The 230,686-nt window shown below is 48.5% G+C and carries 188 protein-coding genes, 15 tRNA genes and 2 pseudogenes (2 of these 205 only partly in view); 78 read left to right on the forward strand and 127 right to left on the reverse strand.

Translation table 11 applies throughout. The annotated features are described in order from the left end of the window. The 8 genes from nrdR to AC1HDJ_RS12185 all read right to left on the reverse strand — a co-directional run. A protein-coding gene (gene nrdR / locus AC1HDJ_RS12150) for a transcriptional regulator NrdR (protein WP_479536025.1) crosses the window boundary here: on the reverse strand, positions 1-28 show its 5' end (the start). The gene continues 422 nt to the left of window position 1, outside the view; only the first 28 of its 450 coding nucleotides appear in the window; the start codon lies at positions 26-28; its stop codon lies off the left edge, out of view. A 136-nt stretch (positions 29-164) separates the two neighbouring features. After that, positions 165-3,056, reverse strand: a complete 2,892-nt coding sequence (gene gcvP / locus AC1HDJ_RS12155; RefSeq protein ID WP_479536026.1) for an aminomethyl-transferring glycine dehydrogenase — start codon at positions 3,054-3,056, stop codon at positions 165-167. Positions 3,057-3,171: 115 nt separating this feature from the next. After that, complete coding sequence (gene gcvH, locus AC1HDJ_RS12160; protein ID WP_479536027.1) at positions 3,172-3,582, reverse strand: glycine cleavage system protein GcvH; 411 nt, start codon at positions 3,580-3,582, stop codon at positions 3,172-3,174. Between the two features lie 104 nt (positions 3,583-3,686). Continuing rightward, entirely contained in the window at positions 3,687-4,784 is a 1,098-nt protein-coding gene (gcvT, locus tag AC1HDJ_RS12165) for a glycine cleavage system aminomethyltransferase GcvT (protein WP_479536028.1), read from the reverse strand. A gap of 351 nt (positions 4,785-5,135) precedes the next feature. Continuing rightward, positions 5,136-6,293: an alcohol dehydrogenase gene (gene yqhD, locus AC1HDJ_RS12170; protein WP_479536029.1), complete on the reverse strand. Its 1,158-nt coding sequence runs from the start codon at positions 6,291-6,293 to the stop codon at positions 5,136-5,138. A gap of 263 nt (positions 6,294-6,556) precedes the next feature. Continuing rightward, positions 6,557-7,060, reverse strand: coding sequence for a hypothetical protein (locus AC1HDJ_RS12175; protein WP_479536030.1), 504 nt, complete (start codon positions 7,058-7,060; stop codon positions 6,557-6,559). Between the two features lie 15 nt (positions 7,061-7,075). After that, entirely contained in the window at positions 7,076-8,185 is a 1,110-nt protein-coding gene (locus tag AC1HDJ_RS12180) for a cytochrome-c peroxidase (RefSeq protein ID WP_479536031.1), read from the reverse strand. Between the two features lie 64 nt (positions 8,186-8,249). Further along, the gene (locus AC1HDJ_RS12185) at positions 8,250-9,893 is read right to left on the reverse strand and encodes a lytic polysaccharide monooxygenase (protein ID WP_479536032.1); all 1,644 of its coding nucleotides are present in this window, start codon (positions 9,891-9,893) and stop codon (positions 8,250-8,252) included. A 929-nt stretch (positions 9,894-10,822) separates the two neighbouring features. Here AC1HDJ_RS12185 and mutS point away from each other — a divergent pair. Beyond that, on the forward strand, positions 10,823-13,453 hold the full coding sequence (mutS, locus tag AC1HDJ_RS12190) for a DNA mismatch repair protein MutS (RefSeq protein ID WP_479536033.1): 2,631 nt from the start codon (positions 10,823-10,825) through the stop codon (positions 13,451-13,453). Positions 13,454-13,626: 173 nt separating this feature from the next. On the opposite strand, the gene rpoS is transcribed toward mutS, so the two are convergent. The 14 genes and pseudogenes from rpoS to rlmD all read right to left on the reverse strand — a co-directional run bounded on the left by rpoS (position 13,627) and on the right by rlmD (position 28,465). Next, positions 13,627-14,610, reverse strand: a complete 984-nt coding sequence (rpoS, locus tag AC1HDJ_RS12195; protein WP_479536034.1) for an RNA polymerase sigma factor RpoS — start codon at positions 14,608-14,610, stop codon at positions 13,627-13,629. A gap of 55 nt (positions 14,611-14,665) precedes the next feature. Next, positions 14,666-15,640 (reverse strand): murein hydrolase activator NlpD, encoded by a 975-nt coding sequence (nlpD, locus tag AC1HDJ_RS12200; protein ID WP_479536035.1) that lies wholly within the window; start codon positions 15,638-15,640, stop codon positions 14,666-14,668. Positions 15,641-15,656: 16 nt separating this feature from the next. After that, on the reverse strand, positions 15,657-16,232 hold the full coding sequence (locus tag AC1HDJ_RS12205; protein ID WP_438631421.1) for a YqaA family protein: 576 nt from the start codon (positions 16,230-16,232) through the stop codon (positions 15,657-15,659). Next, complete coding sequence (locus tag AC1HDJ_RS12210) at positions 16,229-16,858, reverse strand: protein-L-isoaspartate(D-aspartate) O-methyltransferase (RefSeq protein WP_479536036.1); 630 nt, start codon at positions 16,856-16,858, stop codon at positions 16,229-16,231. Before AC1HDJ_RS12210 ends, AC1HDJ_RS12205 begins: the two co-directional genes overlap by 4 nt. Positions 16,859-16,860: 2 nt before the next feature. Next, positions 16,861-17,610, reverse strand: a complete 750-nt coding sequence (surE, locus tag AC1HDJ_RS12215; protein ID WP_479536037.1) for a 5'/3'-nucleotidase SurE — start codon at positions 17,608-17,610, stop codon at positions 16,861-16,863. Continuing rightward, a complete protein-coding gene (gene truD / locus AC1HDJ_RS12220; RefSeq protein WP_479536038.1) occupies positions 17,591-18,637 on the reverse strand; it encodes a tRNA pseudouridine(13) synthase TruD in 1,047 nt (348 codons plus the stop codon). Before truD ends, surE begins: the two co-directional genes overlap by 20 nt. An 85-nt stretch (positions 18,638-18,722) precedes the next feature. Next, a pseudogene (gene ispF, locus AC1HDJ_RS12225) lies at positions 18,723-19,190 on the reverse strand (2-C-methyl-D-erythritol 2,4-cyclodiphosphate synthase); the annotation flags it as partial. Positions 19,191-19,302: 112 nt separating this feature from the next. Further along, positions 19,303-20,046, reverse strand: coding sequence for a 2-C-methyl-D-erythritol 4-phosphate cytidylyltransferase (gene ispD, locus AC1HDJ_RS12230; RefSeq protein WP_479536039.1), 744 nt, complete (start codon positions 20,044-20,046; stop codon positions 19,303-19,305). A 9-nt stretch (positions 20,047-20,055) separates the two neighbouring features. Beyond that, a complete protein-coding gene (gene ftsB / locus AC1HDJ_RS12235) occupies positions 20,056-20,343 on the reverse strand; it encodes a cell division protein FtsB (protein WP_438623776.1) in 288 nt (95 codons plus the stop codon). A gap of 228 nt (positions 20,344-20,571) precedes the next feature. After that, the gene (gene eno / locus AC1HDJ_RS12240; protein WP_438623709.1) at positions 20,572-21,873 is read right to left on the reverse strand and encodes a phosphopyruvate hydratase; all 1,302 of its coding nucleotides are present in this window, start codon (positions 21,871-21,873) and stop codon (positions 20,572-20,574) included. Positions 21,874-22,003: 130 nt separating this feature from the next. After that, positions 22,004-23,642: pseudogene (gene pyrG, locus AC1HDJ_RS12245) on the reverse strand (glutamine hydrolyzing CTP synthase). 152 nt (positions 23,643-23,794) lie between these two features. Then, positions 23,795-24,607, reverse strand: a complete 813-nt coding sequence (gene mazG / locus AC1HDJ_RS12250) for a nucleoside triphosphate pyrophosphohydrolase (protein WP_479536040.1) — start codon at positions 24,605-24,607, stop codon at positions 23,795-23,797. 130 nt (positions 24,608-24,737) lie between these two features. Then, positions 24,738-26,966 carry a GTP diphosphokinase gene (relA, locus tag AC1HDJ_RS12255; protein ID WP_479536041.1) on the reverse strand — a complete coding sequence of 743 codons (2,229 nt, stop codon included), beginning with the start codon at positions 26,964-26,966 and terminating at the stop codon, positions 24,738-24,740. Between the two features lie 173 nt (positions 26,967-27,139). Further along, a complete protein-coding gene (rlmD, locus tag AC1HDJ_RS12260) occupies positions 27,140-28,465 on the reverse strand; it encodes a 23S rRNA (uracil(1939)-C(5))-methyltransferase RlmD (RefSeq protein WP_479536042.1) in 1,326 nt (441 codons plus the stop codon). Positions 28,466-28,530: 65 nt separating this feature from the next. On the opposite strand from rlmD, the gene barA reads away from it, so the two are divergent. After that, positions 28,531-31,389, forward strand: a complete 2,859-nt coding sequence (gene barA, locus AC1HDJ_RS12265; RefSeq protein WP_479536043.1) for a two-component sensor histidine kinase BarA — start codon at positions 28,531-28,533, stop codon at positions 31,387-31,389. Between the two features lie 111 nt (positions 31,390-31,500). Here the strand turns inward: barA and acpS are convergent, their stop codons facing one another. From acpS to rpoE, 11 genes are all read right to left on the reverse strand, one after another. Beyond that, positions 31,501-31,881 (reverse strand): holo-ACP synthase, encoded by a 381-nt coding sequence (acpS, locus tag AC1HDJ_RS12270; RefSeq protein WP_479536044.1) that lies wholly within the window; start codon positions 31,879-31,881, stop codon positions 31,501-31,503. Then, positions 31,881-32,612, reverse strand: a complete 732-nt coding sequence (gene pdxJ / locus AC1HDJ_RS12275) for a pyridoxine 5'-phosphate synthase (protein WP_438623702.1) — start codon at positions 32,610-32,612, stop codon at positions 31,881-31,883. Before pdxJ ends, acpS begins: the two co-directional genes overlap by 1 nt. Then, entirely contained in the window at positions 32,605-33,321 is a 717-nt protein-coding gene (gene recO, locus AC1HDJ_RS12280; protein WP_479536045.1) for a DNA repair protein RecO, read from the reverse strand. The genes pdxJ and recO overlap by 8 nt, the downstream gene beginning before the upstream one ends. Positions 33,322-33,341: 20 nt before the next feature. Then, on the reverse strand, positions 33,342-34,250 hold the full coding sequence (era, locus tag AC1HDJ_RS12285) for a GTPase Era (RefSeq protein WP_438623700.1): 909 nt from the start codon (positions 34,248-34,250) through the stop codon (positions 33,342-33,344). Next, positions 34,247-34,924 (reverse strand): ribonuclease III, encoded by a 678-nt coding sequence (rnc, locus tag AC1HDJ_RS12290; protein WP_479536046.1) that lies wholly within the window; start codon positions 34,922-34,924, stop codon positions 34,247-34,249. Before rnc ends, era begins: the two co-directional genes overlap by 4 nt. Positions 34,925-34,939: 15 nt before the next feature. Then, a complete protein-coding gene (gene lepB, locus AC1HDJ_RS12295) occupies positions 34,940-35,836 on the reverse strand; it encodes a signal peptidase I (protein ID WP_479536047.1) in 897 nt (298 codons plus the stop codon). A gap of 31 nt (positions 35,837-35,867) precedes the next feature. After that, the gene (gene lepA, locus AC1HDJ_RS12300; protein ID WP_479536048.1) at positions 35,868-37,661 is read right to left on the reverse strand and encodes a translation elongation factor 4; all 1,794 of its coding nucleotides are present in this window, start codon (positions 37,659-37,661) and stop codon (positions 35,868-35,870) included. A gap of 199 nt (positions 37,662-37,860) precedes the next feature. Continuing rightward, positions 37,861-38,400 (reverse strand): SoxR reducing system RseC family protein, encoded by a 540-nt coding sequence (locus AC1HDJ_RS12305; RefSeq protein WP_479536049.1) that lies wholly within the window; start codon positions 38,398-38,400, stop codon positions 37,861-37,863. A 213-nt stretch (positions 38,401-38,613) separates the two neighbouring features. Beyond that, positions 38,614-39,606, reverse strand: a complete 993-nt coding sequence (gene rseB, locus AC1HDJ_RS12310) for a sigma-E factor regulatory protein RseB (protein ID WP_479537142.1) — start codon at positions 39,604-39,606, stop codon at positions 38,614-38,616. 137 nt (positions 39,607-39,743) lie between these two features. Beyond that, on the reverse strand, positions 39,744-40,352 hold the full coding sequence (rseA, locus tag AC1HDJ_RS12315; protein ID WP_479536050.1) for an anti-sigma-E factor RseA: 609 nt from the start codon (positions 40,350-40,352) through the stop codon (positions 39,744-39,746). Between the two features lie 92 nt (positions 40,353-40,444). Further along, positions 40,445-41,020 (reverse strand): RNA polymerase sigma factor RpoE, encoded by a 576-nt coding sequence (gene rpoE, locus AC1HDJ_RS12320; protein WP_438623693.1) that lies wholly within the window; start codon positions 41,018-41,020, stop codon positions 40,445-40,447. A 230-nt stretch (positions 41,021-41,250) separates the two neighbouring features. On the opposite strand from rpoE, the gene nadB reads away from it, so the two are divergent. Next, on the forward strand, positions 41,251-42,921 hold the full coding sequence (nadB, locus tag AC1HDJ_RS12325; protein WP_479536051.1) for an L-aspartate oxidase: 1,671 nt from the start codon (positions 41,251-41,253) through the stop codon (positions 42,919-42,921). A 91-nt stretch (positions 42,922-43,012) separates the two neighbouring features. Here the strand turns inward: nadB and AC1HDJ_RS12330 are convergent, their stop codons facing one another. Together AC1HDJ_RS12330 and sdhE are read right to left on the reverse strand one after the other, a co-directional pair. After that, the gene (locus AC1HDJ_RS12330) at positions 43,013-43,453 is read right to left on the reverse strand and encodes a protein YgfX (protein ID WP_479536052.1); all 441 of its coding nucleotides are present in this window, start codon (positions 43,451-43,453) and stop codon (positions 43,013-43,015) included. Further along, a complete protein-coding gene (gene sdhE / locus AC1HDJ_RS12335; protein ID WP_479536053.1) occupies positions 43,434-43,700 on the reverse strand; it encodes an FAD assembly factor SdhE in 267 nt (88 codons plus the stop codon). The genes AC1HDJ_RS12330 and sdhE overlap by 20 nt, the downstream gene beginning before the upstream one ends. A gap of 239 nt (positions 43,701-43,939) precedes the next feature. On the opposite strand from sdhE, the gene ygfZ reads away from it, so the two are divergent. Continuing rightward, positions 43,940-44,944 carry a tRNA-modifying protein YgfZ gene (gene ygfZ / locus AC1HDJ_RS12340; protein ID WP_479536054.1) on the forward strand — a complete coding sequence of 335 codons (1,005 nt, stop codon included), beginning with the start codon at positions 43,940-43,942 and terminating at the stop codon, positions 44,942-44,944. Between the two features lie 226 nt (positions 44,945-45,170). On the opposite strand, the gene gltX is transcribed toward ygfZ, so the two are convergent. Next, positions 45,171-46,583, reverse strand: a complete 1,413-nt coding sequence (gene gltX / locus AC1HDJ_RS12345; protein ID WP_479536055.1) for a glutamate--tRNA ligase — start codon at positions 46,581-46,583, stop codon at positions 45,171-45,173. A gap of 297 nt (positions 46,584-46,880) precedes the next feature. Between gltX and AC1HDJ_RS12350 the strand changes: the two genes are divergently transcribed. The 14 genes from AC1HDJ_RS12350 to AC1HDJ_RS12415 all read left to right on the forward strand — a co-directional run bounded on the left by AC1HDJ_RS12350 (position 46,881) and on the right by AC1HDJ_RS12415 (position 48,884). Beyond that, positions 46,881-46,956 (forward strand) — tRNA-Val (locus AC1HDJ_RS12350). Positions 46,957-47,006: 50 nt separating this feature from the next. Further along, positions 47,007-47,082: transfer RNA gene (locus tag AC1HDJ_RS12355), tRNA-Lys, on the forward strand. 47 nt (positions 47,083-47,129) lie between these two features. After that, positions 47,130-47,205, forward strand: a tRNA-Val gene (locus AC1HDJ_RS12360). 103 nt (positions 47,206-47,308) lie between these two features. Further along, positions 47,309-47,384: transfer RNA gene (locus tag AC1HDJ_RS12365), tRNA-Lys, on the forward strand. 45 nt (positions 47,385-47,429) lie between these two features. Next, positions 47,430-47,505 (forward strand) — tRNA-Val (locus tag AC1HDJ_RS12370). Positions 47,506-47,608: 103 nt separating this feature from the next. Beyond that, positions 47,609-47,684, forward strand: a tRNA-Lys gene (locus AC1HDJ_RS12375). A gap of 45 nt (positions 47,685-47,729) precedes the next feature. Then, a tRNA-Val gene (locus tag AC1HDJ_RS12380) sits at positions 47,730-47,805 on the forward strand. Between the two features lie 103 nt (positions 47,806-47,908). Next, a tRNA-Lys gene (locus tag AC1HDJ_RS12385) sits at positions 47,909-47,984 on the forward strand. A 45-nt stretch (positions 47,985-48,029) separates the two neighbouring features. Beyond that, positions 48,030-48,105, forward strand: a tRNA-Val gene (locus AC1HDJ_RS12390). Positions 48,106-48,208: 103 nt separating this feature from the next. Then, a tRNA-Lys gene (locus AC1HDJ_RS12395) sits at positions 48,209-48,284 on the forward strand. 45 nt (positions 48,285-48,329) lie between these two features. After that, positions 48,330-48,405: transfer RNA gene (locus tag AC1HDJ_RS12400), tRNA-Val, on the forward strand. 103 nt (positions 48,406-48,508) lie between these two features. Next, positions 48,509-48,584, forward strand: a tRNA-Lys gene (locus AC1HDJ_RS12405). Positions 48,585-48,629: 45 nt separating this feature from the next. Next, positions 48,630-48,705 (forward strand) — tRNA-Val (locus tag AC1HDJ_RS12410). Positions 48,706-48,808: 103 nt separating this feature from the next. Next, positions 48,809-48,884: transfer RNA gene (locus AC1HDJ_RS12415), tRNA-Lys, on the forward strand. Positions 48,885-48,997: 113 nt separating this feature from the next. Here AC1HDJ_RS12415 and AC1HDJ_RS12420 read toward each other — a convergent pair. From AC1HDJ_RS12420 to zipA, 4 genes are all read right to left on the reverse strand, one after another. Beyond that, on the reverse strand, positions 48,998-49,192 hold the full coding sequence (locus AC1HDJ_RS12420; RefSeq protein ID WP_479536056.1) for a hypothetical protein: 195 nt from the start codon (positions 49,190-49,192) through the stop codon (positions 48,998-49,000). Positions 49,193-49,429: 237 nt separating this feature from the next. Continuing rightward, positions 49,430-50,902, reverse strand: coding sequence for a ChiP family protein (locus AC1HDJ_RS12425; RefSeq protein ID WP_479536057.1), 1,473 nt, complete (start codon positions 50,900-50,902; stop codon positions 49,430-49,432). Between the two features lie 505 nt (positions 50,903-51,407). Beyond that, complete coding sequence (ligA, locus tag AC1HDJ_RS12430) at positions 51,408-53,435, reverse strand: NAD-dependent DNA ligase LigA (protein ID WP_479536058.1); 2,028 nt, start codon at positions 53,433-53,435, stop codon at positions 51,408-51,410. 96 nt (positions 53,436-53,531) lie between these two features. Next, entirely contained in the window at positions 53,532-54,443 is a 912-nt protein-coding gene (gene zipA, locus AC1HDJ_RS12435; RefSeq protein WP_479536059.1) for a cell division protein ZipA, read from the reverse strand. A 311-nt stretch (positions 54,444-54,754) separates the two neighbouring features. Between zipA and cysZ the strand changes: the two genes are divergently transcribed. Next, on the forward strand, positions 54,755-55,525 hold the full coding sequence (gene cysZ, locus AC1HDJ_RS12440) for a sulfate transporter CysZ (RefSeq protein WP_479536060.1): 771 nt from the start codon (positions 54,755-54,757) through the stop codon (positions 55,523-55,525). A 156-nt stretch (positions 55,526-55,681) separates the two neighbouring features. On the opposite strand, the gene AC1HDJ_RS12445 is transcribed toward cysZ, so the two are convergent. Further along, positions 55,682-56,806 (reverse strand): beta-ketoacyl-ACP synthase III, encoded by a 1,125-nt coding sequence (locus tag AC1HDJ_RS12445; protein ID WP_479536061.1) that lies wholly within the window; start codon positions 56,804-56,806, stop codon positions 55,682-55,684. A 510-nt stretch (positions 56,807-57,316) separates the two neighbouring features. Between AC1HDJ_RS12445 and cysK the strand changes: the two genes are divergently transcribed. From cysK to crr, 4 genes are all read left to right on the forward strand, one after another. Beyond that, on the forward strand, positions 57,317-58,285 hold the full coding sequence (gene cysK / locus AC1HDJ_RS12450) for a cysteine synthase A (RefSeq protein ID WP_438622849.1): 969 nt from the start codon (positions 57,317-57,319) through the stop codon (positions 58,283-58,285). A 342-nt stretch (positions 58,286-58,627) separates the two neighbouring features. Beyond that, positions 58,628-58,885 carry a phosphocarrier protein Hpr gene (ptsH, locus tag AC1HDJ_RS12455; RefSeq protein WP_438622848.1) on the forward strand — a complete coding sequence of 86 codons (258 nt, stop codon included), beginning with the start codon at positions 58,628-58,630 and terminating at the stop codon, positions 58,883-58,885. A 57-nt stretch (positions 58,886-58,942) separates the two neighbouring features. Further along, positions 58,943-60,670 carry a phosphoenolpyruvate-protein phosphotransferase PtsI gene (ptsI, locus tag AC1HDJ_RS12460; RefSeq protein WP_479536062.1) on the forward strand — a complete coding sequence of 576 codons (1,728 nt, stop codon included), beginning with the start codon at positions 58,943-58,945 and terminating at the stop codon, positions 60,668-60,670. Positions 60,671-60,741: 71 nt separating this feature from the next. After that, positions 60,742-61,251 (forward strand): PTS glucose transporter subunit IIA, encoded by a 510-nt coding sequence (gene crr / locus AC1HDJ_RS12465; protein WP_438622846.1) that lies wholly within the window; start codon positions 60,742-60,744, stop codon positions 61,249-61,251. Between the two features lie 177 nt (positions 61,252-61,428). On the opposite strand, the gene AC1HDJ_RS12470 is transcribed toward crr, so the two are convergent. The 11 genes from AC1HDJ_RS12470 to napF form a co-directional block, all read right to left on the reverse strand. Beyond that, the gene (locus AC1HDJ_RS12470; protein WP_479536063.1) at positions 61,429-62,337 is read right to left on the reverse strand and encodes a Dyp-type peroxidase; all 909 of its coding nucleotides are present in this window, start codon (positions 62,335-62,337) and stop codon (positions 61,429-61,431) included. 200 nt (positions 62,338-62,537) lie between these two features. Then, positions 62,538-63,212, reverse strand: a complete 675-nt coding sequence (locus AC1HDJ_RS12475) for a DUF1131 family protein (protein ID WP_479536064.1) — start codon at positions 63,210-63,212, stop codon at positions 62,538-62,540. A 242-nt stretch (positions 63,213-63,454) separates the two neighbouring features. Next, on the reverse strand, positions 63,455-63,937 hold the full coding sequence (locus AC1HDJ_RS12480) for a DUF2919 domain-containing protein (protein WP_479536065.1): 483 nt from the start codon (positions 63,935-63,937) through the stop codon (positions 63,455-63,457). 12 nt (positions 63,938-63,949) lie between these two features. Continuing rightward, the gene (locus tag AC1HDJ_RS12485) at positions 63,950-64,378 is read right to left on the reverse strand and encodes a GNAT family acetyltransferase (protein ID WP_438622842.1); all 429 of its coding nucleotides are present in this window, start codon (positions 64,376-64,378) and stop codon (positions 63,950-63,952) included. A 305-nt stretch (positions 64,379-64,683) separates the two neighbouring features. Beyond that, positions 64,684-65,283, reverse strand: coding sequence for a cytochrome c-type protein NapC (gene napC, locus AC1HDJ_RS12490; RefSeq protein WP_438635418.1), 600 nt, complete (start codon positions 65,281-65,283; stop codon positions 64,684-64,686). Positions 65,284-65,295: 12 nt separating this feature from the next. Beyond that, complete coding sequence (locus AC1HDJ_RS12495) at positions 65,296-65,748, reverse strand: nitrate reductase cytochrome c-type subunit (RefSeq protein ID WP_479536066.1); 453 nt, start codon at positions 65,746-65,748, stop codon at positions 65,296-65,298. Beyond that, the gene (gene napH / locus AC1HDJ_RS12500) at positions 65,745-66,617 is read right to left on the reverse strand and encodes a quinol dehydrogenase ferredoxin subunit NapH (protein ID WP_479536067.1); all 873 of its coding nucleotides are present in this window, start codon (positions 66,615-66,617) and stop codon (positions 65,745-65,747) included. The genes AC1HDJ_RS12495 and napH overlap by 4 nt, the downstream gene beginning before the upstream one ends. After that, positions 66,618-67,517 (reverse strand): ferredoxin-type protein NapG, encoded by a 900-nt coding sequence (gene napG / locus AC1HDJ_RS12505; RefSeq protein WP_479536068.1) that lies wholly within the window; start codon positions 67,515-67,517, stop codon positions 66,618-66,620. It abuts the gene before it with no gap. Between the two features lie 83 nt (positions 67,518-67,600). After that, a complete protein-coding gene (gene napA / locus AC1HDJ_RS12510; RefSeq protein WP_479536069.1) occupies positions 67,601-70,090 on the reverse strand; it encodes a nitrate reductase catalytic subunit NapA in 2,490 nt (829 codons plus the stop codon). Then, positions 70,087-70,347 carry a chaperone NapD gene (gene napD / locus AC1HDJ_RS12515; protein WP_438630218.1) on the reverse strand — a complete coding sequence of 87 codons (261 nt, stop codon included), beginning with the start codon at positions 70,345-70,347 and terminating at the stop codon, positions 70,087-70,089. The genes napA and napD overlap by 4 nt, the downstream gene beginning before the upstream one ends. A 97-nt stretch (positions 70,348-70,444) precedes the next feature. Continuing rightward, entirely contained in the window at positions 70,445-71,008 is a 564-nt protein-coding gene (napF, locus tag AC1HDJ_RS12520) for a ferredoxin-type protein NapF (protein ID WP_479536070.1), read from the reverse strand. A gap of 348 nt (positions 71,009-71,356) precedes the next feature. Here napF and narQ point away from each other — a divergent pair, with 348 nt between their 5' ends. Both narQ and AC1HDJ_RS12530 read left to right on the forward strand, forming a co-directional pair. Continuing rightward, positions 71,357-73,045, forward strand: a complete 1,689-nt coding sequence (narQ, locus tag AC1HDJ_RS12525; protein ID WP_479536071.1) for a nitrate/nitrite two-component system sensor histidine kinase NarQ — start codon at positions 71,357-71,359, stop codon at positions 73,043-73,045. A gap of 104 nt (positions 73,046-73,149) precedes the next feature. Continuing rightward, a complete protein-coding gene (locus tag AC1HDJ_RS12530) occupies positions 73,150-73,779 on the forward strand; it encodes a response regulator (RefSeq protein WP_479536072.1) in 630 nt (209 codons plus the stop codon). Between the two features lie 183 nt (positions 73,780-73,962). Here the strand turns inward: AC1HDJ_RS12530 and AC1HDJ_RS12535 are convergent, their stop codons facing one another. Beyond that, positions 73,963-74,253 carry a winged helix-turn-helix domain-containing protein gene (locus AC1HDJ_RS12535; RefSeq protein ID WP_438622833.1) on the reverse strand — a complete coding sequence of 97 codons (291 nt, stop codon included), beginning with the start codon at positions 74,251-74,253 and terminating at the stop codon, positions 73,963-73,965. Between the two features lie 315 nt (positions 74,254-74,568). Here AC1HDJ_RS12535 and AC1HDJ_RS12540 point away from each other — a divergent pair, with 315 nt between their 5' ends. The 4 genes from AC1HDJ_RS12540 to AC1HDJ_RS12555 all read left to right on the forward strand — a co-directional run bounded on the left by AC1HDJ_RS12540 (position 74,569) and on the right by AC1HDJ_RS12555 (position 77,186). Then, on the forward strand, positions 74,569-74,934 hold the full coding sequence (locus AC1HDJ_RS12540) for an ArsC family reductase (RefSeq protein ID WP_479536073.1): 366 nt from the start codon (positions 74,569-74,571) through the stop codon (positions 74,932-74,934). Positions 74,935-75,035: 101 nt separating this feature from the next. Beyond that, on the forward strand, positions 75,036-76,163 hold the full coding sequence (gene dapE, locus AC1HDJ_RS12545) for a succinyl-diaminopimelate desuccinylase (protein ID WP_479536074.1): 1,128 nt from the start codon (positions 75,036-75,038) through the stop codon (positions 76,161-76,163). After that, entirely contained in the window at positions 76,160-76,828 is a 669-nt protein-coding gene (locus AC1HDJ_RS12550) for a M15 family metallopeptidase (RefSeq protein WP_479536075.1), read from the forward strand. Before dapE ends, AC1HDJ_RS12550 begins: the two co-directional genes overlap by 4 nt. 46 nt (positions 76,829-76,874) lie before the next feature. Continuing rightward, positions 76,875-77,186, forward strand: a complete 312-nt coding sequence (locus AC1HDJ_RS12555) for a DUF2897 family protein (protein WP_479536076.1) — start codon at positions 76,875-76,877, stop codon at positions 77,184-77,186. Positions 77,187-77,624: 438 nt separating this feature from the next. Here the strand turns inward: AC1HDJ_RS12555 and AC1HDJ_RS12560 are convergent, their stop codons facing one another. The 6 genes from AC1HDJ_RS12560 to dapA form a co-directional block, all read right to left on the reverse strand. Next, the gene (locus AC1HDJ_RS12560; protein WP_479536077.1) at positions 77,625-79,862 is read right to left on the reverse strand and encodes a tRNA(Met) cytidine acetyltransferase TmcA; all 2,238 of its coding nucleotides are present in this window, start codon (positions 79,860-79,862) and stop codon (positions 77,625-77,627) included. A gap of 312 nt (positions 79,863-80,174) precedes the next feature. Then, on the reverse strand, positions 80,175-88,901 hold the full coding sequence (locus AC1HDJ_RS12565) for a glycoside hydrolase family 94 protein (protein WP_479536078.1): 8,727 nt from the start codon (positions 88,899-88,901) through the stop codon (positions 80,175-80,177). Between the two features lie 476 nt (positions 88,902-89,377). Then, positions 89,378-90,316: a KPN_02809 family neutral zinc metallopeptidase gene (gene ypfJ / locus AC1HDJ_RS12570; protein ID WP_479536079.1), complete on the reverse strand. Its 939-nt coding sequence runs from the start codon at positions 90,314-90,316 to the stop codon at positions 89,378-89,380. 527 nt (positions 90,317-90,843) lie between these two features. After that, entirely contained in the window at positions 90,844-91,557 is a 714-nt protein-coding gene (gene purC / locus AC1HDJ_RS12575) for a phosphoribosylaminoimidazolesuccinocarboxamide synthase (protein WP_438641174.1), read from the reverse strand. Between the two features lie 162 nt (positions 91,558-91,719). After that, positions 91,720-92,796, reverse strand: a complete 1,077-nt coding sequence (gene bamC, locus AC1HDJ_RS12580; protein WP_479536080.1) for an outer membrane protein assembly factor BamC — start codon at positions 92,794-92,796, stop codon at positions 91,720-91,722. A gap of 15 nt (positions 92,797-92,811) precedes the next feature. Continuing rightward, the gene (gene dapA, locus AC1HDJ_RS12585) at positions 92,812-93,690 is read right to left on the reverse strand and encodes a 4-hydroxy-tetrahydrodipicolinate synthase (RefSeq protein ID WP_479536081.1); all 879 of its coding nucleotides are present in this window, start codon (positions 93,688-93,690) and stop codon (positions 92,812-92,814) included. A 153-nt stretch (positions 93,691-93,843) separates the two neighbouring features. Between dapA and AC1HDJ_RS12590 the strand changes: the two genes are divergently transcribed. Continuing rightward, entirely contained in the window at positions 93,844-94,407 is a 564-nt protein-coding gene (locus tag AC1HDJ_RS12590; protein ID WP_479536082.1) for a glycine cleavage system transcriptional repressor, read from the forward strand. Positions 94,408-94,523: 116 nt separating this feature from the next. Continuing rightward, entirely contained in the window at positions 94,524-94,994 is a 471-nt protein-coding gene (bcp, locus tag AC1HDJ_RS12595; RefSeq protein WP_479536083.1) for a thioredoxin-dependent thiol peroxidase, read from the forward strand. A 90-nt stretch (positions 94,995-95,084) separates the two neighbouring features. Here bcp and AC1HDJ_RS12600 read toward each other — a convergent pair whose 3' ends face one another. Together AC1HDJ_RS12600 and AC1HDJ_RS12605 are read right to left on the reverse strand one after the other, a co-directional pair. After that, a complete protein-coding gene (locus tag AC1HDJ_RS12600; RefSeq protein WP_479536084.1) occupies positions 95,085-96,155 on the reverse strand; it encodes an AI-2E family transporter in 1,071 nt (356 codons plus the stop codon). A gap of 24 nt (positions 96,156-96,179) precedes the next feature. Then, the gene (locus AC1HDJ_RS12605) at positions 96,180-96,401 is read right to left on the reverse strand and encodes a hypothetical protein (RefSeq protein ID WP_479536085.1); all 222 of its coding nucleotides are present in this window, start codon (positions 96,399-96,401) and stop codon (positions 96,180-96,182) included. A 118-nt stretch (positions 96,402-96,519) separates the two neighbouring features. Between AC1HDJ_RS12605 and bepA the strand changes: the two genes are divergently transcribed. Together bepA and AC1HDJ_RS12615 are read left to right on the forward strand one after the other, a co-directional pair. After that, positions 96,520-98,034, forward strand: coding sequence for a beta-barrel assembly-enhancing protease (gene bepA, locus AC1HDJ_RS12610; RefSeq protein WP_479536086.1), 1,515 nt, complete (start codon positions 96,520-96,522; stop codon positions 98,032-98,034). A 61-nt stretch (positions 98,035-98,095) separates the two neighbouring features. Continuing rightward, on the forward strand, positions 98,096-98,548 hold the full coding sequence (locus tag AC1HDJ_RS12615) for a DUF2069 domain-containing protein (RefSeq protein ID WP_479536087.1): 453 nt from the start codon (positions 98,096-98,098) through the stop codon (positions 98,546-98,548). A 91-nt stretch (positions 98,549-98,639) separates the two neighbouring features. Here AC1HDJ_RS12615 and hda read toward each other — a convergent pair whose 3' ends face one another. The 3 genes from hda to upp all read right to left on the reverse strand — a co-directional run bounded on the left by hda (position 98,640) and on the right by upp (position 101,738). Continuing rightward, positions 98,640-99,341, reverse strand: a complete 702-nt coding sequence (hda, locus tag AC1HDJ_RS12620) for a DnaA inactivator Hda (protein WP_438622853.1) — start codon at positions 99,339-99,341, stop codon at positions 98,640-98,642. An 82-nt stretch (positions 99,342-99,423) separates the two neighbouring features. Further along, positions 99,424-100,854: a DUF2066 domain-containing protein gene (locus AC1HDJ_RS12625; protein ID WP_479536088.1), complete on the reverse strand. Its 1,431-nt coding sequence runs from the start codon at positions 100,852-100,854 to the stop codon at positions 99,424-99,426. 257 nt (positions 100,855-101,111) lie between these two features. Then, a complete protein-coding gene (gene upp / locus AC1HDJ_RS12630) occupies positions 101,112-101,738 on the reverse strand; it encodes a uracil phosphoribosyltransferase (protein ID WP_479536089.1) in 627 nt (208 codons plus the stop codon). Between the two features lie 234 nt (positions 101,739-101,972). On the opposite strand from upp, the gene purM reads away from it, so the two are divergent. Both purM and purN read left to right on the forward strand, forming a co-directional pair. Then, on the forward strand, positions 101,973-103,013 hold the full coding sequence (gene purM / locus AC1HDJ_RS12635) for a phosphoribosylformylglycinamidine cyclo-ligase (RefSeq protein WP_479536090.1): 1,041 nt from the start codon (positions 101,973-101,975) through the stop codon (positions 103,011-103,013). Beyond that, positions 103,013-103,663 (forward strand): phosphoribosylglycinamide formyltransferase, encoded by a 651-nt coding sequence (gene purN, locus AC1HDJ_RS12640; RefSeq protein ID WP_479536091.1) that lies wholly within the window; start codon positions 103,013-103,015, stop codon positions 103,661-103,663. Before purM ends, purN begins: the two co-directional genes overlap by 1 nt. A gap of 147 nt (positions 103,664-103,810) precedes the next feature. Here the strand turns inward: purN and mscS are convergent, their stop codons facing one another. From mscS to AC1HDJ_RS12680, 8 genes are all read right to left on the reverse strand, one after another. Next, positions 103,811-104,695 carry a small-conductance mechanosensitive channel MscS gene (gene mscS, locus AC1HDJ_RS12645; protein ID WP_479536092.1) on the reverse strand — a complete coding sequence of 295 codons (885 nt, stop codon included), beginning with the start codon at positions 104,693-104,695 and terminating at the stop codon, positions 103,811-103,813. Between the two features lie 407 nt (positions 104,696-105,102). Next, positions 105,103-106,179 carry a class II fructose-bisphosphate aldolase gene (gene fbaA / locus AC1HDJ_RS12650; protein WP_479536093.1) on the reverse strand — a complete coding sequence of 359 codons (1,077 nt, stop codon included), beginning with the start codon at positions 106,177-106,179 and terminating at the stop codon, positions 105,103-105,105. Between the two features lie 110 nt (positions 106,180-106,289). Next, positions 106,290-107,453, reverse strand: a complete 1,164-nt coding sequence (pgk, locus tag AC1HDJ_RS12655) for a phosphoglycerate kinase (protein WP_479536094.1) — start codon at positions 107,451-107,453, stop codon at positions 106,290-106,292. Positions 107,454-107,567: 114 nt separating this feature from the next. Then, on the reverse strand, positions 107,568-108,584 hold the full coding sequence (gene epd / locus AC1HDJ_RS12660; RefSeq protein WP_479536095.1) for an erythrose-4-phosphate dehydrogenase: 1,017 nt from the start codon (positions 108,582-108,584) through the stop codon (positions 107,568-107,570). Positions 108,585-108,742: 158 nt separating this feature from the next. Then, complete coding sequence (gene tkt / locus AC1HDJ_RS12665) at positions 108,743-110,740, reverse strand: transketolase (protein ID WP_479536096.1); 1,998 nt, start codon at positions 110,738-110,740, stop codon at positions 108,743-108,745. 485 nt (positions 110,741-111,225) lie between these two features. After that, positions 111,226-111,672, reverse strand: coding sequence for a flavodoxin (locus AC1HDJ_RS12670; protein WP_438622807.1), 447 nt, complete (start codon positions 111,670-111,672; stop codon positions 111,226-111,228). A gap of 78 nt (positions 111,673-111,750) precedes the next feature. Beyond that, the gene (truC, locus tag AC1HDJ_RS12675; RefSeq protein ID WP_479536097.1) at positions 111,751-112,581 is read right to left on the reverse strand and encodes a tRNA pseudouridine(65) synthase TruC; all 831 of its coding nucleotides are present in this window, start codon (positions 112,579-112,581) and stop codon (positions 111,751-111,753) included. Continuing rightward, a complete protein-coding gene (locus tag AC1HDJ_RS12680; protein ID WP_479537144.1) occupies positions 112,581-112,904 on the reverse strand; it encodes a YqcC family protein in 324 nt (107 codons plus the stop codon). The genes truC and AC1HDJ_RS12680 overlap by 1 nt, the downstream gene beginning before the upstream one ends. A gap of 103 nt (positions 112,905-113,007) precedes the next feature. On the opposite strand from AC1HDJ_RS12680, the gene AC1HDJ_RS12685 reads away from it, so the two are divergent. After that, entirely contained in the window at positions 113,008-114,108 is a 1,101-nt protein-coding gene (locus tag AC1HDJ_RS12685) for a DUF3549 family protein (RefSeq protein WP_479536098.1), read from the forward strand. Positions 114,109-115,957: 1,849 nt separating this feature from the next. After that, a complete protein-coding gene (locus tag AC1HDJ_RS12690) occupies positions 115,958-116,233 on the forward strand; it encodes a hypothetical protein (protein ID WP_479536099.1) in 276 nt (91 codons plus the stop codon). Between the two features lie 11 nt (positions 116,234-116,244). On the opposite strand, the gene syd is transcribed toward AC1HDJ_RS12690, so the two are convergent. Next, on the reverse strand, positions 116,245-116,829 hold the full coding sequence (gene syd, locus AC1HDJ_RS12695; protein ID WP_479537146.1) for a SecY-interacting protein: 585 nt from the start codon (positions 116,827-116,829) through the stop codon (positions 116,245-116,247). A gap of 84 nt (positions 116,830-116,913) precedes the next feature. Between syd and queF the strand changes: the two genes are divergently transcribed. From queF to xni, 5 genes are all read left to right on the forward strand, one after another. After that, entirely contained in the window at positions 116,914-117,768 is an 855-nt protein-coding gene (gene queF / locus AC1HDJ_RS12700; RefSeq protein WP_479536100.1) for an NADPH-dependent 7-cyano-7-deazaguanine reductase QueF, read from the forward strand. Between the two features lie 169 nt (positions 117,769-117,937). Next, positions 117,938-120,259: a hypothetical protein gene (locus AC1HDJ_RS12705; RefSeq protein ID WP_479536101.1), complete on the forward strand. Its 2,322-nt coding sequence runs from the start codon at positions 117,938-117,940 to the stop codon at positions 120,257-120,259. Between the two features lie 99 nt (positions 120,260-120,358). After that, the gene (locus AC1HDJ_RS12710) at positions 120,359-121,879 is read left to right on the forward strand and encodes a GGDEF domain-containing protein (protein WP_479536102.1); all 1,521 of its coding nucleotides are present in this window, start codon (positions 120,359-120,361) and stop codon (positions 121,877-121,879) included. Positions 121,880-122,020: 141 nt separating this feature from the next. After that, a complete protein-coding gene (gene ppnN, locus AC1HDJ_RS12715) occupies positions 122,021-123,382 on the forward strand; it encodes a nucleotide 5'-monophosphate nucleosidase PpnN (RefSeq protein WP_438622799.1) in 1,362 nt (453 codons plus the stop codon). 79 nt (positions 123,383-123,461) lie between these two features. Continuing rightward, positions 123,462-124,232 carry a flap endonuclease Xni gene (gene xni / locus AC1HDJ_RS12720; RefSeq protein ID WP_479536103.1) on the forward strand — a complete coding sequence of 257 codons (771 nt, stop codon included), beginning with the start codon at positions 123,462-123,464 and terminating at the stop codon, positions 124,230-124,232. Between the two features lie 223 nt (positions 124,233-124,455). On the opposite strand, the gene rlmM is transcribed toward xni, so the two are convergent. The 3 genes from rlmM to AC1HDJ_RS12735 form a co-directional block, all read right to left on the reverse strand. Then, positions 124,456-125,577, reverse strand: a complete 1,122-nt coding sequence (rlmM, locus tag AC1HDJ_RS12725) for a 23S rRNA (cytidine(2498)-2'-O)-methyltransferase RlmM (protein WP_479536104.1) — start codon at positions 125,575-125,577, stop codon at positions 124,456-124,458. Beyond that, positions 125,570-125,962: a DUF423 domain-containing protein gene (locus AC1HDJ_RS12730; protein ID WP_479536105.1), complete on the reverse strand. Its 393-nt coding sequence runs from the start codon at positions 125,960-125,962 to the stop codon at positions 125,570-125,572. Before AC1HDJ_RS12730 ends, rlmM begins: the two co-directional genes overlap by 8 nt. A 105-nt stretch (positions 125,963-126,067) precedes the next feature. After that, the gene (locus AC1HDJ_RS12735; RefSeq protein ID WP_479536106.1) at positions 126,068-126,982 is read right to left on the reverse strand and encodes a transcriptional regulator GcvA; all 915 of its coding nucleotides are present in this window, start codon (positions 126,980-126,982) and stop codon (positions 126,068-126,070) included. A gap of 497 nt (positions 126,983-127,479) precedes the next feature. Between AC1HDJ_RS12735 and csdA the strand changes: the two genes are divergently transcribed. Further along, complete coding sequence (gene csdA / locus AC1HDJ_RS12740) at positions 127,480-128,718, forward strand: cysteine desulfurase CsdA (RefSeq protein ID WP_479537148.1); 1,239 nt, start codon at positions 127,480-127,482, stop codon at positions 128,716-128,718. Position 128,719: 1 nt separating this feature from the next. After that, the gene (gene csdE, locus AC1HDJ_RS12745) at positions 128,720-129,154 is read left to right on the forward strand and encodes a cysteine desulfurase sulfur acceptor subunit CsdE (RefSeq protein ID WP_479536107.1); all 435 of its coding nucleotides are present in this window, start codon (positions 128,720-128,722) and stop codon (positions 129,152-129,154) included. A 43-nt stretch (positions 129,155-129,197) separates the two neighbouring features. Here csdE and AC1HDJ_RS12750 read toward each other — a convergent pair whose 3' ends face one another. The 3 genes from AC1HDJ_RS12750 to mltA all read right to left on the reverse strand — a co-directional run bounded on the left by AC1HDJ_RS12750 (position 129,198) and on the right by mltA (position 131,594). Further along, the gene (locus AC1HDJ_RS12750) at positions 129,198-129,452 is read right to left on the reverse strand and encodes a hypothetical protein (RefSeq protein ID WP_479536108.1); all 255 of its coding nucleotides are present in this window, start codon (positions 129,450-129,452) and stop codon (positions 129,198-129,200) included. Positions 129,453-129,540: 88 nt separating this feature from the next. Beyond that, positions 129,541-130,374 (reverse strand): tRNA cyclic N6-threonylcarbamoyladenosine(37) synthase TcdA, encoded by an 834-nt coding sequence (gene tcdA, locus AC1HDJ_RS12755; RefSeq protein WP_479536109.1) that lies wholly within the window; start codon positions 130,372-130,374, stop codon positions 129,541-129,543. Between the two features lie 110 nt (positions 130,375-130,484). Then, complete coding sequence (gene mltA / locus AC1HDJ_RS12760; RefSeq protein WP_479536110.1) at positions 130,485-131,594, reverse strand: murein transglycosylase A; 1,110 nt, start codon at positions 131,592-131,594, stop codon at positions 130,485-130,487. A gap of 452 nt (positions 131,595-132,046) precedes the next feature. On the opposite strand from mltA, the gene AC1HDJ_RS12765 reads away from it, so the two are divergent. From AC1HDJ_RS12765 to argA, 8 genes are all read left to right on the forward strand, one after another. After that, the gene (locus AC1HDJ_RS12765) at positions 132,047-132,280 is read left to right on the forward strand and encodes a hypothetical protein (protein WP_479536111.1); all 234 of its coding nucleotides are present in this window, start codon (positions 132,047-132,049) and stop codon (positions 132,278-132,280) included. Between the two features lie 105 nt (positions 132,281-132,385). Then, positions 132,386-132,461 (forward strand) — tRNA-Met (locus tag AC1HDJ_RS12770). 612 nt (positions 132,462-133,073) lie between these two features. After that, on the forward strand, positions 133,074-133,814 hold the full coding sequence (locus tag AC1HDJ_RS12775) for a nucleoside recognition domain-containing protein (RefSeq protein ID WP_479536112.1): 741 nt from the start codon (positions 133,074-133,076) through the stop codon (positions 133,812-133,814). A gap of 32 nt (positions 133,815-133,846) precedes the next feature. Next, positions 133,847-134,308 (forward strand): YjiG family protein, encoded by a 462-nt coding sequence (locus AC1HDJ_RS12780; protein WP_438622787.1) that lies wholly within the window; start codon positions 133,847-133,849, stop codon positions 134,306-134,308. A gap of 28 nt (positions 134,309-134,336) precedes the next feature. Continuing rightward, positions 134,337-135,449, forward strand: a complete 1,113-nt coding sequence (locus AC1HDJ_RS12785) for a M20 family metallopeptidase (RefSeq protein ID WP_479536113.1) — start codon at positions 134,337-134,339, stop codon at positions 135,447-135,449. A gap of 198 nt (positions 135,450-135,647) precedes the next feature. Beyond that, positions 135,648-137,360 (forward strand): inositol phosphate phosphatase SopB, encoded by a 1,713-nt coding sequence (locus AC1HDJ_RS12790; RefSeq protein ID WP_479536114.1) that lies wholly within the window; start codon positions 135,648-135,650, stop codon positions 137,358-137,360. Positions 137,361-137,639: 279 nt separating this feature from the next. After that, positions 137,640-137,978, forward strand: a complete 339-nt coding sequence (locus AC1HDJ_RS12795) for a hypothetical protein (protein ID WP_479536115.1) — start codon at positions 137,640-137,642, stop codon at positions 137,976-137,978. Between the two features lie 513 nt (positions 137,979-138,491). Further along, positions 138,492-139,820: an amino-acid N-acetyltransferase gene (argA, locus tag AC1HDJ_RS12800; protein ID WP_479536116.1), complete on the forward strand. Its 1,329-nt coding sequence runs from the start codon at positions 138,492-138,494 to the stop codon at positions 139,818-139,820. On the opposite strand, the gene recD is transcribed toward argA, so the two are convergent. From recD to AC1HDJ_RS12840, 8 genes are all read right to left on the reverse strand, one after another. Further along, entirely contained in the window at positions 139,804-141,777 is a 1,974-nt protein-coding gene (recD, locus tag AC1HDJ_RS12805) for an exodeoxyribonuclease V subunit alpha (protein WP_479536117.1), read from the reverse strand. The two genes, argA and recD, sit on opposite strands and share 17 nt — an antisense overlap. Next, positions 141,774-145,607, reverse strand: a complete 3,834-nt coding sequence (gene recB, locus AC1HDJ_RS12810) for an exodeoxyribonuclease V subunit beta (protein WP_479536118.1) — start codon at positions 145,605-145,607, stop codon at positions 141,774-141,776. Before recB ends, recD begins: the two co-directional genes overlap by 4 nt. Before the next feature lie 310 nt (positions 145,608-145,917). Next, on the reverse strand, positions 145,918-148,818 hold the full coding sequence (gene ptrA, locus AC1HDJ_RS12815) for a pitrilysin (protein ID WP_479536119.1): 2,901 nt from the start codon (positions 148,816-148,818) through the stop codon (positions 145,918-145,920). A gap of 30 nt (positions 148,819-148,848) precedes the next feature. Continuing rightward, entirely contained in the window at positions 148,849-152,244 is a 3,396-nt protein-coding gene (gene recC, locus AC1HDJ_RS12820) for an exodeoxyribonuclease V subunit gamma (protein ID WP_479536120.1), read from the reverse strand. A 199-nt stretch (positions 152,245-152,443) separates the two neighbouring features. Further along, on the reverse strand, positions 152,444-152,851 hold the full coding sequence (locus tag AC1HDJ_RS12825) for a type IV pilus modification PilV family protein (RefSeq protein WP_479536121.1): 408 nt from the start codon (positions 152,849-152,851) through the stop codon (positions 152,444-152,446). Next, positions 152,841-153,905, reverse strand: coding sequence for a hypothetical protein (locus AC1HDJ_RS12830; protein ID WP_479536122.1), 1,065 nt, complete (start codon positions 153,903-153,905; stop codon positions 152,841-152,843). The genes AC1HDJ_RS12825 and AC1HDJ_RS12830 overlap by 11 nt, the downstream gene beginning before the upstream one ends. Continuing rightward, complete coding sequence (locus tag AC1HDJ_RS12835) at positions 153,902-154,738, reverse strand: prepilin-type N-terminal cleavage/methylation domain-containing protein (RefSeq protein WP_479536123.1); 837 nt, start codon at positions 154,736-154,738, stop codon at positions 153,902-153,904. The genes AC1HDJ_RS12830 and AC1HDJ_RS12835 overlap by 4 nt, the downstream gene beginning before the upstream one ends. Then, a complete protein-coding gene (locus AC1HDJ_RS12840) occupies positions 154,726-155,262 on the reverse strand; it encodes a prepilin-type N-terminal cleavage/methylation domain-containing protein (RefSeq protein ID WP_479536124.1) in 537 nt (178 codons plus the stop codon). Before AC1HDJ_RS12840 ends, AC1HDJ_RS12835 begins: the two co-directional genes overlap by 13 nt. 102 nt (positions 155,263-155,364) lie before the next feature. On the opposite strand from AC1HDJ_RS12840, the gene AC1HDJ_RS12845 reads away from it, so the two are divergent. Then, entirely contained in the window at positions 155,365-155,754 is a 390-nt protein-coding gene (locus AC1HDJ_RS12845; RefSeq protein ID WP_479536125.1) for a type IV pilin protein, read from the forward strand. Between the two features lie 97 nt (positions 155,755-155,851). On the opposite strand, the gene dnaJ is transcribed toward AC1HDJ_RS12845, so the two are convergent. Both dnaJ and dnaK read right to left on the reverse strand, forming a co-directional pair. Further along, positions 155,852-156,988 carry a molecular chaperone DnaJ gene (gene dnaJ, locus AC1HDJ_RS12850; RefSeq protein WP_438630775.1) on the reverse strand — a complete coding sequence of 379 codons (1,137 nt, stop codon included), beginning with the start codon at positions 156,986-156,988 and terminating at the stop codon, positions 155,852-155,854. Positions 156,989-157,079: 91 nt separating this feature from the next. Continuing rightward, a complete protein-coding gene (gene dnaK, locus AC1HDJ_RS12855) occupies positions 157,080-158,987 on the reverse strand; it encodes a molecular chaperone DnaK (RefSeq protein WP_479536126.1) in 1,908 nt (635 codons plus the stop codon). Positions 158,988-159,370: 383 nt separating this feature from the next. Between dnaK and AC1HDJ_RS12860 the strand changes: the two genes are divergently transcribed. After that, positions 159,371-159,970: an acetate uptake transporter gene (locus tag AC1HDJ_RS12860; RefSeq protein ID WP_438622772.1), complete on the forward strand. Its 600-nt coding sequence runs from the start codon at positions 159,371-159,373 to the stop codon at positions 159,968-159,970. Between the two features lie 207 nt (positions 159,971-160,177). On the opposite strand, the gene purL is transcribed toward AC1HDJ_RS12860, so the two are convergent. Beyond that, positions 160,178-164,071: a phosphoribosylformylglycinamidine synthase gene (gene purL, locus AC1HDJ_RS12865; RefSeq protein ID WP_479536127.1), complete on the reverse strand. Its 3,894-nt coding sequence runs from the start codon at positions 164,069-164,071 to the stop codon at positions 160,178-160,180. Between the two features lie 249 nt (positions 164,072-164,320). Here purL and mltF point away from each other — a divergent pair, with 249 nt between their 5' ends. Both mltF and AC1HDJ_RS12875 read left to right on the forward strand, forming a co-directional pair. Further along, positions 164,321-165,865, forward strand: a complete 1,545-nt coding sequence (gene mltF, locus AC1HDJ_RS12870; protein ID WP_479536128.1) for a membrane-bound lytic murein transglycosylase MltF — start codon at positions 164,321-164,323, stop codon at positions 165,863-165,865. A gap of 245 nt (positions 165,866-166,110) precedes the next feature. After that, a complete protein-coding gene (locus AC1HDJ_RS12875; protein ID WP_479536129.1) occupies positions 166,111-166,305 on the forward strand; it encodes a hypothetical protein in 195 nt (64 codons plus the stop codon). Between the two features lie 41 nt (positions 166,306-166,346). Here the strand turns inward: AC1HDJ_RS12875 and tadA are convergent, their stop codons facing one another. Both tadA and AC1HDJ_RS12885 read right to left on the reverse strand, forming a co-directional pair. Further along, complete coding sequence (gene tadA / locus AC1HDJ_RS12880; protein WP_479536130.1) at positions 166,347-166,844, reverse strand: tRNA adenosine(34) deaminase TadA; 498 nt, start codon at positions 166,842-166,844, stop codon at positions 166,347-166,349. Positions 166,845-166,979: 135 nt separating this feature from the next. Continuing rightward, positions 166,980-168,536 (reverse strand): AbgT family transporter, encoded by a 1,557-nt coding sequence (locus AC1HDJ_RS12885; RefSeq protein ID WP_479536131.1) that lies wholly within the window; start codon positions 168,534-168,536, stop codon positions 166,980-166,982. 310 nt (positions 168,537-168,846) lie between these two features. On the opposite strand from AC1HDJ_RS12885, the gene AC1HDJ_RS12890 reads away from it, so the two are divergent. Both AC1HDJ_RS12890 and AC1HDJ_RS12895 read left to right on the forward strand, forming a co-directional pair. After that, a complete protein-coding gene (locus AC1HDJ_RS12890) occupies positions 168,847-169,047 on the forward strand; it encodes a YaeP family protein (RefSeq protein WP_479537150.1) in 201 nt (66 codons plus the stop codon). Between the two features lie 138 nt (positions 169,048-169,185). Next, on the forward strand, positions 169,186-169,434 hold the full coding sequence (locus AC1HDJ_RS12895; protein ID WP_479536132.1) for a Rho-binding antiterminator: 249 nt from the start codon (positions 169,186-169,188) through the stop codon (positions 169,432-169,434). A gap of 63 nt (positions 169,435-169,497) precedes the next feature. Here AC1HDJ_RS12895 and AC1HDJ_RS12900 read toward each other — a convergent pair whose 3' ends face one another. The 23 genes from AC1HDJ_RS12900 to rpsB form a co-directional block, all read right to left on the reverse strand. Next, positions 169,498-169,821, reverse strand: coding sequence for a c-type cytochrome (locus AC1HDJ_RS12900; RefSeq protein ID WP_479536133.1), 324 nt, complete (start codon positions 169,819-169,821; stop codon positions 169,498-169,500). Between the two features lie 123 nt (positions 169,822-169,944). Then, complete coding sequence (gene tilS, locus AC1HDJ_RS12905) at positions 169,945-171,264, reverse strand: tRNA lysidine(34) synthetase TilS (RefSeq protein WP_479536134.1); 1,320 nt, start codon at positions 171,262-171,264, stop codon at positions 169,945-169,947. 164 nt (positions 171,265-171,428) lie between these two features. Then, positions 171,429-172,286 (reverse strand): pyridoxal kinase PdxY, encoded by an 858-nt coding sequence (gene pdxY / locus AC1HDJ_RS12910; RefSeq protein ID WP_479536135.1) that lies wholly within the window; start codon positions 172,284-172,286, stop codon positions 171,429-171,431. Between the two features lie 140 nt (positions 172,287-172,426). Further along, positions 172,427-174,562 (reverse strand): lysine decarboxylase CadA, encoded by a 2,136-nt coding sequence (locus AC1HDJ_RS12915; RefSeq protein ID WP_479536136.1) that lies wholly within the window; start codon positions 174,560-174,562, stop codon positions 172,427-172,429. 103 nt (positions 174,563-174,665) lie between these two features. Beyond that, positions 174,666-175,988: a cadaverine/lysine antiporter gene (cadB, locus tag AC1HDJ_RS12920; RefSeq protein ID WP_479538927.1), complete on the reverse strand. Its 1,323-nt coding sequence runs from the start codon at positions 175,986-175,988 to the stop codon at positions 174,666-174,668. Between the two features lie 1,239 nt (positions 175,989-177,227). After that, positions 177,228-178,949 carry a lysine decarboxylation/transport transcriptional activator CadC gene (cadC, locus tag AC1HDJ_RS12925; protein ID WP_479536138.1) on the reverse strand — a complete coding sequence of 574 codons (1,722 nt, stop codon included), beginning with the start codon at positions 178,947-178,949 and terminating at the stop codon, positions 177,228-177,230. A 237-nt stretch (positions 178,950-179,186) separates the two neighbouring features. Continuing rightward, entirely contained in the window at positions 179,187-180,146 is a 960-nt protein-coding gene (gene accA, locus AC1HDJ_RS12930) for an acetyl-CoA carboxylase carboxyl transferase subunit alpha (protein WP_438622760.1), read from the reverse strand. Between the two features lie 13 nt (positions 180,147-180,159). Next, positions 180,160-183,639 carry a DNA polymerase III subunit alpha gene (gene dnaE / locus AC1HDJ_RS12935; protein WP_479536139.1) on the reverse strand — a complete coding sequence of 1,160 codons (3,480 nt, stop codon included), beginning with the start codon at positions 183,637-183,639 and terminating at the stop codon, positions 180,160-180,162. A 104-nt stretch (positions 183,640-183,743) separates the two neighbouring features. Then, positions 183,744-184,337: a ribonuclease HII gene (rnhB, locus tag AC1HDJ_RS12940; protein ID WP_479536140.1), complete on the reverse strand. Its 594-nt coding sequence runs from the start codon at positions 184,335-184,337 to the stop codon at positions 183,744-183,746. Further along, positions 184,330-185,502: a lipid-A-disaccharide synthase gene (gene lpxB / locus AC1HDJ_RS12945; protein ID WP_479536141.1), complete on the reverse strand. Its 1,173-nt coding sequence runs from the start codon at positions 185,500-185,502 to the stop codon at positions 184,330-184,332. The genes rnhB and lpxB overlap by 8 nt, the downstream gene beginning before the upstream one ends. Before the next feature lie 6 nt (positions 185,503-185,508). After that, positions 185,509-186,297: an acyl-ACP--UDP-N-acetylglucosamine O-acyltransferase gene (gene lpxA, locus AC1HDJ_RS12950; protein WP_479536142.1), complete on the reverse strand. Its 789-nt coding sequence runs from the start codon at positions 186,295-186,297 to the stop codon at positions 185,509-185,511. Positions 186,298-186,301: 4 nt separating this feature from the next. Further along, the gene (fabZ, locus tag AC1HDJ_RS12955) at positions 186,302-186,754 is read right to left on the reverse strand and encodes a 3-hydroxyacyl-ACP dehydratase FabZ (RefSeq protein WP_438622755.1); all 453 of its coding nucleotides are present in this window, start codon (positions 186,752-186,754) and stop codon (positions 186,302-186,304) included. Positions 186,755-186,919: 165 nt separating this feature from the next. Then, entirely contained in the window at positions 186,920-187,948 is a 1,029-nt protein-coding gene (gene lpxD, locus AC1HDJ_RS12960; RefSeq protein ID WP_479536143.1) for a UDP-3-O-(3-hydroxymyristoyl)glucosamine N-acyltransferase, read from the reverse strand. Continuing rightward, entirely contained in the window at positions 187,948-188,457 is a 510-nt protein-coding gene (locus tag AC1HDJ_RS12965; RefSeq protein ID WP_438622753.1) for an OmpH family outer membrane protein, read from the reverse strand. Before AC1HDJ_RS12965 ends, lpxD begins: the two co-directional genes overlap by 1 nt. A 39-nt stretch (positions 188,458-188,496) precedes the next feature. Further along, the gene (bamA, locus tag AC1HDJ_RS12970) at positions 188,497-190,929 is read right to left on the reverse strand and encodes an outer membrane protein assembly factor BamA (protein ID WP_479536144.1); all 2,433 of its coding nucleotides are present in this window, start codon (positions 190,927-190,929) and stop codon (positions 188,497-188,499) included. A 31-nt stretch (positions 190,930-190,960) separates the two neighbouring features. After that, positions 190,961-192,316 (reverse strand): sigma E protease regulator RseP, encoded by a 1,356-nt coding sequence (gene rseP / locus AC1HDJ_RS12975; RefSeq protein ID WP_479536145.1) that lies wholly within the window; start codon positions 192,314-192,316, stop codon positions 190,961-190,963. Between the two features lie 35 nt (positions 192,317-192,351). Further along, positions 192,352-193,206, reverse strand: coding sequence for a phosphatidate cytidylyltransferase (cdsA, locus tag AC1HDJ_RS12980; protein WP_479536146.1), 855 nt, complete (start codon positions 193,204-193,206; stop codon positions 192,352-192,354). A 34-nt stretch (positions 193,207-193,240) separates the two neighbouring features. Then, positions 193,241-193,987 carry a polyprenyl diphosphate synthase gene (uppS, locus tag AC1HDJ_RS12985; RefSeq protein WP_438622749.1) on the reverse strand — a complete coding sequence of 249 codons (747 nt, stop codon included), beginning with the start codon at positions 193,985-193,987 and terminating at the stop codon, positions 193,241-193,243. 264 nt (positions 193,988-194,251) lie between these two features. Beyond that, the gene (ispC, locus tag AC1HDJ_RS12990) at positions 194,252-195,445 is read right to left on the reverse strand and encodes a 1-deoxy-D-xylulose-5-phosphate reductoisomerase (RefSeq protein WP_479536147.1); all 1,194 of its coding nucleotides are present in this window, start codon (positions 195,443-195,445) and stop codon (positions 194,252-194,254) included. A gap of 130 nt (positions 195,446-195,575) precedes the next feature. Next, positions 195,576-196,133, reverse strand: a complete 558-nt coding sequence (gene frr / locus AC1HDJ_RS12995) for a ribosome recycling factor (RefSeq protein ID WP_479536148.1) — start codon at positions 196,131-196,133, stop codon at positions 195,576-195,578. A 110-nt stretch (positions 196,134-196,243) separates the two neighbouring features. Then, positions 196,244-196,969 carry a UMP kinase gene (gene pyrH / locus AC1HDJ_RS13000; protein WP_438622746.1) on the reverse strand — a complete coding sequence of 242 codons (726 nt, stop codon included), beginning with the start codon at positions 196,967-196,969 and terminating at the stop codon, positions 196,244-196,246. A gap of 155 nt (positions 196,970-197,124) precedes the next feature. After that, a complete protein-coding gene (gene tsf / locus AC1HDJ_RS13005; RefSeq protein ID WP_479536149.1) occupies positions 197,125-197,982 on the reverse strand; it encodes a translation elongation factor Ts in 858 nt (285 codons plus the stop codon). A gap of 130 nt (positions 197,983-198,112) precedes the next feature. Continuing rightward, positions 198,113-198,838, reverse strand: a complete 726-nt coding sequence (gene rpsB / locus AC1HDJ_RS13010) for a 30S ribosomal protein S2 (protein ID WP_479536150.1) — start codon at positions 198,836-198,838, stop codon at positions 198,113-198,115. A 306-nt stretch (positions 198,839-199,144) separates the two neighbouring features. On the opposite strand from rpsB, the gene map reads away from it, so the two are divergent. The 4 genes from map to AC1HDJ_RS13030 all read left to right on the forward strand — a co-directional run bounded on the left by map (position 199,145) and on the right by AC1HDJ_RS13030 (position 204,175). Further along, the gene (gene map, locus AC1HDJ_RS13015) at positions 199,145-199,930 is read left to right on the forward strand and encodes a type I methionyl aminopeptidase (RefSeq protein WP_479536151.1); all 786 of its coding nucleotides are present in this window, start codon (positions 199,145-199,147) and stop codon (positions 199,928-199,930) included. A 116-nt stretch (positions 199,931-200,046) separates the two neighbouring features. Beyond that, on the forward strand, positions 200,047-202,665 hold the full coding sequence (glnD, locus tag AC1HDJ_RS13020; RefSeq protein WP_479536152.1) for a bifunctional uridylyltransferase/uridylyl-removing protein GlnD: 2,619 nt from the start codon (positions 200,047-200,049) through the stop codon (positions 202,663-202,665). 76 nt (positions 202,666-202,741) lie between these two features. Continuing rightward, positions 202,742-203,569 carry a 2,3,4,5-tetrahydropyridine-2,6-dicarboxylate N-succinyltransferase gene (dapD, locus tag AC1HDJ_RS13025; protein WP_438630633.1) on the forward strand — a complete coding sequence of 276 codons (828 nt, stop codon included), beginning with the start codon at positions 202,742-202,744 and terminating at the stop codon, positions 203,567-203,569. Between the two features lie 216 nt (positions 203,570-203,785). Beyond that, positions 203,786-204,175 (forward strand): DUF3461 family protein, encoded by a 390-nt coding sequence (locus tag AC1HDJ_RS13030; protein ID WP_479536153.1) that lies wholly within the window; start codon positions 203,786-203,788, stop codon positions 204,173-204,175. Between the two features lie 113 nt (positions 204,176-204,288). Here the strand turns inward: AC1HDJ_RS13030 and speB are convergent, their stop codons facing one another. Together speB and speA are read right to left on the reverse strand one after the other, a co-directional pair. Continuing rightward, the gene (speB, locus tag AC1HDJ_RS13035; protein ID WP_438622377.1) at positions 204,289-205,209 is read right to left on the reverse strand and encodes an agmatinase; all 921 of its coding nucleotides are present in this window, start codon (positions 205,207-205,209) and stop codon (positions 204,289-204,291) included. A gap of 88 nt (positions 205,210-205,297) precedes the next feature. Then, positions 205,298-207,271, reverse strand: a complete 1,974-nt coding sequence (gene speA / locus AC1HDJ_RS13040; RefSeq protein ID WP_479536154.1) for a biosynthetic arginine decarboxylase — start codon at positions 207,269-207,271, stop codon at positions 205,298-205,300. 848 nt (positions 207,272-208,119) lie between these two features. On the opposite strand from speA, the gene metK reads away from it, so the two are divergent. From metK to endA, 3 genes are all read left to right on the forward strand, one after another. Further along, positions 208,120-209,274, forward strand: coding sequence for a methionine adenosyltransferase (metK, locus tag AC1HDJ_RS13045; protein WP_438622379.1), 1,155 nt, complete (start codon positions 208,120-208,122; stop codon positions 209,272-209,274). A gap of 125 nt (positions 209,275-209,399) precedes the next feature. Then, positions 209,400-209,957 (forward strand): SprT family zinc-dependent metalloprotease, encoded by a 558-nt coding sequence (locus tag AC1HDJ_RS13050; protein WP_479536155.1) that lies wholly within the window; start codon positions 209,400-209,402, stop codon positions 209,955-209,957. 59 nt (positions 209,958-210,016) lie between these two features. Continuing rightward, complete coding sequence (gene endA, locus AC1HDJ_RS13055) at positions 210,017-210,739, forward strand: deoxyribonuclease I (protein WP_479536156.1); 723 nt, start codon at positions 210,017-210,019, stop codon at positions 210,737-210,739. Between the two features lie 93 nt (positions 210,740-210,832). On the opposite strand, the gene AC1HDJ_RS13060 is transcribed toward endA, so the two are convergent. From AC1HDJ_RS13060 to AC1HDJ_RS13075, 4 genes are read right to left on the reverse strand one after another with little or no spacing between them, the layout of a single operon-like run. After that, a complete protein-coding gene (locus AC1HDJ_RS13060) occupies positions 210,833-212,479 on the reverse strand; it encodes an FUSC family protein (RefSeq protein ID WP_479536157.1) in 1,647 nt (548 codons plus the stop codon). Positions 212,480-212,482: 3 nt separating this feature from the next. Further along, positions 212,483-213,493, reverse strand: coding sequence for an HlyD family secretion protein (locus tag AC1HDJ_RS13065; RefSeq protein WP_479536158.1), 1,011 nt, complete (start codon positions 213,491-213,493; stop codon positions 212,483-212,485). Positions 213,494-213,542: 49 nt separating this feature from the next. Further along, complete coding sequence (locus AC1HDJ_RS13070) at positions 213,543-213,767, reverse strand: DUF1656 domain-containing protein (protein WP_438622384.1); 225 nt, start codon at positions 213,765-213,767, stop codon at positions 213,543-213,545. Continuing rightward, positions 213,764-214,276: a MarR family winged helix-turn-helix transcriptional regulator gene (locus AC1HDJ_RS13075; protein ID WP_479536159.1), complete on the reverse strand. Its 513-nt coding sequence runs from the start codon at positions 214,274-214,276 to the stop codon at positions 213,764-213,766. Before AC1HDJ_RS13075 ends, AC1HDJ_RS13070 begins: the two co-directional genes overlap by 4 nt. A gap of 234 nt (positions 214,277-214,510) precedes the next feature. On the opposite strand from AC1HDJ_RS13075, the gene rsmE reads away from it, so the two are divergent. The 4 genes from rsmE (at position 214,511) to ruvX (ending at position 217,375) form a co-directional block, all read left to right on the forward strand. Beyond that, positions 214,511-215,245, forward strand: a complete 735-nt coding sequence (rsmE, locus tag AC1HDJ_RS13080) for a 16S rRNA (uracil(1498)-N(3))-methyltransferase (RefSeq protein ID WP_479536160.1) — start codon at positions 214,511-214,513, stop codon at positions 215,243-215,245. Between the two features lie 14 nt (positions 215,246-215,259). After that, a complete protein-coding gene (gene gshB / locus AC1HDJ_RS13085; protein ID WP_479536161.1) occupies positions 215,260-216,207 on the forward strand; it encodes a glutathione synthase in 948 nt (315 codons plus the stop codon). 188 nt (positions 216,208-216,395) lie between these two features. Beyond that, a complete protein-coding gene (locus AC1HDJ_RS13090) occupies positions 216,396-216,959 on the forward strand; it encodes a YqgE/AlgH family protein (RefSeq protein ID WP_479536162.1) in 564 nt (187 codons plus the stop codon). Further along, complete coding sequence (ruvX, locus tag AC1HDJ_RS13095; protein WP_479536163.1) at positions 216,956-217,375, forward strand: Holliday junction resolvase RuvX; 420 nt, start codon at positions 216,956-216,958, stop codon at positions 217,373-217,375. The genes AC1HDJ_RS13090 and ruvX overlap by 4 nt, the downstream gene beginning before the upstream one ends. Before the next feature lie 74 nt (positions 217,376-217,449). Here ruvX and AC1HDJ_RS13100 read toward each other — a convergent pair whose 3' ends face one another. Both AC1HDJ_RS13100 and AC1HDJ_RS13105 read right to left on the reverse strand, forming a co-directional pair. After that, entirely contained in the window at positions 217,450-218,559 is a 1,110-nt protein-coding gene (locus tag AC1HDJ_RS13100; RefSeq protein WP_479536164.1) for a PilT/PilU family type 4a pilus ATPase, read from the reverse strand. Then, positions 218,543-219,646, reverse strand: coding sequence for a type IV pilus twitching motility protein PilT (locus tag AC1HDJ_RS13105; RefSeq protein WP_479536165.1), 1,104 nt, complete (start codon positions 219,644-219,646; stop codon positions 218,543-218,545). The genes AC1HDJ_RS13100 and AC1HDJ_RS13105 overlap by 17 nt, the downstream gene beginning before the upstream one ends. Before the next feature lie 23 nt (positions 219,647-219,669). Here AC1HDJ_RS13105 and AC1HDJ_RS13110 point away from each other — a divergent pair, with 23 nt between their 5' ends. From AC1HDJ_RS13110 to hemW, 7 genes are all read left to right on the forward strand, one after another. Further along, complete coding sequence (locus AC1HDJ_RS13110) at positions 219,670-220,374, forward strand: YggS family pyridoxal phosphate-dependent enzyme (RefSeq protein WP_479536166.1); 705 nt, start codon at positions 219,670-219,672, stop codon at positions 220,372-220,374. A 61-nt stretch (positions 220,375-220,435) separates the two neighbouring features. Continuing rightward, positions 220,436-221,266 (forward strand): pyrroline-5-carboxylate reductase, encoded by an 831-nt coding sequence (gene proC, locus AC1HDJ_RS13115; RefSeq protein WP_479536167.1) that lies wholly within the window; start codon positions 220,436-220,438, stop codon positions 221,264-221,266. Positions 221,267-221,290: 24 nt separating this feature from the next. Then, positions 221,291-221,845, forward strand: a complete 555-nt coding sequence (locus tag AC1HDJ_RS13120) for a YggT family protein (protein WP_479536168.1) — start codon at positions 221,291-221,293, stop codon at positions 221,843-221,845. A 32-nt stretch (positions 221,846-221,877) separates the two neighbouring features. Beyond that, positions 221,878-222,159 (forward strand): DUF167 family protein YggU, encoded by a 282-nt coding sequence (gene yggU, locus AC1HDJ_RS13125; RefSeq protein ID WP_438622442.1) that lies wholly within the window; start codon positions 221,878-221,880, stop codon positions 222,157-222,159. 79 nt (positions 222,160-222,238) lie between these two features. Beyond that, positions 222,239-222,781, forward strand: a complete 543-nt coding sequence (locus AC1HDJ_RS13130) for a DUF4426 domain-containing protein (protein WP_479536169.1) — start codon at positions 222,239-222,241, stop codon at positions 222,779-222,781. Between the two features lie 91 nt (positions 222,782-222,872). After that, complete coding sequence (locus tag AC1HDJ_RS13135; protein WP_479536170.1) at positions 222,873-223,466, forward strand: XTP/dITP diphosphatase; 594 nt, start codon at positions 222,873-222,875, stop codon at positions 223,464-223,466. Continuing rightward, positions 223,459-224,604 carry a radical SAM family heme chaperone HemW gene (hemW, locus tag AC1HDJ_RS13140; protein ID WP_479536171.1) on the forward strand — a complete coding sequence of 382 codons (1,146 nt, stop codon included), beginning with the start codon at positions 223,459-223,461 and terminating at the stop codon, positions 224,602-224,604. Before AC1HDJ_RS13135 ends, hemW begins: the two co-directional genes overlap by 8 nt. Before the next feature lie 137 nt (positions 224,605-224,741). Here hemW and AC1HDJ_RS13145 read toward each other — a convergent pair whose 3' ends face one another. Together AC1HDJ_RS13145 and lpcA are read right to left on the reverse strand one after the other, a co-directional pair. Beyond that, positions 224,742-225,545: a class II glutamine amidotransferase gene (locus tag AC1HDJ_RS13145; RefSeq protein ID WP_479536172.1), complete on the reverse strand. Its 804-nt coding sequence runs from the start codon at positions 225,543-225,545 to the stop codon at positions 224,742-224,744. 27 nt (positions 225,546-225,572) lie between these two features. After that, positions 225,573-226,157 carry a D-sedoheptulose 7-phosphate isomerase gene (gene lpcA / locus AC1HDJ_RS13150; protein WP_479536173.1) on the reverse strand — a complete coding sequence of 195 codons (585 nt, stop codon included), beginning with the start codon at positions 226,155-226,157 and terminating at the stop codon, positions 225,573-225,575. A 362-nt stretch (positions 226,158-226,519) separates the two neighbouring features. Between lpcA and fadE the strand changes: the two genes are divergently transcribed. Together fadE and AC1HDJ_RS13160 are read left to right on the forward strand one after the other, a co-directional pair. Then, positions 226,520-229,000, forward strand: a complete 2,481-nt coding sequence (gene fadE / locus AC1HDJ_RS13155) for an acyl-CoA dehydrogenase FadE (RefSeq protein ID WP_479536174.1) — start codon at positions 226,520-226,522, stop codon at positions 228,998-229,000. A gap of 265 nt (positions 229,001-229,265) precedes the next feature. Then, on the forward strand, positions 229,266-229,934 hold the full coding sequence (locus tag AC1HDJ_RS13160) for a hypothetical protein (protein ID WP_479536175.1): 669 nt from the start codon (positions 229,266-229,268) through the stop codon (positions 229,932-229,934). A gap of 79 nt (positions 229,935-230,013) precedes the next feature. On the opposite strand, the gene AC1HDJ_RS13165 is transcribed toward AC1HDJ_RS13160, so the two are convergent. Continuing rightward, entirely contained in the window at positions 230,014-230,304 is a 291-nt protein-coding gene (locus AC1HDJ_RS13165) for a putative quinol monooxygenase (RefSeq protein WP_479536176.1), read from the reverse strand. A 52-nt stretch (positions 230,305-230,356) separates the two neighbouring features. After that, a protein-coding gene (gloA, locus tag AC1HDJ_RS13170) for a lactoylglutathione lyase (protein ID WP_479536177.1) crosses the window boundary here: on the reverse strand, positions 230,357-230,686 show its 3' portion. It continues 87 nt past the right edge of the window; 330 of the gene's 417 nt are visible here — the last part of the coding sequence; its start codon lies off the right edge, out of view; its stop codon occupies positions 230,357-230,359.

Below are 230,686 nucleotides of genomic sequence, written 5' to 3' on the forward strand. Positions count from 1 at the left end.
CCACAGCAGAACAAAAGGGACAGTACATACGGCCTCCTGTAAACAAACGCAGGCTGACTTACGGTTATAGATCCCCCTAGTGTACTCTGAGCATGGCAAAAGGGGCAAAAATAACCGCCCCACATTGCTCATTGACGATACCATAAGGCTGAAACAATAGAGGATTACTGCTCGCTATCACCATATGCAGCCAGTGGAACACAGGCACAAAACAGGTTTCTATCCCCATAAACATCATCTAAACGCTTTACGCTTGGCCAGTATTTATTTGCGCGAACTTGTTCTGTAGGGAAAACAGCCTGCTGACGTGAATAGGGGTGCAACCATGCTTCATCCACCAAATCATCTTGTGTATGTGGCGCATTCACCAGTGGATTATCGGTACGCGGCCATACTCCCTGCTCAACTTGTGCAATTTCGTGGCGAATCGACAACATCGCCTCGATAAAGCGATCAAGCTCAGCCTGTGATTCTGATTCTGTCGGCTCTACCATCAGTGTGCCGGCAACCGGAAATGACATCGTCGGGGCATGAAAACCATAATCAATCAGCCGTTTGGCAATGTCCATTTCGGTGATACCCGATAGCTCTTTCAGCGGACGAATATCCAAGATGCACTCGTGGGCCACCCGCCCGTGACGGCCGGTGTACAGCACTTTGTAGGCAGAACTTAAACGCTCAGCAATATAGTTGGCGTTCAAAATGGCCACTTCGGTAGCATAACGCAGCCCCAAAGAACCCATCATGCGGATATACATCCAACTAATTGGCAGGATAGAGGCCGAGCCAAACGGTGCGGCAGAAACTGCACTGGTGGCATTCACCATGCCATCAAGTTGAATAACACTGTGGCCAGGCACAAACGGAGCAAGATGCGCTTTAACCCCTATCGGCCCCATTCCTGGGCCGCCGCCGCCGTGTGGAATGCAAAACGTTTTGTGCAAATTGAGGTGTGATACATCAGCACCGATATAGCCGGGAGTCGTCAGCCCAACTTGGGCATTCATATTCGCACCATCAAGGTAAACCTGCCCGCCAAACCCATGTACAATTTGGCACGCTTCGCGGATCGTCTCTTCATACACACCGTGAGTTGATGGGTAAGTGACCATAATGCAGGCCAATCGTTCGGCCACCTGTTCGGCCTTACTACGCAAGTCAGCCAGATCAATATTGCCCTGTTTATCACAAGCAACGACCAACACCTCCATGCCTACCATCTGCGCCGAAGCTGGGTTTGTGCCATGTGCAGAGCTTGGGATCAGACACACATTACGCTGTTGCTGGCCCTGCGCATTCAGATAACGGCGGATGGCAACCAATCCGGCATATTCGCCCTGTGCACCCGAGTTCGGCTGCATACAGAGTGCATCATAACCGGTCAGGGCAATCAGCCAGCGTGAGAGCTGGCCAATCATCTGCTGATAACCCTGCGCCTGATCCGGCGGGCAAAACGGGTGCAGCGCAGCAAATTCCGGCCATGTCACTGGGATCATCTCTGCTGTGGCATTAAGTTTCATGGTGCAAGAGCCGAGCGGGATCATCGCCTGATTCAGCGCTAAATCTTTACGCTCTAAGCGGTGAATATAACGCAGCATGTCGGTTTCACTGTGGTAACGTGAAAACACCGGATGAGTCAGGATCGGAGTGCTGCGCGGCAGTAACAATCGCTCGTCTGACTGTTCGAGTTGTTGATCCTGTGCATCAACATCCAACTCAAGAGCACCATTTCCGGTAATAATCCGGCAGAGCAGTTGAATATCTTGCAAGGTACTGGTTTCATCGAGCGTAATACCGATAGCCTGCGGTAAATCAGCACGTAAATTTACTTGCTGGGCATACGCCCGTGCCAGTATCTGTGATGCATCGGCACACTCGACCACCAATGTATCAAACCAGTGCTGATGCCGTAACGGGTAGCCCAGTTGCATAAGAGCCTGTGCCAGTAGCGTGGTCAATCGATGTATCCGGCGGGCAATACGTTGCAACCCGTGCGCACCGTGGTAGACGGCATAAAATCCGGCCATATTGGCCAGCAATACCTGTGATGTGCAGATATTTGAGTTGGCTTTCTCGCGCCGAATATGCTGTTCGCGGGTCTGCATAGCCATACGCAGTGCGGTATTACCACGCGCATCGCGCGATACACCAATCACCCTGCCGGGCATGGCGCGCTTAAAGCTGTCACGCGTGGCAAAAAATGCGGCATGCGGGCCACCGTAACCCATCGGCACGCCAAAACGCTGGGCCGATCCGAAGACAATATCCGCGCCCAGTGCGCCGGGGGATTCAAGCAACACCAGTGCCAGCATATCGGCCGCCACACTGATCACAATATTTTGCGCCTGCCAGCGGGCAAACTGTTCACGATAATCGGCAATATTGCCACTTGAGGTGGGATATTGAACGAGCACACCAAACAGATCATCGTACTGCGAGGTGTCAGCCAGAGAGCCAACCGTTAAGGTAAAACCAAAACCCTCGGCGCGCGTTTTGAGTACATCAAGTGTTTGCGGATGGGTGTCTTCCGACACAAAAAAGCGGTTTGCGCCTTTACGCTTGCTTAAACGCGCACTCATTGCCATCGCTTCAGCAGCGGCGGTAGCCTCATCAAGCAGTGATGCCGAGGCAACATCTAATCCGGTTAAATCAAGGGTGAGTTGCTGAAAATTGAGTAGCGCTTCTAAACGGCCCTGCGATACTTCCGGCTGATAGGGCGTATAGGCGGTATACCAGCCCGGATTTTCGAGCACATTGCGCAGAATGACCGGCGGAGTGATGGTTGCTGTGTATCCCATCCCGATAAAGTTCTTAAAAATTTTGTTCTGCTGTGCCAATACCCGCAACTCTGCCAGAGCCTGATTTTCATTCACGGCACTGACCGTTTGCGGCGCGGCAGTCAGCAGGATATCAGTAGGTACAGTCTGCTCAATGAGTTCATCTAAAGAGCGAAGTTTGAGCGCGGCAAGCATCTGCTTTTGCTGCTCAGCATCAGGGCCGATATGGCGGCGCACAAATGCCTGAGAATCATCGAGCGAAGTCAGCGTAAACGTCATTATCAAATCCCTGAAATGCGATGTCAAAATGGTAGGCTGCCGTGGCAAGCCACGACAGCAATCAGTGCGGTGAGTGGGAAAATGCACTCATGTACACTCATCTCAGAAGCGTGAATTACTCTTCATCTTCTTCACCATCATCAGCAGAGACCATTTGCTGATACCCTTCGGCATCCATGAGCTCATCAAGCTCTTCAAGGTCATCAAGTTTTATCTGAAACAGCCAGCCATCACCGTATGGATCATGATTCACACGATCAGGAGCATCAGTGAGATCGTCGTTAACGCTAATAATTTCACCCGTCAGCGGAGAGTAAATATCGGATGCCGCTTTGACCGATTCGGCAACAGCACAATCATCACCCGCATCAACCTGACTGCCAATATCCGGCAACTCGATAAAGACCATATCGCCAAGCAGTGCCTGCGCATGGTCAGTAATACCAACGGTGTAGCAGCCGTTACCGTCATCACGAACCCACTCATGGGTGCCGGTGTACAGTAATTCAGAGGGAATATGGCTCATGAGAACATCCTTTTATACGCGTGATAATAAAATCATGTTTAACGAAATGAGAATCAGATAACGCCTATCAGCGCTACCCATGTATTAGCAGATAACCCGATGCGTTAGCCGATCACGGCCTTGCCCTGACGCACAAATTGTGGTGCAGTGACGGTAACTGGCATTTCTCGGTTTCGAATCAATACAACTGCCTGTGCACCAATTCCGGCGGGTACACGGGCCAGTGCAATACTGCATCCCAATGTGGGTGAGAAACTGCCACTGGTGATCACGCCTTGTTGGGCTATGCCCAGATTATCGACAAAATGAACCGTCTGGCCGTGACGCAGCACCCCTTTTTCGCGCATCACCAACCCAACCAGCCGCTCATGCCCCTGCTCTTGTTGGGCTATCAATGCACGCCGACCAATAAAGTCACGGTTTTCCGGTGTCAGGCTCACGCACCATGCCATATTGGCGGCCAACGGGCTGACGGTTTCATCCATATCCTGCCCATACAGGTTCATACCCGCCTCAAGACGCAGTGTATCGCGCGCGCCTAATCCGCACGGCTGTACGCCACGGGCCAGTAATTGCTGCCAGAGAGTATCAACCTCAGTATTCGGGATTAAGATCTCAACCCCCTTCTCACCGGTATATCCGGTAGTGGCGATAAACCATGAACCGTATTGCTGACCAAAAAAGGCCGACATCGCGGTAAATTGTGCCTGTTGGTCATCCGGTAACAGTGCGGCAACATGCGTTAAGGCATCCGGCCCTTGCACTGCCAGCATAGCCAGATCATCACGTTCAGTGATCTCAATATTGTATGCCTTCGCTTGCAGACCAATCCAAGCCAGATCTTTTTCGCGGGTGGCAGAGTTCACTACTACACGGAAAAAGTCTTCTTGCAGGAAATAGACGATTAAATCGTCAATCACGCCGCCATATTCATTTAACATGCCGCTATATAGGGCTTTTCCTGTTTGCGTCAGTTTTGCCACATCATTAGCAAGTAAATAGCGCAAAAACCGGCGACACTGTGGGCCATGTAAGTCAAGAACGGTCATATGTGAAACATCAAACATACCGGCACTGCGGCGAACATGGTGATGCTCTTCTAGTTGTGAACCGTAATGCAGCGGCATATCCCAGCCATGAAAATCAACCATTTTGCCGCCGGCGGCAAGGTGTTGTGCATAGAGAGGGGTACGGTTTGCCATGCTCGCTATCCTTAGTATGTATGCCGTTAAAATCAGCGGTGATGCCGTAAATACCGCGGCAGGCTATGCGATATAGTGTTTTACACGGCTCAATGCTGACAAAAGATAGAATTTAATTAACAGGATAAAAACAGTTCACTTGCACTATTGTTGCAAAATACCACAACAATATGTATGCAAAAAGTGAAGAAATGAGAAGGGTGAATAGAAAATAGACAATCGAAGTTAGAAAAAACGTAGCAGCTTGGATGGCAGTAGCTTAGATATCAGGAGTTTAAATATAAGTACGTGACTGACTCACAACAATTTGTGAGTCAGTCACAATCTATCTACACAAGTATTCGTAGCCGTTTACAGCGCTGCTTGGTAAATCCGGCGGCTATCCTCTAAACGGATATCTTTATGCTCGCCAAGCTTGCTCATTCCGTGCTGTTTGAGTTTATCAACCATAGCCGGAATAGTGCTGCCATCAAGGCCGTAATCTCGTAAGTGTGTTTTTAGCCCCATCTGTTCAAAGAACTGGCGGGTTGCGGCAATAGCAGCATCAATGCGCTGCTCATCACTGCCTTCATGTATCCCCCAAACACGCTCTGCGTATTGCAGCAGTTTAGCGTGTTTAGCAACACGTTTTTCCTGCAACAGCACCGGCAAAATCACTGCCAATGTCTGAGCATGATCAATGTTGTGCATAGCGGTCAGCTCATGCCCTAACATATGGGTTGCCCAATCTTGTGGTACACCAGCACCAATCAAGCCATTAAGCGCCATTGTCGCGCTCCACATAATATTGGCGCGTACTGCGTAGTTTTGTGGCTCAGCCAGAGCTCGTGGGCCATCTTCCACCAACGTTTGCAGCAAGCCTTCGGCAAAACGGTCTTGTACTTTGGCATCAACCGGATAGGTCAGATATTGCTCAATAGTATGCACAAAGGCATCAACAACACCGTTGGCTATTTGGCGCTCTGGCAGAGTGTAGGTAATTTCAGGATCGAGCACTGCAAATTTTGGCATCACCAACGGTGAGAAAAAGTGCTGTTTATCACCCGTACTGCGGCGGGTAATCACCGCGCCCATATTCATTTCTGAACCAGTTGCCGGCAGTGTCAGTACAGAGCCCATTGGGATGGCCTGTTTAATATCACTGCCCACTGTATGCATGATATGCCACGGGTCGCCAGCGTAATCGGCTGCAGCGGCAATAAATTTGGTGCCATCAATCACCGAACCACCACCAACAGCCAGCAGAAAGGTAATTTTTTCGTTACGAACAAATTCAACGGCCTGCATCAGCGTTTCATACGAAGGGTTTGGCTCTATTCCCCCAAACTCCAGCACATGCATACCGCTCAGTGCCGCATGCACCTGATCAAGAACGCCAGAACGCTTAGCACTTCCACCACCGTAGGTAATTAAAACTCGTGCATCTGCCGGAATAACATTACGCAAATGGGCAATTTGTCCTTTACCAAACAGCACTTTTGTTGGGGTATGGAGCGTAAAATTTTGCATAAATATCGCCTTTAAATCCGAAGATGAGGGTTTGAATCACCAAACCTACAGCCGCCAGACAGCAGCGCTGCCATAACGGATTAACCTGCTAATATTCTCGACCCATTTCCCCAAGGGTGCAACACAACATCAGTGCAATGTTACAAAACCCCGACAAATAACAACCACGCAGTGCACAACTCAGTATAGTTTCAACAGGATAAAATAGTGGCTAATATCTAACATTGGCCACTACCTATAAACTGATATCTTGTATCATTTTTTTATTTTTGATGGGTCTGGTTACTCTCAGGTAAAACGGTTAACCAGACTTTTTCACCTGCCTTTGCATTTATTGTCATCATATAACTGGCCCATTCATGTGTATTTAAGTGGTAGATTTTTCTTCCCTGCTCTGGGCATGAGTAGTTCTCAATGTTTTCGCCAACAATATCACCGCCTTTAATCGCTAAGGTGACATCATCATTGACCATCACAACAAACTTCTCATCCCAATGTATTGTGGCAATTTGCAGGTAGTGCTCACTGCCGGTTGCGGAAAATTGATGAGAAAAACCTTTATCAAGCGTTACCTCTACTTGTGCCGCTTGGTCAGGGGTATTGGAGTAAGCTGCATAGTTCTCTGGCTGTATCTGACACGCTTTTTTATAATCTTCACTGAAATACTGATTTCTCGCTTCAGAGATTTTTTTATCTTTACTGGTCTGAGCCAATGCAGGTTGGCTGCTTAACACCAGCGTTAACAAAATAAACAATGTATTGCGCATGAATAGATCTCCTGTTTATGGGCGATGTTGGTATGGGGGAATGCATCCTACTGGGTCATTTTTATTTTTTAACTTTACTGACTGACAAAAAGGGGAATCTTTATTGGTATAAGTTTTGGCATCAGGCACTTTCAGTGCATAAAAAAAAGCCAGTAAGGCATTTTTATCTTCTACAGATAAAACAAAACCCCGTATGAGAGGATGTTTATTTGCATGTAATGCACCGTCTCCCTGATTTTTTCCTAATGTGATTTTCCTGCCACCGCGGGCATAGCTATCCAAGACCGAACCTAGCGATAAAAAACTGCCATCGTGCCCCCAAGGGCCGGTTTCAGTAATATTAACCAAAGAGGGAATACGAAATTTACCCTCATCATTTTTATTTCCTGAGGCCACACTCAAGCCTTGAAAATCGGCAGAATAGTGGCGAACGCCGGTGTTTTCTTTTATTCCATAAAGCCCTGTATTGGCATAAAAAACATCCACTTTTGTTGACGGTTTATTCAGCAATTCACCACCATGACACTGGCTACAACCGAATGTTGTACTGGAAAAAAGCGCCGCACCTTTACGCTGTTCTCTTGTTATTGCGCGGGTATCTCCGGCAAGATATTGGTGCCAAGGCGTGTCAATAGAACGCAGCGTACTCACATATTTTGTTAGTGCAGCAATAACGCGCTGAACAGTGATGTGTTGATCCTGATACGAGGCATTAAACAGCGGTAAATAGAGATCGCCTGCTTGTTCTAAGCGTTGGACCAGTAAGGTGGGAGTCATCCCCATCTCTTTAGGGGAGGAAGAGAATAACGGGCGGATTATCGCCGCTTCTAACGCGACAATATCAGGTGTGCTTTGGGTAAAATACCGATAACCAGCCACATTCAGCAATGAGGGTGTATTAAGGCCATTCGTGCGCCCCGTTACATCAGGCGTACGGCTAAAACGGTTGGTCCAGCCTAAGTCGGGGGCGTGGCATACTGCGCAGCTTCGGTTACCTAAAGAGGATAAACGAACATCATTAAACAGATATCGCCCCAACTCCTCTTCAGCAGACAGCGTTACACCAGAACCCGAACTGGCCCACACACTAAAAGATGAAAAAAATAACAAAAAGAGTAATGGCATTATATCTCATCAAAAAATGGCCACTTAATCAGTGGCCATAGCATCATATATTTATGAAGAAATATTACTTAACCAGAGTCCACGCTTGATCCCAAGCAAAACCAACTCCTGGCTCGTATGCATTGTTGTTAGAAGTCCACTGCTGGCAATAACCTGAGTATGGCCATGGCTTACACTCATAAATCTTGCCATCAGTGCCCTTCACTTTGGTACCGGCAACATAACTCTTTAATCCATCAGGGAAGACGTAGTCAAAATCACCGGTTGCAGGTGGAGTGTCATTAACAACTACACCAAAGGAGTACATATTGCTTTCAGACTTACCTTTTTCATTCGTTACAGTGACATTTACATTGTAAATACCCGGTTTGTTCACCGTGATATTTTCAGAAACACCATTGTCAGAAACTGGCCCCTGCAATACCTGAACTGGCTCTTGATTTGCAGCACCCACTTCTTTTACTACGGCAGTGTAGTTGTACTTGCCAATTAAACGTACCTGCTCTGTCACGCTAAGTGAGAAAGGTACAGATAGAGGTTGGTTAGCCACAAACTCATAAGTTTCCTTATGGTTTGTCCAGTTCATGCTAAATGTCACTTCCGGTGTTTCATTGCTGTTGCTTTCAATCAGATGTGACCAATCTTTACCCGTGAAGTGAATATAGTTCTGGGTTGGATCAGTATTATTAAGTGTCACTTCGTAATCTGAGTTAACTTCCCCTACTTGGGCAAACTTACTGGCAGAGGTATGTTTATTAATTGCCGCTCCCAATTCAATTTTCCACTTATCATTGACAATATTCTCTGCCGTAATATCTAGAGGAATCTTAAATTGTTCAGTACCCTTATCCATAAGGCGGGCAATGACTGTATAGCCGACATCAACTGCTGTTTGTGCTGATGCAAAAGGCTCACTTGCCTGCCACGGCCCCTCAACCGGCGGTTCAGTGCCGCCCTCATCTGATTCAACAATCACATTTGCACAGCTATAAAAAGCTTCCTGACTATCCCATTCATCTCCTCGAGGATCACCCAGCACATCATGCTTTTTATTCGAGGGATCTTGACGCTGCCATACTTGGAATAAAATGCGCTTACCCGTTTTATCTGCCGGCCATTTCACTTTATGGGTATATTGCCCATCCTTAAGGAACACACCATTTGAATCAATGACATCAATACGCTCTAAATCAGCCCAGGTAAGTTTATCGGTATCTGGATTGAAACCATCTCGAGTGACAAAGTAATCCCAGTACCATGTTTTGTGACCAGCAGTGATTGTATATTGAATGTCAATTATTCCCTGTGCATTACGCTTAAGCTTCGTTGCATAACGCTGAGTAGAAGGAACATCAAGTACATCAAAAGCGCCACCCATTGATGCAGAACAGATTTTTCCATCCATCAGAACCGCTTTATGATCGCCTGCAGCATTACCTTGACGGATCCCCATTTTTTCACTGCTAACAGTCCCATTACAAAGCTGTGAATTGCTTGTCGAACCCACGGAACAACTATAAGCATAATCTTGAGGGGCGGTCATATAGCCATGCGCATTAACATTGGCAGAGATTAATGCGACAGTAAGAGACGATAATGTAAATAAAATAGGCTTTAATTTTTTCATTGCTAAACTTCCATTTTCTATTGTTTTTTTATTTTCACTTACACCCAGCCAAACAAAATATTGGATTTGAATATGTGACAATTACCTATTCTAGGTAAAGCACTAGGCTGTTAGGTGCGCTATTGTTGTCAGGTGAATAATGCAAACTTCTTGTTAAATAGAACACTCAGACTTGAAAGATAACTCTTTCTCCAATATACGAAGAAGTGTTTTATATCCTGAGTCTTCAATATGAATATTATGATCTGGCATTTTCTTTTGCACATGAAGAAAAATGAAAATAACAAGTTAACTAACACACTGTATTTTTTAATTGCATGCCAATTAAAATCAATAGCTTAATCACTTTTATTTTTTCAAAAAAATAGAGTGTGAAATAATTTTTATACTTTTAATTGCTTACAGTCAGCACCCACTGCAGAAATTAAATCACAGTGTTTTATTTAAAACTTAATAATGAATTTAATTACCAAACAAAATGTAATGAAAATATAAAGTAAACAACTTGACGGCTTTTCAATTTCATTAAGAAACGGATCATTTAAAAATAAAAACAATCTGTTTTGAATAAACAGCCGGATCTCTTTAGCATATAAAGTACATGCCACCATTTATAGCTATTTTTCTTATTGCTAACGAATCCCCCTTACCATAAAACCAGATAGATAGTTAAAATAACCACTCATCAACTACATAGAAGAACCCCCTCAACAGATGACTCCCAACCATTTTAACCCTATCAGTAGGGTTAGATAACCACGGTTAGCTTGCAGACTCATCCCTAATTTAAAATCTCACTTATCGCTAATTCATTGATTTAATAAGATTTAAAAACATCTTTTTTGCCAAGTGTAGGTTGTGCATGAATCGAGTACAATCATACTCAACCTACAAAACAAGCGACACATACCACGGGATTTAGTTATTTTTCATAAGGCAACATGGTACTTAATGAGAATAAATAAAATCATAATTAACTTTAAATTCAATAAATTAAAATCATTAAACATATGAATAATACCAAGAATTTAGATGCCCACACCCCCATGATGCAGCAATACCTGCGGCTAAAAGCGCAGCATCCCGATATTCTGCTGTTCTATCGCATGGGTGATTTTTACGAGCTATTTTATGATGATGCCCGTACTGCATCACAACTGCTCGATATCTCACTCACCAAGCGTGGCCAGTCTGCCGGCGAGCCGATACCAATGGCAGGTGTTCCTTATCACTCGATTGAAGGATATCTGGCCAAACTGATTGCACTAGGAGAGTCTGCCGCTATCTGTGAGCAGATTGGCGATCCGGCCACCAGCAAAGGGCCGGTAGAGCGTAAAGTGGTGCGAATCATCACCCCAGGAACCGTCAGTGATGAAGCGCTGTTGCAAGAACGGCAGGATAACTTGCTGGCCGCTGTCTATTCACGCAGTGATAAATTTGGTTATGCCACACTCGATATCAGCTCAGGCCGTTTTCTGCTGACTGAGCCTGACAATGTTGACGCACTGCTGGCTGAGTTACAGCGCACCAATCCGGCAGAGCTCTTATATACCGATGATTTCCCAGAGCATGATCTGATCGCTAATCGCCGTGGTTTGCGCCGCCGTCCGCAGTGGGAGTTTGAGCTGGAAACCGCCCGCCAGCAACTGACGCTGCAATTTGGCACCCGCGATCTGATCGGGTTTGGCGTAGAGCAAGCGCACCTTGCCCTGTGTGCTGCCGGTTGTTTACTGCAATATGTCAAAGATACCCAACGCACAGCGCTGCCGCATATTCGCGGGTTAACCATGGAGCGCCAGCAAGACGGAATTATTATGGATGCGGCAACCCGCCGTAATCTTGAAATCACCCAAAACTTAAGTGGTGGCAGCGAAAACACCCTTGCGGCGGTGCTAGATCACACCGTCACCGCCATGGGCAGCCGTATGCTCAAGCGCTGGCTGCATCAGCCAATTCGCGATATCAACACCCTAACTGCCCGCCAACAAGCCATTTCAGCGCTGCAACAGGCCGATTTAATCAGCACATTGCAACCACCTTTACGTCAGGTGGGGGATATAGAACGAATCTTAGCGCGCCTTGCACTGCGCACCGCCCGCCCGCGTGATCTGGCGCGCATGCGCAGCGCATTTCAGCAATTACCGGAAATTAACACACTACTTTCCGAGCAAAATACCGCACATCTACAAACACTCAAAAGCAATATTGGTACATTTACCCAATTGTGTGATCTGCTCGAACGCGCAATTATGGAAAACCCACCGGTACTGATCCGCGATGGTGGCGTGCTGGCTCAAGGCTACAATACAGAGCTTGATGAATGGCGTGCTCTGGCCGAAGGCGCAACCCACTATTTAGACCAACTTGAAATCCGTGAACGAGAGCGTTCAGGGCTCGATACACTCAAAGTCGGTTTTAATACAATCCACGGCTACTATATTCAAGTTAGCCGCGGGCAAAGTGAGCACGTACCACCACACTACATTCGCCGTCAAACACTGAAAAATGCTGAGCGATACATTATTCCAGAGCTGAAAGAGTATGAAGATAAAGTACTTACTGCGAAGGGCAAAGCGCTGGCACTGGAAAAAAGCCTATATGAAGCACTGTTTGATCAGCTGCTGCCGCATTTACCGGCACTGCAACAAAGCGCCGCAGCCCTATCAGAGCTTGATGTTCTGATCAACTTGGCTGAACGAGCAGAAACACTTGACTACCACTGCCCGCAATTGAGCGAGCATACTGGCCTGCATATTGAAAATGGCCGGCATCCGGTGGTTGAACAAATGCTGCGAGAGCCGTTTATTGCCAACCCTGCTCACCTGACACCAGAACGCCGCATGTTAATCATTACAGGCCCGAACATGGGTGGTAAAAGTACCTATATGCGGCAAACAGCGCTGATTGTTTTGCTGGCCCATATCGGTAGTTTTGTTCCCGCACAGCAGGCCGTTATCGGGCCAATCGATCGCATTTTTACCCGAGTCGGCGCATCTGATGATCTGGCTTCTGGCCGTTCAACGTTCATGGTTGAAATGACAGAAACCGCCAACATTTTACACAATGCCACAAAACACAGCTTGGTATTGATGGATGAGATCGGGCGCGGAACCTCTACCTATGACGGTTTATCACTCGCATGGGCCTGCGTTGAGTGGCTGGCGCAAAAAATTCAGGCTATGACACTGTTTGCTACCCACTATTTTGAGCTAACTGCTCTGCCTGAGCGATTACAGGGAGTGGTAAATATTCATCTTGATGCGGTTGAACACGGTGAAACCATTGCCTTTATGCATGCGGTACAAGAGGGAGCTGCCAGCAAAAGCTATGGTCTGGCTGTTGCAGCCCTCGCCGGAGTACCGCGTGAAGTGATTGCCCGCGCCAGACAAAAACTCGGTGAGTTGGAAAACACTTCGGCAGATATACCTACCACACATTCGGGTACTGATGCCGTTGCAGTTACCGATTCTCATAGCAACACTGGCACGGGCAGTATCACCAAGCAGGCAGAAAATACGGCCCAGCTTTCGCTATTATCCGAAACAGAGCATCCGGTAATTACTGCATTGGCGGCGATAAATCCAGATAATTTAACAGCAAAACAGGCACTTGACCTGCTGTATCAACTCAAGACACTCTAAATTAATGCCCGTAATTAAAGTACGATCATTAAGATACTATAATCAAGCCGATATAATTACTGCATACCATATCCAGTAAGTAAGGCATAAAAAAGTCCCCGTAAAAACGGGGACTTTTTTTATTATCAATGGCAATGTAATCAATTAACTAATCAATTGACCCACAGTAGGCATTATTCACGAAACAGAGCGTTAATACTTAAGCCCTGCTGAGTCAGAATATCGCGCAGGCGGCGCAAGCCTTCAACCTGAATCTGGCGAACCCGTTCACGTGTTAAGCCAATTTCACTGCCAACATCTTCCAATGTTGCCGCTTCATAACCCAACAGACCAAAACGACGCGCCAGTACTTCACGCTGTTTCGGATTAAGCTCGTACAACCACTTCACGATACTTGAGTGCATATCGTTATCTTGCGTTGTCTCTTCGGGCCCGTGATCTTTTTCATCAGCCAGAATATCCAGTAGCGCTTTTTCTGAATCACCGGCAATCGGTGTATCAACCGAGGTAATACGCTCATTTAAACGTAACATACGGCTTACATCATGTACCGGACACTCGAGTACGGATGCAATATCTTCCGCTGTCGGCTCATGCTCAAGTTTATGCGCTAACTCACGCGCCGTACGCAGATAGACATTCAGCTCTTTCACCACGTGAATCGGCAGACGGATAGTCCGAGTCTGATTCATGATAGCGCGTTCAATCGTTTGACGGATCCACCATGTTGCATAGGTAGAAAAACGGAAACCTCTTTCAGGGTCAAATTTCTCCACCGCACGGATCAGACCTAGATTCCCTTCTTCGATCAGATCAAGCAGTGCCAAACCCCGATTACCATAACGGCGGGCAATTTTTACCACTAGGCGTAAATTGCTCTCGATCATACGCTTACGTGCCGACTCATCGCCACGTAAGGCACGACGGGCAAAATAAACCTCTTCTGCCGCCGTTAACAGTGGGGAGAAACCAATCTCCCCCAGATAGAGTTGGGTTGCATCCAGCACTCGCAGGGCATCAATGTGCGGGAACTGCTCGTCAGCGTCCAGATCCTCTTCCGCTGCTAGCTGAAATGCCTCTTCTTCGAGTGTTTCTAAAGACGACTCTTCCAGCTCAAAGTCATGCAGTTCTTCTGCTGCAGTATTGCTATGGCTCATACTTAACTCCTTGCATGTCGGAGAAATACGAAGCAGTACAACCCTCTCTGCCCGTTTAGCGCCGTGGTAAATAACCCAACGGATTCACAGACTTACCTTTATAACGTATTTCAAAGTGCAACCTGACTGAGCTGGTTCCTGAACTACCCATAGTGGCAATCTGCTCACCCGCTTTCACAGACTGACGCTCTTTCACCAATAATGTTTCATTATGTGCATAGGCACTGAGGTAATCATCATTATGTTTGATGATAATCAGGTTACCGTATCCACGTAATGCATTACCTGCATAAACAACTTTACCCGGTGCCGTTGAATAGATTGGCTGTCCGCGTCGTCCTGCAATATCAATGCCTTTATTACCGCCTTCCGATGCCGAGTAACCGTTGATCACTTTGCCTTCAACCGGCCAGCGCCAGCTGCTTACTTTAGCATTACCCGATTCAGCAGAATCACTCGATGAACTCGGGTTACTCTTCGCCGGCGTTTCGGTTACTTTTACCGAGGCCGGTGGCGTAGTACGCGCAATCACAGTTTCTGTTACATGAATATCACCCGGCTTTCGGTTAACATTCTGTTTACTTTCATCACCAGAGTAATGCTTAACGGCCACAGGTTCAACATAACTTTGTGTCGATTGGGTGCTGGTCTGATGAGTTTGTGCATAACTCTCATTTCCACCGTCTGACAACCGAATCGTTTGCCCTGGATAAATGGTATAAGGTGCAGGAATATTGTTCGCTGCGGCCAGATCCCTAAAGTCACGACCAGAGATATAAGAGATATAAAATAGCGTCTCCCCATCTTTCACACGGTATGTTGTACCTGTGTAGCTGCCTTTTTGTAACCGTTTGTAGTCAGGCGCAGCACCTGAGTTCGATGAAGAGCTGTAATAGTCACCACTCTCTGACGTCGCCGAACTCACCGGAGCTGGATTGGTCGTTGTTGTGGTACAACCACTTAACGCAAACAGTAAACAAGAGCAAAGACCTGTCTGATAGAGGGCCTTTTTTAGGCTTCCTGAGATCATCCTTTCACCTAACAATTTAGCGATAAATCAAATAAGCAAGTACTGCCAGCGCTACAGTACCCCAACCTAAAATTTCAATATATTTACGTAACTGTGCTTCCATGCGCGGACCGCCCCACGCCATTAATAGGGCAACCAGCAGAAAACGTGCAGTACGTGAAACTAATGCCGCACCGACAAACGGCCAAAATGCCATTTTGAGTAATCCAGCCGTCACGGTAAATACTTTATACGGAATCGGGGAGAAGCCGGCAATGAACACCACTAAAACACCCCACTCCTTGAACCACTGCATGGCTTTATCTAAATTGGCCTGATAGCCCATGTGTGCAATCATCGGTTGCAGTAGATCGAACAAGTAGTATCCCAAAGCATAACCGATAATACCACCGAGTACAGAAGTGACTGCGGTAACAAGTGCATATCGCACCGCTTTTTTCGGTTCAGCCAGTGCCATCGGCGCCAACATAATATCGGGCGGGATAGGAAAAAAAATCGCCTCGATAAAACTGACCGCGCCCAACCATATCTCTGCTTTTGGATGACGTGCCCAGATCATGACGCGATCATAAATAGCACCAAATAACTTCACGCAATCTCTCCTTGTACGAGCGGAACAAAACGAACCGCTTCAATCTGCTCAATCGTATACTGTGTTTTAATGCGAGTGATTTTCTGCAATGCCTGATTAGCAGACCCCACCGGTATCACCAATACACCACCATCGGCCAACTGTTCCAGCAGTGCTTGCGGAATAGCAGTTGCCGCCGCGGTTACAATGATCGCATCAAAGGGCGCGCGGGCAGGCCACCCCTCCCAACCATCACCGTGACGGGTAGCGATATTATGTAAATCAAGTTGTTTAAAACGCCGTTTTGCCTGCCATTGCAGAGTTTTAATTCGCTCGACCGAGCACACCCGATCAACCAAATGTGCCAATACTGCGGTTTGATAGCCCGAACCAGTGCCAATTTCCAGCACGCGTGAATGGGGCTGTAGCCCGAGCAGCTCCGTCATCCGCGCCACAATATAGGGTTGGGAAATAGTCTGCCCCGCGCCTATCGGCAGTGCGGTGTTATCGTAAGCTTTATGGGCGAATGCTTCATCAATGAAACGGTTTCGCGGGACGCTGGCCAGTGCATGAAGAACTTGCTCATCCCTGATCCCCTGTGCTTTCAAGTTGATGAGCAGCCGATCTAACTCGACTGACCTCTTCATTATTACCACTCTCCGCTGCTTTCTACCCATTCAGTCAGCATATCAAGATGCTGATGTGCGGTTAAATCAATCTGTAACGGGGTCACCGAAACATAATGTTGCGCTACTGCATCAAAGTCAGTTCCCTCACCGGCATCTTTTGCGGCGGGAACAGGGCCAATCCAGTAAATATCATTACCGCGCGGGTCTTGCTCGCAAATCACTTTGCCAGCCGGATGCCGGTTACCACAACGGGTAATCTTGATCCCTCTAATCTGCTCAAGTGGCACATCGGGTACATTGATATTTAAAATGCGGTTGGTGCGCAGCGGGTGTCGCTGCAAGGTGCGCAGTAACCGTGCGGTAATCACCGCTGCCGTTTCATAATGGGTTGTGCCATTTAGTGATACCGCCAGTGCCGGATACCCCATATGCCGACCTTCGGTTGCCGCGGCAACTGTACCTGAGTAAATCACATCATCCCCCAGATTTGGGCCAGCATTGATGCCTGAAACCACAATATCCGGCAGCGGAGACATCAGGCCGTTAACGGCTAAATGCACGCAATCGGTCGGGGTACCGCGTACCGAGAGATCGCCGTTGGCCAGTGTGTTAATGCGCACTGGCATTTCAAGTGTCAGTGAGTTTGATGCGCCGCTACGGTTACGATCGGGGGCAACTACAGTCACATCAGCAAATTTTCGCAGTTCCGCAGCAAGAATTTGAATGCCTGGTGCGGTCACACCATCATCATTACTCAGCAGGATACGCACGGTTATCTCCTTCTTGGTCGGTCAAGGCTATTTCACGAATAACGCTGGTTGCATAACTGCCTGCAGGCAGAAAAAAGGCCAGTTTTAATCCTTCAGGTCGCCACTGCCACGTAAAGTGTTCAGGTCGTAACAGCAGAGCTCGCCGCGCTGGTTCTAAACGCTCACGGGTTAACAACCCGATTAGGGCCTGTGCTGTGTCTAATTGGGCATGTTCAAAAATAGCGGCTTCAGATTGTGAGCCTAACTCGCCATCTCCAACCATGGGTGCTGTCAGGTTAACATCGCGCTCTTGCAAACGTTGTTGGGATTGAACCAACTCCTCTGGGGTTGTCACAAACCAGCTGTTTCGCCCGGCCAGTTGCAGTGCATCCCCCTCAAGTACTGTAGTATGCAAATCGGCCGCAATACGTGCGCTAACCACTGTATTAAACAGCTCACTGCGGGCAGCCGATAGGCAAAAACTGCGCTTATTACGGTCTTTAACCTTTATTTCACCGCTGGCCCAACGCTGCGCCATGTGCAGGTTGTTACCTTCACGGCCAAAACGTTGCTCACCAAAATAGTTAGGCACGCCCTGTTCGGCTATCAGCGTTAACCGCTGATCCAACTCGGCGGAAGCTGTCATACCACGCAGTAAAATTTCAAACTGGTTTCCGCGTAAAGCACCGGTACGCATTTTGCGATTATGGCGTGTCATACCCAATACGGTACAACCGTCGAGCTGAAAAGCGGCAAAATCAGGGGTGATTTTTCCCGGAATATGCAGACCAAACCACTGCTCGGTGACCGCATGACGATCTTTTAAACCGGCATAGGCCACGTTACGCGCGGGAATACCGGCATACTCAGCCAGTTTCTCAGCTACAAACTTGGTATTACAGCCCGTTTTTTGCACTAAGACCATGACGTGTTCACCTTCACCGGTAAAGTCATAGCCTAAGTTTTCTATCACGCGAAAATCATCTGGCAGTGCTTTTAGTTGTCCGTAATGCGTTGGTTTACCGTGTAAATAGTGCAACTCACTCACCCGATTTTTCTCCGTTTTCTGCGCTTTTATCTACGCTATGTTGTTGGCTAAGACCAGGTTCAGCAGCCTCTTGTTGCGTGTTTTTTCTCAGTAACAGTGCAACCGCTTCACAGGCTATACCTTCACCCCGACCAGTAAAACCGAGCTTTTCGGTGGTCGTGGCTTTGACATTCACACAGTCAATCGAACAGGCTAAATCGGCGGCAATAAAGGCCCGCATCGCACTAATATGTGGAGCCATTTTAGGCGCTTGCGCAATAATAGTGACATCGACATTACCAATGCCGTAACCTTTTTGTTGGATCTGGCGAAATGCCTCGCGCAGCAATCCCCGGCTATCAGCGCCTTTATATGCAGGGTCGGTATCGGGAAACAGGTGGCCAATATCGCCAAGCGCGGCAGCACCGAGCAGTGCATCGGTCAGCGCATGCAGAGCAACATCGCCATCAGAGTGTGCCAGTAAGCCTTGCGGATACGGAATCGCTACTCCGCCAATAATGACAGGGCCATCGCCGCCAAACTTGTGTACATCAAAACCATGTCCGATACGCATCATCCGATGTCCTCGCAAGCTAAAAAAGGGGGGGATAGAAAATAAAAACTAGGCTGCGTTAATATACCTGCCATAGGTTGTCGTCATAGCGCTGGCTAGATTCATGGGCAAATTAACATGTAGGATCAGCAGGCAAAACCAGAGAGTTCGCTAGGTAAAAACGCGCAAGCTCGAGATCCTCTGGCTGTGTCACCTTAATATTATCGGCTCGCCCGTTGACAAGATAAGGCTGGAAACCACAAAACTCTAAGGCAGAGGCCTCATCAGTAATCACGGCCTGTTCTGCTAAGGCTTTTTCAAGGCAATCGCGCAGCAAGCGCGAAGGGAACATTTGCGGCGTTAATGCATGCCACAACTGTGTACGCTCAACGGTATGATCGATAGTGTGTGAGGCATTTCCGCGCTTCATGGTATCACGTACGGGGCTGGCTAAAATCGCACCTACTGGCATATTTTCGCGCCACGGGCAGTCAGCAAATGTCAGAAGTTTGTCAAGATCACTGGCGTGTAGGCAAGGGCGCGCGGCATCATGAACCAGTATCCACGCGCTATCATCATCAATTGAGCGCAAAGCAGCCAGCACCGAGTCTGCGCGCTCATTGCCCCCCGTCACGGTACGGATACGCGGGTGAGTGCGCAAGGCAAGCGTATCAAACCAGCGATCATCCGGATGCAGCGCAATAACAACCGATGAAATTCGCACATCGCGCAGCAATGCCTGCACGGTATGCTCTAAAATTGTCAAACCTTGCAACAGCAAATATTGCTTAGGAATGGCCGCTTGCATTCGGCTACCAATACCGGCTGCCGGAATAACGGCAATAAAGTGTGTAGCTTGATCAGTAACCGCTGTCATCGTTATTACTTATTTTGTGGTTTTATCAGCAGGCAAAATACGGTAGAAAGTTTCTCCAGGTTTTACCATGCCCAATTCATCGCGCGCACGCTCTTCAATGGCTTCAAGGCCACTAGAGAGATCATCAATTTCGGCAAACAGCTGTTCGTTACGGCTTTTTAATTTGGTGTTACTCTCTTGTTGTGCCACAACTTCATGCTGAATACGGGTATAGGTATGCACACCATTTTTACCCAGCCACAAACTGTATTGTAACCAGCTCAGTATCACGAGCAAAAATATGCTTAGTTTACCCATCTTACCCCCCAGAAAATCGCCGTTATCATCCCATATCTGATGCCGTTGTACCACTGCCGTAATGCGTTGACTGCGGAGACAAGTCTCAGCATAACTGGCATATTTCGGTGATTCCTCGGGTAAACGCTGTTTTTAGGCCATAAAAAAGGCTACCCGAAGGCAGCCTTTTCGTTTATGCAATCAGCTGCAATATAAGATTACAGCATGCAAAAAATCAGCGCAGCACGATTATGCTTGGCCTTTCACTTCTTTCAGACCGTTGAAAGGTGCTTTTTCGCCCAGCATCTCTTCGATACGGATCAGTTGGTTGTACTTAGCAACACGGTCAGAACGGCTCATAGAACCAGTTTTGATTTGGCCCGCTGCAGTACCTACTGCCAGATCAGCGATGGTTGCATCTTCAGTTTCACCTGAACGGTGAGAGATCACTGCGGTGTAACCTGCATCTTTCGCCATTTTGATTGCAGCCAGCGTTTCGGTCAGAGAACCGATCTGGTTGAATTTGATCAGAATGGAGTTAACGATACCGTTGTCGATACCACGCTTGAGGATCTTGGTGTTGGTAACGAACAAATCATCACCCACCAGCTGGATTTTGTCGCCCAGGATCTTGGTTTGGTATGCAAAACCATCCCAATCAGACTCGTCCAGACCATCTTCAATAGAGACGATTGGGTACTGGGTAGTCAGTTCTGCCAAGAAATCAGAGAAGCCTTCTGCGGTGAAGGTTTTACCTTCGCCTTTCAGCTCATACATGCCGGTTTCTTTGTTGTAGAACTCAGAAGCTGCACAGTCCATTGCCAGAGTAATGTCTTTACCCAGCACATAGCCAGCTTGCTCAACCGCTTCTTTGATAGCAGCCAGTGCAGCAGCGTTAGATTCTAGGTTTGGCGCGTAGCCACCTTCGTCACCAACTGCTGTACCCATGCCTTTTGCTTTCAGTACTTTAGCCAGAGTATGGAATACTTCTGAACCCATACGTACCGCTTCTTTCAGCGTTTTTGCGCCAACAGGCTGAATCATGAACTCTTGGATATCAACGTTGTTATCTGCGTGCTCACCACCGTTGATGATGTTCATCATTGGCAGAGGCATAGAGTAAACACCCGGAGTACCGTTCAGTTCAGCAATGTGTGCGAACAGTGGCATGCCTTTAGCAGCAGCAGCGGCTTTGGCGTTGGCCAGTGATACAGCCAGAATCGCGTTAGCACCGAAGTTAGACTTGTTCTCAGTACCATCAAGATCAATCATGACCTTATCGATAGCAGCTTGATCTTTTGCATCTTTGCCCAGCAGAGCTTCAGCAATCGGACCATTAACAGCAGAAATTGCTTTCAGAACGCCTTTGCCCATGAAACGGGATTTATCACCATCACGCAGTTCCAGTGCTTCGCGAGAACCGGTAGATGCACCAGACGGCGCAGCAGCCAGACCTACAAAACCACCTTCCAGATGCACTTCTGCTTCAACGGTAGGGTTACCACGAGAGTCAATAATTTCACGAGCCAGTACTTTAACGATCTTGGACATAACTTTTCTTCCTATTAAAAGTGAGTCTGAACTTTAAGCTGAGTCAAAAAATGTACTGTTTTACTGTGTGATTGGATTAAAAAAGTACGCTTAATCCAGCCCAGAAATGCAGTACATTTTAGGGTTTTCGTTACTTAATCTGGCGAGCCTGATAATCACCGGCGGCTTTTACAAAGCCTGCAAACAGTGGGTGACCATCACGCGGGGTCGACGTAAACTCAGGGTGGAACTGGCAAGCAACAAACCATGGATGGTTTGGCACTTCGATAATCTCAACCAGTTGCTTGTCTGCTGAACGGCCTGTTACGCGCATACCGGCTTTCTCAATCTGAGGCAGCAGATAGTTGTTCACTTCGTAACGATGACGGTGACGTTCATGAATAGTCGGCTGACCATACAGTTTACGTGCAGTGCTGCCCTCTTCTAAATGACACAACTGTGCGCCTAAACGCATAGTGCCACCCAGATCAGACTCTTCACTGCGCACTTCAACCTGACCTTCTGCATCTTTCCACTCAGTGATCAAGCCAACAACCGGGAAGGTGCTGCTTGCGTCAAATTCAGTGGAGTTAGCACCTGTCATACCGGCAACATTGCGGGCAAATTCAATCATTGCCACTTGCATGCCCAGACAGATACCTAGGTAAGGTACGTTATTTTCACGCGCATAGCGGGCAGCCATAATCTTGCCTTCTACGCCACGCGAACCAAAACCACCTGGAACCAAAATTGCGTCAAGGCCTTTGAGCAGTTCTACGCCTTTGGTTTCAACATCTTGTGAGTCAATATAACGAATATTCACTGTCAGGCGATTTTTCAAACCACCATGTTTTAGCGCTTCGTTCACTGACTTATAGGCATCTGGCAGTTCAATATACTTACCGACCATCCCGATAGTCACTTCGGCTGTTGGGTTGGCCTCTTCGTAGATGACCTGTTCCCATTCAGAACAAGTTCGCTTCCGGACAGTTCAAACCAAAACGCTTACAGATGTACTGATCCAGCCCTTGCGACTTCAATAGCGCAGGGATCTTATAGATAGAATCAACATCTTTCAGTGAGATAACCGCCTTTTCCGGCACATTACAGAACAGCGCAATCTTCGCGCGCTCGTTTGCTGGGATCACGCGGTCTGAACGGCAAATCAGCACATCAGGCTGAATACCGATAGACAACAGCTCTTTCACTGAATGCTGTGTTGGCTTGGTTTTCACTTCACCGGCAGCGGCCATATATGGCACTAACGTCAGGTGCATATACAGAGTATGCTCACGGCCTACTTCAACAGCCAACTGACGAATAGCTTCCAAGAATGGCAGTGATTCGATATCACCCACTGTGCCGCCAATCTCAACAATCACCACATCGTGGCCTTGAGCACCGGCAATGACACGATCTTTAATTTCATTCGTGATGTGCGGAATCACCTGAATGGTTGCACCCAAATAATCACCACGACGCTCTTTGCGCAGCACATCGGCATACACACGGCCAGAGGTGAAGTTATTGCGGCGTGTCATTTTGGTACGAATGAAACGCTCATAGTGCCCCAAGTCGAGGTCAGTTTCCGCGCCGTCTTCCGTTACGAATACTTCACCGTGTTGGATCGGGCTCATGGTACCCGGATCCACGTTGATGTAAGGGTCCAGTTTCATGATGGTGACATTGAGTCCACGCGCTTCGAGAATCGCGGCCAGTGATGCTGCTGCAATGCCTTTACCTAGCGAGGATACAACCCCACCGGTCACAAAAATATAATTTGTTGTCATGCTGAACCTGAGAGTTAGGTTTATAGGAGAAAAGGAAGAACAAAGACGGGATAATAGTATACCAGAGCTCCCCCCTCTCGACAAATCGGGAAGCAACTGATTACCCCTTTTGTACCCTATTCTTCATTTTTCAACGGTTAATTAGCCGGTTATTATGAAGGCTCACGGCGCTTTATTGCTTGCCATAATGCTTCCATTTCTGCCAGTGATGCATCTTGCATCTGTCGCCCTTGTGCGGCTATCGCCTCTTCTATCTGACGAAAGCGCCGTTCAAACTTATCACTCGCCTGACGCAGTGCCAGTTCCGGCTTGTGCCCCAAGTGACGACTGAGATTAACCGTAGCAAAAAGCAAGTCTCCAATTTCTTCTGCTAATTTTACCTCATTTTTCTCCACCTGACACGCTTCAGCTAGCACTTCTTCGATCTCTTCGTGCACTTTTTCAACAACTGGGCCCAAAGTATCCCAATCAAAGCCCACTGTTGCACAACGTTGCTGCATTTTATAAGCACGCATCAGTGCCGGTTGTGCTTTAGGGATATCATCCAATACTGAGGTTTGTGCTTTTTCTGTACGCTCATTTTGTTTGATGCTCTCCCAGTTGCGTAACACTTCGGCAGTTGCATCACCCGCCACTGCATCAAGTTGAGTATCACCAAACACATGCGGATGACGGCGATATAACTTATCGCTGATCTCATTGCACACATCACCAAAATCAAACAACCCCTGCTCTTTGGCGATTTGTGCATAGAACACCACCTGAAACAGCATATCGCCCAGCTCTGATTTCAGATCAGCCGCATCATTACGCTCAATCGCATCGATAACCTCATAGGTCTCTTCCAGCGTATGCGGCATCAGCGTTTCGAACGTTTGTTTACGATCCCACGGGCAACCAGTTTGTGGATCGCGCAGTTGTTGCATAATGTTCAGTAGAGTGTTCATCGGTTCAGACATTTTCATCAGCCTATTTTTTTGTTGTTATCGACAATCAGTAACCTGTACTGAAAAAACGAAAAAGAACGGGAAGCTAAATGCTTCCCGTGATGTATCCATGAATCAAATTCTGTTTGCAGCAACCCACCGTGCGGCACTAACCGCGTAATCGGCGAGCTTCAATCACATCCGGCAGTTGCCCGATGCGGCTGAGTACCCGCCCGAGCGCCGGCAGGTTATACAACTCAATTTCCATATCAATGGTCGCCAGCTGTTTTTTGGTATCACTGCGGCTGGCTACGCCCAGTACGTTGACTTTTTCATTCGCCAAAATAGTGGTGATATCGCGCAGTAATCCGCTGCGATCATTGGCCATCACCCGTACACTGAGCGAATAGCCTGATGAGTAGCACTCACCCCACACGGCTTCAACCACGCGTTCCGGTGCATGGCTGAGCAGATCATGCAGCTGTTCGCAATCAGCACGGTGTATTGAGATACCGCGCCCTTGGGTGATAAAACCGACAATGTCATCACCCGGAATCGGCTGACAGCAGCGCGCGATGTAGTGCAGTAAATTCCCAACACCTTCAACCACAATCCGCCCCGGCTTGTGATCGGTGCTCTTATGCCCGGCATTCTGGGCTTTTTGGGCGATATTGCGCAGCGCTTCTTTATCGGCTTGCTCTGCATCCGGCTTCATCAAGCGGTTATGTAGGAAATTAATCAGCTGATTAAGGCGTAAATCGCCACCACCAATACCGGCCAGCACCTCTTCCATACTTTTGACATTGAAGCGCTCTATTGCCAGCTTTTCAACATCTTTAAAACCCAACCCCATGCGTGAAAGCTCACCTTCGAGCATCTCTTTACCGGCGGCCACATTTTTATCGCGATCGAGCTTTTTAAAGTACGCATGGATCTTCGCGCGCCCACGGCTACTGTTCACAAACCCAAGGTTCGGATTTAACCAGTCACGGCTCGGGTTAGGATTTTTCTGGGTGATGATCTCTATCTGATCACCCATCTGCAATTTGTAGGTAAAAGGAACGATGCGCCCACTAATTTTGGCACCAATACAACGATGACCAACATCACTGTGAATATGGTAGGCAAAATCGAGCGGTGTTGAGCCACTTGGCAGATCAACCACATCTCCTTTCGGGGTAAAGACGTAGACACGATCATCAAAGACCTGACTGCGCAGCTCATCCATCATCTCGCCAGAGTCAGAGATCTCTTCTTGCCAGGCCAGCAGTTTACGCAACCACGCTATCCGCTCTTCATAGCCGGAACGCACGTTGCCACCACCCTCTTTATATTTCCAGTGTGCGGCGACACCCAGCTCAGCATCCTCATGCATCTGACGGGTGCGGATCTGAATTTCAATGGTTTTACCCTGCGGCCCTAATACTACGGTATGAATTGACTGATAACCGTTAGGTTTAGGGTTAGCCACATAATCATCAAACTCTTTGGGCAGATGCTTACAATAGGTGTGCACCACCCCTAACGTGGCATAACAGTCTTGCAGACGCTCGGTAATGATACGAATAGCACGTACATCAAACAGTTCATCAAACGACAGCATTTTCTTCTGCATTTTTCGCCAAATGCTGTAGATATGCTTAGGCCGACCGTACACTTCCGCCGCCACACCGGCCTCTTTGATGTGTGAGCGCAGCGTTTTGACAAAAGAGTCAATGTACTGCTCGCGGTCTATCCGGCGTTCGTGTAGTAGTTTGGCAATCCGCTTGTACTCATCAGGGTGCAGGTAACGGAAGCAGTAGTCTTCCAACTCCCACTTTAACTGCCCGATCCCCAAGCGGTTAGCCAGCGGTGCATAGATATTGGTACACTCTTTGGCCGCTAAAACTCTCTGCTCTTCATCGGCATCTTTCACCTCTCGCAGGTGTGCAATGCGCTCGGCCAGTTTGATAACTACACAGCGGAAATCTTCCACCATAGCCAACAGCATGCGCCGCACATTATCTACTTGTTCAGACGATGTAGAGCCGTTTTGCGTGCCGTTTAGCTGGCGTATTGCATCCATATCCAATACGCCGCGAATAAGCTCCGCGATTGATTTACCGCACTCTTCCTGCACCTGAGTCAGGGGCAGAATTTTGGCTTCGACCAATGGAAAAACTAATGCCGCCCGTAAACTATCGGTATCCATACTCAGCGTGGCCAGAATTTCGACCATTTCCAAACCACGCGATAGCACTGTACTGGCTAATGCAGGATCAGCAATACAGCTCTCACAATAACGCCAAGTTTCGGATACACGGGTTCCGGTCTCAGGTGATAAACCCAGACTGTTAATCCATTTTTCGAGCGCAAACACCCCGTCTTTATTCAGGTGAGCACCACGAACTGCAACCATAATTAATCCCTATCTCTTGGCTTTAATGATATTAATTGACGACATAAAACAGATACTTGGGCCGGTACGATATAATACACACCGTTTTTTATACGCTGAATATTCGATAAAAAATCATACCGCTAATGAATCGTTCATTTACCCGCAGCATTGGAAAATCAAACCAGAAGGCCTTACTTTTTACGGCGGATAAACAGCGCCATTGACTCAACATGAGCCGTCTGCGGGAACATATCTAGGGCCCCCAACTCAGCCAACTGGTAGCCAGCCTCGATTAGAACTTGGCTATCACGTGCCAGAGTCGCCGGGTTACACGACACGTAGACAACATGACTCGGGCGCAAGTTCACTATATGTTCCATTACCGCCAATGCGCCAGCCCGTGCCGGATCAAGCAACACCTTGTTAAACCCTTCAGTACTCCACGGCTGAGCCGTGAGTGGGGCATCCAGATCGCAGCAGAAAAACTCCGCATTGCTGATCTGGTTTTCATGTGCGTTGGTTTTGGCCTGCTCAACCATGGCAGCAACACCTTCAACACCCGCCACATAGCCGGCTTTCTGTGCAATCGGTAATGTAAAGTTCCCCATCCCACAGAACAAATCCAGCACCCGATCATCGGCCGACAACGCTAACCACGTTAATGCCTGCGCGATCATTTTTTGGTTTACGTCAGCATTCACCTGAATAAAATCACGCGGTGAAAATTGCAGCGTCAGACCGTTTACCTGATAGGTTGGCCACTGGCCTGCTAAACAGATGACTTGCTCACTATCAGGGGCTAAAAACAGACTCAGTTGATGCGCGTTGGCAAACTCAACCAACATTGCCTGATCAGATTCTGATAACGGTTTTACATGGCGCACCACCAAAGCATTTCCATTATCAGCGCCCACCAGCTCAATATGGCCCAGTGAAATAACCCCTCGCAGTTTTTGTAAACACTGTTTTAATGGGGGAATAAGTGCAGAAAGCTGCGGCTGTAGTACCGGACACTGCTGGATATCGACCAGTGTTTTTGCATTCGCGCGCCGGAAACCCAACGTGAGCTCTCGGGTCTTTTTATCGGCCAGTAAACTTAGTCTTGCGCGACGGCGATAACCATATGCATCACCACATAATGGCGCAGTCACCGTGGCTGGCGCAGCAATATCACGGGTCATTAAGCGCAAAAACGCATTTTGCTTACTCTCAGTTTGCAATGCATACTCGATATGTTGCATCTGACAGCCGCCACACTGCGCATAATGTGGGCATACCGGTTTGACCCGCGCCTCAGAAGCGTGTAACACTTTTTGCGTGCTTGCTTTCGCATACTGGCGCTTATCTTCATAAACCCGCGCAAGCACTTTTTCACCGGGCAGCGCACCGGTCACAAAGAGCGTTTTTCCTTGCCAACGCGCAACACCTTGCCCTTGATAATCAAGAGAAAGGATCTCAACTTCAACATTTTGTACGACAGAAGCCTGTTTTTTTACTGGAGTATAAAATTGCACCATGAATATCTAGCCATAATCAGGTAAATTATGCGAATAATCGGCAATTCTCCCACAGATAACGACTGATGACCAATTACGGCCTGCGCGCACGAGTAATCACCATGACACTGGCTCCAACCCTAATTATCGGGTTGTTGCTCAGCACTTTTTTTGTCGTCAATCGTTACCGCGATCTCGATCAACAACTGATTGATGAAGGTATTTCGATTATCGAGCCTTTATCTGTGGCCACTGAATATGCCATGACATTCAGAAACCGAGAGTCAGTAAAGCAGCTGATCAATTTACTGCACCGTCGCCATTCAAATATAGTGCGTTCTATTGCGGTATTCGATGCTGATAACCGTTTATTTGTTACCTCTAATTTTCACCGCAATTTCTCAGTTCTGCAACTTGATGAGCAGAGCAAATTGCCGACCCAAGTGATGGTAACACGGCAAGATCAACTGCTGGTGATCCGTACCCCCATCTTTGCGGAAAACTCACTGCCTGAACTGTTGCTGAACAACCCTGAAGGCAACCCACCACTTGGCTATATTGCCGTAGAGCTTGATGTCAGGCCGATGGAGCTGCAACAGTATCAAGAGATAGCCGCATCACTGGGAATGTTAGCTATCGGTATGATTATTGCGGGTGTATTCTCTTACCGACTGATGCGCGTGGTAACTGTACCTATCACTCATATGGTGCACACCGTTGATCAAATTCGCCGTGGGCAACTTGATAGCCGCGTTGCCGGTAATATGCTTGGTGAGTTAAACATGCTGAAAAATGGCATTAACTCGATGGCTGTATCACTCACTGTATACCACGAAGAGATGCAACAAAGCATTGATCAGGCCACCTCTGATCTGCGGGAAACGCTCGAGCAGATGGAGATCCAGAACGTAGAGCTTGATCTGGCGAAAAAACGAGCACAAGAAGCGGCACGCATTAAATCCGAGTTTTTGGCCAATATGTCACACGAGCTGCGCACGCCGCTTAATGGTGTTATCGGCTTTACCCGCCAAATGTTAAAAACTCGTCTCAGTACCAGCCAAATTGACTACCTGCAAACCATTGAGCGTTCAGCCAATAACTTGCTGACTATTATCAACGATATTTTAGACTTCTCAAAACTCGAAGCCGGAAAACTGGTACTAGAGCAAATCCCATTCGGGGTACACGATACGATTGATGAAGTCATGCTGCTGCTTGCCCCGAATGCCCACGATAAAGGTATCGAGCTGACACTCACCCTCAGCCAGGATGTGCCTGAATATGTGGTCGGAGATCCGCTGCGGGTACAGCAAATTCTCACCAACCTGATCGGTAACGCCATTAAATTTACCGAACACGGTAATATCGATATTTTAATCGAACTGCGCAGCCGTACCCCAGGCGGAATTGAACTGCTATTACAAATCAGAGATACCGGTATCGGTATTTCTGAACGTCAGCAAGCACAGCTGTTTCAGGCCTTCCGTCAGGCGGATGCCAGCATTTCCCGCCGTTATGGCGGTACCGGTTTAGGATTGGTTATCACCCAAAAATTGGTTAAAGAGATGGGCGGTGAAATTGGTTTCCAAAGCCGCCTGCATAAAGGCTCTAGTTTTTGGTTTACCGTACCGCTAGCGCTGACCGATGGCATTCACAACGATGTTCCAAAACTGCTCTCACTCACTGGGCAACACATCAGCCTAATTGAACCCAATGAGCAAGCAGCCAGTGCAGTGATGAGTATGTTTGAGCAACAACCAGTAGTACTGAACTGTGCCGCAACACTAGCAGAGCTGACAGCCACACAGACCGATATTTTGCTACTCTGTTTTGCCGCTACACTCACGCCTGATGTGGCTGATATGTCACAGCAGATTAAACTGGCACGCCGCTACACCCGACGCGTTATTGTCGGCCTGCCGAGTAAAGATCTGAATGTTGCCGATGCACTCATCCAAGCCGGTGCAGAGGCCTGCTTAACCAAACCGCTGCCACGCGCGCGGCTGTTTAATACCCTGCAAGATGGCCACACCACAGCATTGCCAAACCCCGCATGGCTGCCGGCCAAACTGCCACTACATGTGATGGCGGTTGATGATAATCCGGCCAACCTGAAACTTATCGGCACACTGCTGCAAGAGATGGTCGAACACGTTTATCTGTGCAATAACGGGCTTGATGCCGTAGAACAGGCATCACGCCAACGGTTTGATATTATCTTGATGGATATTCAGATGCCGGAGATGGATGGCATCAGGGCCAGCGAACTGATTCGCCAACAAACCAATAATCAGGACACCCCGATTGTTGCCGTTACCGCACATGCCATGAGTGGCGAGCGCGAGCGGCTGATTGCCGCTGGCATGGATGATTATCTGACCAAACCAATTGATGAGAGCATGCTACAGCGGATTATGGCTCTGCATACCGGCTGCAATCTACCGATAATAGCGTCAGCCGCCGCAATACCGAACAAACACACCGTGATTAGCGATGTTACCGACACTGCCCCGATTGAACTCACGATTGAAACTACAAAGACAGCAGAAACAACTGAGACAGTGAAAACCGTGATTGCGGGTAATGTCAGTGAAAACAGCAGCCTTGACTGGGCATTAGCGTTACAGCAAGCCGCCGGTAAAGAAGATTTAGCCATTGAATTACTCGAAATGCTCCTCACTTTCCTGACCGAAATTGAGCAAAGGGTACACAATGTACTCAATGAACAGGATGAGCCCGAGATCCTTGCAAAAATTCACACACTGCACGGTAGTTGCAGTTACAGCGGAGTGCCGCGCCTGAAAAACCTCTGCCGTCAGCTTGAACAGCTGTTACGTCAGGGGACACCGGCAGAAGAGTTAGAACCGGAATGGCTCGAGTTACTCGATGAGATAGAGAACGTCAGGCATCAGTCTTTACGTTTTATTCCGCATCAGGTTACATAAGTTCTGGGACCTGTTTGCGGTAAGCGTAAACTACGATATAGGTAAAAAAGGTGAGCTATCACGCTCACCTTATCTTTTTCAGCCACTATTTTAGCCTAGTAACTGCAGCGATTACCGTTCGAGGAGTACCGTCGCCACGGCATAATGCCGCTCATCGGCAATGGTTACATGTGAATGTACTGCGCCGAGCAAAACGCGCTGCTTATCAGCGTGCTCATACCAATACAGACAAGGCTTGCCCAACATATCAGTGCGCACCTCTATCTGATTGAACGCAATGCCAGCGCGAAATCCAGTACCCAGCGCCTTGGCCGCCGCCTCTTTCACTGCAAAACGTTTGGCTAAAAAGCGTACTGGCTGTGTGCTGGCCTGATACAACGTCAGCTCGTATGCTGTTAGGATCCGCCGTGCCAGCCGTTCACCGCTACGATTAACTACTGCATCAATACGGGCTATTTCAACAATGTCTGTGCCTAAACCGCAAACCGCCATTATGCACGCGCAGCCTGCATCAACTGCTTCATATCAGAAACTGCATTTTTCAGCCCGTCAATCACCGCTCGACCAATAATAGCATGGCCGATATTAAGCTCGTACATCTCAGGCAAGGCAGCAATCGCAGCCACATTGTGGTATGTCAGACCATGCCCGGCATTGACAGTCAGCCCACGCCCCGCAGCATATTCTGCCGCCGCCGCAATACGAGCAAGTTCTAGTTGCTGTGCTGCCTCGGTCGGCGCATCAGCATATGCACCGGTGTGCAACTCAATAAACGGCGCACCCACGGCAACCGCAGCATCAATTTGTGCCATGTCAGGGTCAATAAACAGCGAAACTTTAATCTGTGCCGCAGTTAAACGCGCCACCGCATCAGTCATTTTACTCAGCTGACCGGCAACATCCAACCCGCCCTCGGTTGTCACCTCTTCGCGTTTTTCTGGCACTAAGCAACAGAAGTGTGGTTGCACCTCACAGGCAATCGCCAGCATCTCTTCGGTGACAGCCATCTCCAAATTCATTCGTGTTTGCAGGGTTTGCCGTAAAATTTTCACATCACGATCAGTAATATGGCGGCGATCTTCACGCAAATGTACCGTAATGCCATCAGCACCGGCTTGTTCTGCAACAAAAGCCGCATTCACCGGATCAGGATAAATCGTTCCGCGTGCATTACGAATTGTCGCGATATGATCAATGTTAACACCGAGCAATAACTTAGACATGTTTCGACTCCTTGGCAAAATGGCGGAAAAGTTCCCGACTTTTTAATGGCTTACCACCAAGATATGGCTTTAATGCTAAACGCGTAAAGCGCTTTGCCGCTTTTAGTTGATCCGATGTATCAAACTGGCGTGCCGCCAATGCATGCAGGTGATGGCCGCTGAAACTTAACTGATCAACAATGAGTGATGCAATAAACCCTTTCTCTTCACGGTAACGGTATGTCATCTGCCCATCAACTGGTAATCCGCTCCCTGCGCAATGCACAAAATCAATGCCATAGCCAAGCGCCTGTAACAGTGCCAATTCAAAACGGCGTAGTGCCGGTTCAGGATTATTTGGATATTGCGCTAGTTCACGCAGGCAAGTGAGATAATCAAGAAAAACAGAGGAGTAAGCCGTTTGTGGCTCAAGGACACGGGTGACCAGCTCATTGACATACAGCGCACTGTATAAACCGATACGGCTAAAAGGCAAGGCTAACGCAGCAGACTCTGCACTGCGTAATGTTTTGACCTCTCCACGCCCACTCCAACGGAGCAGTAAGGGAGTAAAGGGCTGTAAACAGCCCTTTAAATGGGAACGACGGCTGCGCGCACCTTTGGCAAGTATGCGCATTCGCCCCTGATCTTCAGTGAAGACATCCAGCATCAGGCTGGTTTCACTGTAAGGGCGAGCGTGAAGTACAAAGCCACGCTGCCACCCTTCCATCAGAGTGTATCCTTGTTCAATTACAGATCGTCCGTATAACCGAGGCTGCGCAAAGCGCGCTCATCATCCGCCCAACCTGATTTTACTTTAACCCAAAGTTCCAGATGAACTTTGGTATCGAACATAGATTCCATGTCGCGGCGCGCTTCAGTACCGATCACCTTGATCTTACTGCCTTTCGCACCAATCACCATCTTCTTTTGGCCTTCACGCTCAACCAAAATCGCCGCATTGATATCGTAAGTGCCCATCTCTGTGGCCACAAAACGCTCAATCTCTACGGTCACAGAATACGGCAACTCTTCACCCATAAAACGCATTAGCTTTTCACGGATAATCTCTGAAGCCATAAACCGCTGTGAACGGTCAGTGACATAATCTTCCGGAAAGTGATGTGTCCCTTCTGGCAGCTTATCGTGCACAATGCGGGCAATTTCATCAACACCAGCACCGGTTTCAGCCGAAATAGGCACAACATTCAGGAAGTTAAACTTCTCAGCCAATGCCTGAATATGCGGCAGCAAAATATCTTTTTGCTTGATGCAGTCAACTTTGTTGATCGCCAGAATAACCGGACAACGGGCATGGCGCAGTTTACCCAGCACCATGTCATCATCTTCATTCCAGTTAGTGCCTTCCACCACAAAAATGATCAGCTCTACATCACCAATAGAACTGGTGGCGGCTTTATTCATCAAGCGGTTAATCGCGCGCTTCTCTTCGATATGCAAACCGGGGGTATCAACATAAATAGCCTGATAAGCCCCTTGCGTGTCAATACCAACAATACGGTGGCGCGTAGTCTGAGCCTTGCGTGAGGTAATCGAAATTTTCTGCCCCAGTAACTGGTTCAGTAACGTTGATTTCCCGACATTTGGGCGACCGACAATGGCAATAAAGCCACAATGTGTTTTTTCAGCTTCGGTCATACCAGCTCCAACAATGTAAGTGCCTGATCAGCGGCAGCTTGCTCGGCTTTACGGCGGCTTGAGCCAATACCGATAACCGGCTGCGCCATGCCTTCTACGCTGCAATGAATCGTGAACTCTTGATCATGCGCTTCACCGCGCACCTGCATAACATGGTAAACCGGCAACGGTAAACGGCGGCCTTGCAGATACTCTTGCAAGCGCGTTTTAGGATCCTTTTGCCGATCACCTGGGCGGATCTCTTCCAAACGCTGCTGATACCACTGCAAAATCAGCTGACGAACTGATTCTAAACCGGTGTCTAAATAGGCCGCACCAATGATAGCTTCAACGGTATCAGACAAGATAGATTCCCGACGAAACCCGCCACTTTTAAGCTCTCCGGGGCCAAGACGCAAATAGTCACCCAGTTCAAACTCTCGGGCAAGTTCAGCCAGTGTATTTCCACGAACCAATGCAGCACGCATGCGGCTCATATCGCCTTCATCAACTTTAGGAAACTGATGATACAGCGCATCAGCAACCACAAAACTGAGGATAGAGTCACCAAGGAACTCTAAACGCTCATTGTGTTTGCCACTGGCACTGCGGTGAGTCAGTGCCAGATGAAGTAACTCTTGATTGGTAAAGGTGTAACCCAGCTTACGCTGTAAAGTATCTAATGATGCATTCATCAACTACATAACCGATTAATGAATTGCGCCAATTCGGTTTAGGCGAACACCTGTTGGCCACTCTCCGGGTTCTTTCTCAAAACTCATCCAGATGGCAACGGCTTTACCGACTAAATTGGCGTTCGGGACAAAGCCCCAGAAACGACTGTCCTTACTGTTGTCACGGTTATCACCCATAACAAAATATTCACCTTCAGGGACAACCCACTCACCCACCGGTTTTCCGGTTTGGGTGTAATAATAGGCAGTTGCTTCTGGCATATAAGGATTAATAAGAATGTTATGCCCCACTGCACCTAACTGCTCAGTGGCTTCAATTAACTGAGCATTACCCTGATAAAATGGGCTTGGATGCACATTGCTGTACTCCAGTTTGGTCAGCGGCTGACACTCTTTTCCTGTAGGACAGGCGGGCTTAATGAACAATTGTTTATCTTGATAAACAATCGTGTCTCCCGGTAATCCAACAACGCGCTTGATGTAATCTAAGCTCGGATCTTCTGGATATTTAAATACCGCAATATCACCGCGCTTAGGTTCACCGGTCTTAATCAACGTTTTTTGGAAGATCGGGTCTTTGATACCGTAGGCAAATTTCTCCACAAGGATAAAATCGCCCACCAGTAACGTTGGCATCATAGAGCCAGAGGGGATCTGAAATGGCTCATAGATGAAAGAGCGCACGACCAATACAACGGCAATAACCGGAAAGATAGAGACAGAAGTCTCAACCCAACTTGGTTGTGGAGCAACCTTGTTCAAGGTTGCCTCATCAATATTGCCGCCTGCCTTCGCACGTACGTCCTCTTTTTTGGCATTACGCTTAGGTGCCCAGACCAGTTTATCTAAACACCAAATAATTCCGGTGAACAGAGTAACCAGCACCAAAATCAGCGCGAAGGTATTAGCCATGCTTGCTCCTTAAATCAATATTTGTCGAAAATTAATCTTTGCCGACATGCAAAATGGCCAAGAACGCTTCTTGTGGCAGCTCGACGTTACCGACCTGCTTCATACGTTTTTTACCGTCTTTCTGCTTCTGTAGCAGCTTTTTCTTACGGCTCACATCACCACCGTAACATTTTGCCAGTACGTTTTTACGTAACTGCTTCACGGTGGCACGGGCAATAATCTGGTTACCGATAGCCGCTTGAATCGCAATATCAAATTGCTGACGCGGGATCAGCTCTTTCATCTTCTCAACCACATCACGGCCACGACCTTGCGCATTATCACGATGAGTGATAATTGCCAGTGCATCAACACGCTCACCGTTAACCATAATATCAACACGCACCATGTCAGCTGCCTGAAAACGCTTAAAGCTGTAATCGAGTGATGCATAACCGCGTGACGTTGATTTCAATCGATCAAAGAAATCAAGAACTACTTCACCCATCGGAATTTCATAGGTCAGCGCCACTTGGTTACCGTGGTAAACCATGTTGGTCTGTACACCGCGTTTTTCGATACACAGTGTGATCACGTTACCTAAATAGGCCTGTGGCAACAACATATGACACTCTGCGATTGGCTCACGGAGTTCATCAATATTATTCAGCGGTGGTAATTTTGACGGGCTGTCAACATAAACGATCTCGCCACTAGTCACGGCCACTTCATACACTACTGTTGGTGCTGTGGTGATCAAATCAAGGTCGTATTCACGCTCTAAACGCTCTTGAATGATCTCCATGTGCAGCAAGCCTAAGAAGCCGCAACGGAAACCAAAACCCAGCGCTGTAGAACTTTCTGGCTCATAAAACAGTGAGGCATCGTTCAGGCTCAGTTTACCGAGCGCATCACGAAATGCTTCATAATCATCAGAGCTGATAGGAAATAGACCCGCATATACCTGTGGTTTTACTTTCTTAAAGCCTGGTAATGCTTTATCTGCCGGATTACGTGCCAGCGTCAGGGTATCGCCCACCGGAGCACCCAGAATATCTTTAATACCGCAGACAACCCAACCTACTTCACCACAATTTAATCCGGTGCGGTCAAGCTGCTTCGGGGTAAAAATACCCAAACGATCAACACCCCAAGTCTGGCCGGTGCTCATCACTTTAATTTTGTCGTTTTTACGCAGGCTGCCGTTTTTGATACGAACCAGAGAGACAACGCCTAAGTAATTATCAAACCATGAGTCAATAATCAGGGCTTGTAACGGCGCGTCAGGGTCACCTTCCGGTGCGGGGATAGACTCAACCAACCGTTGCAGTACTTCCGGCACACCGACACCGGTCTTCGCTGAACAGCGCACCGCATCGGTAGCATCAATGCCTACAATATCTTCAATCTCTTCAGCTACACGCTCAGGCTCTGCGGCAGGAAGGTCAATTTTGTTCAATACCGGCACCACTTCCAGATTCATATCCAGCGCGGTGTAACAGTTTGCCAGTGTTTGTGCTTCAACGCCTTGGCCTGCATCAACCACCAGCAGCGCACCTTCACAGGCCGCCAGCGAGCGGGATACTTCATACGAGAAGTCAACGTGGCCCGGGGTATCGATAAAGTTTAACTGATAAACCTGACCATCAGGGGCGGTATAGTCTAGCGTAACGCTTTGCGCTTTAATGGTGATACCGCGCTCACGTTCCAAATCCATAGAGTCCAGAACTTGGGCTGCCATTTCGCGATCAGATAAACCGCCACAAATTTGGATGATCCGGTCAGACAGAGTCGACTTACCGTGGTCAATGTGGGCTATGATGGAAAAGTTACGAATATGCTTCATCAGAATTTGCGCGACCTTTGCTAGGAATCAAAGCAGAATCAGTGTTAATGATTTAAGTGGGTGGATTCTACCTGAATCGCCGGTTACTCGCTATCCTTGCACGCACTCACTTTGCGGATTAGCGGTATTTATTACAGCCAGAATACGCTGTATTGACGTAATCATCACGTCAATACCCTCAGAGTCACCGCCCAGTTAATCACTCAGAGTCAGATTTTGATGAGAGCAGCAACGGCTGTTTAACGCCAATATCCACAACAGCATGATAAACATCCACTTGCTCATGTTCACCCCTTGCCGCATCAGGCATCCCCACCGTAGGTAAGATAATTGGCTGATACGCTTTTTGCTGGCTAGCATGCCGAGCCATATTGCGGGCAACTAAAAACCCTACCCCCGTACCCAACGCTGCAATCAGCATGACCACCCACTCTTGTGCCAGATACTGGCTCGCTATCAGGGTGCTTAAAACCAGCCCCAGTAACGGGATAAAATAGAGGGTAAAGGCGGATCTGACCAAACTGGTTTCAGATATCCCGATATCAACCTGCTGACCGACCGTTAATGCAACATCACTGTGCAGTTCAAGTCTGTGCATCTTGCCGCTGGATATTTTATCCAACGAACTCATGCCGCAGCCCGATGCGTTTGCGCATCCACTGCAACCTGATTTTTGCTGGCACACTACAGTGGCCACCCCATCTTGGTAGCCAACAACAGTCACTCTTTCCCGGATCATCGGCAATCTCTATCTAATTTGTGGCTTAAATGCTTAACGCAATGGCAGGCCAAAACCGTTAACCTTGATACCAACAAGTATGCGCAATATTTTTATCTACCATGGTCATCTAAACCAAAAACAGACAGGCAAGCCTTCTTCATCTCGGCTTACCTGTCTGTTATTTTTCTGATACGCGGTATATGTAACCCCACCACGCAAAATTATCTATCGTTATTTACTGCTGTTGTTATTGATTGGCGCGCTGCTGGTTGGCACCGAATCAAACTTTACCCCGTGTACAATTCGCTTAGTCGTTGGCGGGGGTAACTCACCCACAACCGTAATTTCATACGGGCCCTGATTTTCAATATGTACCGTTCTACGCCCCTGACGGACCAGTTGCTCATGCAGAGCACGGCCATCAGTTGGCGATACGTAGACGGTAAAACTGAATAATCCATCAGAGTAAAGACGTGATTCTACCGGAATATCCACATTAGGAAGACGGTGACGGCTACGCGAAACTTCTGTAAACCCGTTCGGAAGCCATGTCAGTTTCCATGCCATATCCTGTTTTGCTTGTGGCTCGAACGCCAAAACCGGTGGTAGAGAAACATCATCCAACTTTGACATTACTTTCATCAATTCGGGTGTTACCACATACGAGATAACCCGATATTGCTCAAGGGTTTCACCATCGCGATCAAGTAAATCTGCACGCAACAGCAGTTTATTCTCTTCATCCAGCCAGACAACATAGCTATAGCGAAAATCATCACGCGGAACAATACGCACCACTTGTGTTGGACGGTCAACCACCCGAGCACGCCCTACCGGAACAAAATCGTAGAATTTACTGAGCTGTTTGAAATCGCCATGTAGCACGGAAGGCAGTGAGTCAACGATGTGCGAGCTGCGGATAGTGAAAGGCTCAACACCGGATTCAAAATAGCTTACCTCATCACCACGCTGTAAAACTTCACGACGCGGCCCGTCAAGGTAGAGCATTTGGCTTAGGTTACGCTTATTGATATACGCATGGCGATAGCGCATGGAATCAATACTGCTTTTACTGATACGGATAAACGACAGCTCATAATTGAGATTTTGTGAGGCTACCGCCATGCTTTCAAGCAGTGTTTGTGCCGACTGAGCACTGTTATCTGCTACCGTGCTGTTGTCAGCTACCGTAGAGCTTGGTGCTGGAAGTTCGTCTGCCTGCATGTTTTTTACCGGCGCAGTGGTTGCGGGAACTGGCGGTAATGAAGAGATTGCAGGCAGATCTGCCGTTCCTTGTGATGCAACAGCGCTGGTACTGCAAAGCCCCAGCACTGACAGCAGGAAAAAGACAATTTGCTTCATTAGCGCTGTGTATTCCCGGCTTGTTGCGACATATCACTCTGACGCGGCTCAATGTTCTCCGCATTCAAACGACGCTGTAACTCATAATCTTGTAACATTGCACTAATGCGCTTGCGTTGCTCTTGCAGCTGCTGCTCACTAGGTGCACCCGAGGTCGGTACACTGTAGCTTACCGGTGAGGCTTGTCCGCCAATAGGCAATGTATTGAAAACAGGGCTGTCTTCCAACCCGCCTTCTGGCTGATTGTAATATTGCACACCAACAATCACGCCCAGTGATACGCACGCAGCCAACCCCAATTGGCTAACATTACCCAGTACAGGGCGAATTTTCTCCCAAAACGACAGCTTATGCCATGTTTCTGGTGCAGGTTGTGACTCTGGCACGGCCTTAGGCACAAACAACGTGGGTTCATTTTCCAACGCAGCAGCGAGGCGGGTGGTAATATCAAAATCGAGCACTGCCGGTGTCTCTTTGCGCAGCGTATCGCGGATAAGATGATAATTACGCCACGCTCCTTGCAGCTCACGGTCTTTCGACAGCTCACTCAACAACACGCTGTCTACCGATTCACCGTCCATCAGGGCGGAAAGTTGCTCTTTCTGCATGCCTACTTACCTATATTACCTAAAGGTGATATGACTATTGCCTGACACCGGTGCACTGTTGCGGCTAATCAGACCGGAGTTCCCATGGCCATTTACTGCTGAATTAAGGGTTGAATCTTACTGTCAATAAACTCACGGGCTCGAAATATCCGCGATCTGACCGTACCAACCGGACAATCCATAATCGTGGCGATCTCTTCATAACTTAACCCATCTAACTCACGCAACGTGATTGCCATTTTCAGATCATCAGGTAGTGCTTCTATTGCAGCAAAAACCACCCGCTTCAACTCTTCTGACAACATTAAATTCTCAGGGTTCGATATTTCTTTTAACGCACCGCCTACTTCAAAATTTTCCGCATCTTCTGCATCTACATCGCTGCTCGGCGGCCTGCGCCCCTGAGCAACCAAATAATTTTTTGCGGTATTCACCGCAATACGATACAGCCATGTGTAGAACGCACTTTCACCGCGAAAAGACGCTAAGGCCCGATACGCTTTGATAAATGACTCTTGTACAACATCAGGGACATCGCCCTGTGGGACATAACGGGAAACCAATCCGGCCACTTTATGCTGATAGCGGGCAACCAGAAGATTAAAAGCGCGTTTATCCCCCTGCTGAACACGTTCGACCAGAACCTGATCTGTCAACTGCTCGCTCATCCGAGGTGTTTTCTCCAAAACATTCTTTGTACAGCATCTCGCATTACTCGCTGTTAGTGTGAAATCGCAGTAATTGAGCCAGCTGTTGTATTTGATGCTTATCTCTGAGTAAAGTTCAACGTTGTACTAAATTCTGTGAGTTAAACGCCTATTCAAAGACATAAAAACGATAACAATATATCAGGACCTGATCTAACATAAGATCCCATTCTGACTATATATCATACGTTATGGAACAATCCCTTGAACATCTTTGCGATGTGCTGGTCATCGGAAGCGGCGCTGCCGGTCTTTCGTTAGCACTTCGTTTAGCGCCACACTGCAAGGTGATCATACTGAGCAAAGGATCGCTCGCAGAAGGTGCGACTTATTATGCACAAGGTGGCATTGCCGCCGTATTTGATGAAACTGACAGCATTGAATCACACCTGCAGGATACACTGATTGCTGGCGCAGGGCTGTGCGATAAAGCAGCAGTTGAGTTTATTACCGAAAATGCCCGCAACTGCGTGCAGTGGTTAATTGACTGCGGTGTTCCTTTCGATGTGGAAGGGCTGGCCACGGATCAAAAATTTCACCTAACACGTGAAGGCGGCCACAGCCACCGCCGAATTTTACATGCCGCTGATGCCACCGGAAAAGCGGTACAAACCACCTTGGTGGATCAAACCCGTTATCACCCCAATATCGCATTATACGAAAAGTACAACGCCGTTGATCTGATCACTAGCGCAAAGCATGGTGTGGTACAAGGTGAACAACTGAGTACCCAGCACCCGCCGCTTGAAAATGACCAATCTCGGAAGGTTGTCGGCGCTTATGTCTGGAACAGAACGCTCGAACGGGTTGAATGTATTCGGGCCAAAGCGGTGGTACTGGCCACCGGTGGTGCATCAAAGGTCTATCAGTATACCACCAACCCGGATATCTCATCGGGTGACGGTATCGCCATGGCATGGCGGGCGGGGTGTCGGGTCGCCAATATGGAGTTCAATCAGTTCCACCCAACCTGTTTGTATCATCCACAAGCCCGTAACTTTTTGCTGACCGAAGCATTGCGGGGTGAAGGCGCTTACCTTCGTCGCCCTGATGGTTCTCGCTTTATGCCTGATTTTGATGCACGAGCAGAGTTAGCACCGCGCGATATTGTCGCCCGCGCCATTGACCACGAAATGAAGCGCCTAGGCGCTGACTGCATGTATCTGGATATCAGCCATAAACCGGCTGAATTTGTGCAAGCACACTTCCCAACCATTTATGAAAAACTGCTGACATTGGGGCTTGATCTTACCGCAGAGCCTATTCCCATTGTTCCGGCCGCCCACTACACCTGTGGCGGCGTAATGGTTGATCATGCTGGCCGTACCGATATTGATGGTCTGTATGCCATTGGTGAAGTTAGCTATACCGGTTTACACGGCGCAAACCGTATGGCATCTAATTCACTGCTTGAGTGTGTGGTCTATGCATGGTCTGCCGCCGAAGATCTGTTGCAGTGGCTACCTTATGCCGACACCGTTGACTCACTGCCCGCGTGGGATGAAAGTCAGGTTGAGTGCTCTGATGAAAATGTGGTAATCCAGCATAACTGGCACGAATTGCGGCTTTTTATGTGGGATTATGTTGGGATAGTGCGAACCACTAAACGGCTTGAGCGCGCCTTACGGCGGATTAACATGCTCAAACAAGAGATCCATGACTACTACGCCAATTTCCGTGTTTCCAATAACTTATTGGAATTGCGCAATCTGGTACAAGTTGCTGAATTAATTGTGCTGTGTGCGCTACAGCGTAAAGAGAGCCGTGGGTTGCACTACACGCTTGATTACCCTGAACCACAACCTGATCCGCTGCCGAGTATTCTTTCGCCGCACGACAGCCTGCCGATATCAGAGCGGTAACCGTACCGGCAACTTAATAAACATTGCGCCACAAAAAAGCTGCATACGTAAATTGCCTGTTTTATGGCAGGTAATTTACGCAACAAGCCGCCTATGAGAATTTATCATTAATCCGGTCGGTTTGCCGCACCACGGCAGACAGTGTGCGCCACGACCTCTCACTCATCATATCCGGTAGTAACCACAACACCCGCTTTCTGCGCATCTTATTTTGCGGATCACGCAGATAAATCAGTAAACCAAATACCGAAAGTGAAAGAGTACGGCAGTAGCGCCACTCTCTGTCTTGCCACCGAATCAGATACATCTCACTAAATGCCAGTTCCCCACACATTTTCAGCCCGTTACGGCGCATTCGTTTATATTCAAAAAGCATTAAAAACATCAATAAAGATATTAACAGGGAATATAACAGCGTATAGGAGAACGTCAGCACCACAGCCAAAGCGGCTATACCGAGCAGCGAATAAGCAGCACGTAAAATCCATAGCGCGCGCTGCGAAGGATAAATATCAGACTGCCACAAATCCACGGGCTTGATTACGCGTTTTCATCAGAACAACCATGGCATCTAAAACCGGATCTGTTGGCTTAGTGCTGTTCATAAACCAGCGAAATAGATCCGGATCATCGCTTTCAAGCAGGCGAATAAAATCGGCTTTTTGAGCATCAGTCAGCGTATCGTATTCATGCTCAAAAAACGGCATGATAATCACATCCAGCTCTAACATCCCACGGCGGCATGCCCAACGCACACGCGCTTTATCATTAATATCCACGTTGCTGACTCCAATAAATAGCCTCAAACACCGCTGATCGTAGCATTTATCCGCTATTTTGCGCTGATTTTATCGTGCTTATTTGTGACCAAACACACTGTTCTGCCCAATTTATCCGCTTGAAAATCAGATGATTTCACATAGTCAGCAATCCTGTAGAGCGTTATAGTAAATACACTTTTGACTGATTTCGGCAGATAGACGAAATCACTCGGCCAAACAGACAGATGGACTTTTTTATGACACCTGCGATCACGCCCGATTTTTCCGCCCAACCTGCTGTACTGTCATCTGAACTTGCCCTTTCGTTGATCCCACTTGATCATCTTGATCTGCTGAATATCACAGGCCCTGATGCCATCAAGTACCTGCAAGGACAAGTGACATGTGATGTAACGGCTATCCCGCCAAGCCATTACAGTTTAGGCGCACATTGTGATGCCAAAGGTAAAATGTGGAGCGTGTTCACTCTGTTTCATCTCAATAGCGGGTTCGGCTGGATACAGCCAAAATCACTCACAGAGCAACAACTGCCCGAACTGAAAAAATATGCCGTATTCTCCAAGCTCACCATCACCGAAAATCCGCAGTGGAAACTGGCCGGATTAGCCGGTACGAATGCAGCTACTGCGTTGCAAACACTGACCGATACGCTGCCAGATGCCGCCACACCGGTCGTCAATGCGCCGTTTGGCCAGATTATTTATCTTCCCACTCCGGCAGATCGCTACCTGCTGGTGATCGATACCAGCGTCATATCATCAGAGAGTCTTTACAATACGCTGCAACAAGTGGGTGCAACACAGTGTTATCACACACAATGGCAGGCATTAGATATTGAAGCGGGTTTACCACAATTAAGTGCGCAAACTATCGGGGAATTTATTCCGCAGGCCGTCAATTTGCAGGCCTTAAACGCCATCAGTTTTACCAAAGGGTGCTATGCCGGACAAGAGATGGTTGCACGAGCAAAATATCGTGGAGCCAATAAACGCGCCTTATATACCCTGTTTGGCAGTGCTGCACACCTTCCTGTTGCGGGTGAAAGTGTAGAGCTAAAATTAGGTGATAACTGGCGCAAAACCGGCACTGTATTGTCAGCTGCGGCATTGCCGGCAGGCAAAACGCTCATTCAAATTGTACTGAGCAGTGATCTAGAGCCTGATGCACAACTGCGTATAGTTGATGAGCAAGACAGTGAACTTGCCGTCTACCCGCTACCTTATCAGCGTGATCCGGCTTAATTAACACTTACCGTTCTGCCCCCTCTTCTCGGCATCACAGTGATGTCAGAGAGTTTAAAATATGCCCTCTTCCAACATATTTAACTGATAAAAAAGGCCATAACCGCAGTTATGGCCTCATCCACCGTATATATAACTTAACGACGGTTTTACTTAGCGGCAATACTCTTTAACAGGACCACTATTTAATGGATAAACAAAAATAGATCCAGCCGCCGTATTTTACTTACTGTGCTGCCGCGCGATCAGCGATAAATGCCAGCGCCATATCAATACGCGCCAACGCACGCTCACGGCCGACTGCATGCACTGTGGCATCAACAGAAGGTGATTGGCCAGCACCTGTCACGGCCACTCGCAGTGGCATGCCAATTTTGCCCATACCAATCTCTAATGCATCAGCGGTTTGCTGAATGGCTGCATGAATCGCCTCTACGTTCCATGCTACATCAGCTAGCTGGGCTCGTACGGCCTCTAGCGGCGCTTGAGCAACCGGACGCAAGTGCTTTTTCGCGGCATCTTCATCAAACGCGGCAAAATCTTCAAAGAAATAACGGCTTGATGCCGCCATCTCTTTCAGCGTCTTACAACGCTCACCGAGTAACGACACAATATCAGCCAATGCTGGGCCATTTGAGGTATCAATGCTCTGATCTTCCATATGCCATGCCAAGAACTCTGCCACACGCACAGGATCAACCGTATTGATATAGTGATGATTCAGCCACAGCAGCTTATCAGTATTAAACGCACTCGCTGATTTGCTCACCGCATCTAAAGAGAACAGCGCTTCCATCTCGGCAACAGAGAAGATCTCCTGATCGCCGTGTGACCAACCCAAACGCACCAAGTAGTTCAGTAGTGCTTCTGGCAGATAACCGTCATCACGATACTGCATTACACTGACCGCACCATGACGCTTTGACAACTTTTTACCGTCATCACCCAAAATCATCGACACATGCGCATACACCGGCACAGGTGCACCCAGAGCTTTGAGAATATTGATCTGACGAGGCGTGTTATTGATGTGGTCTTCACCACGAATAACATGGGTAATCTCCATATCCCAATCATCCACCACCACACAGAAATTGTACGTTGGTGAACCATCAGTACGGCGGATAATCAGATCATCAAGTTCTTGATTACTGAACTCAATCGGACCACGAATTTGATCATCAAAAATTACTGAACCCTCTTGCGGGTTGCGAAAACGCACCACATGCGGCTCATCAGGTGTGTGGCTGTGAGCATGATCGCGGCACAAACCATCGTAACGCGGCTTCTCTTTATTCTCTTCTTGCTCAGTACGCAGCGCTTCTAAACGCTCTTTAGAGCAGTAGCAACGGTACGCTGTGCCCGCTTCAAGCATCTGATCAATAATTGCATTATAGCGGTCAAAACGTTTGGTCTGATAATACGGGCCTTCATTCCAACCCAGATCTAACCAATTCATACCGTCCATAATTGCATCAATCGCTTCCTGTGTTGAACGCTCTAAATCAGTATCTTCGATACGCAACACAAATTCACCGCCCATGCGGCGAGCATACAACCAAGAATACAGAGCGGTACGCGCACCACCCACATGTAGATAACCCGTAGGGCTTGGCGCAAAACGCGTTTTAATTTTCATGATGAGATCTAGGCCTTTGACAAGCAGATAAACAGCTCAGCCCTGTTCAATAGCACCCACTTACAACAGTGGCAACAACATAGAGGCTGAAAAAGTGGTGTTATTTTAGCACTCCCCTTTGAATCCACAACGCAACAATCAAAGCTACAGGCTAAATCCGCGTAAAAATCGCTTCAAAAACGCATAATTGGAGAAAAAGAGATCAATTTGATTATTTTCCCGACGGACGTACAGTTACATGGAAAAAAACGTTGACTCTCAACGAGTAGCCCCTATAATGCGGCCCTCGTTGACAGCGGGCGATTAGCTCAGCTGGGAGAGCACCTCCCTTACAAGGAGGGGGTCACTGGTTCGAACCCGGTATCGCCCACCAACACTTTCTGTTGTCAACGTTGCGTTTAACGCAGAAAAATGAAAATCAGTGGGTCGTTAGCTCAGTCGGTAGAGCAGTTGACTTTTAATCAATTGGTCGCAAGTTCGAATCTTGCACGACCCACCACTTTTTTAATATCATTGATTTCGATCGCTGATATAATAAAAGTCCCAGGGCGATTAGCTCAGCTGGGAGAGCACCTCCCTTACAAGGAGGGGGTCACTGGTTCGAACCCGGTATCGCCCACCAATTGCCTTCTTCAATGAAGGTTTGAGTGAACACAGCATCGAGTTACGTTGAATAAACACCACTCTGCTGATTCAGTCAGTAAAAATACAATCAGTTTTAGGATGGGTCGTTAGCTCAGTCGGTAGAGCAGTTGACTTTTAATCAATTGGTCGCAAGTTCGAATCTTGCACGACCCACCATCTTTTCTCGTTATACGCACAGGTTGCTTGTAGCAGAAAATCCCAGGGCGATTAGCTCAGCTGGGAGAGCACCTCCCTTACAAGGAGGGGGTCACTGGTTCGAACCCGGTATCGCCCACCAATTGCCTTCTTCAATGAAGGTTTGAGTGAACACAGCATCGAGTTACGTTGAATAAACACCACTCTGCTGATTCAGTCAGTAAAAATACAATCAGTTTTAGGATGGGTCGTTAGCTCAGTCGGTAGAGCAGTTGACTTTTAATCAATTGGTCGCAAGTTCGAATCTTGCACGACCCACCATCTTTTCTCGTTATACGCACAAGTTGCTTGTAACAGAAAATCCCAGGGCGATTAGCTCAGCTGGGAGAGCACCTCCCTTACAAGGAGGGGGTCACTGGTTCGAACCCGGTATCGCCCACCAATTGCCTTCTTCAATGAAGGTTTGAGTGAACACAGCATCGAGTTATGTTGAATAAACACCACTCTGCTGATTCAGTCAGTAAAAATACAATCAGTTTTAGGATGGGTCGTTAGCTCAGTCGGTAGAGCAGTTGACTTTTAATCAATTGGTCGCAAGTTCGAATCTTGCACGACCCACCATCTTTTCTCGTTATATGCACTCGTTGCTTGTAGCAGAAAATCCCAGGGCGATTAGCTCAGCTGGGAGAGCACCTCCCTTACAAGGAGGGGGTCACTGGTTCGAACCCGGTATCGCCCACCAATTGCCTTCTTCAATGAAGGTTTGAGTGAACACAGCATCGAGTTACGTTGAATAAACACCACTCTGCTGATTCAGTCAGTAAAAATACAATCAGTTTTAGGATGGGTCGTTAGCTCAGTCGGTAGAGCAGTTGACTTTTAATCAATTGGTCGCAAGTTCGAATCTTGCACGACCCACCATCTTTTCTCGTTATATGCACTCGTTGCTTGTAGCAGAAAATCCCAGGGCGATTAGCTCAGCTGGGAGAGCACCTCCCTTACAAGGAGGGGGTCACTGGTTCGAACCCGGTATCGCCCACCAATTGCCTTCTTCAATGAAGGTTTGAGTGAACACAGCATCGAGTTACGTTGAATAAACACCACTCTGCTGATTCAGTCAGTAAAAATACAATCAGTTTTAGGATGGGTCGTTAGCTCAGTCGGTAGAGCAGTTGACTTTTAATCAATTGGTCGCAAGTTCGAATCTTGCACGACCCACCATCTTTTCTCGTTATATGCACTCGTTGCTTGTAGCAGAAAATCCCAGGGCGATTAGCTCAGCTGGGAGAGCACCTCCCTTACAAGGAGGGGGTCACTGGTTCGAACCCGGTATCGCCCACCAATTTCCTTCTTCAGTGAAGGTTTGAGTGAACACAGCATCGAGTTACGTTGAATAAAGACCACTCTGCTGATTCAGTCAGTAAAAACACAATCAGTTTTAGGATGGGTCGTTAGCTCAGTCGGTAGAGCAGTTGACTTTTAATCAATTGGTCGCAAGTTCGAATCTTGCACGACCCACCATCCTACAAAAACAAAAAAAGCGCCGAAAGGCGCTTTTTTATTGCATAAAGATTATCACTACAGCATCCCTAACCATTTTCTCTCCACAGAGTAATATCAGTAATTACTACTGATCAGCCTTTTGCACCATTATGAGTGGCACAGTCAGATAAATTAGTCGCTCCCGGTAAAGTAGCAACACATAACTGCACAAGATAGTTATTTGGTGCTAGTTGTGCCTGCGTTTGAGTTACCGGCTCATCAGCAGCCCACAGCGCACCACTAAATACACCACCCATCAACGACAATACAATAATTACTGATTTCATCTGAATGCTCCTAAAGTAAGATCTAAAGCAGACCTCCCTATAAAAGCTACTTCATAATGTGATATTTACCGCATATTTAGTGATAAAAAAGAACAATTACATTCCATTAAGAAAAAGAAACACTCAAGCGCATTGGTGTCATATTTGAAATAACAGGTTTTATCTCCGCCTATTACACACATAAAAAAACCGCCAAATGGCGGTTTTTTTATCATCTTGCGAAATCTTTCTTTATTATTAGAAGAAAGATAATGGCATGATAACTTGGAACTTAACATCATGCTCTGATGCAAATACGTTAGGTAATTGAGTCCACTGACTCGCTTGCATCTCACCATCAGTGTTCTTATTTTCACCTGTAGCAATATTGTTACGATAGTTGGTGTAATGCAATTTAAATAGTGTTCCTTTAGCAAGACCATCCTGAACTGTATACATAACATCAAAGTTCAATGCTTTTTCAGTATCTCCGCCATTAGTCGCTTTATTACCGTTACCATCTCTCATGCCCCAACCGTAAGCACCTGATACGCCAACAGCCCAGCCTGGAGCACCCATCACATCATCCAGCTTACGAGTTACGCCTAAATATACAGCCTTTTCTTCGTTAGCATTCCAGTCTGAACGAGAATCCCACCAGATTTCATTCGCACCTTGTGAGTTACCATAACCGCGAGTCAGACGAGGTAAGTAGTTACCTTCTGCACCTTCAGCTTTGGTGAACAACGCTTCAGCTCGGAAATCATACAGGTTATAGTTCAGTGCTGCAGTCAATGCCTGCTGCCATGCTAAACCATCATAAGTTTGAATTTCTTTACCGTCTGGACCAACATACGTGTCAGTTTTAGAGCCATAGAACTGGTAGCTAGTATTCAAACCACCCAGAACATCAAACTTGTAGGCAGCCTTGGCAAAATAGCTGTCCATATAGTTCTCAGATTGACCAAAACCGGCAGTCAGTGCTAAGCCATTTTCAAAGGTATAACGTGTTGCCAATGCATAGATATAATCAATTTTGTTGGATTCAGCAAATGGATCCATCCATGCTTTGGCACGAGAGAAGTTTTGTGTATCTCTGTACCATGGTGATTTATACTCAGTTGCATACGCACCGGTCAGATACAGGCCACCATAGTTACCTTCAACTTGACCACCTAAATAGGTACCTGGCTGATAAGACCAGTTAACACCGAGCAAACCCGGAACATACAACTGAGTCAAACCACCTTTAGCCGTTACAGCGCCATCAAATGCTTTAAACTTCAATGCAGCAGTGCTTAAGCTTGCGCCCTTGTGTGGCTGGCCGTCTTTAAAGTTACTGCCCCACTTGTTACCGGCAAAAGAGAACTCGTTCTCTTGATCGACACCTGTTCCACCTTGAGTTAAATCATAAGCGTAGAAACCGCCCAGATCTAAACCAATAAAATCCCATGCATAACCAGAGTTAAAGTTCAGTGCTACCTGTGCTGTAGAGTGAGCTAAATTATGAGTATATGGGCCATCAGTTGTAGTTGGTTCCAATGTACGGCGGTCACGGTCACGCTGCATATAGAACAAACCACCGGTCAGTTTGGACTCATCAATAAACTTTTCGTAGCTTGCACCATAAGCAGGGCTTCCAGCATCTTGCTGAGCCATAACTGATGTTGATGCTAATGCACCAAAGACAGCTAGCGATAACGCTGCAACTTTAAATTGTTTCGCTTCCATTACGAACTCCCATTTATTGGATATTTTATCCGTGCTCTGGTCAGGTATTTATGCCACCGCTAACCAGAGTTCTCCCAAAGAAATAAAAACTAACTAAACCCCACACGGGTAAACACTCAACCACCTCAGTCTTCCGTGTGGAGAGGCAGTAGGTACATAACAAGAGTACTTTCGCGGCGCAAAACATCAATGCTTATTAATGGCTTTTTTATAAATTTATGACAGAGTGCAAAAAAATATTACAGAAGGGCTGGAACTAATTATAAGGCAGGTACTCAAATACGTGTTAAATCAATGATATAGAAAAATATCATTTAATTTCAATAACTTAATGAATACACATTGACGCATATAGTTGAGTTTATTTATCGAAATGAAAATATAAAATGAATGAAATAAGATATGCATCGCAAATTAATATGAATAAACACGCATTAGCATGATATGTTTCGCACTAATTGCGCCCTGTTTTTTCAATAACAGAGCGCTTATTTTGCGATGCAGATTAGCGGTTAATTATTTCTAAAAAATCATCTTCAGTGAGAATTGAAATACCTAATGCTTGGGCTTTTGCTAATTTTGAGCCAGCGGCTTCTCCGGCAATTAAATAGTCTGTTTTACTCGATACACTTCCCGTAACTTTGCAACCTAGCTGCAATAAATGTGCTTTTGCATCATCACGGGTCATTCGAGTTAATGTTCCGGTTAATACCACTATTTTGTTTAATAATGGTGAGTCTATTGGTGCATTGACAATATCAGCCGGTGTTTCTTCCCAAAAAATGCCTTGTTGCAGCAGATTATCAATCACAGTGATGTTATGCGGTTCACGCAAAAAGTGGTAAACATGCGCGGCAACTACAGCCCCTACATCCTGCACGGTTTGCAAACTTTCATGATCAGCTTCACGCAGTGCAGTTAACGTATGAAAATGTGCCGCTAAATTGGCTGCCGTGGCCTCCCCAACTTCACGGATCCCCAACGCGTACAGAAAACGGGCAAAGGTGGTTTTCTTGGCCTTTTCGATAGCGCTGAGTAAGTTTTGTGCCGACTTTGGCCCCATTCGTTCAAGACGGGTCAGCTCCCCCAGAGATAGTCGAAACAGATCTGCTGGCGTTTGAATAAGTTCACGCTCGACCAGTTGATCGACAATTTTCTCACCCATCCCCTCAATATCAAAGGCACGACGCGCCGCAAAATGGCGAATAGCCTCTTTGCGCTGAGCCGGACAGATTAACCCACCACTGCAACGCGCAACGGCTTCGCCTTCAACGCGCTCAACGGAAGAAGCACAAACTGGGCACTCGGTAGGAAATATAATCTCTGTGACGCACGCAGGGCGACGCTCCAACACGACACTAGCAATTTTAGGGATAACATCGCCAGCCCGCCGAATGACAACGGTATCACCAATGTATAGCCCTAAGCGGGTGATCTCATCTGCATTGTGTAGCGTGGCATTACTGACAGTAACACCCCCGACAAAAACAGGCTCAAGTTTGGCCACTGGAGTGATAGCTCCGGTTCTACCGACCTGAAATTCCACATCCAGTACGGTGGTTAACTCTTCTTGTGCCGGAAACTTCACGGCAATCGCCCAGCGAGGTGCTCTGGCTACAAATCCTAGCTGGGTTTGCAACGCTAAATCATCCACTTTGATGACGACACCATCAATATCAAAATTAAGCTGATCGCGCCGTGCAAGAATATCGGCATAGTAAGTCAGCACAGCCTGTTCACCCTTAACGTGCTTAACTTCATTGCTAATCGGCAGCCCCCACTCTCGCAGTGCATTTAAGCGCGCTATATGGCTTTCAGGCAGGCTATTACCGGCATGGGTATCGGCGATGCCAATGCCATAGGCGTAGAAGGCTAACGGGCGTTGAGCAGTAATTTTGCTGTCTAGCTGACGCAGTGAACCTGCGGCGGCGTTACGGGGGTTTACAAACAGCTTCTCGCCTTTGCGGCGGGCTTGTTCGTTTATACGTTCGAAGCCATCACGCGTCATAAAAACTTCACCGCGCACTTCCAGACGTTGTGGGCATCCGGCATGCAAACGCAGTGGAATGGAGCGAATGGTGCGCACATTTTCGGTGATCTCTTCACCTGTCATGCCATCACCACGCGTTGCCGCCTGAACCAAGAGGCCGTCAACATACAGCAAACTGACGGCCAAGCCGTCAAGCTTAGGCTCGCATGAATAGGTGAGTGTTTGGGTGCTTCCAAGCCGGTCTAGCACTCTTTTTTGAAACGCCAGAAAATCGTCATTGCCGAACGCGTTATCCAGTGAAAGCATCGGGACTTCATGCTTCACCTGTGAAAAGCCGCTAAGCGGCGCACCGCCGACACGTTGTGTCGGGGAGTCAGGCGTGATTAATTCAGGATGTTCCGCTTCCAGACTGCGCAACTGCTGTATCTGGCGATCATATTCGGCATCAGGTATCGAGGGCTGATCGAGCACATAGTAAAGATATTCATGGTGGCGGAGTTGCTCGCGTAACTCGGCTAACTGTTGTGTAATGCTATCGGCCATAGGTCTGCCCCCTCAATGAGAAAACCCCCGCCAAAGCGAGGGTTTTAGATAAACGATATTCTACTGTGATATGTGCGTTATACGGATAAGATAATGTTAAGCACACACCGCTTTGATACGCATTTTGTACTCTTCATTTTTCTGCGGCGTCCACATGCGGCGCTCATCATCAAGCACTAGACCGCCCACATCATCAGCAATACGCTGTGCAGCTTGCAACATCAATTTGAAGTTCTGGCTAGCATCACCGTACGAAGGCACTTGCATAAAAATGGTGATACCCGGCGTAGTAAACGCGGCCATGTTAGCAACATCAAACGTGCCTGGTTTTACCATATTAGCCAAACTAAACAGTACCGGCCCACTACCCATGGGATCAATGTGGCGATGGAAAATAGCCATCTCGCCATGCTGGAAACCCAGCTGCATCAGGCTGTTTAGCAAACGCTCGCCATCAATAATATTTCCGGCATGTGCAGTCACATTGAGCACCAGCACATCACTTTTTGGGGCTTTTGGCGCTTCAGGCTCTGCCGGTGCAGACTCAACGGCATACTCAGATTCAGTAGCGTCAATCTGCTGAACATCGTGCTCATCGTATTCGTTATCGGCACGGGTATTTGCCGCATCAGAGCGCGCACGTGCAGTATCAAACGCTTGCACACTATCATCATCTAAATCAGCATGCTGTTGAGATGTTTTTTTCACCGAGGCATTCACTGCAGTTTTCAGCGGCGCAGCACTCAATACATCGTCATCGGCATCATCATCAACGGCTGAAAATGAAGGCTCTTCAGATAGCTTACGTGAACCTTTTTTCACCCGAACAGGTTCAAGATCATCAAGATCATCTTCCTGTTCCGGTGGCTGTTTTTCTTTTAAACGTTTAACGGGTTTGTGGCCAAACACCGTTGGTTTTTCCTTGCGGCTTGCCCACAATCCATGCAACAGCAAAGCAGCTATCGCTATCGCTCCCACGACAATCAAAATCAGACGCAAATCCTGCATCGCTGGTATCTCTTTAATAATTCAATATCTATGCTCAAGTAGTGAGCAAAGTAACTATGACTCACTTTATGTGTTAGCGCTCTTATCTTCAAGTGCTGACACCGAATTCTCTGTACATTATGAAGTTTACGCTTACTTTTCGCCTATTTTTTAACCGTTCCGTTACATTTTTGCGTTAAGAATATGTATTACCTACTTTAATTAAATGCGAACAAGCCAATATAAATGTCAGCCTGTATACATTTTAGTGGCTGGTATCTGTTTTGCGCTGCCGTTATGATTTAGGCAAGTGAACTGTGTGGATAGACAATATGTCATCAACAACAAAGACAAAAATTACCGAAAATGGTGTGACCTTCTTTTTACAGGGGTGGAAACTGGCCTTTCTTCCGGGAATTCGCCGCTACGTTATTCTGCCGCTGTTGGTCAATGTATTACTGATTGGCAGTGCTTTTTACTGGTTGGCCAGCCATATGCAGGCGTGGATCGGGCAGCTTCTTTCCCATATCCCCGATTGGCTACAATGGCTGAACTACTTACTTTGGCCACTGGCGGTTATCAGTGTGCTGCTGCTGTTTGGCTATTTTTTCAGTACGCTGGCTAATATTATTGCATCCCCGTTTAACGGGCTGTTAGCTGAACAGCTTGAAGCCCATTTGACCGGAGAAGAGCCGCCTGTTACGGGAGTCATGACATTACTGCGTGATGTACCGCGTATTTTAAAGCGTGAAGTGCGAAAGTTGGTGTATTACTTACCAAAAGTGATTGCCTTACTGTTGGTGTCACTCATTCCGGTGGTCAGCCAGACACTTGCTCCGCTATTGTGGTTATTGCTGACGGCATGGATGTTGGCGGTACAATACTCAGATTATCCATTCGATAATCATAAGATCCCTTTTACAACGATGCGTGATGCGCTAAAACAGCGCCGGATTACCAGCTTAACATTTGGCGGGTTAATCAGTATTTGCACCATGGTGCCACTGTTGAATTTAGTGATTATGCCGGTAGCGGTATGCGGGGCAACGGCAATGTGGGTTACCTGCTATCGCCCACAACTCAAGGGAACGGGCGTAAAATAGATAGGCTAAGTAATGCGCTAAATACTTAGTGCAGGCTACAGAACTCAGGCTAAACCGTACCACCAAAAGTAAAAAATAAAAGAAGGGCTCGCTTACGGCCCTTCTTTTTTATATCCCGTTTTCATATCTTAGTATGATATAACGCGCTGTGATCAACTAGCGCACACATTGTAACAGCACTGATCCCACCGAATAACCCGCACCAAATGAACAGAGCACGCCATAATCACCAGCGGAAAAATCATAATGATAACGATGAAAAGCAATGACAGAGCCTGCCGAGCTGGTATTGGCAAACTCGTGCAAAATAGTCGGCGCATCCAGCGGCAGCGGATCTCGGCCCAGAACTTTACGTGCCAAGAAGGTATTCATATTGCTGTTTGCCTGATGCAACCACAGACGCTTGAGCTGATGGCTCTCTAATCCAACACGCTCCAATTGCTGCTCAAGCAGCTGGCTAACCAACGGCAGCACCTCTTTAAATACTTTCCGCCCCTCTTGCATAAACAGCTTATCGCGGTTGAACTGTGTTTCTGGAGTTGCCCGATTCAAAAAGCCAAAGTTATTGCGGATGTTATTTGAAAAATGGGTATGCAGTGTTCTATCGATAATCTGAAATGCTTTACGGCTCTGGCTGTTTTCGGCTTTTTCCAGCAGCAAGGCACTGCACGCATCACCAAAAATAAAGTGCGAATCACGATCACGGAAGTTAGCGTGCCCACTGCAAATTTCAGGATTCACAACCAGTACAGTACTTGCCATACCGCTGTTTATCGCATCAACAGCCTGACTGATGGCAAAGGTGGCCGATGAGCAAGCCACATTCATATCAAACGCATAACCGCCGGCGCCCAGCAGGGCTTGCACTTCAATGGCAATGGCAGGATAAGCACGCTGTAAATTAGATGCTGCCACTATCACCAAATCGACATCAGCTGCCTCGCGCCCTGCCGCCTGTAAAGCCTCTTTTGCCGCGCTAACCGCCATCTGCGCCATTAAACTGGGCTGGTCATCACTCGGCTCTGGCAGCAGAGGTTGCATAATGTCGGGATCAATAATGCCTTCACGTGCCATCACGTAACGTTGTTTGATGCCTGAGGCTTTTTCAATAAACTCAGTGCTCGATGTCTGCAATGGCGCTAACTGCCCGGCCGTAATCGCGCCATGGTTTTCAGCATTATAACGAGCAACATACTGATTGAAGGCGTAGACCAATTCGGTATTGGTGATTTGGTGTGGTGGAATATAAAGACCAGAGCCACTGATCACAATCTGCTGCATACATCATCCTTGTCCATACATTACAGATGCCAATAAGATCGCAATCTGCCAATAAAAAAAGTGAAGCCTAGACTCTCATACAGGCTATCCCTAAGATTACGCAGATGTTAAAAAAAGTCGAGCGATGTTGACGGGTAACCGGTGGTCGCTACCATGCAGCGGCTATTCTTGCGGCAATGAACGTCTGCCAGCTAAAAATACCCTATTCGGCTAATTGCATTAATTGAATAACGATATATGTAATCAGTGTTTCCGATCTTAAACAGCCGGCGTATGCTAAACCTCATTGAAAGTTTCAAGATGTTGATTTGCTGGCGTAAGATCAGAGTGCAGCTTAAAAAAACGCAACTGAGCAACGTTAATCAGCATCACGCCAGATTCAACAGTGAGCACAACTTAGTGCTGTAAGGTACGTTTGGTAATAAACCGGCCCTTTGTATGCTCACTGAAACCGAAAAATATGACTGTGATAGGCGCTATACCAAATACTTTACCGGAAGGAATTGGACTATGAGCAACATTTATGCAGATAACTCACAGACCATTGGTCATACCCCACTGGTTCGCCTGAACAGAGTCAGTAATGGAAATGTACTGGTTAAAGTTGAATCCCGTAACCCAAGCTTTAGTGTAAAGTGCCGAATTGGTGCCAATATGATTTGGGATGCCGAAAAGCGCGGAATTCTGACACATGATAAAGAGCTGATTGAACCAACCAGCGGAAATACCGGAATTGCACTAGCGTATGTTGCCGCAGCTCGCGGTTATAAACTAACATTAACTATGCCAGAAACCATGAGTTTAGAGCGCCGTAAGTTACTTAAAGCTCTCGGGGCGAACCTGATTTTAACCGAAGGCGCAAAAGGCATGAAAGGCGCAATTAATAAAGCCGAAGAGATTGTCGCTGCCGAACCCGAGCGTTATGTTTTATTGCAACAATTTAATAACCCAGCCAACCCTGAGATCCATGAAAAAACCACTGGCCCTGAAATCTGGAACGACACTGACGGTGATATTGATGTGTTTGTTGCCGGTGTAGGAACAGGCGGTACACTAACCGGTGTCAGCCGCTACTTAAAGCAAACAAAAGGCAAGGCGATTATCTCGGTTGCAGTTGAGCCAAAAGACTCTCCGGTAATTTCACAAGCACTGGCCGGTGAAGAGATTAAACCCGGCCCGCATAAAATTCAGGGTATCGGTGCGGGCTTTATCCCCGGAAACCTTGATTTGAGCCTGATTGATCGCGTTGAACTTATCACCAACGAAGAAGCCATCAGCATGGCGCGCCGCTTAATGGAAGAAGAGGGTATTTTAGCCGGCATTTCATCGGGAGCAGCGGTAGTAGCAGCCAATAATATTGCCGCGTTGCCAGAATTTGCCGGAAAAACGATTGTTGTGCTGTTACCTTCGTCAGGTGAACGTTATTTGAGCACTGCATTGTTTGCCGATATCTTCACAGAAAAAGAAATGCAACAGTAATGCCACTTCGCTAAATTGTATAAAAAGGCATCAAATCAGATGCCTTTTTGTGCGCTAGCACTAGGTTCTATACTCACAGTGATTGATTTATTTCCCCCTCTCTTGTATTAAACCAATCAATTTTTTCGTAGCGTAAAATTAATCAGAGTATGCGACGTTTTTGCTATGCATTGTTAATCTTATACAATGCTTCTTCGGTCAAAGACGTTCACTAATGACGTTAAACGTTTACTTTGATAAATTTACGGCATAATTCGAACCGCAATATTAATAACAAAACAGGTTGACGCTAGTTAGTTGTATACTGCGTATAACCTCCACAACTCATTGGGATGAAATACTATGTTTGAGAAACAAGTTACTATTACCGCACCAAACGGCCTGCACACTCGCCCTGCTGCACAGTTTGTAAAAGAAGCAAAAGCTTTTGCTGCTGATATCACTGTTAACTCTAATGGTAAAAGCGCAAGTGCAAAGAGCCTGTTTAAGCTGCAAACACTGGGTCTGACCCAAGGTACTGTTGTGACTATTTCTGCTGAAGGCGAAGACGAGCAAAAAGCGGTTGAGCACCTTGTAAAGCTGATGGCTGAGCTTGAGTAATCAAGTTACAACACGTAACGAATCCGTAATTGCAGAAATAAACGTATAGGTAGGGCTATGATTTCAGGCATCTTGGCATCACCCGGTATCGCTTTTGGTAAGGCATTATTGCTGAAAGAAGACGAGATCGTGATTAACCGTGCAACACTGGCTGCGGATCAGCTAGAGAATGAAATTGCACGTTTTTTTGATGGTCGTAACAAAGCAGCGGTCCAACTGGAAACGATCAAACAAAAAGCAGCTGTGACACTGGGCGAAGAAAAGGAAGCAATCTTCGAAGGTCACATCATGCTGCTGGAAGATGAAGAGCTAGAGCAGGAAATCATAGCCTATATCCGTGAAAACAGTGCATCGGCAGAAGCCGCGATTCACGCCATTTTAGAAGGGCAAGCACAATCTCTAGAAGAGCTCGATGATGAGTATCTAAAAGAGCGTGCTGCTGATGTGCGTGATATAGGTAAACGTCTGCTGAAAAATGTGCTCGGCATGAACATTGTCGATTTAAGCGCTATCAGTGAAGAGGTGATTCTGGTCGCAAACGATCTGACACCATCAGAAACTGCACAACTGAATCTAGACAAGGTTCTTGGCTTTGTGACTGATATTGGTGGCCGCACCTCGCACACCTCTATCATGGCGCGCTCACTTGAGCTGCCTGCGATTGTCGGCACCAACAATGTGACCCAACAAGTTAAATCGGGTGATTATGTGGTACTTGATGCAATCAGCAATGCTGTACACATCAACCCAACTGCCGCAAAAATTGAGCAACTCAAAGAAATTCAAGCCCGCTTTGCTCACGAAAAAGCAGAGCTGGCGAAGTTAAAAGATCTTCCGGCGATGACGCTAGATGGCCACCAAATTGAAGTATGTGGCAACATCGGTACGGTGCGTGATGTTGACGGTGTAGAGCGTAACGGTGGCGAGGGCGTAGGCCTGTATCGTACCGAGTTCCTGTTTATGGACCGTGATGCGCTGCCTACTGAAGATGAGCAGTTTGCTGCCTACAAAGCTGTAGCACAGGCAATGGGCGATCAAGCCGTTATCGTACGTACCATGGATATCGGCGGTGATAAAGACCTGCCATATCTAAACCTGCCAAAAGAGATGAACCCATTCTTAGGCTGGCGTGCAATTCGTATCTGTTTAGATCGTAAAGAGATTTTGCGTGCTCAGTTGCGTGCTATTTTGCGTGCTTCTGCGTTTGGTAAACTGCGCATTATGTTCCCGATGATCATCTCGGTTGAAGAAGTTCGCACTTTACGTGCCGAACTTGATGAGCTGAAGCTAGCTCTGAAGGCCGAAGGCCACGCTTTTGATGAAAATATTGAAGTCGGTGTGATGGTTGAAACCCCTGCAGCGGCAGCAATTGCGCATCACTTAGCAAAAGAAGTCGATTTCTTCAGTATTGGAACAAACGACCTGACTCAGTATACTCTGGCCGTCGATCGTGGTAACGAGCTGATTTCACACCTGTATAACCCAATGACACCTGCTGTTCTAACGCTGATCAAGCAAGTGATTGACGCTTCCCACAAAGAGGGCAAGTGGACAGGTATGTGTGGTGAGTTAGCCGGTGATGAGCGTGCAGCCGTACTGCTATTGGGTATGGGGCTAGATGAGTTCAGCATGAGTGCAATTTCTATTCCACGCATCAAAAAAGTGATCCGTAACGTCAACTTTGAAGATGCAAAGACCTTAGCTGAGCAAGCGTTGGCACAGCCAACCGCTGCGGATATCATGGCGCTGGTCAATAAGTTTTTGGAAGAAAAAACACTTTGCTGATTGTGCTAACGTGGTAAGTACACTAACTTAGCGCAAGAAGTCGAATAATTTCCGATAATGAGGATGATACTATGGGTCTGTTCGATAAGCTGAAAAAACTGGTTTCTGATGATTCTAGCGATACGGGTAGCATTGAGATTTTTGCTCCACTGTCCGGTGAAATCGTAAATATCGAAGATGTGCCTGATGTAGTTTTTGCTGAAAAAATCGTCGGTGACGGTATTGCAATCAAGCCATCAGGTAACCTGATGGTAGCGCCGGTTGACGGTACTATCGGTAAAATTTTCGAAACCAACCATGCATTCTCTATCGAGTCTGATTCTGGTATCGAGCTGTTTGTTCACTTCGGTATTGATACCGTTGAACTTAAAGGCGAAGGCTTCAAGCGTATTGCTGAAGAAGGCCAGCGTGTGAAGATGGGTGATCCGGTTATTGAGTTTGATCTGGCAGTGCTGGAAGCAAAAGCAAAATCAACCCTGACTCCTGTTGTTATCTCTAACATGGATGAGATCAAAGAGATGGTTAAGCTCTCTGGTAGCATCACTGTGGGTGAAACACCGGTACTACGCATCAAAAAATAAGAATGAAATAGGGTATGTTGTCATACCTTATCTTCTGATAAAAAAAGCCGACATTCACATGTCGGCTTTTTTGTTGCTCAATCTTGTTGTGCAATCTTGCTATTCAATGTTGCCGTTCACGCTCTATCGTTATCTGCCATTATCTGCTGTACAACACAAAGATAAAGAGATACCGACTTAAAGCTGCTCAAGACGGGTACGGGAAGGCGCAAAATAGTAGCCTCCAGTGACCGCACGGGTGTATTTGAGCAGACGATCGTACTGACCATCCTCTAACCCACCAAACATGCTTAGCAGCTGTTTCTCGATGTTATACAGCGAGTGACAGTAGGCACAAAAGTACAGGCCGTGTTCATCACTGACTTTGCCATAAGGCAGGCTGTGACGCAGGATCTTCAGCCCTTTCCCCTCTTCTTTCAAATCAACTCGGCTGACGTGCGAGTTTTCAAAGCGCTGCTCTGGCTCTAGCTCTTCGCTTTCGACTTTCGTGCGGCCAATGGTTTTCTCTTGATCTTGTTCGTTCAGACCGTGCCACTTCGGCAGGTTGTGCGCGTAACGCTGCACCAGAATATAGCTGCCTCCCTGATCAGGGCCTTCGGCAATTACACCAACCTGCTCACGTGGTTCATCGCCATGCGGGTTTTCTGTGCCGTCAATAAAACCGGTCATATCACGGGCATCAAGGTAACGAAAGCCGTGCTGTTCGTCGGTTACGGTAACGCAATCGCCAAGAGCATTAAGCACATCCTGAGCCAGTGCATAATTCAGATCATGACGCTGAGAGTGGATATGGATAAACACATCTTCTTGTGTTTCAGGGGCGATATGCCGCTCTTCGCCCAGCTCGACAAACGATTTTAGCTCAGGCGCTTCTTCATCGCCCACCAGTGTACGCCAGAGCGCATCACCAAAAGCCCATGTGCCTGACAGTGCGGCATCCGCATCACTGGCAGCATAGTGATCTATCATTGCTGGAAATTGTTTGGCAATTTCACGGACACGGGAAACCCCCTGCTCAACATGTAAGACAAGGAACATGGCAAAGCGACTGCCTTCCGGCACGACTCCACTTTGAGCTAGCGTCATAAGGTTATCCTCTGTTGTTATCTTTTAAAGACGATCATTTGTTATCTTTTAAAGGCGATCATTTTCAGGCAAATATCTGCCCGGTAAAATATGCCTTGGGCGAACCGGAAACCGCTATTCGGCCGGTATTCATCTGTTATTGATCTGCTTTTTATCTACTCGTGATCTGCTATTAACCTGTTTGTGTGCAGCGTGCAAAGTCAACCTGCATCAGCCGATTCGGCTTCTGCCTGCCACATGATCTGCTGCACTTTCCAGTTACGCAAAATATCATCGGGCGGCAATAACCCTTGCGGGCCGTTCCACTGGCCGCTAAAGGCATAGCGGATACGCTGATCTTGCGGGGCCTGACAAATAACGGCAGATTGCGTGTCAGCCTGCCCGACAGTGCAACGAGCACCCAGCGCTTTCGGGTAGATATCTAAAAATAGGTTTCCAACATGCGAGCCCCATTCTGTCTCAATTTTGGGGCTATAAATAGCGATAGCATCAATCTTATCTTTGCTTTTTCCGCTGAATACCAGTGCGCGCTGATTATCGCGCAATGCTTCCGCATAGGGCTGTATCTCACCATTGTGCATCTGCATGCCGATACGCACTTGGTACTGATCCCCCAGCATATCTTGAATAGTATCAGCAGAAATCGGGGTATCGTGTGTAATGCCTAAGACTTGCTCGCCATTGGCAACGCTTGAGCTGCTACTAAACCAACTCAGCGGCGACCACCAGCTTGATGTGTTGCCGGAAGTGGCCTGAATCGTGGCCTCAGTATCGGTCTGAGGAGTCTCTGCCAACTGAGTATCGGCATCACCATACAACGTGCTACATCCTGCCAGCAGCAGGGGTAATGCCATAATCCATGCGTGATGCTTCATACGGTTTCCTCTTTAATGCGTGTTCATCCGGCTAATAGCCTGATTCATCAGATGTTATCGCTGAATATCTCATGATTGGGATGACAAAAATCAGACGTATGGTAACTCAGATTGTCACGCGATGAGATAAGAATAGCGGATTAATCGAGACTGTTATTGAAGCAATTCGGTTATGAAAACAATACTGATGCTGAGATGGCACTGAGGTCACATTGAGATAGCACAGTATTGAGATAACCCAATTATTGGGATTCTGTCATCAAAGCGTGAGGTTTAAATGCGGCGGCCAAACGCTTACTGCGCACAACATAGAGCAGTGCCCACACAGTAATCATCAGCAGTGTGGCATTGGGCAGAGCAAAATCGGCCGGTTTGGTGATGGCTTGCTTGAGCAGCATCAGCAGATCCCCCAATAACATACAGGGTAGGAGAAAACGGCTCATCTGCCAGACTTTTGGCCAGTGATGCCGACGACCAGCCACTAAAAACAAAAATACGGCCGGCAAGCCAAGCGACATGCCAAACCAAAAATCATCAATACTGGGATAGAAGAGCGTTAACAAGGTATTGCCGGTTTCACGTGATGCACCCGCAATAATGAACAGCGCCCATGTTTTGGCCTGTAGCACGACAATGGCCCAGAACAACCACGGTAAGCGGAGTTGACCGTGGTTATCATATTCATCAGGGTGATAGTGCGGCTGGCTCGGCGAAGAGGAGGTCATAACGGTAACCGATTACTCATCAATGCTGTCTTCTATCAGCCGCTTTCCCAGACAGATAGTGTCTTGGATTTCATAGCCAAGTTTTTCATACATGTTGATAACGGATTGATTCTCTTCGCGCACCAGCAGATGAATTTTCGGGCAACCGCGGGCAATCAGCTTTTTTTCAACCCGATTAACCAGTGCGTTGGCAATACCGCGACCACGATAATCAGGGTGAACAGCCAGATAGGTAACCCAGCCACGATGACCATCGTAACCGCCCATAATTGTGCCGATCACTTCACCTGCCACTTCGGCGACCAAAAATAGATCGGCTCCGGTATGCACTTTACGCTCGATATCGATCTCAGGATCATTCCACGGGCGCAGCACATCGCAGCGATCCCACAATGTCAGCACTTCTTCAAAATCATTTTGTTTGAAAACACGAATTTCCATTACTGTACCCGAAGCTATCTCAAACTGTTTTAATTATTAATACGCAGCATCTGTATGCAAGGCGCTGTACGGCAATATTAGCCACACAGTCTGTAGCGCTATAAGACGCATGTCCACGCCTAACCACTGGTATGACATGACCAGTGTGGCCTACTCTGCGTAGCAGGCGCGTTAGTGTAATGCCTTAACTTAACATATGCATTACCTGTGGCCTGATCTGAAGGTGAAAATAGTGAAAAAACCGCTCTGCTTTGACAGCAAGGCGGTTTTTTTTGATCACAAACGGAATTGAGCTGGCGGTTTACTTAGAAACCGGGTTTGACATCACTCATATCCGGCAATTTATGGGCGATACCTTTGTGGCAATCAATACAGGTTTGGCCGTCAGTAATGGCTTTTTCATGCATTTTTGCAGCCACGGTTTTCTGGGCGGTAAAATCCATATTATCGAAGTTGTGACAGTTACGGCACTCTTGTGAGTTGGTGGCTTTGAGGCGTGCCCACTCGCGTTCGGCCATCACTTTCCGGTGCTCTTCAAATTTTAGCGGCGTATCCACGATACCGAAGACTTTGGCGTACAGCTCACGGCTAGCCTGTACTTTACGGATCATTTTGTGGGTGAAATCTTGTGGCAAATGGCAATCTGGGCACGTTGCTTTCACGCCGCTACGGTTGTTAAAGTGCGCGGTTTCGATGTATTCCTGATACACGTTGTCTTTCATTTCATGGCAGCTAATACAGAACTGTTCGGTACTGGTGGCATGCATGGTGGTGTTAAAGGTGACAACAAAGGCGATACCACCAATAAAACCAATAATCAGCAGAGTACCCAATGCCAAACGGCTAGGTTTACGCCACCATGTCCATGCGCGTTTTAGCAAGCCGGGCTTTTTTTCAGTGTTCATGGATACCTCAGATTACTGGCCAAAACCGGTGGTCGGTTTGAAGGTGTTGTCGATAATCGGTGTTGCATCAGTTTGCGGTACATGACACTGCAAACAGAAGTAGCGGCGCGGAGCAACTTGGTTGAGGACTTTGCCATCACGATCCATAAAGTGGGTCGGGCTGATGCGCGGCGCACCGGATACTCGGTAGTTTTCAACACCGTGGCACTGTAAACAGCGGTTACTGTTCATGGTGACCTGATATCCTTTGGTATCGTGCGGGATCAGCGGCGGCTGATTCACATAATCGAGCGGCAGACGCTGTTGCTCTTTAGGTTGTGTGGCAATTTTTTCGACCGGCTGCGCCGCTTCGGAAGATTTGGCGAAATCGACATTATAGTTGTTTTTAACGCTATTTTCGGTGGCTGCATGAGCCCCCAGCGCCAGCGCGGTCAGCATAAAACACAGGGAAAGTAGCTTTTTCATTTTTTCACTCCCGAATCAGTAAATCGAGTCGTTATCTTGAATACATGTTCGGCACATACGTCGATACAGCGTCCGCAGGTGATGCAGTCTTGACTGAGCACCTGCGTAGAGTGTTCGGCATTGCCGTGTAAAGGTGTTCGTAATACATGCGGTTCGGGGCAGACATGGTAGCAATCCATACAGCGGGTGCAGTTTTCCCGTGCTACAGCATTGACTCGTAATAGGCCTTTTGCGCCTATCACGCCATACAGCGCCCCCATTGGGCAGAGGTGGCCACACCAACCGTGTTCAACCACCAGCAGGTCAAACACGAATACGGCAATCACCAACCACAGGCCCGCGCCAGCACCAAAAATCAGGGCGCGCCCCAAGGTGGCGACCGGATTCACCCACTCCCACAACAACGTTCCGCTAAATGCGCTACCAATTAAGATCATGACTAGCAGCACATAGCGGGTCATGCGCGGCAATGTTGCACTGGTGCGAAGCCCCAGTTTGCGCCGCAGCCATGCCGCCATATCGGTGACCATATTCAGCGGGCACACCCACGCACAAAATGCCCGGCTGGCAATCAGGGCATAGCTGACGGCAATAATCAGCCCGCCAACCAGTGCGAGTGTTTGTGGCCAGTGCCTAGCGGCCAGGCTTTGCAGCAGGATCAGTGGATCGGTCAATGGCACGGTGTCGAGCAACAAGCTGCTGCTGTAGTTGCCTTTTAAGATCCACACGCCCCACCACGGCCCGGCAAGAAACATCGCCAAAACCAGCAGTTGTACTGCACGGCGAGCCAGCAAAAATCGGTGGGCATACGCCCAGCCATGGCGTAATACTGCATCGCGCCCTGCTAGCTTGGGTGAGTTAACCGCCATCTATAAGCCCTCTTTTAGCTGTATGCTGCCGGATGTCAGCGGCTCTGCGGGAGAAGAGATTGCGGCTGCCGGAGCGGGCTGACGCACAGGCAGTTGAACGCCTTCTGGCACCAGTGAGTGTCCGGCTTTTTCTTTCTCTTCCCACCCTAAGCGATAGTGTTGCCCCAGCAATCCTTTTGCCAATGACATTGGCAGCACTTTGATTGCGGCCTCTTCCAACACGCACGCTTGCTCACATTTTCCACATCCGGTACAGGCATCACTGTGTACGGTGGGGATAAATTTTGCGTGTTTACCGGTGCGGCTGTTGTGCTGTACATCCAACGTAATGGCTTTATCAATTTGCGGGCAAACGCGATAGCAAACATCGCAGCGCAGCCCTTGCCAGTTCAGGCAGCTCTCTTGATCGAGCAGCACTGCCAGCCCCATGCGAGCATCATCAATGTTGGTTAATGCCGGATCGAGCGCACCGCTTGGGCAGGCCGGAACACACGGAATGTCATCGCACATTTCACACGGCACGGCGCGGGCAACAAAATAGGGCGTGCCTGATGCTACCGGTGCAAGCAACGTGGCCAGTTTGAGTGTGTCGTACGGGCAGGCTTGTACGCACTGACCGCAGCGGATGCACGCCGCACTAAACTCAGGTTCTGCCAGTGCGCCAGGCGGGCGCAGTAATACGCCCTCTTTGGCCTTGGCTTGCCCCTGTTTCTGCTGTAATCCCAGTAGCAGAGCCGCGCCCCCTACCGCGCAAGCGGTTCGCCCGAGATCGCGCAGAAAACGCCGTCGCGCCGGGGTTTTATCCCTGACACGTGCAGTATCGTTGTTGCTGATACTGTTGCTGCGGACGGGCTTTTTTGTTGGCCGCTGCTCTGCCGGGCTGTTTGGTGAATCTGCCATGCGTTAAATTCCGTTGTGTTGTCACGGTACGCTGAGGGGCAACCAGTAGCGCGATGATTTCGGGCTACCGGTTGACCGTTGCATCACGCTTTCATCAGCTTCACTGCACACTTCTTGAAGTCTGTTTCCTTCGAGAGTGGGTCTGTTGCATCGAGTGTGAGCTTGTTCACCAACTGAGCGGCATCAAAGAACGGCATGTATACCAAGCCACGCGGTGGCTTGTTACGGCCACGCGTTTCAATCAAGGAGATCACCTCTCCTCGGCGTGAAACAACTTTGACTTTGTCACCACGGCGCAAGCCGCGATCTTTGGCATCGAGCGGATGAATAAAGACCACCGCTTCTGGGAAAGCGCGGTGCAGCTCTGGCACTCGGCGGGTCATCGAACCGGTATGCCAGTGCTCAAGTACACGGCCCGTAGACAGCCACAGGTCAAACTCTTGATCCGGCACTTCGGCAGCAGGTTCGAACGGCAGCGCAAAAATGACTGCTTTACGATCGGCATTGCCGTAGAAGCTAACCTCTTCGCCCACTTTGACATACGGGTCAAACCCTTCACGGTAACGCCACAGCGTCTCTTTTCCGCCGACGACCGGCCAGCGCAAACCGCGTGCCTGATGGTACATATCAAACGGTGCTAAATCGTGACCATGTCCACGGCCAAATCCGGCGTACTCTTCAAACAAGCCTTTTTGTACGTAGAAACCAAAATCACGTGATTCATCATTCAGACGAGTTTCTGGGATCTCATCCAACGTAAAGCGGTTGACCTGACCGTTGGCGTACAGAATGTCAAACAAGGTTTTGCCGCGATATTCTGGCTTTTGTGCCACTAATTCTGCCGGCCACACCTCTTCCACTTTGAAGCGCTTGGAGAACTCCATCAGTTGCCATAAGTCTGATTTTGACTCAGCCGGTGCTTTCACTTGCTGATACCAGAACTGAGTACGACGCTCGGCGTTACCGTATGCCCCCTCTTTTTCCACCCACATTGAGGTAGGTAAAATCAGGTCAGCAGCCATCGCACTCACGGTCGGATATGGGTCAGAGACCACCACAAAGTTACGCGGATCGCGCCAGCCCGGTAAACGCTCTTCGTTGATATTCGGCCCGGCTTGCATGTTGTTGGTACACATGGTCCAGTAGAAATTCAGCGTGCCATCTTTTAATGCACGATCTTGCGCAATGGCATGTAGGCCAACTTTATCAGGGATCGTTCCGGCGGGCAGTTTCCACGCTTTTTCAGCGATCTGGCGGTGCTTTTCATTGGTGACAACCATATCTGCCGGCAAACGGTGTGCAAATGTGCCCACTTCACGTGCTGTACCGCAGGCTGAAGGCTGGCCAGTCAGTGAGAACGGCCCGCAACCCGGTTTTGAGATTTTTCCGGTCAGCAAGTGAATGTTGTAGCACAGGTTATTTGCCCATACGCCACGGGTGTGCTGGTTAAAGCCCATCGTCCAGTATGAAATGACCTTGATATTCGGATCGGCATACAGTTTTGCCAGCGCGACCAGTGAATCAGCCGGAACACCGGTCATTGCTACGGTTTTTTCCAGCGTGTATTCAGCAACAAACTTTTTGTAGGCTGCAAAATCAATTGGGGTAGCTGCACCACTGTCTGGATTTTTCGCCGCAGCTTGCAGAGGGTGTGTCGGGCGCAAGCCATAACCGATGTCGGTTGCCCCTTCCTTAAAGACGGTATGCTTGGTGATAAAATCCTGATCAACGGCATTATTTTCAATAATGTAATTGGCGATATAGTTCAGGATCACCAAGTCTGACTGCGGGGTAAAAATAATCGGGTAGTCGGCCAGTTCAAAGCTGCGATGCTCGAACGTTGACATCACCGCCACTTTTACATCGGGCTTGGATAAACGGCGATCGGTAATGCGTGACCACAAGATCGGGTGCATTTCAGCCATGTTTGAGCCCCACAGCACGAACGCATCGGCCTGTTCGATATCATCGTAACAGCCCATAGGTTCATCCATACCGAACGTACGCATGAAACCGACCACCGCAGATGCCATGCAGTGGCGCGCATTGGGGTCAATGTTGTTCGAGCGAAAACCGGCTTTGAACAGTTTGGCCGCCGCATAGCCTTCCCAGACGGTCCATTGGCCTGAACCAAACATACCGATTGCGGTAGGGCCTTTCTCTTTAAGCGTCAGCTTTGCCTTGGCTTCCATAATATCGAACGCGTCTACCCACGAAATCGGGGTAAATTCGCCCTCTTTATCATATTGGCCGTCTTTCATACGCAGCAATGGCTGTGTCAGGCGGTCTTTTCCGTACATGATTTTTGGCAGGAAATACCCTTTGATACAGTTCAGACCACGGTTTACAGGAGCATCAGGATCACCTTGTGATGCTACCACGCGGCCATTTTGTGTACCCACCAGTACGCCACACCCTGTACCGCAAAACCGGCACGGTGCTTTATCCCACGTAATCTGATTATTCCCAGCCGACTCGGCCGCATTTGCGATAGCAGGCAGTGTCACACCAGCCGCGACAGCCGCTGCCGCAGCGGCATTTGCCTTCATAAAGTCTCGACGACTGAGTTTCATGGCATTTCCTCACCTTGATCATCTTGCTGGTGATACACCAGCGATACCGCCAGCACGCCCTGAATATTGCGCGCTGACTCTATATTGGCTAACAGCACGTCAGAGGCCGCAGCCTGCATGACAACCACCATTTTTCCCTCTTCATTGATACCGGGGATCTCAGTATCCGGTATCTCGCTCAGTGCGCTACGCACGGCGTCTATCTTTTCCGGGCGGGCATGCACCACTAATCCGCACACGTGCCACTCATCGGGCATATCATCGGGCGTAGTCACCGCTGTATCGGCGCTTGGCATAACGGTTATCTCTTTTACGGGATTAACTGAAACTGCCGTTTGGCCGTTCAGCGGGGGGTTATTTGGCATTATCGTCCTTATGATGTGGCAAGGTGCTGCGGTGAGAGTCGGTTACGTCAGACGTAGCCGCAGAGATTAGCGTAATCGCCTGCACCGGACACACCGACACGCAAACGCCACACCCCGAACAGAGCGCGGCATCAATAATTGGCGGGCTGACTCCACCGAGTACCGGTGTAAAACGAATGGCACGCGGTTCGCAGCCATCCTGACAACTGCGGCATGTCACGCTGTTGTGGGCCAAACAGCTGCTGCTAATTTGCGGGGTAAGCTGCCAAGCAAGTGCGGTTGTCGGCACAAAGGCATTCGCCTGACAAACTTGCACACACGCCTGACAAAAGCTGCACTCAGCACGGCTAAAATCAACTTTCGGAAAACCGCCATCCCCCACCACCAGCACGCCTGTCTCGCACGCGCGTACGCAATCACCGCAACGCGTACAGGCAGCCGTAAACGCCGCCTCATTTTTGGCCCATGGCGGGCGAAGAGGCGTATCACGTTGTATCGTTTCACGGCGAAAACGGCCGCGGAAAAGTTGGCGACGAGTGAGCTCTGTTGGCATTCTCTTCTTTTATTACCCGAATGTTGCAACAAACAGGGAGAAACTGGCAGCGTAAGGTAGAATTTTATCCGGTGCAGTATAATTACCCAAATTAGGTAAATAAGTGTGTGTATTGTTTAAGATCAATGTCTTTGGGCAAAAAATAGCCAGCGATAATGCGCCAGATCACAAAATCAAAATCGTGATTTTTATACCAATGACTAACTATATGCATGCAAGAGCATATTTACTAAGGAGAAACAGCATCACTTATTTTATCTTTCTGAACATGGAATTTTTAACGATATAAATCTTTCCCGCACCCGCGCTAAAATAGTCAGGATAAAACCTGAGGAAACGCAGCCCCACATGAAACAGACCTCTGTCGCCCGTACCATTGATCGCAGCCTGATTGGTATCGTGATTCTATCTATGATCTCAACCCTGCTCGGGTTGATGACACTGGTTAGCAGCTTAAAAGATGCCGAAGCGATCAATATCGCCGGTTCACTGCGAATGCAGAGCTACCGAATTGCCTACGACCTACAAACCCATTCAGACTCACTGCCCGAGCATTTGGCACACTACCAGCAATCACTCACTGCGCCTTCGTTAATCAGGCTTGATAGCCCGCTAACACCACACTCACTTCGGCAGAGCTACCGTTCACTGCTCGAAACATGGCAGCAAATTCATCAGCAAATCAATCAGCACCAGAACCAGCACTATCTTGATCAGATAGTCGATTATGTCAGCCAGATAGACCACTTTGTTTATGAACTGCAGCGTTTTTCTGAGATCAAACTGGCGATTGCTGGTGTCACCGGTGGTATCGGGTTAATCGGCATTCTGTTTCTAGCACTCTTCACCATGCTGTTTACCCGTCGGCAGATTATCGCCCCGCTAGATAAACTGATTGCCGCCAGCAAAGAGGTGCAAAACCGGCAATTTGATCACCAACCACTCGCCGTTGATCTCACCAACGAAATGGGCGGTTTGTCGCGTACTTTCACGTCAATGTCAGCGGAGCTGAGCAAGTTGTACCGCTCTCTTGAAGAGCAGGTGGCCTTGAAAACCCAGAACCTGACGGACGCCAATCGTTCATTATCAGTGCTATATGAGTGCTCACAAACGCTAAATGTCACACAAGTTGATCAGCCCACGCTTGAGCTGTTGCTCGATAAAGTGCTGCATGAAGAGCAGTTACACGCTATCCAGCTTGAAGTTACCGAGCATGCGGCCCAAAGCTGGATACTGCAGCGCGGTGAAGCACAAACTTCCAGCATCCACCAATCACTGCCACTGTGCATGAATGACTACACGCTGGGTATTTTACACTGGCAATGCCCGCCACAGCAGTGTCCGGATGTGCGCCTAATGGAAAACATCAGCCGAATGATCGCACGTGGGTTGTACTTCAGCCGATTGCAAAAACAACAACAACAATTACTGTTGATGGAAGAGCGCGCCATTATCGCCCGCGAACTGCACGACTCTCTGGCGCAGGCGTTGTCATTTTTACGCATACAGCTGACACTGCTTAAACGCGCCCTGCCGCATGATCAGGCAAAAACCTACGCGATCATTGCCGATTTTGAACAGGCGCTGACCGATGCCTACCGGCAACTGCGTGAGCTGCTGGCCACCTTTCGCCTGACCATTCAGGAAGCTGACCTGCATCAGGCACTTGAGCAGATCCTCGCACCGTTACAGGTGCAAACCTCCGCGCACATCAGCCTTGACTGCCGCCTACCTTCACAGGTATTAACCGCCCAGCAGCAGGTGCATGCACTGCAAATTGTGCGCGAAGCCGTACTTAATGCGATAAAGCATGCCAATGCCCATATTATCCGCGTCAGCGGGCATATCGCCGACGATGGCTGCAATATCCTAAGTATCGCCGATGATGGCATTGGTATCAGCAGCACCGAAGAGCCCGCTGGGCATTATGGGCTGAATATCATGAGTGAGCGAGCCACCCGTTTAGGGGGGGAACTCAGTATTAAACGCACTGAGCCACATGGCACTGAGGTTCAGCTAACCTTTCGCCATCATTAAGCTTATCATCATTAAGTTAGCGGTAATGTTTTACGCTTTGAGTTACATTACCCGAGAGTTAATGAGAATAATTACACTATTACAGCAGTACAGAAGGTAACGCCGTGACCGAACAATACACGCTTTTGATTGTTGATGATCACCCGCTGATGCGGCGTGGAGTTCGCCAGCTTGCTGAACTTGAGCCGATATTCTCTGAAATCCGCGAAGCCAGTAATGGCAGTGAAGCGATTGCATTAGCCAACGCCAAACAGCCGGATATGATCCTGCTCGACCTGAATATGAAAGGCATGTCGGGGCTTGATACACTCAAAGCATTACGCCATGAAAATATTGATAGCCGGATTATTATTCTGACTGTTTCCGACTCGCGCACCGATATCTATGCGCTGATTGATGCCGGAGCCGATGGTTATCTGCTAAAAGATACCGAGCCCGATTTATTGCTGGAAAAATTGCAGCAAGCGGCAGAGGGAAAAACAGTATTCAGCGATATTGTGTATGAATATTTGCAGTCCAGAAATGACAACCCTGCCCCACTGGCTGGATTAACCGAGCGTGAACTTGATGTGCTTAAAGAAGTGGCACTTGGTCAGTCAAACAAGCAAATTGCACTACAACTGCATATTTCAGAAGAGACAGTAAAAGTGCATATCCGCAATATGCTGCGCAAGTTAAATGTCAGATCACGGGTGGCCGCAACTGTGTTGTATCTGGAACAACGCAATAGCTGATACTACCGCTATCACTACCCAATACATAACAAGGGGATAACCGGCGACCATGCTCTTTTTGCCATAAACCGTAACAGGTTATCCTTTTTCGTATTCCCCTCATCCAGAACACATGGCATGAGGGGTTTTGTTTTTATGGCAGTAATTTGTAGCTGTATTAATGGCTATATTTGCGGCGGTAGCCTATTGCTGATCAGATGCCAGCGCCGTTTGAATCTCATCAAGGTGCTCGGCTACCCACTGCGCCTGCAACGGCCCCCAGCTTTGCAGCTGATAATAACCGTCATTATTGCGAATACCGTCTTGCACAAAGTGGATCTCAACCCCTAATCCGTGCAGTGCTTTCATCGCATCTTGCAGTGTACGGCGCGGCCAGCCGGTCGTGGTCATCAAGAAAGGGATATTCGGCCGCTCGGTACTGGCCAGTAAATGGCACAAATACAAACGGCGGGCAAAGACAGAATTCAGACGCATAACGCACTCCTTGGCAAACATCATATTCGCTATTATCCCACTGCCTGATCATATCTTGCGCATTAAAATCCAATAACTGTGAGCCAATGGGGATTTTCCCTGCTCTTTGGCCACCCCCTTTACCTGTATGGCAGGCTCGCGGTATAACGTCTGCACGAAAGCTCTGTATCCCCCATACAAATGCTCTATCGCTAACCATAGTTAAAAGTGCGTTTATCACTAAATACGTTATAGCGGCATGTGCTATAGCAAGCACCAAAAGCATAGGGGGGATATAAGCAATCACCATGTAAGAATAAAAAAAGAGGCAGTTTGATGAGTGTGATGTACGGAATAAAAAATTGCGATACCGTGAAAAAAGCCCGCCGCTGGCTCGATGATCACCACATTGCCTATCGTTTTCACGACTACCGTGCTGATGGTCTTGATGCTGCTCTGCTCAACACATTTGTAGAGCAGCTGGGCTGGGAAGCGCTGCTCAATACCCGCGGTACAACATGGCGAACACTGCCTGAAAGTGATAAAGCTGATATCACCGCAGAAAAAGCCTGCGCGCTGATGCTACAACACCCAGTGATGATCAAACGCCCGCTGCTGGTCTATCAACACCCAACCAACAGCCAACCGCAATACCTGCTCGGCTTCAAAGATACGCTATATCAAGCCGCATTTGCAGGCTAATGCCCGCCAATTATTGGCTGGTAGCGATGATAAAAACGATAAAAAATGCAGGCTAAAAACCGGTCTGCATTCCTACATTTTACAGGGAGAGTACCCGTACCATGACAACCGTTGTTGATTTAGCCAGTGAATTGATTCGCCGCCGTTCGGTCAGCCCTGATGATGCCGGCTGCCAAAGCCTGTTAGCCGACCGTTTAGCCGCTGCCGGTTTTACCCTAGAGTGGATGCCCAATGGCGATACCCTCAATCTGTGGGCCAGACGCGGAACAGCGCGCCCCTGTTTCACCTTTGCCGGACACACCGATGTTGTACCGAGCGGTGATATAACCCAGTGGCACACTGACCCTTTCACGCCAACCGTTCAGGAAGGCATGCTATACGGGCGCGGGGCGGCAGACATGAAAGGCTCACTGGCCGCAATGGTGATTGCCGCCGAGCGTTTTGTGCAAACAAACCCCGATCATCAAGGTTCGTTAGCATTTTTGCTAACCTCAGATGAAGAAGCCAGCGCTATTAACGGCACAGTTAAAGTTGTCGAAACCCTCATGGCGCGTAATGAAATGATTGATTATTGTCTGGTCGGCGAGCCATCAAGCACCACGCAGGTGGGCGATGTGGTGAAAAATGGCCGCCGTGGTTCAATGACCGGCAACCTGTATCTAAAAGGCATACAAGGGCATGTTGCCTACCCACATCTGGCCGATAATCCGGTGCATAAATCGCTGACTTTTTTGAATGACTTGGTCAACATTGAGTGGGATCAGGGTAATGCGTTTTTCCCGCCAACCAGTTTGCAAATTGCCAACGTGCAGGCAGGAACGGGCAGCAATAATGTGATCCCAGGTGAGCTATATGTGCAATTTAATCTGCGCTTTAGCACCGAAGTGACCACCGCTCAGGTTCAGCAACGCGTTGCCAATCTGCTGGCACAGTACGACTTACCCCACACCCTGACATGGAATATCTCTGGCCAGCCGTTTTTAACGGCACAAGGGCAATTGGTGGATGCAGTGACTGCCGCCATCCAGCGCTCAGCTGGAATAACCCCACAACTGTTAACGACCGGCGGTACATCAGACGGGCGCTTTATTGCCCAAATGGGCAGCCAGATTGTTGAACTTGGCCCAGTCAACGCCACTATCCACAAAATTAATGAGTGTGTACGGATTGCCGATCTGGAACAATTAACTGATATGTATCAGCACACACTGGAGAATTTACTGTTGTGATCACCCCGTTTGACCCGCTCTGCTTAACCGGAAAGAGCCGCCGGCATTTACAACCGCTGGATAATCACCATGCCCTGCAACCGCAGGCCTGTAATGCATTTATTGCGCTGCAACAGGCCGCCAAACAGCATGGCTTTAACCTGCAAGCCGCCAGCAGTTTTCGTGATTTTGCCCGCCAGCAGGCCATCTGGAATGCAAAATTTTCGGGTCAACGGCGGGTACACGATGATCAGGGGCAGACACTGAATGTGCTGACGCTTGATGAGCTGGCACGCTGCCATGCCATTTTACGCTGGTCAGCGTTGCCGGGGGCAAGCCGACACCACTGGGGAACCGAGATTGATATTTATGATCCTGACCGTTTACCGGTTGGGCAGCATTTGCAGCTCGAGCCGTGGGAGTATCAGGAAGGCGGCTATTTCAGTGATCTCACCCTCTGGCTGCACGATACCCTACCACAGTTTGATTTTGCCCTGCCCTTTACCCGTGATCAGGGGGGCGTTGCGATAGAGCCATGGCATATCAGCTATCTTCCGCTGTCTGAAAAACTGGCCCAACAGCTGACTCCGCAGCGTTTGATCAGCGCGTGGGAGCAAGAGGATATTGCCGGAAAAACAACCCTGCTCACGCATCTTGATACGCTGTTTGAGCGCTACATTCGTTGAGTTGTGCTCTCACAAAAACAATCACGCCAGTACAAGGAGCTAAGTGATGGCGCTACTTGCAGAGATTTTTTCCCATAAATGGCTCATTATCATTACTGTGATTGCCGTTATTGGTGGGAATTTAGCGCTGTTAAAAGCCACTGCTAACATGAAAATGCCGAAAGGAAGATCGTATCCGCCGCCGCAAACTGGGTATGACGATGATGAAAGTGATGGCGAGAATGACGATTGGGGTCAGGTTAACAAAAATAAGGCATCCGAGACGAGCGATACTTCTCTGATAAAAAATGCAACTGCTACGCAACAAACTAAAACAGACAGGAAAGAAGATCACAATCGTAACAATGGCCCGCAATAACTTCAGCAGTACGTCACGTTTCTGTAGGAATCCCCCTTTTAACCGCTATGAAACGGGCTATTCTTAAAGTACTTATTACAACAGGGAGGACATGAATGACTTACCACGATGAGTATGAAAAAGCAGTCGCTGAGTACTCAGAAAATCAGTCAGCAATGCCTCTTGCTCCTGATGAAAATCCCGTTACTGAGTCTACAATGTAGCGGTTTTATCTTTCCAGCGCACTGTCTCCTCCTTATTTCCTGCAGTGCGCTGACTTTTCTCTTTTGCCTAACGTGCGGCGCTACATCGTTGTCGGTATGACGGCATTAACCCCAGCTCACTCCGCCAGCCTGTTTACTCTACCAGAAAGTCTCGTCAAGAAAGTCTCGTCAAGAAAGTCTCGTCAAAACAGCATCGTCCAGACAGCCTCATGTTGTTGTATTTGCGTTACCGTAATTATCCGATACAAACAGGTATCAGCTCACCGGACTCCAGCACCGTAGCCACCTCATGCCGACATGCCTGTAACCACACTTTGTGGCTGACTGTTTTTTTGACACATGGCGATGATAATTGGCCGTTTAACGGATATTCCGGCAGAAAAACCCCAGAGCGCAAATGCGGCAGCGCGGCAGCAGAAATATTGAGTAATCGACACAGTGAAGGCCAACTAGTTTCTAGCGCTCGGTGCGCATAGGCAAACCCTTCCAGTTCACGCTGGTCAGCCGATAACCACTGCCAGCTTGGTTGTGCGCTGAGTGCCGAGGGAAGATGCGCATTGGCGGGAAAATCCATCCAATCACTGGCCGCAATCAAGGGCCAGCGACGTGCTAAATCAGCCTGTGCTTGCTGGCACAACTGATCGCCTTGTGCAGAACAGGCTTTCAGCGCCATGGCCGCATAACAGCCACTGCTGGCCTCTTTTTGTGTACCAATACGAGCCAGAACAAAGCCGCAGTGCTGCCAAAACAGCCAAAGTTCCGGCGTAAAACCAAAGCTAACCGAAACAAAATCCAGCCCCGATACCGCGGCATTTCCAACAACCTGAGCCACCAGCTTGGCGGCCAGCCCCTGCCGGCGGTAATCGGGTGCAACGGCGATCCGGCTGATCCGTACCGAGTGCAACTGGCAGGCTTGCGGTAAGTCTGCGTGCGCAGCCAGTGACTGCACCAGCAGATTCCCACGCGGACGGCGTTCCCCCCGCCAGATAGCCTGTGCCAGCTCTGCGCTTAGCCCACCTTCATTAATTAGCCAAACACCACCGAGCAGTGCAGATTCAGAACCTGTTTGGTTTTCCGCCAATAGATAGTGGTTATCCGGCGCATCAAATAACCGCCGTAAATCCAGCGGTGTGGTACGGTAATGGGCACTGGTCAGCAAAGCATAAAAACGCTTCAGGCGTTCAGGTTGTAGTTTAAAATCAGCAGTTATACAGCGGTTATACTCAATCAAATCAGGTAATACCGCAGGCTTGCCAGAAGGTTCAGTGGCCGCAACGCTTATCTCATGTTCAGCGCCGAGCAACAGCAGATCGGCAACGGTCTGCTCCAGCGGATCACCTACCGCCCAACGCATCGGTTGCTGGAGTGTCAGCGCCTGCCACTGATAACCTTGCTGGGCGAGCCCTGCACAAAATTTAAGCTCAAAACCGCGTCCTGTTCCCTCATACCCTTGCACTGTCGTTAAAAGAAGTATTCGTGGGAAAAAAGGCAGCAATGCCTGCAACAGCGGCGCAGGAATTGCTGCTGCTTCATCAACCAGCAGCCAGTCAGTTTGTGCAAAAATCTGCGAACGGCCCTGCTGCTGACAATAGATCAGTAAAGCATCGGGGGCATAAAATTCGGCATGCCCTGCTGCATATAAAAACAGTGTATCAACCGAGGCGCGTTTAGGGGCTGTCACCCACACCTTACCGTTACCTGACCAGTTGGCCGCCAGCATCCCCGCCACTGCAGATTTTCCGCGCCCGCGCGCAGCCGTTAAACTCAATACCCCTGATGTTGTCGCCAATAAACACTGCAAAACCTGCTGTTGTTCAGTGGTCGGCAAGCCATCTGGCGGCTGCCATTGCGCCGATGATTCGCTACACTCGGGTGCTAGCGTACTACTTTGCAGCCTAGCGGTTAGCCACGAAATGGGGGGAGGCGATATCTCGATAGATTGTATATCAGCAGTTTGTATCGCAGTAAATTGCGCCGCACTAAACAACACATTGGCTGTATCCTGCTCATGCTCTTCACACCAACAAAACACTGACGACTGAGCAAAAAGACGTTGGCTGTGTGCAACAAAGTGTGGCGTTGTAATTGGTGAAGTTTGCTCTGACCAACGTAAGCTATCGCTATCAGGCGCTACGGCCCACTCAGCCCAGCGGGGCAGCAGTAAGACCAACCAGCTTCCTGCGGTTAATGTTCCGGCCACAATAGCCAATGCCTGCAGATCAAATCCGGCACGGGCATCAAATACCGTATGTTGAAACTCCTGTCCGAGCAGAGTCTGTGCCGATCGAAACGCCACCTGATCTGGCATGTTCAGCCAATCCCCCGGCAAGTGTTGTTGCATCAACTGGCTTTGCCTATCAACCCAATGTGCTGAACCGCTAATAACCAGTAAACGGCGGTGCCCGGCCATATGCAACCGTGCCGTTTCCTCCACACACTGCTGTAACCATTGCGGGAAATCCGTATCGGGCATATTAGAAACAACACAGTTTGGTATGACAGAACAGGGAGTAGAATTGGCTGGCGTAACCATGTGGGCAAAACTCGGTAATTAATTTATAGAAAAGACTCACGCAGGCATTGCATGCCTGTACATGTGTTGATTATGCAGAGCTGATGGGAAAACTGCACCCGAAACAGAAAAAAGAAAAGCACGGGCAAAAATTATCTGCCCGTGATTTGGATTATGCTAGCTAAAAGTGGTGTATAACGTATCGGCTAACCATTAAGTTAACCGTTGAACTGGCCAATTGGTTTGTAAATTAGCCACTCTCACTTTTAATGGTTATGCCCGCTGGCGTGTTTCACGCTTATCGGGCAACCCCTTTTCCCGCAATACACGAATACTGACCTGATGCGTTTTCGTATCATTATGCAACTGCACTCCCTCGTGCGGGCTGGCAACGCCATCAATAGTGATTCCCGCATCGGTATCTACCTGCGATACCGTGATCAGATACAACGTATCCTGATATTGGTAACGAAGACTGTAGCTTTCCCACTCTTCTGGCAGGCACGGTTCAATCAGCAAACGTGTTCCACTGCGACGAATACCCAGTAGTGACTCGCTCATCAGGCGATACATCCAACCAGCGGAACCGGTATACCATGTCCAGCCGCCCCGCCCCGTATGTGGTTCAACCGCATAAATATCCGCAGCGGCAACATATGGCTCAACCTTATATTGTGCTACCTGTGCCAGTGTTTTGCCGTGGTTAATCGGGTTTAGCATACGGGTCAGCTCCCAAGCCCGCTCTTTATCCCCTAACTTGGCAAAAGCCATGGTTGCCCACACCGCCGAATGGGTATATTGGCCACCATTTTCACGCACTCCGGGCACATAGCCTTTGATATAGCCGGGGTTTAGCGCGGCCTGATCAAACGGCGGGTCAAGTAGCTGAATAATATTTTGCGGCCGTCTGACTAAGTGAGTATTCAGTGAGTGCATCGCCAAGCGGCTACGCTCAAGTGCAGCGGACTCTGATAATACCGACCAGCTTTGTGCGATAGAATCAATACGGCACTCAATATTACTCGCTGAACCGAGCGGTGTGCCGTCATCAAAATAGGCGCGACGATACCACTGACCATCCCAGCCCGATGCTTCCAAATTTACCTGTAACTGCTGGGCCTGATCTAAACAGAGCGCAGCCATATGCAGATCATCGGTTCGCTCTGCCAGATCAGCAAAGCGCTGCAGTACATCGTACAGGAAAAAGCCCAGCCACACGCTTTCACCTTTGCCTTCGATTCCGACCTGATCCATACCGTCATTCCAGTCTCCAGACCCCATTAACGGTAAACCGTGCACCCCAAAGCGCAGGCCGTGCATCACCGCGCGAACGGCATGCTGATAGAGGCTTTCACTCAGCTCACTGATCTGCGGAGCATCGTAATATGACTCTTCCCCCTCTCTGAGGCTGCGCCCTTGCAGGTAATGAATCGGCTCGTGCAAAATACTGATATCACTGGTGCTGGCCACATAATGGCACAAAACATACGGTAGCCAGAGGTAGTCATCAGAGCAGCGGGTGCGCACCCCTTGCCCCATCGGCGGATGCCACCAGTGTTGTACATCTCCCTCTGCAAATTGGCGAGATGCCGCTAGCAGTAAATGCTGGCGTAACAGTTGCGGGGCGGCATGAACCAGTGCCATGCAATCTTGTAGCTGATCACGAAAACCAAATGCTCCGCCCGACTGATAATAACCACTTCGCGCCTCAAAGCGGCAGGTCAGTGTCTGATACAGTAACCAGCCATTGAGCAGCAGATCAAGCTCTGGCTCAGGGGTTGTCACTTGCAGTGCGCCAAGTGTGGTGTGCCAGAAATCCTGTACGGTGGCAAATTCCTGATCAGCGTGTGCCGCCAGCGTCATCGTATTGTCAGCACCTATCCCGCGTAAATGCTGTAAGAGTGTGACCGCCTGCTCCGGTGAATCTTCAGCGCCCAGCATAAATACCACTTCGCGCTCTTCACCCGCCAGTAACATCAGGCTCACCTGCAAAGCAGCACAAGGGTCAACTGCACCGGTTTTCCCCGCGGTGCTACCAGCAGTATTGCCGATAGGGTTGTTCGCCCCTTGAGTCACAAATGCAGTATTGAGTGATGCCGCATTCAAGCCAGCCGGCTGACTTTCACGGCCCAACGAGCCTAAAAATGCACGTCTGTCAGTACAGAGTGTTCGTTCAGGCAAATTGACATCAAAGAAGACAGTGCGGGTATCCCCCGATTGGTTATAGCTGTTTCGTGCCAGCACCGCACGGGTTTGTGGTTCAACTGAAGTCACCACATGTGCGGCAGTTTTATTTTTCAGATCACCTAAAATCCACTCAACGAATCCGGTGATACTCAAACGCCGGCGTTCCGTTGAACGGTTAATCAGTTTCAGCCGGAAGAACTTTACCGGCCGTTCGCGCGCGACAAAAATACGCAGTTCAGAGGTAATTCCGCGTTCAGTATGCTCAAACAAGCTGTAACCAAAGCCGTGTCGGGTACGATACTCGCCCGTACCAGGGCATGGCAGCGCCGTTGGCGACCAAACTTGCCCGCTTTCCTGATCGCGAATATAAAAAGCTTCACCGCTGCTATCACTCACGGGATCATTATTCCACGGCGTTAAACGGTATTCATGCGCATTCTGATACCACGTATAGGCCTGCCCGCTTTCGCTGATCACTGAACCAAAACGCGGGTTAGCCAGAATATTTGACCAAGGAACCGGTGTTTTCCGCTCTTGATCCAAGAGCATCACATACTCTCGCCCGTCGGAACTAAACCCACCCAACCCATTAAAAAAGCGCAGATCATGCTGAGGATAGTGGCAAGCCGGTTCAGACTCCGCACCCGCAGTTTTTGGCAAACTTGTCGGCAAATCTGCCGGAAGATCTGCAGGTATATCCAACTGGCGGGGAAAAGATCGGGCAACACTGAGCTGATCGGGCAGTGATCCGAACTGATCGTCAATAATCAGCGCGGCAACCGACTGCAATAAACGCCGGTCATCTGCCGGCATCGCCTGACTTGCACGTAAAAATACCCCCGCAGGTTGATCAATACAGCTTGCCGCCGGGCCGGAAGTGAGCATGCTGCCTAAGTGTGTTTGCAGCTCTTGCCGATAACCAGCTACCTCTTCGTTCAGTATCACCAGATCAAACGCAAAGCCTTTCAGACGCAGATAAGCATGCGCTTGTACCAGCTGTTGCATTAGGCGAACACCGTCTGCTTGGTGGATAAAGAGCAATACGATAGGGTAATCGCCTGAAATGGCATACGGCCATAAGCCCGACTGCCCCAAGCGATTCTCAGACAATATATCGGCAGCAGCACGTAACCGAGCATCAGGGAATAGAATCAGGCCAGCTAAGCGGTTAAACAGCAGAGTTTCAGTTTCAACCGTGTTGATTTGATGCAGAAAAACCTGACTGTGTGTCCACGCCAAATGGGTAATTCGATCGGCTAAATGCCGATCATGGTATTTTTCAGCCAACTGCAAACACTGCTCACGCTCAGGAGCAATGCCCAGTAGCAGATCAACCGTGACCTCGGCATTGGGTTCTAGCACAATTTTCCGGCGAATAGCCACCACCGGATCAAGTACTGCGCCCTGTGAGTTACTCAACACCTGCCCTGCCTGCATCGCCAGCGGATTTGCCGCAGTGCGGCCTCGGCCAATAAATTTTGCCCGATCAGTTTCATAACTCACACCGTCAAGCACCGAATCATGCACGTTCAACTGGTGAAACAGCCACGGGTTTTGCTCTTTTGCGGTACGCGCCCGACGATGACAAAGCAGCGTTTGCAGCCCGCCAACAATCTCGGTTTGCATAAACAGATTACTAAATGCAGGGTGTAACTGATCAGTAATCAGCGGAGCAAGCACTACTTCTGTATAGCTGGTTAGCTCAATTTCTTTACGATGATAGCTCAGATTCGTCAGGGTAATCCGGCGTAATTCAACATCATCTTCCGGTGAGACTACTACTTCGGTGTGCACTTTCAACTGTGGCAACGCTTGTTGATACTCAACCTTTGACTCTGAAAATACCGCCTGATAGTCGTTATCAAACAGTTCCGTTGTCACCCCAAGCGGCTGACAGCTGATACTATTGTAACTGCCTGTATCCAGATCACGGATATAGCAAAATAACCCATATTTCTCGGTGGTCGGGTCAGCACGCCAGCGGGTCAGCGCCAGATTTTGCCAACGGCTATAACCGGCACCGCTCTGGCTCAACATCACATGGTAGCGTGAGTTTGAAAGCAACTGAATTTCAGGCGAACTCAAATCTTGCGCATAGAACCGTCTCTGCACATCACCACTGTGCTGAATATCATGGATGACAGGCTCAAACTGTTGACGCTGTACATAGAGATTAATGGCTTTCGGCATTTTCTCTTGCAGCAGCAAATGCGCCGCTCTGAACAACGGTTCTGCATTAAAACGCTGGGGCATTTTTTGGCCCAGTAATTGATGAGCCAGCGCCAAAAAGCCCATTCCTTGATGGTGCGCCATGTAGGAGCGAATCAGCACATGTGGCTCACCACGGTTTAATCGGCTCGGTGTGAAATCCAACGCTTCATAAAAACCAAAAGCACCACGAGCGCCTATCGCTTGCAGCGCCTGAAGGTTCTGACAGGCCGCATCAGGTTCAAGCATTAATGCCATCATAGTGGCGTATGGGGCAATAACCCGATCTTCGGTCAAACCGCGTTTTAGCCCCAAACCGGGTACACCAAATGCGCGATACTGATAGTTAAACTGCCCGTCAACTTGGTTATAACCCGACTCAGAAATCCCCCACGGGATCATCATCTGTTTACCATAACTGATCTGCTGCAATACAGCATTGCGGCAGGTTTGGGTGATCATCGTATCGTGGTAAGAGGGCATCACCAGCTGCGGCATCAGGTACTCAAACATCGAGCCGCTCCATGAAGCCAATACCGCCCGGCCCTCAACCACCGAGAGCAACCGCCCCAAATTAAACCAGCTTTTTACCGGGATCTGGTGCAGAGCCACCGCCAGAAAATGCCCTAACCGCGCCTCTGACTGTAAAAGATCATAATGCCCCTGATCAAAATGCCGAGAGTCAAGGTTATACCCCACCCGTAACAGCTGTTGGGCTGGGTCAAACAAAAACTCAAAATCCATCTGGGCAAAATCAAATAGCCGTGCCGCAAGCTGGGTAATCTGCTCATTTTGTTGCTGCAGTTGTTCCTGACTCAGCGCCAGTTCTTGCTGTATATCCTCAACCTGCTGAACTAAAGCCAGTGACCAACGGCGAGCAATACTGCCGCTGTAGGTATCCTGAATATAGAGATTAAGTGCGAAAGCCTGTTGGTGAATAGCGCCAAACCAGACATGCGCAGAATCACTGTCGGTAATGATATGAATAAGATCATCAGACAGCGCAGCTCTCAGTGCAGTAATCTGCTGCACACACACCGGTGAGGCTCTGTCAGCCAACGCACTGCACAGCAAATTCAGTGCATCTATCATTCCCTGCATAGCCTGTTGGAAACGGGCAATATCAGGGGGGGTATACAATGAGTTTTGTTGTGCGGGTTCATGTTGTAACGGTACACGCAAAGCCAGTAATCCACGCCGAAGAACCAATAAATGTCCGGCTAGATTTCCGCTGTCTACCGTTGAGATATAGCGCGGATACAGCGGTCTGAGCGTTTGTGTATCGTACCAGTTGTAGAAATGACCACGATAACGCCCAAGCTGATCGAGCGTATTCAGAGTTAATGTGCAACGTTGTAACAAGTTGTGGCGGGTAATATAGCCAAAATCAAATGCAGTTAAGTTAGCTAATAACGATAAACCAATATTGGTCGGTGAGGTGCGGTGTGCCACCACCGGCTCAGGTACTTCCTGAAAGTTGTCTGGTGGCAGATAGTTCTCATCTGCATTGACAACAGTTTCAAAAAAAACCCATGTTTCACGGCTTAACTGACGTAAATATGTCTGTTGTGAAGCATCAAACTGCGTATTTTTGCGGGCCACCGGCTGGCTGATATACGCCAGTAATGCGGGCGCAGCAAACCAGCTAGCGCCCAGCAAGAGGGCAATCAGCATATTGTGCGGAGCAAGCCACAATACAGCCGCAGGGATCAACAGCGCGCACAGCACCGAGAACCACATCCGGCGATAGAAAACACTAGCCTCGGTTTTTGCGTTTTGCTGCGCAACCTCAGCGGTTGTCCACTCTAATAATCCAGCATGGCTAATCAACATGCGCCAAATTGCCGTGATCATCGCTTTGGTTTGGTAATACGCGTCAAAAGGTAATAACAGCAGCTCAATACTGCGCTGACGCAGGCGGGAAAACATCTGTTTCACACTCAAACGCCAGTACTGATACAGCGAAATCTCTGCCGGCATCACCGCCACATCAAGCAACAAAGCCAACAGCGGAGAACCGGCGAGCAACACGGCCAGTAAAACGGCAACTACAACCGGTGAACACAACAACAAGCTGCTGATCAGTAAGGTTAATGTTGCTGCTGGCACCATGCTGCGACGCAGATTATCAAACAGCTTCCACTGCGACAGAGCCGATAACGTATTATGCTCATACTGCCCTTGTGTGTTGCGCAGTTTACGACGTAACCACGGAAGTAACTGCCAATCTCCCCGGATCCAGCGGCTACGACGGGCCACATCAACCAGATAGTTTTCAACCGGCGGTTCATACAGCGTAATGTCACTGATCAAGCCGGATCGGGCATAACAACCTTCCAGCAGATCATGGCTCAACACCTGATTATCCGGCCAGCGATCAGACAATACGCGCTCAAATACCGCCAGATCGTAAATCCCCTTGCCGATAAAAGAGCCTTCACCAAACAAATCCTGATACACATCCGAAACGGTACGGGTATAAGGATCAAGCCCCGACTCCGCACCGCAAATTTGGGTATACCGGTTTGGCCCCTGCTCGGGGATCACTTCTGCAATACGTGGCTGTAGAATCGCATAGCCGGTGATCACTCGCTGACAAATAGGGTCGTATACCGCCTGATTAAGCGGGTGAGCCAGAGTACCAATCAACTGACGCGCCGCATCCGGTGGTAATTGGGTGTCCAGATCAAGGGTTATCACATAGCGCACATTACTCAATACCGCACGTCGGCCGGTTACACTGTCAAACGCATCAGCATCACGCCCCAGCAAAAACGCATTCAGCGCGGCCAGTTTTCCGCGCTTACGCTCATAGCCCATCCAACACTGCTCGCCTTCATTCCAGCGTCTGTCACGGTGTAGCAGGAAAAAAATACTGCTGCGCGAATCACTGTTAATTCGCTGATTTAAATTCAGAATATGCTGTTTGGCATGAGCCAGTAAATCACCATCTTCCGGCATAATCTGCTGTGAGGCATCGGTAAAATCGGTTAACAGAGCAAAATGCAGATAAGCATCAGGGTTAGCCAGATACCGTACCTCAAGCGCGGCAACTGCCTCATCAATTTGTGTTCGGCTGCGCAATAGCATCGGCACCGCAACTAAAGATCGGCACTCAGGCGGCAGCCCTTGTGAATAATCTACTTTAGGAAGATGTGCCGGATGCACCTGACGTGTCAGCACTTCATTAATCAGTGATAACGCCAGCTGACTGAACGCGATAAGGCCACTAACACCCAACACCGCCTGCAACAACCAATGAACGGGGCTACTGACATATGCCATTAGCCAGACAGGAATCATCGCCCCAACAATCACAGCAGAAACATAGACATGCAGCGCATACTTTTTTACTGCCTGCCGTAATGTTGCCCGAATACCGCGCCGGACACTGAACATCGCCTCAACCGCTGCCAAACCATCACCAATAAGGTAATAGCCGACATGGGTGCGCCTGTCATCTGCGGCATAGCGCGAAGCTGCCTGCTGAGCCTGTTCCAACACCTTACGAGCAACAACCGGCTCACTGTATTTATTGCGGCTACTGCGAGCTAAACGCTCAATAACATGCCGGTAAGTATCACGGGTCGTAAAATCCATCTGCGCATACACACCACAAGGGTCTGTACGCAAAATTTGTTCGGTCACACTCATTGTTTCAACGAACTCAGGCCAGTTCATCTCATCTAAATGGCGTAAGCTACTGATACTATTACTGACCGATAACTGGCGAGTGGCCTGTAACTGGGCTTGTGTCTGCACGGCTGACTCAATGGTTTTGCCCTGCTCTTGCAGGCGCAGCGTTAACCAATCGGTGGCCAGCGTTAACGCCGCCCCTTTTCCCTGCAAACGGCGGGTAAATTCAGCAATAAAACCACACGTTAAGGGAAGCTGCGCCGCAGCCATCTCTGCTACTGCCTGTAACTGCTGATCTGAAGAGGCTTGTGCTACGCTCAGTAAGCGCTCTGCCCAGATAATGGCCAGTGATATCTGTTGTACATCGTCTATCTGACACAGTGCAATGCGGCGTAAGTTTTCAATCAGGGCAAGGCGCAGCATAATGGGCAGCGCCCACAACTCCCCCAAGCTCAGATCAGACAACGTCTGGTAAGCACTGATAAAACCACTAAAACTGTCGGCATCCCAGTGGCCATCACCATGTGCAATGGCTTCCAGCGCAATATCATATACCCGCGGAATACCCTGCTGGTTTGCGTTACTTAAACGCGGTAAACCACGCCCATATTTTTTCGGCAAACTCTGGCGGATCAAATGAATCTGCTCTTCAACCAAATAATAGTTATCGAGCAACCACTCTCCGGCGGGGGGTAATTGTTGGGTTTGAGTTGAAGCCTGTAGGAGCTGACAGCAGCGTACCAGAGCCCGCTCGTTATCTTCCAAACGCTTTAATAGGCGATCAGGGTATGTTCGTTTTGCTAACTTATGCGATCGGGCTAGCACCTTTCCATGGCGCACCATCTGCTCGGCACTGAACAATTCAGCCCGTAAAGGGGCATCTTCTTGCAAGCCAGCCGCCTCTGGGTGCTGCCAATTTGGCCAGCGATTTACCCATCTGTGTATCACTGAAAAAAGATTCTCACTCACGATAAAGTCCTGTTATCAGTGCGAGTTAATCTAAACCCCGCGGCCGTAAGAAATGACAGCAATATGCATCAACGCCCATACAATGAACGCCCTGTTTTATAACTATAGGCTACAAATGCTTAATACGTCGGCACGCAGAGAATTAATACTTTGGTGGGATAAACAGCAGAAAAAACAGCACAACCATTCAATAAGAACTGAATAATCAATATGATAAAAATTATTCTTGCGGCACGAAAACCATTTTGGATGCTATGCTTACTGTTGCAATACTTGTTGTTGCAATGATTATTGATGTGATGGCTGTTGATGTGATGATGACTACGCGTCAATAATATGAACCTGATTTATGCGTTGGTGTGCGGCTAACAACCTGCACACCAAGCAGTAATAAATACGGTATTCACACCGAATACTAAATATATTTGACCATACACCGGTGAGTACACTTTCACACATGCACGCTCATCGGCTGATTAAAGAGTAGTAGCCGAAAAGGTATCGCATTGCGAAGGTTTCCCCGAACTAAAACCACGCTGAAACCAATTAACCCGCTGTGCTGACGTGCCATGGGTAAAACTATCAGGCACAACCCGCCCACTGGCTTGTTTTTGCAAGCGATCATCACCGATTGATTCTGCCGCATTCAAGGCCTCTTCAATATCTCCTACTTCCAGTGATTGATCTTTTTGCATGTAATACGCCCAGACACCGGCAAAACAATCGGCTTGTAACTCCATTTTAACGGATAACTGATTTGCCTTAGCCTCACTCATGCCTTTTTGTGCCCGACGCGTTTTCGCTTCAATGCCCAGTTGTTGCTGCACATGGTGGCCAACCTCATGTGCCACCACATAAGCTTGGGCAAAATCGCCCGGCGCACCTAGCTTGTTTTTCAGATCCTGATAAAAAGACAGGTCTATATACACCGTTTTATCTGCCGGACAGTAAAATGGCCCCATCACCGCCTGCCCCGCACCGCAGCCGGTGCCCGTCATATTGCGATACAGCACCAAACGCGGTTGCTGGTATGTCTGATTACTTTGCTGAAATAACTGCCCCCAGACATCTTCGGTTGATGCCAAAACTACCGAGGTAAATTTAGCCAGCTCATCATCCGGTGTTGTTTTTTTCATCGGCTGAACCGAGCCTGAAGGTGGCAGGGGTGAAACCGGAATAGACTGCACATCATCAGCAGGTACCATGCCAGAAAGCCCATTTCCGGGGCCAAGTAATCCGGTTAAATCAACACCAAAAAACAGCCCGCCAATCACTATCAGTAAAATAATGATACGGCCTTTACCGCCGCCGACAGGAAACCCTCCGCCCATACCACGGCCACCCATGCCATTACCGGCCGGATCATCTCTGCGGTCTTCTACATTTGAACTTTCTCGCTTATCGCGCCAACGCATACAGCCTCCTGCGGCAGCTTTGCTGAGCTAAACAGCGCAGCATTGCTACCTATATACACTCTCATGCATACAGGGTAACGTCTCAACAACGTCACATCTACATACCTGCTATCAACAGGTTAAAGCGTAGGCATTTACGGCTATTTTTGCCTCTATTTTGTACTATTGCATCTGTCACACTCTGTTTTAAACAATCACCGGTACAGTAACCCGCACGATAGTTAGCACAACTATCAGTACAACTCAGTACAACTCAGTACAACTCAGTACAACTGTTAGCCTAAAACATCACAGACATAAAAATAAAAGAATATGAGATGAGATGAGATGAGATGAGATGAGATGAGAAAAATAAGGCCCGAATCAATAAACTCAACTAATTAATCCATGAATGAATTAAATGTAAATACCTTAAAAAGGCTCTCATAAAACAGGATCAGGGTGAGCACCTCTCAGTACTCGCCCTGATCACGCCCCCCTAAAAAAAACAGACGTAAACGATTGCTTTTTAGGGTAAAAAAAGCGGGTTACGCCAGCACAATGCCTAAACGCTGAGCCACTTCTTCGTACGCTTCAACCACACCACCTAACCCCTGACGGTAACGGTCTTTATCCAGCTTTTTCAGTGTGTCTTTATCCCACAAACGGCAACCATCCGGTGAGAACTCATCACCCAGAACAATCTCTCCGTGGAACAGACCAAACTCCAGCTTGTAATCAACCAGAATCAAACCTGCATCGGCAAACAGCGCTTTTAATACATCGTTAATCTGAAAACTCAGCGTTTTCATACGATCAAGATGCTCATCACTGACCCAACCAAATGAACGGCAGTGGTACTCATTGACCATAGGATCATGCAGCTCATCATTTTTCAGGAACATCTCAAAGGTTGGCGGAGTCAGCTCCATGCCCTCTTGCACACCTAAACGGCGCACCAGTGAACCTGCCGCACGATTACGCACCACGCACTCAACCGGCACCATATCCAGTTTCTTCACCAAAGCTTCGGTATCAGAAAGCAGACGCTCCATCTGGGTTGGAATACCCGCTTCAGCCAGTTTGGTCATAATGAAATAGTTAAACTTGTTATTTACCATTCCCTTACGATCAAGCTGCTCAATACGCTGACCATCAAAAGCAGAGGTGTCATTACGGAACTCCAAAACCAGAAAGTCTGGATTTTCGGTGTTGTAAACGGTCTTTGCTTTACCACGATACAGTTCAGCTTGCTTCTGCATTGTTACTACTCCATGTCCATTTCAATGATTGAAGGTGGTTCAATAAGATCCAACACGGTATAAATGCCCCCGTTAGCGCAGTACAGCGTATCGCAGGCATGCAATTTCAATAGCAAAATTCAAGAACAAAAAAGGGGCCGAAGCCCCTTTTGATAATAATGATTATGGATTTACACCATTGCCAAACGCAGCTTGCATCGCCGGCAGTAAGGCGTTGAAGGTGCTATCAGATAACGGCTTGCCATCTGCATCGGTCAGCGCCACTGTGGTGCGGTTGCCCAAATCACCGACTTGCAGCTTATAAGCACTGCGCGACAGTTCAGGATCAGTTGTGCCCAGCGCTTTCCAGCCTTCATCACCGATATTTTTATACGATAATGTCACCTGACCTTGCGGACGATTACGCTCATCAACACTAAAGCCAAGTTTTGCCAGAACATCAGGCAAACGCGCCCAAACACTGTCATATCCGGCACGAACTACGTACACCGGCAAGCCGGTATTATCTTGTCCGGCAGCCACTGGCATACCGCCACTCTGGCCTGCTACACGCGCCGCTTCTTGTGCACGGCTCTGCTCATCCATACTCATCATAATACGGTTGAGCATCATTGCGCTGTAGCGTGAGCGGTCGGCCGCAACGGCAATGCTCTGGCCGGTGCTGTCTTGCAAATCGGTCAGACGGCTGATCAGCTGAGTATTGTAACCCTCACCTTTGACGCTAATCTGGTAACGGGCGCGCACAGTTTCACTGTCAGAGCCTTGTACCCAGCTAACCCAATCGGTAGTCAGCGCCATATCTGCCGGAGTCTGTGCAGCAATAGTGATTTTCTCACGTTGCAGCGTATTGAGCAGGTTACCCCACAAGCTAGCTGCAGAATATACACGTGATTCAAGCACCGCTACGGCGGTATCACCATCAAGCTGGGTACGCGCACCATTAAGTAGCGGCATCACCTGCACTGGCGGACGAATATCCACTTGCTTGCCTACTGCGCCTTGTGTAGCCGCCGGAATCAAGTAATCATTCGAGGCTAACGGAGCTGAAACGCCCGCAGGCCACACCAGCGTATCGGAAGCCGGGATATTCAGATAACTGTCGTTACCATTTACTTCACGCTTATAACGACCACCGTCAGATGAACAGGCGGTTAACGCCATCACCAACGATAACCCAAGCACACTTTTCACTGACAGTGTATTTTTCAGCACCGCAGTGCCCTTAAACAAGTGAGCCATTCCAACTCCCAAAAATTAGAGTAAACCTGCCGCAGACAGCGCCTGTTCAACACGCGGCGTTGCAGCATCACTCAACGGCAACAGTGGCAAGCGTAACATGTTACCACTCATCATACCTAAACGATAACAAGCCCACTTCACCGGAATCGGGTTGGACTCAATAAACAGCTCGTGATGCAACGGCATCAGTTTCTCGTTAATCGCCTGTGCAGCAGTAAAATCACCGGCTAATGCCAGTTCACACATTTTGCTCATGTCGGTAGCCGCAATGTTGGCAGTCACCGAGATCACGCCACAACCGCCTTCGCGGATAAAATCAAGTGTCGATGCATCATCACCGCTGAGTAACACAAAGTCAGGGCCGGTTAGCGCATGGATTTGTTTAACCCGTGCGATATCACCAGTCGCTTCTTTAAGTGCCACAATATTGGGGATTTGAGCCAAGCGCGCGACAGTTTCTGGCAACAAATCACACCCGGTACGGCCCGGCACATTATAAAGAATTTGCGGCAAGTCTGTCTGCTCGGCAATGGCTTTATAATGGCGGAACAACCCCTCTTGGGTTGGCTTATTATAGTACGGCGTAACACTTAAACAGCCAGCGACACCGGTATCGTTAAACATTTTCGTCAGTGTAATCGCTTCTGCGGTGGCATTTGCGCCTGTGCCTGCAATTACGGGAATACGCCCGTTGGCATACTCTAGCGTTTTCAGGACGACCTTAATATGCTCTTCCACACTCAAGGTTGCTGATTCACCGGTGGTTCCCATAGCAACAATCGCATGTGTGCCACTGCTGATATGATACTCCACCAACTTTTTCAGGCTTGCATAATCAACCTCGCCGGCCTGATCCAGTGGCGTTACTAGTGCTACAATGCTTCCTGAAAACATCTGATTTTCTCCCTTGAGTTTTGACTGATCATGGTACTTTTTACTGGCGCATAAATGCAAGTAACACAACACGAATCTCGTTGCGTTTTGCCCCGCAGAAACGAAAAATTTTGTGTTACCATGCAATAATCAACTCTTTCAGGGGGAATTCTCGTGCAGGAACCTCAAGCACATTATTTGGTGCTCACTGCTGTTGGCGCTGATCGGCCGGGCATTGTTAACACCATCACCCGGCATGTCAGCAGTTGCGATTGCAATATCGAAGACAGCCGGCTTGCACTGCTTGGCGGTGAGTTCACCTTCATTATGCTGCTTTCTGGCAGCTGGAATGCCATTGCACGGATTGAATCTACCCTGCCATTAGCCGGTGCAGAACTTGATTTGATGATCGTGATGAAGCGTACCGAGTGCAACCCAAAACCACCTTATCCGGCCACTGTCTGGGTACAAATTGATGTTGATGACTCTGCGCACATTATCGAAAAGTTCACTGACTTTTTTGCCTCGCGTCAGTTAGATATTGCCGAGTTAGCCTCAAAAACCTTAGCTCGCCCGCATACAGCACCGTTGCTGAGCATTCAAATTGCAGCGCGCAGCCACATTTCAGCACCCAAACAACAAACATTGATTGATGATTTTCACGCATTGTGTCAAAAACTAGGGGCACAGGGCGCTATCAATGTTGTGGTTCATTCGCAACCAGACACCACGCAATAGGCGCTGACCTGCTGAATTAATCAATTGATTATATTCATAAAAAAGTAAGTTGTTCGTGAGTTCACTTGATAACACCATAAAGAAAAATCCATCATCGCAGCAAGGATTATTACGTTATGCACACACTCAAGGTTGGCGATAAAGCCCCTGCATTTACTCTGCTTGATCAAGACAGTGAAGAGATTAGCCTGAGCGATTATCAAGGCGGAAAAGTACTGATCTACTTTTACCCCAAAGCAATGACGCCCGGCTGTACGGTACAGGCGTGTGGCTTGCGTGACAGCAGCAGTGAGCTAAAAGCCTACGGCGTTGATGTTCTCGGTATCAGTACAGATAAGCCAGAAAAACTATCGCGCTTTGCTGAAAAAGAGATGCTCAATTTCACGCTGTTATCAGATGAACAACATCAGGTTGCCGAGCAGTTTGGTGTCTGGGGCGAGAAAAAGTTTATGGGCAAAGTGTATGACGGTATTCATCGCATCAGTTTCCTGATTGATGAAAATGGGGTCATCGCCCATGTGTTTGACAGCTTTAAAACCAAAGATCACCACGAAGCCGTACTCAATTATCTTGCCGCAGCACAGTAACTAGCTTCCCACCAGATAAAACAAAAAAGGGCATGATATGCCCTTTTTTATTGCCTAGTTCAACATTAGGTGATTCAAAGAGTGCGGCGTTTATGCCACTTCCATCGGCGGCTCTTCGGCCGCAGGCCAGACATTGACCACAGCCTTGATAAGGGTAGCCAGCGGAATGGCGAAAAATACCCCCCAAAACCCCCATAATCCGCCAAAAACCAGCACTGAAATAATGATCATCAACGGATGCAGGTTTACCGCCTCAGAGAACAGCACAGGAACCAGCACATTACCATCTAGCCCCTGAATCACTAGATAGGCCACCAGCAAATACCAATATTCGGTTGAAAGCCCCCATTGTGACAACGCCACCAAGGCCACCGGAATGGTCACCAATGCCGCACCAATATAGGGGATCAAGACCGATAGCCCGACCAGAACAGCCAGCAATAGCGGGTAATTCAACCCAAAGAAGATAAATGTCAGGTAGGTAGCAATACCAACCACCATAATCTCTATCACTTTCCCGCGAATATAGTTGGTGATCTGCTGATTCATCTCTGTCCACACTTTGCCAACTAAGTAGCGGTTTTTGGGCAGAAAACGCATTACACCGGTAAACATCTGGGTTTTATCTTTGAGCAGAAAAAACACCATCAAGGGAACAAGCACCAAATACACCGCCAGCGCGACAAGATTTACCAGTGAGGCCAATGACAACTTAAGCACTGATTCGCCTACCGCCAGAAATTTATCTTTCAGGCTGGAGGTCAGGGTATCAATCATCGAGTAATCAATATAATCAGGGTAGTGATCAGGCAGCGAGCCGACATAGTCATGAAATTTATTCAAAATGGCCGGAATATCGCGTGCCAGATTAGCACACTGTTGCCATAGATTTGGCACCAACACCAGCAAAGAAATCAACATGATACCGACAAAAGCAGACATTACCACCGCAACCGAGGCGGTACGCGGCAGCCCTATTTTGACCAAACGGGTCACCGGCCACTCGAGCAGATAAGCCAGCACCAACGCCACCAGCAGCGGAGTAATCAAACTGCTGAAAAAATACAGAGTGCCAAATCCGAGCAGTAAAATCAGCGCCAAACTGACCGCTTGTGGATCAGAAAAACGCTGGCGATACCAACGTAACAAAACATCCAACATGAACAACAAACTCCTTGTGAACGCTCATGCCCGCACAATTTCAACGACAACGGCCTGAGATTCATGGTAATGAGACACGCGCCAACCGGCAGCCTGTACCACACGGGTAATATCGGTAAGTTCTGCAGATCCCGCAAGGTGAAACTGCATATAACGGGCATCAGGGTAAATTCGCAGGGCCGCTTTCACCTGCAACAGCAATAATGGGCAACGCAGAGCGCGTAAATCAATCTGAATCATTTCCATAACATCTTGCTGACAGTGTAAGATGTGGCGATATTGTAAAGGAGAGCACTCATCAGCAGAAGAACTTCCCGTGCTGATCTGGGTCTACTGTAAACCAAGGATTGTATAAGAGAAGATCATGATGCACCGATTATCTCGCTCAGTGATTGCCACACTTCTCACCACTGCCATGTTTAACAGCAGTGTCATGTTGCCATCAGCTTACGCCGCCCTGCCACCAACACTGCCGGGGTTAAGTACTGATCAGGCCATCAGCCAAGATCTGCCTGATATCGGCACCGCAGGCGGTAGTGTACTTAGTATCAACCAAGAACTCGAACTTGGCGATTTCTATCTGCGCCAGATGCGCGGCAGTGCACCACTGATTTACGATCCGCTCCTAAACAGCTATCTGAGTAACCTTGGTGAGCGCTTGGTCAAACAAGCTGACTCGGTACGAACACCGTTTAACTTTCTGCTCATCCGTAACAACAACCTCAATGCGTTTGCCTTTTTTGGTGGCAATGTTGTTCTGCACTCCAGTTTGATTTTAACGGCAGACAATGAGAGTGAACTGGCCTCTGTCATGGCCCATGAGATCTCGCATGTAACCCAGCGCCATCTGGCGCGCGCGATGGAAGAACAACAACGTTCCGCTCCGGTCACCTGGGCGGCGGCAATTGGTTCTATGCTATTGGCGATGGCCAACCCGCAAATGGGTATGGCAGCACTGAGCGGTACACTGGCCGGTTCACAGCAAAACATGATCTCTTTTACACAGGGAAATGAGCAAGAGGCTGACCGTATCGGTATCGCCCTGTTATCACGGGCCGGTTTTGACCCGCAAGGCTCGCCCTCTTTCCTCGAAAAACTGGCTGCACAGTACCGTTATGCCAGCAAACCGCCTGAAATTTTACTGACTCACCCATTGCCGGAAAGCCGTCTGGCCGAAGCACAAACCCGCGCCAGCAGTATGCCGCAGCGCCATCCGGCACTCTCACTTGATTTTCAACTGGCTAAAATTCGCCTGTTGGGTATGTACGGCAGCGGCGATCGGGTACTGTCAAACGCCCTACTTGATCAGCAACTTAAGCAGGGCAATACACAGGAAAAAACTGCCGCACAGTATGGCAAGGCCCTGCTCAGTTACCAGAACCGAAAATTCGATCAAGCCAGAAGCGCACTGCAACCATTGCTCAGCCAGCAGCCGAATAATCTGTGGTATATCGATCTGATGACCGATATTGATATTGAGCAAAAGCACAGTGCCGCTGCCGTCAGCCGTTTACAAAAAGCCCTGCAAGCCCAGCCACACAGTGCCGTGTTACAGCTTAATCTGGCCAATACTTACCTAAAAGCGGGCCGTAGTCAGGAAGCGGTTCGCTTACTAGAGCGCTACACCTTTGCCAACCCGACAGATATGAATGCGTGGGGCCTGTCTGCCGAAGTGTATGCCAGCTTAAATCAGCGTGATGCCGAACTGGCTGCCCGAGCAGAGAATAGTGCCTTACAAGGAAATTTTGAAGAGGCGATTAGCCTGCTCTCATCAGCCAGTAAAATGGTGGTGCTCAACAGCCTCAAGCAGGCGCGTTACGATGCCCGTATTGATCAACTGCGCCAACTGCAAAGCCGCTACAGCAAGTTCAAATCATAAACAGGAAGCCGTTGCCGCCGCTTAATTTACGGCAACGGGTTGATAACAACAGGATGTTTGTATGCCGCACCGTACCCGCACTTCCTCACCACCGAACGTTATCGCACCGAGTTCTATAGCATCAGCCATACCCATGGCTGCCGATACCACCCGCTTCTGGCAGGCTTCCCGCCTGTTTTGGCTTAGCTTATTGGCTTGGCAGATACTGTGGCATGCCTTGTTATCACCCCATCCACACGTTGCCCCGTGGGCAGTGACACTCGGCTGGAGTATTCCACTGCTGTTTCCGCTAAAAGGCATTATGCAGGGAAAAGCGTACACACACGCATGGGCTAACTTCGTGCTGATGCTCTACTTTATTCATGCGCTGACGATTATCAGTATTGATGAGGGCGAACGTCTGTTTGGAATAATCGAACTGCTGCTAACCAGTGGCAGCTTCTGTTTTAATCTGCTGTTTGCCCGAAAGCGCGGCAAAGAGCTAGGCTTAAAGTTAAAGAAAAAGCAGAGCTAAATCTCAATATTAGATACGCATTACTCGGTAGCGGCACTAAAAAAACAGCCTGTAACCCGAACCAATTCGGGCAACATTCACTGAGAAAACGCTATAGAGACAAGATCTCTTTCACGAAAGGGATGGTCAGCTTACGTTGCGCGACCATAGAGGCATGATCAAGCGTGTCTAGCGTATCAAATAACGTACGCATATCACGGCTCAACCGCTTAAGCAGAAAGCGCCCAACATCTTCAGGCATTTCAAACCCGCGCAATTTTGCCCGAGATTGCAATGCCTGCAGTTTGTCTTCATCGGCCAACGGAAACAGCTTATAGATCTGCCCCCAATCTAAGCGTGAAGCCAGATCAGGCAATGTCAGTTGCAACTGACGAGGCGCTTGATCACCGGCGATCAGCAAGCGTGTCTGGCCCTGCTCTCTGATCCGGTTATACAGATCAAATATCGCCAGCTCCCACTCAGGATCATCGGCGATCAGCTCAATATTATCGATACAAACCAGCGCCAGATGCTCCATGCCTTCGAGCACATCAGGGCCAAAATAGGCACGTTTATCCAGAGGAACGTATCCTACCGCCTGATTTTGCTGCGATAACTCAGCACAAGCCGCATGCAACAAATGGCTACGCCCCGCACCTTTACGCGCCCAAAAATAGAGGTATCCCCCACTTTCGGCACTGATCAGTGCTTGAATCGCATCCAGTAATTGCTGGTTTTTTCCCGGATAAAAACTAGAGAACGTTTCATCATCAGGAAGATTTATCGGTAACGACAACTGAGCCGGTGTATTCAGATCCACTCGAGTCCACTCTTAGCTAAGACTGTTGCTAAGTCTACCATGTTCACCGCAACGAGAGAACCAACCTAAAGATCTGTTACGATCCCCATTGATATTTTAGTACTTTTCCCTGCGTTGTGTTGCCAGAATCCATTTTAAACGATCCGCTTGCTGCCAGTTCACGCTCGGCATCCGTCAGTGCTCCTTTCAGTTGTACATGATATTCAACCTCGCTACCTGCAAGGCCAATCATCTGAACATCACCAAAAGCCTTGATCTGTGCCAACGCTTTGCCGGTATTAACCAGCTGATCCGGCGTAGTGATCCCGGCCACCACCACCGCATACTGATTTTCCGTAAGCGGCGTAGAGGGGTAATTCATGCTCGGTAATATTGCCGAAGGGGCTGGCACTGATGGCTTAGTGGTTTTAGCCGTGCCCGCATAGCCACCCACCGTTGCTACATCAGGCATTACTGACTGCCCTTCTGGGCCAGTAATCGCAACCATAGCAGGAGAAGAGGCCGTTGCTGATGTAGAGACAGGCGCAGTTTGCTCGGCAACCATCGCTGACACTGTTGATGCTGGTGCGGCCGAAGCTTGAGTTTGAGTTTGAGCTTGGGCTTGAATTTGAGTTTGGGCTGAATCAACCGCTTGGGCAGATACATCGGGCTGAATAGAAGAATCCTGTGCCGCATAGGCCTGCGCCAGCGAACCTGACTTTACAGCAACGGAGGTAGCACCTGCGCCAAGCGCATCGCCTGATTTTTGCGCATAAATATCTGCAATTTGCTGGATCATCTCAGCAACAGTCTGATCAGGCGCGCCGGTGAGCGTGTGTACAGGCGCTTCAGGCATGGCCGTTAACAGCGTTTCTGGCTTGCCATCATAGAGCCGCCATGTCAGTGAGTCGGTATTCAGTGTCGCGACCAGTACTGCATCCGGCTGATAGCGCTCACTGCCCTGCGCAATCGGTTTGATAAAATTCCCCTGCACATCAGAAGGCGATACCGCCATATTGTCATCAAGATCACCGAGCGGCAGTAATACTGAAATTCCGCGCGCCATCGCCGCTACCCGGATCTGCTCACGGGCCGCCGAGTACTCCTGATCTTGCATGATCCGCTGTGCGGCATTACCGTTGCCGGATTGGTTATCCACCAGCCATAACATCAACGTTGGCCGGTTACTGCTCCACTGCGGCAGAGCCAACTCATGTGCAAGCTGCTGTATACCACCCTTATCAAAACGAATATCAACCGTACGCGCCCCGTTCTCATTCCTGATATTAGTTTGGTTGATATAACGTTGCACCTGTTGCTGCGCAGTTTTCAGAGCAGGCGTTGCAGGAAGTGTCCGTAATCCACTGAAACGAATGAGCATATCGTCTAATGCCTGAACACGTTCGGCATCAGAGATGCTATCACTGCTGACCGGTATACGAACCTGATAAAAATCCCCCATTTCGGCAGCCTGAGCACCCACCGTCAACAGCAGTAACCCGCCGGCTAAAAGATTTCTGATCTGCATACCTGTCGACCTCATTGATAACAGCAAAAACGAATATAAAAATACCAAAAACAGAGTCACAGCCTAGCGCAATCAGGCACTAACATCATCTGTCTTTGTTATGTCATAAAAAGAAAAGTATTAAAGGATAGATAAAGACAAAAAATAAAAATATAAAAACTCAGAAGAGTATGAATAGGGATACAAAGACACACAGCAGAAAAGAGAATGCAAAACGCCGCTTTACGCGGCGTTGATGGCAACAGGTAAGGAAAACCTTATTTAGTGCCGAAAATTTTATCGCCAGCATCACCTAGACCAGGGATAATATAGCCCTGCTCATTGAGACACTTATCCACTGATGCACAATATAGCTCAATATCCGGATGTGCCTTTTCCAGCGCTGCAATGCCTTCCGGCGCGGCCACCAGTACCAGCACCTTAATGCTGTTACAACCGGCTTTTTTCAGCAAATCAATGGTCGCAATCATTGAGCCACCGGTTGCCAGCATAGGGTCAACCACCAGTGCCAGACGCTCTTCAATGTTAGAGACCAATTTTTGGAAGTAGGGGACAGGCTCTAGCGTCTCTTCATCCCGATAGATACCAACAACACTGATACGGGCACTCGGCACGTGTTCTAACACACCATCCATCATCCCTAAACCGGCGCGTAAAATTGGCACAACGGTAATCTTCTTACCTTTGATCTGCTCAACTTCTACTTTACCGCACCAACCATCAATGGTAACATTCTCGGTTTCCAGATCTGCCGTTGCTTCATACGTCAACAGACTGCCGACTTCAGATGCCAGTTCTCGGAAACGCTTAGTGCTGATCTCAGCTTCACGCATCAACCCCAGTTTGTGCTTCACCAGAGGATGTTTGACCTCAACAACTTTCATCGCCTTACTCCTTAAACACCAGCCTGAAATAAAATCGACGGATTATACACCGAAAATTGGCCGCTACGGTAGCAAACGCTGTCTAACTGCGCACAAGTTCACCACTTCCCGACTCTTTTTACATCCTGATAACTGTTTAGCTGGCTTTTTACGCAACACCTCGCAAACGATTGCCTTCACTGGTAGAATAACCATGCCTAGTTTAAACCTTGGACTAAACCGCGAGGAATCCCCGTGAGCAACAAGACCTCCCTGAGCTACAAAGATGCTGGTGTAGATATTGATGCAGGTAACGCGTTAGTTGATCGGATCAAAGGTGTTGTCGGCCGAACCCGCCGACCTGAAGTTATGGGCGGATTAGGTGGTTTTGGGGCACTGTGTGCTATCCCCCAAAAATACCGCGAACCGATTCTGGTTTCAGGCACTGACGGTGTAGGTACAAAGCTGCGTTTGGCGATGGATCTTAAGCGCCACGACACTATCGGTATTGATCTGGTGGCCATGTGCGTTAATGATCTGATTGTTCAGGGCGCAGAGCCCCTGTTTTTCCTCGACTATTATGCAACCGGTAAACTCGATGTCGAGACTGCCGCAGCCGTCATCACCGGTATTGCGCAAGGCTGTGAACTTTCCGGCTGCGCACTGGTTGGCGGCGAAACCGCTGAGATGCCGGGGATGTATCACGGTGAAGATTATGATGTCGCCGGTTTTTGTGTCGGCGTAGTTGAAAAGTCAGAGATCCTTGATGGCAGCAAAGTGCAGCCGGGCGATGCCCTGATTGCGCTAGCCTCAAGCGGCCCGCACTCAAACGGTTATTCTCTAGTGCGTAAAATTCTGGCCGTTAGCGAACAAGACCCTTTAACCACCATCCTCGACGGTAAACCGCTGGCCGATCACCTGCTTGAACCTACCCGCATTTACGTTCGCTCGGTGTTGCAGCTAATTGCACTAGCCAATTTGCATGCGGTTGCCCACTTAACCGGTGGCGGCTTCTGGGAGAATATTCCGCGCGTTCTACCGGAAAAAACCAAAGCTGTTATCGATGAGAGTAGCTGGCAATGGCCGGCCATTTTCCACTGGTTACAAGAGAACGGTAATGTCTCTACGCACGAAATGTACCGCACATTTAACTGTGGTGTAGGCATTATTATCGCCCTTCCACAAGCTGAAGTTGAGAATGCGCTAAAAATTCTGACATCAGCAGGTGAAAAAGCGTGGCAAATCGGTATTATCGAGACAGCAACTTCTCATGAACAACAAGTGGTTATCCGTTAATGCATTCGTCATCCAAAAATATCGTTGTTTTAGCTTCCGGTAATGGCTCTAACTTGCAGGCTATTCTTGATGCCTGTGAGTCTGGCCGTATTCAGGGTCAGGTCACAGCAGTGATCAGTGATCGCGCTGATGCCTTTGCGCTCGAACGTGCCCAGTCAGCTAACATTCCGGCTGAAGTTCTGCGCCAGCGTGATTTTGCCGACCGTGACAGCTTTGATGCAGCACTTGCTGAAGCCGTTTCCCGCTATCAGCCCGATCTGGTGGTCTTAGCCGGGTTTATGCGTGTACTCAACAGCACGTTTGTACAGCAGTTCAGCGGCAAGCTGCTGAATATTCACCCTTCGCTATTGCCAAAATACCGTGGATTGAATACTCACCAACGCGCCATTGATGCCGGTGATACCGTGCACGGAGCCAGCATTCACTTTGTGACCGAGCAGCTCGATGGCGGCCCGATTATTCTGCAAGCTCAAGTACCGATTTTTGAAGATGACACGGCCGCTGAGGTTGCTCAGCGGGTGCAGGAGCAGGAACACCGCAGCTATCCGTTGGTCATTAATTGGTATCTTGATGGCCGCTTAAGCTATCAGGAAAACCAAGCCTGGATGGATGGTAAACCATTACCGGAACAGGGCTACGCCGCCGAATAAATCCGGCCAAATACTCAGCCCCCTAAACCCGCTTCAGCGGGTTTAGTTTATTTTGCGGTATCCAATAAAAAAAGCGCCACTATGGGCGCTTTTTTTATGTCGGCGATACGAATAGCTTATTGCATCAACCGTTGTTCTGGGGAACGATTATTCACCGATTTTATTTTGCTGACGAACATGAACATCCATTTGTGGATAAGGAATATTAATATTATTGGCATCGAGTGCTTTTTTAATATTTTCCATCAGATCAAAATAAACATTCCAGTAATCAGCATTTTTAACCCACGGACGAACCACGAAATCTAATGACGATGCACCCATGGTCATCATACGAATCGTGCAGCCTAAATCAGCTAGAATACGGTCATCAGCATTAACAACTGAAGCCAATACCTCTTTTACCTGATCAATATCTGCTTCGTAGCCCACGCTAATCAGCAAATCAACACGGCGGTTCTCTTCCAAAGAGAAGTTAATAATCTTACCGCTCATAATAGCCGCATTCGGAATAATAACGGTTTTCTTATCACCGGTACAAATAATGGTAGAGAAAATTTGTACGCTTTCAACAGTACCAGATACGCCACCCAGATCAACAAAATCACCGGCACGGAATGGGCGAAAACCGACAATCAAGACACCAGCAGCAAAGTTAGACAGTGAGCCTTGCAGCGCTAAACCTACCGCTAAACCTGCCGCACCAATAACCGCAATAACCGATGATGTTTCAACGCCCAAGCGGCCGAGAGCTGCCATCAGGGTGAAAACAATAATGGCATAACGCACCAGTGAGCGCACAAAATGGCTGACTGCACGATCTATACCTTTTTTCAGCATCAGTTTGTTGATGGTATTTGACACAATACGTGCCACCAACCAGCCGAAAATAAAGATTAAAAATGCGGCAACAAGGTTAACGGCATACTGAATCAGCAAACCCTGATTATCAACAACCCAGTTACCGGCATGCTGAATGGTGTCTACCACATCAAGCGGATCGAGCGGATTTAAAGGTTCGGTCGGCTTCATTCTATTTCCTCTGTGTTGTTACTGTTTATCATAAAAATATTATTGTAATGCGGCTGATACAGCGGCACTTCGTATAAAAAAATAGCAAGCCGCACATAGTAAGCTAAATAGGCCACATTGCCAAATTCACCGGGCTTTTAAAGGAAGGCAAAATAAACGGATATAACCTGATACGCAATAAGACAAATCAGAAAAATGAATAAGCAGTAAAATAAATCTCGATTATTTTGGCCAGCAATAACGCTGACACAAACAGGTTATATTACCGTTATTACACTCCGATCATCAGTGCATAGCGGCCAATAAAATCAGTAGTAGTCTACAAAATCAGCAGAAAATGGGAAAATAAAACAAAAAAAAGCCACTGAAAATCAGTGGCTTAATATTAAATATAATCAGGCAATAAATTACAGAACGTCGACCGCGTTCAGCTCTTTAAATGCTTTTTCCAAACGAGCAATCATGGTGCTTTGTGCAGCACGCAGCCATGCACGTGGATCATAGTACTTTTTGTTTGGCTTATCAGCGCCATCTGGGTTGCCCAGTTGACCTTGCAGGTAAGCTTCGTTCGTTTTGTAGTAACCCAGAACACCTTCCCATGTTGCCCACTGGGTATCGGTATCGATGTTCATTTTCACTACGCCGTAACTGATAGATTCAGAGATCTCTTCTGCAGTAGAACCTGAACCACCGTGGAATACGAAGTCTAGGCTTTTTGCTGGCAGACCGAATTTCTCAGAGACGAACTTTTGAGAAGCATCCAGAATAGATGGAGTCAGCTTCACGTTACCTGGCTTGTACACGCCGTGTACGTTACCGAAAGAGGCCGCGATAGTGAAACGTGGGCTGATTGCGCTCAGACGCTCGTAAGCGTAAGCCACATCTTCTGGTTGAGTGTACAGCGATGATTGGTCCAAATGGCTGTTGTCTACGCCATCTTCTTCACCACCAGTGCAACCAAGTTCCAGTTCCAGAGTCATGTTCATTTTCGCCATACGAGTCAGGTACTCGCAGCAAATGTCGATGTTCTCTTCCAGTGACTCTTCTGACAAATCCAGCATGTGAGAAGAGAACAGTGGCTTACCGGTTTGTGCAAAGTGCTTTTCACCGGCATCTAGCAGGCCATCGATCCACGGCAGCAGTTTTTTCGCTGCATGGTCAGTGTGCAGAATAACCGGCACACCGTAGGCTTCAGCAACTGCATGAACGTGCTGCGCACCTGTGATTGCACCCAGAATCGCTGCTTGCTGGCCTTCAAGTTTCAGACCTTTGCCCGCGAAGAACTGAGCACCACCGTTAGAGAATTGAACGATAACTGGCGCACGAACTTTCGCTGCAGCTTCCAGTACGGCGTTAACAGAGTCAGTACCTACTACGTTTACCGCAGGCAGAGCAAATTGGTTCGCTTTTGCAACTACAAAAACTTTCTGTACGTCATCGCCAGTGATAACGCCTGGTTTTACGAAATCGAAAATTTTAGACATGTTCCTAGTCCTGTATCGTCAGCCGTGATTAAATCAATAAGACGTTTGCGCTGATTATTGATAATAATCAGCCACAAAGAGCGGGAGGCATTTGCCTCCCGTCGGTAATATTACGCTTTAGCGCGCGCTTCGAGCATCGCTACTGCTGGTAAAACTTTACCTTCAACGAACTCAAGGAAAGCACCGCCGCCGGTAGAGATGTAAGAGACTTGATCAGCAATACCAAACTTGTCGATAGCGGCCAGAGTATCGCCACCGCCTGCAATAGAGAATGCTGGTGATGCGGCGATTGCGCGCGCGATCACTTCAGTACCTTTTGCAAACTGGTCAAACTCAAACACGCCCACTGGGCCGTTCCACAAAATAGTTTTCGCTTTCATGATGATCTCAGCCAGCACTTCTGCAGAGTCTGGGCCGATATCAAAGATCATGTCATCATCAGATACATCACTAACCGCTTTGATAGTTGCAGGTGTAGTTTCAGAGAACTCTTTACCCACAACAACATCAGTGGTTACTGGAATATCGCACTCAGCGGCCAACTTCTTGGCAGTATCAAGTAAGTCAGCTTCACACAGGGATTTACCCACGTTGTGACCTGCCGCAGCGATAAAGGTGTTAGCAATACCACCACCGACAACCAGCTGATCAGCAATTTTAGACAGTGACTCAAGAACGGTCAGTTTGGTTGATACTTTTGAACCGCCTACGATAGCGATCATCGGGCGAGCAGGCTCTTTCATCGCCTTGCCCAGCGCATCAAGCTCTGCTGACAGCAGCGGGCCTGAACAAGCGATAGGAGCGAATTTTGCTACGCCGTGGGTAGAAGCTTGTGCGCGGTGCGCAGTACCAAAAGCATCCATCACAAAAACATCACACAGTGCTGCATATTTCTTTGACAGCGCTTCGTCGTCTTTTTTCTCGCCTTTGTTGAAGCGAACGTTTTCCAGCACAACCAGTTCACCGGCTGCAACATCAACGCCATCAAGGTAGTCTTTTGCCAGACGCACAGGTGCATCCAGTACATCTTTCAGATAGTTTACAACAGGCAGTAAAGAGAACTCTTCGTTGTACTCACCTTCAGTCGGACGACCTAAGTGAGACGTGACCATGACAGATGCGCCTTGTTTCAGGGCCAGTTCAATCGTCGGGAGAGAAGCACGGATACGTGCATCAGAGGTCACTTTGCCCTCTTTTACAGGTACGTTCAGGTCAGCACGGATCAGTACACGTTTTCCAGCCAGTTCCAGATCAGTCATGTTAATAACAGACATGGTGAGTCCTCTTTTTAATTCCATGAAGATTTTAAATGCAGACGGTAAAAGTCATCATAGTGCGAAACACTGTGGCTATTTTGCCGGTATCTACACGTTAACAATCAGTATCGTTTACAACCCTATCTCTGCCATAACACGTGTGGTATCCAACATTCGGTTGGCAAACCCCCACTCGTTATCGCACCAGACCAGCGTTTTCACCAACCGCTGCCCACTGACGCGGGTTTGTGTTCCATCCACAATAGCGCTATGGCTATCGTGATTAAAATCAATCGAAACTAAAGGTGCTTCAGTATAGTCAACTATACCATGTAATGCGGTTTGCGCCGCCCGTTGCAGGGCCTGGTTTACGTTGCAAACTTTCACATCCGTGCTCAATGTCACACTTAAATCCATCGCGGTGACATTTATTGTGGGCACTCGCACAGCGATAGCTTCAAATCTGTCGGAAAATTTCGGAAAAATCCGTTCAATGCCTTTCGCCAATTTGGTATCTACCGGAATAATTGACTGGCTTGCCGCTCGTGCCCGACGCAAATCGGTATGGTAAGCATCTATCACCGGTTGATCGTGCATGGCCGAGTGAATCGTGGTTATCGTGCCGGAGTTAATACCGAACGCATCATCTAACACCTTAATAATCGGTACGATGCAGTTGGTGGTACAAGAGCCATTCGAGACTATCTTATCGCTAGCCCGTAACTGGGTATGATTCACACCATAAATAACGGTTGCATCAATATCATTATCCGCCGGATGCGAAAAAAGCACTTTCTTCGCCCCTGCTTGCAGATGCAGCTCACCGTCAGCCCTGCTACCAAACTTTCCGGTACAATCAAGCACGATATCAACGTTTAATTGCGCCCACGGCAGTTGCGCTAACTCACGGATATGTAATAGCTGAATCGTATCACCTTCTATGGATAATGTCTCTTCCTCTGCGCGCACGCAGCAAGAAAAACGCCCGTGTGTGGAGTCATATTGCAGTAAATGCGCAATGCCGGCCGGATCGGCTAACTCATTGATTGCTACAATTTGAATCAGCTCACGCTGACCGCTTTCATACAAAGCGCGAACAATACTGCGGCCAATGCGGCCAAAACCATTAATTGCAACCCGAATTGCCATGCAGTGTTCCTTAAAAGTGGTTTTCCCTAAACACATTTTCTAAACAAAAAAAGCTGCCTAAGGCAGCTCTTTGTTGAAAATAGGGGGAAAAATACAGGGTAAAGCTCACCGCCATGCAAGGCGATAACGGTAAGCTTTTGCCATTAACATTATGTTAATTACAGGATCTCTTTCGCTTTTGCGACCACATTTTCTACGGTGAAACCAAACTCTTTAAACAGCAGTTCAGCCGGTGCTGACTCACCAAAGGTAGTCATACCGACAATACGGCCACCAAAACCGACATATTTGTACCAGAAATCAGCAATTCCAGCTTCAACAGCAACACGCGCTGTAACCGCTGCTGGCAGAACAGATTCACGGTAAGCGGCATCTTGCTTATCAAACACATCGGTTGCCGGCATTGAAACTACGCGAACCTGACGGCCTTCGGCAGTAAGTTGCTCAGCCGCTTGCATTGCCAGCTCAACTTCTGAACCGGTTGCAATGAAGATCAGCTCCGGTGTGCCGGTGCAATCTTTGAGGACATAACCGCCACGGGCAACATCGGCCAGTTGAGTCGCGTTACGATCCATCTGCGCCAGATTCTGACGGGAGAAAATCAGCGCTGATGGGCCATCTTGACGCTCAATAGCGTATTTCCACGCCACTGCAGATTCAACCTGATCACACGGACGCCATGTGCTCATGTTTGGTGTCAGACGCAAAGAGGCAATTTGCTCAACCGGTTGGTGAGTTGGGCCATCTTCACCCAGACCGATAGAGTCATGGGTATACACAAAAATAGCGCGTTTCTTCATCAGCGCGGCCATACGCAGAGCATTACGGGCATATTCCATAAACATCAGAAAAGTTGCGCCGTAAGGAATGAAACCACCGTGCAGCGCGATGCCGTTCATAATGGCTGACATACCGAACTCACGCACACCGTAGTGAATGTAGTTACCGGCCATATCGTTGCCGCTGACCGATTTAGAGCCAGACCACATGGTCAGGTTAGACGGTGCTAAGTCAGCAGAACCACCCATAAACTCCGGCAGCAATTTACCGAACGCTTCGAGTGTATTTTGTGATGCTTTACGGCTAGCAATTTTCGCCGGATTCGCTTGCAGATGCTCAATGAACTGGGTAGATGCTTGTGCCCAGTTAGCTGGCAGTTCGCCTTTGATTACGCGGCGTTCAAATTCAGCGGCCAGCTCAGGGAATGCAGCGCGGTAAGCGGCAAATTGTGCATCCCACTGCTGCTCTTTTGCTGTGCCTTGCTCTTTGGCATCCCACTGCGCATAAATATCACTTGGGATAACAAAAGGCTCTTCTTTCCAGCCCAAGAACTCACGTGCTGCAGCAATTTCTTTATCACCCAGCGGTGAACCGTGGCAGTCGTGCGAACCGGATTTATTTGGTGAACCAAAACCAATGATGGTTTTGCAGATGATCAGTGATGGCTTATCCGTTACCGCACGCGCTTCTTCAACTGCGGCTTTAATTGCGGTTGCATTGTGACCATCAACACCACGGATAACATGCCAGCCATACGCTTCAAAACGCATGCCGGTATCATCAGTGAACCAGCCTTCTACATGGCCATCGATAGAGATACCGTTATCATCATAGAACGCAACCAGTTTGCCCAGACCCAGCGTACCGGCCAGTGAACAAGCTTCGTGTGAAATACCTTCCATCATGCAGCCATCACCCAAGAAGCAGTAGGTGAAGTGGTCAACAATGTCGTGGCCTGGGCGGTTAAACTGTGCCGCCAGCGCTTTTTCCGCCATTGCCATACCCACCGCATTGGTAATGCCCTGACCTAAAGGGCCAGTGGTGGTTTCAATACCCGGTGCATAGCCATATTCAGGGTGGCCTGGGGTACGTGAATGCAGTTGACGGAACTGCTTCAAATCATCAATAGACAGATCGTAACCGCTCAGGTGCAGCAGGCTGTAAATCAGCATTGAACCATGGCCGTTAGAGAGGATAAAACGGTCGCGATCAGCCCATGCTGGGTTGGTCGGGTTGTGCTTTAAAAAATCACGCCACAGAACTTCGGCAATGTCGGCCATTCCCATAGGAGCGCCGGGGTGACCCGAGTTGGCTTTTTGTACGGCATCCATACTCAGTACACGGATGGCATTAGCAAGTTCTTTGCGAGAAGGCATTTTCTACTCCTGAAAATTAGCAGGGCGGAAGGACAAAACACGAAATAGGGAATCATTTTCTCAGAGTCGCCATTAAAACGGCAAGTGCAGACCCAATAACGTGCCAGTGATCACGTTTTTATATTATAAATGCACTGTTACCGACATAAAAACAAGCGTCAGATCGATTCAGCCAATTGTAATGAGTGCGAATTGCCGCAGCAATGGCCCCAACAGATTGCAGCCATTACCGGTAAAAAATAATACGTAACGCTGATCTGAAAATCGTATCGGTTAAAAAGCAAACAGTAACAACAAACGCAAAAAAAAGGGAAGAAAGACCTGTTAACAGGATAAAGTGCTGTGCCAGAGAACCCCATCTGGACAACCCAATGAAGCCGAACTTAACGAGGCAGAGCGTAAGAATATAGAACTCAGCTAGATAAAACTCAGCGATGCGGATAATAAAAAACCCGCAGTAGCGGGCTTTTTATTACATTTAGCATTTAGATTGCGCGTGAAAATGCTTCAATCCACTCGCGGGCGGTAAGCTCGGGTTCAGGATGCGAGGTAGCATCTAACTCTAAACGCTCTTGTATCCGCTGCGCGCCCTGCTCATGCAGCAAAGTATCAAACTGTTTGCCTGCACCGCAGAAGGTTTCATAGCTGCTATCACCGAGTGCTATCACGCCATACCGCAATTTAGGTTGCCACAATCCGGTATCTTGCATAGCGAGGTATAACGGGGCAATTGTATCGGGCAAATCTCCTTGCCCAGTGGTTGAGGTGACCACCAACACCACGGCTTCCAAGTATTGTTGCCAATCTTCGAGCGAACCTTCTTCATAGATGTTCGCATCGTGTCCGGCAACACGTAAAATCCGTTCGGCTTCATCGGCAACCAATTGCGCGTTTCCATACACAGTTCCGACAAAAATCCCCACCCTGGCCATGCAGTTTCCTTTTGTTAGGTATTTCAACCATCCTGCCGTGTTGCGGGGTGTTGTGCAAGTCGATTACGTCACAGGATCTTACACAGACCAGTCAAATTGTTGCATCAGGTGTTGCCATGTTTCATCCAACGGTGCAGTGATGTGTAATAGCTCGCCCGTTACCGGATGATTGAGCGTCAATTCACTGGCATGCAGCATCAAACGGCCTGCACCAAAATTAGCTTTCAGGGCGCGGTTTTGCTTTAAATCACCGTGGCTTGAATCGCCCATAATCGGATGGCGCAAATGGGCCATATGGCGGCGCAACTGATGCTTCCGGCCGGTTTCAGGTTTTAGCTCAACCAAACTGTAACGCGTGGTTTCATAGCGCCCCGCCGGATACGGTGTTTCTACTTTAGCCAGCGCACGGTAATGCGTAACGGCAGGCTGCGCGGTACGCTCTTGGCTGGCAAATTTATCGGCAATCTTATCAAGCTCTTCAACCAGCGGATAATCGAGTACCGCTTCCCCCTCAAGATAGCCGCGAACCACCGCATGGTAGGTTTTCTTTATTTGCTGCTGTTCAAACATGCCGGACAAGGTACGAGCAACCTCACTCGACAGTGCCATCAGCAAAATACCGGATGTCGGGCGATCAAGGCGATGCACGGTAAAAACATGCTGGCCAATCTGGTTACGTACCGTCTGCATCACCACCACTTTTTCATGGCGATCAAGCCAGCTTCGATGCACCAGCCACCCTGCCGGTTTGTTTATCGCGATAATGTGTTCATCCTGATACAAAATCGGCAAGGTAATATCCGGATCAACAGGCGTGTTAAACGCTTCGCTCTCTTCTGATTCAGAGGAGATCACGCTATCAGGCAACTCGGTAGAGGTTAACGGGTTCAACGGTACAGACTCTGGCATCAGGCTTCTCGCGTAAACAGACGGTCAAGCTCCTGCAATGGAGCTAATAACAGGGAAATGTGTGGATGATTTTTTAACGCCTCTTCCACATAAGGTGCAATGGAAAAACGCGCTGGGAAAGGGGCTTTCGCATCAAGCAGCGCTTGCATACGTGGCATAAATACCCACTGCAACCACTGCTCTGCCGACATAGTATCAATGCTAAACGGCTCAGTGCTTTTAAACGCAGCAGCCTCAGGCGGCATGGCCTGCCACAAATCAAGCGTAACCAGTGCTTGCTGAATATTATCTAATAATAAAGATGCATGTTGATAGCGATCCATCATCACCTCTGGGTTAAAAAAGGGCGGCCAAGCATATCACCGAACCGTTATCCTCCCTATAATTTAGCATTTAACGCTAACTTGCCCGAGCAGATATCCCGCCATGACAGCAGCACTGACCGAACTACTGACCTTTGCCGATGTGAATGCAACCTTTTACGACTTAGGCCGCCGCCCGCATCCACTGGCTTTACCCACTTTTTCGTTGCTGGAAAATCAGCAGCGGCCTTACCCTTATCCACTACGCGGACAGGCTAGGCTGGCCCTGATTTGTACACCACATGCCAACCTCTCTTTATCTTCTGAATCTTCTGAAAAAACCATGTCGGGCGATAACCAAGCAAAAACCACCAATACCGATGACGCAACAACCGCTGACACAGCCGAACCCTGTATCTGGTTTTTAACGCTGTCACTCGATGAAAATGGCATGCTGATCCCCGAAGAGTGTGCCCGTTTTGCCCGCCTGTTACAGCACACTTTGGGCAACAAGCTGGAGAAAATACCCAGCGAAGAGGATAAAAAAGCCCTTGCCGAGCATCCACAGCACTGGCAACCGAGCCCCGAGCGGATGGCGATGTTTCATGCGCGGTTGTCACACTCGCATCAGCAAGCGCCTTCGCGTTTTTATCTGCCGGCACAACGCTATCTTTCCGGTGAGCTGGGCTGGCAGCAGTGGCAGGATGTAGGGTTGCAGGGGTTGGCAGAGGTGATCACGCGTGATCGCACCAGTCAGCATCAGATCATGCTGTGTCGGGCTATCAATGCGATGCCGAGCATTCCGTTGCAGGCGTTATGTTTGTGTCTTGAGCAGACTGAGATCAGTGCTGAAGTGGCCGAAATACTGTTTGCACGTTTAACCCGCAGTGCGACGCAAGATGATCAGTTGCTACTGTTGCGGGCTTTGGCATATGCACCTGATTCTGCCGAGCAACAGGCATTTATACAGCACCAGTTACAACACGAGAATGCCGATGCATGGCTGATTGCATTAACAGCCCGCTTACCACACCGGTTAAGTTCACCAGCACTGTTACAGCCCTATTTACAAGCACTAGGAAACTCAGCACTGTTTGAGCAACTCTACCCTGAAGTGATCACCCAGCCGTTGTTACGGCAGCAGATTTTTACGCTGTTACAGCAAAAACAGGCACCCGAATCACTGACCAATGCCCTGATTAAATTGCATAAAAAGCTGCATTGATTAGAGATGAGATAAAGCGATAGTGACAGTAAAAGAAATAGAAATGTAGAAATAGAGAAAGGGATACCGTTTCCGGCATCCCTTTCTGGTCTTGCTACAGCTTATCCTGCTGCACAGGTGCTCCCTGCATCACTCCGTGATAAGCATCAAATCCGTTGATGTGTTCCTTGTGATCCCCGCATCCGTGGGGCTGTCCTTTACGCTATCCTGGCGTGTCATCCTGAGCCATCCTTGCGCTACCAGACTTCATGTCTGATGCCCTTCTCCGTCCTGGAGGTGTCCTTAAGCTTCATCCTAAAGCGTCCACTTCCTCATCCTGAGGCAGCATCCTAAACTTCATCCTGAAGTGTATCCTTGTATCGTCCTTAACCGCTCACATCCTGTCAGCGCACCCGAATCCTTACGGGGGAATCCTTTTTCTTCTCTTCCTGAGAAAGCCTGTTTTCCTAAAGGCTATCGAATTCGTTTCGATGAGCTAATCATACCCACTTACAGGCTCAGCTCAATGCACTTATCACAAGATGAAAAAAATCATTTCAGGATATTTCTTATGGCTTTTAATATAACCTAATGATTTCAAATAATTTATTAAGATAACTCTTTTTAGGTACTCACATGCTTTATAGGGATATTCCCACAGTCTTTGTAAGAAATATCCTACACAAAAGTAAGACATTGACCATTTTAAACATGAGCGTTACCGGTAACTTGTCAAGACCAAAAATAGACAAACTGAGGGTTTAATGACTTATGTAGCACAAAATGTTTGTTTATTGGTTATTTTTACGGTTAACCCGCCGTGAACAGAGGGTGTTTTGACGCAAGAAAAAGAGAACATGATGTGCTTTTATTGGTACGGGTGTTACATCAGGGTAAATACCGAAATATAGCAAGAGATAAGCAGAAGAATATATGAGATAGAAAATAGAAGAAGGGGTACCGCACTGCGATACCCCCTCAGGTCTAGCTACAGCTTATCCTGCTGCAAAGCGTGCTCCCTGCATCACTCCTTGAAACTCACCCCATCCTCGGGCTTGTCCTTTGATCTTCAATCCGTGAAGCTGTCCGTTCGTCATCCTGACGATCTTCCTTGTGCCATTCCTTGCGCTGCCGCTTACATCCTTGAATCGGCTCACTTCTCCGTCCTGGAGGTGTCCCTGACTTCATCCTGAAGTTATCCGTAACCCCATCCTGAGGCGTGTTCCCTGCACGCCATCCTGACGTGTGTCCTGTGTCATCCTTAACCCATCAGCATCCCGTTGATGGCCTCGGCATTGCTGCTGAGTGTTCCTGTTAGATATCCATTTCCGGTGAATTCATCCTGAACTCTTGATGGGTCATCCTGACGCCATCGCCGTACTCCTTGGCGTGTCCTTGTTGTTTTGCATTTCTGCAGCGCCGCATCCTGTCGACGTGGTTAAGATTACCCTTCCCTAATTTTTCTACAAGGCGCTGTTTGATTTTATATGTATTATGTATTCGATTTCAATTCAGTTTATTTTCACTAATATATTGATTTATATGTATATATATTTTTGTATAGCGATGTAACCGTTCAAAACCTTTATTTGTTGTCTTACAGTGTTTGTAGGATATATCGCACACCAAACATGGCTTATCTCTGGTAAATATCCGTTGATGTTTTGATATAAGTCAACCCACTGCGCACAATCTGCTAAATCGGTATGAAGCAACTGGATCTATATATGCCGCTCTGTGCTGTTAATATCCCCCAAAAGTATGCTTGAATGCGGTATAGCACTCAGATTGCAGCAGCCTTGGCCTGTACGCAAAACAGACAATTATGATAGTGCGATAAATAAACAGCCCGTTAAGAGAGGAATAATAGATGAACGAGGTGGCGCAGGCTTTGTTGCAGTTAAAGCGTGAGGGAAAAACGCCTTCGGTTGCATTAATTAAGGGGCGTTTGTCTACACCGGTGCCGTTACCGGTGATTGTGAATATGCTGGCAAAAGATAAGGCCAATACACTGCACGAGGCGATGTTGTTGCCGGAGGATGCTGAACCCATACAGGGTGTTGCCGAGCTGACCGAGCGGATTCGAGTGCTTGAACAGCACGTTGCAACATTACAACGTGCTGTAGCGGATTTGCAGCAAGGATAAATGAAAGGTGCTTACAGTACGGCAATGTGCGGTGTTAAACCGGCCAGAAAATCAGACAGGTTATCGGCCACACGGATACGCTGCCCGGTGCCGAGGGTTTCGAGCAGAATTTCGCCGGTGATGTTGCACAGCGAGATGATCTGCATGTCGTCATCGGTAAGGGCAAGGAACAGGGTCGGGCTCTGTTTGAGCCGCCGCTGGGTAACAAGGTGGCCAATCTGGTTTTCCAGCATGCGGGGAAAGTCATCATGGCTCCAGACTTGCAGCAGTGTTAGGGAGTTTCCTTGCCACTGTGCGGCCATATCACCGGCAAACTGAGCCGAAAAATAGGCATGGGCTTCGGCACGGATCTGGATATTGAGTGCTTGTTCTACAGAGTAAAGTGCTGGGTTTGCGGTGTGAATACCGGGCCTAACCGGTTGCCAGTAAAGGCTATTTTCTGCCGTGCGCGCAATACAGGGTGAGGCTATCCCCAGCAGGCTTTCACTTTCCGGCAGGGTTTGTTGTTCTGCCTTCCAGTGCTGTAGGTAACGGTCAGTAAAGTGTATCAATGCTTGTGTGCTGTATGGCTCACCGATTGGGTTGTCTTGTGACATATTTTGTGGGCTTGGTAGGGGCATTATCTTACTCTGAATTTAGGTTACACTGCAGATGATTGTAACTGACACAGAGCAGATGTAATGAGTAAATACGATAAGGATCCGGCACTGTCAGCACTGACATTGGGTAAAAAAACCGATTATTGTGATCACTATTCACCTGAATTATTGCAGGGCGTTCCGCGGGCACTGAACCGTGACGATCTGGCACTAGGGCTGAATCTGCCGTTTCACGGGGAAGATCTCTGGACACTGTATGAGCTATCTTGGCTCAATGCACAGGGCCTGCCGCAAGTAGCCATTGGCGATGTGCGCGTTCCGGCAACCAGCCGCAATCTGATTGAGTCAAAAAGCTTTAAGTTGTATCTGAATAGCTTTAATCAGAGCCAGTTTGCGGATTGGGATGAGGTTCAGGCAAGGTTACAGCGTGATCTGAGTGTCTGTGCTGAGGCTGATGTTGAGGTAGTTTTGCACCGGCTAGCCCAGTATGAGGGGCAATTAATCGGTTCATTCGGTGGTGAGTGTATTGATGAGCAGAATATTACCATTGATCGCTATGATTTTGATGCCGAATATTTACAGGGTGCGGTAAATCCACACGACAATACAGTGGTTGAGGAGATATTGGTCAGCCATTTGCTCAAATCAAATTGCCTTATCACGCATCAGCCTGACTGGGGCTCAGTAAAAATTCACTATCGTGGAAAGCGAATTGATCGCGAGAAGTTATTGCGTTATCTAATCTCATTTCGTAATCACAATGAATTTCATGAACAGTGTGTAGAGCGTATATTTACCGACATTCAACATTTCTGTGCACCTGAATGCTTAACGGTGTTTGCCCGCTATACTCGGCGTGGTGGGCTGGATATCAATCCATTCCGCTCTAATTGGGAAGTGCCCTCTGCTTTTAATATTCGCCTTCCACGTCAATAATATCTTAAATTCTTTGCGGTACGCTTGGTTTCATGTACCGCATAGGCTACACTGCAGCTATTAATTTTAGACAGTAAAATATCAACAATAATAGAACGAAATGATTGTGATACGCTGCCTTCTCGCTTTTTCTTTATATTTCATACAGTTTTCATTTGCGCATGCTATTGTGTTAACTGAGATTCCTTTGGATAAACCGGAAAAGCCATTACTTGATGCTGAACAGTTATTAAAGACACAGCCTCAAATGGCGATTAATCGCCTTGACCAGTATTTAAATAAACCAAATAATAACCTATCAACCAACACCACGGTTCGTAACTTAAATCCCCAACATGTGAAACAATATCAACAGAATATTTTATATTCATGTTTACTTAAAAGTCGGGCTTTTGCCAAGTTAGGGGATAATAAGCAAGCGATAAATACGATCGATAGTGTGATTACGCGCACAAAGAATCAACAGCATGATCTTATTTATTTTGATGCACTACTAACAAAGGCTGAATTAATCTGGCAATTTACCCACGATAAGAGTAAAGCACTGCCTGAATTACAACCGCTTGAACAATTACCTGAAGGAGTAAACTCCACAACAGATATAACAGTACGTTATCATTTGTTGCAGGCAAAAATAGCGCTCAATAACACCTTGACTCAATCACCGAGTCAGGATGTTTTTCAGTATGCCAAACAGCAGTTGTTATGCGCACAAAAGCTGCTTCCTATGATGAAGTATCCATCATCACGCATTAATTACTATCTCATTGCCAGCCAGCTGCATTTGCTAGAACAAGAGCGAGATTTAGCTCAAGAGAGCCTGATAACCGCGCTAAGTCTTTCAATGGAGTTTGACCAACCTGATCTGTTGGCTGTTACACAGCTGCAACTAGCCCAATTCTATTTCACCTTTGGCAGCTACTCCCTAGCACTTAATTATGCAAATCAGGCAGCTAATTTTTATCAGGCTACTCAGGATAAAGTCTCTCTTGCCAGCACATTGAAATTAATCGGCCATATTCACCGAGTAGAAAATCGGCTAAATTTAGCACTGGTCAGTTACCTGAATGCGATGGATATTGAAAATTCGTTACCGAATGGAAGCAAGCTAATTGGAATAAAAATCGGAATTGGGTATATCTATTTAAATACTGGTGAGCCGCTCAAAGCCGAAGAGTACATAAAGCAAATTGAACAAAACTTAAACGAAGATAAAAACTCACGTGAGTTATACCCGCCTTTTTTACTGTTAAAAGGTGATTGGTTATTACATTCAGGCAACATTGAATCAGCACTTGATTTAATAAAAAAGGCAATAATTAAAATACCTGAATCAGAATTAAATACCCGCCTGTATGCTTATGAGTTACTGATTAATGCATACAGAAAAAAAGGGAACGATAAACAAGAAAATCTTTATCTGCACAAAAAAATTACGTTATTACAGCAAATTCAAAAACAACGACTGTTTTTTAATACTGAAACACTTAAGCAACGTGAGAAGTTAGTCACGAAAATTAACACTGAACAACTACTCAATGCCAACTATCACGCAATCAGTGCACAAAAAGAGGAAGCACAAAAGTTTAATCGGGTGCTCTTGTGTATCATCCTGATTTTACTCGGTGTGACTTGCTATTTCTTGGTACTAACACCCGCACTGCGTACAAAGCTCAGACGCGTGCGTAAAAGCCACTATTTGCATCCGCGCAGCGGATTACCGAACCAGCGCTGTATGTACGCCCGCCTGCCTAAACAGTTGCAGCATACGCTGAACTTGTGTGAGCAAGCCATGGCAACACAAGCGGCAGATCCATCTGCAGATACAGAGCTGACAGACCCGTTTACCATGTTGCGTTTAAATGTGGCCTTTATTCACTTGCACTGGCTGTCAGAGCTGAGCCAGAAAATTGAAATCGGCTTCACTGAATCGAGCAAAATAGAGGCTGAGTTGGGGCGGTATTTGTACAGTACACTCGGTAATAACATGCTCGGTAATAACGGGCAGATTTTTCAGGTTAGAGATGGTACGTTTTTGTATATTCAGCAGCAACACGGTGAACAGGGCAGCACTGATCCCGAAACGTTTTGTGCCTCTATTTTGTCGGTGTTTGAGCAGTTCCCTGGGTATACCGCGCCCGCAGGCACTATCAGTATTGGCGCATGTCAGTACCCTTTCCTGCCACGAGCAACCTCTGGTGTAAACCTTCCGCAGTTGCTGAATATTTTGCAGCTGGCGCTGTGTGCAGCAAAAGATCTTAATTTGCGTAGCAGGCTAGATAACTGGGTTTTCCTAATGCCGATTCAGCGGGCCACACCAGCCTGTTTTCAGGGCGATTTACATACCGCCTGTATTGAGGCCATCCGGCGCGGATTGGTCAAGGTGCTGCACTTGCAAACCGATTACAGTATTGATTGGTCAGCCGTAGAGCACATAAAGTCACAAATTCACTCTGAAGAAAAATCCAAGGATGCCGATAATACGTTGTGATGCCGTCTCAACATTTTAGCCCGCGACACCACGCAGGTACGGCATATGCATGCATATTTATAGGCTCAGGTTGATAGGATCAAGCAATGGATGACGTGAATGGATAGTGAAGTTGATTTGCGCCAACAATTAGCTCAGCTCGAAGAGAGCTACCAGCGGCTATCAGGAAAACACTCGCGCGAAAGTGAGCTACTGCGGCGTGTGCTCGGGCGTGTCACCCAATCTCTGGAGGGCGCTGATAGCGAGCTTGATCGCATTTTAATTGATATCCGCATTGACCTTGATCGCGCTAAAGAAACATCGCTGATGATCCCGCGTTTGGCCTTACTTGAGCGGCTTGCCTTCAAATTCAGCCAGCAACGGGTAGCCCAACAGCAACGGCTGAACGAGGGTATAGCACAGGCCGCCGAGTGTCTGAAAACTACCGCCGTACTCTCGCCGCAATTACGTCAAGATGCTGTACTGCAACTGAGCACGCAGCACACACCAGATCTGACTCTGCGCATTGAGCGTATCCTGCACTTATTCAGCCGTGCCGTACGCATGCTCGCGGCATTGGGTGAGCAACATGCCGAGCAGCCCTCACACACTACGCTGACGCTGGATATCCAGCAAAAAGTCTCTGATGAACTGCAACACCTGATCTCTGAACTCGACTTTGATGCAGAGATAGGCCAGCGGCTGCTTGAGATCCGCAACCATCTGCTGATTGGTACCGATGCCGCTCAACTGATTCAGTACAGTTTTGACATTATTGAACTGATATTACAGGGAACACGCAGCGAAAGGCGCAGTTCACACCGTTTTCTGGCTAGCCTAAATGATGATCTGGGCATGCTGCACCACAGCATGAACAAATCAGTTGAACATGCCTATCTTGATCACCACAACATGCAACACCTGAATCAAGAGATGCAAAATACCCTCAACACGCTCGAACAGCCGCAAGCGCTTTCAGCCAGTCAAATCCAGCAGGCCGTGCAGACACTGCTGCAGCAAACACAGCAGCATCAGCAGCTTTGCCAGCAAATGCACACGACGATTGAACGCATCCAAAGTAATGAGAATGTGCTCTGCACTATTCTTGAGCAAACCACCGATTACCGTAACCGCCTACTCGATCAGCAACATCGCCTGTTTTTAGATCACCTGACCAAAGTGTATAACCGCGCCGCACTGCAAGAGCGGCAGGATCTCGAATATAAACGCTGGCAGCGCTACCGGCAGCCCTTGTGGTTTGTCATGGTTGACCTTGACTGCTTTAAAACACTTAATGACACTTACGGCCATTTAGCGGGCGATAAAGCCCTGAAAATAATCGCCCGCGCTATTCAGCAATCACTGCGTGAAACTGATTTTATCGCCCGGTACGGCGGAGAAGAATTTGCGCTGATTATTGCTGACTACTCTGAAACGGAAGTGACACTGAAACTTGAAGAGATCCGTAAAAAAATTAAGCGCTTACCGTTCAAGTTTCGTGATGATAACGTCACCATCACCGTATCACTAGGAGCCAGCTGTTTGCAGGATGCTGACAGCATTAACACCTGGGTTGAACGGGCCGATAAAGCGCTCTATCAAGCAAAAAATCAAGGTAGAAATCAAATCTTCATATTTTGAGAGTTGGCATATGCGCCTTAGCGCGTTAACGTGTAGCACACGGGTGGGGAAGTTATGACCACCGAACGCACGATCAGCCCGCATTTCGGCCTCAACAAGCCAACAGTACACTGCGATCGTTGTTATTTGAAAGGAGTCACTTTGATTACACATCTCAACCCCATTGGCGCTATGGATCAGCTCTCACAACTCGAAGTTGATATGTTAAAGCGCACTGCCTCAAGTGAGCTGTATCAAATTTATCGCAACTGTTCACTGGCGGTATTAAATTCTGGCAGCCATACAGATAACAGTCAGGATCTACTGCAAAAACACCATGATTTTGATATTAATGTGGTTCGCCGTGAGCGCGGTGTCAAACTCGAACTGATTAATCCGCCCGAAACTGCATTTGTTGATGGAAAGATAATCCGTGGCCTGCACGAACATCTGTTTGCCGTGCTGCGTGATATTTTGTTCGTCAACGCCCAGCTCAACTCGCACATTACTCAGCTAAACCTGCACGACTCCACCCACATCACCAATTTCGTCTTTGCGCTGCTGCGTAATGCAAAACTGCTGCATACCGGTGAATACCCGAACACCGTGGTCTGCTGGGGCGGGCACTCAATTAATGAGAAAGAGTATCTGTATGGCCGTTTAGTCGGCCACGAACTGGGCCTACGTGATCTGAACATCTGTACCGGTTGCGGCCCAGGAGCAATGGAAGCGCCGATGAAAGGCGCAGCCGTTGGCCATGCCAAACAACGCATCAAAACCGGCCGTTTTCTGGGTATCACCGAGCCTTCCATCATCGCTGCTGAACCGCCAAACCCGCTGGTCACCGAACTGACCATTATGCCGGATATTGAAAAGCGCCTCGAAGCGTTTGTACGCATGGCGCACGGCATTATCATCTTCCCGGGCGGAGTGGGTACAGCCGAAGAGCTTTTATACATTTTAGGGATAATGATAAACCCAGAGAACAGCCACCAGCCAATGCCGATAGTCTTAACCGGCCCGAAAGAGAGCGAAAGTTACTTCCAATCGCTGCACGAATTTATCGGCGCAACCCTTGGCGCTGACGCGCAATCACGCTATCAGATAGTGATTGATGATCCGGTTAAAGTGGCGCAGATCATGAAAGAGGGCATGACAGCAGTGAAAGAGCACCGCATGGAAACCGGCGATGCCTACAGCTTTAACTGGTCATTAAAAATTGAACCGGCCTTCCAGCAGCCATTTGAACCGACCCATATCAACATGAGTCAGCTCAACTTACACCTTGATCAACCTGCCGAAGCGCTAGCTGCAAACCTGCGTCAGGCGTTTTCAGGCATTGTAGCGGGTAACGTCAAAGAGAAAGGCTTGCAGGCTATTGCCGCGCATGGCCCGTACCAGATTGATGGCGATAAAGCCCTGATGCGCCGGATGGATAAACTGCTGGAAAGCTTTGTTCAGCAGCACCGGATGAAACTGCCAGGCTCAACTGCCTATGCCCCGTGCTATGAAATCATCACCTGATATTCTGCCGACGTAATTTGCGCTCACCGCGCTAGCTCAGTACCATCGGATATTATTCCTGATCCGATGGTACTTTTTCATGGCGATTCACTTACTGGTCGTTGATGCGCTCAATCTTATCCGGCGCATTCATGCCGTACACGACAGCGGCAACAAACCGGTCGATATGCCGCGCTGTATCGAACAGTGTAGCAACGCCCTCAGCACCCTCTTACAACACACTAAGCCAACCCATGCAGTAGCCGTATTTGATTCTCCAGAGCGACTCAGCGGCTGGCGACATCAGCTATTGCCAACCTATAAGCAGGGCCGCTCCCCGATGCCCGATGCACTGGCTGCCGCACTCAGCCAATTTCAAGATGCCTTTGCACAGCACAGTGTCAGCTCACTGACTGCACACGATAATGAAGCCGATGATCTGGCCGCCACACTGGCATGCCAGATAAGCTCACGCGGCCATCAGGCCACTATTGTCTCAACCGATAAAGGCTACTGCCAGTTACTCGCTCCGACCCTGCAAATCCGCGACTACTTTCAAAAACGCTGGCTGGATGCGCCGTTTGTCGCGCAAGAGTTCGGTGTCAGCCCTGCACTACTGCCAGATTACTGGGGGTTAGCCGGTATCAATAGCAGTAAAATCCCCGGCATTCCGGGTGTCGGCGGGAAAACCGCCGCTACCTTGCTGCAACGTTATGGCTCGCTAGATGCGGTACTGGCCGCCACCGATCACCCACCCGCGCTGCTAAAAAAAATACAACAACATGCGGAACTCGCACGGTTAAGCCGGAAAATTGCCTCGTTACAACAAGATTTACCATTGGGGATCAATCTGCAACAGCTACGCTGCTGATCCCCCCTTTTACGATATAAGGCTCATCACAACATCAGTACTTGCGGCAACGTTCACTTCGGCAATGTGCACCACACATAACACGGCAGATAAACCTACGCATAAAAAAATCCTGCGGCACAAGTGCAGCAGGATTTTTTTCACGGAGTATTTACTCCACTGAATCGCTATATTACATAGGATTAAACAGAGTTACACAGCCAGCTCATAACCGAAACCGCGCTTACTCATCATCGCGGTAACTGCGGTACGCATTCGCTTTCGGGCTGACTGCTACCCACATACGGCGAACATGCACAGTCACTTCTTCACGATCATGGTACAACTGTTTAGCCGCAATCTGCACATTTATACCTTTGTCTTTGAGTGCCAAGTGCAGTTTTTCCAGAATATGGTTAACTTCTTCATAGCGCTTTTTCATCGGCAGCTTGAGGTTAAAAATGGCCTCACGACACCAGCCGTTAACCAACCATTCGGTCATTCTGGCAGCAACTTTGGCCGGTTTCTCAACCATATCACACACCAGCCACGCGATATTCTGACGTGGCGGCTCAAATTTAAAGCCATCCTCGCAAATATGGGTCACTTGGCCGGTCATCATCAGGCTCTCTGCCATTGGGCCATTATCTACCGCATAAACAAACATGCTGCGTTTTACCAGCTGGTAAGTCCAACCACCTGGGCATGCACCCAGATCGACCGCCCACATTCCTGAGCCTAAACGCTCATCCCACTCATCATGCGGGATAAACAGATGAAATGCTTCTTCCAGCTTCAGCGTGGAACGGCTTGGTGCATCGGAAGGAAATTTCAGGCGCGGAATACCCATGTAAAACGGCGAGTTATTATTGCTGTACGAGTACCCGACATAACAGCAACCCGGCGCAATAAAGAACACGTGCAGCACAGGGCGATAAGGGTTCTCTTTAGGCAGCAAAATACCGGCACTGCGCAATGCACTGCGTAACGGCACAGAGAATTTACGGCAGAACTTGGTCAGCTCTTTCGCTTCATTAGTGTCAGGCACTTCAACACGCAACTCACCTGGCCCGTCAATCACATTGGTCAGCATACCCACTATCGGGGTAATCCGGTCTTCTGCCGGCAAGTTTTTCAGCAGTTCACCTACCACCAATATCTGGCGGGCAAAAATCAGCTCTTTAAACGGGACAAGCTGCGCTAATTTATCTGCATCTTCATACTGATAGCATTCAAACAGCACATAACCACTGTTATCTTTCACACGCGGGAAACCGTATACCCCGTGTTGTGCTGCTTTATCGGTAATCTCTGCCGCACACTCTTTTTCAAAGCCTGGACGACAATACAGCGCCAGTTTATTCATGCGCGGTTCTCCTCAAACGTAATAGACCAGTGAACAGTGTCAGCCAACCGGCCAGAAAACTCACGCCCCCAAGCGGGGTTACCCACACCAGCGCTGATTGCTGAGTGAGTGCGTAGCCATATAAACTGCCACTGAATAATAAAATACCTAATGCAAACAATAATCCGCTGTAAACAAACTGTTTTTGCGTATATTGCAGCGATATAATGCCTGCCGCCAGCATAGCGACAGTATGAAACATCTGATAATTCAAGCCGGTTTGGATCAGTGTCATCTGCTCAGGCATCAGCATGCGGCTCAGAATATGCGCACCAAATGCACCGAATGCCACCGTAAAAAAGCCGCTGATCGCGGCCAGTGGCAACACCAGATTACGTAATGTCATCTCAGCTGACTCCCTGATTGGTTAAAACAAGCGCCTTCATCGCACATCACCCGTTATTTTTGCCCTGAAATATCAGATATCAATACAGTATCTGTGCGGTATATATCAGGAAAAACGGCTGCGCAGCGTCTCTTGTTCTTGTTGTGCCCGTAGCAGCATCCATTGCCGAAAGGCGGCTATTTTACCCAGTTCTGCCTGGCTGTCATGGCAAACCACATAAAATGCGTTTTTACTCATCAAGAGATCATCAAATGGGCAGACCAAACGCCCCGCTTTCAACTCAGGCTGCGCCAGCACATTGTTGGCCAGTGCAACGCCCTGTCCGTGAATCGCCGATTGCAGTACCAGTGCCGTATGGCTAAAAATCGGCCCCTGATTGACATTAATATCTTGCACCCCCAACTGCTTGGTAAACGCTTGCCAGTCGCGGCGCGAGGTATCATGCAGTAGAGTGTAGTAACGTAAATCACTCGGTGTCAGTAGCGGGTGTGCCCCGCTTAACAGTGCCGGAGAGCACAGCGGGATCAGGTATTCGTTACAGAGCAAATCAACCCGTAACCCAAACCACTTACCGCGCCCGTAATAGATAGCCACATCGACATCGTCAGTCAGTGAGCCTTCATCAATATCAACCGCCTTAATCCGTACATCAATATCAGGATGGGCCGCATTAAAGTCAGCCAAGCGTGGAACTAACCATTGTATCGCAAAACTGGCCGGAAGGCTGACAGTCAATGTGCCTTTTGCCGTGCGGGCCAGTAATTTTTCAGTTGCCTCTGATAACGCACTGAAAATTTCTTTCATATCCAGAAAATAGGCTTGCCCCTCTTCTGTCAGCAACAGTGAGCGGTTACGTCGCCGAAATAATTTTAACCCTAAAAACTCTTCTAATCCCTTAATTTGGTGGCTAATTGCCGCCTGAGTTACAAACAGCTCTTCAGCTGCACGGGTAAAGCTTAAGTGGCGCGCCGCTGCTTCAAAAACCTTTAAAGAATTTAGCGGTGGAAGTCGTCTTGACATGACCGTAACAATTCCAAAACATATTAGATATTCTAATGTCCGGTATTATAATTTGTCCGTTGTTGAAGGGCTAGCAAATCCCTATAGTGGCTCATGCAGGGTAAGCCTAAACGGCAAGTGTTTCTGCGGAAATGCTTTAGGGTTACTGCTTGCAATGTTGTGTTTGCACGTTATCTGGGAAACCAGATAGGTGGCGAAAGCCACTATGTTTCACTTCCTGTACAAATTTTGACCCTATCTGTCAATAGTGAATTCTTTTTCTGCACTGCCTCTGGCGGTGCGTTTTTTTATCTGCCGATTGCCCACACTCTCTTTTATTTCCCTGATAAACACGCTTTTTTTGTATGCACTTTTCTTGAGTTTCCGGTTTGACCCTAAATAATTTATCGCTATGGGATCAAAACAGCAGCCTGCGGTATTCACAGCAAACTTGCACTCAGCGCTAATTCACGCCAAGATCGCCCCGTATTCTCTTTGGTTGACACAATTTCATGCCCATGACTTTTACCTCTTCGCATACCGCGCTGTTTGACCCACTCACCTTTCGCCAGCAATTTCCGGCACTGCGCGATAATGAAACGGGGATCTACCTCGACAGCACCGCCACCATGCTCAAACCACATCCGGTTATTGAGGCGGTCAACACGTATTACTGCAGCAACAGTGCCACGGTGCACCGAAGCCAGCACGCTGCCGCAGCCAATGCAACGCAAGCCTTTGAACAAGCGCGCAGTACATGTGCGGCATTTATTAACGCAAAGAGTGCGCGCAATATTGTCTGGACACGTGGAACAACCGAAGCGATTAACTTAGTGGCACAGGCCTATCTGCGCCCACGGTTGCAGGCCGGTGATGAGATTTTGGTCGGCGAGATGGAGCATCATGCCAATCTTGTGCCCTGGCTGTTGCTGGCTGAACAGACCGGTGCGAAAGTCGTCAAACTGCCGATGACCGCGCAACTGCACCTAGACTTGAACGCTTTACCCGCTCTGTTCAGCCCGCGCACAAAACTGGTGGCTATTGGCATGGTGTCAAATGTAACCGGCAGCCGGCAACCGGTTGAACCGATCATTGCCGCTGCACATGCAGTAGGTGCGGTAGTGATGCTTGATGCAGCCCAAGCGGTGGCGCATGAAGCGCTCGATATGCAAACGCTAGATGCTGATTTCATCGCCTTCTCTGCCCACAAATTATACGGCCCGACTGGTGTTGGCGTTCTGTATGGAAAACCGGAGCGGCTTGCCAATATGCAGCCGTGGCATGGCGGCGGCAAGATGATCAGTAAGGTCAGCTTTAGCGGTGTTACGCTGGCAGATATTCCGCAACGCTTTGAAGCGGGTACGCCAAATATTGCCGGGATTCTGGGCTTTGGCGCGGCATTACAGTGGTGGCAACAGCAAGATTGTGCCGCCGCCGAGCAATATGCCTGCCAGCTAGCCGCAGACACCGCCCGCCAGATGCAGCAGATAGCCAGTGTCCGGCTGTTCCGACCATGCAATGCCAGCACGATTATTGCCTTTACGGTAAATGGTGTGCACCACACCGATCTCGCCACTCTGCTGGCAGAGCAGGGCATCGCACTGCGGGCAGGCGTTCACTGCGCCCAACCACTGACCGAGGCATTAGGCGTTTCCGGCACGGTACGCATCTCATTTGCGCCCTACAACACCCCGCAAGATGCAGCACACTTTCTGCAAGCATTGCGTTATGCCATTGATTTACTGCACGAGGAATAACATGTATCCACACCCGTTTGGCCATGAGATTAGCTGGGATGCTCTGCAACAGCGTTTTGATGCCTGCCGCTTGTGGGAAGATCGCTACCGTCAGCTTATTTTACTGGCGCGGCAACTGCCCGCACTGCCTGCCGAGGCCAAAACCGAGCAAATTGCGCTGGCTGGTTGTGAAAACAACGTCTGGCTCGGCCATCAATTACTGGCCGATGGAACGCTGCATTTTTATGCCGACAGTGAAGGCAGGATAGTCAAAGGGCTACTGGCGGTAGTCCTAACATTAGTTGAAGGAAAAACACCAGCAGCACTATTGCAAGTTGATTTACCTGCCGCTCTGCAACAGATAGGCGTCGGCGACACGCTTTCAAGCAGCCGATCTCAAGGGATCGCCGCGATCGCCGCACGCATACAGAGCACGGCGAACACGTATTTAGCCTAAAACGATATTGCGATCACCGTAGCAACAGCCATCACCGCAACACTCATTTTGTTTCGTTGTCGCTACCCTGATCCTGAGCGGCGAACGGGTTACCCGCCGCCGCAAACGGATTGCCCGCACCAGCAAAAGGGTTGTTTTGCGGCGAATAAAAGCTGCCGAGTGGCGACATTTTCATCGCCTGCTCTGACATCTGGCTCCAAAACTGCATCTGTAGTTTCTGCCAGATAGCCTGATGGTTCTCTGTCAGCTCCGCCAGCTCCTGCGGCGTTAAATCCAACTCAACCCGTAATTTCATCATCTCACTCCTTGTTTTGATGCACTCTGATGCTGCGCCACGTTCCGGTACAACATCAGTAATAATCGTGGTGTTGCGGTAGCAATAACGGCTACACCGTAGACTGTTTCAGTGCCGCCCTTGCCAGTAAACGCTGGATCACCCGTGACACAGCAATAAACCCAAAACTGGCTGTAACCATAGTTGCCGCACCAAAACCCGATGCACAATCCATCCGCTTTGGCCCTTCGGCAGTCTGTTTTACCGCACACGCAGAACCATCCGCTTGCGGATAGATCAGATGTTCGGTTGAGAACACACAATCAATGGCAAACTTACGCTTCGGGTTCTTACTGAAATTGTACTCCTGACGCAAAATAGTGCGCACTTTAGCAGCCAGCGGATCCTGAATGGTTTTGGTTAAATCAGCCACCTGAATCTGGGTCGGGTCAATTTGACCACCTGCCCCCCCGACCATAATCACCGGAATTTTGTTGCGTTTGCAATAGGCCAGCATCGCCGCTTTCGGGCGTACACTGTCAATCGCATCAATCACATAATCATAACCACGGCTCAAATACTCAGCCTGATTATTTGGGGTAATAAAATCATCAATCAGCGTAATCTGACACTCAGGGTTAATGGCACGAATACGCTCAGCCATCACCTCTATCTTAGGTTGCCCAACCGTACCGCTCATGGCATGGATCTGACGATTAATATTCGTGACACACACATCATCCATATCAATCAGCGTCATCGCACCAATCCCCGTGCGCGCCAAGGCCTCAGCCGCCCATGACCCCACCCCGCCAATACCGACCACACAAACATGTGCCGCACGCAACACCTCAGTTTGTGAATGGCCATATAAGCGGGCAGTACCACCAAAACGCTGCTGATATTCAGCCGATGCGGTGGCTTGGGGAACTTGCTGCTCAGACATGAAAACGCCTCATTACTTACTAATAGAACATCAAACAGAAAAAACAGGCCGCAAATCAGAGAGTGCGGCCTGTCACAGGCAATCGTGTATTTACCGCCGATAATCTACACTTAAAGCAGACCGTCTTGCGGAGATTTTAACACCCATACACGGCCAAAGTGCTGATAAAAACCGGCTTCTCTGCCCGCTTCATCGCCCACACCGTGGTAAATATCAAAATGATTCCCCTTCACCGCGCCGCCCACATCCAGCGCCAGCATCAAACGCAAATGGTGTTTTCCTGTCCATTCGCCCTTGGTATTGAGCTCGGGGATCTCCGCCAGCAACACACTGCCAGCCGGAATTAAACGCTTATCGGCCGCTACAGAAGCCTTAGCCACCAGCGGAATACCGCTCGCCCCAACTACCGGTGTTGCCGCACGTGAAGTAAAATAGACATACGAACGGTTCTGCTCAAACAGCTCACGCGCCTGTGCAGGGCTGTGGCTATTAACCCACTCACTGATCGCCGCCAGTGACATTTTCTCACGCGGCACTTCGCCCCGCTCAATCAGCACCTTACCAATACTGGTATAACCGTAACCGTTTTTACCGCTATAACCAAAATAGACCAGCGGCTCACCGTTCTCAAAATCAACATAACCACTGCCCTGCACTTCCATCATAAAGTTATCTAATAAGGAAGCACTGTAGGCCATCTCAAGCCCCTTTCCCTGCAACGCACCATTGTAAATCTGCTCACGGGTAAAACGGGCGTTCCCTTTTGGCAACTTATACAAAGGGAAGCGGTAAATCCCCTCTGGCCGGTGGCGCGCTTTGAGCACCGGTGTGTAGTAACCGGTAAACATCACATTACCGTAATTGTCACCACCCGACATCTGATACGGGCGAACCCCAAACTGTGCCAGTTTTTTCGGATCAGCGCCTGCATCCAGCCAACGGTAAAGGTCTGAGTAAGTCTGCGCATTTTTACGGTGTAACGAAGATGAGCCAAACTTAATATTTTCTACCTGACGTGAAAAATCAGCAGCATTCACCGGCGTCTGGCTACTGTTAACCTGTTTCACTGGTAGCAGAGGTTGGGTAAACAGACCGTCTTTATACTGCTGCCCCCGCGTTGGTTTACTCTGCTCTGTTTGTGGTGTTTTTTGCGCACACCCCACCAATCCTATGGCCAATATTGTCGCGCTAAGTACAACGCGTAACGGAAAACGCAGCACCTGAAACTCCATGCTCAATAAAATAAAAAACGATTATATTGGATAGAAAACAGAAAATAACAATTAACTGATAAATAAAATGCTGAAATAAAGAGCAATAAAGAAAATCGGTAAATAAACCAAGCCTTTTAAGGCCACGATTGTATCGGCCAAAATAGCACAAAAAATCGGCGAATTACGGGGTAAACCCACCAATCATGCGCTATTTAAGGTATGAAAGTGCATCTTGATGCATTAAAAGCACATGCTGTTGAATTCAAGCTGAATAGTTTTCACCCAGTATTAAGTCTAAATCGTGCTATTAAGATGTTTAAAGCAACCATTCGATATTACGGAAATGTTTATTTTGTGTTACCGTTAAATTTATAAAATACGTACAATTTACGATGTTTAACGGAACACCGTAGCCCAATCAGCCACAGACCCATATTAGTTTGAGTAAGGATGCTCAGATGCCATTACACCACCAGCCCTTTAAAATCAGCCTGCAAACGCTCTGTAATCTGCAGTCCGTTGAGTACCAATGGATCCGGCATCTCGACAGTGAAGGCTTACAAAAGCACGATATTGAGTCTGCCATTTTGCGCTGCCTTGGTGGTGATGAGCGCAGCGCAGAGCTGCTACACAAAATAGCACTCGGCCAATCAGAAACCGAACAACTACTGCGCTATTTATCCCCTTCATAAGTATCAGCTCCGTGCTTGCAGCGCTCTGGCCTTATCAAGGTTTTGGTTTTATTACTGAAAAAGCTTGTATTAAATCACATCTCGCGTATGATTCATCTCAACAGACGCGGGGTGGAGCAGTTGGTAGCTCGTCGGGCTCATAACCCGAAGGTCGTTGGTTCAAATCCAGCCCCCGCAACCAGATCCTTATTTATGCCTTAGATATTTATCTAATGCCTAAATATTTAAATAAGAAAGCCACCTCAGGGTGGTTTTTTTATGCCTGAAATTTGGCATCCCTTCTTTCTGCTTTACCTCTACCGTTTTCCAACCCGTAACACGCCCTTCAACAATAATGCACCGAACATAATCTCCGCTTTCACACACAATTTCTTTTTTTACTTTCCCTTACTAACCACGGTTATTCAGTACATTTTTTGCTGCGCTTTTTGCTGCTCTTTTCGCTTTAAAACTACGTTTACATCTAACCTTAGCTAACAACACATATCAACAACACAAAAAACCATAAAATAAAACCTTCACAGCACTAAAAATCCTACATATTGGTGGATAAAGCATGACGTAGTTAAAATTTACGATTAGTCATACATTCTTACCTTTAATTACGTGATCAAAATCAATTTTTATCTTTTCACGCTGCTTATGCTGCCTCTATATCTTGTGCGTATTACTTATGCACGCTGACAGTGAATGCGTAGTTTTATAGCTAAACCTCATATAGCTGTGACACACGAGTTCCCCTGTCTATCTGTTTTTATTTTGTTATTGCAACGCAATATTTTGGAGAGGGCTGATGACAACACCAACCGATCACACCACTGAGCAAAACAAACCCGTACGCTGGGGCGCATACGTAGCCTTAATATTTGCTCTGGTCTTCTTTTCCGGCGCAATGAAAAGCAGCGGATGGCAGGGTGTTTTTGACTTCACCACCCTCAATGGCGCATTTGGTAAACTCGTTTCCGGCGCAAAACAAGTGGGTGATAGCGTTCAAGTCTCTACCTCGACCCTGCGCGGCGCGGGGGGCGACGGTGCAATGGAAGGTTTTCTGTTCGCCTTTGGCCTGATCCCGACCGTTATGTTTGCACTTGGCGTTATCAACGTGCTTGAGCACTACGGCGCACTCGATGCCGCACGTAAGCTGCTTTCGCCACTGCTACGCCCACTGATGGGTGTTTCCGGCAATACCGGTCTGGCACTGATTGGTAGCCTGCAAAGCACCGACGTTGGCGCCTCCCTGACCCGCTCTCTGGCTGATGACAAGCAAATCACCGAGCGCGAAAAAGATGTTTTTACCATGTTCCAATTTTCCGCCGGCGCAATGCTGGTTAACTTCTTCTCTTCCGGTGCAGTGCTATTCACACTGGCGGGCAGCGATGGCAATTTAGCCGTTCCGGCCTCTATAGGTACCTGTGTCGCGGTGATGTTTGTGATGAAAATTGTGGGTGCGAACCTGTTCCGTCTGTACCTAAGAGCCACTGAAGGTAACGGTGACAATGAGCAAGACACTCAGTCAGAAAAATCACACGCATAAATCACTGGCCTAATTACAAGAAGGATTAACCGATGAGCACACAAACTAAACCGATGATCACCGATATCTTCGTTGCCGGTGCGCGTAAAGGCTGGAACATTGCCACCACTAGCACCGTTCCCAATATTTTGATGGCCTTTGTCATCATCAAAGTATTGAAAATTTCCGGAGCGCTAGAGCTGATGGCCACCATTTTTGAACCTGTGATGGGCCTATTCGGCCTGCCGGGTGAAGCGGCTGCTGTTCTATTGGGCGGCTGGATGTCAATGGGTGGCGGTGTGGGTGTTGCCGTAAGCCTATTTACTGACGGTACACTAACCGGTGAGCATCTGGCGATTTTAGCCCCTGCCATTTATCTGATGGGCTCACAAGTGCAGTATGCCGGCCGTATTCTGGGCGTTATCGGCACACGCGCCAAGCTTATCCCTGTCATGATCGGTATTTCCGTACTGAATGCGTTCGGTGCAATGCTGCTGATGCGTGTCATTATCTGAATCGCGATAGAAGTTGAGGACAACACGAATGCAACTAGAAGCCTATTTAGCAGAACTCAAGCCACTGATTAACGTTGATTGTGGCACCAGTACCGTCGAAGGCGTGGCTGTTATTGCCGATATCATGGCACAAAAATACCGCGATCTGGGTTGGAAAACCGAGGTGGTTAATCTGGGCACACAAGCTGGCCCAGGTGTAGTTGCCATGAATAAACCGGATGCTGACCAGTTTGATGTGGTACTGATCGGCCATATGGATACCGTGTTTCCAGTCGGCACTGCAGCCGAACGCCCGATGAGCACCGATGCGCAACGCGCGTATGGCCCGGGGGTCTCTGACATGAAATCAGGTTTACTCAATATCGTCTGGGCTCTGCGCAATTTAGATCAGGAAACATTAAACCGCCTTTCTATCTGCGTGATCATGAATCCTGACGAAGAGATCGGCTCGATTCACTCGCATGAATGGATCGCATCACTGGCTAAAAAAGGCAAATGCGTACTGGTTGCAGAAGCTGCGCGCGCTGATGGCTCGCTGGTGAAAGCACGTAAAGGCATGGCTCGCTATAAAATGACTTTCAGCGGCAAAGCGGCCCACGCCGGTAACGAGCCGGAAAATGGCCGTTCAGCCATCAGCGAAATGGCGCACTGGATCATCGCCATGAATGATCTAACCAACTTTGAATCGGGTACAACGCTCAATGTTGGTATCGTCAAAGGCGGAAACGGCGCAAACATTGTGCCTGATCATGCCGAACTGCTGGTTGATATCCGCTTCTGGGATAACGCCGAATACGCCGATGTACACAACGAGCTGATCACGCTGCAAAGCAGCCCGTTCATTGATGGCGTAAACATCGCTATCGAACGCGAAGCGCACAAACCGGCTATGACTCCGTCAGCCGAGACCGAGCAGTTGATGGCGCTTGTTGAGCGCTGCGGCGCAGAAGAAAATATTGCAATCAGCTGGAAAGCTGTCGGTGGCGGCTCTGATGCTAACCTCACCGCTGCGCTGGGCATCCCTTCTCTGGATGGCTTTGGCCCTGTAGGTGCCGGTTTCCACAGTGCTGATGAGTACCTTGAGCTGGATTCTATCCTGCCACGTGTACGTCTGCTGCAACGCGTGCTGCGCAACCTGTAATACCCGCCGCGCACAGTAAAGACCATGACGGGCAGCCTATAACGCTGCCCGTTATTTTTGCTGCTACAGCCATTTCACCCATAAAAAACAGTCATTTACCTGATTGCTAAAAAATTTAATGCGTGAGCGTTTTTTTACATTTTTTTACATTTATAAGCGATAGGCTTCCCCATCTCCCTTTCAAAGATGCGGGTTACAATGGCTAGTTATATTAGAGTTAACAATTTTAGCAACAGAAAAGAATTTTCTTTACCTGACAGTAGCGCGGATAAAAAAAATAAAAATATTATCGCCTTAAATTTCAGTAGCATCAGATCAGATAGAGGTATATCGCCCTCAAAATCTGAAGTTTTGTTTACCGGAAAAGAAAAACGCTTTGACGTAGATGTCAAAAGCAAAATTGAGCAAAATAGAGGTAAGACGTACTCTATAGGTGACATTCTTAACTTCAAAAATCAAGTTATTGACATTGCTCAGATAGCTTTTGACAACAGCAGCCCTGCTTTAAACCAGATTAAAAACACAATCAAACTCCCTGACATCACAGCGGTGAATTGCGACATGCCGGCGTCGCACAAAGAAGTTTGCATGGCAAGTAAAATGCAAAATATCGTTATTAGTCATCTTGCCAATGATTTAAAAAGCCGCAATAACCTCTCTATGAGTGAGGCTCGTCTAGCGGCGGCTGACATTTATAAAAAAACTCGCGTCACCTATCTCAATGACCGCCCGTGGACGACGATTGAAAAAACATTCATCCAAAACAACAATGAGTATATCAGCCAGCAGCGGCCAGCAGCAGAAATGAAAAAAGGCGAGCATGATATTTTCCCTACCTCTTATAACGGTAAGGGGGTCAACTGTTGGGATACAAGCAATGCAGAACATGCCAGTAATCTCTGGAGCTCAACGGTAAGCGTCAAAACTCAGGATGGTAAGGAAAAGGAGCTGTTTAGCGGTATACGTCATGGTGTGCTTTCACCTATTGGGGTAAAAAACCAGCAGGAGCGACATCTTGGGGCGGTGAACAGAGCGAAAGAGGTTGTTAGTGCTGCGCTTTTTAGCAAACCAGCTCTCCTTGAGCGTGCTTTAAGTGGAGAAGTCGTGCCTCTTCGGTTGGTATCAACATCGCTACTCACACCGACAAGTTTATTCGGCAAAGAGAACATCATGCTTCGTGATCAGATCCACGCCTGGCAGACATTGAATCAATTAGGCTCGCCACTTACGCTGGATATAAAAGATACCAGTGGTAACCTGCGTAAGGTTAAAATTGCCTTTGAAGCGGCGGCCTTCAATTTTGGGGTCAATGAGCTGTCACTTAAATTTGGCCTTGGCAATAAAACATCAGATAGCTATAACCACCCTGCCTTACAACAATTATTAGGCAAAGATTTAAAGCCAGGATCCGAACCCGGTGGCTGGGTTGGGGAGTATTTGTCAAAAAATCCGAGTAATGCAGGGCTGGTAAAAGAGCTTAGCCAGCAAATTAAAACGATATGGAAAAATAAATCACATCGTAGTGATAACGGAGAGCCTTACAAACTCGCTCAACGCGTGACCATGTTGGCTAATGAAATTAACAGCGTTCCTTGCTGGAATTGTAAAAGCGGTAAAGATCGTACTGGTATGTTGGATGTGGAAATAAAGCGGGAAGCGATCTCTTTATATCAGGGAAATCCTCTCAGTAAACCGGGCAGCTCTCTCGATCACAACGGAAAATGGTTGCTTAAGAAGGTACTCCTTAACTCTGGTAATCTTGAGGTTCAGGCCCAAAATACCGGTTTAGCAGGAAATAAAATCCTTAAGGACGTAGGTATATCATTGTTAAACTTATCTTATAGACATCGAATCGGCGATGATGATGCTTGGTGGAAGTCTCAGGGCATGTCTAAATTTGTCTCTTCGTAGGGTAGCCATGTACTCTTGGCTTCTTTTTCCCGCGTTTTCACGGAAAACAGCACTTACCGGCATAAAAAAACTAGAGCCTTACTTTGCATAGTGATGCAAATCACGCTTTTCATCTACGATAACGTGATATGAATCACAAAAATAGAAACAAATAATTTAACCATTAAAAATCAATTATTTATAAAGGTAACAAAATCTTTCGATAAGTAACTAATTGCGATAAAGTCAAACCTCTACCCCACATAAACACTACGGTGATGGCATGCAGAGGTTACTACTATGATGATGATTGTTTCAGGTATTATGTTTGTTCTGACAATGGCGCTGTTTACCAGCTACTTTATTGTAAACGCACGTCTGTCACGCCAATGGAATATCCTGCCAACCAAACAGGAATACCTGAAAACGCATCCTAGTTGTGAATACCTGAGTAAAGTGAAATGCAATCACTGCCACAGCCGTAATATTCACAATGTCGGCGTTGAACGTGCATACTCTTACCGCCGCCAGCACGTATGCGGTAGCTGTGACAGCGCCCTGTTCCGCAGTGAATCTTACCAATTCCCGGGGATCAGCAATATTTACCCGTTTGCACAAAATAATGAAGTGCAGCGCTAATCTGGTGACATAATCGGTGTTGTAACACAATAATTGCCCGATACTGAATTAAGCCACACCCAGCAGTATCAGTAAAAATAAAAGCCACTCGGAAAAATACCGCGGTGGCTTTTTTATTTATGCGGCTTCGTCTCCTACTTATTTCGCTTTTATTTCTCTCTCACTGTGTTCTAGCAGCTCTCTTGGGATTTGCTATTTTTCTCTTTAATTATGCTCGGTTTACCCGATATATTCCCTAACTTTGCCCATGAAAATAAACAGCCTGTATCTTCATCCCACATGCAGCTGTTATTTAGTTCTCTTGCAATCTTTTTGGGGAATCAGGGGGATAAAAAACCACATAAAAAAACAGATCCAAAGCCGGTACAGCGTGGTTTTTATCCTGCTAATTGACGCTTTTATGGGCAATTATCCTTAATTAAAAAAAAATGTTGCAAACGCAACATCACTAGAATAAAAAAGCGAAATAAAGGAATAGTTATTCACATAATTAATCAGGTGAGGATACCCACATTGAAAGATCGCAGCATGGAGCTTGTTCATGGCTTCCGCCAATCAGCCCCGTATGTGAATGCACACCGTGGAAAGGTGTTTGTGATCATGCTCGATGGTGAAGTCGTCGAACATAGTAACTATAAAAATATTATCAGTGATCTGGGGCTAATGCACAGCCTAGGTATTAAGCTGGTAATTGTCTACGGTGCGCGCCACCAGATAGATCGGCTGCACGGCCAGCAGCAGCATCCCTGCTGCTACCACAAGCAAATTCGGATCACCGATGGCCGTAGTCTTGATTTGGTCAAACAGGCCGCAGGGCAGCTGCAATTAGACATTACCGCCCGTTTATCGATGAGCTTATCAAACACGCCAATGGCCGGCGCACATATTAATGTTGTCAGCGGCAATTTTGTGATTGCGCAGCCACTCGGCGTTGATGATGGTATTGATTATTGCCACAGCGGGCGTATCCGCCGGATTGACGTTGACGGTATCCGCCGCCAGCTCAACAACAACAGTGTGGTGCTGCTCGGGCCGGTGGCGGTATCGGTCACCGGTGAGAGTTTTAATCTGACCTCCGAAGAGATTGCCACTCAGCTGGCGATTAAACTCGATGCCGATAAAATGCTGGGCTTTTGCGCCGAGCGCGGGGCGATAACGGCCGAAGGGGATGTGATTTCCGAGCTGTTCCCAAGCGAGGCGTTAACGCTGATCCATGCCCAAGAGATGCAGGGCGATTACCATTCAGCCACGGTGCGCTTTCTGCGCGCTGCAGTAACAGCCTGCCGCGCCGGAGTAAAACGCTGCCATTTGCTCAGCTATGTGGAAGACGGCGCTCTGCTGCAAGAGCTGTTCTCACGCGAAGGGATTGGCACACAAATTGTGATGGAGAGTGCCGAACAGGTGCGATCGGCCACCATTGATGATATCGGTGGTATTCTAGCGCTGATCCGGCCGCTCGAAGAGCAGGGTATTTTGGTGCGCCGCTCACGTGAGCAGCTTGAAATTGAGATCAGTCAGTTTACTTTAGTTGAGCGTGATGGGCTGGTCATTGCTTGCGCGGCACTCTACCCCTTTGCCGATGAGCAGATGGGCGAGATGGCCTGTGTTGCGGTTCACCCTGAATACCGCAACTCTTCGCGCGGTGATGTACTGCTAGATCGGGTGCTGGTGCAGGCAAAACGCTTGGGCTTAAAGCAACTGTTTGTGCTGACCACCCGCAGTATTCACTGGTTTCAGGAGCGGGGCTTTAGCCCTGCCAGTGTGGATGTATTGCCGGAGAAAAAACAGGCGCTGTATAACTACCAACGCCAGTCAAAAATCCTGATTACTGATGTGGTGTAGTTGTTCGCATGAGCCTATCGCTAAACCCGCTGCGCCGGACTGTCGGGGTGTTGATCGCCTGTTGTAATACCCGCATATCGGTATACAACACTAGCTGCTGTTTTGCGCGTGTAATGGCGGTATACACCAGCTCGCGCGACAGTAGCGGGCTGTGTTTATCCGGCAAAACCAAAACGGTATGAGCAAACTCAGACCCCTGAGATTTGTGCACTGTCATGGCAAACACGGTTTCATGTGCCGGCAGGCGGCTGGTCAGAAATGATTTGATGCTGCCATCGGGCATCTCAAAACAGACCCGAAAGCGGGTACGCCCCTGCTGATCGGTATCAGCCAGAGTCATGCCAATATCACCGTTAAACAGCCCCAGTACGCTATCATTTTGCATGATCATAATAGGCCGTCCCTCATACCAGCGGTTACCGTCATCACGCTGAATCAGTTTGGCCTGTTCAAGTTCTCGCTCAATGGTGCTGTTTAATCCGCCAACGCCAAACGGCCCTTCGCGCAACGCACAGAGTAGCTGAAATCCAGCAAAGGTGTGCAGTATGTCGCGTACCGGTAACAGCTGATCATCGGGTATGCCGGCGCGCACCTGCTCGGCACGTGAGCGCAGTTGTATCAGATATGCGCGATAGCCCTGCACACAGCGCTTTAACAGCTCACTGTAGTGCACCGCATCGAGCGGATATTGCTGAATATCAGGATACTGGCCACTGAACAGAGCAGCCAGATCGCCGCTATCCCCTTGATTCACTTTGCTGGCCAACACGCCGATACCGGAGTGATCATCAAAGCGATAGCTTTTACGCAGTAAGCAGATCTGATCGCGCAAGGCATCCCCCTGATCCTGTGCATAGGGGATCAGATCCGATCCGATCACGGCACTTAACCACTGCGCTTGATCAAGGCTGTAGCCTTGATCGGCCAGACGGCAGATATCCCCCAGAACCGCACCCGCTTCTACCGAAGCGAGCTGATGCCGATCGCCAAGCAATATCAGCCGCGCATGGTCCGGCAACGCCTCAACCAAACGCGCCATCAATGAAAGATCAACCATCGAGGCTTCATCCACCACCAGGAGATCAAGATGCAAGCGGTTATCTTTATGGTGTCGGTAACGGCTGCTGTTGGGTTGTGCGCCAAGCAAGCGGTGCAGTGTACCGGCCTCAGTCGGAATTTTTTGCTGGATCTCAGCGGCTACCGGCAGTTTTTCGCGGGCAGCACTGATCGACTCGCTCAGACGGGCAGCGGCTTTTCCGGTCGGCGCAACCAGTTTAATGCGCAAAGATTGCGGCTCTTGTTGCAATGAGTCTGTTTGCCGTAATCTGCTCTCTTGCAGCAGTAATGCGGCTAACAGGCGGGTAACTGTGGTGGTTTTCCCTGTTCCCGGACCACCGGAGATGACTGACATCCGGCAGTTACACGCAATAGCGGCGGCCACTTTTTGCCAGTTGACGGTGTCATCCTGCCCGAACAAGCGGTCTAGAATCGCTTTTTGCGCCGTAATGTTGTCGGTTTTTGTCTGATCACCTGCCGTGATCCGGTTTTCACTCTGTTGCAGATACTCAACGATCAGCCCCTCATCCTGCCATAAGCGGTGTAAATAGAGATAATCACCACTCAGTACCAGCGGCGTTGCGCAGCTTCCATCCCCTACTGCCATGCAGTGCTGTAACCTTGCTGGCCACTCGGTGGTAGGGATGCTTCCGGCGCTATGCCAGAGTGCACGGCTATCACGCAGGCCAAATAAGCGAGCCTCGTTTAACTGGCGCAGATCAAGGCAAACATGGCCATTACCGGCTTCGGCACTGACCAGTGCCGCAACTAAAGCCAGCAGTGGATCGGTATCATGCAGCGCCAGATAACGGGCAAATTGGTAATCTAACGGGCGAATAATTCGCTCACGGCTCAGTTGCTGCAAACGGGCTAAAATATTACGGTTCATGCTTAGGTTCATGCCTGTACTCCGTTTTCTAACTCCTCAGTAGAGGAGTCTTCCTCACCGCTAAACAGCCGATCTAATGCCATAATCAGAGCTTTTTCAGGGCGCTGCACATATACGCCATATTCAGGATCATGGCCATTCATGCCGCGTAAAAAGAGGTAATACACGCCACCGATATGGCGGTCATAGTCATAATCTTTCAGCCGTAACCGTAAATAGCGGTGTAACGCCAGTGTGTACAGCTGATATTGCAGATCATACCGATGCTCAATCATGGCTCGGGTCATTGCCTGTTGATGGTAATGCTCTGCTGTATCCCCCAAATAATTAGATTTATAATCAAGAACGTAAAATTTACCGTTATGGCTAAAGACCAAATCGATATAGCCTTTCAAAATACCCTGCACCTCTGAAAAACGCAGACGATGCTCTGCCTGCCGCGATAAGGCATCATAACGGCGACACAGGGTATCGAGCTTTTGCGCCTGCAACGGCGTGCTAATAGGCAAGTGGAACTCCATCTCGACACAGCGGGCATTAGGCGCAACCGCCGACAAACGCAAGGCAACCTGATCTGATTGGCTGTTTGTCACTTCACTGTTTTCAATTTCTTGTGTTTTCCGTGGTGCGTTGAGCGGTGTCGCGAGCACCTTACTGACCCAGTCGTGCAGCACCGGTTGCCAAGCCAGATCTAGCCCCTCCATCTCCAGTAAGGCTTGCAACTGCTGTGGCCATGCTTGTTGATCAGCAAAATCAAGCGTTTCAAACAGGCTGTGTAAAAACGTGCCAGGGCGTGCTCCGCGCGGAAAAGTAAAAGCTGAAAGTATGGGTTCAGCAGGCATTGGTACTAGTAGCTCATCAGCGGATTCAGCAGACGTGTCAGGTATATTCACCGTATCGAGGTTTGTATCCTGTAAATGAGGTTCGCGTTGATACTTGGCTAAATCAGTGCTCTCTGCACGGGTAAAATCCACCGGGTCGGTATTGTCTGTACTACTTAGCGGTTGCAACTGCTCCCCTGCGGCATCTTGATCAAAGCGCGGCAGCCACTCAGCCACATCCTGATGACGGCTCAGATTTGAGTAGCTGGTCACCCACCAATTACGCTCTATCCGCCCCTGAAACTCACGTGCCTCCAGTGTATTTTGTGGCGCTTGAGTGGGTGATAAGGTATGCATAGTGCCTACATCGGGAGTCGTTAAAGCGATATCCTGATCTGCCAGCACTGCGCAAGCTTTTTCAAGCAGCGCCGCATCGCCGGCTTGCCCCTGTTGCAGCAGATACCCAAGGGCACTCAGGTGCAGATCTGTCTCTTTATTTTTGCTGTTTTCGCTTTTACCACGCCCGGCCGATAAGGGGGCAATACCAATCTGACACTGGTACACCGCGCGGGTCAACGCCACATAAATCAGGCGCACATCCTCGGCCAGCCGCTCACGTTCGGCACAAATTTTGGCCTCTTCTGAACCGGTTAAATCCAGCACAGCAGACAGGCTCTCATCGTGATAAAAATCACCTTTAGCCGCTCGAAATGAGCAAGCAAACGGCAACCAGACCAGCGGATACTCCAGCCCTTTCGATTTGTGGATGGTGACTATCTGCACCAGATTTTGATCACTTTCCAAACGCAGTTGCGGGTCATCTCCGCCACGCTGTGGTTTGTCAATCTGCTGGGCCAACCAGCGCAGCAACGCATGCTCGCTCTCTTGCTCGGCGGCCGCCTCTTGCAGCAATTCGCCCAGATGCAGCAGGTTTGTCAGTCGGCGCTCACCCTCACTACCAGCCAGCAGGTTCTCGGCCAATTTGCGCTGTTGAATCAGCTGGCGCAGCATCGGCAACACGCCATGTTTTAACCACTTTTGCCGGTACTCTTCAAATTCGGCAACAGCCATTTCCCAACGCCACTCATCATGGTTAAGCAAGTCAAGATCAGCCGCCGTCAGCCCCAGCAGCGGTGTTGCCAAACCAGCACGCAACAGGCGCTCTTGCCCCGGCAGTAAACAGGCTTGCAGTACCCGTAACAGATCATCGGCCTCTTGGCTGGAGAACACACTCTCCCGATTCGAGAGGTACACAGAAGCCACCCCGCGCGCGCTCAGCGCTTGGCGAATCAGCGCCGCCTCACGCCCCGTGCGTACCAAAACAGCAATATCACCGGCCACCACCGGCCGTAATTTACCGGTTTTACCGAGCTGCGCACTGCCTTCAATACCCAATTGTAGCCAGCAGGTAATCGAGCTAGCACAGGCCTCGGCCATTTGCTGCTGATAATCACCGTTATTGAGCCTCTCACCGGCCAGACAACAGAGCTGCATGGCCGGTTGCACTTCGCCCTGTAGTATAAATTTCCGCTCAGCAGCATCGGGCGCAGCATCAACGTTTAAAAACGGGATATCCTGCTCAAACAAGAAGGGGTTTACGGCATGCGAAAAAAGCCGGTTTACCGCATTAACCATGCTGCGTGATGACCGCCAGTTGGTTTTTAACGTATAGTGAGCGCTTACATTTCTTCGCGCTTCAATATAGGTAAAAATATCGGCCCCGCGAAAAGCATAAATGGCTTGTTTGGGATCACCAATCATCAGCAAACCGGTATCCTGCCTACCGCCATACAGGGTATGGAAGATGTGATACTGCTGCGGATCGGTATCCTGAAACTCATCAATCATCGCCAGCGGATAGCGCTGACGAATGGCATCACCGAGCAAACCCAGTGAGTCATTTTTTAGTGCCGACGAGAGGTGCGATAACAGATCATCAAACGATAACTCGGCACGCGTCAGTTTTTGCTGCTGCATCGCCTGACGCATCTCGTGTACGGCACTGTTGATGACCAAGTCGCGAAGAGTAAGTGAGTGCTCACAAAAAGTATCAATCTGACTAAATATTGGCAGTGCGGGGGCCACACCTTTGTTGGTCAATTCTGACAGTGTGGTTTGCTTAAAACGGATCAGGCAATCAGGATGAGCGTAGCTTTCAGTCGGTTGCAATGCCCATGCTGTCAATTCACCTACCCACTTTGCTACCCAGTCTTTGCGGTAGCGGTTTTTCGGAATCCCCGAATCAGCAATGTGCGCCTCAATATCCGCAGCAACCGCCAGCCACGCACTTTTCAGATCGGCGATTAACGCCATAATTTTCTGATGCCGCGCCACCAGATCGGTATCGCTTTCTTGGCGTTTTATTTTCGGCATCGGGCCGCTCAGATAACGGCTAACCTCGTATTTCAGCGCTTCGGGCGTAGCCCATGTCTGGCTGATTACACTGGCCATATCAAGCGGCAATGGATAGAAGTGCCGCCGCCAGAAATCGAGAACCACTTGCTGAATCAGCGCGCTCTCATCGGTCAGGAAAGTTTGTTCAAACAGCGCGCCCGACTCAAAGGCATTTTGTGTCAGCATGCGCTGACAAAATCCGTGAATGGTATAGACCGCCGCCTCATCCATCTGCCGCTCGGCACTGAGCAGAATATGTGCCGCTTCCGGCCAGTCGGTCAGCGAATCAATGATACCGGCCAGTAACGGGTCATCGCGACGCGCATCCTGCAGTAAACTAGCAGCAATCAGCGGCTCTTGTACCAGCTGCATAATGAATATTCGCGCGCCACGAATACGAGCGCGGATCCTATCGCGCAGCTCGGCTGTCGCAGCATCGGTAAAGGTTACCACCAATATTTCATTAACTTGCAAACGGCGCGCAAAGGCAGCATCGTTCCCTAAGCCCAGCAATAAGCGCAGATACAAGGCCGCGATAGTGTAGGTTTTCCCCGTTCCTGCTGAGGCTTCGATCAGACGCTCACCGAACAGAGGCAAGGTCAGCGGATTGAGTGTTTGCACGGTCATTTGGTGTTATCCCTACAGTATCCAGATTGCTGTTGCTGACGTGAGCGAAAAGGCAGTATTTACCAAAAATACAATCGCTTATCGCATTATATCACTACGTCATTTTATCAGTTCAGTACGGTATCTGCAGAGCGATATTGCATAAAATAGCGATATCGCTCTGTTGTGATAAAAGCACAAAAAAAAGCCCGCATAATGCAGGCTCTTTGCTGTTTTAACCGCCCCGTATTGCAAGAGCGATTAGCTGTTTTTCAACAACACCTGACGTAGTCAATCAGATAACAGATTGATCGCGCAAGGCCTCTCACGGCTAGTGACTACTCACTTTACTTAACGCTTTTTGCAGTGAAGAAACTGAAGGTTGTGCGCTCCACTGCTTAGGCTGCGCAAAGCCATCTTTTTCTTTGCCACCCTGTACTTCTGACAGCAGCGATAAACCTGTACCGCGCATCACCGCATCTTGATAAAAGGTCACAATATCTTGCGAAGTCAGAGTCTCAATCGCGCTGATCAACTGACTACGCCCGTTAAAGGCGGTATTACCGCGTGAAAAATCACCGCCAAAGCGAGCCGCTTCTTCATCCAGCGTTTGCGGAGGCTGTCGCAACTCGTTTAACAGGGCATTTTTAAACTGGGTAAACTCAGTTGCTGGCATCGAGGCTAAACGCTCGGCAGCCTGCTTATAAAATGCCTGATAGCGCGCATACAGATAAGCGGGGGTTTTATCCGGCGTTTGCAGTACAAAACTCAAACCCCACTGCCGACCAACCGGCATTGCATAACTGAATACCGCATAGCCAAGCTGCTCTTGGGTGCGCAGTTGATTGAAAAACAGCGGTTGTAAAATCTGCCCGAGCAGTGCTGCCCGAGCCTGCCCTTCACGCTCACCATAACCGAGCGGAACATACAGTGCCGCGAGTGCTGAGTCAGAAGCGCTGATTCGGCGATCAAAATAGCCATGATGCGGCCGTTTAATCGCAACAGTTTCGCCATACCATGGTTTATCACCTGCCGTTTGCAACTGGGATTTAACTTGCTCGGCCAGATCGCGCACCTGCGCCTGACTGAAATTTCCCACCGCCAGCAGTGCCGGTGTTGACTGCTTCAGGAGTTGAGTGCGGTATTGCAGCATCTCATCAAGCGTAATGCTATCGAGCAACGCCAATCGCTCCGGGCGCTCAAAATAGGGCACAGCCGAGAGTGATTGCAGCGGGATCACCGCTTGCTGATAGGCACGGGTTTTATCCACCGAGGCGAGGCGATCACGATACCACGCTTTGGCCTGCACCAGTTGGGCCGCCGTTGGTGTGAAATCGCGATAGCCTTGCAGCAATGACAACATCAGCTTTGGCAGATGCTGGGTAAAGCCGCTGGCCGATACTTGTAGCCCGTTATCATTGGAGGAGCTAAAACCAATTCCGCCGATACCGGCCTGATAACTGAGCTCATCGAGCGAGAGTGAAGCCAGATAATCAGTCAGGGCAAACAGAACTTGATTACGGGCTGTGTCATCTGCATCAGGGTTACGCAGCGTTAGCGTCACCACGCCTTTTGGTTCATCAGCAAAAACCGTGCTAGGCATTAACCATGCCTGTAACGTGGGTTTATTAATCACCGCCTGCGGTTTGCTGCTGTTATCAGCGGCTTTTTGCAGGGTAAAATCATCCGGAATATACGGATTCAATGCGGGAAGTTTTAAGTTTAGCGCTGCCCCCATTTGCTGCCAGATGGCAAACTGATCCGGTGTGATTTTATTCACCTGATACGGTGCATCCACAAAATAGGCTTTTTTATTGTGCGGCTCTTGCGGGCTGATAAACCAAATTCGGGCATTTTGTGCTGTCATCAGCGCCAAACGTTGGCGAATGGCTTCGGGATTATACTGGTCTGCCAGCATGCCGGCATTGAGTACATTGGCCACCGGAACGCGCAGCATGTTGTCAGACAAATCTTCCACATAACCCATATCACGGGTGACAGACTGATAACGAAAATCAAGTTTCAATACATCGGCTATCTCATCAAAATAGCTCTTTTGTACCCCTTTTTGCTCAAGTTCACGCAGGTAACGGAACACCGCCGCAATGATCTCATCGCGATGCGCCAGCCCTTTATCAGTCAGTGAGATATAGATCCCGAATGTACCGCCATTACGCGCCTGCATCGGGTCGGCACTGCTCTGAATACCGTCAGCTAACCCCTGACGCAGCAGCCAGTCGGCCAATGTTCCAGGATTACGGTTATCAACCATATAAGCGATGTAAGTGCTGACTTTGCTGCGAAACGCACCGCTGTCATTGGGAATGGTAAATTCAATGCGCAGTGCTTTTAGCGGTTGCACGGGCACATAGTGAATGATCACGCCCTCTTCTTTCTGGGTTGTTACCGGCACGGTCACCTGTGGCGCGCTGATCTTGTGATCGGCTATCTTGCCAAAACTTTGATCGGCCAGAGCCGCCATTTTATCGAGCGGCAGTGTCGAGTACAGCACCGCCTGCATAATATTGGCCGAGTAGTATTTATTGTAAAAATGGCGCAATTCGGTATGCAGTTTGCTGTTTGGTTTATCTGACAGCGTTTCTAAATTTCCGCCGGAAAAACGGGCAGTCGGGTGTTTCGGGTTGATGGTCTCAGAGTCAACTTCACCTAAACGCATTCCATCGCGTGAACGCGCCATCACCATTTCTGCATTCACCGCATGGCGCTCACGATCGCCATTTTTGGGATCAAGCAATGGCTCGGCTAATGCATCAGATAAACGATCAACAGCCTGAGCAAAAGCACTGTTTTCCACTTCCAGATAATAAGAGGTGCGGTACGGCGCGGTGCTCGCATTGTGGCTGCCACCGTTTTGATTTAAGAACAGTGAAAAGCCGTCTGCTTCCGGATACTTTTTCGATCCCATCAGGATCATATGCTCTAGATAGTGTGCCAGCCCAAGCTGGGCATCCGGATCATCCATTGATCCCACTGGCAAGGTCACTGCTGCCAGTGATTTAGTGGCATTGGGATCAGAAACCAGCAGTACGGTCATTCCATTAGACAAGGTAATGGGCTGATATTCACGGGTATCGCGCTCACTCTTTTGCACAGGATCAGGTAATACCTGCCACTGTGACCATGAAAATGGGCTCCACAACAGCGGTACACTCAGCATCAGGGTGCACCATACCCATACAATCCAACGCGTCGGTTGGTAATTTTGCCTCATCGGGCATCCTCCCCTCAATGATGTCTCTTGCTATGCCGTCAGATGACTCATAACCGGTAATAAATAGTGTGTTGTACAGTGTTCAATATTGCGTAATGTAGTGTCATTCAGCGCGCCAAATAACCGCTGCAGATACGGGTCATCGCCCTCACCATTGCGGTTAAACCCACCCTGATAACACTCCAGTAAAGCTTTACGGGCTTTTTGCTGACTTAACTCATCCGTTAATAACTGCCCGTTATCATGGCACTTACCCAGCCATGCCCAGCCACTTTTTGGCAGCAGCATCAGCGGTGTTTGCAACCCGCTGCAATAACCTTGCGCCAGTTCAAGTAAATAGCCCGTTGCTGTATCGGGGTCAACCGGTGCAAAACTGAACATACTATCGCGCCCCAGCATGCGGCTGTATCCGGCACGTTGCTGGTTTTGCGCCATGACCTTGCAGTAGACAAGATGTTCAATCCAGAGGTTCAATGCATCAACCGCATTCAGCACACCCGGCCGCCAACGCAGCAGACCATCGTCTTGCACACCCGTCAGCCAGCCGGTGAGATGCAAAGCACCAAGCTGCAGATCAACCTCTTTATCCATTACAGTTTGTTGCTGTTCTCTGATTTGGCTGCTCAGGATTTGCATATCACTGAGTTGACGTTGCCAAACCAGTTCGCCAAAACGCCCGTACGGTAAACGCCCTTCGGCCTGAATTCGTGCCAAAAACGGTGCTAACGGCTCTTGTTTTAATAAGGTATTCAAAAGCTGCTGGTTGATGCTGTAACGCGCCAATCCATCCAAATCAAATAGCTCTTCATCAGGCACACCGGTGGCCGGAGTTTCAAAGTTCACCCGCAAACGCTGGCGGAAAAACGTGCGTATTGGGTGACGATAGAAATGGCGCAATGCGTCCAGCTCAATCTCACTGACCGTTTCTGATGCGCGCAATGATGCCGACCAAAACTCGGGCACGGTAACACCCTCCCGTCGTGCTGCTGGCAACCACTCTCGAGCATAGCTGAAACAGGGCGAGTCAGAGAGAAAGTTTTGACAACTAAAGGGATTAAGCGCCTGTTCTATCACTAAATGTGCCTGTAAATGCTGTTCAGCGGCAGCATTAAGTTGTAACAATTTCTGTGCACTCTCAGCCAAAGCATCTGCCGACGAATTATCTCCCAAGGCCTGATACAACGCGGCTAATTTCTGTGCATCTTCCGGTAAAATCTGGCTTTGGCAGAGATAATCCAACAGTTCACTGACCAGCACAGAAGGAATGCGCTCACTGTTATCCTGCACCGAACGGCCAACATAGCTGATATAGAGCTTCTCTTGTGCCGATTGCAGTGCTTCGAGAAACAGGTAACGGTCATCATCGCGCCGCGAACGATCACCGCGTCGCGCACGCACTCCAGCCATCAGATCAAAACCTAAAGGCGGCAGTGTGCGCGGATACACGCCATCATTCATACCCAACAAACACACAACCCGAAAAGGGATAGATCGCATCGGCATCAGGGTACAAAAGTTGACTTGTCCGGCCAGAAAACGCTGGCTGATCCGCTCGTTATCCAGCGCACTGCTTAGGCTATCACGCAGCACCGCCAGTGAAAGTGGCGCGCTAAATTGAGCAGCAGTTGCCTGTTCGACCAAACGCTGAATCTGCCGGTCGATCAGTGCCAGCACGGCTTCAGTTTCGCTGTCAGCCACAAAAAGTTGGTTCAATAACTCACGCAGCTGCAATGACCACTCAGACAAGGTGTGAGCCTGACTCAATACTGTGCGCCAATGAGCCAGAATTTCAAGCAGATCAGCAAGCTGGCCAACCAAACTTGCCTGTAAACCGGAAACCTCATCATACGGCAGACGCTGATCATACAACCCGGTTTCGGTGCGCATAGCATAGCCAAGCAGCATACGCTCAACCCCAAAACGCCACGAGTGATTGCCCTGTGTCGGCAGACCCAGTTCAGCAATAGCCTGATCGTCTAACCCCCAGCGAATGCCTGAATCCTCAACCCAGCGGCGTAGCAGCACCAACCCCTCTTCATTAATGGCAAATTTTTGGGCCAGTGCTGGCACTTCCAGCAAAGCCAAAATATCTTCGGCCACAAAACGGCTCTGCGGCAAACTCAGCAGCGTCAAAAAGGCCTGTAAAATTGGGTGAGCCTGACTAGCACTGCGATCTGAAATTGAAAAAGGGATAAAGCGGTTGTCACGGGTACTGGAAAAAACCGCCTGAATATAGGGGCTGTAACGGTTGATGTCGGCCACCATCACCAGAATATCGCGCGGAGTCAGTGTCGGATCATCTGCCAGCATGCTGAGCAGTTGATCATGCAGCACCTCGACTTCCCGCATCGGGCTATGACAGGCGTGAAAGACAATTGAGCGATCCGCTGAATCAATTTCACAGCGAGCATGTTCCTGATTGGGCATCAGTACTGTACTGTCTTCGAGCATCAAAATATCTGCCTGCACGCGGTGTAGCAGTGAGTCTGGTGCAATTTCAACAAACGCATCGATATCATTCGGTGCAAGCTGTGCCAGCAGATAAAGGTTATCACGCCCCAACTTACCCATCGAGGCCAGTAGCGGGTTGCCACTTGATTCGGGTGCGGTAAAGTTTGTGCCAGGCTGCCCATTCAGTGTCAGCCAGCGTTTGGCCGCCAGCTTTTGATCCTGAATATCCCCCCAGTAATAACGGCACGGATTGGTAAACATCAGGTGCACATCACAGTGGCGCGATAGCGCATTCAGCGCTTCTAAATAGATCGGCGGCAGGGCTGAAATACCAAAAATAAATAGCCGTGGGGGGATACCAGCAGGGCGGGTTGTCGCCTGCTCTAAGCCGCGAATAAAATGTTGGTACAAGTTGGCCCTGTGCCATTTTGGTTGCCCAAGTTCAGTGGTAAAGGCAACCAGTTCACGCCACAACACCGCCTGCCACGGATGCTCGCCAGCCAGTTCCTCGGGAGTCTCGCCCCGCTCCCACGCCTGAATCCACTCTGGCCGATAAACCAGATATTGGTCAAAGAGATCGGCAACTCTGGCGGCTAGCTGAAAAGATTTGCGCTGATTTTCATCTTCATGTAGATATCCCCGCAGAGCGGCAAACTCTTCACGCTCCAATAACGGGGGCAACAGCGTCATCAGCTTCCATGTCATGGCATCTTTACTGAATGCACTCTGTTTAGGAATACCGGGTAATACGCAGATAAACATATCCCAGATAAAAGTGGCAGGCAGTGGAAAAGCCAAATTAGCCGCAATACCAAACTCTTCAGCAAGCTGTAAACGCAGCCACTGTGCCATTCCGGGGCTTTGCACCAAGATAACATCAGACTCAAAGGGATCGTCGAGCGGATCAATACGCATCAACTGACACAGCAGTGATTTTAAAACATCCAGCTGATTTGAATGGTAAACAGTAAGCACAGCGATCCCTCATCTCTTAAGCGATAACGCAAATTGTCAGTTATCGTAAGAGTGGATGCAAATTTAAATGAAATTTACCTAACTGATGGGAAAATCAATACTCATAAAACCCAAGCACAATCAATATGACATTGAAACAGCTGATTAAAGCGGTTCAAAAAGTGAGCCCAGCAAAAAATATATCCATCCAGTTGCCTCTCTACTCACTAATACCTGCCCCCTGTTTAGTCCGTACTAAACGGCTAAAACTCAGGTTGATATTACTATCACTGCGTGATGAATATACAGCCTTTACGGTATAACGTTTAATCGTTGAAATAGTCGGAACATCATTTTTTATACAGGATAACGTAAATGCTGAGCCATTGAGGGTAATGGTCTCATCAGCGGGGCAATCAATAAAAATAGCACTATTTTTCATATCAGCAGCAATATTATCTAACGCTGAATTAACCAGTCTAGCCGCTTGCATTGATAGAGATGACAGCTCATACGCACGAGCTTGGCTTATCTGGTAACTAACTAATGCACCGGTTAACACTGACATCACCAACATAGCAACCAGAACTTCAATCAACCCAAACCCCTGCCGTAAATTAAAAATCATTCCATGTACCTCGAACGAAATCAAATTTCGACAGTGATTTATTTATTGCATCGAGCACAATAGAGTTATACATCATAGTTAAAGAACCACCGACTGTACTAAAACCTGAGTCCGTTACCATTGAGCCAGTAATATTAAAGCTACCCTGTAAATTCAACGTGCTGTTTTTACCATCTTTGTCAATAAAAGCAAACAGCCCAGACATCATCAAGGTACCATTTCCTCCTGCACCGACTTTCAACGCTGGAGTATTACTTCCTGATAAGTTTTCTATAATTAAACTAACCGCTTCAACTTGATTAACATCCCCAACAGGATTACCTACTGCAATGCTTGTTGGAATAACACAAACTGGGTTATTCATTACCAGCCATAAATTTTTAGCCTTCTTCAAATAATTACTTGGACTTATTTCTTTATTAAATAATTCACAAGTTGTTTTTTTAAATGCTCCATTTGTTGATGTAAATGAAGTTCCAAAATAGTAATCAGAAGGTAACGTACCACTTAAAAATGGTGCATTAGGTAATATATCTTTTCCAATACTCGAATTATTTGTCTCTACAAAAATCCCATCACCGGAAACAACACCATACTCACCACCAGTGATAAAAACTGAACTTCCACGCAAATCAACCGCACCTTTTGAGATAAAGGGTGATGTTGGAATTTGTTGCATTCCGACCCCTTTCACTAATACTCGGTACATGTCATACGATACAACGTTATCAATTGAATAACCGGTTGATTTAATCAAGTAGCGACCTTGAGTACCACCGCTGATAGATAATTTAGTTGCTAAACCTAAACAATCTAGATAATTAATATCTCCTAAAGGTAATCCTGCCCCCCCACTTTGAGTTGACATCCATTCACTAGCACATGCAAACCCAGACAGTGCATTATTATAAGCCTCTAGGCTTTTCTGCCCCTCTTGCTCAGTTTTAACCATCTGATAGGTCTGATAACCTGATAACATAGTAATTAAAGCTGCAATAACCATCACAACCAGAACAACCGTTAAGGTGGCAAAGCCAGATTTAATAAATTTCATCTTAACGGGTTCTCCAATGCGACTCGGTATTTAATTTCACGCTGAATGGTATTATTGCTGACTAAATAAGCTTTAATATAAATATCATAAGTTCTATAGAGTAATGTTGCAGCACCTGTACCTAATATATTAGATTTTCCTTCAGTCACTTTAAAATCGGTAACAACCATAAATTTGTTATCAGTAATTGACTCCCAATTTCCCTCACCACTATTACATGCTAATGATGCTAACAATTTCTCATTACATGCGGGTAGCGCTGCACTACTTCCTTGAAATGTACAAGATGTTACGGGTGCTGATGATGCTGAGTTCATTGTATTATTTGTTGTATCAATACCTTTACCATTTTTTCGATAGCCAAACACTTCACCGATCAAGTGCTTGGTCTTATTCTCTTTATTTAAAACACAATCAACACCACTTTGCTTTAAGCCAAAACACCCATCTTTATTAAGATCATAAGTGAACATAACACACGAATAATCGGGTTCTACTTGTGTTTCAGTTTTATTTCCTAAGCTAATATAGCTTTTAAAATTATCTTTCCCTGCAATCCCTGTTGTAGGTGCTTCATAGATAGAGATATAATCAAAGTTAGACTGACTTTCAGCTACTTTATCTTGCGCAAGATAACCAGATCGACGCAGGTCTTTACCTATTCGCAATGCAAGTGCATTTAACTCTGTATCAAGGCGTTGTTGCTGACTAAGTTGCCTTATCGTAGCATTTGATGACGTTAATACTTCACCTACTGATAAAATAACTATGCTGCCTAATAACATAGCTATCATGAGCTCAACCAGTGTAAAGCCTCTATTTACCCACTGCATGCTGCGGCCCCTACTTTATCATTTACTGCCTGACACAACCGTAGCCGACCAACACCAGAGGCAATAATTAATTTTCTGTTAGCCACATTATTTTGGATATGGTTATTTTTTAGCGCTAAACTAGCTGATTTTGCTGTGCCACGGACACCATTAAAAACCATAGCATTAGTTATCCACGATGATATCGTATTTCCTGCACTATCAGTGATAGTAATACCTTGTGATATATTATTACTTAGCATTAATAAATGAGTGGAATCATCACATTTCGCTGGTACTGATGTGCTTTGACTAGCAACAAAACAATATACACCACCTGTATTATTTACATGGATGTAAATATCTTTGTTTTGTTGATCTGCAAGTAATTTCACACGCTGTAAATAAGAAAATATTAATGTAGTGTGTTTATCAAGTTCATTATTATCTTTTAATTGCTGATACGAGGGCACAGCAACCCCCATTAAAATAGTGGCTACCACTATCGTTATCAACAATTCAATTAAAGTCAGCCCTTTTTGCATGACTCTCTCCTTCTTATTCGCTACTATTATGAGCAATTCAGCGGACAAGACGAGCAGTTACTTATTTGAGTGAGACACAGCTCCAGATATTAAGGGAAAAAAATGAAAATCAGGATAGGAATTAGGGACGGATTTACGTTAATAGAAACCATGATTGTTGTTGCAATAATTGCAATCATTGCTGCGATAGCAATTCCATCATACCAAAGCCATATTATAAAATCGCGCCGTACTGAAGTGCTAACGCAGTTATTGCAAGGGCAATTGGCACAAGAAAAACAGTGGTTAATTAATAAAGCTTATAGCGCTAATCCTGCAAATATTGGTCTAGTTAACTCAACTTATTATACCTTTACCACCCCTATCACGGTGACTGCAAATACCTATACACTGAAAGCAACAGCAATCGGCTCACAAAAGAAAGATACAAACTGCACAACGCTCACTCTTGATGATAAAGGAAATAAAACACCTGCAGCTTGCTGGCGATAACAATATTTTTACCATAAAAAAAGCCTGAACACAGTCAGGCTTTTTATTGCTCAAATAATGGCTAGAGTGATCATTTTAAAATGAACTAATAACGCTATTAACGCGTCAGATCATCAAAAAATTTCTTCACGCCATCAAGGAAGCTTTTAGATTTTGGGCTGTGCTTACTACGAGCATCACCATCACAGCTTGCTTCAAGCTCTTTAAGCAGCTCTTTTTGACGCTCACTCAGTTTTACTGGCGTTTCAACTACTACACGGCACATTAAATCGCCCTGCGCACCACCGCGTACCGATTTGACACCTTTACCACGCATACGGAACATACGGCCGGTCTGTGTTTCAGCCGGAATTTTCAGGCTAACACGGCCATCGAGCGTTGGTACTTCAACTTCACCGCCCAACGCTGCCATCGTAAAGCTGATCGGCACTTCGCAAAATAGATTACTCTCTTCACGCTGGAAGATTTTGTGATCTTTTACATGCACTTGTACATACAGATCACCAGCTGGAGCACCTTGCTCGCCCGCTTCACCTTCACCCGTTAAACGGATACGATCACCGGTATCGACACCCGCGGGGATCTTAACCGACAACGTTTTGGTCTTCTGAATACGGCCATCACCATGACACTTGTTGCACGGGTCTTTAATTATCTGACCACGGCCATGACAGGTCGGGCATGCCTGCTGCACGGCAAAAAAGCCCTGACGCATCTGCACTTGGCCTGCACCATGACAGGTTGTACATGTGGTAGGTTTACTGCCCGCTTTTGCACCGCTACCGTGGCATCCATCACACTCAACCATGGTAGGAACTTTGATTTCTTTGGTTACACCTCGAACCGCTTCTTCCAGAGTCAATTCCATGGTGTAACGCAGATCCGCACCACGGCTGGCACGCTGTGAACGACGACCGCCACCGAAAATGTCACCAAAAACATCACCGAAAATATCGCCGAAGTCTGCGCCGCCGCCAAAACCACCAGCACCGCCACCCATACCGCCTTGTTCAAATGCGGCATGGCCATACTGATCATAAGCCGCTTTTTTCTGGTCGTCGGTGAGGATCTCGTACGCTTCTTTGATCTCTTTAAAGCGCGCTTCCGACTCTTTATCGCCCTGATTACGATCAGGGTGATACTTCATCGCCAAGCGTTTGTACGCTTTTTTGATCTCTTTCTCATCTGCTTCGCGGGTTACACCCAAAATTTCGTAATAGTCGCGCTTCGCCATAATCTCTTTCACCTGCCCCTACATGAATGTACGGGCGCAGGATTTTCATCCAACGCCCGTACCATGTTCTCACAATCCCTTTATCAAGGAATTATTTTTTATCTTTAACTTCTTCGAACTCAGCATCGACAACATCGTCATCCTGCTTTGCGCCATTCGCTTCAGCACCCGCTTGCGCTTGTGCTTGCTGCTGGCCTAGTTCCATCAGTTTGCTTGATGCTTCAACCAGAGCTTGAATTTTTGCTTCGATTTCAGCTTTATCTTCACCTTTTGTCGCAGTTTCCAGCGCAGTCAGTGCTTCTTCAATCTTCGCTTTTTCATCTGCTGGCAGTTGCTCACCCAGATCAGTCACTTGCTTACGTGTACCGTGGATCAGGTGGTCAGCTTGGTTGCGAGTCTGCACTAGCTCTTCAAATTTACGGTCAGCATCCGCATTGGCTTCTGCATCACGCACCATTTGTTGAATTTCGTCATCGCTCAGACCAGAAGAAGCTTTAATCGTGATTTTCTGCTCACGGCCTGTTGTCTTGTCTTTTGCCGATACGTGCAAGATACCATCAGCATCGATATCGAAAGTCACTTCAATTTGTGCAGTTCCACGCATGCCCGGCTGAATGCCTTCTAGGTTGAACTGGCCCAGTGATTTGTTATCACCGGCACGCTTACGCTCACCCTGTAGCACATGGATAGTTACGGCAGACTGGTTATCTTCTGCAGTAGAGAATACTTGGCTGTGCTTAGTCGGAATAGTGGTGTTCTTCTCGATAAGCTTAGTCATTACGCTACCCATTGTCTCAATACCTAAAGACAGAGGGCTTACGTCTAACAGCAGAACGTCAGTTACATCACCGGCTAATACACCACCTTGAACCGCAGCACCAATGGCAACCGCTTCATCAGGGTTCACATCTTTACGTGGTTCTTTACCAAAAAATTCAGCCACTTTCTTCTGAACCATTGGCATACGGGTTTGGCCGCCAACTAAAATCACATCATCAATTTCAGACACTGACAGACCTGCATCTTGCAGAGCCACTTTCAACGGATCTAAAGAGCGTTGAACCAGATCTTCCACCAATGCTTCTAACTTCGCACGAGTCACTTTGATGTTCATGTGCTTAGGACCGGTTGCATCTGCAGTAATGTACGGCAGGTTAACGTCGGTCTGCTGCGCAGAAGAGAGCTCGATCTTGGCTTTTTCTGCAGACTCTTTCAGACGCTGCATAGCCAGTGGATCGTTACGCAGGTCAATGCCTTGCTCTTTTTTGAATTCGTCAACGAGGTAGTTGATCAGACGGTTATCAAAGTCTTCACCACCAAGGTGAGTATCACCGTTGGTTGCTAACACTTCAAAGGTCTTGTCGCCATCCATCTCATTGATTTCAATGATAGAGATATCGAAAGTACCACCACCTAAGTCATACACAGCGATAGTGTGGTCGCCACCTTCTTTATCCAAACCGTAAGCCAGCGCTGCTGCTGTTGGTTCGTTGATAATACGCTTAACTTCCAGACCTGCGATACGGCCAGCATCTTTAGTTGCTTGACGCTGCGCATCGTTGAAGTATGCAGGAACGGTGATAACCGCTTCAGTTACCGGCTCGCCCAAGAAATCTTCGGCGGTTTTCTTCATTTTCTTCAATACTTCAGCAGAGATTTGTGGCGGAGCCATTTTCTGGCCTTTCGCTTCAACCCATGCATCACCATTGTCTGCGGCAACAATTTTGAACGGCATGATAGCTTTATCACGCTGAACTTCTTCATCAGAATCACGACGGCCAATCAGGCGCTTAATCGCAAATACGGTGTTTTGTGGATTCGTTACAGCCTGACGCTTAGCAGGCTGACCTACTAAGATTTCGCCATCTTGGGTATACGCAATAATTGACGGGGTTGTACGATCACCCTCACTGTTTTCCAGTACACGTGGCTTGTCGCCATCCATAACAGCAACACAGGAGTTAGTTGTACCTAAGTCAATACCGATAATCTTGCCCATCGTGCATCTCCAAAAACTTAACTGAAATTCTATTTAATGAGAGCGAAAGATAAAAATGGCATATCTCTATCTTCGACAAATTGCTTCGCTCTTGCGATTGATTAATAGATGGGGGCAGTTCAATGAACCTCAAGGGGGGGAAATTAAAAAAAATGAAATTTTTCTCTCGGCTGGATAAATTCACCGCGCAGTTATCTTCCCTCACCGTTCTCCTACTGTACTTACCCAATCTTTGTTGATTTTCTCAAAAAAAAACGTATTATTCGCGCGCGAAGTTGAGTTCACTTAAATTTACTTACAATTTGAAGTAAATTCTTTCAGTTAATTTATGACGGTACGCCGTCTTTTTTGTCGATTGGCAACCGCCAGTCAAAGGAGAACAAATGTCCAACTGCAATCTGGCCAATCCGGCGCCACTCGGTCTGATGGGTTTCGGAATGACCACCGTGCTGCTGAACATTCACAATGCCGGTTTTTTCCCTGTTAGCGCCATGATCATGAGCATGGGCATTTTCTACGGTGGCTTGGCGCAAGTTATTGTTGGCATTATGTGCTACAAAAAAGGCGATACCTTTGGTACAACCGCATTTACCTCTTACGGCCTGTTCTGGCTGACATTGGTTTTCCTGTGGCTGCTGCCAGCAATGGGCGTTGCTGCGCCAACCGAACATGCATTTATGGGTATCTACCTCGGTATGTGGGGCATTTTCACCCTGTTCATGTTCTTTGGTAGCCTGCAATACTGCCGCGCCAAGCAGTTTGTTTTTGGCAGCCTGACCATTTTGTTCTTCCTGCTAGCCGCCCGTGATCTGACCGGCAGTGAACTGATCGGCACTATCGCCGGATTTGAAGGCATTGTTTGTGGTTTCAGCGCTATTTACTTTGCGATGGCCCAAGTTCTGAATGAAACCTATGGCCGCACCGTACTGCCAGTGGGTGAGCTGAAAAAAGCACAGCCAAAAGCGGTACTGCAAACAGCCTAAATCGCCTTTTGGGGGATGTGGAGCAGTAACGCTGTATTTCCTCCCCCAAACCGGATGGCTGTACAGCAGTGAATCAGTGTTGATCATCGCACTGTGCACAATCAATCGTACATAATAAAAAGAGCCCATACTTAGTATGGGCTCTTTTTTTGTCTCTCGTTTACTGATATCTGTTTAGCAATACACTGATATCAGTACTATTCGCCATTAACCGAGCTGACGGCGAGCATTGCGGAACATCCGCATCCACGGGCTATCTTCACCCCAGTTATCCGGATGCCATGAGTTGCTGACCGTACGGAACACGCGCTCAGGATGCGGCATCATTATTGTTACTCGACCATCAAGGTTGGTGAGTGCAGTGATCCCGTTGACCGATCCGTTCGGGTTTGCCGGATAGGTCGTCGTCATTTTGCCGTGATGATCAACAAAACGCATTGCCACCAACTGGTTTTGTTCAAGCGCATTCAGTTGCAGCGTATCACGCAGCTCAACTTGCCCTTCGCCATGCGAAACGGCAATTGGCATTCGTGAGCCAACCATATCGGTAAAGAACAGTGACGGGCTGGCGGTAATTTCAACCTGACTAAAACGCGCCTCAAAACGCTCAGATTTATTGCGCACAAAACGCGGCCATTTCTCGGCCCCTGGGATCAGGCTGCTTAAGTTTGACATCATCTGACAACCGTTACAGACCCCCAGTGCCAATGTATCCTGACGGCGGAAGAATGCCTCAAACTGATCGCGGGCCTGCGCATTGAACAGAATCGATTTTGCCCAGCCCTCGCCTGCACCCAACACATCACCATACGAGAAACCGCCGCACGCAACCAACCCCTGAAACGCTTGCAGATTAATCCGGCCGCTCAGAATATCGCTCATATGCACATCAAGCGAATCAAAACCGGCACGATCAAACGCGGCCGCCATTTCAACGTGCGAGTTCACGCCCTGCTCACGCAGCACCGCCATTTTCGGGCGAATACCGGTGGCAATATAAGGGGCCGCAATATCCTGTGCTGGGTCAAAGGTCAGCAGTGCGTGCAGACCGGTATCATCCGGATCCTGCTTGGCCTGATGCTCTTGATCCGCACACTCAGGGTTATCACGACGGCGCTGCATGTGCCAAGTCATCTCGCCCCAGATTTGGCGCAGACGCGAACGGGTATCTTCAATAATGATGCGGCTACCGCGGCGGATACTGAACAGATCATCGGTTACCGGCGCGCCGATCTCATGGGTGATATCCAGCAGGCCGTGCTTGACCAAAATCTTACGCACATCGGTAATATGGCTATCTTTTACCTGCAATACCGCGCCCAGCTCTTCGCTAAACAACACACTGAGGTTGTCATCACCGAGCGCGCCGATATCCACTTCAATACCGCAATGGCCGGCAAATGCCATTTCAGCCAGCGTAACAATCAAACCGCCATCAGCACGATCGTGGTATGCCAGCACATGGCGGGCCGCAATCAGCTCTTGCATCGCATTGAAAAAACCCAGCAACCGCTCCGCGCTGTTTACATCAGCCGGTTCATCACCCAGCTGTTTGTAAACCTGTGCCAGTGCCGATCCACCGGTACGGTTTCGCCCTTCGCCCAAGTCAATTAATAGCAGGCGTGAAACCCCCTGATCGGTGCGCAGTTGCGGTGTCACGGTGGCACGCACATCTTCAACACGGGCAAACGCGGTGATCACCAGTGATAACGGAGAGGTGACCGCGCGCTCTTCGCCTTCGTGCTGCCAGCGGGTTTTCATCGACATCGAGTCTTTGCCCACCGGAATGGTGAGCCCCAGCGCAGGGCAAAGCTCTTCGCCGATAGCCTTCACTGCCGCATACAATCCGGCATCTTCACCCGGATGACCGGCCGCCGACATCCAGTTTGCCGAAAGCTTGATGCGTTTAATATCACCAATTTGGGTAGCTGCAATATTGGTTATCGCCTCACCAACTGCCAATCGTGCAGAGGCGGAAAAATCAAGCAGTGCAACCGGAGTCCGCTCACCAAGCGACATCGCTTCGCCGTAGTAGCTATCAAAGCTGGCACTGGTCACGGCACAGTTCGCGACCGGAATCTGCCACGGGCCGACCATTTGATCACGCGCAACCATACCGGTGACGCTGCGATCGCCAATGGTCACAAGGAACGTTTTTTCGGCCACTGCCGGTAAGCGCAGTACGCGCTCAAGTGCTTCGTGCAGGGTTGCTGTACCCAGCATCAGTTTTGACCCTTCAGCCTGCTGGCTCTGCACATCACGCAGCATTTTTGGCACTTTACCGAGCAGTACATCCATCGGCAAATCAATTGGGTGGTTGTCGAAATGGCTGTCATACATACTCAGGTGCGGTTCGGCAATCGCCTCACCAATCACGGCATACGGCGCGCGCTCACGTTGGCACAGTGCATCAAACAGCGGCAGCTGATCAGGCGATACCGCCAGCACATAACGCTCTTGTGATTCATTACACCAGATCTCCAGCGGGCTCATGCCCGGCTCATCACTGGCAATCGCACGCAGATCAAACTTCCCGCCACGGCCACCATCGTGTACCAGCTCTGGCATCGCGTTTGACAAGCCACCGGCTCCGACATCGTGAATAAACAGAATCGGGTTCTGCTCACCGAGCTGCCAGCAGCGGTCAATCACCTCCTGACAACGGCGCTCCATCTCTGGGTTATCACGCTGTACCGAGGCAAAATCCAGATCTTCGCTCGACTGGCCGGATGCCATTGAGGAGGCCGCACCGCCACCCAGACCGATATTCATTGCCGGGCCGCCAAGCACAATCAGTTTTGCGCCGACAGGAATTTCACCTTTTTGGATATGATCTTCTCGAATGTTGCCCAGACCACCCGCCAGCATAATCGGCTTATGATAACCACGGATTTCACGGCCATTATGGCTGCTCACTTCCTCTTCATAAGTACGGAAGTAGCCAAGTAGCGCTGGACGACCAAACTCATTGTTAAACGCCGCACCGCCAAGTGGCCCTTCGGTCATGATATCAAGCGCCGACACTATGCGGGCAGGCTTACCAAAATCGGTCTCCCATGGCTGTTCAAAGCCGGGAATACGCAGGTTAGAAACCGAAAAACCCACCAATCCGGCTTTTGGTTTAGAGCCGCGCCCGGTTGCGCCCTCATCACGAATTTCGCCGCCTGAACCGGTTGCCGCACCCGGCCACGGTGAAATGGCGGTCGGGTGGTTATGGGTTTCTACTTTCATCAGGATATGGCTTGGCTCTTGATGATAAGCGTAACGGCCACTCTCTGGCTGAGCAAAAAAACGGCCTACCGTTGAGCCTTCCATGACGGCAGCATTATCTTTATAAGCGGAAAACACATGTTCAGGTGTTTTCTCAAAGGTATTTTTAATCATCTTAAACAGCGATTTGGATTGCGGTTTTCCGTCAATGATCCAATCGGCATTAAAAATTTTATGGCGGCAGTGCTCTGAGTTTGCCTGTGCAAACATGTAAAGTTCAATATCATTCGGGTTACGCTGTAAACGGCTAAAATTGGCATACAGGTAATCAATTTCATCATCAGCCAGCGCCAGACCAAGACGCTGATTAGCCAGTTCAAGCGCTACGCGGCCTTCACCCAGCACATCAACTGATTGTAGTGGCGCGGGGCGGTGTTCAGTAAAGAGAGCCTGCGCCTGTTGCATATCGGTAAATACGCTCTCCATCATGCGGTCGTGCAGCAGCGTACTGACAGTATGCAACTGCTCGGCAGTCAGTGAGTCTGCCGTGAGATAATAGGCAATTCCGCGCTCTAAGCGCTTTACCTTTGTCAGACCGCAGTTATGTGCGATGTCTGTCGCTTTCGATGACCAAGGCGACAGCGTTCCTGGACGCGGGGTGATCAGCAGCAAATACCCTTTAGGCTCATGCTCCGGTAAAGAGGGGCCGTAACGCAATAAGCGCGCTAATTTGCTCTGTTCGTCAGCCGTTAGCGGTGCGCTGATATCAGCAAAGTGCATAAACTCAGCGTATACATCCGTCACAGGCAGTGTTGCATCCTGACAACAAGACAGCAGTTGCTTCACTCGAAAAGCCGAAAGCGCTGGCGAGCCGCGCAGTATTTCCATCATCGGTTAGCTCTCTTTAAGGTCAGTTTTGTCTAAAAGGCCGCCACATTATAGATAAATTCCGGCAACAACGAAACCGTTTGCGCAGTGATAGTTACAGGGGTTCAGACACACATTTACCGACATCCCGAAACCGAATCTTGTAATAAAAAGATTGCGTCAGGCCAGCTAGTTAGAGAAAATGCCGGATTCCAATTGCACAAAAAGCCACCAATTCATTATCCCCATAACACTCCGTAAAGAGATAATCTATTGAAAACGCTGAACTTTAAACTTATCAGCTGTCTGTTATTTCTAGCCGTGGGATTGGCTGTATTATTACCGGGACGTAATTGGTTTTTTAACAACGACAGTCAGTTAGAGCAGGTAAAAAAGCGCGGGGAACTGCGCGTAGGCACGCTAAATAATGCCTTCTCTTACTACATAGGCCCTAATGGCCCTTCCGGCCTTGAATATGAGCTAAGCAAGCGCTTTGCTGATTATCTGGGTGTTGAACTACGCATTGAATCAGCCTTCACTATCAGTGATCTGTTTCCTGCAGTAAATGAGCAACGTATTGACATGGCGGCGGCCGGTCTGCTGTTTAATCAAGAGCGCTTATCCCAATTTCGGGTTGGCCCTTCTTATTATTCGGTATCACAGCAACTGGTTTACCGTAAAGGGAAAACTCGCCCTAAAACGCTGAATGATATTCAGGGCACACTGATGGTGGCTTCTGGCTCAGCCCACGCGGCAACCTTAAACCGGTTAAAAGATGACAAATATCCAAATTTGCAATGGCAGGTAACGACCGATCTCTCTTCCGATGAGATGCTCAATAAAGTCGCCAACGGGGAGTTAGCGTACACGGTTGCCGATTCAGTAGCCATTGCCGCCCTGCAACGGGTAAAACCTGAGTTAGCGGTCGCTTTTGATATCAGTGATGAAGATCCGGTGGTCTGGTACATGCAGAAAAGTAAAGATGACAGTCTGTATGCAGCCATGCTCGATTTTATGAGCAACATTGTTGAAGACGGTACGCTAGCGCGTTTAGAAGAGAAGTACTTTGGCCATATCGATGAATTCGATTATGTCGATACACGGACTTTCTTATCGCAAATTGAGAAAACCCTGCCGCAGTACCAAAAGTTGTTTGAGCAGTATGCCGGTGAGCTTGACTGGCGCTTGCTGGCGGCAGTAGCGTATCAGGAATCACACTGGAACCCTGATGCAACCTCACCGACCGGTGTACGCGGCCTGATGATGCTAACGCGCCCAACCGCCAGTTCAGTCGGGGTAAATGATCGCACCGATCCTGAACAGAGTATTCGTGGTGGTTCAGATTATTTAAGCCGTTTACTAGATAAGATCCCCGAGACGATTCCGGAAGATGAGCGCGCGTGGTTTGCGTTATCGGCCTACAACATTGGTTTTGGACACATGATGGATGCGCGCCGGCTGACCAAGTTGCAAGGTGGTAATCCTGATGCGTGGACTGATGTAAAACAGCGCCTGCCAATGCTGAGCCAAAAACGCTATTACACGCAAACCCGTTACGGCTTTGCCCGTGGTGGGGAAGCCTACCGCTACGTTGAGAATATCCGCCGCTATACGCAAAGTTTAGTCGGCTACGATCAGGCACAACAGCTGGCGATGGAAGCCAAACAAAAAGAGGTTGCACCGTTGAATGATACCGGCAAGCTGACCGTGATTAATTCAGCAAAAGAGGCCAGCACGCAAAATGCGATTCAACAAGAGGCGATGGCTGAACTAAAATCACCTAATGCCAGTTTGATTACCGCCAAAGTCAAAGAGTAGCGGTGATAATAGAGCTCACATCAACAGGTGATGGCGATACCTAAAAACACCTGACAATTACCGCAACCTTGTTGCACCCGATACAAAGGCCGGAAAGAGATATCGCTCTTTTTCCGGCCTTTTTTAGCGTTCTGTTTTATCATACAGTTCAAGAATATTATTCTCTGCCTTTACCTATTATTCATATTCTGGTAACAGTATGCTTGTCTAATAGAGGTTTATATCGTCAAGAAGAGAGAAAAGATATGATTCGACGCCGTAAGAGTCTAGGTGCAAGGCGTGTGGGTGTAGCGTGGTCTCCGCGCCGCTTGCGGATGCTGGTTAACCGTAAACGTAAGGTGTTGTGCCGTAACCGTATTTTTGTGCTGTGTAATTTAGACGAGGTCTGTGCTGAGTCACTCAATTATGCACTTGCAAGCCCCGCGCCTTCTGGCCGTTAATTGCCGTGTCTGACACGGCATTTTTATCGTACAACTTCCCACTATAACGTCTGTTTCAACTGCATTTTACGGGCTTTTTGCTCCGCCCGGCGGCGGCGGAAAAAAGCACTCAGTTGCTCTGCACACTCAGCGGCCAATACGCCCGAAAGAACGGCTGGCTGATGGTTAAAATGCGGTTCACGCAGCAAATTCATTACCGATCCGGCTGTGCCGGTTTTCGCATCTGACGCGCCATACACCACCTGCGCTATCCGACCATGTACCATCGCTCCGCAGCACATCGCACACGGTTCAAGCGTGACATACAGTACCGCATCAAGCAGCCGATAATTGCTGATAACCTGCCCACCCTGACGGATGGCCATCATCTCAGCATGGGCTGTCGGGTCATGCTGGCCGATAGAGCGGTTCCAGCCTTCGCCGATCACCCGGCCATTGAGTACCAGCACCGCGCCGACCGGCACTTCGCCCTCAGCCTCAGCACGTGCAGCCAGCGTCATCGCATGGCGCATCCAGAATTCATGATCTTGTTGTTGCATGTTGTCACTCAGCGTCTTTTATATCTTGCCGTGTATTATAAACAATGGCTGTTGAATCAACACCGTATCACGCCAAGTGGTGGTGAAAAATGCAAAAAAGGCTGCCAAGGCAGCCTTTGTAGAGCAAATAAAACGTTATCCTGCAATAGGATAAGTATACGATGCTTGCAGCCCCAGCGGCAGACCTAAGCCCCACCAGCAGAGCAGGAAGATGATCCAGCTGATCATAAAGGCTATCGAGTACGGCATCATGATGGAAACGAGCGTACCCACACCGGTCTCTTTCACATAGCGCTGGCAATACACCACCACCAACGGGAAGAAGACCATCAGCGGCGTGATGATATTGGTCGTTGAGTCACCAATTCGGAACGCAGCTTGTGTTAGCTCCGGCGATAGCCCAACTGCCATCAGCATCGGTACCATAATCGGTGACAACAGTGCCCACTTCGCTGATGCTGAGCCGATCAGGATATTGACCATCGCCGTCAGCAACACCATGCCGATAATGGTGACTTCACCCGGTAAAGCCATATCTTTGAGCACGCCCGCACCAGACAGCGCCAGCAGTGTACCCAGATTTGAATCCCCAAAAGCTTTGATAAACTGCGCGCAGAAAAATGCCATCACCATGTATGAGCCCATTTTGCTCATGGTGCTGCTCATCGCATCAATCACATCTTTACCCGATTTAAATGTACCGGCCACGCGGCCATACACAATACCTGGGAAGATAAACAGCAAGAAAATCAGCGGGACAATAGATTTCATCACTGGTGCACTGTAACTGGTCAGAGAACCGTCGGCAGCACGCAGCGGTGACGTTTCCGGCCACAGAACTGCTGCTAACAGCAAGATACCGCCAAACATTGTCCAACTTGCCGCGCGGAAACCGCGGTTATCCGCTTCGGTATACGAGCCCATGTCTTCTGGCTCTGGCAATTCATCATTGAGCTGCATTTTACTGACACGCGGCTCAACAATACGCTCGGTGACCCACCAGCCCACCAAGGTAATCATGATGGAAGAGGCCATACCGAAGAACACATTACATAGGGTGTTTACGGTATAATCACCATCAAGCAAGCGGGCAGCCGCTTGGGTAAAGCCCTGTAACAGCGCATCATTACCACAGGGAATAAAGTTGGCGGCAAATCCCCCCGACACACCGGCAAAAGCAGCAGCCAAACCCACCAACGGATGACGACCAGCAGCATGGAAAATAATGCCGCCAATCGGGATCACCAGTACATATCCGGCATCGGCTGCGGTGTGGCTGAGCATAGCCACAAAAATCAACATCGGCGTCAGCAGCTTGGCAGGCGTAACCCGCAGCAACTTTTTCAAACCGGTGTTGATGTATCCCGATTGCTCGGCAACACCGACACCCAGCATAGCAACCAGAACGATCCCAAGTGGAGCAAATGAGGTGAATGTGGTCACCATATTGGCCAGAAATGAGGTTAATGCCGCGCCGGTCAGCAGGTTATTTACCTGTACAGTTTCACCGTTGGTCGGGTTGACCATATCAAATGTCATCTGCGATAGAGCAGCAGAAACAATCCATACCAAAATAAGTGCATATAAAAACATAATGGCCGGATCAGGTAATTTATTCCCTGCCCGTTCAACACCGTTGAGGAAGCGATTCATCATGCTATTTTTTGGCGTTTGTGCTTGTAGTTCAGTCATTAGCATCCTGCCCAAGAGTAGAAAAAATAAAAAAGCGAAGAATGCTACCATGAAGGGATGAAACGATATATTACACAACTCAAAGAATAGATATTACCTATTTAAACCCGCCAAAATTGCCCCGATTGCGCACATATCATCAAAACATAACGGTTTATTTTCTTTTATCAGCGCAATATGTGGTTAAACCGATTGCCAAAATAGCGAAAAGATCTTCCTTATACGTGCAAGATCTTCTTTATGTAATAGCTTGTAGTAAACTACAAGCAGATGTAATGCCCGTATTTTTATTTATTGAATGAGGTTTATGATGTGGCAATTCGGTGAGCGCGTCCGTCAGGTATATGCGCAAATTGGCAGTGGTGAAGTTGGCTATATTTCCGATGCGCTACTTTGTGTATTAAAAACGTTAGACCGGATAGCTGAAAATAGCAGTCTGCCGGAAGAGGTGCGCCAAGAAGCAGCTTACGCGGCAGCCAATTTATTGATGAGTGATGTCGAGCTAAAATAAATATGTGATCCCCCTCTACATGGCTCGCTCTATACAACAAATGAGTGAGTGAAATAGCAAGCTTATCACTCCCATATCAATACGCTGTCTTGTACTTATACGATTTACCGCGCATCTAGTGTGCAGAGGAGTACTACGATGAAAGAGTATCAGCCCATATCCTGTGCTATTTATGACTTACTGGAACTGGCCTGCATGCACCATTACCGGCTGCATATCACCCAAAAGTCGGGCGAGGTGATTGAGGGCAAAGCTCTGGATATGCAGGTAAGAGATCATCAGGAGTTTATCGTAGTACAACTTTCTGACGGGTATGAGATGACGCTGCGTCTGGACACCTTGCACTCGGTCAGCCATGAGCGGTTTGGTGTCCAGTTTTTTGACTAGCGTGTGCGCTGATTAACCATTAATAAAGGCTAAACAAGCACTTATTGCGCTAATGTGGCGGGATCACTTCCCTTTCAAGCTGGCATAGTAAGCGGCTAAATCGGCTAGCTGCTGATCGGTCATACTCTCCATCAGCGGAATCATCATGCTGGTCATGCCGCCGGTGCGATCACCGTCGCGGTAAGCGCGCATTGAGATATCCAGATACGCGGCATTTTGTCCGGCCAGACTCGGATAGATTGGAATAGCAGCAATGCCCGCTTTGCCGTGGCAAGAGGCACAACTTGCTGAAAGTGCTTTACCCGCTTCAATATTGCCGTCAGCCGCCAGTGCCGATGATGATACGCCTGCCGCAACCAACAGAGCGAAAAATATGCCTGATTTCATGTTTATCCCTTTTATTATTCTGCTTTTTTGTTCTTTATCGTTTGCTGCTTGTCGTGTTAATGAAAATCAAAACAACACAACACAATAAACGATAGTACGAGCAGCCAGTAATGCGTGGCGTTATCAGCAGAGCCACGGTTTAGCCCAGTAAATTTGCCACTGAGGCTCTTTTTCTACCGCCTGCCCTTCACGGGTGACAAATATCCCCAGTGCGGCGATCAGAGTTTCACCGTAAAACAGCAGCGGAATGCGATCACGCTGCCACGGCGGGATCTGCTTCTCTTGCCACAGTTTTTTCAGCTGTCGTGAACCGTTGCGTCCAACAATCTGAAACTTACCCTGCGCCCGAAAACGGATGCTGACAAACTCAGCCGGTAACGGGGCGCGTACGGTAATACCGCCGTTTTGTAACCGCAATTCACCAAGATGATCCGGCAGGGTTAACGGGCCAAGGCCGTTCCACATGTGTACGGTATCCTGCAGCGGCTGCATTTGCGGTAACAGGTACAAACGCTGTTTAAAACGGCGCACCTGCCACTGCTGAATGCCCAAAATAGGGTCTGCATCGGCACGCGCAAGGGCAACCTGCGACCACAGACGTTGCAGTTGCTCGCGCGATGGCATCAGCACACCAAGACAGGAGAACCAGCGGCGCAGCACGGCTTGGCGCTTAAAATCAGACATCGCTTTGAGGCCATCAATTTCGATAGACTCCTCATCATCGAGCAGTGCTTGCAGCGATTCGAGCAGCAACTCATCGAGCAGGGCCTCTTGCTCACCGCACAACGCAGCACTGCGGGCGATGGCATCACCGATATGCGGCCAACGCTGGGTTAAGGTCGGCAGCACCCGCAAACGCAGGAAATTACGGTCAAAACGCGGATCGGCATTACTTTCATCTTCAATCCAGCGCAGTTGATGCTGCTGCGCATAGGCTTCAATTTCAGCACGAGTCACTTTCAGCAACGGGCGCAGTTGCTGCCCGCGGGTAAATGGCATTCGATCAGTCATCGCGGCTAAACCGGCCGGACCACTGCCGCGCTTTAGTGCCAGTAACACAGTCTCCATCTGGTCATCCAGATGCTGAGCTGTCACCAAACTCTCTCCGGCAACCAGCAGGCTACTGATCGCTTGATAACGAGCATCGCGGGCCGAAGCCTCAAGGCTGATCTGTGTTTTTTGCACCTGTACGCGCACCACATCCAGCGGTACGTTACACTGCGCGCAAATCTGCGCACAGTGATCGGCCCACATATCGGCATTCTGGCTTAAACCGTGATGGACATGCACTGCCCGCAACACTAATGATGGGTTAAGCGCACGCAGACGCACCATGACATGTAGCAGTACCGTTGAGTCAACACCGCCACTGTATGCCACCAAGATACGGGTATCTTGTCCGAGGCATTCAGCAGCATGTGTCAGAATAAGATCGCTGTTCATAAGATTTTAAAGGTCATTAATCTGGATCAGCACAAAGAGGGGATAACAGACTGTTATTGATAAGATAACCGAAATTATCATGCAGGCTGTTATAGCAATACGGGTAGCCAACACTTCAGCTACCCGTACAGCACGTTATCGCTCAATAGCTTAGGATGCAAGGATCAAAGCACTTGCGCCCGATATTGGCTGACAGGGTTCACAATATGATCACGCGCAGCAACAATTTGAAGTTCATATTTCTGGTTTTGCAGCGTACAGGTCATCACATCATTAATCGCATTGGCGGTATGTTCAAACGCTTCACGTTCGGTTTTACCGTTAAGCAGGTTGGCCAGAAAAACAGCACTGGTCAAGTCACCTACGCCAACTGGCTGACGATCAAAATCATGCAGCGGGCGGCTGATGTGCAAGGTCTGCTGTTGGCTCACCAACAACATTTCAAACTGCTCAGGATTTTTACCCGCACGGCTCAGATGCTTTACCAGCACCATTTTCGGGCCGCGAGTCAATAAATGTTGCGCCGCAGCTACGGCCTGCTCAAAATTATCAACGTTCATACCCGATAAAATTTGCAGCTCAATCAGGTTTGGCGCGAGTACATCGGCACAAGGTACCGCATCACGGGTCAGGAATTCGGCTACGCCGTCGGCCACAATGCAGCCCTTTTCCGGATGCCCCATAACCGGATCACAAAAATAGAGTGCATCAGGATTTTTTGCCTTCACCGCACGCACGGTGGCTAAAATAGACTGCCCCTGTTCTGCCGCGCCGATATAGCCCGACAGCACTGCATCACACTCATTAAGCACACCAATCTCATCCATTCCTTGGGTAATCAGACCAATTTGCTCCTGCGGGAAGACCATACCTTGCCATTTTTTATATTGGGTATGATTTGAAAATTGCACCGTATGCAATGGCCAAACATCAACACCTAGCAATTGCATCGGTAACACGGCGGCTTTATTGCCCGCATAGCCATAAACCACATGAGATTGGATAGACAGTACATTTTTCATCAATTACGTGCTCCGAACGCGCAGCAGGGCAATCAGCGTTTCATTTGAATGGGTAAAGTAGAATAGGTTAAGAATATAAGATTTCATGAACGTAAGGTAAAAAAAACGGCGCTAAATGCGCCGTTTTTTGTATATATAAATTACTGCTTGATGATTTTCACAGTGTAACGGCCGTCGTCTTGACGGTATGCACCGTGGATATCAGTTTCGAAACCTGGGAAGTGAGCCCCGATTTCGCACAGCATTTGCAGGAAGTCCAGCACTGGGCGGCTCTCTTCGGTGATCATCTCACCTGGCATTACCAGTGGAACACCTGGTGGGTATGGCAGGATCATGTTCGCGTTGATCTTACCAACCATGTCTTCCAGGTAGCACTCTTCGATGTTGCCACGCAGTTCTTGTTGGAACGCAGCGTGTGGAGTCATCACCAGCTTAGGCAGAACTTCGAACGCGGTGTACATCAGTTCTGGCAGGTTGTGATGGCAAATCAGCTTGTGAATGCCTTGTGCCAGTTCTTGGATGCGCATCTCTTCGTAGAACTCTGGGTTAGATGCGTACACGCTTGGCAGTACGTTCTTAACCTTCATGTTCAGATCGTAGCAGCGTTTGAACTCAGTCAGGCCGCGCAGCAGGCTCAGAGCCTTGGTCTTATCGATACCGATGCTGAACAGGAACAGCAGGTTGTAAGGACCAGTCTTCTCAACGATGATGCCACGGTCGTCTAGGAACTTAGCAACCAGTGATGCTGGGATACCTTGCTCTTCTAAAGAACCTTCTTTGCTCAGGCCCGGAGTCAGCAGGGTAACTTTGATTGGGTCAAGGAACATATGATTTTCATCGATGTCCTTGAAGCCATGCCAGCCGTCTTTTGGATCCAAGTTCCAGCAAGCCACTTCATCAATGTTCTCTGGCTGCCATACGTCGAAGAACCAGCCTTCGCACTCAGCACGCAGTTGCTTGATTTCCTTACGGAAACGAATTGCGCGGTCGATAGAACCTTGAATCAGACGCTTACCTGAGTTGCCTTTCATCATTGCAGCAGCAGTCTCAGTAGAGGCTACGATACCGTAATGTGGAGAGGTAGAGGTGTGCATCATGTATGCTTCGCTGAAGGTTTCCTCGTTGATATCACCTTTAACGTGAATCATGGAAGCCTGAGAGAACGCAGCCAGCAGCTTGTGAGTAGACTGGGTTTCGTAGAATACTTTACCCGGTACGCGCTCACCGCTCATACCACACTTGCCCTTGTAGATAGGGTGGAAGTTAGTATAAGGAACCCATGCAGAGTCAAAGTGGATAGATTTAACATCCAGAGTTTGCTTGATGGTATCAGTGTTATACAGCAGACCGTCGTAAGTAGAGTTAGTTACTACGGCGTGAACTGGCCACTCTGCATTTGGTGTTTCAGCAATTTTCTGCTCGATAGTTTCACGAGTGAATTCACTGTGCGGGATACCACCTAGAATACCGTAAGCGTTACGGGTTGGGCGGAAATACAGTGGAGTCACATCGCTCATCATCATCAGGTGAGTCAGAGATTTGTGGCAGTTACGGTCGATCATGATAGTGCTGCCAGCTGGTGCTGAGTACATACCTACGATTTTGTTCGCAGTAGATGTACCGTTAGTCACCATGTAGCTGCGCTCAGCATTGAAAGTACGTGCAATGTACTCTTCTGCTTCTTTGTGCGGGCCTGAATGGTCCAGCAGTGAGCCTAGCTCGCCTACAGAGATAGAGATATCAGACTTCATGGCGTTCTCGCCGAAGAAATCATAGAAAATGCTACCTACTGGAGATTTTTGGAACGCAGTACCGCCCATGTGACCTGGAGTACAGAAAGTGTACTTACCTTCGTCAACATACTTGAACAGTGCTTTGGTCAGCGGAGGCAGGATCTCGTCAATGTAAGAAGCAACAGCTTGCTTAATTTTCAGAGAGATGTCTGAAGCCATGTCCAGCGCATACTCAAAGAAAGTTACGTTCAGGCGCAGATCGCTCAGGCTAACGTCTAGGCTAGAGTGAGTGTTAGCAAATGCGAACAGAGGCAGCTTTTCGTTCAGCTCGTTGATATCGCGGCACAGGTCTAAGCTGTAGTTATCCCAGTCAAATACCACACCCGCAACGCGAGCATTGTTTTCCAGCAATTTCAGCAGATCTTCACGATCGTTTGGATAAACAACTTGGAAGCCTTTGTCTTCTAAAGACGCATGCAGTTCACGGATCGGCTCTTCTTTAAAGAACGCGCCCATATGGTTCATGATAGCAATAATATTCATTTACAACCCTTACTTAATACCGTGCCATTACCTTTGTTATATCAAGATAATCAAGAGTGTAATGGCACGTTAGGAGAAGTCTTTATCGCGTTAGTCGCATAAATTACGCGGCTGAAGCGGCTTTGTTTGCGGCACTTTTCTTGCCAATTTTGTTTGCGTAGAACATCAAGATGATCAGGCTAACAATGAAGGTTGCGGTCAGTTCAGCAGCACCGGCACCAGCCAGAGCGATGAAACAGAATCCAGCAGCAATCACAGACGCTACAATGCTTAGAACACTACGGGTAGTTGCACCCTCGAAACGAATCAGGTTAACCGCTGAGTAGAAGTACGGCAGCATAGTCAGCAGAACCGCGATACCAGTCAGTTGGCCGAACAGGTCAGAAGCGTTCGCACCGTTTGAACTTGCTACAGTCAGCAGAATCATCAGCGCAGTCATTTTGCAAGAAGCCAGAATCAGGCCTTTCTTAGGCACGCCATTCTTGTCCATCTCGCCATATACTGCAGGGAAGTTACCATCTTGCGCAGCACGAGCACCGGCTTGACCTACCAGCATCATCCAAGAACCCAAAGAGGTCAGACATGCCAGAGCAGTAAATGCAGAAACCAGTGGAACAGCCCAGCTACCTACCATGCGTGAAGTACTCACAGCAAACGGTGCACCAGACGCAGCCATTTCAGCAGCAGGGAACATACCCGCCATCACCTGAGTAGCCAGAATGTAGATGATACCTGCCAGACCCGTTCCCAGCATGGTTGCCATTGGAACAGTACGCTGTGGATTTTCAACCATACCGGTACTTACCGCGGCAGATTCAACACCCACGAATGCCCACAAGCACAGCAGCACAGAGCTAACTACCGCTTTCGTGCTTGGCTCACCGGTAGTATTCCAGTTAGCAACATAAGTAGCAGTATCAAACCAAGCCCAACCGAAGATAGCAGTACCTACAACCGGGATCAGAACTAGAACCAGACCGATACTGGTCAAACGGCTCACCCAAGAACCACCCAGCAGGTTGATAAAGGTAAAGAACCATACCGCACCGATACAGGCGATACCGGCAGCAACCGGCTGGTTCAAAATAGGAAAGAACGTAGACAGATACGCAACTGCGGTAATTGCAATTGCCAAGTTACCAATCCAGTTTGCATGATAATACAGCACACCAGTTTGGAAACCGAAAACCGGGGCAACCTCACCTGCATAAGCAATTGGGCCACCCTCTTGCGGGTTCTTTGTAGCAAGGCGCGCATAAACATAAGCTAATGACATTGCGCCAATCAGGGAAATAACCCAACCCCAAATGGAGATAGAACCAATACGAGCTAAGTTAGCTGGCAGCAGTGCGATACCACTACCCATCATGTTACCGGCAACAACACCTGTACAGGCAAGTAGACCGATTTTTTTCGTCGATGACATGGTGACTCCTGAATTTCATTTTTTTTTGAAATTTCACCATTACGCTGAATATTGTGGATATAAAATATACCCCGCACCAACGTAATGACTACTTTACTGATATGGCATCATCGTCAACCACATCAGCCTGCAGTACTATTTCTATAAATAAGCTCTATAAAGTTGAATAAACGTAATATCCCACTCACTTATCTCTTTATTACGGTAGGCAATTTAGTACCGCTGATTGAGATAAATATTTTAAAGCTGACATTACGTTTTAGCACCTTAACAAAACAGACCTATTCACCTAAGAAACAATGCATTTATATTTAGCATTTGTATTTTCAGGCTGGCGAAAAAATCAAGAGTAGATAACTACTGCTTAATCGCTGCCGAGCTATTTTGTGGGATAAATATATCTTTCGGGCGAAAGAAAGTCCTAAAGTAAAACTAAACTTCTTCCCTCACATCAAGAAATGACACAAAGAGTACCTCTTGACCATTATGTCAGAATGTAACAATAAGCCATTAAAAACAGAAATTAATCAAATAAAATCAATGAGTTGATACGGAATTAACAGTGTAAAAACAAACCAAAAACCGTAATTTAGCGAACACATTTGATATATTTAGACACAAACCGCGCAAGGTAGAAACGTATGTATTTTAAGCACATATAAATATCTTGATAATATTTATATTGCTTAGATAAATCCTCATCGGCGCAGAGCAACAGAACGACATATCTCATACCAAAAAAGCATCAATCCGGTTGTCAGCAGATACACTATTGACTAAATAAAACCGCATATTTTGCATTGTATCCTACTTATTTTTATCAGCCGTACATAGCTCTGCGTACATAACCCGTCTGTGTATACATAATCCGTGCAGTGTGCACCGTCAACTTCTACTGCAAGCTTCACAACATTCCTGATGACATCATTGTTTGGTTTACTATCTTGTAAAAGACAAAACAAAAACACCCTGCTTTAGGATACAAAAACATCCATAATGAAAGATAAACACATCACAATTAAAATAATAAACGAAGATATGCCAATCGTGCATAATGAGAAATGAGAAATGAGAAATGAGAAATGAGAAATACTACGCTAAGGGAAAAGAAAGAAAATACACAGAAATAAATGAAGGATAAATCAAAACCAGAACATTCAAAGCAGAACGTTAAAATCAACAGAATGAAAATAAGGAATAAGTATAAATGCGCAGCTCATCATCAACTGCGCCCTCAAATTATTCGTATGACTCATTATTAAGATAAAAAGCCACTGCACTTAAATCACTTTGGAAAAGTGCGTACTTAATCCAGTAGTAGGTTCCAGAACCCGGCTGCTGATTATAGGCAGAAAGATAGGCATCAGAAGCATCACTAAACAAGCCTTCAAGCTCATACACCTTGCCCAAAATCACATAAGACAACCAGTTTTTTTCCAACCTAACCGCCTGCTCAGCATACGACTGCGCCATGGCCAGATTACCGTTAATCAACTGAAACAGTGCCTGTAACTGCAGTAAAATCGGGTTACCTTGTAGCTCAGGATTATCAACCAAAGCCGCCAACTGCTTTTTAAAATCGTTACGCAGTTCAGCATAATTATCTGCCGGTTGCAGCGTCATTAGCACCATATTATTCAGCAACAACTCAGCATCGGCATAAATAAAATTCGGATAACGCTTCAATAATGACTGCAACAACTCGCGCGCAGACAACAGAGAATCCACATCTCCATTTTGCAGCAACTGATGAGCATGATAATACTGGCGCAATGCATCACCATCTTGCGGCGCAACACGGCCTAATCTATCAATTAACCCAGTCGGAGAGGCTAAACCCAATACCGCGAAGACATGGTTAATGACATCAACCTGCACCGTCAGTAAATTGGTTTCAGTAATAATATACCGCTTGCTCATCAGTGTTTTTTTGGTGGCATTGTTGACCAGCGAAATCGCAAGAAAACATTGGGTTGCGGTGTGATGCTGCTGATGCTCAAACTGCGCATACAAGGTTTTACCTGCCGTAGGTAAACGGTGGCCGACATAATTGGTCATATCGTGCGCAGTATACACACTGTAATTATTCAGCGCCTGTGACAGTAATCCGTTAACACTGCTAATCGCCCCCTGACTCTCGGCACACGGCGTATCAGAATCAGATACCCATTGGATCTCAATGTCATTCGGATCCATCAGCAACGGTGCACCCTGACGGGCCGGATATAAAAAATAGGCCGATAAACCGGCAAGCACCGCCAACAGTAAAGAGATAAACGCGACTTTCCACCCCACCGAAGAAGGCACTGACACAACAGCGCTTGTATCCCCTGCCAGATGAGTTGCAGACGAACCTGTGGTTCGGCTATCCGCCACGCTGTCAGCCACATTCACGGATGACTCCGGTGAATACCCTCCCCCGATCTGCGTCTGCATCTCACTGATTTTATGAAGATCCGAGACATTATCCGCACTCTGCACAACATCGCTGTGCTGACCGAGCATCATTGTGGATGTCATATTGACCGAAGAGAGTGGTGTCGTCAGTAAATCACGGGTATCGAGCATGCTGTCAGCACGCATTTCGCCGGTTGGCTCAAAGCTGCTGTCGAAACTGCCATCTAAACGATCATACGGCATACACACGGTGACTGGCGCAACAAGGCGATAACCGCGCTTTGGCACAGTCATTATATATTCAGGCGCATCGGCACGGCCATCTTTCAGGCTTTTGCGCAGCTCTGAAATGCACTGGGTTACCACATGTGGGGTGACGATGTTACGCGTCCAAACGTTATCAATCAGCTCATCGCGGCTCAGCACTTCCCCCGGATGGGCGGAAAAATAGCAAAGCATATCCACGAGTCGTGGTTCAACCACCAAAACCCGATCTTCACGGACTAATTTATTGTCGGCGGCAGAAACTAGCCACTCACCCACTCGGTAAGATTGATCTCGCATTATAAGGAATGTGGTTTCATGCTATCAGCGCAAAATTTCGAGGTGGCAAGGCTAACACGCTTTCGATATGAGAAAAACTTCCTATATCAAACAAAATTGAGAAAAACGTACTTTCCTTGATATAAATGTCACTTCCCGTATGTTATGCGTGCGATCGCCACCTATAAAAATGGCGACACACCGTCGCCATTTTTTTGTTGATTACCCGTCATACTGCTATTGCGGACAGTTACCCCATCAGCAGTAACCGTAATTCATCAAGCGATGATAACGGCGATCGAGCAGCATTTCGGTATCCAATACATCAAGATCTGATAAATCCTGAGCCAACTGCGCACGCAACGCTTCGGCCATCGCCGGAACATCACGGTGTGCCGCACCGAGAGGCTCAGGGATCACACTGTCAACCAGCCCCAGCTCGTGCAGACGCGGCGCGGTAATGCCCATCGCTTCAGCCGCTAAAGGGGCTTTATCGGCACTTTTCCACAAAATAGAGGCGCAGCCTTCTGGGGAGATAACCGAATAGGTGCTGTATTGCAGCATATTCACTTTATCACCCACCCCGATAGCCAACGCACCGCCCGAACCGCCTTCGCCGATCACCGTACAGATAACCGGTACTTTCAGCGTTGACATCACTTTCAGGTTATGTGCAATCGCCTCTGACTGACCGCGCTCTTCTGCGCCCACACCAGGGTAAGCACCTGGCGTATCAATAAAGGTGATAATCGGCAGATTAAAACGCTCGGCCATCTGCATCAGACGCAGCGCCTTACGGTAACCTTCCGGCGCTGGCATACCAAAGTTTCGGCGAATTTTCTCTTTTGTTTCACGCCCTTTTTGATGGCCGATAACCATCACCGGACGATCATTTAAGCGCGCAATGCCGCCGACAATTGCCTTATCATCAGCAAAAGCCCGATCTCCGGCTAATTCATCAAATTCGGTAAAAATATGCTCAATATAATCAAGCGTATAGGGGCGACGAGGGTGGCGAGCCAGTTGCGCGACCTGCCATGCACCTAAGTCAGCAAAAATCTTACGGGTCAGCTCAATGCTTTTTTCCTGTAAGCGGCGGATTTCATCATCAAGATCAAAATCCATTTTTTCATTTTGGCGATTTACCGAGCGAAGCGAATCAATTTTAGCTTCCAATTCGGCAATCGGCTGTTCGAAATCCAGAAAATTCAGACTCATAATTATGTTTGTCCTAGTCAAACTCCAGCTCGACCTGTTCAGACCCAACCAGCGTACGCAGGCTAAGCAACAGTTGATCGGATGGTGTTACACGCCATTCAGTACCCAAACGTAAACGGGCCTGTGCATCGTCCCGCTGGTAATAGATATTGACCGGCACACTTCCGGCGCGGTGTGGCTCCAATGCCTGTCGGAAACGGCTGAAAAACTGGTCATCAATTTGCCTGTCTGTCAGCGAGATAGCAAGGCTGCGAATGTATTTTTCCCGTGCCTCGCCGATATCCAGTACTTCCCTGGCCGTCATTCTAAGTCCGCCAGAGTAGTCATCAAAGCTGACCTGTCCGGTCACAATCAGAATTTTATCTTTTTCTATCAACTGTTGATACTTATCTAACGCATCAGAGTAGAGCATCACCTCTAAGCGACCGGAACGATCATCAAGCGTTAATAGCCCGATTCGTGATCCGCGCTTCGTCGTCATCACCCGTGCGGCAACCACCAAACCGGCGGCAGAAGTCACCTGCCCACGCGGTGAGGCTACCATGTCTTTCAGGCGCGCCGGTACATACCGCTCAATTTCTTTCAAATATTGGGTGATAGGGTGTCCGGTCAGATACAGCCCTAGCGTCTCGCGCTCGCCCTCTAACCACACCTGATCCGGCCAGACAGGCACATTTGCGTAGGCCTTTTCCACCTGATCAGGGGCATCGGCCAGCACGCCAAACATATCTACCTGCCCCAGCGCTTCTGCTTTGGCATGCTGATCGGCCGCTTTTAACGCTTCGGCAAGAGTAGCCATTAACGCAGCACGGTGCGGGCCGAGTCTATCCATTGCACCAGATAAAATTAGTTTCTCCAGAATACGCCGGTTAATACGTTTAACATCAACACGGGCGCAAAAATCGAACAGATCTTTAAAATAACCGCCCTGATTACGCGCTTCAACAATCGCTTCAATCGGGCCTTCACCAACCCCTTTGACAGCGCCGATACCGTAAACTACCTCACCTTCAGGGTTGACGTGAAAACGGTAATGGCCACTATTAACATCAGGCGATAAGATCTTCAGCCCCATCCGGCGGCACTCTTCGACCAGACCAACAATTTTATCGGTATTGTCCATATCGGCAGTCATTACTGCTGCCATAAACTCTGCCGGATAGTGCGTTTTTAGCCATAATGTCTGATACGACACCAGTGCATAAGCGGCGGAGTGTGATTTGTTAAATCCATAACCGGCAAATTTCTCTACCAGGTCAAAGATCTTCATCGACAGCTCACCATCAACACCGTTGTTCTCAGCACCCTCTTTAAACGTGCCGCGCTGCTTGGCCATCTCTTCGGGTTTTTTCTTACCCATCGCCCGGCGCAACATATCCGCACCGCCCAGCGTATAGCCGGAAAGTGTCTGCGCAATTTGCATCACCTGCTCTTGATACAGGATAATACCGTAAGTCGGGTCAAGAATTGGCTGAAGTGATTCATGCTGCCATTCAACATCAGGATAGGATATTGCTTCACGGCCATGTTTACGGTCAATAAAGTTATCCACCATCCCCGACTGTAACGGGCCGGGGCGAAACAGCGCCACCAGTGCGATCATATCCTCAAAGCAGTCAGGCTTTAGGCGTTTGATCAGATCTTTCATCCCGCGAGATTCAAGCTGGAATACTGCAGTCGTTTCCGAGCGTTGTAACAGATCAAAAGAGGGCTGATCAGTCAGCGGGATCGCCGTAATATCAACCGCCGGTAACCCCTCTTTTTCAAGGCGCGGGTTAATCATCTCCAGCGCCCAGTTGATGATAGTTAACGTGCGCAGCCCCAGAAAGTCGAATTTGACTAAACCGGCATACTCCACGTCATTTTTATCAAACTGGGTAACCGGATGATTCCCTTCCGAGTCACAATACAGCGGTGAAAAGTCAGTAATTTTGGTCGGTGCAATCACCACACCACCGGCATGTTTACCGGCATTACGGGTTACCCCTTCGAGCTTGCGGGCCATGTCAATCAGCGCACGCACCTCTTCATCGGCATCGTACACCTCTTGCAGCTGTGGCTCGGCTTCAAAGGCTTTTTCCAGTGTCATTCCCGGATCTGGCGGCACTAATTTTGAAATGCGATCAACAAAACCATATGGGTGGCCAAGTACCCGCCCGACATCACGAATCACCGCTTTGGCCGCCATCGTACCGAACGTAATAATTTGTGATACCGCTTCACGACCATACATTTCGGCAACATGATCAATCACCTGATCGCGCTTATCCATACAAAAATCGACATCAAAGTCGGGCATGGAAACACGTTCAGGGTTCAAAAAGCGTTCGAACAGCAGATCAAATTCCAGCGGGTCAAGATCGGTAATACTCAACGCATACGCCACCAGCGAACCGGCACCCGAACCACGGCCGGGGCCAACCGGAATACCGTTATCTTTTGACCACTGGATAAACTCCATCACAATCAAAAAGTAACCGGGAAACCCCATCTGGTTGATGACATCAAGCTCAATCTGCAAACGCTCATCGTACTCGGCGCGGCGCTCGGCACGGATTTTCGGGTCAGGAAACAAAAAGGCCAACCGCTCTTCCAAACCTTCACGCGATTTAAGCACCAGAAAATCTTCGGTGCTCATGTCTCCGGTCGGAAATTGTGGCAGAAAATATTCGCCTAACCGTACCGTGACATTACAACGCTTGGCGATTTCAACTGAGTTCTCCAGCGCCTGAGGGATATCGGCAAACAGCGCACACATCTCCTCTTCAGTTCGCAGATATTGCTGTGAACTGTATTTTTTAGGCCGCTTAGGATCATCAAGCGTATAACCATCGTGAATGGCCACACGAATTTCATGCGCATCAAAAAAATCTGGGCTAATGATCCGTACATCATTGGTCGCCACGACCGGCAACCCTTTTTCTGCCGCCAGCTCTACGGCAAAGTGCAGATAACTCTCTTCATCCGGCCGGCCGGTGCGGATCAGTTCAAGATAGTAACGATCAGGGAAATGGGTTTGATAAAACGCAACACACTCATCCACTAAGACCTGATTATCACGCAGCAATGATTTCCCCACATCGCCCTGACGGGCACCGGATAACAGGATCAGGCCTTCGCTTAAATCAATCAACCAGTCACGATCAATCACAGGGCTGTTTTGCACATAACCGCGCTGGTATGCCTGTGAGATCAGTAACGTCAGGTTTTGATAGCCCGTATTATTGGCTGCAAGCACGGTAAGCTCACTGAGCTCATCACCGAGCAGAGGGTTATGCAGTAAAAAATCGGCGCCAATAATTGGCTTTACACCTGCCCCGTGTGCCGCACCATAAAATTTCACAAGGCCACACAGGTTGGTAAAATCGGTAATACCCAGCGCTGGCATATTCAACGCGGCAGCTTTTTTCACTAACGGGACAGTTTTAGACAGCCCGTCAATCATGGAGTAATCACTGTGAACCCGTAAATGGACAAAGCGGGGTTGCGCCATCAGGAAACACTCCTTGCGGAAATTTTGAAAAATACAGGGGGATCAAAACGAACTAACAGCACCAACACCGGCAAAATGCGCAAATAGGCAAACCTATATCGCCTTTACAGGCCCAACACCCGTTTTACCGGCGCAAAACTGCGGCGGTACTCATCGGTTGCACCATGTTCAGAGAGTAACCGCAAATGTTCTGCGGTAGGATAACCCTTATGCTTAGCAAAGCCATACTGCGGATAACGCAGATCCAGTGCCTGCATTTCACGATCTCGGGTTACTTTGGCCAAAATAGAGGCTGCACTGATCTCAGCAACCTTACTGTCGCCTTTCACCACCGCATATGCTGGCATCGGCAAAGGCGGGCAGCGGTTGCCATCAATCAGCACACAATCAGGCTGAATCGGTAATCCGGCAACAGCACGCTGCATCGCCAGCATAGTGGCATGCAAAATATTCAGCTCATCAATTTCATGCGGTTCAGCCCGGCCTAAACTCCACGACAGCGCTTTTTCTATTATTTCATCGTACAGCGCCAAACGTTTCTTCTCAGAGAGTTTTTTCGAATCGGCTAAGCCTGCAATCGGGTTTTTGGGATCAAGAATAACAGCGGCAGTCACCACTGCGCCCACTAACGGGCCACGCCCCACTTCATCAACACCGGCAATCAGATCCGCTTTGGGATAAATAAATAGATCAGTCATTTTTATTCACTAACGCTAAAACTGCATTGGCTGCCTGCTGATCAGCATCACAACGGATAGTCTGATGAAACTCACGGAACATCCGCTTTAGACAACGGTTATCTTGCGACAACAACATGCCCAATTTGGCCGTTAAACGCTCAACCGTGCAATCCTCCTGAATCAGCTCCGGCACAATCTTTTTACCGGCCAGTAAATTGGGTAATGACACAAACTCAGTCTTCACCATTTTCTTGGCCAGCCAGTAAGTCAGCGGTTTGACTCGATAAGCCACCACCATCGGCGATTTTGCCAGCATACACTCAAGCGCTGCCGTACCTGATGCCAACAAGGTGGCATCAGCCGCTGTCATGGCATCACGCGCTTGCCCGTCGAGTAGCGTCAGGGTTAAATTGGGGGCTATTTCAGCTTTTAATGCCAAAAACTGCTCACGCCTTTTACGGTTTACTAACGGCACTAAAATCTGCAAATCTGGCCGTAACGCTTGTAAACGCTGAGCCGTCTGCAAAAACGGCTCAGCTAGCATTTCGATTTCACTGCCACGGCTGCCCGGTAAAATAGCCAACACCGATGCCGCAGGGTCAATCCCCAATACGGCACGTGCGGCATTTTTATCTGGATCAAGTGGCATTGCATCGGCCATGGTATGGCCAATAAATTGACAAGGAACATTAAAGCGATCGTAAAAGGCTTTCTCAAACGGTAAAAATGCCAGTACCAAATCAGTGGCCTTCGCAATTTTAAAGATCCGGTTTTGTCGCCATGCCCAGACCGATGGGCTTACATAATGTATGGTTTTAATACCGCGCTGTTTGAGCTTTAACTCAAGGCCGATATTAAAATCAGGCGCGTCAATGCCAACAAAGACATCGGGCTGTAACTGGGTAAATTTCTCAATCAGGCTATGCCGGATCTTCAACAACCGTGGCAAGTGTTTGAGAACTTCAACCAACCCCATAATAGCCAGCTCTTCCATATCAAACCAGCTTTCACAGCCTTCCGCTTGCATACGCGGGCCAGCAATACCGACAAAACGTGCCTCAGGGTGTTGCTGGCGCAACGCCCTGATTAATCCAGCACCCAAAATATCCCCCGAGGTCTCCCCCGCAACGATACCAATGACCAAAGGTTGGGTGTCCGGTAACGATCTCTGCTCTAAATCCATAACAACTTATCGGATAATTCCACGGGTAGAGTTGGCTAAAAATGCCACAAAAATCTGTACTTCAGGATGAGCTTCCGCCAGTACTGCTAACTCAGGACGCACTTCATCCATTGTTTTACCGCTACGGAATACCAGCTTATAGGCGTTGCGAATAGCATGCAGTACCGGCTTTTCAAAACCACGGCGCTTTAGGCCTTCAATATTCACCCCAAACGGTGAAGCGTGGTTTCCCTGCGCCATCACAAACGGAGGAACATCTTGCACCACAATTGAACCACCGCCGAGCATCACATGCGGCCCAATACGACAGAACTGATGTATCGCCGACATACCGCCGACAATCGCAAAATCACCGACTTCCACATGCCCGGCTAAGGTTGCATTGTTGGCAAAAATACAGCTGTTACCGACCACACAGTCGTGCGCAATGTGTGCATTGATCATCAGCAGGTTATCATTACCAATACGCGTTATACCGGTATCTTGTACCGTACCACGATGGATAGTGACGCTCTCTCGGATCACATTACGATCACCAATTTCAGTACGTGTTGGCTCACCGTGGTATTTTTTATCCTGATTAGCTTCGCCGACAGACGCAAACTGATAAATCTGGTTATCACGGCCGATACGGGTATGCCCATTTACCACAACATGGGATTTCAGCACCGTACCTTCACCGATTTCAACATTTGCGCCCACACAGCAGAACGGGCCGATATGTACACCCGCACCGATCACCGCACCCGCTTCAACAAGTGATGATGGATGAATGAAGGCAGTTTCATGAATCATGTGTTTACACCTCGCGACGAGCACACATTAAATCAGCTTCACAGACCACATCGCCATCAACTTTGACAACGCCAGTGAAACGCGCAATACCACGACGCTCTTTAATGAATTTAACCTCAAAGATCATCTGATCGCCGGGTGATACCGGGCGCTTAAAGCGCGCTCGATCAATGGCGGCAAAGTAGTACAACTCATTGCCATTTGGCTTACCAAAGGTTTTAAATGCCAAAATACCAGTAGCTTGTGCCATCGCTTCAAGGATGAGAACACCCGGAAATATTGGTTTTTGCGGAAAATGCCCCTGGAAAAAAGGCTCATTAAATGACACGTTTTTTAACGCGTGCAGATAATCACCCTCTTTATAATCCAGCACACGGTCTATCAACAAAAACGGATAGCGGTGTGGCAACAGATCAATAATTTCTTCGATGCATAACGAGTTAGCTTGAGTCGTCAAGATGTTGTTCCTGTTTCTTGTCAGTCTTGAGCGGGTATGTACACACGCGGGCAAAAATACGTGCTTGTCGTATGAATAATACGGCCTGCAACAAGGCAGGCCGTCTATCAATGACGCAAAACCGCAAGTACAAGCAGTTTTTTAGGAAGTAACGAAACGTGATATCTATTCGTTATCTTTCACCAATTTCCGCTCTACCGTTTTGAGACGTTTGTGCATCTCATCAATGTTCATCACTAAAGCGGCCGTTTTACGCCACGCTTTATTGGTTTGCAGAGGAACACCAGACGAGTACATACCCGGTTCACTAATGGGGCGCATCACCATACCCATACCGGTAACAGTGACTTTATCGCAGATTTCCATGTGACCATTAATCACGCTGGCACCACCAATCATACAATGACGGCCAATTTTCAGGCTGCCCGCCATAATAACACCACCAGCAACGGCGGTATTCTCACCGATTACTACATTATGAGCAATCTGGCATAGATTATCTATGATAGCACCGTCTTCAATAATGGTGTCTTCTAATGCACCGCGATCGATACATGTACATGCACCTATTTCGACACGATCACCAATACGGACACTACCAAGTTGCGGGATCTTAATCCAACGGCCACGATCATTAGCATAACCAAACCCGTCAGCACCAATGACAGTGCCAGACTGAATAAGACAATGCGCACCAATCGTTACACGATGATAAACCGAGACATTTGCCCACAAGCGGCTACCAGCACCAATCTGTGCGTCTTTCCCGACAAAGCAACCTGCACCGATCACGACACCGTCACCCAAGACCACGCCTGACTCTATCACCGCATTTGCGCCAACAGATACATTCTGCCCTAACTGCACGTCATCCGCGATCACGGCACTTGGCGCAATATCCTGCGCCGGCTGCGGAGTGGTATCCATATATTGAGCTAACAGTGCGTAAGCCAAATAGGGGTTTGCCACAACTAAGGCGTTAGTTTTACAAAATGGTACATCGTCTGCGGTTAAAACAACAGCGCTAGCTGCACACTGTTCTAAATGCGGACGATATTTACTGTTCGATAGAAACGTGATTTGACCAGCTTGCGCACGCTCAAGGCTTGCAATACTAGAGATGACCGTTTCGCCATCTCCGTGTACTTGTGCGCCTAAGTGCTCAGCCAGATCCGTAAGACGGTGTCCTGACATTACTTATTGCCTACCATTTTGACGACTTGGGAAGAGATATCCATATCTGGGCGTGCAAAGACCACCGCATTGGTGTCGATAACTGCACTATAACCTTCCTTACTCGCGATAGTTTTTACTGCATCTTGTACCTGACGCAGGATCTTATTACGCTCTTCAGCCTGACGACGACGGCTATCCTCTTCCAGTGCACGGCCTTTCAGGTTGAAATCAGCCTGCATCTGTGCCAAATCACGCTCAGCTTTAGTGCGGTCGCTATTTGACATAGTGCTGCCATCGCGCTGGAGTTTTTCCATGCGATCACGGATACGCTTTTCAAGCGATTGCAGCTCAGAGGCACGGCCTTTGAACTCAGACTCAAGCTGACGAGCTACTTTCTCGCGCTGTGGCAGTTGCTGAAAAACACCCGCAACATCAACAACCGCGATTTTCTGTTCTGCTGCATTTACAGCGGTACTTGATGCAATCAGTGCCAGACCTACGCCAGCTGCTTTTAACCACTTTTTCACCGTTGTCTCCTTACTTTTTTTATTTTGATAGTTTTGCTATCAGAATGTTCTGCCGATATTGAACTGGAATTGTTCAACTCGATCACCTTCATATTTCTTATACGGTTGTGCGTATGAGAATACAAGCGGGCCAAGCGGTGACATCCACTGAAGTGCGATGCCTGCTGACATACGAATACGGCTAGGATCGCCATAATCGCCAAGATATTGCGAATCAACCACGGTCTGACCATTCAACACTGCTGAACTGTCTTTCCAGTGGGTATCCCACACCGTGCCTGCATCCATAAAGACTGAGGTACGGATTGAGTTTTGATACTTCTCGCTGACAAACGGTGTTGGCACAATCAACTCAACACTGGCTGTTGCCATGGCATTACCGCCCACCGAGTCTTCCGAACCGGTGAACTGGCAAGTTTCAGAGCGAGGGTCACAACGCTCTTCGGTGCCTGGTTTATACAGATACACCGCCTTCGGCCCAATGGTATTCGAGCGGAAGCCACGCACGGTGCTAAAACCACCAGCATAGAAGTTCTCATAAAACGGCAGCACTTTGTCACCGTATCCGTCAGCAAAACCTAAACGGGAACGGCCAAGCAGTACCCATTCACGCTCTTGATCGAGCGGATAGTAGCCGGCAACATCAAAGTTCAGTTTATAGAACTGGTTATCCGAGCCCGGCGTGGTGATCTTACCGTTAAAGTTTACCCGCATACCTTTGGTCGGGAAGTAACCACGGTCTAGGTTGTTGTAGCTCCAACCGGCTTTAAACTGGAAGTCATTCGATGAAAGTGTGTCGCCATCAAAGTCATCCATAGAGTTCAAATACGGCTGCATATTGACTGTACGAGTAATATTGGAGATATCATTGTGTACAAAGCCTAGACCGGTTTGCAGGCTGTTGTATTCGTTGATAGGGAAGCCTAATGTACCATCAACACCATAACTACTGTTGTTATACTCAGACAGGCTATAGTTTTCATCAGCTTTAAAATCGCTGTAGAAAATTCGCCCGCCTAAGCTAACACCATCTTTGGTGAAATACGGATTAGTATATTCAAATGAGGCATTAGTTTCGTAATCATTACGAACGGCATTCACACCAATACTGTCACCGGTGCCCAAGAAGTTATCTTGCTGCACACCCACTTGGAAGCTGATACCGCTTTCAGTACCGTAACCAATACCAAAATTCAGGTTACCGGTATTACGCTCTTTAACCTTGTACACCACATCAACCTGATCTGGGCTACCCGGCACACGCACGGTTTCGGTATCGACAGTTTCAAAGTAGCCTAAACGGTTAAGACGCTCTTTACCGGTTTCAACTTGGTTACTGGCTAACCATGAGCCTTCCATCTGGCGCATTTCGCGGCGCAGTACGGCATCTTTGCTGATGTCATTGCCTTCAAAGCGAATGCGGCGCACGTAAAAACGCTCACCCGGATCAACGTTCATCACCAGTTTTACGGTCTGGTTTTGTTCATCAATTTCAGGAACTGTCATCACTTTCGGGTAGGCATAACCGTAACGGCCGAGCAGAGATTTCACATCCTCTTCCATGCGCGTCACTTTGGTGCCGTTATACAGCTCACCGGGTTCAATTTTGACCAGTTGATCCAACGCGGTTGTATGGCCAGCCATGTTGCCCATCAAACGCACATTTTCCAGCTTATATTGCTTGCCTTCATTGACGTTAATGGTGATATAGATACCCTTTTTATCAGGGCTTAGGCTGACTTGTGTTGAGTCAATTTTAAATTTGGCATAGCCGTGATCGCGGTAGTAGGTCTGTAAGGTTTCAAGATCGCCCGCCAGCTTTTGCTTTTGGTATTTACGATCACCGACCAGATTCCACCACGGCACTTCATCACGCAATGAGAATTGTGATAACAGCGTTTCAGTTGCGAAAGCTTTATTGCCCACAATGTTGATTTGCTGGATGTTGGAAGAAACACCTTCAGTAAACACCAGTTTTAAGTCAACACGGTTACGCGGCAGCGGGGTTACCACGGCTTTTACGCTCGCGCTGTATTTCCCGACGCTGTAGTAAAAATCTTCCAGACCTTTCTCGATAGAGGATAAGGTCGTACGGTCAAGCGCTTCACCGACACGAATGCCTGAAGATTCAAGATTTTGCTTAAGCGCATCCTCTTTAATCGCTTTGTTACCCGAGAAAGTGACACTCGCAATGGTTGGGCGCTCTTTAACCTGCACCAACAGCGTATTGCCATCACGCAGCACTTTGACATCCTCAAAGTTGCCGGTGGCAAATAACGCACGAATAACCTGTGAGACTTCACTATCGTCAACAGGATCACCCACTCGAACCGGAATGCTGAGCAGAGCAGCACCTTTAGCTACGCGTTGTAGCCCTTCGAATTGAATGTCTTTAACAACAAATTGGTCAGCACCGTAAGCGGTGGCGCTGCTGAAAAGCAGCGACGCAAGAAGCAGTTTTTTCATCGCCATCTTTATTATGCGTTCTTCCTAATTACCCCGCTTACAGGCGGGAAAAATCGTTGAATAGCGCAACGCCCATCAACAACACCAATAGTACTGTACCGAACCGGAAACTGTACTCCTGTACTTTTTCCGATAGCGGTTTTCCTGTCAACCCTTCAATGGCAAGGAACAATAAATGCCCACCATCAAGCACCGGCAGTGGGAATAAGTTAATAATCCCCAAGTTCACGCTGATTAACGCTAAAAAGCCCAGATAAAAAACAAAACCAAAGTCAGCGGTCATCCCTGCGCCTTTGGCAATAGAAATAGGGCCACTTAAGCTCTTAATCCCAACATCACCGGTAAACAGCTTACCTAGCATATCAAGGGTAAGTGTAGATAACTGCATGGTTTTTTGTGTCGCTTTTACCACGCTGTCTATAATACCGAATTGCCGTACAAAACTGTACTCTGGTGGTAAAGGTAACACTTTTGGCGCAACACCGGCATAGCCGACTGATTTTCCATCGGCTATTTCGTGGGCTTGCGGCGTGAGTGTCAGATCCAGTGTTTGACCTGCCCGCTCTACGGTCAGTGATAACGCTTTCTCTGGGCTATCTTGCACGGCATTGACAAATTCAGACCACTGAGTCAGGGGCTGACCGTTGATTGCCGTAATACGATCACCGAGCGCTAATCCGGCCAATTCAGCCGCTGAACCCTCACCAATCGAGGTCACAATCGGGAGCACATCAGGCCCTTTCGGGGTAATGCCAAGTGCGCCGAACGCGGTCTGTTTGTCTGGCTCAAAATGCCATCCATCGAGCTGCAAAGCTTTGTTTTGCACGATTTGTGTGCCGAACTGGCTGACATCTATCTGTGCTTGCTTATCACCTATTAGTGAAACTAACGCAAGATTGACTGACTCCCAGTCAGGTGTTTCGATACCGGCAATCGATTTTAGTTCCATTCCGGCGGTAATTCCGGAACGGGCCGCAATAGAATTGGGTACAACCTGCCCGACAACAGGGTGAACACTCGGTATACCGACTAAAAAGACAATCCAGTAAGCAAAAATGGCAAACAAGAAATTGGCTGCCGGGCCTGCGGCGACAACCGCAGCACGCTGCCAAACCGGTTTAGTATTAAAGGCTTGATGACGCAGTGCTTCAGGTACAGGAGCGACCCGCTCATCAAGCATTTTTACGTAACCACCGAGTGGAATCAGAGAGAGTGAGAACTCAGTACCCTGCTTATCTACGGTTTGCCACAGCACTTTACCAAAACCGAGTGAGAAACGTTCAACTTTGATCCCACAGCGGCGAGCAACCCAGAAATGTCCAAATTCGTGTACCGAAATTAAAATACCAATCGCCAGTAAAAACGTCAGTAAATTCCAGAGAGCGCCTGTCATGCATCTATCCTTGTTGTGATACGGTACGGTGACAATTAAAAGACTAACAGTAGCAGGCAAGCAAATACAGGTATCGCTGCTGTTAGGCTGTCAATTCGGTCAAGCACCCCACCGTGCCCCGGCATAATCTGCCCACTGTCTTTGACACCAGCTTCACGCTTAAACATACTTTCGGTTAAATCACCCAGTACGGAAACGGCCACAGCAATAATTGAGCTGATAATCAGGCTGTGTGTGCTGGCTTGCAAAGGAGAGTAGTGATCAAAAATGACCGCTATCAGCGCAGATGTGGCTAACCCGCCAATCACGCCTTCCCACGTTTTCCCCGGAGACACTTTCGGTGCTAGTTTATGCTTACCGAATGTTTTCCCTGAAAAATAGGCTCCTGAATCAGCACCCCAGATAAGGAATAAGACATACAAGATCCAGACTGCACCAAAGTGGCTATCAATGCTGTAGGCATACATGCGTAATACAATCAGCCCCCAAAAAAATGGGACTAAAGTCAGTAAGCCGAACAGGACTTTTAAGCGTTTTGCGTTGTGCCACCAGCGGGCAGAGGCCGGATAACCCAAGACCATGCCCAGTGCCAATAACCACCAGACAGGAGCTATCATCAGAACTGATTTAACGAACGGGTTCTCAAGTAACAATGAGGCATCTTGTATCGGTATTGCCCACAGAGATGCGCCTAAACCCACCCCGCAAATAACAGCAATAGTAACCCGTATAGGCTTGCTCTCGAACCCAGCCAACAATGCCCATTCCCATGCGGCTAGCATGCACAATGCCAGCGCCAACACCGCAAAGTAATCCGGCGATAATTTAAATAAACCGGCAATGACCAGTGGAACTAAGATCAGTGCGGTAATAATTCGTTGTTTGAGCAATGAAACCTCCTAAGCTTTACTTATCCGCCGTTGCTCAACGGCTGTCGTCGCCAGTACCACCAAAGCGTCTGTCACGACAGACAAAGGATAAAACAGCACGATCAAACTCTTGTTCATCAAAATCTGGCCACAATACCTCAGAGAAATAGAACTCTGCATAGGCAATTTGCCACAACAAAAAGTTGCTGATTCTATGTTCACCACTGGTTCGAATGACCAAATCGACAGGGGGTTGATCCCCCATGCACATCTTTTCCCCTAACAAGGTTTCATCGATCTCGTTGACTTCAATTGCCCCTTCTTGCACTTGCATTGCGACATGACGGGCCGCTTGCACGATATCCCAACGACCACCGTAGTTAGCCGCAATATTTAACACTAATCCGGTATTTTGCGCTGTCAGTGCCTCGACATGAGCAATGCGCTCTTGTAAGCGTGCGCTAAAACGTGAAATATCGCCAATGATGCGCAGCCGGATATTATTCTTATGTAAGCTTTTCGCTTCATTATTGAGTGCGCGCATAAATAATTCCATGAGCGCGGAAACTTCTTGTTCAGGACGACGCCAGTTTTCACTGCTAAATGCGTACAAGGTCAAGGATTTTATCTTCTGACGGGCGGCATAACTCACCGAACGGCGCACCGCTTTTACACCAGCCTTGTGCCCAAAGATCCGCATTTTTCCCTGTTGTTTGGCCCAACGACCGTTGCCGTCCATAATAATGGCCACATGCTGCGGCATCAGATCGGCCGGAAACTCATGAGGTTGTTGCTCTGCCATAACGGTCCGTTTTATTCCTATCAAGATTGCCTGATACGGGTGATGTGTTGTGGATGCCGTATCAGACACTTGCAATCAAATCAGGCTAGATCGTAAAAAAGCCGTGCTAACACACGGCCTTACGTAATCTGTTGCATTAACTTACCTGCATTTACACCCTGTTTTATGCGCTTGCGATGCCGTAATAAATGGCATAAAAACACGGTATAAAGGCTGGCGTACTATACCACTTCACTGATCACTGAACAAACTTGCCGCGCGCGCTCAGGTTCTGCGGGCAATTATTTGTGATGCACATACCCTTGCCTGCTGGTCAATGCTTAATACTTCATCAACAGAACGCGGCTCGGGCAATGAAAGTTGTTCTATCACCTGACGATTCACCTGAGCAATGGCGGTAAACGGTAATTGCCGCTGTAAGAAGGCTGCAACACTGATCTCATTTGCCGCATTCAAGGCAGTTGTTGCCATTTGCCCCGCATCACACGCCTCAATAGCCAGCTGTAAACAGGGGTAGCGCTGCATATCCGGCTGCTCAAAGGTCAGTGACGAAAGTACAGAAAAGTCGAGCGGAGCAACACCGGTAGAGATACGCTCAGGGTAAGCCATACAGTGGCCGATAGGCGTGCGCATATCAGGGTTTCCCATCTGTGCAATTACACTGCCATCGGAAAAACGCACCATCGAATGAATGATCGACTGCGGATGAACAATCACTTCCATCTGCGCAGCACTGGCATTGAACAACCATCGCGCTTCGATGTACTCAAGGCCTTTATTCATCATGGTGGCAGAGTCTACCGAGATTTTTCTCCCCATAGACCAGTTCGGGTGTGCGCAGGCTTGCTCCGGCGTGATATGGGCAAAATCAGCCAACGCTAAGGTACGAAATGGGCCGCCAGAACCAGTCAAAATAATATTTTCAACACCGGCCGCCTGTAAATCACAGTGGCCAATATGTTGCTGAACGGTCTGCGGTAAGCACTGGAAAATCGCATTGTGCTCACTGTCTACCGGCAGTAATTCCGCGCCACAACGCTGAACTTCTTGCAGGAATAAGCGCCCACACGTTACCAGTGACTCTTTATTAGCCAACAAAATACGCTTACCGGCGCGAATAGCAGACAGCGTCGGTAGCAAACCGGAAGCACCGACAATCGCGGCCATCACCTGATCGGCTTCCGGCATACCGGCCAGCGTACACACGCCTTCGTCACCTTCGAGTACCTCGGTATTGCTCCCGTGTTCTTGCAATAGCTGGCGCAAACGCCGTGCGGCGACAAGATCAGACATTGCAGCAAAACGGGGGTGAAACTTTAGGCATTGCGCAGCCATCAGCTCAACATTGCGCCCAGCAGCCAGAGCAAATACGTCAAATTTTTCAGGATTTTGTTCTACAACAGCCAGTGTATTGACACCGATAGAGCCGGTTGAACCGAGTATGGTCAGTTTTATCATGATGTTTTACTCATTGGTAACACCGAAGGCTGTAACATTATCTGGATACATGAGAGGGAAGATGTACAGCAGGATTAATGGTGCAAATGCAAAAGCGCCGCCAAAGCGACGCTTTTTATTGTCTGAATGATTAAAAATCCATCAGCTCTTTTTCTTTTTCTGCCAGCGCTTCCTCGACTTTCTTCACCATCACATCAGTGATCTTCTGAATGTCGTCTTGTGAGCGGCGCTCATCATCTTCGCTGATCTCTTTATCTTTGAGTAACGCTTTTACTTTTTCGTTGGCATCACGTCGTACGTTACGTACCGATACGCGACCTTGCTCAGCTTCACCACGCACCACTTTGATCAGGTCTTTACGACGCTCTTCAGTCAGTGCCGGTAGCGGAACGCGGATAGTTGCGCCTGCAGAGCTTGGGTTCAGACCCAGATCTGATGTCAGAATAGCTTTTTCAACGGCTGCGCTGATAGAGCGATCAAATACGGTAATTGCCAGAGTACGTGAGTCTTCTGCAACTACGTTTGCCAACTGACGCAGCGGCGTTGCTGAACCGTAGTAATCAACGGTGATCCCTTCCAGCAGGTTTGGGTGAGCACGGCCAGTACGGATTTTAGAGATATGATTTTTGAATGCTTCTACGCACTTTTCCATACGGATTTGTGCATCTTGCTTGATGGCGTTAATCACGATGTAACCCTTCAATTCGATTTGATGAATATGCGTTAAGATACCGCGCTTTGCCCTTGTGAGGCAAAAATTACCGCAAATATTACTGGGTAATGATGACTGAGTAGTGATTATTGACTAATGATAGTGCCTTCACGTTCACCCATCACCACTCGGCGCAGTGCACCAGGTTTATTCATGTTAAACACACGAATTGGCATGTTGTGATCACGCGCCAGTGTAAAGGCGGCTAAATCCATCACTTTCAGTTCACTTTCCAGTACTTCCTGATACGTCAAAGTATCATACAAAACGGCATCTGGATTCTTTGCCGGATCATCGTTAAATACGCCGTCAACTTTAGTGGCTTTTAGTACCACATCCGCTTCAATTTCGATCCCGCGCAGACAAGCTGCAGAATCGGTGGTGAAGAACGGGTTACCGGTACCTGCAGAGAAGATAACAACACGGCCATTACGCAGCAAGCTGATAGCTTCTGCCCAACTGTAGTTATCACACACACCGTTAAGTGGAATGGCTGACATCAGGCGGGTATTAACATATGCACGGTGCAGTGCATCACGCATTGCCAAACCGTTCATCACTGTTGCCAGCATGCCCATGTGATCACCCACCACACGGTTCATGCCTGCTTTTGCCAGACCCGCACCACGGAATAAGTTACCACCACCGATAACCACGCCAACCTGTACACCCAGTTCTACCAGCTCTTTAATCTCTTGTGCCATGCGATCAAGAACACTTGGGTCGATACCAAACCCTTCAGAGCCTTGGAGTGCTTCACCACTCAGTTTCAAAAGAATACGTTGATATGCCGGTTTTGCATTGGTAGTCATGGTTTTCCTTCCTGGCGCGCAGTGAGTGAATAGCCGGACTGATGATAGGGTAACAGCATGCTATTAACATCAGCCTGTAGGCAATTATAAGCAGGTAATTAAAACTGAACCGCAGATTTCTGCGGTTCAGTGGGTCTTTCATGTAAAGCAGAAAATTAAGATTGCTTGGTCATTGCTGCAACTTCAGCAGCAAAGTCAGCTTCAACTTTCTCGATACCTTCACCTACTTCAAAACGTACAAAGCTAGTCACGCTTGCACCTTTCTCTTTCAGCAGGTCAGCAACAGACTTAGATGGGTCCATTACGAACGCTTGACCGTACAGAGAAACTTCGCCGGTGAATTTCTTCATACGGCCTTCAACCATTTTCTCAACGATTTCGCGTGGCTTGCCAGACTGCATGCCGATATCAACTTGAATTTCACGCTCGTGAGCAACAACGTCAGCAGGAACGTCTTCTGGCTTCACGTACTCTGGCTTGCTTGCAGCAATGTGCATTGCAACGTGCTTAACTAGCTCTTCATCAGCGCCAGTTGCAGAAACAACAACACCGATCTTAGCACCGTGCAGGTAAGTACCTACAACGTCGCCTTCAACGATAGTTACACGACGAATGTTCATGTTTTCGCCGATTTTAGCCACCAGGTTTGCACGTGCTTCTTCAAACTTAGCTTGCAGAGCAGCTAGGTCAGAAATACGCTCAGCCAGTGCTGCAGTAACAATCTCTTCGCCCAGAGCTTTAAAGCCAGCATCTTTAGCAACGAAATCAGTTTCGCAGTTCAGTTCAACGATAGCAGCAGTTTTGCTGTCAGCGCTAACTTTAGCCAGAATGATACCTTCTGCAGCAACACGGCCAGCTTTCTTAGCCGCTTTCGCTTGGCCAGATTTACGCATGTTGTCAATTGCCAGTTCGATATCACCGTTAGCTTCAACCAGTGCTTTCTTACATTCCATCATGCCTGCTGCGGTACGGTCACGCAGTTCTTTGACCAGAGCGGCGGTAATTTCTGCCATCGTATTATCCTCGGTTATCTCGGGGGAGATCATAAAAAACAGGGGCCATTAAGGCCCCTGCTAACCATATCAGTGTAGTATCTGATTTTTACTATCTGGTTAAATAAGGGCTCGATTCGAGCGGGCCTTATTATTCAGCTTCTACGAAGCTTTCTTCTGCCTGAGCAACCAGATCCTGACCGCGACCTTCGCGAACAGAAGTAGCAACAGCAGTCAGGTACAGAGTAACAGCGCGGATTGCGTCGTCGTTACCTGGAATGATGAAGTCAACGCCATCTGGATCAGAGTTGGTATCAACGATAGAGAATACTGGGATACCCAGGTTGTTCGCTTCTTTGATAGCAATGTGCTCGTGATCAGCATCGATAACGAAAATAGCATCAGGCAAACCGCCCATGTCTTTGATACCACCAAGGCTCTTCTCAAGCTTTTCCAGCTCGCGAGTACGCATCAGCGCTTCTTTCTTGGTCAGCTTGTCAAAGGTACCGTCTTGAGACTGAATTTCCAGCTCTTTCAGACGCTTGATGGATTGACGAACGGTTTTCCAGTTAGTCAGCATACCACCTAACCAGCGGTGGTTAACATAGAACTGATCACAGCTCAGCGCTGCTTCTTTAACCGCTTCGCTTGCTGCGCGCTTAGTACCAACCATCAGAACCTTACCTTTACGGGAAGCGATCTTGCTCAGCTCAGCCAAAGCTAGGTTGAACATTGGTACAGTTTTCTCAAGGTTGATGATGTGTACTTTGTTACGAGCACCGAAGATGAATGGCTTCATCTTTGGGTTCCAGTAACGGGTCTGGTGACCGAAGTGTGCACCGGCCTTGAGCATGTCGCGCATAGAAACAGTTGCCATGAATCTTTCCTCAGAAATAATTTGGGGTTAAGCCTCCACGTATCCCATACAACCGACTCCAGGCTCGAAAGCCAGAGCACCCCGGTGTACGGTGCTGATACGTGTGTGATATCTCACATGAGTTCTTTTGGGTTCCGCCATTGTTATTCAATAGTCGGATTTCCGGCGCGTTTTATACCATAATTCAACCCATAACTCCAGATTGAATTGCTTTATGTTGAGATTGGTTTTCTCTCTGCCAATGGGCTGTTACCATAGATAAAGACAGTGACTGCCGCGCGATGCGGCTAATTCCAGGAAAATTTTATGGCTATTACCATTAAGACCGCTGACGAAATTGAAAAAATGCGCATTGCCGGCAAGCTGGCAGCAGATGTCATTGAGATGATTGAACCGCACGTAAAGGCCGGTATCACCACCGGTGAACTGGATCAGATTTGTCATGACTATATTGTCAATGTGCAGCAGGCCATTCCTGCCCCGCTGAACTACCACGGTTTTCCAAAATCAACCTGTATCTCTATCAATGAGGTGGTTTGCCACGGTATTCCTGGGGATAAAGTCTTAAAAGATGGCGATATTGTGAACTTTGATATCACCGTGATCAAAGATGGTTATCATGGCGATACCTCTAAAATGATCAATGTAGGCAAGCCGAGTATTCTGGGTGAGCGCTTGTGCCGTATCACGCAAGAGAGCCTGTATTTATCGCTAAAACTGGTCAAGCCGGGTATTCGTCTACGTGAAATCGGCAAGGCAATTCAAAAATTTGCCGAAGCGGAAGGTTTTTCAATTGTACGTGAATATTGCGGCCACGGGATCGGTGCACAGTTCCATGAAGAGCCTCAGGTGTTGCATTACGACTCTGACGACAGTGGTGTGATTTTACGTGAAGGCATGACATTCACCATTGAACCTATGGTGAATGCCGGTAAGCGTCAGGTTCGTCTGATGGGTGATGGCTGGACTGTCAAAACCAAAGATCGTAGCTTGTCTGCTCAGTATGAGCACACCATTTTGGTTACGGCTGATGGCTGTGAAATTCTGACACTGCGTAGCGATGAAACGCTGGAGCGCATCCTGCATAACTGATTTTTATCTACCGACAACACCGATTGTCAAAATAACTGAAATTAGACTTTACAAAGCCGGTGAATTCCGGCTTTTTTTATATCTGTCCGTATAACCTGAAGTCTAAGGAAAGCCTGATGCAGCCCTGTTTGCTTGATTTGCCGGATGCTGAACTGAGTTTACCCGCACTGAAAGTGCATTTAGAGCAACAAAAGCAACAGATGGCGGCTGATTTTGCAGCCAGAGTCTCGGTTGAACTGTTGGTCAAGAACCGGACTCGGTATATCGATCAACTGCTTGAACGTTTATGGGTTTTCTTTGGCTTCCCTGCAGATAAGCACTTGGCTCTGATTGCTGTTGGCGGATACGGGCGCGGGGAGTTACACCCGTTGTCAGATATTGACTTGCTGATCCTGAGTGAACTCCCGGTTGATGATACGCTGGCAGCACGGATTGGTCAGTTTATTACCCTATTGTGGGATCTGCGGTTATCTATTGGCCACAGTGTGCGCACGCTGGATGAGTGCATAAGTGAAGGGTTAAATGATCTGACAGTTGCAACTAACTTGCTTGAATCACGCCGATTGTGCGGCAATATGCCGCTATTTTCAGAGCTACAACAGCGTGTTTTTGCGGATGATTTTTGGCCTTCACCCGATTTTTTTCGTGCCAAACAAACCGAGCAGCGGCAGCGGCACGAGCGTTATCACGGTACTAGCTACAATCTTGAACCGGATATCAAAACCAGCCCCGGTGGGTTACGTGATATTCATACCCTAGGCTGGGTTGCCAGACGGCACTTTGGCGCCAGTAATCTAGATGAGATGACCCGTTTTGGTTTTCTGACTCAAGCAGAATATAACGAGCTACAAGAGTGTCAGGATTTTCTCTGGCGGGTGCGTTTTGCGCTGCACCTGAGCCTGACGCGCTACGATAACCGTTTACTGTTTGACCACCAGTTTACCGTAGCACAAATGCTCGGATATCAGGGGCTGCGTAATCAACCGGTAGAACGGATGATGAAAGATTTTTACCGCACGCTGCACCGTGTGCTTGAGCTTAATGAGATGCTGTTGCAGCTATTTGATGAGGCGATTTTATCTCTCAGCGCCAATGAGAAACCACAACCGCTGGATCAACACTTCCAACTGCGTGGCAGCCGGATTGATCTGCAAGATCCCAATCTGTTTCAGCAACAACCGGAATCGATTCTCGATCTTTTTTTGCATCTGGCCCGTAACCGTCAGATCAGCGGGATCTACTCAACCACTCTGCGGCAACTGCGCTTTGCAAGGCGCAATATCGACGGTTTTCTGTGTGAACGCCCTGCCGCACGGGCGCGTTTTGTCGCGTTGCTAGCACAGCCCGATGCGGTACAGCGCGCATTTTTGCCTATGCATCAGCACGGTGTACTGGCCGCCTACTTTCCGCAATGGAGCCAGATTGTCGGCCAGATGCAGTTTGATCTGTTTCATGCCTATACGGTAGATGAACACACTATTCGGGTTCTGCTAAAACTAGAGAGTTTTGCCGATGAGGCCCAACGCCAACGCCACCCGCTGTGTGTCGAGGTTTTCCCACGCTTAGCCTCACGTGAAGTGATTTTACTGAGCGCACTGTTTCACGATATCGCCAAAGGGCGCGGTGGCGATCACTCGCTTATCGGTGCCGATGATGCGTATGATTTTTGCCGCCTGCACGGGTATGGTGAGGCCGATTCGCGTTTAGTCTCGTGGCTAGTCAAACATCACTTGCTAATGTCCGTCACCGCGCAGCGACGTGATATTCATGACCCAGACGTGGTCCGCACCTTTGCCGGTGAGGTCAAACACGAAGATTACCTCAACTATCTGTTGTGCCTAACTGTGGCCGATATCTGTGCGACCAATGAAACTCTCTGGAATAGCTGGAAGCAGACACTGCTGCGTGAACTCTACTTTGCAACCGACCGGCAACTGCGGCAAGGGCTGGAGAGCGCGCTCGATATTCGGCTGCGAATTCGCCATCACCGTGAGCAGGCTTTAGCGTTGCTACGGATTGATCAGGTTGATGAGCAGGCGCTACAGGCGCTATGGCAGCGCTGCCGTATCGATTACTTTTTACGCCATACCCCGCGCCAAATTGCATGGCACGCCAAAGAGCTATTGCAGCATCCGCAAGGGCAACCGTTGGTACTGGTCAGCCGCCATGCTACCCGCGGCGGAACCGAGATTTTTATCTATTGCCCAGATCAGCCCCGTCTGTTTGCCACCGTTGCCGGTGAGCTGGATCGTAAAAACTTGAGTATCCATGATGCACAGATTATCACCAGCCGCGATGGTTACGCGCTCGACACCTTTGTGGTACTCGAACCCGATGGTGCGCCGTTAGCCCCCGATCGCCATGACAGCCTGAAAACCGCGCTCGAAAAGGCGCTTAGCTATGCCAATACCAATATCCAGCGCACGCGCCGCGCCTCACCAAAGTTGCGCCACTTTAGTGTGCCGACAGAGGTCTCTTTCATTCATACTCGCGGGAATAAACGTACACTGATGGAGCTAGTTGCACTTGATATGCCGGGTTTACTAGCACAAGTTGGGGCTATTTTTGCCGATGCTGGTATTTCACTGCGCGGTGCAAAAATCACCACCATTGGTGAGCGGGTTGAGGATCTCTTTATCCTTAGTGATCATGAACGTAAAGCGCTTGCACCTGAAACCTGTGATTATTTGCATGCTCGTTTAACTTCCGAACTCAACCAGACCGAAAAAATGTGATACAAGTATGTAATATTCCTAATTATGTAACACTCATAACAGAGTACTCCACCGACTCAATCAGACAGGACAAGTAATGACCCACTTGCAATCGATTATTGAAGAGGCGTTTGAACGCCGCGCAGAAATTACACCGGCCAATGCCCAACCTGAATTGCGTAGCGCAGTAGACCAAGTTATTGCTCTGCTCGACAGCGGTGAAAAACGGGTTGCTGAAAAAGTAAATGGTGAGTGGATCACTCATCAGTGGCTAAAAAAAGCCGTGCTACTCTCTTTCCGTATCAATGAAAACCAAGTGATTGATGGGGCGGAAACTCGCTACTTCGATAAAGCGCCATTGAAGTTTGCCGAGTATGATCAAGCTCGTTTTGAAAAAGAGGGTATGCGTGTTGTCCCTTCTGCCACCGTACGTAAAGGTGCACACATTGCATCAAATACCGTATTGATGCCTTCTTATGTCAACATCGGTGCGTTTGTTGATGAAGGTACAATGGTTGATACTTGGGCAACCGTCGGCTCTTGTGCACAAATTGGTAAAAACGTACACCTGTCTGGTGGCGTAGGTATCGGTGGCGTACTTGAGCCACTACAAGCTAACCCAACCATCATTGAAGATAACTGCTTTATCGGCGCACGCTCTGAAGTGGTAGAAGGCGTGATCGTTGAGGAAGGCTCAGTGATCTCTATGGGTGTATTCATCGGCCAAAGTACCCGAATTTATGACCGTGAAACCGGTGAAATCCACTATGGCCGAGTGCCAGCCGGTTCGGTAGTAGTATCGGGCAGCCTGCCATCAAAATGCGGCACATACAGCCTGTATTGTGCAGTTATTGTGAAAAAAGTAGATGCGAAAACCCGTGGCAAAGTGGGTATTAACGCCCTGCTGCGCTCAATTGACGAATAAATAAATCACATCACACCAGTGTGCGGCTTATCGCCACTGGTGTTTTTTCCGCTATTCCGCTATTCCGCTATTCCGCTATTCCGCTATTCAAGCATACTGAGTATGGAAACTTTTCCCTGATTAATTTCGCTCTGATCACAGCAAAAAAGCAACATATGCTGCACTCTATTAACCAGACGAAATAAATAACCCATTTTGCTGTAATAGGTGCAACATATGTACGAGAATTTGAAAAATTTGGGGATTACCAACCCAGAAGAGATTGACCGCTATAGCCTGCGCCAAGAGAGTTACTGCGATATTTTGAAAATTTACTTTCAAAAGGAAAAAGGCGCGTTTTTTGCCAAAAGTGTAAAATTCAAATATCCGCGTCAGCCAAAAACCGTTCTGGTTGAAGGTGCTGCACAAGAGTACCAAGAGATTACTGAAATTAACCCCAATTTAGGCCATCTGATTGAAGAGCTGGATCAGATTTGCGCACAAGACAGTGCTGAACTGGATTTGAAAAAGAAGATTTTGTCTGATTTACGTCATTTAGAAAAAGTGGTTTCCCACAAAATTGCTGAAATCGAAGCCGATCTTGAGGCCTTAACCAAACAGCGTTAAACCATTAACGATGTGAATTGGCGATAAATCACGCACAACCTAGATAACAAAAAGCCTCGTGATTCACGAGGCTTTTTCAATGTGCTAACGCAAAATGGCTCTAACGCGAAAGATTACTCGCCTTTATTTGCCGCTTGTACGTACAGCATCTCAAGAGCCAGCGTTGCTGCGGCCAGTGAGGTTAGCTCTGCGTGATCATAGGCAGGAGCCACTTCAACCACATCCATACCCACGATATTCAGACCTTGCAAACCACGAACAATTTTCAGTGCGCGATCTGAAGTGATACCACCGATAACCGGAGTACCGGTACCCGGAGCGTGTGCCGGATCTAAACAGTCGATATCGAATGTCAGATAAACAGGCATATCACCCACAATAGATTTCACCTGAGCAACGATGTCTTCAACAGTGCGATCATTCACTTGTGGTGCATCAAGCACGGTAAAACCGTTGTCACGATCATACTCGGTACGGATACCAATTTGCACTGATTTGGTTGGATCAATCAGGCCTTCTTTTGGTGCGGTATAGAACATAGTGCCGTGGTCAAACTCGCAGCCCCATGCATAGGTATCAGTGTGCGCATCAAAATGGATCAGCGCCATTTTACCAAAATGCTTCGCGTGAGCACGCAGCAGTGGCAGAGTCACGAAGTGATCACCACCGAAAGTCAGGCAGCGCTTACCGGCAGCCAGCAGTTTTTCGGTGTGCGCCTGCAGTGTTTCGCTCATGTCGCGTGCATCACCAAAGTTAAACACAACATCACCACAGTCAACGACTTTCAAACGATCACGGAAGTCGAAATTCCATGGGAAACGGTTATGCTCCCATGCTAGATTGGTAGACACTTGACGCATAGCACCGGCACCGTGACGTGCACCAGCACGGCCAGAGGTTGCCATATCAAATGGGACACCGGTAATTACCCAATCAGCATCGCTGTCATATGGCATAAAGTTTAATGGCAAACGCAGGAAGCCAAATGCGTTGGAAACCAGAGACATATCTGGTTTATTACCCAAGGTGCTCATAAATACCTCAACTTAAAAAAACAGTGCGCCACGATTTTACGCGGCTGGCGGCGAAGATTTTAATCTGTTGGAAGCTGTGCTTCCAGTATTAAATCTCTTCTAAATATGTATAACCGTAAAGACCTGCTTCAAGTTCTGACAAGTATTGCTGCTGTAACAATTCAGGCAGACCGGATGCCTGTACTTGATCGCGATAACGGCCAAGCAAGGTTTCAGGATCAAGACGCACATACTCCAGCATGGTCGCTACGGTATCGCCATCACTTGAGGCATACACCTCTACATCACCATTTTCAAACACCTGCACATCCATGCTCGCAGTATCACCAAACAGGTTATGCATGTTGCCCAGAATTTCTTGATACGCACCGACCATGAAAAAGCCCAGCAATGGCGGATTTTCCGGATCATATTCCGGCATCGGCATGGTGGTCTCTACGCCATCACCATCAATGTACTGATCAATTTCACCGTCAGAGTCACAGGTGATATCCAGCAGTACGGCACGGCGGGTTGGTGCTTCATTCAGGTGCTCGAGTGGCAACACCGGGAACAGTTGATCGATACCCCATGAGTCAGGCATTGACTGGAACAGTGAGAAGTTCACATACAGTTTATCAGCCAGACGCTCTTGCAACTCATCAATGACTGGGCGATGAGCGCGGTTGGTGGTACTCAATAAGCTGTTGATTTTAATACACAGTGCCAGATGCAGCTGTTCAGCATAAGCGCGCTGAGACAGGTTCAACACCCCCACCGAGTACTGGGTATGCACATCCGACAGGTCGAACTGGCTTTCGTGCAACCATGCCCGCAGTGAACGCTTATCCAGTGACTGACACAGCTCTTGCCAGGTCTCCCACATGCTGTGCAGTACTCGAGGTGCATCAGCCGCCGGTGCTGCCGGTTCTGATGGCTCATGGCGCTCAAGGCCGATAACATTCGAGACCAGAACAGCATGGTGTGCGGTTGTTGCACGGCCAGATTCGGTAATAATCAGCGGATGTGGCAGATTATTTTGTCGGCACGCTTCACCAATCCCCCAAACAACGGTACTGGCATACTCATTCAAGCCATAGTTTACTGAGCAATCTGACTGGGTACGGGTACCTTCATAGTCAACACCCAAACCACCGCCAACATCAAAACACTCAATGTTTACGCCCAGCTTATGCAACTCAACATAGAAGCGCGCACTTTCGCGCACACCGGTAGCAACATCACGAATGTTGCCCAGCTGTGACCCTAAGTGGAAGTGCAGCAGCTGTAAGCTTTCAATGCTGTTTGCTGCGCGTAGCATCTCAACTAAGCGCAATACCTGCTCGGCAGACAGGCCAAATTTCGACTTTTCGCCACCCGATGACTGCCACTTGCCTGAGCCTTGTGAAGCCAAACGCGCACGTACGCCCAGACGCGGGATCACATCCAGCTTTTTCGCCTCTTCTAGCACCAGCTGAATTTCAGAGAGCTTCTCTATCACCAGATAGACTTTGTGTCCGAGCTTTTCGCCAATCAATGCGGTACGCACATACTCGCGATCTTTGTAGCCATTACAGACGATAATGCTGCGGGTTAAACCAGCATGGCCCAAAACCGCCATCAGCTCGGCTTTTGAACCCGCTTCAAGCCCGAGTGGTTCACCGGCACTGACCAGTGATTCGATCACACGGCGGTGCTGATTTACCTTAATCGGGTAAACCAGCATATAGTTGTTTTCATAGCCAAAATCACTGCGTGCACGCTTAAATGCCGCGTTGATAGAGCGCAAACGGTGCTGCAATATTTGCGGGAAGCAAAACAGTGTCGGCATCTGCTGCCCTTCGTTTTGCAGCTCGCGTACCAGATCGGCCAAATCAACCCGTGCCTGCGGCACATCCGGATTTGGACACACGGTAACATGCCCCAGTTCATTGACATCAAAATACCCACCGCCCCAATGAGCAACGTTATACGTGCGTAGAGCTTTAACGGCTGTACGGTTCGGCATCGTATTTTCCTTTATCTGGTATGAAGTGACATTGTGGCTCACCGTAGTGGCGTGCTCGACCAAAATATCTGTCATTGCTTTCTAACCCTTGCATGACAGTTTAACGGCATCCAGCACATACTGCTGAAAATTCAGGCAGCGCTGGGTTGGAGTCACGGGGAAATCCCCCCGCGGGGTTTGAAATCATCACCAACATCTGAATTCTGCACGCAATACACCGTACATCTGCATAAAACAGCATCTGTGGCATTAATGACAATCAATACAGATCAAATGAAAAAAGATCACTACGCAGCGTATCGCTTTTGTAATGTTTCCAGCAGCCACAGTTCAGGCTGCTGCGTGCGCAGGATGAAAGCGATAAGAGAAGAAAAGAGAGTTCGCAGAGAAGTTAGGGCGCTGACAAGCACAAGAGGCAATAAAGAGCAGAACAAGAACCCAGTACGCCGCATAACAGAAGCAACGTGGCGTGATAAATCAGGCAATAGCCAAGATGAGTGCATGTTCACGATCTCCATTCATCCTTGAGTGCTTCTGTATAACCACAGGTCCCAAGGGGTAAAACCACCTCTTGCTTACGCATTTGGTTAATAAAATAAACGCAGTACTATTCAGCGTAGAATCACCATAGAACCGCTGCCTGCCTTATACCATGCCATATCTGTACGCGTAATAAAATCGGTCAGAATGCGCCGCGATTTATACCGAGATCTGCGCCTAAATGCAAAGCGAAATTTTGCTGAAAATGCTGTTGTAATCACAAGAAACGATTTGCAAAAAAATTTGCTAGCAATACCGTCGGGGGGAATTTAGAATAGCCATCCAGATGTGGATACATCCACAAGAGACTGCTTGTGGATATGTCTACACATGACAACGGGCAACTTTTTTTACTTTTTTGATTTTTCGGAGCTTGGCATCCCATGACAAGACACCTGTTTACCTCGGAATCAGTTTCCGAAGGGCATCCTGATAAAATTGCTGACCAGATCTCTGACGCCGTACTGGACGCCATTCTGAAGCAAGATCCTAAAGCACGCGTGGCTTGTGAAACCTACGTTAAAACCGGCATGGTACTGATTGGCGGTGAGATCACCACCACAGCATGGGTTGATGTGGAAGAGCTGGCGCGTAAAACGGTATGCGATATCGGTTATACCAGCTCACAAATGGGTTTTGATGCAAACTCTTGTGCTGTGTTAAGTGCAATCGGTAAGCAATCTCCTGATATTAATCAAGGGGTTGACCGTTTAGATCCGCTAGAGCAAGGCGCAGGCGACCAAGGTCTGATGTTTGGTTATGCCAGCAATGAAACTGATGTGCTGATGCCTGCCCCTATCACTTACGCACACCGTTTAATGGAGCGTCAAGCTCAGGTGCGTAAAGATGGTACACTGCCATGGCTACGCCCTGATGCAAAAAGCCAAGTCACCTTCAAGTATGAAGATAACAAGGTTGTGGGCATTGATGCGGTAGTATTGTCAACGCAGCACAGCGAGTCTATCGGCCACAAAGAGCTGCAAGAAGCGGTGATGGAAACCATCATCAAGCCGGTTCTGCCTGCGGAGTGGTTGTCAAAAGAGACTAAATATTTCATCAACCCAACTGGCCGTTTTGTTATCGGCGGACCAATGGGTGATTGCGGTCTGACTGGTCGTAAAATCATTGTAGATACCTACGGTGGTGCAGCACGTCACGGTGGCGGCGCATTCTCGGGTAAAGATCCGTCAAAAGTTGACCGTTCTGCCGCTTACGCAGCACGTTATGTTGCCAAAAACATTGTTGCTGCAGGCTTAGCTGATCGCTGTGAAATTCAGGTTTCTTATGCTATCGGTGTTGCTGAACCAACATCCATCATGGTGGAAACCTTCGGTACGGCAAAAGTGGCTGAAGAGTTACTGATTACACTGGTACGTGAGTTCTTTGATCTGCGCCCGTATGGCCTGATCAAGATGCTGGATCTGATCCAGCCAATCTACCAAAAAACAGCAGCATACGGCCATTTTGGTCGTGAAGAGTTCCCGTGGGAAGCGACCGACAAAGCCGATGCGCTGCGTGAAGCCGCAGGCCTGAAATAAGTCAGACAGTGGTTATTCCTACAGTGCTGTGATAGGCTTTTTGCCGTTACTGCGTTAACACTCTCGAAACCGGGTCATGTACCCGGTTTTTTATTATCTGTCTGATTTGATATGTAGCGATTGCCATGACTGCCCGCACTTTTACTGTTCCCATTGCGCTGCAGCAGCAGGTTTTACAACGGTTACAAGGCTGTATTACGCTGGCCGAACAACAGTTGCAGTATGCCATTCCAATACCAGCACTCAATTACCGTCAGCGCGGAATGACGGCAGGCAGTGCGCATTTACAACTGTGGGAAATCAGGCTCAATCCGGTGTTGTTGACTGAAAACGGGCCGACTTTTATTGATGAAGTGATCCCGCATGAAGTGGCTCATTTGCTGGTGCATTTGCATTTTGTTCAGCGCAATGCCGGGCAAGAACGCGTGCCAGTACATACCCGCTCCCGAACTAGAGTCACCCCGCACGGGCAAGAGTGGCGCTGGATGATGCAAACCATTTTAGGGCAACCGGCAAAACGCACACACAGCTTTAATGTCAGCTCGCTACGCGGAACCACATTTCCATATCAATGCAGCTGTCAGCAACACGCGCTGACTGTACGTCGTCATAACCGTATTTTGCGGAAACAGACACAATATCGCTGCGTACGCTGTGGTGAAATTTTAATACCACTTGCCTGACCATCAGCTACGATCAATATCAGGTTCTACCCAAAACAATAAGACACAGGTTTATAATTATGCTGCGCCACATCGTAGGTTACTCTCTTTTTGCTCTTCCTATACTCATTTCACCGGCACAAGCCGCGACCACTGCGCCACAGACATTTCGTCAGGCAAAAGTGGTGGCAGCAGAGATTGCGCGTGAGCACCCGTACACGTTTTATTGCGATGCCCCTATCCGCTGGCAGGGTAAAAAAATGGTGCCGGATCTGAACGCTATCGGCTATCAGGTGCGTAAAAATGAGAACCGAGCCAACCGCATTGAGTGGGAGCACGTTGTTCCTGCTTGGGAGTTTGGTCATCAGTTGCAATGCTGGCAAGACGGCGGGCGTAAAGCCTGTGAAAATGATACCCGTTTTAGAAAGATGGAGTCAGATCTGCATAACTTGCAGCCATCGATTGGTGAGCTAAACGGTGATCGCAGCAATTTCCAATATTCGCAGTGGAATGGTGGCGAAGGCCAGTATGGTCAATGTGATATGAAAGTTGATTTTAAAGCCAAACAGGCTGAGCCGCCGGTTCGGGCGCGCGGTGCGATTGCCCGTACCTATTTCTATATGCGTGATCAGTACGATCTGCGTCTATCCCGCCAGCAAACCCAACTGATGACAGCATGGGATAAAACTTATCCGGTCACTGACTGGGAGTGCAAACGCGATAATCTGATTGCGAAAAAACAGGGCAATCACAATGAGTATATTCAAAAAGCGTGCCTGCAAGCCGGTAAAGCCCAAAACTAAACGCTAACCAGAATAGACAAAACTAAAACGTACTGATCAAAGCAGAGGAAAATGAGCCGTTCATCGTCAAAATGAATAGCTCAACAAACCCATTTACCCTGCTACCGCGATTTTGGCACTCCACTGCTGACCACTGGCCATCAGTAACGGCAGTTGTGCCAACTTTGCTTGCCATTGTGGCTGTTTATCCTGCGGTAAACGGCCATACAGCGCCAAGATAATATCAGTACGACGCTCAAGTTTTGCTATTTGACGAGTAATATCCTGCGCATTCGGTTGCAATAACCAGCGCCGCCACTCTTGATGCCAGGCAAAGAAATGGTTCTTCAAGCGGGTTTCGGTGTCATCAGGCAACAGAATATGCTGCACCAGCGGAAACAGTAATGACACCCCTAAACATGCCCAACACATTATAAAAAAGCGCTGAACATACAGCTCACTTGGAATGTAGTTATTACTGCCGGAGTTGATCATCACCGACATCAGTGACCCGACAACCGCCAACAGCCGGTTAGTGCCGTGCAGCAACCATGCCAGCGGCAAATACACCACTATCAACATAATAATCAGGCCGCTGTCGGTGCCAACACGCGGCATCACTACCACAAAAATCGGGAACAACACCACGCTACCAATAAACAGCGGCAGTAAAAATAACCGTGCCGGTACTTTCTCTGCATACTGTGACATCAGCAGTGAAACGCAGCCCAGCAACACCACCAGATTACCCCCCGGCCAGCCGGTATAACGCCAGATAATCAGGCTCAGCGCACACACCAACCCGACAGCAAATGCACTGAGCAGCGGTGAGTCAACTCCCGCTTTTAACAGGCGGTTTTGCCATTGCCAACGCAGTAAGCTTTTCGAACAGCCCTGACCGGAAACCAGTTGTTTAGCATCTTGCTGCATTAAATCGAGCAGTGAACCGGCTCTGAACGGATACGGCGCTTCCGGTAACGGCTGTTCATCATGTAACGCCTGAATCAGTGCCGATACCCATGCCAGCTCGCCGGATGCTGGCACCGGATATTTTATCCGCCACGCATACAGATGGCGCGCCAACTGCTCAACCCCGTATAACGTGCCGATTGCCCGCTTTTGCGGATCATGCAGCACACGGTAATCACCATAATTACGTGATAACCGAAAACGTAAGGCGCGCAGATCACCGAGCAGCGCGAAAAAGTATTTTGACACTTGTGCCGGAGGCTCACTCAGCCACTGCTGCAATGAATGTAATAGCGCCTTTTGCTGTGCCTGATGGCTGCTGCCGACTTCCAGTGGCCACAAAACATGAAACACATAGATGGTGGTCGCACCGATAAACACACAACCGATACGATCCATCATCACGCTGAAAGAGCTTTCCGGATCTAAAATCGCATAGCTGATCATGATCAGAAAACCGACCATCACCCAGCGCCAGAAATCTTGCCATGCAAAATGGACCAAACTGGCATATGCCAGCAAAATAATACTGAAGCTACAAACCGCAACCAACAGCACAGGCTCTTGAATGAAATTCCAGACAGTAAAAAAGCCCCACACCACGCCTAAAACAGTACCGGCAATACGTTGCCACCAGCGCATTTGCGCCTCACCCACGGTACCCGCTTCCACCATAAGTACACTGGTTGGTGCCCATAACGGGTTATGCATGCCTAACCCCATCGCCAAAAAGAGGCTGAGAATCAGGGCAAATGTCAGGCGCAGTGATCGCCAAAAACGGTGTCGGTTCATCGCTTATTGCTCAGCTTTTAAATTCACCGTGGCAGTCAGGCCCGGTAAAATCTGTAACTCTTCCGGCCGCTGATCAAAGACCACTTTAACCGGAATATTCTGCGCCAAACGCACCCAGTCAAACACTTTAGGCAGATTCGGGATCAAGCTGTTTGCACTGCCCATATCCTGTGGATTAAGCGCACGGCCAATACTGTCTACATGCCCGGCAATGGCACGGTTACCATAAGCCATCAGAGTGATATCAGCCTTCATGCCGGGTTTTATTTTCGCCAGATCGGTTTCAGAAAATGCTCCTTCAACCCACATATGCTCGGCATCTACTTGTGCAATAACCGGTTTACCGGCCTGTGCAAAGTCACCGGCGTGAATATTGACAGACGAGACAAACCCGTCGGCAACCGCATACAAACTGGTTCGGTCTAAATCCAGCTGTGCTTTTGCCAGCGCGACACGTGCAGCCTGCAATAAGGTGTTATTTTTACCCACGATACCCAGTTGAGCCTGTGCTTGAGCCTGCTTACTGCGGGCAGCTTGTAAATCAGACAGCGCAATATTGACATCACGTTGAGCCTGATCGTAACTGCTTTGTGACAGTGTTTTTTGCTGCCACAAACGCTGCACCCGCGATAAATCTTTTTGTGCATATTGATAACGGGTTTGCGCCGCTTCCACACTGGCGCGAGCGTTATTCACCCCTTCTTGAAGCTGCTGAACTTGCTGTTGTGCACTGGCCAGATCAACCTGCGCTTTATCCACTGCCAACTGATAGGGGCGCGAGTCAATACGCAGCAGTAACTGCCCTTTGGTGATCGGCTGGTTATCGGTCACCGCCACCTCAACAATCGCACCGTTTACTTCCGGTGCTAATGAGACAATATTGGCACGAACAACCGCATGACGGGTCTGTGGTGAGCTGGTGTGATACTTATAAGCTCCCACAATCACCAGCAGCGCAACTGCAATAACCCCGAGCGAGACAAAAACCTTACGGCGACGGATATCTACAGACATAATCACTTCTTATATTATTCGTTGAATGAGGCTCACCTGCGGATCAGGCTTATTGATACAGTAAACTGAACAGCGCTAGCAGCGCACAACCGCTAACCCAGAGCACTAAACGGGGATGCCACACGTGGCGTAACCACTGGCGGCGGGAAATAACGCGAATCAACAACGACATAGTGATAAATGCCAGTAAACCCAGCACCACCAAACGCGGAATATAGATGTCAAAAAATACCACATCATGAGCAAGAAACGTATCAGAGAGAAACAGACTCATAGGGGATCACTTGTACTCGTTAACTCATGTTCGATACCGGTCAATACCCGCCGTAACTGCTTCACTACCGCACCAAAATGTGCCGTTTCAAAATCAGTTAATCCGCGATCAACCCGTTGTAAATACAATGGTAATTCAGTAGCCATAAACGCATGCCCAACAGAAGTCAGATGCACATAAACAGAACGACGATCATCGGGATTCACTTGCCGTTCAACCATGCCCTGCCCCTCTAAAATCCCCAGTTGCTTGGTGATAGACGCACGCGCCACCCCCAGAATTTCAGCTAAATCACTCGGCAAAAGCGCATGTTCCGGCGTAACAAACAGTACGCGCAGGATATAAAAACGCCCCGCCTGCTGGCCCGACAGCTCTGCTATCTTTACTAAGCCTAGACGTAATTTGTCGATCTCTTCAAAAAAATCTATTGATAAGCGAATACGCTCTAGATCCAGTGTCGGAAGGTGTTTCTCGCAATAATTTAATGTTAAACGATGTTGTGTTGTCACGCGCTCACCTCACAATAAGCCCTTTGCAGATACCTTATAGTATGCCGCAACATTGACCTGATGACGCCCAATGCAACAAAGCTCACACAGCTTGTTGGTTTTGATTATAGTTAGCCAGCTAACTAACAGCAAGACATAGATCACATAAAAACAAGTTTTGATACAAAGCAGCAGCGCCCCGAGAGGCATGTTAAGATGACCAGATAATTGACTACTACATACCACTAGTGACCTATGCGCATACCACGTATTTATCACCCTCATCATATAGAGATCGGGCAAACTGTTGCACTATCAGAAGATGCCGCCAACCATGTCGGGCGCGTACTGCGCATGCGGGTTGGCGATCAACTCGCGCTGTTTGATGGCAGTAATCAGGTGTTCAGTGCCAGCATCACCGAAAACAGCAAAAAACAGGTGCAGGTGAATATCACCGCCCAGCACGCTGATGACCGTGAGTCCCCTTTGCAACTGCATCTTGGGCAGGTGATCTCACGCGGTGAAAAAATGGAGTTCACCATTCAAAAATCGGTCGAACTGGGCGTGAACGTGATCACTCCACTGATTTCTGAGCGTTGCGGCGTTAAACTCGATGCCGAGCGAATGGAAAAAAAAATTCAGCAGTGGCAAAAAATTGCTATTGCCGCCTGTGAACAGTGCGGGCGTAATACCCTGCCACTGATTCGCCCACTGATGAAACTTGAACAGTGGTGTGCCGAAGAAGATGGCAGCTTAAAGCTGAATTTGCACCCGCGCGCGCGCTACAGCATCAATACGCTGCCTGCGCTGCCACCGGCTGGTGTACGTTTACTGATTGGCCCCGAAGGTGGGTTGTCGGCAGAAGAAATTAGCATGACAGAGACCTATCAGTTTACCGAAACGCTGCTCGGCCCGCGAGTATTACGCACGGAAACCGCGGCGCTTACCGCGATTACTGCACTACAAGTTCGCTTTGGCGACCTCGGTTAAGTTAAGGAGTACATATGATCAAGTTGGGTATCGTGATGGACCCGATTGCGGACATCAACATCAAAAAAGACTCTAGCTTTGCGATGCTGCAAGAAGCACAAGCACGCGGTTATCAGCTGCACTATATGGAAATGGCGGATCTCTATTTAGAGAGCGGCGAGGCCAAAGCCCGCACCCGCACGCTGACCGTACAAAACGATAAACAGCACTGGTATGATTTTGGCACCGAACAGCAGATTGCACTGGGCGATCTTGATGTTATTTTGATGCGTAAAGACCCGCCATTTGATACCGAATACATCTACGCCACTTATATTCTCGAACGTGCCGAAGAGATGGGCACGCTGATTGTCAATAAGCCACAAAGTCTGCGCGATTGTAACGAAAAACTGTTCACCGCATGGTTTCCTGAACTCACACCGACCACGCTGGTTAGCCGCAGTGCCGAGATGATCCGTACCTTCCATCAAAAGCATGGCGATATAATCCTTAAGCCTCTTGATGGTATGGGCGGCACCTCTATTTTTCGCGTGAAAGAGAACGATCCTAACTTGTCGGTTATTATCGAAACCCTGACTCACTATCAGCAAAACTACTGTATGGCACAGACTTTTGTTCCGGCCATTACTGACGGTGACAAGCGAATTTTAGTGGTAGATGGTGAACCCGTTCCGTACTGCTTAGCGCGTATCCCTAAACAGGGTGAAACACGCGGAAATCTGGCAGCCGGTGGCCGTGGTGAAGCGCGCCCACTGACCGAATCAGACTGGCATATCGCCCGTACTGTGGCACCGATTTTAAAGCAAAAAGGGCTGATTTTTGTCGGTATTGACGTTATCGGCGATAAACTCACCGAAATCAACGTCACCAGCCCGACCTGTATCCGCGAAATTGAAGCGGCGTTTCCTGTTTCAATTACAGGTATGTTGATGGATGCCATAGAAGCCCGCATCGCGCAATAATCGGCTTAATCATGAGTAATAACCTGCGCAATAGCCGCAAAAATGCAGCAAAAATGCAGGAAAAATCAGGCGAAACCGGTTAGACCCTTCGCCTGATCTCAATCCGAAATCATCATCCAACAGGTGACTTCCCCCCCACAGCGCGGCATACTGCCCGCTGTTTTGACTACAAGCGAACCCGACAAACAATGAACTTGCAGAACCATTTTCTTGTTGCCATGCCGGGCATGCAAGACCCGTTTTTCAAAAAATCCGTTATTTATATCTGTGAACATTCAGAAACTGACGGTGCAATGGGCATTGCCCTGACCCGTACCGCCGAGATGACCATTGAAGAGATGCTAACTCAGATTGAAATCACCCCTGAACCGCGTGATATGAGTAAACGTCTCGACAGGCAAGTGCTTGCCGGCGGGCCGATAGCCCCTGATCGCGGATTTATCCTGCATACGCCATCTGATAAATTTGACTCCAGTTTGCAACTTGCCCCTGAGGTGATGATCACCACCTCGGGTGATATTTTGCACACCCTCGGAACAGCCGAACAGCCAGAGCAAGTGCTGGTTGCAGTGGGTTATGCGGGCTGGGAGAAAGATCAGCTCGAAGCCGAGATCAAAGAGAATGCATGGCTGATTGTTGATGCTGACCCCGATATTTTGTTCAATACCCCAATCAGTGAGCGCTGGCAAACCACTGCCAAAAAACTGGGTATTGATATTCGCCAGATAGCACCGCAAGCAGGTCACGCATGAGCCGTACAATGATGGCATTTGATTTCGGCACCAAAAGTATCGGTGTTGCAATCGGGCAAGAGATTACCGCCACCGCAAGGCCGATAGCCTCGCTAAAAGCCCGCGACGGTATTCCAGATTGGGCGCAGGTAGAAAAGCTGCTCAAAGAGTGGAAACCCGATTTGGTGGTGGTCGGCTTACCGCTGAATATGGATGGTACAGAACAACCGGTGACTGCACTTGCCCGCAAGTTTGCCAACCGGATTCATGGCCGATTTGGGCAAGCTATTGCGTTGCATGATGAACGGCTATCCACCGTTGAGGCACGTTCTCACCTGTTTTCACACGGAGGTTACCGCGCACTTGATAAAGGCCGCGTTGATGCTACTTCAGCTAGCGTGATTTTAGAGAGCTGGTTTGAGCAAAACTTGGGGTAATTCCCATCCAACGGCGCTACCTCCCACTCCCAATAAGCCATTGGTCTTATCCAGTGGCTTAAAACCCAATCAGGTTATCCCAAATCAACCGTGACGTTATCAAAGGTATTTTGCGAAAAATCCTCATCACCGTTACTGCGGATCTGTAAGCGTAAATCGTTCGCTGACTCAGCATAGTGAATAGCATCGGTATAGCTAATTAACCCACAGCGATACAGCTCATACAGTGATTGGTCAAACGTGCACATCCCTATTTCACTGTTACGGGCCATCACCTCTCGCAGCTCAAATAGCTGATTTTTACGCAGCAAATCTGTCACCCGTGGCGTATTGATCAAAATCTCATGCACCAGCAAACGCTTACCCTGCGCAATCCCCGGCACCAACTGCTGGCCAATAATCGCCCGTAGGTTATTGGATAAATCAAACAAAAACGCTTCACGGCTACTTTCGGGGATCATATGCACCATCCGCTCTAATGCTTGGCTGGCATTGTTTGCGTGCAGTGTGGCAATACACAAATGGCCGGTCTCGGAAAATGAAACCGCATGCTGTAGGGTATCGCGCGCCCGGATCTCCCCCACCTGAATCACATCAGGCGCTTGGCGCAGTGCATTTTTAAGCGCAATCTCATAACTGTCGGTATCCATCCCGACTTCGCGCTGTGTAACCAAACAGCGTTTATTCGGGTGGATGAACTCTATTGGGTCTTCAACCGTCAGAATATGCGCCTGATCATACTGATTACGGTAGCCCAGCATGGCTGCCAGTGTGGTTGTTTTACCGCTGCCGGTTGCCCCCACCACCAAAATTAACCCCTTACGGGTCATCGCCAGCTCACCGACTAACGGCGGTAAGCCCAACTCATCAATCGTCGGGATATCGGTGCGGATATGGCGAATCACCATACCCGGCAGTTCACGCTGCCAAAAACCCGAAACCCGAAAGCGGCCAAACGGCCGTACCAGTGCCATATTGCCTTCTTTCAAGCGGCAATATTCCAAAAACCGGTCAGGCCCCATTGCCGCGCCCACCAGCTCGGTAACGGTATTTATATCCAGTGGCTCACCATAGGCATTCAGCTCATGGTTGATACGCAACTGCGCGGCAACATCAACGGAAATGTACAGGTCTGATGCCCCGCAGCGCAGCATCTCTTGCAGTAAATCATCCAGCGAAACCATGCCCCATAACCCCCGCGCTACTGTTGTTATAGCTGCCGCTGTTACCGTTATTGATACCATCCATCAGCGAATTCATCTTGCGCTGTGCCTCTTCCTGACGGATAACGCCTTGGCTGACCAGCGTGGTTAACGCTTGCTCTAGCGTTTGCATACCCTGCCGCGAGCTGGTTTGCAAAATTGAGTAAATCTGATGAATTTTATCTTCACGGATCAGGTTACGAATCGCCGGTGTACCCAGCATAATTTCATGTGCCGCCACCCGACCACCGCCTTCTTTACGCAGCAATACCTGCGAAATCACCGCTTTCAGTGATTCAGACAACATCGCCCGCACCATATCTTTTTCCGCACCGGGAAACACATCCACAATACGGTCAATGGTTTTAGCCGCCGAACTGGTGTGCAGCGTACCAAAGACCAGATGCCCGGTTTCAGCAGCCGTTAATGCTAAGCGGATAGTCTCTAGATCACGCAACTCCCCCACTAAAATAACATCAGGGTCTTCACGCAGTGCCGAGCGCAACGCAGCGCTGAAGCTGTGGGTGTGCCGATGCACCTCACGCTGATTAACCAAACATTTATTACTGGTATGGATAAACTCTATCGGGTCTTCAATGGTTAGCACATGGTGGTGTTGGTTCTGATTCACATAATTGACCATCGCCGCCAGCGTGGTTGACTTGCCCGAACCGGTAGGGCCGGTTACCAGCACCAAGCCGCGTGGTTGCATGGCAATATTCCGAAACACTTCAGGCGCGTTTAATTGGTCTAATGTTGGTATATCTGTGGGAATAGTACGAAGAGCGGCCGAAATGCCGCGCTGCTGCTGGTAGGCATTGACCCGGAAACGGCCAATACCGGCCAGTTCAAATGAGAAATCAAGCTCCATCTCGGTTTCGAAATCTCGGCGCTGCACATCATTCATAATGTCATACACCAGACGACGCACTTCGCGCCCGTCGAGAGAAGGCATATTAACGCGACGCACTTCACCATCAACACGAATCAACGGCGGATTACCCGCAGAAAGGTGCAGATCCGAGGCATTATGCTTTACACTAAAAGCCAACAGTTCTGTGATATCCATTTCATTTCCTTGAAAACAATAGCATGCGAAATATTAAAGAAAACCTACACACGATGAATCAACAAATTGCCGCTACCGCTGTAAAATGCGAGCGGCATCCAGAATCTGTCACATTACTGGCAGTGAGCAAAACTAAACCCGTGAGTGCGGTACAAGAAGCCATTGCCGCCGGACAACGGGCATTTGGGGAAAATTATGTGCAAGAGGGGGTGGATAAAATCGCTTTCTTTGCCACCGAACCGGAAGGGGCAGAACTTATCTGGCACTTTATCGGCCCGCTGCAAAGCAACAAGAGCCGTTTGGTGGCCGAAAATTTTGACTGGATGCACACCGTTGATCGCGCCAAAATCGCCCAACGCCTGAACGAACAGCGCCCGGCCGACAAAGCGCCGTTAAATGTGCTGATTCAGGTCAATGTCAGCCAGCAGGCCAGTAAATCAGGGGTCGATTTTGCCCAAATTCAGCCATTGGCCGATCTGATCGCCACATTACCGCACTTACAGCTGCGCGGGCTGATGACTATCCCTGAAGAAACCGCCACCTATGATGAGCAGTATGCCGAGTTTGCACGCCTGCAGGCGGCATTTGAACGGCTGAAACTGACCCATCCAGACATTGATACGCTCTCTATGGGGATGAGCGGAGACCTTGATGCCGCCATTGCAGCAGGCAGTACGCTGGTTCGTATTGGTACCGCAATTTTTGGTGCCAGAGAGTATCTGGTATAGGTTCACTAACATACAGCAACCGCGCCATACAAAAGCATAAAAACAACAAGGAGTTATTGAGATGACAAAGGAACGGGACTATCCAAATATTGCGTTTTTAGGCGCAGGAAATATGGCGCAAGCAATCATTGCTGGCCTGTGTAAAGCAGGTTATCCACCCCAAGCCATTTGTGCAACTAACCGAACCGCACAGACACGCCACCAACTAGGCGAGCGTTACGGTATTCGAACCGATACCTCAAACCTTGATGCTGCCAGCAATGCGCAGGTAGTGGTGTTGGGCGTAAAACCGCAAAATATGGCCGAAGCGTTAATCACTCTGCATGATCTAGATATGCGCGGGAAACTGGTCATTTCACTGGCAGCGGGGATCTCTGTCGCACGCCTGCAACAACTGCTTCCTAGCGCACAGCGTATTATTCGGGTGATGCCGAACACGCCAGCACTACTGGGAGCGGGCATGAGTGGTTTATATGCCGAAAAGTCTGTGACAGATTCTGACCGCTCGTATGCTGAACAACTGCTCGGTGCGGTCGGAAAAATTTGCTGGTTAGAAGCCGAGAGCGACATTAACAGCGTGATTGCCGCATCAGGCAGTGCCCCGGCTTACTTCTTCTTATTTATGCAGGCGATGCAGGCCGAAGCCGAGCAGATGGGATGCTCAGCCGAGATGGCGCGCTTACTGGTACAGCAGGCAGCACTCGGTGCAGCGCGTATGGTTGATGAAAATCCGCAGCTATCACTTGAAGCATTGCGGGCACAAGTCACCTCTAAAGGTGGTACAACCGCTGAAGCAATTCGGGTATTTAACGAAGAACATTTGGCAGAAACTGTTGCCAAAGCTATGCAAGCCGCGGTAAAACGCGCACAGGAAATGGAAAAACTATTTTAATTATCTTAACTGCAAGGCGTAGCGATGCAATCTTTAACTTTTTTGCTCAGTACCTTTATTGATTTGTACGTGTTTATTCTGCTGCTGCGCGTCTGGATGCAGGCCGCACGCGTTGATTTTTATAATCCGTTCTCACAATTTGTTGTCAAAGCGACTCAACCGATTGTCGCACCACTGCGCCGCCTCATTCCGGGTATCGGCGGCTGGGATATCGCTACACTGCTGCTGGTGGTGGTTATTCAGATCATCAAGTTCCCGCTGATTGCAGTAGTGCAAACCGGTGCGGCATTCTGGAGTTCAGGCTATCTGCTGCTTGGCGTGCTAGCAACGGTAAAAGCCATCGGTAAGATGATCTTTTGGGTGTTGCTCATCCGCGCACTGCTCAGTTGGGTCAGCCAAGGCCGCAGCCCGATGGATTACGTGCTGTTCCAGCTGACTGAGCCTCTGCTTGCTCCGCTGCGCCGCATTTTACCACCAATGGGTGGGCTGGATCTGTCGGTGATGTTGCTGTCAATTATCCTGATTGCACTGAACTATCTGGGTACTGATCTGTTCGGCTTCATCTGGCTGCAACTGTGAGTACAGCGCCACACGCTGCTGTACAGCAGGATATCCACAATGAGGCGCTGATTCTGCGCCTCTATATTCAGCCGAAAGCCAGCCGTGACCAGATAGTCGGGCTGCACGGTGAAGAGCTGAAAATTGCGATCACCGCGCCGCCGGTTGATGGAAAAGCCAATGCGCATCTGACCAAGTTTTTATCGAAACAGTTTCGCGTAGCCAAAGGGCAAATTTGTATCGAAAAAGGCGAACTGGGCCGGCATAAACAGGTCAGAATAGCGCAGCCGCAGCAGATCCCCCCTGAGATAGAAAAACTGCTACTCTCTGACTGAGTATTCGCTGATGGTTGACTTAAGCCATCGGTGATTAAAACTACCGACTAATAATGCACGTGTTTCACGGAGGAAACGGATGCTGATTTCACCCAAACTCACCACTAACTGTCGTATACATCACAACAGCGCAAGTACTGGGATATTACAAAGAGTACGCCATGTTATCAGTCAACTGCTGTACGTTGTGTTTGCCGGTACGCTGCTGTTCGTTGGCCCATTTGCCCATGCCGAGCAACAGCAGCAAGTCGGCGGCCTTGAAGTGCATTACAGTGCCTTTCCCTCAACATTGCTCAGCCCGGCTATTGCTACACAATATGGCCTAACCCGTAGCGCCTACCGTATTATTCTCAATGTGACGGCGCTTGATCCCAATAAAGCAGGAAAACCGGCGCAAGCCATTGCCCTGAGCGGTACGGCACAAAACCTGATTGGCAATACCCGTGAACTGAATTTTCGCAGCATTCAAGAGGGTGAAGCGCACTACTATCTGGCGGAAATTCCGGTCGTCAACGAAGAGACTTACCGTTTCTCACTGCAAATCAGCCGCCCCAAAAACAGCCAAGAAACATTCAATGGCGGCACATTGCAATTCCAGCAGACCTTCTATACTGATCAATAACCTTTTTCTTCACCAACAATAGCTGACAGTCGGCTTGCGGCGCGTTACCCTTTCTGAAATCAATTTTTCAGTCAGAATACAGGATTTTGTGATGCAAAAAGTGGTATTAGCAACCGGTAATCAGGGCAAAGTACGTGAAATGGCCGATCTGCTGGCCAGCTTCGGTCTGGATGTCATCGCACAAAGCGAGTTTGGCATAGAGTCTGCCGAGGAAACCGGCCTGACATTTATCGAAAATGCCATTTTAAAAGCACGCCATGCCAGCCGCCTGAGCGGATTACCCGCCATTGCCGATGACTCCGGCCTTGCCGTGGATGCACTCGGCGGCGCTCCGGGGCTATATTCAGCACGTTACGCCGGTGAAAATGCCAGTGACACTGACAACCTGAACAAGCTGCTGACGGTAATGGCTGATATTCCAGACGCTGAACGACGTGCCCGTTTTCACTGTGTGCTGGTCTATCTGCGCCATGCAGAAGACCCGACACCGCTAGTTTGTCATGGTCAGTGGGAAGGTGTTATTACCCAACAGGCTGCCGGACAGGGTGGTTTTGGTTACGATCCGATCTTCTTTATCCCAGAATTAGGCTGTACGTCTGCTGAACTGCCGGCTGAACAGAAAAAAGCGGTTTCGCACCGTGCAAAGGCACTGCAAAAACTACGGGAAGCCATGGCTCATGCTTGAGTTACCTCCGCTCAGTTTGTATATCCATATTCCGTGGTGCGTGCAGAAATGCCCGTACTGTGATTTTAACTCGCACGCTCTCAAAGAGGGGCTGCCAGAAGCTGAATACATTGAGCACCTGCTCAATGATCTGCGCGCAGATTTACCGCTGGCGGGTGGGCGCACGGTAAGCACTATTTTTATCGGTGGCGGTACTCCTAGCCTGCTGTCAGCCGAAGCGATGCAACAACTGCTCGATGGTGTACGGGCGCTGATTCCAGTCGCCCCCGATGCCGAAATCACCATGGAGGCCAACCCCGGAACGGTAGAAGCGGATCGGTTCACTGGTTATCAGCAGGCTGGCATCAACCGTATCTCTATCGGCGTGCAAAGTTTTTCCAGTGAAAAACTGCAACGTCTTGGGCGGATACATGGGCCGGAAGAGGCTGTGAGAGCGGCAACATTGGCCACCCAGCTAGGGCTGCGCAGCTTTAACCTTGATCTGATGCACGGTCTGCCCGACCAGACTCTCGAAGAGGCGCTGAGCGATCTGCAACACGCTATCGATCTGGCCCCGCCGCATATTTCGTGGTATCAGCTGACCATTGAACCCAATACCTTGTTCAATTCACGCCCACCAACGCTGCCAGACGAGGATATGCTGTGGATGATTTTTGAGCAGGGCCATGCCTTACTGACAGCCGCAGGTTACGAGCAGTACGAGATTTCCGCCTATGCCAAGCCAGGATACCAGTGTCAGCACAATCTGAACTACTGGCGTTTTGGTGACTACATTGGCATTGGTTGTGGCGCGCATGGGAAATTTACTTTTGGTGATGGGCGCATTCTACGCACGGTAAAAACACGGCATCCACGCGGTTACATGCAGGGCCGCTATGTTGATAATCACAGCCCAGTACCGGAAAATGATCGGCCATTTGAGTTTTTCATGAACCGTTTCCGATTACTCGAACCCGCGCCACGGGCTGATTTTCCACTATTCACCGGCCTGAGTGAACAGAGTGTGCGACCGGCACTTGATCAGGCGATCCGCTCGGGTTATATCGTTGAAACTGACAGTGCGTGGCAACTCACCGAGCACGGCAAGTTATTCTTAAACTCGCTATTAGAGCTGTTTTTGATGCCTGATGAGATTTAGTTTCTCACTTTAGTTTATTACTGTGGTTTATTGACCTTAACGTTAATATCACAGTCAGTAGGCTAGCAATAAGCCTGATACGCACCTCAAGTGCCGTATCAGGCTTATTCTTATACCACTATAATCATATCCAGCTATCACACCTTAGCAATCAACTCACCCATTCTAAACAGGCAATAATCCCCTTCAGGAATCGGCTGCCAAACTTCATCATGGGTAAGCGGCAGTGTCGCTATCAAAGTGACCACATCATTGGCAGTGGTCTCTTGCTGAAAGTCGATCACTACATCTTCATCGAGCAGCGTGGCACGGCCAAACGGCGCGCGACGGGTTAGCCAGTGCAAACGGGTTGAGCAAAAGGCCATCACAAATTCGCCGTCAGAGAGCAGCATATTAAACACGCCGAGGCCTTTTAACTGCCCGCACAACTTCGCGATATACGCAAACAGCGCAGGCCACTGGTTAAATGCTGGATCTGCCGGTGAATCTGCCCCCACTGCCGAGGCATAGCGCAATTCAAGCTGATTGAGCAGCCAGCAAAATGCATACTCACTGTCGGTATCACCCACTGGACGATGGCGGCCGGTCGGCAGTTGAGCAAAATCGGTTAACTGGCCGTTGTGGGCGTAAGTCCAGTAACGCCCCCATAACTCACGGGTAAACGGGTGAGTATTTTCCAGTGAAACAGGACCACTGTTAGCCTGACGAATGTGTGCCACCACTGCGCAAGATTTAATCGGGTAATCCTGCACCAATTGCGCAATTCGCGATTGCGCACTAGGCAGTGGATCTTTAAACGTGCGAAAGCCACGCCCCTCGTAAAAGGTGATCCCCCAGCCATCTTTATGCGGGCCGGTTTGCCCACCGCGCTTGGCTAGCCCCGTGAAGCTAAAGCAAATATCGGTCGGTACATTGGCGCTCATCCCGAGCAATTCACACATCAGCCACTCCTTTTATACCGCAAGCGCTTATTCAGCCGCGGCCATTTCCTTTTCAATCAGCTGAATCATAATATGGATCACCTTGATGTGGATCTCCTGAATGCGGTCGGCATAACCAAAGTGAGCCACCCGCACCTCAACATCCGCACTGCCTGCCATTTTCCCGCCATCTTTACCGGTTAATGTCAGTACTTTCATACCTTTAGCACGCGCAGCAGCAATCGCTTTAATGATATTAGCTGAATTGCCAGAGGTTGAGATCCCGAGCAGCACATCTCCTTCACGCCCAACCGCCTCTACATAGCGTGAAAAAACATGATCGTAACCAAAATCATTCCCCACACAGGATAAATGGCTCGGATCAGAGATAGCAATTGCCGGATAACCAGGGCGGTTTTCACGGTAACGGCCTGTCAGCTCTTCAGCAAAATGCATTGCATCACAATGTGAGCCGCCATTACCGCATGACAACACTTTACCGCCAGCACGAAACGAATCTGCAATCAGCGTGGCTGCCGCTTCAATACTGGCGATATTGGCTTCATCGGCCAAAAAATCATTCAGAACCGTGTTCGCTTCATTGAGCTCATTGCGGATCAAATCATGGTACATCGGAAAACCTCTCTCATTATTTTCAGCACAAAATGACAGCTGATATGTAGGGCTTAACAGGGCAAGCGCTGCAAGCAAGGTAACACTGCAAACAATTCGTAATCACGCAAATCATCCGCATCATAGTGGCAGTGTACCCAATCTGTAAAAAAGGGAGAAGAAAAGTCAGCTCCCCGTATCAGAAACTTGCCCAGCGCACAGTTTATGTAATCGAAATGTAAACGACTTGATGAATATCATTATTTGGTCTAAAACAGATCACAAGAGTCAGGTCAGACCTCTGACCTAATCGAACCTTATGAGCTGTACCGGATGTTGGCTCACTTTTTTGTCTCTCAAGCCCCTGACTTCAAGGAGCGATCATGGCATTACTACTCACGTTACTGTTTTTTATCGGTATTTTTGGCCTGCTGGCTTACCACCGAATCAAACTTTATCAGTCAGCACTGATTTTAGCGGCCTGTGCACTGCTGACCATTCCCTTACAGCTAATTTCGCTCTGGGTATGGCTGCCGGTCTTGCTGGTTATCGGTGTTGTAAACATCGCCCCTTTGCGCCGCCGAATGTTCAGTTTACCGGCACTGAAAGCCTTTCAGCGCATCATGCCAAGCATGTCAAAAACCGAGCAAGAGGCGCTCGATGCCGGAACAACATGGTGGGAAGGTGAACTGTTTCGCGGGAAACCTGACTGGTCAGTGTTGCATGCCTATCCGGCTCCTACGCTAAGTGATGAAGAGCAGGCCTTTCTCGACGGGCCGGTCAACACGCTGTGCCAGATGACCAATGATTTTCAGATAACCCATGAGCTGGCAGACCTACCACCCGAAATCTGGCAGTACCTCAAAGATCAGCGTTTTTTTGCCATGATCATTCAAAAACAGTATGGGGGATTGGCTTTTTCTGCCCATGCCCAGTCACTGGTTTTGCAAAAACTGGCAGGGGTTTCCAGCGTATTGGCCTCAACCGTGGGCGTGCCCAATTCACTCGGCCCCGGAGAGCTGCTGCAACACTACGGTACGCAGGCACAAAAAGATCACTATCTGCCACGCCTTGCCCGTGGTGAAGAGATCCCCTGTTTTGCCCTGACTAGCCCAGAAGCCGGATCAGATGCCGGTGCGATACCCGATACCGGCATCATCTGCCGCGGTACATGGCAAGGCGAAGAGATCTTAGGCATGCGCCTAACATGGAACAAACGCTATATAACACTCGCACCTGTCGCAACGGTGCTCGGATTAGCCTTTAAGTTGTACGATCCCGAGCATTTATTGGGGATCACCGAAGATTTAGGCATTACCTGCGCTCTGATCCCCACGGATACCGCGGGCGTACAGATTGGTCGCCGCCACTTTCCACTGAATATTCCGTTTCAAAACGGGCCAACACAAGGGCAGGATGTCTTTGTACCGCTCGACTATATTATTGGCGGCCAAGCCATGGCCGGACAAGGCTGGCGTATGCTGATGGAGTGCCTCTCGGTCGGGCGCGGCATTACCCTGCCTTCCAATACCACCGGCGGAACAAAAAGCGCAGCACTGGCTACCGGCGCATACGCACGGATCCGCCGCCAGTTCAAAATGCCGATTGGCTACATGGAGGGTATAGAAGAGCCGCTCGCCCGAATTGCGGCACACACTTATGTACTCGATGCCGCCGCCACCCTGACCACCACCGCCATTGATTTGGGCGAAAAACCAGCCGTGATCTCCGCGATAGTGAAATACCACTGCACCCACCGCGCACAGCGTTGCGTTATTGATGCGATGGATATCGTCGGCGGAAAGGGGATCTGCATGGGGCCGAATAACTTTCTGGCCAGAGCCTATCAAGGTGCACCCATTGCCATTACGGTTGAAGGGGCAAATATCCTTACCCGTAGCATGATTATCTATGGGCAAGGCGCAATTCGCTGTCATCCGTATGTACTGGCTGAAATAAATGCGGCCAAAGGCAGTGGCTCACTGGCCGTTAAGCAGTTTGATGATGCGCTGTTTGGTCATCTGGGTTTTGCCCTAAGCAATATTGCCCGTACATTCTGGCTGGGGTTAACCGACGGGCGTACCAGCAGCGCGCCCCAACAGGCCCGCACACTAACCCGCTACTATCAGCGTTTAAACCGTTTATCGGCCAACCTTGCACTGCTCTCTGATGTCAGCATGGGTGTACTTGGCGGTAGCTTAAAGCGCCGTGAGCGGCTATCGGCACGGTTGGGCGATCTGCTCAGCTATCTGTTCCTCTCTTCAGCAGCACTCAAACGTTTTGCTGACGATGGTTATCCTGAAGATGATCTCCCCCTGCTGGAGTGGAGCTTGCAAGATAACCTGTATCTGGCCCAGCTCGCTATTGATGAAATATTGCAAAACTTTCCGCAACCGGCCATCGCCAAGGTGCTCAGATTTTGTCTTCTGCCGCTCGGAAAAGCCTACCGCCGCCCGAGCGATCAGCTCGATCACCAACTGGCTCGCATTCTACAAACACCCAGCGCCACCCGCAGTAGGCTCGGGCGTAACCAGTTTTTACAAAATAGCCCACATAACCCTATCGGCCGTTTAGAGCAGGCTTTAGAGGATGTACTGCTTGCCGAAGCCGTAGTCACTCGCCTGCGTCAGGCTACAGGCGAAAACCACCCGCTGATAGCATTGGATAAACTGGCCGAAAATGCGCTGCAAGCCGGCACAATCTCCGCCCACGAAGCCGATCTGTTGCGCCGCGCTGAACAAGGGCGTTTGTATGCCATTAATGTGGATGATTTTGCCCCGCATACCCTAGCGGCATGTTATACCGATAAGAGAGCTAGGCCCGTTTTAGCCGCCGTAACTCACACCGAGGAGGCCGTTTCTTAACCGGTGTCAACAGAGTGCCCTGCTGTCACGATCTCTGCAATATCTGGCCGTGACAGCAGAATAATGCAGCCGGCCTCGCGCTTTTGTTATCCAAAAACTCAGTTATTTAACGGATTACCCATCAGGTGAATAACAGGATATACACTAAGAAAAGCAGCACACTACAGTTTGTACTGTATGCACATACCTTAACATATCTTGTGTACATATCCTGTGCATTGACTATTGAGGCCACATAGAAAGCAAAATATCGAGGGAGCAGATCATGATACGTCAGCCAGCGGAAAATAGGCGAATACACCTACTGCGCGCGTCATCAGGCGTGAAAAATACCCCATCACACCCTGTTCACGCCTATCAAGTGCAGCAACATGCCGAGCCGCAATCAGCCGCCCAGCAAGCCGCCTATCAGCACACCTGTTATCGCCATAGCCAGCGAGCACTCTCTACGCATCCAACACTGACCTTGGTCGCGGGTATGGTTCGTCACCGCCACCCGCGCTACGTGCATACCTTTCAACAGGGAAAAGCACGCTGGTATCATATGCCAGTCAGCACCAGTCAGAGGCAACAAATCTCAGCCGTCATGATGTCGGCAATTCGTTACTGTGCCATTGCTGTGCCCAGCGCTGACATGCGGGTACAAAAAATACACACTATTTATCCGGTCATCAGCATTCGCCTTGTGCCACGCGATCAGCTTACCGCCGAACAGACCGGCAGCTATAAAGAGCACACCCCGACAGAAAAACAGTACTGGCTGTTTGAACTCGGTGAAGCACAACCGTTGCCGCACGCCATCACCAAGCCGAGCACCACCGACTTTAGCTTTAAACTGACCGACTATTTGGCCTTACAGAGCAAAACCACATGGCAGCATCTGCCGCCAGCGCCTTCAGCCCAGAGCATCAATTTGATGGAGATACACCGCTAAAATTAGGCCAGTTGCTGGGAAACAAAACAAAATATTACAGGATAGACAAAAAAAGGGGCGCTAAAGCGCCCCTTAAAAATTAACGTGCAATTTCACTGTAATGATGTTCTTGATAATTCTGTACCAGATAGCTGTTCACTATATCGTTGAATGCGATCCAGTGCGGGGTTTTCTGGTGTGCAGCCAGCACTTCTTTGTTATCCCAGTATTCGATCAGTGCATACTGGTTTGCCTGTGCCGCATTGTTCCACAGCTGATAAAAAGTACAGCCATCTTCCTTGTTAGATTCCGTGACCATGGTATTCAGCAGGGCAAGAAAATCAGTTTTCTTTTCTGGTTTTACGGTAAAAAATACATTCAGAGTGATCATATCATTCTCTTTTTTATCTATGTGAATGAAGCCATCAAACAAACTCAAAGGGTCACACTGAAACAGTGTCATCCTGATTCAACCAGGTTCCCTTCTGAATAAGCTCAATCTGGTGGCCATCGGGATCGGTCACAAAAGCAATTACCGTGCGTCCATGCGCCATAGGGCCGGCATTTCGTATAACTCGGTAGCCCAAATCTTTACACCGTTGACAAATGGCATAAATATCGTCCACCTCGATGGCAATATGGCCAAAATAATCACCATGCTGATATTCATCGTTATCCCAGTTGTGGGTCAGCTCAACCGCTGCCTCCTCCGCTTCCGACCGATAGCCCATAAAGGTCAGGGTAAAACGCCCCTGCACAAAGGTATTCTGTCG

The sequence above is a fragment of the Plesiomonas sp. ISS29 genome, assembly GCF_056522795.1.

What these genes read in the sequence shown, in the direction of transcription:
- AC1HDJ_RS13130 (WP_479536169.1), top strand. Translation starts at nt 222,239, where the DNA reads ATGCTGATTTCACCCAAACTCACCACTAACTGTCGTATACATCACAAC.
- tadA (WP_479536130.1), bottom strand. Translation starts at nt 166,844, where the DNA reads ATGCAACAACAAGATCATGAATTCTGGATGCGCCATGCGATGACGCTG.
- queF (WP_479536100.1), top strand. Translation starts at nt 116,914, where the DNA reads ATGAGTAAATACGATAAGGATCCGGCACTGTCAGCACTGACATTGGGT.
- AC1HDJ_RS12685 (WP_479536098.1), top strand. Translation starts at nt 113,008, where the DNA reads ATGACAGCAGCACTGACCGAACTACTGACCTTTGCCGATGTGAATGCA.
- hemW (WP_479536171.1), top strand. Translation starts at nt 223,459, where the DNA reads ATGCTTGAGTTACCTCCGCTCAGTTTGTATATCCATATTCCGTGGTGC.
- proC (WP_479536167.1), top strand. Translation starts at nt 220,436, where the DNA reads ATGACAAAGGAACGGGACTATCCAAATATTGCGTTTTTAGGCGCAGGA.
- AC1HDJ_RS12535 (WP_438622833.1), bottom strand. Translation starts at nt 74,253, where the DNA reads ATGCGTCTGAATTCTGTCTTTGCCCGCCGTTTGTATTTGTGCCATTTA.
- AC1HDJ_RS13145 (WP_479536172.1), bottom strand. Translation starts at nt 225,545, where the DNA reads ATGTGTGAATTGCTCGGGATGAGCGCCAATGTACCGACCGATATTTGC.
- tcdA (WP_479536109.1), bottom strand. Translation starts at nt 130,374, where the DNA reads ATGTCTGAGCAGCAAGTTCCCCAAGCCACCGCATCGGCTGAATATCAG.
- AC1HDJ_RS12470 (WP_479536063.1), bottom strand. Translation starts at nt 62,337, where the DNA reads ATGACGCTAGCTCAAAGTGGAGTCGTGCCGGAAGGCAGTCGCTTTGCC.
- dnaE (WP_479536139.1), bottom strand. Translation starts at nt 183,639, where the DNA reads ATGGCGCAACCCCGCTTTGTCCATTTACGGGTTCACAGTGATTACTCC.
- bepA (WP_479536086.1), top strand. Translation starts at nt 96,520, where the DNA reads ATGATGCACCGATTATCTCGCTCAGTGATTGCCACACTTCTCACCACT.
- AC1HDJ_RS12790 (WP_479536114.1), top strand. Translation starts at nt 135,648, where the DNA reads ATGGCTAGTTATATTAGAGTTAACAATTTTAGCAACAGAAAAGAATTT.
- syd (WP_479537146.1), bottom strand. Translation starts at nt 116,829, where the DNA reads ATGTCACAAGACAACCCAATCGGTGAGCCATACAGCACACAAGCATTG.
- AC1HDJ_RS12735 (WP_479536106.1), bottom strand. Translation starts at nt 126,982, where the DNA reads ATGTCAAGACGACTTCCACCGCTAAATTCTTTAAAGGTTTTTGAAGCA.
- nlpD (WP_479536035.1), bottom strand. Translation starts at nt 15,640, where the DNA reads ATGATCTCAGGAAGCCTAAAAAAGGCCCTCTATCAGACAGGTCTTTGC.
- ruvX (WP_479536163.1), top strand. Translation starts at nt 216,956, where the DNA reads ATGAGCCGTACAATGATGGCATTTGATTTCGGCACCAAAAGTATCGGT.
- AC1HDJ_RS12425 (WP_479536057.1), bottom strand. Translation starts at nt 50,902, where the DNA reads ATGGAAGCGAAACAATTTAAAGTTGCAGCGTTATCGCTAGCTGTCTTT.
- cysK (WP_438622849.1), top strand. Translation starts at nt 57,317, where the DNA reads ATGAGCAACATTTATGCAGATAACTCACAGACCATTGGTCATACCCCA.
- truC (WP_479536097.1), bottom strand. Translation starts at nt 112,581, where the DNA reads ATGCCAGAGTCTGTACCGTTGAACCCGTTAACCTCTACCGAGTTGCCT.
- lpxA (WP_479536142.1), bottom strand. Translation starts at nt 186,297, where the DNA reads ATGATTCATGAAACTGCCTTCATTCATCCATCATCACTTGTTGAAGCG.
- AC1HDJ_RS12900 (WP_479536133.1), bottom strand. Translation starts at nt 169,821, where the DNA reads ATGAAATCAGGCATATTTTTCGCTCTGTTGGTTGCGGCAGGCGTATCA.
- csdE (WP_479536107.1), top strand. Translation starts at nt 128,720, where the DNA reads ATGTATCCACACCCGTTTGGCCATGAGATTAGCTGGGATGCTCTGCAA.
- AC1HDJ_RS12750 (WP_479536108.1), bottom strand. Translation starts at nt 129,452, where the DNA reads ATGATGAAATTACGGGTTGAGTTGGATTTAACGCCGCAGGAGCTGGCG.
- rpsB (WP_479536150.1), bottom strand. Translation starts at nt 198,838, where the DNA reads ATGGCAACTGTTTCTATGCGCGACATGCTCAAGGCCGGTGCACACTTC.
- cadC (WP_479536138.1), bottom strand. Translation starts at nt 178,949, where the DNA reads ATGCGAGATCAATCTTACCGAGTGGGTGAGTGGCTAGTTTCTGCCGCC.
- AC1HDJ_RS12730 (WP_479536105.1), bottom strand. Translation starts at nt 125,962, where the DNA reads ATGACATTACGTAATCTGGTGTTGCCACTGGCCGCGATCAGCGGCTTT.
- rnhB (WP_479536140.1), bottom strand. Translation starts at nt 184,337, where the DNA reads ATGACTGATCTATTTATTTATCCCAAAGCGGATCTGATTGCCGGTGTT.
- gltX (WP_479536055.1), bottom strand. Translation starts at nt 46,583, where the DNA reads ATGAAAATTAAAACGCGTTTTGCGCCAAGCCCTACGGGTTATCTACAT.
- AC1HDJ_RS12480 (WP_479536065.1), bottom strand. Translation starts at nt 63,937, where the DNA reads ATGACCTCCTCTTCGCCGAGCCAGCCGCACTATCACCCTGATGAATAT.
- rlmM (WP_479536104.1), bottom strand. Translation starts at nt 125,577, where the DNA reads ATGAATAAACTGGCGCTGTATTGTCGTCCAGGCTTTGAAAAAGAGTGT.
- bamA (WP_479536144.1), bottom strand. Translation starts at nt 190,929, where the DNA reads ATGGCGATGAAAAAACTGCTTCTTGCGTCGCTGCTTTTCAGCAGCGCC.
- AC1HDJ_RS12845 (WP_479536125.1), top strand. Translation starts at nt 155,365, where the DNA reads ATGAAAATCAGGATAGGAATTAGGGACGGATTTACGTTAATAGAAACC.
- lpxB (WP_479536141.1), bottom strand. Translation starts at nt 185,502, where the DNA reads ATGGATTTAGAGCAGAGATCGTTACCGGACACCCAACCTTTGGTCATT.
- speA (WP_479536154.1), bottom strand. Translation starts at nt 207,271, where the DNA reads ATGACAGATATTTTGGTCGAGCACGCCACTACGGTGAGCCACAATGTC.
- barA (WP_479536043.1), top strand. Translation starts at nt 28,531, where the DNA reads ATGACCAATTACGGCCTGCGCGCACGAGTAATCACCATGACACTGGCT.
- rpoE (WP_438623693.1), bottom strand. Translation starts at nt 41,020, where the DNA reads ATGAGCGAGCAGTTGACAGATCAGGTTCTGGTCGAACGTGTTCAGCAG.
- AC1HDJ_RS12670 (WP_438622807.1), bottom strand. Translation starts at nt 111,672, where the DNA reads ATGGCCAGGGTGGGGATTTTTGTCGGAACTGTGTATGGAAACGCGCAA.
- dapD (WP_438630633.1), top strand. Translation starts at nt 202,742, where the DNA reads ATGACCCACTTGCAATCGATTATTGAAGAGGCGTTTGAACGCCGCGCA.
- AC1HDJ_RS13165 (WP_479536176.1), bottom strand. Translation starts at nt 230,304, where the DNA reads ATGATCACTCTGAATGTATTTTTTACCGTAAAACCAGAAAAGAAAACT.
- AC1HDJ_RS12690 (WP_479536099.1), top strand. Translation starts at nt 115,958, where the DNA reads ATGAACGAGGTGGCGCAGGCTTTGTTGCAGTTAAAGCGTGAGGGAAAA.
- AC1HDJ_RS12680 (WP_479537144.1), bottom strand. Translation starts at nt 112,904, where the DNA reads ATGGATCGCTATCAACATGCATCTTTATTATTAGATAATATTCAGCAA.
- era (WP_438623700.1), bottom strand. Translation starts at nt 34,250, where the DNA reads ATGACCGAAGCTGAAAAAACACATTGTGGCTTTATTGCCATTGTCGGT.
- AC1HDJ_RS13050 (WP_479536155.1), top strand. Translation starts at nt 209,400, where the DNA reads ATGACTGCCCGCACTTTTACTGTTCCCATTGCGCTGCAGCAGCAGGTT.
- tilS (WP_479536134.1), bottom strand. Translation starts at nt 171,264, where the DNA reads ATGAACAGCGATCTTATTCTGACACATGCTGCTGAATGCCTCGGACAA.
- mscS (WP_479536092.1), bottom strand. Translation starts at nt 104,695, where the DNA reads ATGAAGCCGACCGAACCTTTAAATCCGCTCGATCCGCTTGATGTGGTA.
- AC1HDJ_RS13060 (WP_479536157.1), bottom strand. Translation starts at nt 212,479, where the DNA reads ATGAACCGACACCGTTTTTGGCGATCACTGCGCCTGACATTTGCCCTG.
- AC1HDJ_RS12445 (WP_479536061.1), bottom strand. Translation starts at nt 56,806, where the DNA reads ATGCAGCAGATTGTGATCAGTGGCTCTGGTCTTTATATTCCACCACAC.
- ftsB (WP_438623776.1), bottom strand. Translation starts at nt 20,343, where the DNA reads ATGGGTAAACTAAGCATATTTTTGCTCGTGATACTGAGCTGGTTACAA.
- AC1HDJ_RS12175 (WP_479536030.1), bottom strand. Translation starts at nt 7,060, where the DNA reads ATGCGCAATACATTGTTTATTTTGTTAACGCTGGTGTTAAGCAGCCAA.
- ligA (WP_479536058.1), bottom strand. Translation starts at nt 53,435, where the DNA reads ATGGCCGATAGCATTACACAACAGTTAGCCGAGTTACGCGAGCAACTC.
- AC1HDJ_RS13160 (WP_479536175.1), top strand. Translation starts at nt 229,266, where the DNA reads ATGATACGTCAGCCAGCGGAAAATAGGCGAATACACCTACTGCGCGCG.
- zipA (WP_479536059.1), bottom strand. Translation starts at nt 54,443, where the DNA reads ATGCAGGATTTGCGTCTGATTTTGATTGTCGTGGGAGCGATAGCGATA.
- gcvP (WP_479536026.1), bottom strand. Translation starts at nt 3,056, where the DNA reads ATGACGTTTACGCTGACTTCGCTCGATGATTCTCAGGCATTTGTGCGC.
- AC1HDJ_RS12830 (WP_479536122.1), bottom strand. Translation starts at nt 153,905, where the DNA reads ATGAAATTTATTAAATCTGGCTTTGCCACCTTAACGGTTGTTCTGGTT.
- yqhD (WP_479536029.1), bottom strand. Translation starts at nt 6,293, where the DNA reads ATGCAAAATTTTACGCTCCATACCCCAACAAAAGTGCTGTTTGGTAAA.
- epd (WP_479536095.1), bottom strand. Translation starts at nt 108,584, where the DNA reads ATGGCAATTCGGGTTGCAATTAATGGTTTTGGCCGCATTGGCCGCAGT.
- AC1HDJ_RS12835 (WP_479536123.1), bottom strand. Translation starts at nt 154,738, where the DNA reads ATGCAGTGGGTAAATAGAGGCTTTACACTGGTTGAGCTCATGATAGCT.
- speB (WP_438622377.1), bottom strand. Translation starts at nt 205,209, where the DNA reads ATGAGCACCTTGGGTAATAAACCAGATATGTCTCTGGTTTCCAACGCA.
- upp (WP_479536089.1), bottom strand. Translation starts at nt 101,738, where the DNA reads ATGAAAGTTGTTGAGGTCAAACATCCTCTGGTGAAGCACAAACTGGGG.
- ispC (WP_479536147.1), bottom strand. Translation starts at nt 195,445, where the DNA reads ATGATAAAACTGACCATACTCGGTTCAACCGGCTCTATCGGTGTCAAT.
- pyrH (WP_438622746.1), bottom strand. Translation starts at nt 196,969, where the DNA reads ATGACTACCAATGCAAAACCGGCATATCAACGTATTCTTTTGAAACTG.
- purL (WP_479536127.1), bottom strand. Translation starts at nt 164,071, where the DNA reads ATGATGGAAATACTGCGCGGCTCGCCAGCGCTTTCGGCTTTTCGAGTG.
- uppS (WP_438622749.1), bottom strand. Translation starts at nt 193,987, where the DNA reads ATGGCAGAGCAACAACCTCATGAGTTTCCGGCCGATCTGATGCCGCAG.
- dnaK (WP_479536126.1), bottom strand. Translation starts at nt 158,987, where the DNA reads ATGGGCAAGATTATCGGTATTGACTTAGGTACAACTAACTCCTGTGTT.
- ptrA (WP_479536119.1), bottom strand. Translation starts at nt 148,818, where the DNA reads ATGAGGCAAAATTACCAACCGACGCGTTGGATTGTATGGGTATGGTGC.
- AC1HDJ_RS12625 (WP_479536088.1), bottom strand. Translation starts at nt 100,854, where the DNA reads ATGCAGATCAGAAATCTTTTAGCCGGCGGGTTACTGCTGTTGACGGTG.
- eno (WP_438623709.1), bottom strand. Translation starts at nt 21,873, where the DNA reads ATGTCCAAGATCGTTAAAGTACTGGCTCGTGAAATTATTGACTCTCGT.
- AC1HDJ_RS12475 (WP_479536064.1), bottom strand. Translation starts at nt 63,212, where the DNA reads ATGAAGCATCACGCATGGATTATGGCATTACCCCTGCTGCTGGCAGGA.
- purN (WP_479536091.1), top strand. Translation starts at nt 103,013, where the DNA reads ATGCATTCGTCATCCAAAAATATCGTTGTTTTAGCTTCCGGTAATGGC.
- bamC (WP_479536080.1), bottom strand. Translation starts at nt 92,796, where the DNA reads ATGGCTCACTTGTTTAAGGGCACTGCGGTGCTGAAAAATACACTGTCA.
- csdA (WP_479537148.1), top strand. Translation starts at nt 127,480, where the DNA reads ATGACTTTTACCTCTTCGCATACCGCGCTGTTTGACCCACTCACCTTT.
- AC1HDJ_RS13135 (WP_479536170.1), top strand. Translation starts at nt 222,873, where the DNA reads ATGCAAAAAGTGGTATTAGCAACCGGTAATCAGGGCAAAGTACGTGAA.
- lepA (WP_479536048.1), bottom strand. Translation starts at nt 37,661, where the DNA reads ATGAAGCATATTCGTAACTTTTCCATCATAGCCCACATTGACCACGGT.
- bcp (WP_479536083.1), top strand. Translation starts at nt 94,524, where the DNA reads ATGCACACACTCAAGGTTGGCGATAAAGCCCCTGCATTTACTCTGCTT.
- AC1HDJ_RS12180 (WP_479536031.1), bottom strand. Translation starts at nt 8,185, where the DNA reads ATGCCATTACTCTTTTTGTTATTTTTTTCATCTTTTAGTGTGTGGGCC.
- AC1HDJ_RS12895 (WP_479536132.1), top strand. Translation starts at nt 169,186, where the DNA reads ATGAAAGAGTATCAGCCCATATCCTGTGCTATTTATGACTTACTGGAA.
- pgk (WP_479536094.1), bottom strand. Translation starts at nt 107,453, where the DNA reads ATGTCTGTTATTAACATGACTGATCTGGAACTGGCTGGAAAACGTGTA.
- napG (WP_479536068.1), bottom strand. Translation starts at nt 67,517, where the DNA reads ATGGCAGATTCACCAAACAGCCCGGCAGAGCAGCGGCCAACAAAAAAG.
- fadE (WP_479536174.1), top strand. Translation starts at nt 226,520, where the DNA reads ATGGCATTACTACTCACGTTACTGTTTTTTATCGGTATTTTTGGCCTG.
- AC1HDJ_RS12540 (WP_479536073.1), top strand. Translation starts at nt 74,569, where the DNA reads ATGAGTGTGATGTACGGAATAAAAAATTGCGATACCGTGAAAAAAGCC.
- AC1HDJ_RS12840 (WP_479536124.1), bottom strand. Translation starts at nt 155,262, where the DNA reads ATGCAAAAAGGGCTGACTTTAATTGAATTGTTGATAACGATAGTGGTA.
- AC1HDJ_RS13070 (WP_438622384.1), bottom strand. Translation starts at nt 213,767, where the DNA reads ATGAGTCTGTTTCTCTCTGATACGTTTCTTGCTCATGATGTGGTATTT.
- AC1HDJ_RS13030 (WP_479536153.1), top strand. Translation starts at nt 203,786, where the DNA reads ATGTACGAGAATTTGAAAAATTTGGGGATTACCAACCCAGAAGAGATT.
- pdxY (WP_479536135.1), bottom strand. Translation starts at nt 172,286, where the DNA reads ATGAAAAATGTACTGTCTATCCAATCTCATGTGGTTTATGGCTATGCG.
- napA (WP_479536069.1), bottom strand. Translation starts at nt 70,090, where the DNA reads ATGAAACTCAGTCGTCGAGACTTTATGAAGGCAAATGCCGCTGCGGCA.
- ispD (WP_479536039.1), bottom strand. Translation starts at nt 20,046, where the DNA reads ATGACAGCGGTTACTGATCAAGCTACACACTTTATTGCCGTTATTCCG.
- AC1HDJ_RS13100 (WP_479536164.1), bottom strand. Translation starts at nt 218,559, where the DNA reads ATGGTTTCGCTGGATGATTTACTGCAAGAGATGCTGCGCTGCGGGGCA.
- map (WP_479536151.1), top strand. Translation starts at nt 199,145, where the DNA reads ATGGCTATTACCATTAAGACCGCTGACGAAATTGAAAAAATGCGCATT.
- AC1HDJ_RS13105 (WP_479536165.1), bottom strand. Translation starts at nt 219,646, where the DNA reads ATGGATATCACAGAACTGTTGGCTTTTAGTGTAAAGCATAATGCCTCG.
- rseB (WP_479537142.1), bottom strand. Translation starts at nt 39,606, where the DNA reads ATGCAGGCAGACGAACTTCCAGCACCAAGCTCTACGGTAGCTGACAAC.
- AC1HDJ_RS12605 (WP_479536085.1), bottom strand. Translation starts at nt 96,401, where the DNA reads ATGGAAATGATTCAGATTGATTTACGCGCTCTGCGTTGCCCATTATTG.
- AC1HDJ_RS13090 (WP_479536162.1), top strand. Translation starts at nt 216,396, where the DNA reads ATGAACTTGCAGAACCATTTTCTTGTTGCCATGCCGGGCATGCAAGAC.
- AC1HDJ_RS12560 (WP_479536077.1), bottom strand. Translation starts at nt 79,862, where the DNA reads ATGCCCGATACGGATTTCCCGCAATGGTTACAGCAGTGTGTGGAGGAA.
- lpxD (WP_479536143.1), bottom strand. Translation starts at nt 187,948, where the DNA reads ATGTCAGGACACCGTCTTACGGATCTGGCTGAGCACTTAGGCGCACAA.
- glnD (WP_479536152.1), top strand. Translation starts at nt 200,047, where the DNA reads ATGCAGCCCTGTTTGCTTGATTTGCCGGATGCTGAACTGAGTTTACCC.
- endA (WP_479536156.1), top strand. Translation starts at nt 210,017, where the DNA reads ATGCTGCGCCACATCGTAGGTTACTCTCTTTTTGCTCTTCCTATACTC.
- nadB (WP_479536051.1), top strand. Translation starts at nt 41,251, where the DNA reads ATGGAACAATCCCTTGAACATCTTTGCGATGTGCTGGTCATCGGAAGC.
- gshB (WP_479536161.1), top strand. Translation starts at nt 215,260, where the DNA reads ATGATCAAGTTGGGTATCGTGATGGACCCGATTGCGGACATCAACATC.
- ypfJ (WP_479536079.1), bottom strand. Translation starts at nt 90,316, where the DNA reads ATGCGTTGGCGCGATAAGCGAGAAAGTTCAAATGTAGAAGACCGCAGA.
- crr (WP_438622846.1), top strand. Translation starts at nt 60,742, where the DNA reads ATGGGTCTGTTCGATAAGCTGAAAAAACTGGTTTCTGATGATTCTAGC.
- rnc (WP_479536046.1), bottom strand. Translation starts at nt 34,924, where the DNA reads ATGAATGCATCATTAGATACTTTACAGCGTAAGCTGGGTTACACCTTT.
- pdxJ (WP_438623702.1), bottom strand. Translation starts at nt 32,612, where the DNA reads ATGTCTAAGTTATTGCTCGGTGTTAACATTGATCATATCGCGACAATT.
- napH (WP_479536067.1), bottom strand. Translation starts at nt 66,617, where the DNA reads ATGGCGGTTAACTCACCCAAGCTAGCAGGGCGCGATGCAGTATTACGC.
- tkt (WP_479536096.1), bottom strand. Translation starts at nt 110,740, where the DNA reads ATGCCTTCTCGCAAAGAACTTGCTAATGCCATCCGTGTACTGAGTATG.
- napC (WP_438635418.1), bottom strand. Translation starts at nt 65,283, where the DNA reads ATGAACACTGAAAAAAAGCCCGGCTTGCTAAAACGCGCATGGACATGG.
- AC1HDJ_RS12875 (WP_479536129.1), top strand. Translation starts at nt 166,111, where the DNA reads ATGATTCGACGCCGTAAGAGTCTAGGTGCAAGGCGTGTGGGTGTAGCG.
- rseP (WP_479536145.1), bottom strand. Translation starts at nt 192,316, where the DNA reads ATGACAGGCGCTCTCTGGAATTTACTGACGTTTTTACTGGCGATTGGT.
- AC1HDJ_RS13065 (WP_479536158.1), bottom strand. Translation starts at nt 213,493, where the DNA reads ATGTCTGTAGATATCCGTCGCCGTAAGGTTTTTGTCTCGCTCGGGGTT.
- lpcA (WP_479536173.1), bottom strand. Translation starts at nt 226,157, where the DNA reads ATGTACCATGATTTGATCCGCAATGAGCTCAATGAAGCGAACACGGTT.
- AC1HDJ_RS12785 (WP_479536113.1), top strand. Translation starts at nt 134,337, where the DNA reads ATGCAACTAGAAGCCTATTTAGCAGAACTCAAGCCACTGATTAACGTT.
- gcvH (WP_479536027.1), bottom strand. Translation starts at nt 3,582, where the DNA reads ATGAGCCATATTCCCTCTGAATTACTGTACACCGGCACCCATGAGTGG.
- AC1HDJ_RS12210 (WP_479536036.1), bottom strand. Translation starts at nt 16,858, where the DNA reads ATGAAGAGGTCAGTCGAGTTAGATCGGCTGCTCATCAACTTGAAAGCA.
- cysZ (WP_479536060.1), top strand. Translation starts at nt 54,755, where the DNA reads ATGTCATCAACAACAAAGACAAAAATTACCGAAAATGGTGTGACCTTC.
- napF (WP_479536070.1), bottom strand. Translation starts at nt 71,008, where the DNA reads ATGCCAACAGAGCTCACTCGTCGCCAACTTTTCCGCGGCCGTTTTCGC.
- AC1HDJ_RS12495 (WP_479536066.1), bottom strand. Translation starts at nt 65,748, where the DNA reads ATGAAAAAGCTACTTTCCCTGTGTTTTATGCTGACCGCGCTGGCGCTG.
- AC1HDJ_RS12710 (WP_479536102.1), top strand. Translation starts at nt 120,359, where the DNA reads ATGGATAGTGAAGTTGATTTGCGCCAACAATTAGCTCAGCTCGAAGAG.
- AC1HDJ_RS13110 (WP_479536166.1), top strand. Translation starts at nt 219,670, where the DNA reads ATGCGAAATATTAAAGAAAACCTACACACGATGAATCAACAAATTGCC.
- recO (WP_479536045.1), bottom strand. Translation starts at nt 33,321, where the DNA reads ATGGAAGGGTGGCAGCGTGGCTTTGTACTTCACGCTCGCCCTTACAGT.
- AC1HDJ_RS12825 (WP_479536121.1), bottom strand. Translation starts at nt 152,851, where the DNA reads ATGATTTTTAATTTACGGCAGGGGTTTGGGTTGATTGAAGTTCTGGTT.
- accA (WP_438622760.1), bottom strand. Translation starts at nt 180,146, where the DNA reads ATGAGTCTGAATTTTCTGGATTTCGAACAGCCGATTGCCGAATTGGAA.
- AC1HDJ_RS12765 (WP_479536111.1), top strand. Translation starts at nt 132,047, where the DNA reads ATGCCATTACACCACCAGCCCTTTAAAATCAGCCTGCAAACGCTCTGT.
- fbaA (WP_479536093.1), bottom strand. Translation starts at nt 106,179, where the DNA reads ATGTCTAAAATTTTCGATTTCGTAAAACCAGGCGTTATCACTGGCGAT.
- ptsI (WP_479536062.1), top strand. Translation starts at nt 58,943, where the DNA reads ATGATTTCAGGCATCTTGGCATCACCCGGTATCGCTTTTGGTAAGGCA.
- recD (WP_479536117.1), bottom strand. Translation starts at nt 141,777, where the DNA reads ATGAACCTAAGCATGAACCGTAATATTTTAGCCCGTTTGCAGCAACTG.
- rsmE (WP_479536160.1), top strand. Translation starts at nt 214,511, where the DNA reads ATGCGCATACCACGTATTTATCACCCTCATCATATAGAGATCGGGCAA.
- mazG (WP_479536040.1), bottom strand. Translation starts at nt 24,607, where the DNA reads ATGAAAATGTCTGAACCGATGAACACTCTACTGAACATTATGCAACAA.
- rpoS (WP_479536034.1), bottom strand. Translation starts at nt 14,610, where the DNA reads ATGAGCCATAGCAATACTGCAGCAGAAGAACTGCATGACTTTGAGCTG.
- AC1HDJ_RS12885 (WP_479536131.1), bottom strand. Translation starts at nt 168,536, where the DNA reads ATGACTGAACTACAAGCACAAACGCCAAAAAATAGCATGATGAATCGC.
- recB (WP_479536118.1), bottom strand. Translation starts at nt 145,607, where the DNA reads ATGACCGTGCAAACACTCAATCCGCTGACCTTGCCTCTGTTCGGTGAG.
- narQ (WP_479536071.1), top strand. Translation starts at nt 71,357, where the DNA reads ATGAAACAGACCTCTGTCGCCCGTACCATTGATCGCAGCCTGATTGGT.
- ygfZ (WP_479536054.1), top strand. Translation starts at nt 43,940, where the DNA reads ATGACACCTGCGATCACGCCCGATTTTTCCGCCCAACCTGCTGTACTG.
- rlmD (WP_479536042.1), bottom strand. Translation starts at nt 28,465, where the DNA reads ATGGTGCAATTTTATACTCCAGTAAAAAAACAGGCTTCTGTCGTACAA.
- lepB (WP_479536047.1), bottom strand. Translation starts at nt 35,836, where the DNA reads ATGGCTAATACCTTCGCGCTGATTTTGGTGCTGGTTACTCTGTTCACC.
- rseA (WP_479536050.1), bottom strand. Translation starts at nt 40,352, where the DNA reads ATGCAGAAAGAGCAACTTTCCGCCCTGATGGACGGTGAATCGGTAGAC.
- AC1HDJ_RS12860 (WP_438622772.1), top strand. Translation starts at nt 159,371, where the DNA reads ATGTCCAACTGCAATCTGGCCAATCCGGCGCCACTCGGTCTGATGGGT.
- purC (WP_438641174.1), bottom strand. Translation starts at nt 91,557, where the DNA reads ATGCAGAAGCAAGCTGAACTGTATCGTGGTAAAGCAAAGACCGTTTAC.
- dnaJ (WP_438630775.1), bottom strand. Translation starts at nt 156,988, where the DNA reads ATGGCGAAGCGCGACTATTACGAAATTTTGGGTGTAACCCGCGAAGCA.
- AC1HDJ_RS12780 (WP_438622787.1), top strand. Translation starts at nt 133,847, where the DNA reads ATGAGCACACAAACTAAACCGATGATCACCGATATCTTCGTTGCCGGT.
- AC1HDJ_RS12615 (WP_479536087.1), top strand. Translation starts at nt 98,096, where the DNA reads ATGCCGCACCGTACCCGCACTTCCTCACCACCGAACGTTATCGCACCG.
- AC1HDJ_RS12600 (WP_479536084.1), bottom strand. Translation starts at nt 96,155, where the DNA reads ATGTTGGATGTTTTGTTACGTTGGTATCGCCAGCGTTTTTCTGATCCA.
- AC1HDJ_RS12485 (WP_438622842.1), bottom strand. Translation starts at nt 64,378, where the DNA reads ATGGAAATTCGTGTTTTCAAACAAAATGATTTTGAAGAAGTGCTGACA.
- mutS (WP_479536033.1), top strand. Translation starts at nt 10,823, where the DNA reads ATGAATAATACCAAGAATTTAGATGCCCACACCCCCATGATGCAGCAA.
- AC1HDJ_RS12795 (WP_479536115.1), top strand. Translation starts at nt 137,640, where the DNA reads ATGATGATGATTGTTTCAGGTATTATGTTTGTTCTGACAATGGCGCTG.
- AC1HDJ_RS12890 (WP_479537150.1), top strand. Translation starts at nt 168,847, where the DNA reads ATGTGGCAATTCGGTGAGCGCGTCCGTCAGGTATATGCGCAAATTGGC.
- AC1HDJ_RS12775 (WP_479536112.1), top strand. Translation starts at nt 133,074, where the DNA reads ATGACAACACCAACCGATCACACCACTGAGCAAAACAAACCCGTACGC.
- metK (WP_438622379.1), top strand. Translation starts at nt 208,120, where the DNA reads ATGACAAGACACCTGTTTACCTCGGAATCAGTTTCCGAAGGGCATCCT.
- ptsH (WP_438622848.1), top strand. Translation starts at nt 58,628, where the DNA reads ATGTTTGAGAAACAAGTTACTATTACCGCACCAAACGGCCTGCACACT.
- AC1HDJ_RS13120 (WP_479536168.1), top strand. Translation starts at nt 221,291, where the DNA reads ATGCAATCTTTAACTTTTTTGCTCAGTACCTTTATTGATTTGTACGTG.
- AC1HDJ_RS12305 (WP_479536049.1), bottom strand. Translation starts at nt 38,400, where the DNA reads ATGATCCGGGAAAGAGTGACTGTTGTTGGCTACCAAGATGGGGTGGCC.
- dapA (WP_479536081.1), bottom strand. Translation starts at nt 93,690, where the DNA reads ATGTTTTCAGGAAGCATTGTAGCACTAGTAACGCCACTGGATCAGGCC.
- napD (WP_438630218.1), bottom strand. Translation starts at nt 70,347, where the DNA reads ATGCCCGATGAGTGGCACGTGTGCGGATTAGTGGTGCATGCCCGCCCG.
- gcvT (WP_479536028.1), bottom strand. Translation starts at nt 4,784, where the DNA reads ATGGCAAACCGTACCCCTCTCTATGCACAACACCTTGCCGCCGGCGGC.
- cadB (WP_479538927.1), bottom strand. Translation starts at nt 175,988, where the DNA reads ATGTCATCGACGAAAAAAATCGGTCTACTTGCCTGTACAGGTGTTGTT.
- xni (WP_479536103.1), top strand. Translation starts at nt 123,462, where the DNA reads ATGGCGATTCACTTACTGGTCGTTGATGCGCTCAATCTTATCCGGCGC.
- relA (WP_479536041.1), bottom strand. Translation starts at nt 26,966, where the DNA reads ATGGTTGCAGTTCGTGGTGCTCACCTGAATAAAGACGGGGTGTTTGCG.
- AC1HDJ_RS12555 (WP_479536076.1), top strand. Translation starts at nt 76,875, where the DNA reads ATGGCGCTACTTGCAGAGATTTTTTCCCATAAATGGCTCATTATCATT.
- AC1HDJ_RS12420 (WP_479536056.1), bottom strand. Translation starts at nt 49,192, where the DNA reads ATGAAATCAGTAATTATTGTATTGTCGTTGATGGGTGGTGTATTTAGT.
- dapE (WP_479536074.1), top strand. Translation starts at nt 75,036, where the DNA reads ATGACAACCGTTGTTGATTTAGCCAGTGAATTGATTCGCCGCCGTTCG.
- acpS (WP_479536044.1), bottom strand. Translation starts at nt 31,881, where the DNA reads ATGGCGGTTTGCGGTTTAGGCACAGACATTGTTGAAATAGCCCGTATT.
- tsf (WP_479536149.1), bottom strand. Translation starts at nt 197,982, where the DNA reads ATGGCAGAAATTACCGCCGCTCTGGTCAAAGAACTGCGTGACCGTACC.
- AC1HDJ_RS12915 (WP_479536136.1), bottom strand. Translation starts at nt 174,562, where the DNA reads ATGAATATTATTGCTATCATGAACCATATGGGCGCGTTCTTTAAAGAA.